This window comes from Ruegeria sp. CDSB113, from assembly GCF_059611045.1.
The window spans coordinates 1-226,232 of the sequence record NZ_JBXWOU010000001.1 but is presented as its reverse complement, the minus strand read 5'-3'; the positions used below and the strand labels follow the sequence as shown (position 1 = coordinate 226,232).

Genomic DNA, 226,232 nt, shown 5'->3' with positions numbered 1-226,232 from the left:
GACTGACTCGCATGCCCGTCTGGTGCAGCATCACCCACAACGGGGGCAGCAGGAGTGGTCCTGCAACCGCTATTGGGCGCGTCCCGAAATGCATGAGCGCGGCGGCCCGGTCCCGAATTATGTCACACTGACCGGTGACGGCCGCGAAGTTGAAATCGGCGCGTTTCTGTCTGAGGAAGAGCGGATTTCGCTGTTTGATGAGCTCACAAAAAAACTGCGCGAACCTGTCGCGCAGCCTTAGCATATTCGCAAACAAAAGGGCTTAGCAACTGCCGCCTGGCGCAGCGCAGAGCTGATCTTTGACCATCGGGCCAACCTTGCCGAAATCCATCTGGCCGGTGTAGCGGGTTTTCAGCTCACCCATCACTTTGCCCATGTCGCGGATCGATCCGGCGCCGGTCGCCGTGATTGCGGTCTGAATGGCCTTGCTCACCTCGTCATCGTCCAATTGCTTGGGCAGGAATTCCTCGATGACCTCGACCTCGCGCAGTTCCCGTTCGGCCAGATCCAATCGGCTGCCCTCTTCATAAGCGCGGGCGCTTTCCTTGCGCTGCTTGGTCATTTTACCAAGAATTTCAAGCACCTCTGTGTCGCCGCAGCCTTTGGCTTCTTCGTTGTCAGACGCGCGCGAGGCGATGTCACGGTCCTTGATCGCAGCATTAATCAGGCGCAGCGTCGACAGACGCTCGGCATCCTTGTCTTTCATTGCTTGCTTCAGGGCAGTGTTCACCCGTGATCGCATATCCATATGTTCTGTCCATCCCCATGGCAAAGGAACCCCGACCATATCGAAACAAAAAGCGCGATACAACAGGGGGTGCATATGGCTAACTTATTGATTTTAAACAATAGCCCAAAAATTGAACAGACTTGACCCGAGCGTACAACCCCCTTAGGTATGCGCCGGTTTACCTTGCAGGAGAGTCGCGCCATGGCCCAGAACGCCCCGTCCAAGCCCACCGCATGTCTGGCATTGGCCGACGGTACATTGTTCTACGGTATGGGCTTCGGCGCCACCGGCCAAACCGTGGCTGAACTGTGCTTTAACACCGCGATGACCGGATACCAGGAAATCATGACCGACCCCTCCTATGCGGGACAGATCGTGACCTTCACCTTCCCTCATATCGGCAATGTCGGCGTGAACCCCGAAGATGATGAGACCGGCGATCCGGTTGCCGCCGGGATGGTGGTCAAATGGGACCCGACCGAGCCATCGAACTGGCGCTCGACCGAGGAATTGAAAACCTGGCTCGCCCGCCGTGGCCGCATCGCCATCGGCGGTGTGGACACCCGCCGCCTGACCCGCGCCATCCGCCAGCAAGGCGCACCTCATGTCGCGTTGTCGCATGATCCCGACGGTAACTTTGATATCGAGGCCCTGGTTGCTGCCGCGCGCGGCTTTGCCGGTCTGGAAGGCATGGATCTGGCCAAAGAGGTCACCTGCGCCCAAAGCTATCGCTGGGATGAAATGCGGTGGGCCTGGCCGGACGGGTACAAACGTCAGGAAGCTCCGGTGCATAAAGTTGTCGCCGTCGACTTTGGCGCAAAGCGCAATATCCTGCGTTGCCTCGCCTCGGCTGGTTGCGACGTCACGGTTCTGCCTGCAACGGCGACGGCCGCCGAGGTGCTGGCCCATAATCCCGATGGCGTGTTCCTGTCGAACGGCCCCGGAGACCCGGCAGCCACCGGTGAATACGCCGTGCCGATGATCAAAGAGGTTCTGGACGCCACCGATCTGCCCGTCTTTGGCATTTGTCTGGGCCATCAGATGCTGGCGCTGGCTTTGGGCGGCCATACCGTCAAGATGAACCACGGCCACCACGGGGCCAACCATCCGGTCAAAGACCTGGATACCGGCAAGGTCGAGATCACCTCGATGAACCATGGCTTTGCGGTGGACGCCCAGTCCCTGCCCGACGGCGTTGTGGAAACCCACCGCTCGTTGTTTGACGGGTCCAACTGCGGCATCCGCATGACCGATCGCCCTGTCTATTCAGTGCAGCACCACCCCGAGGCATCGCCTGGCCCACAGGACAGCTACTATCTGTTTGAACGCTTTGCCGACGCTATGGCAGACAAGAAAGCACAGGCTTAACCGCCTCATCGTTTAGTGTTAACGCGCTGTTAACCTTGATTGAGCAACCCTGACGCGGGTCACCGTGTCAGGGTTTTTTTATGGTTGAACATAGCCTGCAGCAATTCGCGCGCGCCGCGCCGATTTCTGTTGGGGCGCGGAAACCCCTTGGCGCCTGTTTACTCGAACGTGGCTGCATCACCCCCGCGCAGCTCGAAAAGGCGCTGCATCTGCAATCCAGACAACAGGCCCCACTGGGCGAAATCCTTGTCGGAGAGGGCTGGATCAGCCGTCAGGAAGTCATGGATGCTTTGTCTGAGCAGACCAACCTGCAAATTGCCGATCTGAAAGACACGCCCCCCTCCCCGAGCTTATGTGACATCAAACCGGTCGCGTTCTGGCTGAAGCATAATGTGATCCCATGTCAACGCATCGGCCCGATCCTGCTGATCGCGACCGCTGATCCGAACCGCTTTGCCGCGGTACGCGCCGCCCTGTCCCACACGGAACACACGATTGCGCCAGTGCTTGCATCGACCAGCCAGATCGATCACGCGATTGCCAGCGCGTTTTCCGACACTTTGGCAAAAGGCGCGGAAACCCGGGTCGACAAGGATCAGAGCTGTCGATCATGGACGCCAACAAAGCGCGCGGGTCCGATCGCGGCCCTTGCGGGACTTCTTTTCTTTTTTACAGCCTTCCCTCTGCTTGGTCTGGCTGCTCTTTTGATCACGGCCACCGTTTCACTGCTCTTGTTCATGGTTTTGCGCATGGCAGGCTTGGTCTCATATCTTATGAGATGCCGCCAAGTGTGCCCAACGCCCGAGCCTGCCCCACTGCGATTGCCGCGCGTATCAATGATGGTGCCCCTCTACAAGGAACGAGAAATAGCAGGCGCATTAATAAAGCGGCTGCAACGCCTGACCTACCCAAAGGCGTTGTTGGACATCATTCTGGTGCTGGAGGCCTCAGATGAGGTCACGCGCACCACATTAAGCCGAGTGGATCTGCCCAGCTGGATCAGAACTGTGGAAGTCCCTGCACTGAACGGCCTGACGACCAAGCCCCGCGCGATGAACTACGCGCTGGATTTTTGCCGTGGTGACATTCTGGGTGTGTGGGATGCAGAGGACGCCCCGCAACCAGATCAGATCGAACGGGTGGTCCGGCATTTTGCGCGGGCTGACGAAGACGTCGTCTGCCTGCAAGGTGTTCTGGATTATTACAACCCGCGCACAAATTGGCGGTCACGCTGTTTTACCATCGAGTACAACAGCTGGTTTCGGATCATCCTACAAGGCATTGCGCATCTGGGTCTGGTCGTCCCGCTTGGGGGCACAACATTCTTCTTCCGCAGGGACAAACTGCTGGAGCTTGGCGGTTGGGATGCCCACAACGTGACCGAAGATGCAGATCTGGGTGTGCGCCTCAACCGCGCGGGCTATCGAACCGAGATGGTTGATACCACCACCTATGAAGAGGCAAATTTTCGGGCCTGGCCCTGGGTCAAACAACGTTCGCGCTGGCTGAAGGGGTTCATGGTGACCTATCTGGTGCACATGCGCGCGCCGCGGCGCCTGCTTAAAGAAATGGGATTCAAACGCTTTTTCGGCTTTCAGGCGTTCTTCTTGGGCACTATTGGCCAGTTTCTACTGGCACCGGTCCTATGGCTGTTCTGGTTGGCGACACTGGGCTTGCCTGGCCCGTTCGATCCGCTTCTGTCTGATTGGGCCTTCTACGCACTCATCAGCCTGTTTCTGGTGGCCGAGATCACCAATCTGATCGTTGGAATGCTGGCCGTAGCAGCACAAGAAAGACGGTTCCTGATGCCGTGGGTTCCAACAATGCCACTGTATTTTCCGCTAGGCGTATTAGCCGCCTACAAAGCCCTATGGGAACTGGCCAGCAACCCGTTCTTCTGGGACAAAACCCAGCATGGGCAGGCCCGCGAAGAAGTACAGCCGCACTGACGGTCATTTCTCGCGCAGCACCGCATCCTGTTTCAGGCGGGTCATGAAGGCCACCGAGATATGTTCTTTCAGCGCGCGCTCAGCCGCCTCTTCATCCCGTGCGGTGATCGCCTCGACAATACCTTTATGTTCGCTCTGCGCAATCTCGCCGCGGCCCTGAACGGCAAGCGAGGTCGTAGCCATCAGAGCCATTGTGCGGTGCACAAGATTCAGTTGCTGCACCAGATACCGGTTGTGCGAAGCCAGATGGATCTGTTCATGAAACCGCCGGTTGGCCCGCGACAGTGCCGTTGGATCATTTACCAGCGCATCGTCAGCGGCGACCATGTCCTGCAGCACTTTGATCTCTTCTTCGGTGGCGTGTTTCGCGGCCAGCTTTGCGGCCAACCCTTCCAATTCGCGCCGAACCACATAAAGTTCGGCCATTTGGTTGTGATCCAATGAGGCCACGATCAGTGATCGTCCGTCACGCTCTAGCAGGGACTGCGTCTCAAGTCGCTGCAACGCTTCGCGGATAGGTGTACGAGACACGCCAAATCGTTCTGCCAGCTCACTTTCGACCAATCGGTCGCCGGGCTTGTAAACGCCCACATCAATCGCTTCGAGAATAAGGCTATAGGCGTCTTTGTTGGGCTGACGGGATTGCGGCATGGGGTGTTTTTCTCCTCGTTCGGACATGTCTATCCGCCTCAGGCCCGTGCAATCAAGTGTAGCATTGAAAACCTGTGCATGGCGGCCTAAACCCAACTCATGGTCAAACCTTCTTTTTCGCACGTCACCCAATGGGTGTTCGACCTCGACAACACGCTGTACCCGCCTCATATGCAACTATTCGACCAGATCGAGGTTCTGATGACGGACTACGTGGTGCAGGCCATTGGCGTCGACCGAGCCGAGGCGGATCGTCTGCGCTCGCACTATTGGCGGGAATACGGCACCACGCTGGCCGGCTTGATGGCCGAGCATGACCTGGACCCCGAACCCTATCTGTACGCCGTGCATCAGGTGGACATGAGCCACATGGACCCCGACGCCGAGTTGGCCGACAACATCCGGTGCCTGCCTGGCCGTCGCATCGTTTACACCAACGGCAGCGCGCCTTATGCCGAACGTGTGCTAAAAGCACGCGGTCTCAGCGGTTTGTTCGATGCGGTTTATGGCGTAGAACACGCGGGCTATCTTCCAAAACCTAAACAGGCCGCGTTCGAGGCGATCTTTGCACAGGATGGCATCGACGCCGACAAGGCGGCCATGTTTGAAGATGATCCGCGCAATCTGGCTGCTCCGCACGCGATGGGAATGCGCACAGTTCACGTCGCGCCCGAGCCGCATAAGGCCGATCATATCCACCATCACACCGACGACCTGACTGCGTTTCTGTCCCGCCTGCGATAGGCTGTCACACTGCGACGATCTGCACATTCTGCAGGTGCATCATCGACCCTATATGCGCCTCAGCGACGAACAGAATCGGAGACCCCATGAGCGCGATCGAGATGCCCGGACGCCTGCCCATCTGGCAGCGCCTGTTATTTGCAGTTCCTCTGTTTGGCTGGTTAGTCAAAGATGCCGCTCATGCAAAGGGCGAAGAGTGGGGTTATACAGCGGCCGCGATTTTCAGCATGTGGGGCTGTTCTGCCCTGTTGTTCGGTCTGCCGGGCCTATACATCCCAGCCGTGATGATGGTGCCGGTGATGTTCCTGATCCTCATCCTGATTTCACGCGGCTGACACGCGGGACAGGATGTCACTTGGCACCCGATGCAGAACCGAACTAGGTTCTGCCCAACACTCGGAGGCCAAGGTCATGAAAGACAGCTGTGACATCCTGATTTCAGGCGGCGGAATCGCCGGTCTGACCGCTGCGGCAGCCTTTGGAACCGCCGGGTTCGACGTTATTTGTGTCGACCCGACGCTCCCGATAACCGAGCGCGACGTGGACGGCTCTGATTTGCGGACCACCGCCTTTTTGCAACCGGCGCACGGCTTGTTACAGCAATGCGGGTTGTGGCAACGGCTGGACGCACACGCGGCCCCCTTACAGATCATGCGGATTGTCGACGCAGGCGGAGATGTTCCTGAACCCCGCGTGGTACGCGATTTCAACGCCGCAGATATTTCGGATCTGCCCTTCGGCTGGAACCTGCCCAACTGGCTGTTGCGGCGCGAGATGGTGGCACGGCTGGCCGAACTGCCGAATGTCGATTTCCGCCCCGGTACAGGCACTGTCAGTCTGTTCACTCGCACTGCCGAAGCACGCGTGGGGCTAAGTGACGGCAGCCGCATTCGTTGCAAGCTGGTGGTCGCCGCTGACGGGCGCAACTCTCCCATGCGCGAGGCGGCTGGGATCAACGTCCATACCACGCGCTATGGCCAGAAAGCATTGGCCTTTGCAGTCACACATCCCATCCCGCACGACAATGTTTCGACCGAAATTCACCGCTCGGGCGGGCCGTTCACCCTGGTCCCCCTGCCAGACTGGCAGGGGCAGCCGTCTTCGGCGATTGTGTGGATGGAGCGCGGACCCCGCGCGGTTGAGTTGCTCAACACCGAGCCCGAGGCGTTTGAAACGCTGATGACCGAACGGTCCTGTGGTTTGTTCGGACCCTTAAAACTGGCGTCGCGCCGGACCATCTGGCCGATCATCAGCCAGTCAGCGGAACGTCTGTCAGGCGAGCGAGTCGCACTGATGGCCGAGGCCGCCCATGTGGTGCCGCCAATTGGAGCCCAGGGATTGAACATGTCGCTGGGCGATCTGAGCAGTCTGCTGGAACTGGCGCAGGCCCGTCCTGAAGGTCTGGGCGATGCGCAGATGCTCGAGGCCTATCACAAGGCTCGCCACACCGAAATCGAGATGCGGGTCAAAGGCATCGACCTGTTGAACCGCGCCTCGATGATCGAGGCGCGGCCGTTAAGGGACGTCCGGGCAATGGGGCTAAATGCGCTCTATTCTCTACCGGCTGTTCGCAAGACCTTGATGCAAATGGGCCTCGGCGTACGCTAAGGCCCGAATGGTTTCACAGAACCTGATCCAGCACGCGCTTGAGCCGTCCGATGGTGCCGTCAACGTCGTACAGTTTGTCCAAACCGAACAGACCAAGGCGGAAGGTGCTGAATCCTTCGGGCTCATCACATTGCAGCGGTACACCCGCTGCAATCTGCATGCCCAAAGCGGCAAATTTCTTACCATTCTGAACATCCGGGTCCGAGGTATAGCTGACCACGACACCCGGCGCGCCAAATCCGTCCGCCGCAACCGAGACGCTGCCCTTGTCCCGCAGCATCGCCCGCACACCATCGCCCAACGCCCATTGGGCGTCACGCAGCTTGTCGAACCCATAATCGCGGGTCTCGACCATCGTATCGCGGAACGCCTTCAACGCATCCGTGGGCATGGTCGCGTGATACGCATGCCCACCATTTTCATAGGCTTGCATGATCTGCCGCCATTTCTTCAGATCAACGGCAAAGCTGTCCGAAGTAGTCTCCTCCAACCGCGCTTCGGCACGCTCAGATAGCATGACAAGGCCTGCACAGGGCGATGCGCTCCACCCTTTCTGGGGAGCCGAGATCAGGACATCCACGCCGGTGGCCTTCATGTCGACCCAGGCACAACCCGATGCGATGCAGTCCAGCACCATTAAGGCCCCCACCTCATGCGCCGCAGCGGCCATGGCGGTCACGTAATCATCAGGCAGAATGACACCGGCCGAGGTCTCCACATGTGGGGCAAATACAACATCCGGACGCTGTTCACGGATTGTTGAAACAACCTCGTCAATCGGTGCGGGGGCAAAGGGCGACGGGCTGGAATTGCCGGTTTCACGAGCCTTGAGAACCGTCGCCGACGCCGTCAGATCACCGGATTCGATGATTTGGCTCCAGCGGTAGGAAAACCACCCGTTCCGCACAACCAGTACACTGGCGTTGCGCGCAAATTGCCGGGCGACGGCCTCCATCCCATAGGTGCCACCACCAGGGATAATCGCCACACCATCCGCATTATATACATCCTTCAGCAAGCCCGAGATGTCGCGCATCACCTGCTGAAACTGAACCGACATGTGGTTCAGAGACCGATCCGTAAACACGACCGAGAACTCTTCGAGCCCAGAGGGATCGACGGTGTCCAATAGCGCTGGCATGGTTTGTCCTTTCAAATTGTCGTCAGCGGCCTCACGACCCGGGTTAATTTGCCGAGACCCGTACTGAACCCGAATATCTGACCTAAGGGAACTAAAAACAAAACACTCAAATGATATTTTGTTGGTCGAATCTGGCAAGAAATGACGCCAATTAGTGTCAGCCGCCCTTTACACTCTGACGTGTTTCTGACCAGATGCACTCACTTTGCAGAAGAAAGGTATTTCGACAGGTGAATGCGCATAAGCGGATCAGTTTTCAAGTTGTACGGGACGAAGTCAAACGGCGGATCGAGAGCCGGATTTGGCCGCAGGGATCGCTTCTGCCAACCGAAACACAGCTTGCCGAGGAATTCAATTGCGCACGCGCGACAGTGAACCGTGCCCTGCGCGAGCTTTCTGATCAGGGCTTTGTCGAGCGCAAACGCAAAAGCGGGACTCGGGTCAAAAAGGAACCCAGCAAGCATGCCAAGCTGGAATTTTCTTTGGCCCGTCAAACGGTTGAAAGCCAAAATGCAACCTATCGGTACTCGCTGGTTGAACGTAATGTGGTCGCAAGCCCCGGTTGGCTGGCTTCGCAGATCGGTGTATCCGCTGACATTCGCGTCCTGCAAGTCATCTGCATGCATTATGCCGACAACCGTCCCTTCCAATTGGAAGAACGCTGGATCAACATAGATGCGGTGCCCGAAATCGAACATGCCGATCTGACCAACCACGGCCCTCATGAATGGCTACTGAACGCCTCTCCGTTTACCGAGGCTGAAGTCTCCTTTTGCGCGATCTCCGCGGATGGACGATTGGCGGAATTCATGGGAACAACCCCCGGAACGTCCATGATCCAGCTAGAGCGCACGACCTGGAAGAACGGAAATCCGATGGCATTTGCCCGGATGACGCACCATCCCGGATATTGCATCCGCACGCGGTACTGAACGGGCTTATCCGATCGGTCCCGGCAAACGTTCCTCACTTAGCAGGACGTTAGCTTCGACATCCCCTGCGCCGGGCAAGGTCATGATCCGCCGGCGCAGGACCCGCTCAAAATCGGACAAGTCGCGGGCAACCACCCGCAGGCGATAGTCGTACAGACCCAGCACATGCTCGACGGTCTGAACTTCTGGAATAGCACTGACGGCACGCTCAAAATCCTCCAAGCTGACCTGACCCTTGCGCGCCAGTTTCACGCCAAGGAATACCGTCACGCCAAATCCCAACGCCTCGGCATTCAGGCGCAACCGGCGACCTTTGATAACGCCCGAGGTTTCCAGTCGGCGGATACGCCGCCAGGTCGCCGGTTGAGACAAGCCCAGCTTACGCCCCAACGCCCCCGCACTTTGCGATGCGTCCTGGGCCAGCGCACACAGTATCTTTCGGTCCAGCTCATCCAAATCGGTCATACCGGCAAGACCTCTTCGCTTTTCACCCTCGCGATATGCATCAGGGCCTCAATATCCGCGATATGCGGCAGGGTCAGAATGCGGTCGCGGTAAAGTTGTTGGTAGTGTGACATGTCCCTGGCAATCACCGACAGGCGCACATCCACCCTGCCCAGAAATGTTTGCAATTCGATCACCTCGGGCACTTGCCGGGCGGCGGCAGTAAATTCGTCAAACGCGCGCGATTGCGTCTTGTCCAACGTGACCCGCAGCGAAACCTCGACCGCATACCCAAGCGCCGCCCAGTCGATCACGGCCTCCTGCCCCTGGATTATTCCGGCGGCCTGCATCTTTTCGACCCGGCGCCAGCAGACACCCTGGCTGATACGGCAACGCTCGGCCAGTTCCGCAGCAGTCAGGCTGGGATCGGCCTGAAAGTGGCGCAGGATTCGGCGATCTATGTCATCAAGCATGAATTTTTCGCATTTTTGGCGTTACACGAATTATTCTTCATCTTTTTCACAAATACTCAAGTGCAACCCTATCGCCAATACAACATCCGGCAGGTAAAACCCTCGGCAATCTAACCAGAAAGGACCGGCGACATGCGCGTCTATTACGATCGCGATTGCGACATCAACCTGATCAAAGACAAGAAGGTGGCAATCCTGGGCTATGGCAGCCAAGGCCACGCCCACGCACTGAACCTGCGCGACTCGGGCGCGAAAAACCTTGTCGTCGCTCTGCGCGAAGGCTCGGCATCCGCCAAAAAAGCCGAAGCCGAGGGTCTGGAAGTCATGGGCATCGCCGAAGCGGCAGCTTGGTGCGACGTCATCATGTTCACCATGCCCGACGAACTGCAGGCCGAGACCTACAAGAAATACGTGCATGACAACATCAAGCCGGGCTCTGCCATTGCCTTTGCCCATGGCCTGAACGTGCACTTCGGATTGATCGAGCCGAAAGAAGGCATTGACGTCATCATGATGGCCCCCAAAGGCCCCGGCCACACCGTACGCGGCGAATACGTCAAAGGCGGCGGCGTGCCTTGCTTGGTAGCTGTTGACAGCGACGCGACCGGAAAGGCTCTGGAAATCGGCCTGTCCTATTGCTCGGCCATCGGTGGCGGCCGCTCGGGCATCATCGAAACCAACTTCCGCGAAGAATGCGAAACCGACCTGTTCGGTGAGCAGGCCGTTCTGTGCGGCGGTATCGTCGAACTGATCCGTTGTGGTTTCGAAACTCTGGTTGAGGCAGGTTATGCACCCGAAATGGCCTATTTCGAGTGTCTGCACGAGACCAAGCTGATCGTTGACCTGATCTATGAAGGTGGTATCGCGAACATGGATTATTCGATCTCGAACACTGCCGAGTACGGCCAGTACGTCACCGGCCCACGGATCCTGCCTTATGAGCAGACCAAGAAAGCGATGAAAGAGACGCTGTCGGACATCCAAACCGGCAAATTCGTGCGTGACTTCATGCTGGAAAACGCTGTTGGTCAGCCGACCATCAAAGCGGCTCGCCGCCACAATGATGAGCATCAGATCGAGCAGGTTGGCAAGAAACTGCGCGACATGATGCCGTGGATTTCCGCCGGCAAGCTGGTCGATCAGGAAAAGAACTGATCCTGCCAAGCGAATGCGAAGGGGCGGCCCATCAGGCCGCCCTTTTTTGTCCAAGCCTCTAAGCGAAACGAAGATGGTCCAGCACCCCACATCCCGCGATTGGAGCGGTGTTATCACACTCGGCCTGATCTGGGGCGGGACGTTCATGGTCGTTGCCATGGCACTGGAAGGGTACGGACCTATCACCGTCGCCACCGCGCGCACTACGTTGGGTGCCGTAATGTTGCTGGGGTTGATGGCGGTTACAAACCGCAAGCTACCTTCCGGATCCGCCGCCCTTTGGTCCTCGGTCATTGTGATCGGTATCTTGTCGTCTGCCCTGCCCTTTGTTTTGCTAAGCTGGGGACAGCAATACGTGCCTTCGGCCTTTGCCGGCCTGTCGATGGCCGCGATTCCGCTGATGGTGTTGCCGCTGGCGCATTTCTTTTCAGACGAGCCTTTGAACCTCAGGCGGTTTGTGGGCGTGACCCTTGGATTCTGCGGTGCGTTGGTGCTGATTGGCCCCGGTTTGGCGCAACTCGGCCAGGGGTCAGAACCTTTGGCGCAGCTGGCCTGCATCGGGGCCGCCTTGTGTTATTCCCTTGCGTCGATCTTCACCCGTCAATGTCCGCCCATTGATCCGGTGGTTCTGGCCGCCCTGACCCTGCTGGTCGGCGCAGTAATCCTGCTACCGATCATGTTCGTAACCGAAGGCGTCCCGACATGGGAAGGTACCCGCCCAAGCATTGCCATCATCGTTTTGGGGTTGGTGCCTACGGCATTTGCCACACTGCTGCGCGTATCCGTCATTCGCAGCGCGGGATCGGTCTTTATGACGCTGGTGAATTACCAGGTCCCGATCTGGTCGATGGTGTTCGGCGCATGGGTCCTGTCCGAGGCGTTGCCGCTGCGCTTTTTCGTGGCGCTGGCCATGATCCTGACCGGGCTGGCCATCAGTCAGTGGTTCAGCCTGCGAAAGATGCTGACCGGGCGTTAGCCCGTGATGGCCTCAACCTCGGCGACAATGCCGTCGACAACCTGGGTCAATAGCGCGTCATCTTCACATTCCGCCATGACGCGGATCAGAGGTTCCGTACCCGATTTGCGGATCAGCAACCGCCCCTGCCCGTTCAGCCGCGCCTCGGCGTCAGAAATTGCAGCCTGCACACTGGCGGCCTCAAGCGGGGCTTGTCCTTCGCCATAGCGCACGTTCTTCAGCATTTGCGGTACGGTTTCGAACTGCACCGCCAATTCCGATGCTTTGCGACCCGTATGAACCATCTCCGCCAGGAAATGGAGGCCCGCCATAAGGCCGTCGCCAGTCGTCGCATAGTCGCTCATGACGATGTGACCTGATTGTTCGCCGCCCAAGTTGAACCCGCCTTCGCGCATACGTTCTACGACATAGCGGTCCCCGACGCCGGTGCGTTCCAGACGCAGGCCATGGCTTTCAAGATGACGTTCCAGGCCAAGGTTCGACATAACCGTTGCAACCAGCGCGCCGCCTTTCAGGCGGTCTGCCTCGGCCCAACTGGTCGCCAAAAGCGCCATCAACTGGTCGCCATCCGCGACCTGACCATTCTCGTCGATCATAACGACGCGATCGGCGTCACCGTCCAAACAAATCCCGACATCTGCACCATGGGCCACGACGGTTTCGGCAGCCAGCTGCGGTTTGGTCGAGCCACAATTGAGGTTGATATTCTTACCATTCGGCGTGATACCGACCGGGATCACCTCGGCACCTAATTCCCACAAAACCTCGGGCGCCGTGCGGTGCGCGGCCCCATTGGCGCAATCGACAACAACTTTTAGCCCGTCAAGACGCAAGTCACGCGACAGCGAAGATTTGACGCGCTCACCGTATCGGAACCGCGCATCATCCACCCGTCTGGCACGGCCGATATTCTGGGCCTGCGCAGGTTTGACACCTTCTTCGATCAGCCTTTCAATCTCGAGTTCCGCCTGATCAGACAGCTTGTATCCGTCAGGGCCAAAGAACTTGATACCATTGTCTTCGGCCGGGTTATGGCTGGCCGAAATCATGACCCCCAGATCTGCGCGCATCGACCGTGTCATCAGACCGACAGCGGGCGTCGGAACCGGCCCAAGCAGCAACACGTTCATCCCGGTCGAGGTCAATCCGGCCGTCAGGGCGTTTTCCACCATATAACCGGAAAGGCGCGTATCCTTACCGATCACCACACGGTGAACGTCTGATTGGTCACGGCGAAAGTAACGGCCAGCGGCGGCCCCGATGCGCAATGCCATTTCGGCCGTGATTGGATGGGTATTGGCGGTACCCCGCACCCCATCGGTTCCGAACAGCTTGCGCATAATGTCACTCCGTCATTTCTTGCCTGCCTCCGCCTTACCGGACGGCGGCCCAAAGGCGCAAGGCCTGAGCGGTTTCTGCAACATCGTGCACGCGCAAAATTTGAACGCCTTGTGACAATCCAGCCAGCCCGACGGCGATTGATCCCGGCGCGCGGGCGTCCTTGCGCGGCTCTTTGCCTATTTGCCCGATCATACCTTTTCGGGACACGCCCAACAGGATCGGACAACCTAAACCATGAAACAGGCTGATCCCCTGCAGCAATGCCAGGTTATGTGCCTCAGTCTTGCCAAACCCTATGCCCGGATCAATGATAATCTGGTCCCGATCCAATCCGAGGTTTTCGAGACGATCCACCTGACCTTCAAGGAAATCGTAGACGTCCAGCAGAACGTCGTCATAGGTCGGATTGTCCTGCATCGTGCCTGGGTCGCCCTGCATGTGCATCACACAAACCGGGGCACCCACTTTTACACAAAACGGCGCCAGCTGCGGATCAAAGGTAAAGCCGGTTACGTCGTTGATCAGCCCTGCTCCGGCCTCCCACGCGGCTTTGGCGACGGCGAATTTGCGCGTATCGATGGATATCAACGCATCAGTGCGGGATTTGATGGCTTCGATCAGGGGGCGGGTCCGGGCGATCTCTTCATCTTCGGGCACGAAGGTTGCGCCGGGTCGGGTCGATTCGCCGCCGATATCCAGAATGGTTGCGTCTTGTGAAACCATCTGTTCAGCCGCAGATTGGGCCGCGCTGACCGAATTGTGCACACCGCCATCCGAGAAACTATCTGGGGTCGCATTCAGAATGCCCATAATGTGCGGGCGATCCATGGCAAGGCCCGCAACATCGGCACGCGGACGCGTCAGTCGGTCCAGCGCATCACCTGGTACATCCTGCACGGCAATGATCATTGGACGTTCTTTTCGGCTTAACCGTTCAACATGGGTAAACCAAAGCGGCTGGCCAGCTAGCGGCACTGAACTCGGCGGACGGTTCGGACTATGCTGAACCAGAGGTCGAAAATAAGCGGTCACAGTTGTGCCTGATCCACCGAGATCGCACGCAATGGGGTTTCAGGGGCGTCGGGCAGCGCGCCGCCGATCACCATCATCTCACTCGCCTCAAAAGTGGCAGCAAACCATGCCGCCAGCGCGACCGCATCCGAAGGTGCCGCCGATTGGCCGTCAACAGCATCCAGCACGATTTTTGAGGGTGCCCAGACGCAAATCTGACCATTTTTCATGGCCCAATCCAGCTCAGTCCGCGTTGAAACGACAACACAGCGGTGATCGCGGGCAGCCAAGACCCAGGCGTTCTGTTCAATCGCCAACAGATCAATTCGGCGTTGGGTCATCGCGTGGCCAGTCTGTGAAACAGGCATATCCGCCGCGCCGACACATAGGATCAACGGGCGTTCACGATTTTCCAGCTGATCGATCCACCCGGTCAGATTGGACGAGGCAATGGCCTCATTCGACAGGAAAGCCAGACGGGGATGCGGGCGCTCTTCCTCGACGACGTCGTGGTGAGTCTTGTCTTTTCCGCGCACAATCTCGACACCCAAGGCGCCGGGACCGCGATCAAGTTTTTCTATTCTGACAAAAGCTCTTACGGCCTGCGGCTCAAGTAAAATTCGCTCGGCCACCCGGTCTGCTAAAGTCTCAAGCAGGTTAAGACGTTCCGCCGCAAGCTCATACGCGATCGCCTCAGTCACCCGGTCGTAGGACAGGATGCGATCCACGTCATCGTCGATGGGATCGGTCAGCGGGCGAACCTCGACCACGATGTTAAAACAGATACGCTGGGTCGTTCCACGCTCGGCCTGAAACGCGCCGATTTCAACCTCGACGATATGGTCACGCAGAGAAATACGATCCAACGGCCCCCGGGCAGCGGTCGCTTCGGACCGCTCGGACGGGTGCGCAAAGGCAAGACGGATTTCAGAGCTCATACAGGCGGACCTTTTCGGGCTTTGTGGACGTATTTGCCCAAAATAAACGATGCGCGGGCGTATAACACCGCAACATGCGTCTTTCCAGCCATCGAATGCGGCGTCAGGTAACGCGGAACCAACTCATCATTCCCGAAGCAGCGTGTCCCAGCATATGGCAATGCAGCAGCCAGTCTCCCGGATTGTCCGCGACCAACGCGATCTTACGGGTCTGGCCCCGGTCCACCAGCACGGTGTCGCGCCAGGGCCCCAAACCGCCATCCGGCAGGATGAGCCGGAAGTGGTGACCATGCAGATGCATGGCATGTGCAAAGACAGTTTCGTTCACAAATTCGATCCGGTGAACCTGACCCAGGCGTGCATCCAGAAACGGATCCTTGGGTCGCTCCGCGTATCCGTTCAACGCCCAGAACCGGCCCAGTTGAGCCAGCTCGCGGCCTGTCAGGTCCTGATCACCAAGCTTGGCCCCTTCCAGCCATCGCATCGCACCGCCCTGCAAGGACATGCGATGCAGCGGTGCCTGATCATACTGAAATTCAGGCATATTGTTCGCAGGCAATGGTTCAATACCCTGCCTTTGCGATGTGGACGCTTCGGACACTGGAAAGCGCACAACACCATAACCGCCATCCCGCTCGATACTGGCGAGACCCGCGACATCCCCGGACGCGGACGTCACATCCACGACAAGGTCCGCCCGTTGTGCGGGCGCAAGTGGGAAGCTGTCCTCTACAGGCAATGGAACTGCCAGCGGCATGCCATCCAGTGCCACGACCCAACCCGCCAGCCCGTCCAACGCCAAATCAAATATCCGAGCATTCGAGGCATTGATCAGACGCAATCGCAATCGCTCACCGGATCCAACAGGATAAGCCGGATCAAGGCCGCCGTTGACGGACACCAGATTACCCAGCCGCCCCGCATGGCTAAGGTCGTGCCCATTGTCGAAGTCGTCCACGATATGTGCGGTTTCAGGGTCGAGCCGCCAGTCGTCCAGCATCAGCGTCAGATCCTGATCAACATCAGGTGGATTGGATTCTTCAACGATCAGGGGTCCATAGAGACCTCGGGCGACCTGTTCGGTAGACCGGTTATGCGAGTGATACCAATAGGTTCCCGCATCGGGCGTAACAAAGTCATAGTCGAAGGATTGGCCCATCTCGACCGCGTCCTGCGTCAACCCGGGCACGCCATCCATTGCGTTGTCGATCCGAATCCCGTGCCAATGCACTGCCGTCGGTTGAGACAGGTTGTTTATCAGCTTGCGACTGACGCGCCCGCCCTGAGGCAATCGGATGTCGGCCCCGGGAACGCGGCCGCCATAGGTCCAAACCGGCGTAGCTGGATAACCGTCAGGCGCAATCTGTTGCAGCGCCTCTTGCGCAACCAGATCAAAGCTGACTGCATGCGCCCCCTTTGGCAGCAGGGCAAGCGCGGTCGAAGTTTGCAGAAACCGTCTGCGGGATAACATCATGGCGGACCTCCTGGCCCGCTACATAAGGCAGAAAACGCCCCGCGCCATCAAGGTTCCAGCGCGGGTGCGTCAATCAGTTGCTCGCGGTCCGATAATTGTGGCGGTAGAAAATGTGAACGCCGATCCGAGCGGTCTCTTTGTAGACACGCGACCATGACGGACGTACTGCCTTGGTGTGGTAATGGGTCGCCCCTTCGGTCAGACCGACGCCGACGCCGTCGATTGCCGCGCGGGCAACCTTGGACACACGCTCATAGGCTCTTTTCTCGCTGATCACTTCCTTGTGCCCATCGCAGGTATAGGTGAACTGGCATTGGTACTTCTTGCCCGTTCCCTGCTTGATCACTCCGCACAGCGAATTCGGAAAGCGGCTGCTTTTCACCCGATTCAGGATTACTTCGGCCACGGCAAACTGACCGCGAACGCTTTCGCCGCGCGCTTCAAAGTAAAGCGCCTCAGCCAGACATTTGAAGTTCTCGTCACCAGCGGCATTCGGCAGCTGATCCAGCCAATCCTTGGAATAGGACACCTGTTGCAGCACCGGCTCTTTGCGTGGCTTAAACAGACCCAGGTAATCACGGAACTTTTGCCCGGGCAATTCGCTCCGGGTTACAAGTTCGCGTTTGGCAGATTCGGTGGCTTCCCTCTCGGCGACGGAAACACTCGGCAGCACGGTTGCTGCCAATGTGGCAACAGCCAATATGTATCGTAGCATCAGATAACCTCGCACAGGCACAATCAGCGCCAGACCCTCCCCCGGCGGGCGCGATGAGGCTCTTACCGAATTCAAACGGCGACGTCCAGTTCTGACGGAAAAGCAAGTGGAAAATCGCCGTTTCGTCAACAATATTTAACGACGGCGCTTTCTGTTACCTACTAATTCTAGAGTGCCGCCCTTCTGTCAACCCCCAAGTCTGGACGAAATCGCCAGTTGAGCGGCAGCCAGCCGAGCAACGGGCACCCGGAAGGGCGAACAGGACACATAGTCAAAGCCCAATTCCCGACAAATGGCGATTGATTCGGGGTTACCGCCATGTTCGCCGCAAACTGACAATGTGACTTCTGGTTGTGCTTGCCTGCCGCGTTCAGCCCCCAGTTTAAGCAATTCGCCAACTCCGTCCGCATCCAACACATGAAACGGATCTTCGACAAAGACACCCTGCCGGACATAGGCCGACATGAACCGACCAGCGTCATCGCGGGACAGGCCATAGGTCATCTGCGTCAGGTCGTTGGTTCCGAAACTTAAAAACGCGGTTTGCGGCGCGATTTCGGCCGCCCGCAAACAGGCCCGAGGGGTTTCGACCATCACGCCCAACCGGTACTCAAATTCCTGCCCCCGTTCGGCGGCGACGGCTGCTGCCACAGAATCGATGCGCGCTTTGACCAGCTCGACCTCGCGCTTGGCGGATACCAGCGGGATCATCACCTCGGGCACCACCGGTGCACCGTCTTTGCTGGCTTCAAGCGTCGCCTCGAAAATCGCACGCGCCTGCATGTCGTAGATTTCGGGAACCGTCACACCCAGACGCACACCGCGCAAGCCCAGCATCGGGTTATATTCGGTCATGGCGTCGACCCTGCGCTCGACATCTGAAACCGGCAGGTCCAGCGCTTCGGCAAGTTCGCGTTGGCCTGTGCGCGTCGTCGGAAGAAACTCGTGCAACGGTGGATCGAACAGACGGATACAGACAGGCTGTCCCTCCATGATCCGGAAAAGCTGCGCGAAGTCATCGCGCTGCATCGGCAACAAGCGTTCCAACACCGCTTCGCGACCGGATGAGGTTTGCGCAAAGATCATTTCGCGCATTACGATCAGACGACCGGGGTCAAAGAACATGTGCTCAGTCCGACACAACCCGATCCCTTGCGCCATGAAGTTCCGCGCTGTTTGTGCGTCTGCGGGTGTGTCCGCGTTGGCGCGAATTGCAATATCCCGCTCTGCGTCCGCCCAACCCATCAGGGTCTGAAAACAATCATCCAGCGCGGCCTCGAGCATCGTCGGCTTCCCAGCCAACACCTGCCCCGAACTGCCGTCGATGGTCAATGTGTCACCGGTTTTGAAGACCCGCCCGTCGGGAGCCATCAGCTGTTTTTTCTTGGTCTGAAACCGCATCTCGGACGCGCCGACGATGCACGGCAGACCCAAGCCTCGCCCAATAACGGCCGCGTGGCTGGTCATGCCGCCCTTTTCAGTCAGAACTGCAACTGCCGCATGCATGCCCCGCACATCTTCCGGAGAGGTCTCACGGCGCACCAAAATACACGGCTCGCCCCGCGCCGCGCTGGCTTGTGCCTCGGCCGAGGTGAACACGATCTTGCCGGTCGCGGCACCCGGACTGGCGGCAATTCCGGTTGTCAGGGTGTCCCGTTCCGCATCAGGGTGAACCTGCCGGTGCAACAGCTCGTTCAGGGAATGCGGATCAACCCGCATTACAGCCTCTTGCGGCGGAATGATCCCGTCTTCGGCAAGGCGCACAGCGATCCGCATCGCCGCGCGTGCGCTGCGTTGCACCCGCACGCCGTCTAAAATGTGAACGTGGCCGTTTTCAATCACGAACTCGACCTGCATTTCCTCGCGCAGCTTGACCCGCATCAGCGCCGCATGCGTTTTGAGGTCCGCAAATGCCTTGGGCGCGACCTCCTCCAGAGACTTTCCGCGCGGATCCTTTTCCAGGTACAGGGCCGCGACGCCTTCCCCCAGAGCATCCCGCCCCTGACTTTGGCTCAGATACCGGCCGGTTATCTGCGGCAGTCCAGTGGTCGGATCAATCAGTTGCAGCACACCCGATCCGCACTCGCCCTGCCCAACGCCGGGGATCATCTCTTGGATCACCAAACCCAGACCCGCGTCCGCCGGCGCCCCCTTTGCCTGACGCAACAATCGGGCTGAGGTGCCCTCCCATGCGCGTGCCATCGAACGCAGCACAGCAATCAGCTGCTCACCGCGATCCTGCGGAAAGGCTTCGTCCGTCTCGTCTTCGTAGGCCCGCAGAGATTCCTGCAGCCCCTCACGGCCATCTGCATCGATCTCGTCGAATACATCCGGGTCCAGCCGCGCAACATGAACCGCGTAGCTTTGGACAAAGCGCAGATACAACGCAGCCGCGGCCTCGACCCCCATCGAATCCGACAGATCGACATAGCGCGCGTCATTCATGCCGATGTTCAGGATGGCACCAGGGCCGCCCCAATCGGGATCTTCGGAACTTGGCCGTACACACAGCAGCGCGGTCTGTTCAAACTGCTCAAGAACAGCAGCTAAATCCGGCACCTGCCCGTCCGATATCTGATGCACCGCATCAAATGACAACGCGACCGTTCGTGGAACCGGCAGTTCCAGACGAACCAGACGTTGCAGACATTTCGCCCGCCCGCCATGCGTGTTGGCAGCAACGGGCGCTTCGGACGTGATAAGCGTAGTATGCGGATTATTCTGCACTGCGGCACCTTTTGATTTCACCGCAGCATAAGCCCCTGCACCAATGGCGCAAGGGCGTTCTGGATCAGCCTTCGATGCGGCTCAGATCAGCAACACTGGAGCAGACCTGACGGATCTGGCTTAGCAGGTTCAGGCGGTTACGGCGCAGGATGTCATTGTCGGTATTGACCTGAACATCCTCAAAAAACGCATCCACCGGGCCGCGCAGGTCGGCCATGGCCGACATCGCACTTGGGAAATCCTCGGCTTTCAGCGCCGGGTCGATCTTGGCCTGTGCAGCTTCTAACGCGCCGAACAGAGCCTTTTCACTGTCAGTCTCCGCAAATTTGATATCTGCGCCATAAGAATACTCGACCCCGTCCTTTTCCTCGGCCTGGGTCAGAATATTGTTGGCGCGCTTGAACCCCTGCACGAGGTTCTCACCATCTTCGGTCGCGATCACCGCATTCAGCGCGCGGGCACGTTTGACCAGCAGGTTGAGGTCGTCATTCCCCTCCATCGCGATGCAGGCGTCGATGATGTCGTGGCGAATACCCTCGTCGCGGAGGAAGGTTTTGAGGCGGTCGTGGAAAAAGGAGAGCAGATCAGCGCCAACGGGCCGCAGCTCTTGCGCGCTGAACTGTTCTAACCCTTCTTCCACCAGTGCATCTTCTAACATCGCCAAGTAACGCTCGCCAGAGAAACGTTGCCTATCCAAATCCCCCTTGTACTCAGACACAAATTTCTCTGACATCTGCTCCATTGAGGCACGAATTACCTTCAGAAACAAAGATCTACTCGAACGGATAGCCGCGAAACGGTTCCGAATAAGCGCAGAGGGAATGACATATTCAGCAATATTCAATCTGATGCCATTATCCAAAACCAACCGAATGACCCCCAACGCCGCGCGGCGCAGGGCGAAGGGGTCCTTGGAGCCGGTCGGCTTCTCGTCAATCGCCCAGAACCCGGTCAGCGTGTCCAGCTTGTCGGCCAGCGCCACAGCCACCGACAGCGGTGCGGTCGGCACATCGTCTGACGGACCCAGCGGCGAGTAATGGTCCTCGGCCACGGCGGCCACCGAGGCATCTCTGCCGGCTGCTTCGACGTAGTACCGACCCATAAGCCCCTGAAGTTCGGGGAATTCATAGACCATCTCCGAGCTCAGGTCAGCCTTGGCCAGACGCGCGGCTTTCTCGGCCTGATCGGCATCCGCGCCGGTCACCGGAGCCAGTTCGCGGGCCAGTGCCGCGATGCGATCAATCCGTTCAGCCTGTGTGCCAAGCTTGTTATGGAAGGTCACGTTTTCCAGCGCGTGGGTCCATTGGGCGATATCCGATTTGGCAACGCGCAGATCGTTCTCCCAAAAGAACTTGGCATCCGCCAGACGAGCCGACAGCACCTTTTGGTTCCCAGCCAGAATGGTCGCGCCATTATCAGTGGTTTCACGGTTCGCAACGGTGATGAAGCGTTCAATCCGGCCCGTCTTGGGGTTCTTCACGGAAAAGAACTTCTGGTGCTCTTTCATCGAGGTTTGCAGCACCTCGGGCGGCAGTTCTAGAAACTCATCGTCTATCTGCCCCATCAGGACAACAGGCCATTCGACCAGCCCGGCGACCTCGGCCAACAGGCCCTTGTCATCGACCACGTCCAGCCCGGCGGCGAAGGCCATGTTCTGGGCATCGTTCCAGATATGCTCTGCCCGTTCTGCGGGCGACAGGACCACAAACGCGCGTTTCAGCTTGGCAGCGTAATCCTCAAATGAGGACACGGAAAAACGACCCGGTGCCAGGAACCGGTGACCTTCGGTGGTGTCGCCAGACGTGATGCCATCGACCTCCATCGGCACAATCTGCGCGCCGGTCTCGTCGGTCAGAATGCACAGGATCGAATGCAAAGGACGCACCCAGCGCAGACCGCCACTGCCCCAGCGCATCGATTTCGGCCAGGGGAAATTGCGGATCGTCGCCTCAAGCACTTCGGCAACGATCTCGGCCGCTGGACGGCCCGGTTTTTCGATGGTGGCAAAGTAAACCGTGCCTTTGGGGGTTTCACGCTCTTCCAACTGATCTCGGGTCAGACCTGCGCCGCGCAGGAAGCCTTCGATGGCTTTGTCCGGCGCGCCGACTTTTGGACCCTTGCGTTCTTCGCGGATCATGGGGCTTTCCGCCAGCAATCCTTCGACCGCCAGTGTCAGGCGGCGCGGCGTTGTCAGTGCAGCCGCAGAGGCATAAGTCAGACCGGCATCGACCAAACCATCGGTGATCCGCTTTTTCAGGTCTTCACCAGCGCGGGTCTGCATGCGCGCGGGGATTTCCTCGGAAAACAATTCGATCAGCAGGTCGGGCATATTCGGTCCTTAGAAATTGACGATCGTCTGAATGACGATGGCATTAGCGATATCCACAAAGAATGCGGATACAAGGGGCAATACGATAAAAGCAATAGGCGATGGGCCATATCGCTTGGTGACGGCGGTCATATTTGCAATTGCAGTCGGGGTGGCGCCCAGGGCAAAGCCCCCGAAACCGGCGGCCAGAACGGCGCCGCGATAATTGCTGCCCATGACCGGAAACAGAACCCAGATTACGAAAGCTACGGTGAACAGGGTTTGCGCGGACATGATGACTACAATCGCCAGGCCCAATTCCGCGATAGTCCACAATTGAAGGCTCATCAGCGACATCGCCAAAAACGCGCCCAGCGAGAATTCCGAGATCAACGCCAGTGAGGGTGTACGTTCGATCGGTGGACGGCTGGGGAAAAACGTCGCCCGCAGATTTGCGATTACGATGCCCATGATCAGACAGGGCACAAACAGGGGCAGCTTCAGGCCAGCGGCGCTGATCACCTCCCCCAAGAAATACCCCGCGATGATCGCCAGATTGAGATACAACAAAACCCGCATGATTGTGACATGGTCGATCTTTATTGCCGTTTCGTCGGAATCGATCGGCAGGCCGACGGTGTGGTCCTCATCCGGACGCGCGGGGCTGAGGTTGCGCCCCTCAACCAAAAGCCTTGCGATCGGTCCGCCAATCAAAGCGGCCAGAACCAGCCCGAGGGTAGCGACGGCAACTCCCAACTCGGTCGCGCCGTCCAGACCGGTGGCCTCGGCCACCTCAGGTGCCCAGGCGATCGCGGTTCCATGGCCGCCGATCAAAGATGCCGAACCAAACAGAACACCAGCTTGCGCCGGATAGCCGAACATAGACGCCCCAATTGCCCCGATCCCGTTTTGTGCAACAATCGTCGCCAAAGTCAGGATCAGAAGTAAAAACAGAGGCTTGCCGCCTGATATCAGGTCAGAGAGCCGCGCGTTCAAACCGATGCCCGCAAAGAACACCACCAACAGAAAATCCCGTGTGGCAAGATCAAAGGACAGCTCAAGATCGAAGACCAGATACAACAACAGCACGACCAGTGAGGCCAGCAGACCACCCGTGACAGGTTCGGGAATGTTAAACTGGCGTAATGCGGCGACGCGCGCGTTGATCTCGACCCCCAAAAGATACACCGCAAAGCCCAACGTAGCGGTCAGGAAATCAGGTATCTGCAGGGTCTCGGCGGTCATCATATCCTCAATTCTGTGGTCGGTCCGGACATTCTTCCCCAATCACGGTGCCGTCATAGGCCTTTTCGCCGCAATTGTTCAGCGTGTGCCAGACATAGCCTTTGCCGCCATTTGTAACGGCAACAATTCGGTCAACGCCAAAGTGGATGTTTTTTGCGCCCAGAAAGGCTTTGGCCTCGCCTGATTTCAGGGCATCCGCCACCGCCACGGCGTCAAAGCAATCGAACCATCCGGGCGCGGTCAGCGGCTCTGCATTCTCGACCGCGACATGGGTTTCCTCAATCTGCGCAACCGTCAGATCCGTTTGGAAACAGGCACGGTAGCGGATGGGTGAGCTGTCCGCGTCAATCGCCTGAAACGCACTGTAGGATATAGGCGTGGGCGCCTCGGCCCCGTCAGTCATCAGCATGACGTCCTGTCCGGGCTTGGATTCCACGTCATAGTAAAATCCGTAGATCTGCAGGTAATACATCCCAAAACCGGCTACTGCCGCCGAGATCAGCACTATGATCGCAAGCACTTTTCCTGTCATTGTCTTTTCCTTTTGCTCACGATGTCTCTTTCACGATCGGTAAAAATAGGACAAGTTCCAATTGATTACAGGCCGCAAAGAGACGTTTCAAATGGACAGCACCCTTGCCGTAGGATTCTTCGGAGCGCTTTTTGCGATCATGAATCCAATCACGAACCTGCCAGTGTTTCTTAGCGTCACCGACGGCCTTACCCCGACCGATCAGCGCAAAGTGGCTACAAAGACAGCGCTCTACTGCCTGATCCTTGGCGCATCGTTTGCGGCTGTGGGAAGTCAAACGCTCAGCCTGTTCGGCATCAGCGTCGATGACTTGCGCGTCGCGGGTGGTCTGGTTGTTCTGATGATTGGTCTGAACATGCTGAACGGAAAGCCCAGCACGTCGCATCACGGAACCGAGGGGGAACGGCAATCCTACCCCGAACCTGATACGGTTGCCTTTTATCCGCTGGCCTTTCCGATCCTTGTCGGGCCGGGCACAATTACCACGTTGATCCTGTATGCAAGCCACATCCATAAACCGGTAGATGCCATTGTTTACGCTGGCGTTTTCCTGGCCGTCCTGCTGTTGCTGTTCGTGACATTCTGGAACGCCGCAGCCATTGCCAAACGTCTGTCTGACAATGCTCGTGTTATCATGAGCCGGTTCATGGGCATGATCCTGTCGGCCATCGCAATCAGCATGATCGCGGCTGGCCTTAAGGTCTTGCTGCCCGGACTGGCCTGAGCGGCGCATTAGGCCTGAAACCCGGCGGCCTCGGTCAGCAGGAATGCGTCTGCGCATTGCTTCGCCAAGGCCCGCACGCGGCCGATATAGGCCTGACGCTCGGTTACCGAGATCACGCCCCGTGCGTCCAGCAGGTTGAACACGTGACTGGCCTTGATGCACTGATCATATGCTGGGTGCGCCATGATGATGCGCTTGCCAGTTTTTGGGTCGTCATGCTCCTGTGCCAGAATGGCGGCGCACTCAGCCTCGGCTTCTTCGAAGTGGCGCAACAACACTTCGGTGTTGGCCACGTCAAAGTTCCAGCGGGCGTATTCTTCTTCGGTCTGCTTGAAGATGTCGCCATAGGAAAGCGGGCTTGGTGACTGCGGATCGTTGAACGGCATGTCCATTACGTGGTCGATGCCAAGCACATACATCGCCAGACGCTCCAGACCATATGTCAGCTCGCCCGAGACCGGTGCGCAATCATGGCCGCCGACCTGCTGGAAGTAAGTAAACTGGCTGACTTCCATGCCGTCGCACCAAACTTCCCAACCCAGACCCCATGCGCCAAGGGTGGGGCTTTCCCAATCATCCTCGACAAACCGGATGTCATGCAGGTTCATGTCGATGCCAATCGCCTCAAGCGAGCCCAGATACAGGTCCTGCAAATCCGGCGGGCTGGGTTTGATCAGCACCTGATACTGATAGTAATGCTGCAACCGGTTGGGGTTCTCGCCGTAGCGCCCGTCCGTAGGGCGGCGCGAAGGCTGCACATAAGCTGCGGCCCAGGTTTTCGACCCCAGCGCGCGCAAGGTGGTCGCCGGGTGGAATGTACCTGCACCAACCTCCATGTCATAGGGCTGCAGAATAGCGCAGCCTTTCGAGGCCCAATAGGTCTGAAGCCGCAAGATAATCTCTTGAAAAGAACGTAGTGCGCTGGACTGTTCGGTCATGACATTCCCTTTGGACGCCACTGCGCCCGGTTCGGTTGGGTTTTGTCCTTCCTATGCAAGGGGCCGTTGGGCGTCAACGGGCGGCAAAGCCTATGCTGTCACTGCGCAGCCACACTGTAAATTCCCCGTATTCCGGGCATGGCTTTCGGTACGTTGTTTCGCGTAGGGTCCGGCAAAGATAAAACACTGCGGACACGGGCAGACAATGACTCGCATATTCACGGCAATTTTGTTTCTTTTTCTCATCGGCGCGCGCGCTGTTTTTGCACAGCAGGACGCAGGTGTCTGGGTGCAGGTCGAAGCGCAGCCCTCGCTGCGCGAAGCGCAGGAACGTGCGCGGGCCTATGCCGGTACCTTGCCGGACGTAAACGGATTTCGCTTGAACTCTGGCTGGTATGCCATTGTTATCGGGCCATATTTGCGCAACGATGCGGAACAGGTTCTAAGCGTTTACCGCGCCGAGGGGCAAATCCCTGCGGACAGCTATATCGCGTTTTCTAGTGCACTGGGTCAGCAATTCTGGCCGGTAGGAGAGAACATTCTGGACCGGGGTGTCGTGACGCCACCAGTTGAACCTCAGCCGGAACAGCCGGTTGTTGGCGTAACCCCGCAGGCCTCTGACGAGACACGCTCGCAAGCGTTGCAAAGCGAGCGTCTTTTAAGCACGCAGGAACGCATGAATTTGCAAACCGCCCTGCAGGCCGCGGGTTTTTACAATTCAACGATCGATGGCGCATTTGGCCAAGGCACGCGGCGCTCCATGGGCGACTGGCAACGGTTCAACGGCTTTGAAGCAACCGGCGTTCTGACGACCGCACAGCGCAAGGCGTTGATTGACGACTTTAACGCCCCCCTTCTGAGCGTTGGGATGGAGCGTTACTCCGACCCGCAGGCCGGTATCGATGTGGATCTGCCGATGGGTGTCATCGCATTCGACCATTATGAGGCCCCGTTTGTTCACTTCAAACGCACAACCGATCTGGATGCCAAGGCCCTGTTGATCAGTCAGAAGGGCGACAAAGCCACGCTGCGCGCCTTTTATGAGGTGCTGCAATCGCTGGAAATCGTTCCGCTCGACGGCCCACGACAACTGCGCGGTGACAGCTTTACCCTGGAAGGGCGCGGTAATGGGATCGTGACCTATAGCGAAGCACGGCTGGACGATGGTCAGATCAAAGGCTTTACACTGGTTTGGCCCGAGGGTGACGATGCCCGCCGCGCCAGAGTGCTGGCCGCAATGAAGGCCAGCTTTACCGCAACTGGCGCTGTGCTGGACGCCGCAGCGGGTGCCAATGCTGAGCAGCGGATTGATCTGGTATCCGGGTTGCAAGTGCGCACACCGCGCCTGTCCCGTTCGGGCTTTTTCGCTGATACCAGCGGCACGGTCCTGACCGTATTTGAGGCCGCTGACAGCTGCACGCGCATCACGCTTGATGACGATCAAGAGCTTCAGGTCGCCTTGTCAGATGCCGATCTGGGCGTGGCGGTTCTGCGCCCCAGCCGCAATCTGGTTCCGGTCAACGTGGCAGAATTCAGCGCCGATGCGCCGCGTATTCAATCTGAGATCGCGGTGTCGGGTTTCTCTTATGAGGGCGCCTTGGGCGCACCGACACTCACCTTTGGTCAGATCGCTGACGTGCGCGGACTGAACGGAGAAGACGGCGTGAAACGTCTGGCATTGGCGGCCCAGCCTGGCGATGCGGGAGGACCGGTTTTTGACGGCAATGGCCAGGTTGTTGGCATGCTGCTGCCATCCCCGACCGAAGGACGCACCCTGCCCGCGTCCGTCAGCCTCGCTGCAACGGCCAACAGCCTGAATGAGGTTCTGGCCAAGGCAGGCGTGTCCGGTCAATCGGGTCAGCCGACGGCGCAAATCTCGCCGAATGAACTTAGCCGCCGGGCAACCGGCATGACTGTCTTGGTTCACTGCTGGGACTAAGAACCATACCAAAAGAAAAAAGCGCCGCTCTTACGGGCGGCGCTTTTTTGTTGGCTACAGGATATCCGGTGTGACGCGGATCAATGTCGGCACCGGGGCCGCAAAAGCCGACCGGACCGCCTCTTGCATCTCGTCTAAACTAGAGGGCGCGGATGACAACGCACCGAAGGCCTCGGCCAATTTGCAGAAATCCGGGTTGCGCGCCACGACCGCATTCGGGGCGATCTGACCTCGGACCATGCTGTCCTCAATCTCTTTGAGCTTTCCGTTGTCCCAAAGGATAATCGGCAGAGACAGGCCCAGTTCGACTGCTGCACCAAGCTCTTGCATCGTATAGTGAAAACCGTAGTCCCCGGCGATCACCGCTGTAGGCTTACCTCGGCGCGCCACAGCCCCGCCAATTCCGGCCGGCAGCGCATAGCCAAGCGTGCCGAATCCGGTCGGATGGTGCCAGTGATAGGGATAGCCCATATCCCAAACCTCTTTGGCGACATAAGCGAACTGGGTCATGTCGGAATAGATCATGGTGTCGCCGGGCATCGCCGCGCGAAGGGCATCCAGGACCGGGACGATACCTGGTCGTTCCGCATCCACTTCGGCCCGCCAACGGCGGCGCGTGTCGGCTACTTCTTCTTCTGTCCACCCCGTTGCAGGTTTGACATGATCAATGGCAGCCCAAAGTGCATGGGCAAAGCTTTCCCCATCAGCCTGCAGCTTGACGGCTGCGCGATGGTGGTCGGACAGAACCTTCGGGTCCAGATCTATACGCACCAGATTGGCCGTGTGGCCCAATGTGTTTCGCCACAGGTCGACCTCGCCCAATTCCGCGCCCACAACAACCACAAGATCGGCCGAGGCGATGACATCGGCGCTGCCCGGTCGTGGCAACATGGCTCCATAGTCCAAGGCATAGCCCAACCCCGCCATTCCGCGCCCGGCATACGTGGTAAAACAGGCCGCACCCAACTGCGTCAGGATTTGCCGCCACAGATTCGACCGCGCACCACCACCCAGAATAAACAACGGGCGCCGTGCGATGTTCAGCATGGACAATACCGGAGCCAAGTCCGGCGGCAGAACTTTTGAGCGCAAACCAGGTTGGTTGGGAAACGGTGCGGGATCTGCATCGGCCTCAAGCTGTGCAATCGGCACTTGGATGTGTTTTGGGCGTGGACGATTTAGTTCGAACTCTTCAAAAGCACGCTCGACCAGATTGTAGGCTGCCTGCGCCGTATTGGCCTGATGCGACCAGTCCGTCACGGTTTCAGCCGCAGCACGCTGGTCTTTCATCTGGTGCAATTGCCCGTACCCCCCTTGCGTTTCATCAAGGCACGAGGACATCACCAGCATCGGGACCGAGTCCGTATAGGCCTGCCCCATCGGCGTCATGATATTGCACAACCCCGGTCCGGTGATGACATATGCAACACCCGGCTTGCCGGTCGCACGGGCATAGCCGTCGGCCATGAACCCTGCCCCCTGCTCGTGCCGGGCCAGCACATGGGTGATTCCGGCCTCTTCGATCCCGCGATACATTTCCTGATTGTGCACGCCGGGAATACCAAAGATCACATCCACTCCGCGATCCCGCAGCATATGCGAAATCTGCGCACCAAGGGGTCTTTTCATCAATTCCTCCAGAACTGGACAGTGAAGAGTGCGTAAACGGCCAAAAGCTCAAGCCGTCCCACCAGCATACCGATTGAAAGCAGCCATTTCGCGGTGTCGCTGAGCCCTGCAAAGTTGCCAGCCGGTCCGATCTGGTCCCCCAGTCCCGGGCCTACATTGGCCAGCGCTGTGGCCGCCCCGGAGACGGCAGTTATGAAATCCAATCCCGTCAGCGCCAGCGCCCAGGCCAGCACGCCCAACGAGAGCACAAAAAACATAAAGAAGCTCATAACCGAGGTCAGAACGTCGGGACCAATCGAACGGCCATCATATTGCGGCTTAAAAACACCATGAGGTGACCGGATGCGGCGGATCTGGGTCTTGATCGAAGCAAACAGCAGTTGATACCGGAAGATCTTGATGGAACAGGCGGTTGAACCCGCGCAGCCGCCAATCAGACCGATCAGGAAGAACATCATGATCGGGAAACTGCCCCAGCCCATGTAATCTACGCTGGCATATCCGGTACCCGAAATGATCGAGGTGATGTTGAACAGGGATTCCCGAACAGCCTGTTCCCAATGATGCGGAAAAACAGAGGTCAGAAAGACCGCCATAATGACCACCAGCACCAGAATGGTCGCCAGAAAGGTCCGTATCTGGCTGTCGCGGAAAATGGACCTCGTATTGCCATTGGCGAATTGGACGTAGCGCACGAAAGGCAGTGCAGCGAGGATCATGAAGACAGCGGCCGCATATTCTGCCGGGCCGGAAAACGTGCCAAAGGACGCGTCATAATTTGAAAACCCGCCCGTTGAGATCGTCGTCAGCGCGTGCACCACGGCATCAAAAAAGCCCATCCCCAGACCTGCATAGACCAACGCGCAAACAATCGTCAGAAAGACGTAGATCAGGGAAATCTGGCCCGCGATCTCTTGCGCACGCGGCAGAATTTTCCCCATGGTTTCAAATCCTTCCGAGCGGAAGATTTGCATACCCCCGACCCGAAGTTCGGGCAGAAACACCATGGCCACAACAATAATACCGATGCCGCCCAGCCATTGCAGCAGCCCTCGCCACAGCAACAAACCCTGCGGCAGATCATCAAGGCCGGAAATCACGGTCGAGCCTGTGGTCGTCAGGCCCGACATCGCCTCGAAATAGGCATCTACAAAGCGCAGTTCAGTCTCGCCGAACAGAAACGGGATGGCGCCAAAAAATGGCAGTGCGACCCAGACCCCTGTGGTCAGCAAAAAGGTCTGACGGATCGTCAGACCTTCGCCCACCCCGTTCGAGCAGCTCATCGCCAGAATGACGCCGGTCAGAATCGTGATGACGCCGCTTTCCAGAAAAACGTGCCATTCGCCCCGGCCTTCGATGAAGTCCGCAAGCATAGGCAGCAGCATGGTCGCCCCAAGAATGGCGACCAATAGGCCAATCACATATCCAACCGGGCGCATATCCGTCATGAGGCGCAGCGTTGGCGCGCCTGCACGACTGTGTCAAGCCGGTGTCGGGTTTTACCCGTCCGTTTTGCGTGCCGTTGTTGGCATCGCGGGCGGATTAGATGGGGCGCGCGGGCGACGCGCCGCGGCTGCCTGTGCCACCTCGGGCTTTGCAGCATCGGCTTTTGCAGGCGCAGGCTGCGCCGCGACCGGCTTGGCAGGTGCAGGTTTCGCCGCGACCGGCTTGGGTGCGGTTGGTTTGGCCGGTGTCTTTGGCACTGTGGTGTTCGCTGCCACAGGTTTCGGCTTGGCAACCGCTGCCGGTTTTGGCGCAGGTGTTTTTCTAGCAACAGCAGGCGCAGCGGCAGGCTTCGGTTTGGCTGCCACAATGGGTTTGGCCGCTGGCTGCCCCTTGGCGACAGCAGGCTTGGCGGCAGGCTTTTCTGCAACTTCGGCCGATTTGGCTGCCACCGGTGTGGGTTTGGTTACAGCAGCCACCGTTTTTGGCGCGGTCGGCTTGGGTGATTCGACCTTGGGTTTTGCAGCGTCTTTCTTGCGGGCCACAGGCTTGTGCTTAGCAACCACGGCAGGTTTTGCCTTGGCAACCGGTTTGGCCTTGGGTGCAGGTTTTACCGAGGGTGCAGCCGGGGCAGGAGCAGCAGCCGACGCGTGCAAGGCATTAACCGACACAAACGGCAGCTCCATCGCCGAGCGGGTCAAAATCTGCATAATTTTCATTTGGTTGCTAACCGCATAGCCGGCCATTCGGATGGCCGCAGCCTGAAATTCCAGCGGTTGGGAAATTGGATTCATACTTTAGTTCTCCTCTGAAAGCGATGCAGCCTGCAAAAGAGTGAATTGAGCTGCCCGTCCCGATCTTTCGGGCGGATCAAGCAGTCACGAAGTCCTGAGCGTCGCACGTCTCAGCTTCCTTTCAGAGTGGCAGACGCACGAACAGAAATTCGCCTGCCACGGCTGCATTCCACACCAGTGTTACTTGAACGACTGTGCAAATGCAGCACGAATTGCCGCACTGCGGCGGAAAACCGCTCTTAGTCTAAAAATGATACCTTATTGATCCACCCTGCCCCGTCACCCGACGTGGAACAGGGTGGTGAAAAGCCGCGGGTCCAGGCTGGGTGACACAAAGGTCGGACCTTCGGTCAGAACCGACACCGCATCGTGGCTGTGCAGGCTTTCCTGATGGCTTGCGACCACGCGGAAATCGCCGATATGGTGATCGGCCAGCAATTCGGCACAGAACAAACGGGCAGCGTCTTCGACAAAGATCGGATTGGCCGCATTAAGCTCGGCAAAGGCCTGTTCATCCTCGCGTTTGACCATCACCTGCGTTTCTGTCGGAACGGCACGGCGGCACATGGCAATCAGATCCTCGAACCACAGGCAATCCGTGTCGCAATCTACAACAACAGAAATCCGCGCCACTGAGCGTTGCGAATGCGGTGTTGCCAGCTGTCCACGTGTTGCGCGTGCGTGCTCGCTGAGTTCCAGCGAACAGGGACATGTTGAGGAATATACGTAGTCCAGATGCATGACCTTCTGGCGCACTCCGCCCTGTTCAACCAGCTCAAGTGCGATGTCGTAATACTGATACCCTTCCAAACCGGACCGCAGGCTTTGAACACGGTCGGGATAGGAAAACCGCATCTGGATACGGGCGTCAAAGCTGTCCAGATCAGTCATATAGTCATCCAGCGCGGCCTCCATGACTTCAAAACTGAACGTACGCTCGGCGTGTTTGTAAAACGAGCGCATGATCCGGGACATGTTGATGCCCTTCTTTTCGGCATCCAGACTGACAGTCCCGGTCACCGAGGTCTCAAGCGTCAGGTCATCGCCGCGCTTGCGATGAAATCGGATCGGCAGGCGGAAGTTCGAGATACCAACATGCTGGATTTGCTGCTTTGCGCCCCGGATCAAGCTGGACGGGCCATTCTGCAAATCCGGTAAGGTCGCGCGATACGCGCTGTCGACCGTGAAACCCTCAGGGTATTCGCGCGACAGGGACGGATAATTCACGGGCACAAGACCAGGCACAAGGCGCGCAATTGCCGGGTCGAGCTGGCTGATCTCGGCCTCGGTTGCGGACTCGGCCCATTTGCGCAGCGTCTTCAGAGCGGCTGCGGCTTCGTCATTGTCGGGCATATCCTCAATGTCGCGGGGGTGCACGTTCATCGATCGGGTTCCTTGGTTGGTCGCCGAACCTTATTCTTGTTCGGCTTGCTTTCCAGTGTAGCTTTATACGCTGAAAAACACAGCCCGGATCGAAATTCGGCGAAAATCGCATGACTTACGTCATTTTCACCTAGGTTCGACCCGGTTGTCAGTAAACCACCGCCGCAATTTAACGTTGCGACAGGTCCAGCGCATGCTTGATGTCTGCAAGCAGATCGCCCGCATCCTCCAATCCTACGGAAAAGCGGATCAGGCCGGGTGTGATGCCCAATTCGTCCTTCTGATCGTCACTCAGACGCTGGTGTGTTGTCGTGGCCGGATGTGTTGCGATCGACTTGGCATCGCCCAGGTTGTTCGAAATGACAGGGATCGTCAGCGCGTTCAGGAACGCAAACGCTGCGTCCTTGCCGCCCTTGATGTCCAGCGACAGAACTGTTCCGCCTTTGCCGCCCAATTGGGCTTGGACCAACGCGTTTTGCGCATGGGTCTTCAGACCCGGATAGAGCGTGCGTTCCAGCGCCGTATGCCCCTCCAGAGCTTCGGCAATGCTCTGCGCCGTCTCGGCCTGCGCGTTCACGCGCAGGGCCATCGTTTCCAGCCCCTTCAGCATGATCCACGCATTGAACGGGCTCAACGCACCGCCAGTGTGCTTAAGGTAGGGCTCAACCGTTCCCCGGATGAAGTCCTTGGTACCAATTATGACACCACCCAGAGCTCGCCCCTGCCCGTCGATATGTTTGGTCGCGGAATAGACCACGACATCCGCCCCCTGTTCGATCGCGCGCGAAAAAACCGGGGTGGAAAACACATTGTCCACGATGACAAGCGCGCCAACCGCATGGGCCAATTTGGCAACCGCCTCGATATCAATGACCTCAAGCGTCGGGTTTGACATGGATTCGAAGAAAACCACCTTGGTCTCAGGGCGGATCGCCGCTTTCCAGGCGTCCAGATCGGTGCCGTCAACAAAGGTGACGTCCACACCATAACGGGAAAGGATGTTTTCGAGGATATACAGACAGGACCCGAACAATGCCTTGGCCGACACCACATGGTCGCCCGCCTGTAACATCGAGGTCAGCGCCGCGTTCACCGCAGCCATGCCGGATGCTGTGGCAAACGCGTCCTCACCGCCTTCCAGCGCGGCAATGCGCTGTTCGAACATCGAAACGGTCGGGTTGCCATAGCGGGCATAGATGAACTCATCCGGGCCGGATTCGATGAACCGCGCCTCGGCTTGTTCGGCTGTCTCATAGACAAAGCCTTGTGTCAGAAAAATTGCTTCGCTGACTTCGTTGTATTGGCTGCGACGGATGCCGCCATGGACGGCTTGGGTGCGTTTGTTCCAGCTCTCGCTCATCTCATTCCTCTCGACCCTTGTCTGGCAAGGGCATCAAAAAAACCCCAGACGCGGTCAAGCGAAAGGGGCCTTTCATCCTGACCTTTTAGCGGTGTTGTTTAGCGTGGCCCGCAATCCGGTAACAAATCGCCACGTAGCTTCTGCGATGCAAATACGCCGCGTGTACATGGCCGTCAAGCCCGGTTGCCCTGTGTCACGCTTTCGTAACCGCCTCTTGCCGATTGCGCAGAATACCGCATGATCGCCTCAACCTGAGGAGGCACCATGATCGATCTGTATTTCTGGCCCACGCCGAATGGCTGGAAGGCGTCCATCGCTTTGGAAGAGATGGACCTTCCCTACACCACCCACCTGATCAATATCGGCAAGGGGGATCAGTTCGACCCCGAGTTCCTGAAAATTGCGCCCAACAACCGGATGCCTGCCATCGTTGACCCGGACGGCCCAGATGGCGCACCTATCTCGGTGTTCGAAAGCGGCGCGATCCTGATGTATCTCGCCCGCAAGACCGGACGCTTTTATGGCAAAACCGAACGTGACCGGATCGCCGTCGAGGAATGGCTGATGTGGCAAATGGGCGGCGTCGGACCGATGGCCGGTCAGGCGCATCACTTCCTGAAATACGCGCCAAACCTCGAGCCGCCGCAGGACCTGCCCTATGCCAAGGACCGCTACCGCGCCGAAGTCGGGCGGCTGTACGGAGTATTGGACCGGCGGTTGGCCGAAAATGAATATGTCGCGGGCAATTTCTATTCCATCGCGGATATATCGATCTGGGGCTGGGCAAGTCTGTGGGAAGGGCAACAACAGGTGTTAGAAGACAAACCGCATTTCACTCGGTGGCTTGAAACGGTCAGCGCCCGCCCCGCAGTTCAGGCTGGGCGCGCGTTGCATGCCGAACTGCGCGGCGATCACAGGGACAAGCAAGCACAGGGGGTTTTGTTTAAACGGTAAATCGTGTTTTCTGGGCGCTACTTAGATCTATTTTCCCCTCTCGACAGTTGGCTGCACGCTTTGCTGTCGAAAGTCATTTCCAGAAACAGTTTTCGAACTCGGGCTTAGGAGCAAAAATGACAGTTTTGGTACAACCAGCATCTAAATCCGTGCCGCCCGAGGATTTGGCCGATCTTCTTTGGAGTACTGACCCAATACTAAACGGTTACATGTTTAGCAAAATGGATGTCCTGCATAAGATCGTCCGAACTGAATGGCCGGAGGAGCAGGGGTTGTTTTCTTACAAACATGCCTTCACTGCCATGGACCATGACAAAGTCATCGGGCTTCTTATTGGGCATACGGAAAACGAGTACTCTGTAAACTTCAATTTTTCCGTTGATCATCAAGCAAATGCACTTGGCGGCAATGAAGCAGAACATCTGAAATCAGCGTTGTATTGGATGGATCGATTGTTTCCTACCCCGCGTCAAGCCTCTTACTATATTCTCGAATTTGCCGTGAGCCCCGATATGCAGGGATCAGGTATTGCTGGCCAGTTGTTTGACGCAGCAACGTCGCGTGCTTTGGCGGGCGGGTGCAAGCAAATTTGCCTTGATGTAGCTGCCAACAATCAAGCTGTGGGCTTCTATCAACACATTGGATTTCGAGTTGAAGTTGAAACGCGTGTGCCGGCTTTGGACGATGGACATGGAATTGGCCTGCATCTGCACATGGTTCGGGACATCGGCTGAACCTTGTAACGTTGGAATGTGCCGGATCACCAAACTAGCCTATCCCTCCCCCCGCACCAGCACATCCAGCATGCCCGAGATATCCTCGACCTCTTCCGCGATCACATGGGTCACCGAATGCGCCCGCTGCATCCGGCCCGTGACCCGCAGCAGCCGCCCCGAGATCACCGCCCGGCGGAAACGTTCATAGATCTTGCGCCAGACCACCACATTCACGATGCCGGTCTCATCCTCGAGCGTGACAAAGATCACCCCCTTGGCCGTCCCGGGTCTCTGCCGCAGGATCACCAGCCCCGCGACCGCCACCAGCGCGCCCTCGGGCGGGTCGTTCAACCGATTGGCGGGCAGACACGCGGGCGGCCGCGGCCAGTTCCGGTTCGTAGATATAGGGCAGGTAGGTAACGCAATCATGGGAACAAAAATAGAACAAACGCAAGGAAAGTCCATAGGCGGCGTGACGAGTCGCAAATGAGGCTGGAAAGACCTAAATGCCTTCACTATGGAAGAATTCGACAAGCGAAAGAGGAAGACGCACGCAATGGCAAAGATTACCTATGTCGAGCACGGCGGTACCGAACATACAGTCGAAGTCGCCAGCGGCCTGACCGTCATGGAAGGGGCCCGTGACAACAATATCCCCGGCATCGAGGCCGATTGCGGCGGCGCCTGCGCCTGTTCGACCTGCCATGTCTATATCCACCCCGACTGGGTCGAGAAGGTTCCGGCCAAGGACGACATGGAAGAGGACATGCTGGATTTCGCCTTTGAACCCGACCCGGCCCGCTCGCGCCTGACCTGCCAGATCAAGGTCACTGATGAGTTGGACGGGCTGGTTGTTCAAATGCCCGAAAAGCAGATCTGATGCTTTTCAAAGCGATCGCGGCTGCCGCGATCGCAATTGGAATCTGTCCGAGCCAGACAATATCTCAGCAGCCATGGCAGTATGAACCGTTGGGTTCGGCGGAGTACTCGGAACCCACTGCGCGATACCCGCACGGGGTACTTGGTGATCAGATCGAATACGGCGCTCTGATCCTGCAATACGCGCCGGAATGGGCGAAATACACAATCCGGCTGCCAAAAGATCGCGTTTTCGAAGATATCCGACCGCGCCTGATTGATTTTGACAACGATGGGCGTCGTGAAGCTCTGGTGGTTGAAAGCCATCGTGATAAAGGTGCACGGCTTGCAATCTACAATGGCGGCGGCCTGATCGCCGCTACGCCCTACATCGGAACCCGCTTTCGCTGGCTCGCTCCGGTCGGAGCGGCCGACATGGATGGCGATGGCAACGTCGAGATCGCCTATGTCGATCGCCCTCACTTGGCCAAAACCTTGCGCATCTGGCGGTTTGCAGACGGCAAACTGACCGAAATCGCATCGCTGCCCAATCTCACCAATCACCGCATTGGAGAAGATTTCATCTCCGGCGGTCTGCGCGATTGCGGCGGCACTCCGGAACTGATCCTCGCCAACGGCAACTGGACACGCGTCATCAGCGTCACTTACGAAAACGACTGGACCACCCGCGACCTCGGCGCGTTTACCGGCCACAAAAGCCTGAACAACGCACTCAAGTGCTGATCCGCCTCTTCATCTGGCCAAAAATATCCTGGGGGTGAGGCCGCAGGCCGAGGGGGCAAAGCCCCCTGTCCTACCAACCACTCAAAGTGCCCGCCAGCCGATATCGCGGCGATAGAAGCCCTCGGGCCACTCCACGCCTTCAACCATTGCATATGCCCGATCCCGAGCTTCTTGCAGCGTTTCTCCACGCGCGGTCACGTTCAATACGCGTCCACCTGCAGCTTGTACCTGGCCATCAACTGCCTTGGTGCCGGCGTGGAAAACCATGTTGCTGCTATCTTCAGGAAGCCTATCCAAACCCTTGATTGCGGTTCCTTTTTCGTAGGAACCGGGATACCCCTGCGCTGCCATCACAACCGTCATCGCATGATCGTCAGCCCAGTTCACCTGCGTCTCGCTCAAACGACCCTCGGCTGCGGCATGAAGCAGGTCCAGAACCTGAGCACCAAGCCGCATCATCAGAACCTGGCATTCCGGGTCACCAAAGCGGACGTTGTATTCGACCAACCTCGGTTGGCCGTCCTTGATCATCAACCCCGCATACAAAACGCCCTGAAACGGCATGCCCCGGCGCTTCATCTCGGCCATGGTCGGGCGCACGATCTCTTCCATCGCGCGCGCCTCGATCTCGGCACTCAGGACCGGCGCTGGGGAATACGCCCCCATACCGCCCGTGTTCAGGCCCGTGTCGCCTTCTCCTACGCGCTTGTGGTCCTGCGCCGTGCCAATGGACAGAATGTCCTCGCCATCACACAAGACGAAGAGAGACGCCTCTTCGCCCTCCATGAACTCCTCAATCACCACCTCGGCCCCCGCGCCGCCAAAAGCGCCGCCGAACATGTCGTCGATGCCCTCCAGCGCGGTCTGTTCGTCCATGGCGACGATCACACCCTTGCCTGCCGCCAAACCATCGGCTTTGACCACGATCGGCGTGCCCTGTTCGCGGACGTAAGCCTTGGCAAGCTCGGCCTCAGTGAACCTTGCATAGGCTGCGGTCGGAGCGTTCGACGCGTCACAGATTTCCTTGGTGAAACTCTTCGATGCTTCCAACTGCGCCGCATCGGCGGACGGGCCAAAGACCAACACACCCGCTTCACGCAGACGATCCGCGACACCAGCGGCCAGGGGCGCTTCGGGGCCGACGATCACGAAATCAATCGCATTCTCTTCGGCAAAGCTGACAACCGCACCACCGTTTTCGACATCCAGTGCCGCGCACTCGGCAATTTGTGCAATCCCTGCATTTCCCGGCGCCACGATCAGTCGGTCACATTTGGGATTTTGCATCACCGCCCAGGCGAGGCTGTGTTCCCGCCCGCCGCTGCCGAGAATAAGGATGTTCATGAAGGTCTCCGATCTGCTTGGCCTCGCCTTCCGGGCGTTCTAAGCTGGCCGGGCATTTGACACAAGGCGCTGAAATGTCCGACCTGCTTGATGACCCGATCCCGGGCCAAAACACCCCAGAATACTCCGTTTCAGACATCTCGGGCGAGGTGAAGCGCACGCTGGAAGGCACGTTCGGGCGAATCCGTGTGCGTGGTGAGGTCGGACGCGTGTTCACAGCGCGCTCGGGGCATCTGTACTATGACATCAAGGATGACCGGAACGTTTTGGCCTGCACCACCTGGAAAGGTCAGGTTTCGGGCCTCTCGGTGGTGCCGGAAGAAGGTCTTGAGGTTGTCGTCACCGGCCGTCTGACCGCTTTTGGTGCGCAGTCAAAATATAACCTGAACGTTGATGAGGTCGCGGTCGCGGGGCAAGGCGCTTTGATGGCCCTGCTGGAAAAGCGCAAGAAACAGCTTGAGGCGGAAGGTCTGTTCGCACCCGAACGCAAAAAGCCTCTGCCCTACCTGCCCCAGATCATTGGCGTGGTGACATCACCATCTGGCGCTGTGATCCGGGACATCCTGCACCGCCTGCGGGATCGTTTCCCGCGCAAGGTGCTGATCTGGCCTGTCGCTGTACAGGGTTCCAACTGCGCTCCAGAGGTGGCGCGCGCCATCGACGGTTTCAACAAACTGACGCCGGGCGGCTCGCTGCCTCGGCCCGACCTGATCATTGTCGCGCGGGGTGGCGGATCGATCGAAGACCTTTGGGGGTTCAACGAAGAAATCGTCGCACGCGCGACGGCCGCGTCGGACATTCCGCTGATTTCTGCCGTGGGTCACGAAACGGATACAACGCTGATCGACTTCGTCTCGGATCGACGCGCGCCAACACCGACCGCCGCGGCTGAACTTGCCGTGCCGGTTCGAATGGAACTTCTGGCTTGGACGGGTGAGCAAGGCGCACGCCTGTCTCGTGCAGCGACGGACGCGGTTCAAAGACGCTCTCAACGGCTTCGCGACCTGTCTCGCGCGTTGCCGCGCCCGGATAGCTTGTTGAACACCCCACGCCAACGCCTTGACTTAATTGCGGATCGGCTGGCACCCGCACTAAATCGCGGCGTGCAGAACCGACGTCTGCAGGTCGTCGAGCTGTCCGCACATCTGCGCCCGTCGACGTTGCGCAATCTCGTTTCGACCAGAAACGAGGCCTTTCGCAACCTGTCATCCCGTCTATCTCTGCGCCCAATCCACAGAGAGATCGAACAACAGAAGCAGAATATCAACAGGTTGGCCGACCGTATGAACGCGGCGCAAGCCACGCGCCTGGATCGGATGCGGCAACAGCTGGACGCCGCTGTTCGCCTGCGTGAAACACTTAGCTACAAGGCGACGTTGCAGCGTGGCTACGCTGTGGTCCGAGCTGAAGGCGAGGTTCTGACAACCAAGAAACAGGCGTCAAAACACAACGCATTCGAGATCGAATTCGCAGATGGTCTGTTGAACACGGGCCAGCCCACAACCTCACCGGCGGCACCTAAAAAGTCAGCTAAGAAAGATGCACCGGATCAGGGCTCGCTATTCTAACCAAATACGCCCTCAGACCCCGACTTCGGGGCCGAGACAAACCATTTCTTCATTGATGTCCTCGGCCTCGTACAGCTCGGTGGCGTCCGAGTTGCCCTCGAACAAGGCGATCAGGCCCCCGTCAGACTTGGTAAAGACCCAGCATTGCGAGTCAATCCGGTCTTCGTAGACAAAGCAGATCTGGCCCGCTTGTTCGTACCAGACACCCTCTTTGCAATTGCCGTCCAGAAAAGACCAGATCACTCGGCGATTGGGCAAATAGCGTTCGACGCCGTAAACCGTTCCCTGAAATCCATAGAACATGGTTTTTCCGAGCGTATAACTGTCGAATTCAGCCCCAGACAAAGCTGACTGAGCCGCTGCCGTCTGCGCAGAAAGTGTCAGAAGAATCGCAATACGCCTGAACATGGGAACATTCTGACAGATGCCGGTCAGCATCGCCAACAGACAATCCCCTAAAACCGGCTGCCTTAACGTCACCGCTTGAGTTGCAATGGCGATCCCGGTGATGCTGCTGAAAAAACCAAATGGGGGACATATGATGACAACCGCTCTTTTCTGGATCGCCGCCGCATGCGCTCTGGCCTATTTGCCGATGTCACCGCGCCCGGTCAGCCCCCTGCGATCCCTCTTCAAGACGGCCTCTGTCGCGCTACTGGCGCTGGTTGCTGTCTTAAGTGGTGCACCCATGCTACTGACCCTTGCGCTAGTCCTGTGCGCGTTGGGCGACGCGCTGTTATCACGCGAGACGGACTCGACCTTCATGGCAGGGATCGGTGCATTTGCAGCAGGCCACCTGGCCTATATCGCTCTGTTCCTCAGCCACCCATCCAGCGACACCGCTCTGATCTTCGACAAACCCGGCATCTTTTGGTCGCTGATCATACTCGGGATCGTTGCTGCAACCCTGCTCGCCCCCCGCGCAGGTGACCTCAAGATACCGGTTCTGGGCTATATCCCGATCATCCTTGGCATGGGCATTACAGTCCTCGCCTTGCCCGAGGCGGGCGCGTTACGCTGGGCCCTGCCCGCCGCACTGGCCTTCATCGCGTCGGACCTGATACTGGCGACTGAAAAGTTTCTGCTGCCTAACGGCCATCCGGCGCTACGCATCACGCCCTATATGATCTGGATCCTATACTGGGGCGCGCAAGCGGGGCTGTTGATTGCGTTTTTGTGACCCTTTGCAACTGCCGCAAATCCGCATTAGGTGAGAGGAACACCTGCGGAGACCAAAAATGGCGTTTTTCTCAAAGCTCAAGGACAAGCTGTTCAAATCCTCGTCCCGCCTCGAACAGGGGCTGGATGCCATCGTCGAAGACGGTGGCGAGGAAACGACCGCCCCCGATCCAGTTATCCCAGAGCCTGAGCCGCAGCCGGAACCGGTTCCCGAAATTCCGCAGCCCGGGCCAGAGACACCTGAACCCGCCCCTGTGCCACAGCCGGTCGAAACACCTGAGCCCGCACCGGTCGATCCAACCCCTGCTCCGCCGCCGCCCGAGGCCGCGCCATCCAAAGGGGTGTTGGGACGCCTATTTGGCCGGAACGAAGCCAAGGCCGTCATCCGTCGTACGTTGGACGACGATATGCTTGAGCAGCTAGAAGAACTGCTGATCGCCTCGGATATGGGCGTCGACACCGCACTGCGGGTCACATCCAACATGGCCGAAGGGCGGCTGGGCAGGAAGCTCTCCACGCAAGAGATCAAGCAATTGCTGGCCCAGGAAGTCGCCCGTGTCATGGAACCGGTTGCCAAGCCCCTGCCCATTTATCCCAAGCGCCCGCAGGTCGTTCTGGTCGTCGGCGTAAACGGATCTGGCAAAACCACAACCATCGGCAAACTGGCCAGCCAGTTCAAAGGCGCCGGCAAAAAGGTCGTTATCGCCGCCGGGGACACCTTTCGCGCCGCCGCCGTCGAACAGCTCCAAGTCTGGGGCGACCGCGCCGGCGTGCCGGTGCTGACCGCACCCGAGGGGTCTGACCCGGCCTCGTTGGCTTTCGACGCCCTGACCCGCGCGCAGCAAGACGGCGCAGACCTGCTGATGATCGACACGGCCGGACGCCTGCAAAACCGTTCGGACCTGATGGAGGAACTGGCCAAGATCGTCCGCGTGATCCGCAAAATCGACGAGACCGCCCCGCACAACACGCTGCTGGTGCTGGACGCCACCACGGGCCAGAACGCGCTGAGCCAGGTCCGGACATTCCGCGATCTCGCTGACGTGTCAGGCCTGGTAATGACCAAACTCGACGGCACCGCCAAGGGTGGCGTATTGGTTGCACTGGCCGACAAGTTCGGCCTGCCGATCCATGCCATCGGCGTCGGAGAACAGATCGACGACCTCGCCCCCTTCGACCCCGAAGAGTTCGCCGCCGCCCTCACTGGCCTGGACCGAACCTGATCCCCCCTTCATCTGGCCCCAAATATCCTCCGGGGGTCTGGGGGTGGAAAACCCCCAACCTCTCCTCCCAGCGAAAAGACTGACATTTGAGCGACTGGCTGATTTCTCTCGAAGGCACCGAAGCGGGCCATCAGCTGGCTCTTGGCCTCGCTCTGATGGCCGCCTTCCTGCATGCGGTATTTGGCGCACTGCAGAAAGGCCGTCACGATCCCTGGCTGTCCCGAGGTGCAATCGACGCCTGCTATTGCCTGATGGCCGCCCCTTTTGCCTTTTTCGTGGTACCGTGGCCTGAACCTTACATGTGGTCCATCTTCGCCGTAGTCTGGGTGATCCACATCGCCTACAAGGTCCTTCAGGCCATGGCCTATACAAAGGGCTCATACACTGTCGTCTACCCGGTCGTACGCGGCACTGGCCCCCTATTCACGGTCATCGGCGCCTATCTGCTCTTCGGCGAGACCTTTACCGGAATTCAATGGTTTGGCGTTTTGGTCCTGCTGGCCGGTATCTTCGGCCTGGCCGCCTATAATTTGCGTTTTCTGGAAACCAACCGGGAAACGCTGGGCATCGCGCTGGTACTGGCCATCGCTACCGGCCTGTTTGTCGCGCTCTACACCACTTATGACGCCTATGGCATCCGGGCCACTGCCGACCCGTTCACCTTTCTGGCGTGGTTTTTCATGATCGACGGTTTTGCGATGCCGATTTACGCCTTCCTCAGATGGCGCGCCATGATCGACCGCCCGGCCGTTGGACCATTGATGTTGCGGGGCTTGGCCGGAGGCATCATCGCCCCTATGTCCTTCGGAGCAATAATGCTGGCCACCCGTCTGGACAAGGTCGGCGAAGCTGCCGTTCTGCGAGAAACCTCGACGGTCTTTGCGGCCCTTATCGGGTGGCTGGTGCTAAAAGAAACTGTGGGGCCAAGACGGGTCGCGCTGATGGCATTGATTGCATTGGGCGCCGTAATAGTTGAAATGGGCGGGTAAAAATCAGGAAACCGACATGTCAGGCAAAAAAGAAATCAATCCGTTTCTGAAACAGGCGTTGGAACTTGGCCCCCCACTGGCCTTTTTCTTCATCTACCTACGCCTGCGTGACGACAGTTTCCTGATCGGAGGCACCGAATATTCCGGCTTTATCATCGCGACGATCATCTTCGTCCCGCTGATGCTGGCCGCCATGGGCATTCTCTGGGTCCTGACCGGCAAACTTAGCCGGATGCAGATATTCACCGCCTTCATGGTCATCTTCTTTGGTGGCCTGACCGCATGGTTCAATGATGAGCGGTTCTTTAAGATGAAAACCACGCTGGTTTACGGTTTCTTCTCGGTCATCCTCGGAATCGGTCTGCTGCAGGGGAAATCCTATCTGGCCTATGTCCTTGAAGATATGCTGCCGATGCGCCACGAGGGCTGGATGATCCTGACCCGTCGGTTGTGCGGCTGCTTTGCGGTTCTGGCCGTAGCCAATGAATTTGTCTGGCGCACCATGTCGACGGACCTATGGGTCAAAATCGAAACTTTCGCCTTTCCCATCGCACTGATGGCGTTTCTGATGCTTCAGTTCAGTCTGCTGCAACGCTACATGGATGACCCAGACCACCAATAGGCGAACACTGATAATCGGCGCGCAGCTTAAGCGTTTGCTTTCATATTGAGCCGTCACACCGCGCGCAATCAGGCAAACCAATAAAAACCTTGGAATAATAGCCCGGCTGTGGAACATTGGGGCACCACTCAACACCAGCAGCCGGAGACCCCTCAACCACATGAAGGCACTCCCAAACAGCGGATTTCTGTCCGAGGCATCAGACCGACTCAGGGCTATGCTTTCGGCACTCGCGACCGAGATTTCCTTGGATCAGGGCCAGGTGTTGTTTGAGCAGGGGGACGAAGGCGATGCGCTGTATGTGATTTCAGAGGGCACGCTTGAGGTTTCATTCCTTGCGATGAGCGGGCGCAAGCTGTCTTTGACCCTTATGAAGCCGGGCGAAGTGTTTGGCGAAATTGCGTTGTTCGACAGCGGGCCGCGGACCGCCACGATAGCAGCGGCCGAGCCATCTAGCGTGCTGCGCGTGCGCCGCAGCGACGTGATGGACCAGATCCGCCAGCACCCCGATCTTGCCGTCGACATGATCCGTCTGGCGGGTCTGCGTATGCGCTGGATGGGGTCACAGCTGAACGAACAGGTATTCTTGCCGATGCCCATTCGTCTGGCGCGCAAATTGCTGCATCTGTCTGCCCTTCAGGACGACCCCGCAATGCGCATCACCCTGTCCCAAAGCGAATTGGCCGAGTTCGTCGGTGCCACGCGCGAGGCTGTATCCAAGACGATTTCCACCTGGAAACGCGACAATGTTGTCGAGGCATCCCGCGGCGGGTTGATGATCCAGGACTTCAACGCCCTGAAAGAACTCGCCGAATCCGACTTAATCTGACCTTGTGACCTCCTTCACATACGATGTGTGCCGAAATGGCTATCGTCGTAGCTGTTACCGTAGGGGGCCAGAGAATCATCCCCGATATCTGTCCACTGGCCTCTCCCTGTACCAGAGCCATGCGCCTCCCCGGCGTATGGCTCACCTACTTTCAGCGCCACGTAAACGGAAAAGGCCGAGGCATTGCCCCGGCCTTGTCACAAAGTTTGGTGTATTGCGTTACTCGCCCAGGCTCAGCGCCACAAAGCGGGGGTCGCCACCGCGACGTACAAGCAACAACAGTGATTTACGCCCGGCTTCACGCGCTTCTTCCATGCGTGCTTCCAGATCTTCAATCGACGTCACCTTTTGCTGTCCAGCCTCGGTGATCAGATCACCGGCGCGCAACCCTTTGGAAAACGCCTCAGAGGCTTCATCCACTTCGGTCACAACCAGCCCATCGGCGTCTTCTTCCAAACCAAGATCCGTGCGTAGCGTGTCCGTCAGCGGCGAAATGGTCAGACCAAGAATGTCAGCATTCTCTTCCGTTGGAGCCTCAGAGGTTTCCTCGTCGCCCTGTTCGGCCCGTTCAGCATCCTCACGACGTCCCAGAGTAACCAGAACGGTCTGTGTGCCGCCATCGCGATGCACGACAACGCGCACGGCTTTGCCTACGGTCGTCTCACCGACCTGACGCACAAGACCGCGTGTATCTTCGACCTCGACCCCATCAAAACTGAGGATCACGTCACCAGCCAGCAGACCAGCAACTTTCGCCGGCCCATCCGGAACATCGCTGATCAGCGCACCGCCCGGCTTGGCCAACCCCATTGCCTCGGCCATGTCCTCGGTCACGTCCTGAATACGAACGCCCAGCCAACCACGGCGGGTTTCGCCGAATTCACGCAGTTGGTCGACCACCTTGACCACGACGTTGGACGCCATTGAAAAGCCGATCCCAATCGAGCCGCCGTTGGGCGACAGAATCGCGGTGTTCACACCAATCACTTCGCCATTCATGTTGAACAGCGGGCCGCCCGAGTTGCCCCGGTTGATCGCAGCGTCGGTCTGGATGTAGTCGTCATAAGAACCGCTCAGCGCCCTGTTGCGAGCCGAAACGATCCCGGCCGAAACCGAGAAGCCCTGCCCCAACGGGTTGCCCATGGCAATAACCCAATCACCGACACGGGCGACGTCACTGTCGCCAAACTGCACGTATTGCAGCGGGCCCGGGGCCTCGACCTTCAGCAGCGCAATATCGGTTTTCTCGTCCGTGCCGATCACCTTGGCAGGCAGTTCTTCCGGCGGCTGTCCATCACCGGGGAAGAACTCCACCAGGATTTCATCGGCCTCGGCGATCACGTGATTGTTGGTGACGATGTAGCCGTCTTCGGAAATCACGAACCCCGAACCCAGCGCGTTGCTACGGCGCGGGCGATTTTCATCATCACCGTTCCGGTCCTGAAAATCGCGGAAGAAATCTTCGAACGGCGACCCTTCGGGCACAATGCCCTGCGGGCCGGTCTGGCCTTCGATCAACGTCGAGGTGGTAATGTTGACCACGGCCGGGCTGATCTTTTCTGCCAGCGGCGCCAGGCTTTCGCTCCGCGCCTGTGCTGCGACGGTTTGGGCCAGAACAAGAATCATCCCCGCAATGGCCAGCCACATCAGCCGCATGAAACCAACACCCTCGTCCTGCCGGACTGAAATACTGCCTGCTTGTGCCTGCACTTGGGAACTCCTTGTCAACAAGTCTTGTAAAACTGCCCTCGGGCAAATCTTCTCAGGAACCAATGTAGTCGGTTTGTCCTTGCCCGCAACTCGGGATCGCGGGGAAATCACCTGCAAGTGAGGTCACCGCATCAAAACCCGACCTGATAAGCCCCCCATAGCAGGATAAAGCCACTGACTACGCTCAGCAAACCGGCCAGCCGCCGCGCCTGCTCGGGCAGTGACCGCAATGCCTCTAACATGCGCTCAATAAGCGAAGGGGCCAGCGCATAGGCCAGCCCCTCGACAATCAATACCAGCCCGAAAGCCAGAAGGATCAGCCCCATTATTCGGAGGCCGCAGCAGCCGGAGCTTGCCGTCCGGTTGGCGAACCGAGGTAGTTGAAGAACTCGGAATCCGGGCTCAGAACCAACGAGCTATTGCCGCCCTGCAACGCGTTCTCATACGCGGTCAGCGAACGGTAGAACTCAAAGAACTCCGGGTCCGCGCCATAGGCTTCCGCAAAGATCGCGTTACGTTCGGCGTCCGCTACACCACGGGTGATTTCGGCCTCACGACGTGCATCTGAAACCAGTTCGACCACCGTCCGGTCAGCTTGCGCACGCACACGCTGGGCCGCCTCGTTACCGCGGGCACGTTCGTCTGTTGCTTCACGCTCCCGCTCGGCCTTCATGCGATCGAAGGTCGCCTCAAGGTTGGCCTGTGGCAAGTCGGTCGCCTTCAATCGCACGTCGATTACAGTCACGCCCAGCGCCTGTGCTTCGGCAATCGCGCTGTTTCGGATGCGCAACATCAGTGCTGCACGGTCCGAGCTCAGGATATCACGGGACGATACCGAACCCAGCACTTCGCGGGTTTCGGCCCGCAAAATACGATCCAGGCGATCCTCGGCAACCGGAATACCGCCGACACCAACGGCCTGACGGAACTGGTTCAGATCGGAAATCCGATAACGTGCGAATGCATCAACAACCAGACGCCGATCGTCCAGAGGGGTCACCTCAAGGGGCTGTACGTCAATTGACAGGATACGGTCGTCATAGCGGACAACTTCTTGAATCACCGGGATTTTGAACGCCAGACCGGGATCTTCCTTGACCGCGACAACACGACCAAATTGCAAGACCAGCGCACGTTCACGTTCATCCACGATAAAGATCGAAGACAGGCCAACGACGCCAAGGATCACGACAAGAATGAGAATAATGGGTGATTTACGCATCAGTTGCTCTCCCCGGCAGGGCTACGACGCAGCTCGTTCAGCGGCAGATAGGGCACGACACCCTGCCCTTGCCCGGTTGAGTTCTGGTCCAGAATGATTTTGTCAACGTCACCCAGAATCTGCTCCATACGCTCCAGATACAGACGCTTCCGCGTCACATCGGGTGCTTTGGAGTATTCTTCCAGAACTGCGCTAAAGCGGCTGGCTTCACCCCGCGCACTGTTGATCTGTTGGGCGCGATATCCTTCCGCCTCTTCCAGAACCTGCGCAGCTTCGCCGCGCGCTTCTGCCAATACCTTGTTCGCATAGGCATCGGCTACGTTCTGCAACCGGTCCCGTTCCTGCGCAGCAGCCTGAACGTCGCGGAAGGCGGCGATCACGTCCTGCGGCGGGTCGGCTTTGTCAAAGTTGACGCGGACAATGTTGATCCCTGAATCATAACTGTCCATCGTGGATTGGATAAGTTCCTGCAAGCGATCCGCGATAACACCACGATCCCGGTTCAGAATCGGTGCCAGTTCGCTTTGCGCAATAATCTCTCGCATCGCTGATTCCGACACGGCGCGGATCGTTTGGACCGGATCACGCAGGTTGAACAGAAACTTTGCAGGGTCGTTGATGTTCCAGACGACCTGATAGTCGATATCAACCACGTTTTCATCGCCCGTCAGCATCAGACCATCGTCGCTGCTGCGCGCGCCGCCCATATCTTCGTTCTGTTCGCGGGTGACCGGGATGACTTCGGCGGTTACGAAAGGCCACGGCGCAAAGTTTAGACCCGGATTTCCGACGGCCGAGAATTCGCCGAGGAACAACTCAACCGACTGTTCTTCGGGCTTGACCGTGTAAAAACTGGCCGCCCCCCACAATACCGCCGCGACGACGACACCAATAAGAACCGTACCTTTTGTGAAGATGGGGCCACCGCCGCCAGAGCCCTGACCGTTGCCACCTCGGCCTGAACCGCCGCGGCCGCCCATAAGGACGCGCAGCTGTTCCTGGCCTTTCTTCATCAGCTCATCAATCTCGGGGATCTGCGGACCATCGCCTTCGGGGGGCTTGCGCCCATCACCGTTGTCACCCCGATTTCCTCCGCCGCCCGAGGAGCCTCCGCCCCCCCAGGGGCCGCCGCTATTGCCCGCCATATGTATCTATTCCCTTGTGTTGGACCGTGTGATCACGGGTTCCCTTGTAACTTGTGTGCGCGCGGTTGCAAATCAAGCAGTGCGCACAGGTTGCCGCATTGTTACCAATTCCTCTGCCATCACCGGATGAACGGCAACCGTGCGGTCGAAATCTTCCTTGGTTGCGCCCATTTTTACGGCAATGCCAGCCAGCTGGATCATCTCACCCGCGCCCGGCGCGACGATGTGGCAGCCCAGAACCTTACGGGTCGCCTGGCTGACGATCAGCTTCATCAGCACACGCTGCGTTCCACCGGCAAAGGCTTTTTGCATTGGTTTGAATGATGTCGCGTAAACCTCAATCGGTTCCTGTGCCGCGCCTTCTTCTTCGCTCAGACCTACCGTTCCGAATTCCGGCTGCGTAAAGATCGCGGTCGGGATTAGTTCATGATCCACTGGAGTCGGGTTGCCTTTGAACACGGTTTCGACAAAGGCCATCCCCTCGCGGATCGCGACGGGTGTCAGGTTCACGCGGTCAGTCACGTCGCCGATGGCATAGATCGAGGGTACGCCAGTCTGGCTGTACTCATCCACCACGATCTCACCTTTGCGGCCACGTTCCACGCCCAGCGCCTCGAGGCCCAGATTATCCGCATTCGGGGCACGCCCGGTGGCGTACATAACCACGTCGAACTGATCCTCGGTGCCATCGGTGGCCTTGACGCGGATCTTGTCGCCTTCTTTGGTCATTTCCAGCACATTGGTGCCCAAACGAACATCGATGCCGTTCTGGCGCATCTCTTCACAGATCAGGCCACGCGCCTCTTCGTCGAAGCCACGCAAGATTTGTGCACCGCGATAGAATTGAGTGGTCTTGACGCCCATCCCGTTCATTATCCCTGCAAACTCGCTGGCGATGTAGCCGCCGCCGACGATCAGAATGCTTTGGGGCAGTTTTTCAAGGTGAAAGATTTCGTTCGACGTGATCGCCAGGTCCGATCCCGGAAACTCCGGTACGACCGGACGACCGCCTGTGGCGATCAGGATGTGCTTGGCTGTCTTGCGTGTCCCATCCGCCAATTCGACCGTATGTGGATCCACAACGGTCGCGCGCTGGTTAAAACTTTCGACACCGTTGTTCTTCAGGATATTGCGGTAGATGCCTTCAAGCCGGTCCAGTTCAGTCACCAGCTTGCCGTGAAAAGTATCCCAGTTCAAAGCACCGGCCTGAATGTCCCAGCCATAGGCTTGCGCATCACCGACCATGCCAGAAAACTCGCTGGCGAAGACCATCAGTTTCTTGGGCACACAGCCCCGGATGACACAGGTGCCGCCGTAACGGTCTTCTTCGGCCAGCCCCACCTTGGCACCGTTCTCACCAGCTGCCACACGTGCGGCCCGGACCCCACCTGAGCCTCCGCCGATAACGAACAGATCATAGTCAAAGCTCATTTGTCCTGCCTCTTCCAAATTTCCGCAAGCGCCCGCAGGCCTTGCATGGGGTGTACTCTATCTCGCGCTGCTGTCCAGAGTGATCGCCGGGGCTCCGGCCTCTTCGATTTCTCGAACTTGCGCAGGGAACCGCTGCAGCGTTGTGAACAAACGGCCAGATATGGTTGCATTTGTTTTATTCAACGGCGGCCTCCGCGTCTTGGATTGGTCAAACCAAGTGCCAAATTGTACGTTTCCCAAATCGTTCGCGGTCACGACTTCTCTCAAAACAATGTAGCGTCCGAATAAAACGAGTGAAGTACAGCGATCTGTGTCTGTTCCGCTTAATCCGCCAGATCCGAGAACAAGTTCTCGCCTGCCTCCACCGACTGATCAAGTTCGATCGTTCCATCGTTGATATCACGCAGCTCGACCCGACCATCGCCGTGGCCGATCACAACTTTGTCACAGATGTCGATGAACAAACCATTCTCGACCACACCCGGAACCTGATTAAGCACTAGCGCCAGTTGCCTGGCATTTCCGATGCGCTGAAGGTGGAGGTCCAGAATGTGATTGCCCTCATCCGTGACAAACGGTGCCTCTCCGTTCATGCGCAGCGCGGCAGAAGTGCCCAGAACGTCCATCGTATCCAGCGCCTCTTGGATCAGCGTTCGCGTAGTCTGCCAGCCAAAAGGGATAACCTCGACCGGCAACGGGAATGCGCCCAGTGTTTCGACCTCTTTCCCGGCATCAGCAATGACGATCATCTGATCGCTTGCCGTGGCAACGATCTTTTCCTGCAGATGCGCGCCGCCCCCACCTTTGATCAGGTTCAGATCGCCGTCGAATTCATCCGCGCCGTCGATGGTCAGATCCAGCCAGCCAGCCTGATCCAGCGAGACAACCTCGATCCCCAACTCACGGGCCAGTTGCGCGGTGCGGGTTGAGGTCGGAACAGCCTTGATCCGCAAACCTTCCTGCTGCACCCGCTCTCCCAGACGGCGGACCATCCAGGCGGCCGTTGATCCGGTGCCCAGCCCAACGCGCATCCCGTCCTGAACCATGTCAGCGGCCCGTCGCGCCGCGGCATATTTGGCTTTGTCTATGGGTGACAAATCTCCGGTCATTGTTGCATTCCCCCTTGGTATTGCGGAATTTATAGGGAATGTCCGACGCAACTGCGAGCGCCAATTCGCCGATCCAACAGGCCAACTTGTCGCGAAACTACGCGTTTCCGATTGGAAACGTCGCAATCGAGACGTTCGACATCCCTGCTGGTGTATACATACAGCCCATGAACGCGCCCTACAGATTGCACTTTGCCCCCGACAATGCCTCTCTGGTGATCAGACTGGTGCTGGAAGAGATGGGCCTGCCTTATGAGACGGCTTTGGTGGATCGTCGGCAAAACGCACAGGATGGCGCGGCTTACAGAGGGTTGAATCCGAACGGTCTGATCCCGGTTCTTGAAACGCCACAAGGCCCGATCTTTGAAACAGCTGCCATCCTTTTGTGGCTGGCAGATACGCATGCGCAACTGGCTCCCGCCACTGACAACCCGGATCGGGCTGCGTTCCTGAAATGGCTCTTTTTCGCATCGAACACTTTACATGCCGATCTGCGCATCCTGTTCTATGCCGAAAAATACATCGACACGGCACAGGCCGAAACTTTGCGCAACGGTATCCGCCCGCGCCTGCGCCAACATCTTCGGGTTCTGGATGACGTTGCTAAAACTGCGCCCAGCTGGTTGCACGCCGATCAGCCCTCGGTCCTTACATACTACCTTGCCTGCCAGATGCGGTGGATGTCCCTTTACCCGGCGCGCGCTGATCGCAGTTGGTATCAATTGGCGGATACGCCTTACCTGCAATCCATTCTGATGCGCCTGGAAAGCCGTCCCGCATCCCGGGCTGCCATCGCGGCCGAGGGGTTGGGGGTTACCCCCTTCACCAGTCCATCTTATGCTCACCCTCCAGAAGGCTCTGCTACCTGATATGTTCTTGTCTGTTTTTGATATGTTCAAAGTGGGCATCGGCCCGTCCTCGTCACACACAATGGGGCCGATGGTTGCCGCCGCACGGTTTCTGGACCTGATGCGCGCCTCGCCGTTTGAATTCGCCGGTCTTCGCGGATCGCTGCACGGATCGCTGGCCTTTACTGGCGTAGGTCACGCAACCGACCGGGCCACGATCCTTGGGCTGGCCGGGTTTGTTCCCGACACGTACGACAACGACAAGGCCGAGGCCGCGCTGGCTGCTATTGCTGAAACGCACTCTGTCACGCCCGAGGGGTTGCCGACCCTGCAATTCGATCCAAAGGCCGATCTGATCTTTGACTACGACCACAACCTGCCCGGCCATGCCAATGGGATGATCCTGATGGCCACCGATGCGCAGGGCGACGTGATCCTGCGGCAGGTCTATTATTCCGTAGGCGGCGGTTTTGTCCTGACCGAGGAAGAACTGGCCGAAGGCAAAGCCACCAATGACGGCCCTGCCGTGCCTTTCCCGTTCCACTCGGCGGCCGAAATGCTTGAGATGGCAAACGCTAGCGGCAAAAGCATCGCCCAGATGAAGCGCGAGAATGAAATCGCGCGTGGCTGTGCGGACAGTTTCGCCAAAGGCACCGCCCGGCTTTGGGAAGTCATGAACAACTGTATCGAACGTGGACTGAAGACGGATGGCATTCTGCCCGGCGGCCTGAAAGTGCGCCGCCGCGCCAAGGGCATCCACGACGCGTTGTTGGCCGAACGGGGTATGAACCTGAACGCGCCGCACACCATCAACGACTGGATGAGCGTCTACGCGATGGCGATAAACGAAGAAAACGCGGCTGGCGGGCAAGTCGTCACCGCCCCCACCAATGGGGCAGCTGGTACGATGCCTGCCGTACTGCGCTATTACCTCGACCACGTTCCGGGTGCCTCGGAAAGCCATATCGAGGATTTCCTCCTTACGGCAGCGGCCATTGGCGGGCTGGTCAAATACAACGCCTCGATCTCGGGTGCAGAAGCCGGTTGTCAGGCTGAAGTTGGAAGCGCCTCGGCAATGGCTGCAGCGGGCCTCTGCGCCGTGATGGGTGGTACGCCCGAGCAGGTCGAAAACGCCGCCGAAATTGCATTGGAGCATCATCTGGGCATGACCTGCGACCCGGTCGCTGGTCTGGTGCAAGTTCCTTGCATCGAACGCAACGGGTTGGCGGCCATCAAAGCCGTCTCGGCTGCTTCACTTGCGCTGCGCGGTGATGGGAAACACTTCGTACCGCTGGATTCAGTGATCGAAACCATGCGCCAGACTGGGCATGATATGCATGAGAAGTACAAGGAAACGTCTCTGGGCGGGTTGGCGGTGAACGTGCCAAACTGCTGACAGTGACAGCAATGGAGGTCAACGATGCAAGGACATTGCCTGTGCGGCACCATCCAGTATGAGGTTGATCCTCCGGTCCTGTCCTGCGTGAGCTGCCATTGCGATAGTTGCCGCAGGCAATGTGCGGCCCCGATGACGACCTATTTTGGCGTGCGCGACGGGCAATGGCGCTGGACTGGCGAGTCTCCGAAAACCTTTAATTCCTCGCCCGGTGTCGAGCGCAGCTTTTGTCCCAATTGCGGCACGCCGATCTCGTTTCGATCCCAAGCCATGTCGGACGTGCTGCATCTGTATGTCGCCACATTAGAGGATCCCGACCAATTGCAGCCCACACTGCACGTGGCCCATGAAGAACGGCTGGATTGGCTGAAACTGGACGACGACTTGCCCGTCTGCATCGGACCCGACTACACAAAGGTGCAGCCGATTTCATAGACGCTTTCAACCGGGTGTCAAAACCCGTAGCGTCGCCGCATGACCCAGGATCGTCCCGTCTTTGGCATCTTCTTGATGCTGTGTTTTTGCGTGCTTGCACCGATGGGCGATTCCATCGCCAAGCTGCTGGGCGAGACGACACCGGTCGGCGTTCTGGTGTTTATTCGCTTTGCCGTTCAGGCGTTGATCCTGATACCTTTGGTGGCCCTGACCAGGCGGCACTGGCGCATGCGTGGACGTCTTGTGTGGCTGGCGTTCATCCGAACGGTTCTGCACATCGTCGCTATCGCGGCAATGTTCAGCGCACTGCAATACTTGCCGCTGGCGGACGCAGTCGCCATCGCCTTTGTCATGCCCTTCATCATGTTGTTGCTGGGCAAGTACGTGCTAGGTGAAGAGGTCGGTATGCGCCGCCTGATCGCCTGTGTTGTCGGGTTCTTGGGCACTTTGCTGGTCATCCAGCCCAGCTTTGTTCAGGTCGGTGCCGCCGCTCTGTTACCCTTGGTCGTTGCGATTGTCTTTTCCCTTTTCATGTTGGTGACACGACAGATTGCCAAGGAAACCGACCCAATAGCCTTGCAGGCCGTATCCGGAGTGATGGCGACGGTTCTGCTGCTGCCGGTTCTGGCGCTGGGAACACTCGGCAATATTTGGGAGCTGTCCTTCATTGTTCCCGAGCGCGAAAGCCACCTGCTGCTGATCGGGATCGGGATCCTGGGCACAGTCGCGCATCTATTCATGACGTGGTCGTTGCGCTATGCGCCGTCCGCCACGCTGGCCCCCATGCAGTATCTTGAGATCCCGGTGGCCACGTTCTTTGGCTGGTTGATCTTCCATGACCTTCCGGATGGCATGGCCGCTGTCGGCATCGGCATCACCGTCGCCGCGGGCCTATATGTCATTCTGCGCGAGCGGGCCAGCGCCCGGTCTGCCCCGACAGAAACGCCTGCATAACCTGATCCAGCGCATATCTCGGCACCATCAGCAGCAATCCCGGTGCATCCACCGTCAGCTCAACATCTGCCAGCGCGCGGTTGGATGTGCCTACTTGCCCGCCGGGTTCCATAACCAAATCGTCGATGGCCCATTCAAGGCCTTTGCTGGCGCCGGTGACCCGTTGGAACGGAAACAATGAAACGACATCGCCGGGCGTGATACTGAGGGAAATCTGCGGCGGCGCGTGAAAGACGACCTCGGTCTCGCCCAACAGGACACAGGGGCGATCCTGTCTCTGAACCAACGTGTTAAGAACAGCAAGCTGATGGTCCAACCTCCCGCCCAGGAACCCGGCCCCCAACACGACAGGCGCGTCGATACTGCGCAGAGCCTTGTCAAAATCCGTGCTGTTTTGTTCACGTATAGGATACAACCGCTCCACTGGAATTTGGTCTTTGTGCCGGCTGTCCAGCGAATCGAAATCGCCAATCACGGCATCCGGAATGCGACCCGATTCTACCAATGGGGCGGCTCCCCCATCGGCCGCCACGACCGTATTGGCGCGAATCAGCATCACCTCCAGGTCGTCAGGGCCGATTTCCCCGCCTCCGACCAGTGCAATTGGCTCAAATGACCGTACAATTGGGCGTTTTTTACTTAGATTGATCATTTTTCCCGGATTTGGACACATTGAGACCACAAAATGATAGGTTCATGCAGAGAGTTCCGAGCCAATAGGTGTGCCTGCATAAGGTGGTTGGCTCTCGTAGTTTGTAGAGGACGTGCGTCTGATGGTACAGAACAACAAGGTATTGACCGTTTCTTATGGAACCTTCTCCTGCACTTTGGAAGGATTCGACGATTCATTCGAAACGATGAAGGCAATCGCAGAGTACTTCCGTGATCTTTCCGCCGATGATCGGTATTTTGGTTCTGAACCCCCACAGCCTGACGCAGAAATGCTGACCCGGATCGCACAGCGTGACGCTGCAAAACATGTAGAAGCCAGCCAGAGCGATTCCGGCCTGTTGCTGCGCGCGACCCAGCAGGCTGCAAAGCCAACCCCTGCTGTGGTTCCAACCGCTGCACAAGCAGACCCCCAAGTGATGAGCCCCAGCGCCACCCCCCCTGCACAAGGGGCCGAGTCGTTCTTTGCTGATGCCGAGCCGGTTGAAAGCGCACCTGCCCCGGCCGCGGACAGCATTGCCGCGAAACTGCAGCGCATCCGCGCCGTCGTTTCGCATTCCGAAGAAAACTCGGTGATTTATACTGAAGACGAGGACACAAGCCTGGGTAATCAGCCAGCAGCCCCCATGGATGCGGTCGCCGCCGCGTTTGAGATGGGTTCGCTCGATTCATCGGACCTTGCCGAAACGGACAAGCCCGAAGCAGCTGTTGAACCCATGGCACCGGCCTTTGAGGCGGAAGAAATTGAGGATACCCCTGCCGCGGCAGAGCCAGTGGCAGAAGCCGAAGCAACGGAAGAACCGGTAGAACCCGTGCAGCCATTCTCGATGCAGCAGGACGCCGACTACGAACACGAGGAAGAGGCGCCCACGCCCTCGGCGCTGTTCACCGATCTTGAGGAAACGGCTGAAACCGATGAGCCCGGCAATATCCTGAGCGAAGAGATCGAAGAGGATCAGATCGACGATGCCGCAGAGACCCAAGAGGGTTATCTGACCGCCGAGGATGAGGCCAATGTTCTAAGCGAGATCTCGAAGGTTGAGGCCGCAATGGACGGTCAATCCCCGAACGATACCGCCCTGGATCAGGATTTGTCCCGCCTGATGGACAAGGCCGACAGCCAGATGGATGACCCGGCGACCAGCACGCAGCGCGAAACCTATTCGCATCTGCGCACCGCAGTCGCCGCAACCGAAGCGGAGCGCGAGGACCGGCCCCAGCAAGAAGAGTCCGAGGAAAGCGGATATCGCGGCGATCTGACCTCGGTCGTCAGCCCGCGCCGCCCCGAGATTCAGGTCACCAGCATGCGCCCGCAGTCGGACACCTCGTCGCCGCTGAAACTGGTTGCGGAACAGCGTGTCGACGCAAGGGAACAGGATGCCGGTCCGGTGACCCCGCGCCGCGTTACGTCCAAATCAGAAGACGAAGCAGGCGATTCCAACGAAGAAGGTGGTTTTGCCCTGTTTGCACAGGAACAAGGCGCACAATCGCTGCCCGACCTGTTGGAGGCTGCCGCCGCTTACCTGTCGTTCATCGAAGGTCAGGAACAATTCTCGCGCCCGCAGCTGATGAATAAGATCCGCTCGCTCAAGCAGGACGACTTCAACCGCGAAGAAAGCTTGCGCTCGTTCGGTCAATTGCTTCGGGACGGCAAGATCGAAAAAGCCGGTGGAGGTCGCTTCGCTGCATCAACGCAAATCGGGTTCCGTCCTGATGATGAGCGCGCCGCAGGCTGAACTTAAATAATCAAAAGAAAAAGGGACCGATGCAATCATCGGCCCCTTTTTTTTCGGGAAAAGAAGCGCCCTCTCAGTCTTGCGACTGATCCGGGTCTGCTTGCCCAACGCCTTTGAACACGAACTTGAAGGGCAAGGCCCACACGATGCCCAGACCGACATAGACCAGTAACTCAAGCCAGATCGGCGGGCGATCAAGCCAGTTCACAACTGTTACCACCGCCACGATATAGAGCGGCAATCCAATGAGCAAAAGCGCCAGAGACCAGCGGCGACGCGCCTTATAGCTGAGGCCTTGTTTCTGTTTCTCGGCCATCAGTCTGCAAACGGGTCTGTCACCAGTATGGTGTCATCCCGCTCCGGGCTGGTGGACAAAAGGGCGACGGGGCAATCGATCAGCTCTTCGACCCGGCGCACGTATTTGATTGCATTGGCCGGCAGATCCGCCCAGCTGCGCGCGCCTTCGGTGGATTCGCTCCAACCCGGCACCTCTTCGTAAATCGGCTTGCAGCGCCCCTGTTGGTCGGCGGCGGTCGGAAGATAGTCCAGACGTTCGCCATCCAATTCATAGCCAACGCAGATTTTCAGGGTTTCGAATCCGTCCAAAACGTCCAGCTTGGTCAACGAGATACCGTTCACACCGCTGGTCGCGCATGTTTGGCGCACCAGGCAGGCATCGAACCAACCACAACGACGTTTGCGGCCTGTGGTCGTCCCGAACTCGTGCCCGCGCTCACCAAGGCGCTGACCATCATCGTCTTCCAGCTCTGTCGGGAACGGACCCTCGCCCACACGGGTTGTGTAAGCCTTGACGATGCCCAGAACGAAGTCGATGGAGCCCGGACCGATACCCACACCTGTCGCAGCCTGCCCGGCAATAACGTTTGACGAAGTCACGAACGGGTAGGTTCCGAAGTCAATATCCAACAAAGCGCCTTGTGCACCTTCGAACAGGATGCGTTTGCCAGCCTTGCGCTTTTCGTTCAGCACTTTCCAGACAGGGGCCGCGAAGGGCAGAATTTGCTGTGCAATCTCTTTCAGCTGAGCGATCAGGGCATCACGATCAACTGGCTCGATCCCCAACCCTTTACGCAGCGGGTCATGATGCTGCAACGCACGGTCGACACGTGCTTCAAGCGTCGCCTCATCCGCCAAATCAGCGACACGGACAGAGCGACGACCAACCTTGTCTTCGTAGGCCGGGCCGATGCCCCGCCCGGTTGTCCCGATCTTGGTGCCTTTGCTCGCTGCCTCTTCCCGCGCACGATCCAACTCGCCATGGATCGGCAAAATCAAAGGTGTGTTTTCGGCAATCATCAGCGTCTCAGGCGAGATTTCAACGCCCTGCGCCCGAATGGTTCCGATCTCTTTGATCAGATGCCAAGGATCCAATACGACGCCGTTGCCTATGACACTCAGCTTGCCGCCACGCACAACACCCGACGGCAACGCGTGCAGCTTGTAGACCTCTCCGTCGATGACCAGCGTATGACCGGCGTTATGGCCACCCTGAAAACGCGCAATCACGTCTGCCCGCTCACTGAGCCAGTCGACGATCTTGCCTTTTCCTTCGTCACCCCACTGGGCGCCGACAACAACCACATTGGCCATATCCGGTCCTTTTGCGCTGAGTTATCAAACTCGGCTCGTATAGCGGGGGGAAAGCGACAGGGAAACCGGTAATTCGACGCATGCAAAGATCGTGCTGCGCACGATGCCTCTGGCGGGGATATTTCTGGCCAGATGAAGAAACGGATCCCCTGCTTCATCTGGCCAGAAATATCCCGGGGGAGTCGCCCGGCATGGGTGGCGGGGGCAGAGCCCCCTATCCCTTGGTCAGTCGCACAGGCTGTCCGTGGGGCGTTGTCAGATAGGCCTCTTCCCACTTGTCGCGCAATTGGCTGATATCATCTGGGGCTGCGGACCCCTGCTCGGCCAACAGCACCTCGAGCGTTTCCAGCCACGCGGTAAAATAATCGTCCCCGCCATTCAGTTCACGATCCAAACCGTTCCGTTTCAAAGTGGCTGAGATGCGCGCAGCCCAATCCGGCCAATCGAACAGTCCGGCCTCGTTCAGTGCGACCGTCACAGCAAAGACCTGCGCGTGCCACGGCTCTGCAAAAACCGGCTCAGGGGATGTATGCGTTATGCATCCACTCATGCGGGTTCCAGATAGCTTTGCCAGAGATCCAGAACCACTTCATCCTGCGGGTGTTCAGGGCTCGCCCAAAGTTCGGATGCAGAGAAGACCACGGCGTACAGCGGCTCAGGGGCATCGCCCAATTTATGGGCACTTGAGTCCGGCAACACATGCGTTCCATGCACCAAAAGGACGCGACCCTTCGCCCCGGTGGCGTACATAGGCAAGCGGGTATGCCCGCCATCGACGAGGCGATTGGCGGACTGACGAGCGGTCACAACCTCTTGCCCCGGTTTGAATTCTACCGGCACGTTCGAGGGCCGATCCGCAGGACCACCACTGGCCAGCACACCAGCAACCGCTTCGGCCTTCATCTTACGGCCCGCCAGCGGGTGTTCTTCTTTGTCTGCCTCGGCACGTAGGTCTTCTTCGGTCAGCACGCCGCTTTCGACAAGCAGGTCCGTCAGGGCTGAAATCCATTTCTCATAATAAGAAAATCGCGTGTAATCCTTTGGTGAGAGCCTCTCGCGTGCGTGACGTGAGATATCAATGTTCCATTGCCCCAGCGATCCAGCAGCCAGCGTGATTGCCAATGCCCGCGCATGCCAGTCTTCAGCAAAAACCGGGGCATCATCGGGTTCAGGACGCACAGCTCCATCGCCGAACCGCCCTCCCATGTCGTGTGCTCTGGTCATGACGACACCTTAGGCAGGCCGGTTCCGATCATGCTGTCGCGGGTGACAAGCGCCGCCAATTCATCTTCCCCTAGGCCGTCCGTGTCTTCTGGCCGCATCGGAAGCACAAGGTACCGCACCTCGGCCGTCGAATCCCAAACGCGAACCGAGGACGTCTTGGGCAGGGTCACCCCGAACTCAGCCAGAACCTTGCGCGGCTCACGCACAGCCCGCGCCCGGTAGGCATCGGATTTGTACCAACCCGGCGGAATACCAAGCAGCGGCCACGGGTAACAACTGCACAGGGTGCACACGACCATGTTGTGCTGCTCGGGCGTGTTTGCGACGACAACCATATGTTCGCCCTGACGCCCGTAATAACCCAGATCGGCGACAACCGACGTGGCATCTTTCAGCAACGCGGCTTTAAAGTCCGGGTCGGTCCAGGCTTTGGCAACAACCCGCGCGCCGTTCTGCGGGCCGATCTTATTCTGATAGGTATCAATAATTTCATCTAGCGCCGCCGGATCGATCAGCCCCTTGCGAGTCAGAATCGTTTCCAGCGCCTTTACCCGCAGCGCAGGATCAGGGGGCAAAAGGGTGTGCGGGTGGTCGTGATCATCATGTGGCATGGCCGCAGCCTGCGCGAGGTGCGGCCATGCTGTCCAGTCCCTTTGCCGTGATCTGAAACATCACCGTTCTTGATGCCAACTCCTCCCTTGCCCCCGCTGGAAAACTTGCATAAGTACCACGCGATACACGCCACGCTGTACAGGAACACCATGGAAAACGTCGTTCTCATTATCCACCTCCTCTTGGCTCTGGGCCTGATCGCCGTCGTTCTGATGCAGCGGTCCGAAGGCGGTGGCCTTGGCATGGGCGGCGGTGGCGGCGGTGCAATGGCTGGTCGCTCGGCGGCAACCGCTTTGGGCAAGGTGACGTGGATCCTGGCCGCTTGTTTCATCGTGACATCAATCACGCTGACAATTTTGGCTGCACAGAAATCCTCGGGCAGTTCGGTGATCGACCGTTTGGGCGTTCCGGCCCCGGCACCGACCGAGGAAAGCACACCTGCGGTTCCGTCGGCTGACGATCTGCTGCCTCCGGCAGATGGCGACAACGCGCCGCTGATCCCACAAGCCAACTGATCCACAAAACCTAGAAACCTGAAAGAGAACTGCAACAGCATCTTGCGGTTCTCTTGCGCTATTGGCGCGAATCCTTTATATGTGAAGTCCCGTGGTGCAGCGGTTTTTCGGAACCGTCGGGCAGCTGATTTTGACGTCTCACGGGAGCAGCCGAAAACATGGCGCGTTTTATTTTCATCACTGGTGGTGTGGTTTCGTCTTTGGGTAAAGGACTGGCTTCGGCGGCTTTGGGCGCGCTGTTGCAGGCCCGAGGGTATTCGGTGCGTCTGCGCAAGCTGGACCCCTATCTGAACGTTGACCCCGGCACGATGTCGCCGTTCGAGCATGGCGAAGTGTTCGTGACCGATGACGGGGCCGAAACCGATCTGGATCTTGGTCACTACGAACGTTTCACTGGTGTCGCGGCGCGCAAGACCGACTCGGTCAGCTCGGGTCGGATTTATTCCAACGTGCTCGAGAAAGAGCGCCGCGGCGACTATCTGGGCAAGACCATTCAGGTGATTCCGCACGTCACCAATGAGATCAAAGACTTCATCTCGATCGGTGAGGATGAGGTCGATTTCATGCTGTGCGAGATTGGCGGCACCGTCGGCGATATCGAAGGCCTGCCCTTCTTTGAAGCCATCCGTCAGTTCAGCCAGGACAAGCCGCGCGGCCAATGCCTGTTCATGCACTTGACCTTGCTGCCTTACATCAAGGCCTCAGGCGAATTGAAAACCAAGCCGACCCAGCACTCGGTGAAAGAACTGCGCTCGATCGGTCTGGCGCCTGACATTCTCGTCTGTCGCTCCGAGGGTCCCATCCCGGTCAAAGAGCGCGAAAAGCTGGCGTTGTTCTGCAACGTGCGCCCGGACAGCGTGATCGCGGCACAGGATCTGTCGACCATTTATGACGCCCCGCTGGCCTATCATCGCGAAGGTCTGGATCAGGCGGTTCTGGATGCGTTCCAGATCAGCCCTGCCCCCAAGCCTGATCTAACGAAATGGGAAGATGTCAGTGACCGCATCCACAATGCCGAAGGCGAAGTCAAAGTCGCCATCGTCGGCAAATACACGCAGCTTGAAGACGCCTATAAGTCGATTGCCGAGGCGCTGACCCATGGCGGTATGGCCAACCGGGTTCGCGTCAAGGTCGAATGGGTCGATGCCGAGGTGTTTGATACCGAAGACGCAGCCCCGCATCTGGAAGGATTCCACGCGATCCTCGTTCCTGGTGGATTTGGCGAACGCGGCACTGAAGGCAAGATCAAAGCCGCGCAATACGCGCGCGAACACAAAGTGCCCTATCTGGGAATCTGCCTTGGTATGCAGATGGCTGTGATCGAAGCAGCCCGCAATGCCGCTGGCATTACCGAAGCGGGCTCGGAAGAGTTTGACCACGAAGCGGGCAAAAAACGTTTTGAGCCTGTTGTTTACCACCTGAAAGAATGGGTGCAAGGCAACCACAAGGTCGAACGCAAGGTCGGTGACGATAAAGGCGGCACCATGCGTTTGGGCGCCTATGACGCGGTACTGGCCGATGGCTCAAAAGTGGCAGAGGTGTACGGCGGCACCAATATCGAAGAACGCCACCGCCACCGCTATGAGGTGGATATCAAGTATCGCGACAAGCTGGAAAAGGCTGGCCTGAACTTCTCGGGCATGTCGCCTGATGGTCGTCTGCCCGAAATCGTCGAATGGTCTGACCACCCTTGGTTCATCGGCGTTCAGTACCATCCGGAACTGAAATCCAAACCATTTGAACCGCATCCGCTGTTCCGCGACTTTGTGCGCGCAGCGAAAGACACCTCTCGCCTCGTTTAAGAGCTATCTGTGTCGGACTGTCACCCCGCATTGTTTTGTGGGGTGTAACCTCCTAACTATTTGAACAAGCAGGCCCGCGTGCCGCGTAATTTGATGCAGTTCAAAGATTCAGGAGTATTCCGATGAGCAATGCGACAACGATAACAAACCTCCAACAAGCGCTTCACATGGAAATGACAGCTGCGCATCAGTACCAGTTGCATGCGCATGTGCTGAATGACTGGGGCTTGGACATTCTTGCCGAAAAAATGCGCGGCGAAATGCAGGAAGAACTGGGGCATTCTGATGCCTATATCGAACGCATTCTTTTCCTTGGCGCTAAGCCACAGCTTGAGCTTCAGAAAAACCCAAAAGCGGCGGACGACCTGGAAGAGATGTTTACCGCGGACCTGAAGGATGAAATGGAAGCCATCGATTTCTACACCCAAGCCGCAGCACAGGCGGCCGAGGCCGGCGACGTGGGAACCCGAACATTGTTTGAACGAATTTTGCTGGAGGAAGAAGGCCACAAAGCATGGCTGGAGACCGAGTTGTCTCTTCTCAAGCGGCTAGGCGAGTCGGCGTTCAGCGCCAGATACGTATCAGGCACTGCCGGCCAAGACTAAATCCTCTTCAACTAATCTCACCATATCGCAGAATTCGGGCCAACAAATGTTGGCCCATTTTCTTTCGTCACCGCAAAGTGACGGCGTGGGGCCAAAAAATACTACTCGCGCACAGTTCCACGTGGTTAGTGTTGGGCAAATGATGACAGGAGAGGCCCAAATGACCGATCAAATCCAAAACGCAGAAACCTTTGCGGCCCTGCACAAAAAGGGCGATCCGGTCATCCTTTTTAACATCTGGGACGCTGGCAGCGCCGGTGCCGTGCGGGATGCAGGCGCCATGGCATTGGCGACCGGCAGCGCACCCGTTGCAATGGCGCAGGGGTTTGGCGACGGCCAGAACATCCCGCTGGATGTCGCTTTGGACAACGCCGGCCGAATCGTCAGCGCCGTAGACCTTCCTGTTTCTTTGGATTTCGAGGGGGCCTATGCCGAGGACGCGGTGGGAATCATCGCCAATGTCCAAAGTGCACTTGAAACAGGTGTCGTCGGCTTCAACTTCGAAGACCAGATTGTCGGCACCAAAGACCTGTACGACATCGAAACCCAGGCGGCTCGCGTTGGTGCGATGCGCGAAGGGTGCGACGTCGCTGGCATCCCTGTTTTTATCAACGCCAGAACGGACATCTTCCTGAAGGCTGCGCCGGAAACGCATGACGAGGCGATGCTCGACGATACAATGGCCCGCGCCAAAGCCTATGCCGACGCGGGTGCCAACGGATTCTTTGCTCCCGGCCTCAAGGATGAGGACATGATCGCCCGGCTTTGCGAATCGACTGATCTACCTGTGAATATCATTGCCCTGCCAGGGACCCCGGATACCGCGACGCTTGCGTCACTGGGCGTCGCTCGGATCAGTTATGGGCCTGTGCCGTACCGGAAGATGCTGGGCTGGCTGCAGGAACAAGCGAAACAGGCGCTGCAGTCAGGCGCCTAGCCGGCGGGTAGATACCGATACAAGCGGATACCGGCAAAGTTGTGACCATTCACGGCTATGACGGGTAGTCAGCGCTTGGCGGGCCACAAAATATGGAATAACCTCGCGGCATGTTGAAAAAATTCCTTCAGGCGTTTCGTCCGCCACAGCACGACCATTTGCCCGATCCTGACGCCGAACTGGCCTTGGGTGCTTTGATGGTGCGCGTGGCGCAGGCGGATCGGGATTACAAGCTGGAAGAAATCAGCCTGATCGACCGTATTCTGGCGCGGCTCTATCAGCACAACGCGATCGAGGCCGCCAAAGTCCGCGCCACCTGCGAAAAATTGCACGCCGCCGCGCCAGACACCGATACATTCGGCAAGTTGATCCGCGAAACAACCGACCTGCAGGAACGTCTGGCCGCGCTGGACGCTTTGTGGGAGGTCGTTCTGGCCGATGGCAATTCGGACGAAGGCGAAATGAAGATCGTCGAAGAAGCCCGCATTGCCATGGGCCTGAGCTTTAAAGACAGCCAAGAAGCGCATGAACGGGTACAAACGCGCTTGGAACAGAAGTAGTCCGCTTCTATAACCAATTCATGTTCAGCGATTTTCTGTCCCGGCTCACGCAGCCGCAGCCCGACCCACTTGCCGATAACGACGCCCGTTTGGCCCTAACGGCCCTTCTGGTGCGCATCGCCAGATCCGACAACGACTATGCCGACACGGAAATGGCACGAATCGACCGGATATCGGCGGAACGCTATGGCCTGTCCCCTTTTGAGGCCGCAGCCCTTCGCGCCAGCGCCGAAGATCTAGAAGCCGAAGCCCCCGATACCGTCCGCTTTACCCGCGCGATCAAGGAGGCTGTCGCTTACGAAGATCGTCTGGCCGTAGTTCAGGCGATGTGGTCAGTCGCACTGGCCGATGGGCATCGTACCGGCGAAGAAGATTCGCTGCTGCGTCTGGTGGTCAGCCTGCTGGGTGTCAGCGACGTCGATTCCGCCCTGGCCCGGCAAAAGGCAGCCAAATCGTGATTGCAATGCTGGGCATGTATGACATGCCCGCGCTGCAACCAGCCAATGATCGGTTCTGGTCTTTGATTCGGGCGCATCTTGGTTTTGGTCCCTCACATTTGACACGCGGCGCCGACGTTTGGGACGTCTGGCATAGCCCCGACCTTGTTTTCTCCCAAACCTGCGGCATGCCTTACCGCACCAGATTGCACGGTATAGTTCGGCTTGTTGGTACGCCGGACTACGGTTTGGCAGGCTGTCCGCCAGGGTACTACCAGTCCGTTATCGTGGCCCGAAAAGACGATACCCGCGATCTGGACCAGCTTGCCAACGGCACCTTTGCTTACAATGAAGCGCTTTCTCAGTCCGGTTGGGCCGCGCCCATGGTTCATCTGTCACGTCACAGCCGTCTTCCAAGTTCCGTGTTGGAAACTGGCGGTCATGCCCTTTCGGCAGCCGCTGTTGCGGAAGGCCGCGCGGATTATGCCGCGCTGGATGCGCTTACGTGGGAATTACTCAAGGAACACTCGAATTTGGGGGCTGAGCTTCGCGAGGTCGCAGCAACCGAACCTTCGCCCGCCCTGCCCTACATCACGGCCAATGGTCAGGATGCGCCCCAGATTGCAAAGGCGGTTCGTGCAGCCATCAACGATCTTTCCCCCGCCGACCAAAAGATGCTGCACTTGCGTGGTCTGATCGACATTCCAGCCGAGCATTACCTTGCCGTTCCCGACCCGTCCCCAGAGGCTGCCAAATTGATCGATCCGTGACCACTTTGGTCAGAACGTCTGGTCATTTTGACAGTTTGTGGCCCGTTCCGTGTCATTTGCGCATTGCATTGCTCTGAAATTTCAGCCCTAGTACCGCACCAACACCAATAGCAGATGGACCACCCGTGACAGATTCCACTCCGGTCATCGAGATCAAGAACCTACACAAGAGCTTTGGCAATCTTGAGGTATTGAAAGGGGTGGATATCACCGCCAGACGCGGTGATGTCGTCTCACTCATCGGTTCGTCCGGTTCTGGCAAATCGACGCTTCTGCGCTGCTGCAACCTGTTGGAAGACAGCCAAGAGGGCGAGATTCTGTTCAAGGGCGAACCTGTCCGCTGGACTGGCAACGCACATAACCGCCGTCCCGCCGATCCCAAACAGGTCCTGCGCATTCGCACAAACCTGTCGATGGTGTTTCAGCAGTTCAATCTGTGGGCCCATATGACCATCCTGCAAAACGTGATGGAGGCCCCCGTGACCGTCATGGGCCGCGACAAGGCCGAGGCTGAAGACAGCGCCCGTAGGTATCTGGAAAAGGTCGGCATCGGCGACAAATGCGATGCATATCCCGCGCAACTGTCAGGCGGTCAGCAGCAACGCGCCGCGATTGCGCGCGGCCTGTGCATGGAGCCTCAGGCCCTGCTGTTCGACGAGCCCACATCGGCGCTGGACCCCGAACTGGAACAGGAAGTGATCAAAGTGATCAAGGATCTGGCCGCCGAAGGCCGCACCATGATCATCGTGACACACGATATGAAAATGGCTGCCGATATCTCAAGCCATGTGGTGTTCCTGCATCAAGGCCTCATCGAAGAAGAAGGCCTGCCGGAAGACATCTTTACGACCCCTGAATCCACGCGACTTCAGGGTTTTCTCTCCGCCACCATGGCGGCATAAATTCAGGACAGAACCAAAAAGGGGAGTAACAATGAAAAACCTGATTCTGACCACAGCAGCACTGGCGCTGAGCGCCGGTATGGCCATGGCCGATACGGTCCGCATGGGCACCGAAGGCGCCTACCCTCCGTGGAACTTCATCAATGACGCCGGCGAGATCGACGGTTTCGAGCGTGAGCTGGGTGACGAGCTGTGCAAGCGCGCAAATCTGGAATGCGAATGGGTCAAGAACGACTGGGATTCGATCATTCCGAACCTGGTGTCGGGCAACTATGACGTCATCATCGCGGGCATGTCGATCACTGACGAGCGCGACGAAGTAATTGATTTTACTCAGAACTATACGCCACCAGATCCGTCGGCTTATGTTGCAACCTCCGACGACGTAGATGTCGCGAACGGCGTTGTTGCGGCACAGACCGGCACCATTCAGGCCGGTTACATTGCTGAATCCGGTGCAACTCTGGTCGAGTTCGCGAGCCCCGAAGAAACCATCGCAGCCGTGCGCAATGGCGAAGCTGACGCCGTTCTGGCCGATAAGTCTTTCCTTGCACCTATTGCAGATGAAGACGCGGACCTGCGCTTTGTCGCCGAAGATGTCCCGCTGGGCGGTGGTGTCGGCATCGGTGTGCGCGAGTCGGACGGTGATCTGAAAGAAAAGCTCAACACTGCCATCCAATCCATGAAGGACGACGGCAGCCTGAACGAGCTGATCTCCAAATGGGAAGTGTCCTCGACCTTCTGATCTGAATCAGGTTGCGCGCCCCAATACCGGGGCGCGCCGCCCCTGAGCCTTAGCACCTCAAGAGGCCCGCCATTTTCTCGTTTTGCACTGATCCCGATACGCTGGGCACGTTCCGCTGGTTTTCCTGCTACCTCACCAACGGCGTGCACTGGTCGTTCTACCTGTCGTTCCTGAAGGTCCTGCTGTTGCTGGCCGTCACAGCGCCCGTAGCGTTGAGTTTCGGGTTCGTTGGTGCCATGGCCGCCCGCTCGCATATCCCCCCCGTCAGCTGGCTGGGCAAGGGCTATATCGCGATTGTACGGGGTGTGCCGGACATCGCCTTCTTCATGTTCTTCGTGATCGCCCTGGATCAGGCTTTTGAATGGACGCGCCATAAGATCCTTTGCCCCGATTGGCCGGACCCGATCCGCCAGGGCAACGACTTCATCGTTTGCCAGTCGGCAAAACTACCGCTCAGCACCGCGCCGGAATTTGTGCATGAAACCTATGGTTTCTTCCTCGCGGTGATCACCTTCTCGATCGTTTTCGGAGCTTTTGCGGCCAACGTGCTGTTTGGCGGAATGCGGGCGGTTCCCCATGCGCAGCTGGAAACAGCAGCTGCATATGGTCTGTCCCCCAGCCAGACATTCTGGCGCATCCTCGTGCCGCAAATGTGGGTTTACGCCTTGCCCGGTCTGTCGAACCTGTGGATGGTGCTGATCAAAGCCACCCCACTGCTGTTCCTACTGGGCATCGAAGACATCGTCTATTGGGCCCGCGAATTGGGCGGGACCAAGACCACGAAATTCACCCAATACCCCCATGGTGACTGGCGCATGTGGTACTTTCTGGCTCTGCTGATCTTCTACCTCGGCATGACCCGCGTCTCGGAAATCGGGCTTGAAAAGCTGATGCGCCGCCTGTCCCACGGACAGGCCACATCAGGCGGAGAGCTTCTGCGCAAGGAGACCACCGCATGAGCTGCATCCAGACCATCCAGGATTACGGCCTGCGTTCCCTGGGCCTTGGTGAGCGGCTACTGCCGCGCAACGATTTTACCCTGTGCGAGCAATTCACCCTGATCGGTTCAGGCATGATCTGGAATATCTATTTCGGCATCATGGCATTGGTCACCGGGTTTTTTCTGGCAACCGCCGTGGCAATGGGCAAAGCATCCACCAACAAGTGGCTGCGCAAACCGTCCGAGTGGTTCATCTTTATCTTCCGCGGCTCGCCGCTGTTCATCCAGTTCTTTTTTGCCTACTTCTTCTTCCTGTCACTGAAGAAGTCCTATCCCATGTTCGACGCCCTGACATCGGCATGGCTGGGGGCGTTGATCGTTCTGTTCCTGAACACCGCCGCCTATACCGGTGAGATCTTCTATGGCGCGCTGCGCTCGATCCCCAAGGGTGATATCGAGGCCGCTGATGCCTATGGCATGTCGGGCTGGTCACGGTTCCGTCGGATCATCTGGCCCACCATGCTGCGTCTGGCTTGGCCTGCCTACACGAACGAAGCAATCTTCCTGTTTCACGCCACCACGCTGGTCTTCTTTTCGGCCTTCCCCGCCTGGCAACAGCGTGGCGACGCGCTGTATTACGCCAGCTATTTCGCCGACAAGACGTTCAATCCGTTCATTCCCTACCCGATTCTGGCCTTCTACTTCATCCTGCTAACACTGGTGGTTGTTGGTATTTTTGGGCTGATCAACAAACGGCTGAACCGCCACTTACCAGCGGCTAGAAAGGCCAAGATGAGGTTCCGTCTGAACCTGGCGCGCTAAGTCTAGGCAACCAAACAATTCGGCAGCCGGGCTTGTTTTTGGCCCGGTTTTTTCTTGCCAAGAATCTCAGGAAAGTACCGAGAAAGCGTTATGAATAAGGGAAAATGGTACCGCCTGCTGGATTCGAACCGGCGACCTCTGGATCCACAATCCAGCGCTCTAACCAACTGAGCTAAGGCGGCACTCGTGAGGGGCGATGTACCGAACACGCGCAGGGAATGCAAGAGAATTAAAGACGAATTTCCCAGCTTTGTTCGACAAGATCGCAGCCAAAGGAATGAACCTTTTTGCTGCCGGTTAATTGCCATCCGGAAGCCCTGTAAAGTGCACAAGCTGCCCGATGGCTTTCATGGGTCCACAAGACCATATCACGATAACCAGAATCGCGGGCGAACCCCATGCAAGTGTTGAGCATGCGTTTACCCAAGCCCTGTCCACGGGCCTCTGGCATCAACAGAAACAACCTCAATTTTGCGGTGTGGTCGTTCAGCGCGACACAAAAGATACTGCCAAGGCGCGCACCATCCTGCTCCGCGATCCACCCCCTCTCTCGCGTCGGATCGTGCGCGTCAACGAATTCCGCCAGAATCCGTTCAACGAGGGGCGCGAAAGTGACATTAAACCCATCGTCTAGCTGATAGAGGCGACCGTGCTGTTCTACCAACCAGGGCGCATCATCTGGCCGGAATGGTCTGATCAGAATATCATTCATACCTTACCTGACCTCAAAGGCGGCTTGATTCTCAACCCTTTGCGCGCTAGCAGGAACGCTCAGTCCCGGAGGCGCAAATGGGCATCAACACCGAACGTGACATTCAGGCAAACCTTCAGATCGGCCCGACCGACCATGGCATGGTGCGCCTGTTCATCGAGGCCGACGGCGTCGAAATTCCGATGGATTTCGAACCTGAAGAAGCGGAAGAAATCGCGGATGAAATCCTCGCCGCCGTGCAAGCTGCCCGGATCGTAAAAGACTGACAGTTCAAATTCTTGGATCACGCAATGCCTGCAATCTGCGGGCTGTATCTGTTGCAAACTTCTGAATCATCTTCTTGCGCCGCGCAGGTGCCAGCTTATCTTCCGGTGCCATTCGGATAATTTCGGCGTCATATGCATCTGCGATGATCAGCCCGGTTTCCTCGGGCAACAGATCGGTTGGGAAATCGGTATCCACGGCCCAGAAAAAGCGATCACACCAATCCAGATACCCCTGCCATTTGGAATCCGTCAGATAATCTGCGCGGCTGGATTTGCACTCGATCACCCACAGTTCCCCCTTGGGGCCCAATCCCATGACGTCGACGCGCAAACCGCGGGTGGGGACAAATTCCTCAACAGATACAAAGCCATGCGCCAACAAGTGGCGCGAAACCCCACGGGCCAGTTTTTGTCCGGGCTGTAAATCCAGTGTCATTCCTGAAATGTGAACAATTCGTGAACAAAAATCAAGCGCCAGAAAGACTCTTGACATGATACCATCTGGTATCTCATAAATTGCAATACCAAATGGTATCACTATTGAGGTGACCAATGCAGACGCAAATTCAAAACGCGTTCCGCGCCCTTGCGGACCCGACCCGACGGGAGATCGTCAAAATCCTTGCCTCTGGCGACATGACGATCGCTCAGCTGACCGATCAGTTCGATATGACCCGTGCAGCGGTCAAAAAGCACCTGACCGTCCTTTCCGACGGCGGCCTCATCACCGTCGAGGCGCGTGGACGCGAGCGCATTAACAGGCTGGAGCCGAACGGATTAGCCCCCATCCTCGACTGGTTCAGTTATTTTGACCAGTTCTGGGATGATCGCCTGAATAATCTGAAGGAAGCTATTGAAAGGAATAAGAAATGACGAATGCAGTTCTGCAAAAGCAGATTTTCCTGAGGGCAACGCCGGAAACCGTATGGGCCTATTTGACTGAGCCCGCCCGATTGGCGGAGTGGTTTCACAAACCCGAACAACCGCTTGCCGCGGGTCAAAAGCTTGAGATGTTCGGCACATCCAGCGGCGATCTTCTGATATGGGGTGAGGTACGCGCTGCACGTCCGCCCGAATATTTGGAATATACATTCACCATCAAACCCATGGGAGACGCCGTTAGCGTCGTAAAATGGACGCTGGACCCAGTACCGGGCGGTACCCGGCTGGGCTTGGTTCACGAAGGGCTGCCGCAAGGCGCAGACGCCTTTGGCCTGATCCTCGCACTCGATGACGGTTGGGACGAACATTTGGGCAAGATGCGCAGCGCCCTGCACGAAACTGTTGACGCCTGACCCCTTGTGCAAACCCGCCGCAACCCCTACTTAGGCCCGTGGCGGGTTCTGCCCTTCTTGTGATTGGTAGCATTCTGGTGGCCTTAAGCAATTCCGAGGGGGCTGGCTCTGTTCAGGTCCTGGCCTGATTACCTGGCGCCCACCTGTACATACAGGTCCTCGGGAATCACACCGCACGGTTGACTGGTGGTCCCGCCACATTTGCCTACCCCTGAACGTCCGAAACACTGTGGCTTACAAAGGCTTCGTCTGACAGCGCAAAGTCATACATTCGGCGACCATCCCACTGAGGTAAGTATTCGTCATAAAGCCGGTTCTTCTGCTCGGGCCAGGACGGCACAACAAGGTCCGCATCGGGCAGACCGACACCAAAATTCAAAACACGCGCGCCCTGATACCTTTTGGCCGCCTGCGAGACCGCGTGATGCAGCAGAACATGTTCGATATGACCGTATTCTCCCACGTGGTTGTGGGTGATGATTGTCGACGGCTTGTGCTGCTGCATAAGGGCATAAGCCGACCCCTCCAACAGGTTGAACAGTGGATGACGATGCAGAGGGCGCAAAAGTTCAGGCGCATTCTGCTCAGGTGCTGAGGGCATCTGGATAAAGCGTCGCAACCTGCGATGATCCGGCTCAACCGCGAATGGGAACTGAATTCTCTGGGCTCCGAGAGTATCGCATACCCGTTGCATCGCCGCCTCGCGCGTATCACTGTCCTTGCGGTTCGGCGCGGGCCGAAAGAAACTGACAATAGTCACGTCCGCCCGACCTTTCAGGTGTGACAGGGTGGAACCGCAAAACAGCGTTTCATCATCCTGATGGCAGACGCACAGCAAGATCCGATCATCCTTGAGGCTTGCCAGGCTAACCTTACCCGCAGCAACATCCGGTCCGGTCTCCAACACGTCAAATTTGGCGTTTGCAACGTTCTGAAAACTCGACGAAGCGACCCGTCGCGCGCGCGATTGCGCAATCAGCTGATCGGAACTGGCCTTCACATGACCGTTCTTGTTGTCCCCCTGCATCAAATAGCATCGTCCGGCCAAACCGGGCCACGCGGCCTCAAGCTCGGAGATTCTGCCTTTCTTCATCGCATCCAGATGCAGCAAGTCTATTGGACCGAATGGGCATTCAGTCGCTGCCTGACGCAGGCCATCAATGGCGTCCGACAAGTAAAACCTCACGCGTCCAGGAAACCTATCTTCGAACCATTTGAAAACAACGGGAACATAGACATCTACAGGCGGCCATGACGCTCGCAGCCGCTGACCAAGATCAATTCCGATAAACGACAAAGACGGATTGGAATGAAGGGCCAGCAAAGCAGCATGGCCTCCGGCAACGCCCACTTCTGCAAAGCACGAACTGCCCTGCGCCATCTGGTGAAGAGCACGCCTTTTGGGCTCCATCCCAGGAGACAGATCCTTTTGATGGAAGTCCTGCTGCATATGGTCGTAGCAAACGTTCCCATTTATTGCGACCGGCTCGCCTGCCCGCGTCAACCCATCGGCGATGGCGGCATTAAGGGATTCAAGATCTTCGCGAAAACCCGGGGACGCGATAACCTCTTCATAAGTGGGAGTGTTCACAAGAGTTGCTCTTTTACTGCCAGTAGATGTCGTTGATCGGCATCAGATGGCAACATACCGGGATATTCAAGCAGTTTGCGCCACAAGCGACTGAATCAAATCGACGGCGCTTTGATCAGTGGGCGAGTGCAATCTCAAGTCTTGTCGACCGGGACGGTCACAGGTTGGAAGCTAGTAGCCACAGGCGTCCCACGGCGCGGGCCTTTGGGCTTTTCTGCCATGCTCATGATCGCATAGCCGAACTGAACCCCGGCAAAAACAATCCCATTCATGAACCAGATCATTAGCAGCGCGATCAAACCAATTTCCGAACCCGCGATCAAGCCGCGCAGGTTGGCGACATTGAGTGCCAACAGAACCCCAACAAACATGGCCGAAATCACAAATCCCCAGACGACCTGCGTAATGTAAAGTCGGATCAGTTTGGGCATGACGGACCTCCTTGCGCATGGATGTTCAGTGTAGCGCATGTCCGTTCGCGGTAAAGGCGTCAGAACGCCTCGGGCTGGGCCTCACGCGCCATGTGGTCCAGCACCGCGTTGACGAATTTCGGTTCTTTTCCTTCGGGGAAAAAGGCACGCGCCACGTCGACGAATTCGGTGATCACAACCTTGGGCGGCGTGTCAGCTTGCGTCAGTTCGGCCCCGGCTGCACGGAATGTGGCGCGCAGGGTCGGGTCAATGCGCGCGATGGGCCATTTGGCGACCAAAGCGCGGTCGGTCATCTGGTCAATCGGTGCCTGATAATTCACCGCGTCTTCAACCAGTTTGCGGAACACGCGGATATCGCCGTCCAGCATTTCCTCGCCCTCATAGACAGCGCCAAACCGATGGTCCAGAAACTCATTCACGACTGCTTCCGTCGTCTGCCCCGATTGCTCCATCTGGAACAGCGCCTGCACGGCATAAAGCCGGGCAGCGGATTTCATCAGGCGTTTCTGGTTGGCCGGTTTCGGCGCGTCTGTCTGGGTCATGCTGTTGTGGGTCCGTTGTTGTCGCCCGCCACAAGGATGGACTCGGACGGCGGCTTGAACCCGACGCCCTTTTTGGAAGAGCCCCACTTACGGCTGAGTGCAATCAGATGCAAGGCCGCAGCAGCTGCACCACCACCTTTATTCATCATTTTAGGATTTGCGCGGACTTCTGCCTGATCGTCATTTTCGACCGTCAGGATGCCATTTCCAATAAGAAGACCCTGCAGACCCATCAACTGGATCGCCCGACTCGAGTCGTTGCACACCGTTTCATAGTGCGTGGTCTCGCCACGAATGACACAGCCTAGCGCCACGTAGCCATCATAGTTGCACTGGCGATCCGCCATGGCGATGGCGGTCGGGATTTCCAGCGCGCCTGGAACTTCAACAACTTCGCATGTTCCGCCAGCGGCTTCGATCTCGGCCTTGGCACCAGAAACCAGATTGTCGGCAATGGCCCGATAGAAAGGCGCCACCACAATCAAAAGTTTCACAGGCTTGTCGAATGTCGGCGTTGGCAATACGCCGTGTTTGTCTTGTTCAGCCACGATCAATCATCCTTGAGAATGGAACGGGTTCCGACGATGGAGATTCCAAACGCGTCGAGCCCTAGATATTTCGTTTCCGGTGTATCGGTCAGCAACACCAGTTCCTGGATGCCCAGCTTGGACAGGATCTGCGCCCCAAGACCGGTTTGCTTGATGGTGCGCGGGCCTTCGTCATCGGTTGCGTAAAGCGCATTGCGCGGCTCACGAAACAGGCAAACCACGCCACGTCCTTCGGCGGCGATCTTTTCCATTGCACGCGGCAGTTCCTGCGGCGATTTTGGCCCCAGGCCCAGAACATCGGGGGCTTCATGCAACGCATGGGTTCGGGTCAAAACCGGCTCGGGCGTGGTGATGTCACCCTTGATCATGACGACATGCTCGATGCCATGTGTCTGATCCGCGAACAGGCGCATTTCCCATTCGCCGCCATATTCCGACGTCACCGACCTGCGTGAGGTTTCGACGACCAGATTGTCGTTTCGCGAGCGATAGGTGATCAGATCGCTGATCGTACCGATCTTCATGTTGTGCTCTTTGGCGAACGCGACCAGATCAGGCAGGCGCGCCATGGTGCCGTCGGGCTTCATGATCTCGCAGATCACGCCTGAGGGGTTCAACCCGGCAAGCCGAGAGATATCGACCGCCGCCTCTGTATGACCGGCGCGCACCAGCACCCCGCCCCGCTTGGCGCGCAGCGGAAAGATATGACCCGGTGTCGCGATTTGCGCCATCGTGTTCTGTTCGTTGATTGCTGTTTCAACGGTCAGCGCGCGATCTGCTGCCGAGATGCCGGTTGATACGCCTTCGCGCGCCTCGATGGACACGGTGAACGCGGTTTCGTGACGGGATGAGTTGTTCACGGCCATCATCGGCAGGCCAAGCGCTTCGACGCGCTCCGCCGTCATCGACAGGCAGATCAACCCGCGCCCATGGGTGGCCATAAAGTTGATCGCCTCGGCATCCGCAAACTCGGCCGCGATGACCAGATCACCCTCGTTCTCGCGATCTTCATGATCGACCAGAATATACATCCGGCCCTTGCGCGCCTCTTCGATGATATCTTCGATCGGACTGATCGCGTCGCGCAGCTGGGCCTCGACCGGACCGGGGGTTTCAAAGCTCATGGGGCAGCCTTTCGCAAGAGCGTGTCTGGACGGCTGGATAGACCAACCGGGCGCCAAATGCCAGACCACAAACGGCAGCGACATACTGCCTGACAACCTGCTCTCCAACCTTTATTGGCCGACATTTTATCTCTCGATCAAGGTCAACAAATCAAATCCCAATTTGTTGCACTTTAGCCGGCCACAAAAAAACCTTAATACCGCCCATTACGCGCCAATATACCTCAGGTATTTTTGTTGGAATTTATCAACCGGATTTCAAAAAGTGGCGCAAATGGCTTACGGAGCAATTTCTGCAGGTATCACCGCAGCCGGGTGCGGGCTAAGGTCGGCACTTTGGCGAAACCGCCTATTTCTTTCAATCGTATTTCTGCACATGTTCGCTGGCGCCGTGTTCAGTTTGCCTATTGGCATTCCGTATTGGGCATTGCTTTTGGACAGTCTGCGCACAACATTGTTGATGATCCTCAAGTTCACTAGTGTTTTCGCCACTTTTTTTGTCGGGTGGCGATTTATTTACGCCATTTTCCGAGCAAAGCCCAAAAAACCAATCCACTGGATGATTGTCGACATTCGAAATTCCTTACAACGATACGTGAAGTTGGTTGATGGCACTATATGCTTTGTCGCACTCGCAGTGCTGGCAAACACGTTTACGCTGCTAAAGAATTTGATCTCAGATTTTGTTCCATTTTTCTTGGATCCAACTTTTGCCGAACTGGATCGGATGCTGCATGGAGGTTTCGATGTGTGGGTCCTTCTCTGGCCCGTGTTTGGATATCCTTTTGTCACGACGGTGATAAACGTCGCATATCACATTTGGTTTCTTCTGATTTACTTGCTGGCCTTCGTAGCTGCATATGACCGACGCGATCCAGAACGGGGCATGGTCTATTTGGTGGCTTTTGCTCTGACATTTATCATTGGCGGCAATGTGCTGGCCACGCTGTTTTCTTCTGTCGGCCCAGTCTATTTTGAAGCATTCGGATTTGGAGATACCTTTTCAGAGCAGGTGCACAAGCTTGAATCGCTCAATGAGATCAGTCCCGTCTGGGCGCTTAATGTACACAAAATTCTCTTGACCAACTACAATACCGAAGGCGTGATCCGCGGGATATCCGCCATGCCCAGTATGCATGTCGCTAGCAGTGTCCTGATGGCACTCTTTGCGTTCCGCTACTCACGCTGGCTTGGCTGGGCGTTCACAGTCTTTGCACTAGTAATCCAAATCGCCTCCGTACATCTGGCATGGCATTATGCAGTTGACGGATACTTCGGTGCGCTTGTCGCGCTAGTCTGCTGGTATGTCGCCAATATCCTGACCGAAAAATTCTATTTGGGATCAGTCGGGCTCCAATCAGCAAGCCTGGCGACATAACGCGCCAATGTGTCAATCTCGAGGTTCACCTGATCACCGACCGAGACATCGCCCCAGGTTGTCACCTCTTTGGTGTGGGGGATGAAATTGATCCCGAAATCGCAACCATCGACATCATTGACCGTCAGCGAGGTTCCGTTCAGCGCAACTGATCCCTTGGGCGCGACAAAGCGGGCCAATTCCTTGGGCGCGCGCAACGTTACACGGGTGCTGTCGCCTTCGTCCTGCAGGGCAACAACCTCGGCCACGCCGTCGATATGACCGGAAACGATGTGCCCACCCAGTTCGTCCCCAACCTTGAGGGCGCGTTCAAGGTTCACGCGTTTGCCAACTTGCCATGTGTTCAGATTGGTTTTCGACACGGTCTCGGCGCTGATCTGCACATCGTACCAATCATCCCCAAGGGCGATCACAGTCAGACAGACGCCGTCACTGGCGATGGATGCGCCAATATCAATACCCGCAGTGTCATAGCCCGTTTTGATCCGAGCGCGCAGATCCCCTTGCTGGTCCAACTCGGTAACAATTCCGATATCGGTGACGATCCCTGTGAACATTGCTTTCACCCTTAGCTTATAACCTGTGCGTATGTGTAACCGCCGAGGTAAGCCCAAGAAACGCTGCGGGCAAGCCCTGCCTTGCCCGGATTGATGTATACAGGCATAATTTTGGTACCAAACGATAAAGAGCAGACCAGGATGCATCCACTCGCCTCGCGCTCGCATCGCCGTGTATTCCTGTTTTTGCAGGGACCGCATGGCCCTTTCTTTAGCGCACTGGCACGCGCTTTGCGCGCCGCCGGGGCTGATGTTTTGCGCGTGGGGTTTAACGCCGGTGATCAGGCGTTCTGGTTTGACCGCAGCACCTACATCCCGTTTTTGGACAATTCCGAGCAATGGCCCGAAACCCTTCGGGAACTGATCCGGTCGCAGTCGGTCACAGATATCGTTCTATACGGCGACACCCGTCCGGTGCATGCCAAAGCTGTGGATATTGCGCGCGAGATGGATGTGACTGTCCATGTTTTTGAAGAGGGGTATCTGCGTCCGTGGTGGGTCACTTACGAACGCAACGGATCAAACGGGCACTCACAGCTGATGTCTTTGGACGTCGCGCAGATGCAAGATGCGCTTGACCAGTCCGAGGCACCGGTTCCACCGCCACCGTCCCATTGGGGCGATATGCGGCAACACATATTCTATGGCGCGCTTTATCACTGGTTTGTTCTGTTCCTGAACCAGAGGTACTCCAACTTCAAGACGCACCGAGAATTGCCCGTTTCAAAAGAATTTCGTCTGTATTTCAAACGACTTGCACTGATGCCTTTCCACAGGATTAGGCGTCGCTGGGCCACCATGCGCGTTCGGCGAAACGGTGCACCCTATCACCTGGCCCTGTTGCAACTGGGTCATGACAGTTCGGTGCAAGCCCATTCAGACTATACCTGCATGTCAGATTTTCTGGAGCATGTCATATCAGGTTTTGCCAAAGGCGCCCCGGCCCATCACCTTCTGGTTTTGAAGGAACATCCGCTGGAAAACCATCGCGAGCCGCTGCGCCGCAGGGCGCGCGAAATAGCCCGCGCGCACCAAGTGGCGGATCGCGTGCACTACGTTCCCGGCGGCAAACTGGCCGGATTGCTGGATGACGCGAACACAGCTGTGACGATCAACTCCACCGCCGGTCAACAAGTTCTGTGGCGCGGAATTCCGTTGCGCAGTTTCGGAAGGTCTGTCTACGACAAACCCGAATTTGTTTCACATCAACCCATTGCCCAGTTCTTTGCCAACCCGGACATCCCGGACCACGATTCTTACCGCGCTTACCGGAAATTTCTTTTGAAAACCAGCCAGTTACCTGGCGGCTTTTACTCACTGCGTGGGCGACGGCAACTGCTGCGCCGGGCTGCGGACATGCTGTTGCAGGCGCATGATCCCTATCAGTCCGTTTTGTCTAACAACGAGGCGTCGACGCCACAGTTGAAACTCGTCGATTGAGCCGGGTTGGTTGGTGCTGGATGTTGAACCCCGATCAAGCTAAGTTGACGCAAACAAAAGACGACTGAGGATAATCGGCAGTGCAGTGCTTTCCAATTCGCTGGGTGCGAGGAGCCGCCCTTGTGGCTGTATGTGGCGTGCTGACCGCGTGCCAGCTCCCTAAATCGGGCCCCAACAAATCCGAGATTTTAGCGGGTTCAGTTGAAAATGGTGGCAATGCCTTTGTCGTCGAAGTGGATGACAGGGTCGCACGAGCAACATCCAAAGTCCCCCAATTTGGGTTTTCGTCGTCTTTCACCAGCGCGCAAAGCCTAACGGCGGATACCGTTCGCCCCGGCGACGTGTTGGGGCTGACGATCTGGGAAAACGTCGATGACGGTCTGCTGTCAGGAGAGGTTGGGTCATCCACCTTACTAAGTGAAGTTCAGGTGGATGCCGATGGCTTCATCTTTGTGCCATATGCCGGACGTGTGCGCGCGTCTGGAAACACGCCTGAACAGCTGCGTCAGGTGATTACCGAAAAACTGCAAGATCAAACACCCGACCCTCAGGTCGAGGTTCGCCGGGCCGCTGGCAATGGCGCAACCGTCGCACTGACAGGCAGCATTTCGGCCCCTGGAATCTATCCCATCGAGCTTCCGACCCGCACGCTTTCCGGCATGCTATCGCAGGCTGGTGGCGTATCACTTGGCTCCGACATTGCGCTCGTGACATTGATCCGGGGCAACCAAAAAGGGACGGTCTGGTACGACGACGTGTTCAGCAATCCCAAGCTGGATGTGGCCCTTCGCGGCGACGACCGCATTCTGGTCGAAGCGGACAGCCGGTCCTACATTGCCCTTGGTGCAACTGGCGGCCAGTCTCGTGTGGCGTTTGACACGCAAGACCTTTCGGCGCTTGAGGCTTTGGCGCAGGTCGGCGGCCTGCTGTCGCTGTCCTCGGATCCAACTGGGATTTTTATCCTGCGTGACGAACGTCGGGATATCGCTCGCTCGGTGATGGGGCGTTCGGACCTGCAGGGCGATCAGCGCATGATTTACCTGCTGAACCTGACCGCCCCCAACGGGTTGTTCATTGCACGGGACTTCGTGATCCGCGACGGCGACACAATCTATGTGACAGAAGCGCCATATGCGCAGTGGACAAAATCTATTTCCCTGATTTCCGGCGGCCTTACACCGCTGGCCAATGTCGCCACACTGACAGGCAACTGATGTCGCTTGAAACAACAGCCGGGTCTGAACGTACCCGGCTGCTTGTCTACAATGGTGGTTTCCTGACATCCCGCCGAATTCGCCGAATATTGTCCCTGTCCGGTTACGACATCCGGATTGGCCTGCCCAAAGACGGTGATGCCGTCGGAGTTTGGGGCAACAGCCCGACGGCCTATCGCGGCCTTGGTGTCGCGGCTCGGCATAATGCCCCAGTGCTGCGCGTCGAAGATGCCTTTCTTCGGTCATTGCATCCTGGCCGCAGCGGAGAGCCGCCTCTTGGCCTGTTGCTTGATCGGTCCGGCTTGCATTTCGACGCGGCCCAGACGTCCGATCTGGAAACGTTATTGGCCACTCATCCGTTGGATGACACCGCCCTGCTGAACCGCGCACGGGGCGGGATCGAACGGATGCGCGACTTGCACCTTAGCAAATACTCGGCCTTTGATCTGACCGTTCCGCCCCCTGACCCCGGCTATGTACTGGTGGTGGATCAGGTCCGCGACGACGCGGCTGTGACGGCCAGCGCCGGGGATGAGGCCCGGTTTCGCGAAATGCTGGTCATGGCGCAGGAAGAGAATCCCGGCGCCAAAGTTCTGATCAAGACCCATCCCGACACCATCGCCGGGCATCGTTGGGGCTATTTCTCCACCGCTGACCAATCCGATCGCGTCTCGGTCATCAGCACACCGGTCAGCCCGTGGGCTTTGTTGGAAGGTGCGGTTGGCGTTTACACCCTGTCCTCACAGATGGGGTTCGAGGCGATTTTGGCCGGACATAAGCCGCGTGTTTTTGGCCAGCCCTTCTATGCAGGTTGGGGGCTGACGCAGGATGAAGCACACCTGCCACGCCGCCAACGCAACCTGACGCGCGCGCAATTGTTCGCTGCAGCGATGATCCTCTATCCAACCTGGTACGATCCATACCGGGACCAGCTGTGCGAGTTGGAAACCGTTCTGGACACGCTGGAGGCAAGAACCCGCGCCTGGCGGCAGGATCACAAGGGCTGGACCGCCTCGGGTATGCGCCTGTGGAAACGTAAACATCTGCAACGGATGTTTGGGCGCGAGAAAACGGTCCGCTTCACTGACGATCAACCAGCGCAGTCAGATCGTCCTCATATGGTCTGGGCAAGTAAAGCCAGGGGCACGGAAAGTGCCGTCCGGGTCGAGGATGGCTTTCTACGCTCACGCGGGCTGGGCGCAGATCTTGTACCGCCGCTGTCACTGGCAACGGACAATCAGGGGATCTATTACGACCCGACACATCCCAGCCAACTGGAAGGGTTTATTGCCACACGGGAAACTCTGCGGCCAGATCAGGAATTGCGTGCCGAAAGGCTGATCGCTCAAATCGTGTCCGCCCAAATCACCAAATACAACACAGGGTCCGGCATACCGGATTTGCCTGAAGGGCATCGCATACTGGTGCCCGGTCAGGTCGAAGACGATGCTTCAATCCGCTTGGGCACCAGCACTGTTCGCACAAATGCCGATCTGTTGCGCGCCGTGCGCGAGGCAAACCCAAACGCCATTCTGATCTATAAACCGCACCCCGATGTCGAAGAAGGCTTGCGCGATGGGGCAATCGAGGCCGCAGACCTCGCCGATGTCATCGCCACTCAATGCAACCCGGCAGCCCTGCTGTCGCAGGTCCAAGAGGTCTGGACCATGACCTCTTTACTGGGGTTCGAGGCCTTGATGCGCGGTGTCAATGTGACCACCCTGGGCGCGCCTTTTTATGCGGGTTGGGGGCTGACGAACGATTTGGGGACCGTCCCAGTCCGCAGGGGCGCACGACCAACGGTTTTGGGTTTGGTTCACGCGGCGCTGATCGATTATCCCCGGTATTTGGACCCTGTGACAGGTGAACCCTGCCCCGTAGAAGTTGCGGTTGAACGGCTGTCACAAGGTGCGGCGCCCGCAGGCGGTCCACTGCTTCGAGTTCTGTCAAAACTACAAGGCGCATTCGCGACCCATGCACATATCTGGCGTCGTTAACGCAGCGCCCGGGCCCAACGGTGCATGACATCCGGCCCGATGACCTGGGTCTCGATCAGCTCAAAACGCGGGGCATTGTACAACTTGTCCAGCCCCAGCGTGCCTATGGCTGACAACCCTTCGGCACCGATCGCAAGCCCGGCGGTGAACCCGACCAATTCATCGACCATATCCGCGGCAAGTAGCGACGCGGCCAAAGCCGCCCCGCCTTCGCAGAACACGCGGGTCAGACCTGCTTTACCCAACTGCTGTAACAGGTCCGCCGCATCGATCTGGTGATCGTCCAGCGCGCAAGGCAGCAGTTGCGCCCCAAGCCCGTCCCACGCGCGGGCACGCTCGGCATCCGGGGATGGGCCATGACATAGCCATACGGGTATCTCAGCAGCCGTGCGCGCCAGCTGCCCCAACAAGGGAATGTCCAAATGGCGCGAGACCACAATTCTCACAGGCTGAGCGTCGACACCTATATCCCGAACGGTCAAGGATGGGTCATCGGCGCGCGCGGTACCTGCCCCGACCATCACCGCATCATGACGTGCTCGCATGGCATGCACGGCACGCCGCGCCTTTGGGCCGGTGATCCATTGACTGTGCCCCGTGGCGGTGGCGATGCGCCCATCAAAACTGCTGGCCAGTTTCAGGGTTACGAAAGGACGCCCCTGTTCGGTTTTCAGGAAGAACCCCGCAAGATCCTGGGCTGCTTGATCGGCCAGAACACCGGTGACGACTTCGATCCCCGCCTCGCGCAGCATGGCAAAGCCCTGCCCTGCAACACGCGGATCGCTGTCTTCGATAGCCGCGACAACGCGGGCCACACCCGCCGCGATCAGGCCCTCGGCGCATGGGGGTGTTTTACCGTGGTGGGCGCAGGGTTCAAGCGTCACATAGGCCGTGGCACCCCGTGCCGCGTCTCCGGCTTGTGCCAGCGCTTGGGGTTCGGCGTGCGGGCGACCACCCGGCTGAGTCCAGCCGCGCCCCACAATGCGCCCGTCACGCACGATCACGCAACCGACGGCTGGGTTTGGCCAGCACGTCCCTTGACCGCGCCGCCCCAAAGACAGGGCAAGCGCCATGTATCGCTTATCTGTTTCGCTCACTCGTCCGTCGAAGGCTGCGGCGGGCGCAGTTCGTGGACAAACTCCTCGAAGTCATCGGCCGCCTGGAAATTCTTGTATACGCTCGCAAAGCGAACATAGGCGACGGTGTCGATCCGCGCCAGAGCTTCCATGACGATCTCGCCAATTTTGCTGGACGGGATATCGGTCTCGCCCATGCTTTCCAGGCGACGCACAATTCCAGAAATCATCTGGTCAATACGTTCCGGATCAATCGGGCGTTTCTGCATCGAAATGCGGATCGAACGCTCCAACTTGTCCCGATCAAAATCTTCGCGTTTGCCGTTGGTTTTGATTACCACCAGATCGCGCAACTGGACACGTTCGTAGGTCGTAAACCGCCCCCCACACGCGGGACAGAACCGACGCCGACGAATGGCCGCATGGTCCTCTGCCGGGCGTGAATCTTTGACTTGAGTATCGATATTTCCGCAAAACGGGCAGCGCATCCACCGTCTCCTCGTCCCTGGTTCCGCCTCTTTTTGTAAGCACTATGACTTACTTATCCACAACTATAGGGTAGCCGCTAGGATTTGGGTAGTCGGAAATTTCCACCGCAACATAAAGGGGTCAGGCGAAATGCGCCGCGACCTTTCGCACATGCGCTGCGGTGCGGTGTTCAAACAGGTAAATACCCTGCCATGTGCCCAGCGCCGGTTGCCCCGCGGACACGGGAACAGAAAGCGATACAGGTAAAAGTGCCGCCTTGATATGGGCGGGCATGTCGTCGGGGCCTTCGTACGTATGGCGCAGATAGGCCATAACCGGGTTATCAGACGGCGGCACCAAACGTTCAAAAAAGGCGTGCAGATCTGTTTGCACCTCAGGATCAGCGTTTTCCTGAATGGTCAGCGAACACGACGTATGCCGCACGAACAATGTCAGCAAACCATCGCCTGAGACCGAGTTAAGCCAGTTGCGCACGTCCAGGGTAAATTCGTACAACCCTGGTCCGTTCGTCGAAATAATAAACTCGGTCTGCATATGGCGATCAGTCCTCGATCAGTCGCGGAACGGGCGGATGTTGCAACGTCCGTTTGCCCCCTGAACCGACATGCTTTCGCCAGCCTTGAAACCGACTGAGATCGAACTGCTTTGCTGGGCAACGTTTGTAGGTTGCTGCAGCGAGAATTGAACGGCCGTGCGGCGACCCGTTGCTTCGCTGGGGCCATAGCCGCGCACCACATAAATACGTTGCTGCCAACCTGCACCCAAAGTCCGGCGCGCAAAGTCTGCAGCCGCGCACCAATACCCGTCCACGTCCTGACGGGCCCGCGGGATCACTTCGAACATATTGCTGTTGACGGCAACCGTCTGAAATCCGTTTCGCGCAGCCGAGGCCGACGATAGGGGCACAGACAGCAAGATCGCGGCAGAAACCGCCAATGTCATAACCTGTTTCATAATCATACTCTCATTCATTTCGAGGTAATTTCTCAAATAGTATACATTCTTACCGGGCAAAGCTGGTTCACAATCAATTCAGTCAACGCGGGTCCTCGCGTGATCGAACGTTAGCCAGCCCTGATAACGGATCAAAGCCCCAACAAGCGGCATCCGGGCCGACACGTCAAACCGGAACCGTCCTTCATCATCCTGCCATTCCTCGGTCTTTGATTGCGGCAGAAGCACCTTCGGGAAAGGAACTCGCAACAGGCTGAGGCGCATGATCTGGATCTCTAACCTCTCGGGTGCAAATACCGGCTTTAACCATACGGAGACCTGCCCAAACTGCTCGCACACGCATCCCTGGTCCTGGTCCAAAGTCAGCCGCGATCGGGTGATGTGACCATCGAAATCGCGCGTCCATATCCAAGCGTTCCCCTCTTGCTCGACCCTGAGACGCACCGGGATGTCGTCACCCCCGGACGGCATGCCGGCAAAACGCAACGCGAGTTTGGCCAGCCACCCCTTGCCCGGCGTGACTGAGCATCGCCCGGAATAAATTCCGCCCGTGCTGTGCAAGGCCTGCAGAGACTTGGGCAGGTTCGTACCCACGGGTAAGGCTTGCAAAAAAGGATCAGGGTGCACTCAGAACCCCTCAGGCAGAAAGCGAGCTTGCAGCGTTTTGTCCGGGATCATGCAGGTCGGCGAACGTCCGAAGATTGCATACCGGTTTCTAGCGATTACGTAGTACAGCGGGTCTTTGATGATGCGAGGAAGAAACCTGCAGACCGAAAGAACCCACCAAAACCCCGGCAACTTGCGCATCGCTGCTGCGAAAGCATCCAACCGTTGATGAACCACCCCTTCAATCACAACGAGATTAGTTTCAAAGTCCCGCGTCGGTAATCCGAGGTGAGAATACAGCCTTTGCCCTAATGGCGACTGCGCGGTGGCAAATTTGAACCGCTGCGCCTTGTCCTGGGCGACCATGAAACGAAAAAACCCCGAACACAGAACGCATTCGCCGTCAAAGACGATGAAATCCTGACCATCCGCCGCATCTGTTGCCAGTTTGGTCATGCCAGTTACGCTCATTAACCCGTTTTGACGCACATTCGCATCACTGCGCATTCCGGGCAATGCGACACTGGGCCATCTTAGCGAATTGATATGTGTCGGGGAGCCGCGGGTCATCTGCGCGACAAGTTTCCTGGGCTCTGACCTCATCCCCACAAGGCTTAACCCGACAGCACGCGGAAAATACGTATGACACCCAATGTAGTCTTGCGAAATTCTGCCATTGTCATTTGAATAGATGACAGCGGCCGGAACAAAAGCCGCGAAATGAAATACGCTGCTAACTCGGGTTTGAACATGGACGTCGATATTGCCCGCATTCAAGTGTTGTCCAAAACACTAGATCAAAGGGCAGAAGATCCTTCGATTGGTGATCGCGTGCTGGCCAAATCCGGTCTGAGCCGCAGCGACATTGCGCCGCCTGCTATCTCGTACAGCGCGCATAAAGAGGCCTTGTTTGTCCGCTACGCCTGCGACGCGCTGAATGACATCACCTTTTCGGCCAGTGCTGGGCTTGGCTTCAGGTCGTCCTCCAGCCTGACGGCGTATATCAGTAAATACTCGCGTGATCTGAAGCAGGTGATCGAAAACTCGTCGCGGTTTCACGGGATGATAGACCCGGCTTTGTACTTCAGCCTGCGCGTTTCTGGAAATTTTGCTTCAATCGAAGCCGACTGGAAGGATGCCAGTTTTGCCCGATATCACCGTCGTACCGAATTTTTGATTTTCGCGGCCCTCGCCCGCATACGCTCGTTAACGCAGACAGGTTTTTTTCCTATCGAAATCCGCTTTCAGCACGAGGTCGGCGAAGCCAGAAAAGAGTTTCAGAAATTAGCGGGCTTTCCTGTGTCCTTTGGTGCAGAAAGGTTGGAAATCGTACTGACCCTGTCCTCATTGGATCTGCCGGTGCCGACATATGACCCCTCCCTGCGCGAGCATCTTCTGTCATATGGCGATAGGGTTCAGGCCGAAAGTGACCAGCCCGCGCAAAAACTCAGGGCGCAAGTCGAGGGGCTGATCACCCGGTCGATGCCCGGCGCGATTATTCAAGCGGACGACGCAGCCTCGAACCTTGGGATGAGCCCGCGCACCTTTGCCAGACGGTTGAATGACGAAGGCACAAGCTATCGTGAGATTGTCGAAGACCTGAGATGTGATCTGGCGCAGACTTTTATCACCAACGGGATGCCCTTGTCGGAAATCGCCTATTCGCTGGGTTATGCGGATCAACCTGCGTTTTCTACCGCCTTCAAACGCTGGACCGGTCAGGCACCCAGCACGTTCCGTACTCGGTTGGAACCGTAATACGGAAAGGGTGGCCGGGGGTCGTCAGCGGCACAGCCTCGCCCCGGCCTGTCCCATGAGTGGACAAGGCAGAAATAGGGGCCACATCGCCGCATGACTTGTGAGTTCTCGCCAATTTGAGGTTTGAACCGGTCACCGTGATCAACGCGTGAACGGATAAGAAAAAGGCGCCTCGATTGAGGCGCCTTTTCGACTACTGATCCAGGAAGGACCGCAATTTGCGCGATCGGCTGGGATGTTTGAGCTTGCGCAGCGCTTTCGCCTCGATCTGACGAATACGTTCGCGGGTCACGCTGAACTGTTGACCAACCTCTTCCAGAGTGTGGTCGGTATTCATACCGATGCCAAAACGCATCCGCAAAACACGTTCCTCACGCGGTGTGAGCGAGGCCAGAACCCGGGTGGTCGTTTCCTTGAGGTTTTCCTGAATGGCGCTGTCCAAAGGCAGCACGGCATTCTTATCCTCGATGAAATCGCCCAGTTGGCTGTCTTCCTCGTCGCCAATCGGCGTTTCAAGGCTGATCGGTTCCTTGGCGATCTTCATCACCTTGCGAACCTTCTCAAGCGGCATCTGCAGCTTTTCGGCCAGTTCTTCCGGTGTCGGCTCACGTCCGATTTCGTGAAGCATCTGACGACCGGTCCGGACCAGCTTGTTGATCGTTTCGATCATGTGAACCGGGATACGGATCGTACGGGCCTGATCCGCGATGGAACGCGTGATCGCCTGACGGATCCACCAGGTCGCATAGGTCGAGAACTTGTACCCGCGGCGGTATTCGAACTTGTCCACCGCCTTCATCAGGCCGATGTTGCCTTCCTGAATAAGATCAAGGAATTGCAGGCCACGGTTCGTGTACTTTTTGGCAATCGAGATCACCAGACGCAGGTTGGCTTCGACCATTTCCTTCTTGGCCTGACGCGCCTCTTTTTCACCCTTTTGAACTTGCTGCACGATGCGGCGGAATTCAGGGATGTCCAGGCCGACATACTGACCGACCTGAGCCATATCGTTGCGCAGTTCCTCGACCTTGGCGGTCGAGCGTTCGATGAACATCTGCCAACCCCGGCCCGGCTTTTCTGCCATCTCGGTCAGCCAGTTCGGGTCCAGTTCGCGTCCACGATAGGCGTCGATAAACTCACGACGATTGATGCGCGCCTGATCCGCCAGTTTCACCATCGAGCTGTCCAGAGACATGATGCGACGGTTAATGCCGTACAGCTGGTCGATCAGCGCTTCGATACGGTTGTTATGCAGATGCAGACCGTTCACCAATTCGACGATCTCAGATCGCAGCTGTTGATAGGTCGCCTCTTGTTTTTCCGAGAAGGTGTCGTCTTCGTTCAGGGTCGCCGAGATCCGGCTATCCTGCATTTCCGACAGCATCGAGAAGTCGGTCGAGATCCGTTCCAGTGTGGTCAGAACCTGATCTTTCAGCGCGGCTTCCATCGCGGCCAACGACATGTTGGCCTGCTCGTCGTCGTCATCATCGTCATCGTTATTCAGCGGGTTGCCATCGGCGTCCAGCTCGGGGCCGGTGTCCTTGGCGGGTTTTGCCGCCTGAACCGCAGACGTGTCGACAACCGGCTCTTCAACATCCCCGTCTTCGTCTAACTGGTTGCCAAACGTGGCCTCCAGATCAATGACGTCGCGCAACAGAATGTCTTCGGACAACAATTCGTCGTGCCAGATGGTGATCGCCTGGAAGGTCAGCGGGCTTTCGCACAGACCGGCAATCATGGTGTTGCGACCGGCTTCGATCCGTTTGGCGATGGCAATCTCGCCTTCGCGGCTCAGCAGTTCGACGCTGCCCATCTCGCGCAAATACATGCGGACCGGGTCATCTGTGCGATCCAGCTTTTCAGCACCAGCACCCGCCAGCGCAACCTCTCGGTTGCTTTCTGCAGCAACCAGTTCGGTCGAGCCTTTGTTCTCTTCTTCCTCGGCCTCTTCATCTTCGATGATGTTGATGCCCATCTCGGACAGCATCGACATAACGTCTTCGATCTGTTCCGAGCTGACCTGATCAGGCGGCAGAACCTGATTGAGCTGGTCGTAGGTGATGTAACCTTTCTCGCGGGCCTCGGCGATCATTTTCTTGACGTTGGCCTGGCTCATGTCCAGCGAGATTTCCTGTTCCTGCTCGTCGGATTTGCGGTCTTCGTTTGTATCCTTGGCGGCCATTCAATGCTCCTGCAGGGATGGGTGATTCGTTTGTACCGAATCATTAGCGCGTAGAAGTGATTCGGCCACCCGTTTACCCGTTTTTCTTTTCCAGTGCCTTACGAAAACACCACTTTAGCGACGTTTCCGTTCAAAATTGATGCCAGACATGATCGCCTGAAACGCGTCTTTCTCGTCGCGGTTGATTCGTGCGCCGTTATCGGCGATGTCAAAAACCGCCCTATCCTCGTTCTGACTGCGGCTTGTGCGGTTACGCTCTTCGGCGGCCTGGGCCAGCCGGTACGTCAGCGCTTCATCAGCCAGATCAGACAGTTCCTCTGCAGCTTCGGCAATCTCGGCATCCAATCCCCGGAGCGCTTTGATTTTCGCGAGTTCCTCGGCCAGAGTCATCTCGGCCTTTTCGACGTCGCCTGGTTTGAACACACAAGGGATTACTGCGACATGGCGAAGGGCCAGCAGGTTTTCAAGGATTTCGCCGCCCAAAGTTTCAAAAATGTGGTCTTTCAGATGCTCTGGGTCGTCGATCGCATGCCGAAGGATGGCGGCGCGCAAGGCGGCATGATCGGGATCATGGCACTCCATTTCTTCAAGCTGGTGTTCGAATTGAACCACAACGGTGGGATTCAGGATGGCGATTGCCAGAATCGCAGCCTCGCGCATCTGGATATCCGCGGTTTCTGAAGATGCCAGAAAAGATGAGCGCGCGCCGGGGGTTGCTGGCTGTTTCGGAGGTTGCCACTTACCGCGTGGCTGCCATTGGCGATTTTGCGGCTGACGTTGCGGGCGGAACAGTTGCCAGCGCAGGTCTTTGATCTCTTGCCCGTAATGCGACCGGATCGAGGGGTCGCGGATCAGTTTGATCTTTTCCCTCAGTGACTTATCCAACGCAGCCTTGCGTTCCGGGCTGTCGAACACCTTGCCCTCTGTCTCACGCTGCCACAGCAGTTTGACCATCGGGATCGCGCCTTCAAGCACTGTTTTCACAGCTGCCGAGCCCTCGGCCCGCAGCAGATCATCGGGATCCTTGCCCTCGGGCATCAGGGCAAAGCGCAGGGATTTACCAGCCTCTAACAGTGGCAACGCCAAATCAACGGTCCGCATCGCGGCACGCAGACCGGCCGTGTCGCCATCCAACGCGATGATCGGCTCATCCGAGACACGCCATAGTAGCTGCAACTGATGTTCGGTGATCGCCGTGCCTAATGGGGCGACCGACGCCCCGAATCCAGCTTCGGCCAGGGCGATCACATCCATGTACCCTTCGGCCACGATCAGAGGTTGCCCTTTGCCTGCGGCCTGACGCGCAGGGCCGTGGTTATACAGGCTGCGCCCCTTGTCGAACAATTCCGTTTCGGGCGAGTTCAGGTATTTCGCATTGTCATTGGGGTCCATTGCCCGACCGCCAAACGCGATGCACCGCCCGCGCGGATCGCGGATAGGGTACATGATCCGATTGCGGAACGTATCATAAGGCTTTTTGCCCTTGTTCGAAGGTTTGGCCAGCCCGGCCCCAAGGATCAGGTCCTCGGCCACGTTCTTGCCGCGCAGGTGATCCCACAAACCTTGCCAGCCATCCGGCGCAAACCCGATCTCCCACCGGTCCAACGCCTGCGCATCCAATCCTCGACGGGTCAGGTAATCGCGCGCAGCGCCCCCTGCCCCGGTCTTGAGTTGCAAGCGGAAGAATTGCGCGGCCTGCTCCATGACGTCGGCCAGTTGCGACCGGCGGTCCTGTTTTTCCTGTGCCTTTGGATCACGTGCTGGCATGGGCATGCCTGCCTCGCGCGCCAAAATCTCAACAGCTTCGATGAATGAGACATTCTCGGTCTCTTTCACAAAGCTTATCGCATCGCCTTTGGCATGGCACCCGAAGCAGTAGTAGAACCCCTTTTGGTCATCTACGTGGAAGGACGCGGTCTTTTCGTGGTGAAACGGGCATGGCGCCCACATGTCGCCCTTACCCTGGTTGGACTTGCGCGGATCCCACATGACTTTACGCCCGACAACCTGAGACAGGCTCAGGCGGGTGCGTAGTTCATCCAGAAATCCGGGGGGCAGAGACATGGGTCAAACCTGACAGAAACAAGAACGCGCGCCAAGGGTATGACGCGCGTTTGTCCACAGGGAAATGATGGGGCTGTGGATTATTGCAGCAAACACAGCTCAAGCCACGCGGCGCCGAGATCCTTTTTGCGCACGTCGCGCATCTTTTGTTCGTAGACCCAAGGCGCGATCAACGGGATGGCAGCATTGTAATTTTCGGGCCAGGTCGGGCTGGTTTCGGCAACTGCCTGGGGCACGTTGCGCTCTTTTACACGGTCCAGCCGTGCCTTCTGGATCGCCGCAACAACTTCAGCCTGGTATTGGCAGCTTTGCTCTTTGGTCTCTTCCGCAGCTAATGGGGTGGCCAGCAAAGCGGCAGCAATGGCGATACGCAACATAGGGAACTCCGGTAATCGATTCTGTCGATGCAGCTTACCTGTCGCAAGCACGGCCTGCCATTGCCGTTTTCGGCGCATCTGCCGAGTTTAGGCCGCCACCTCTTACCGTAGGGGCAGCCTGACAAAGCCAGGCTACCCCTAATTTCAAACCATCACAGCCCTTTGGCGCGATAGCTTTTCGAGACGCGGTCAATGGCCACGATATAGGCCGCCGTCCGCAGATCCTCGACATCGTCGCGGCTGTGCCAGACTTCGCGCATGGATTGATAGGCAATGCGCATCGTGTCATCGAGGCCCGAGCGCACCAGTTCCAGCTCGTCCGCGCCGCGAAGGTACTTGGCCTTAAAGTCCGGAGACATCGACCAGGCATCGCCCAGGTAACGATCCAGCCGCTCCAACTCGCTGACGATCAGCTCGTGCCGCGCCTCTTCCTGACGACGCTGCATACGGCCAAAGCGAATATGGCTCAGGTTCTTGACCCATTCGAAATAGGAAACCGTCACACCACCCGCGTTTGCGTACATGTCAGGAATGATCACCGTGCCCTTCTTGCGCAGAATCTCATCCGCACCGGCAGTCACCGGGCCATTCGCAGCCTCGATAATCAGAGGCGCCTTGATCCGGTCTGCGTTGGACAGGTTGATAACCGCTTCCAGAGCAGCCGGGATGAGGATATCGCATTCTTCTTCAAGAACTGCACCACCTTCGGCCGAGTGTGTCGCATCGGGATAATCACTGACACCGCCATGCTTGACGATCCATTGCCGCACGGATTCCACGTCGATCCCGTCGGGATTATACAGCGCGCCATCCCACTCGATGATGCCGACAATTCTGGATCCGTCCTCCTCGCTCAGGAACTTTGCGGCGTGATAGCCCACATTGCCCAGCCCCTGAACGATGACACGCTTGCCATCCAGCTTGCCGGACAGCCCCGCCTTTTGCATGTCTTCCGGGTGGCGGAAGAACTCACGCAGGGCGTATTGGATGCCGCGACCTGTTGCTTCGACCCGGCCGGCGATACCGCCCGCGTTCAGCGGCTTGCCGGTCACACAGGCGCGCGCATTGATGTCCGTCGTGTTCATCCGGGCGTATTGATCCGCCATCCAGGCCATCTCACGCTCGCCCGTTCCCATGTCGGGGGCGGGTACGTTTTGCGAGGGGTTGATCAGATCGCGCTTGGCCAGCTCATAGGCAAAGCGGCGGGTGATCTGCTCCAACTCGTGCTCTTCGTATTTGCGGGGATCGATGCACAACCCCCCTTTCGATCCGCCAAAGGGCGTTTCGACCAGAGCACATTTATAAGTCATCAGGGCGGCAAGCGCCTCGACCTCATCCTGGTTCACGGCCGTGGCATAGCGGATACCGCCTTTCACGGGCTCCATATGCTCGGAATGAACCGAGCGGTAACCGGTGAAAGTATGAATATCGCCGCGCAGGCGGACGCCGAACCGAACGGTGTAGGTGGCGTTGCAGACACGGATCTTTTCCTCCAACCCCGGTGGCAGGTCCATAAGGGACGCTGCCCTGTTAAACATCAAATCTACACTTTCGCGAAAGCTGGGTTCATTAATGGCCGTCATTTAATCCTCCGTGCCGACGAACGACGAGCGTTCTGACGTTTTGTCGCACCCATTGGCTAAACGATCAATAATTAAGCAACAATAAAACCCGAAATCGTCATGAAGATGCTCGGACAGGGCTGAGTCGCACTCTGGGCTTAACTTATGAAAAATTGTCGCCGGACCGAAAACAGAGGCGAAAAAGCCGTTCAATTATCTACGGTTCGCGCCCAAAGTTGCCATATCTTCGGCACTTCCGCCCAATTCACGCCACGATTCGCCGTTAGTTTTCAAACGTTAACTTTTCCTTAGCAGCGCCGAATGTCTGCTCAGCGAGGTCGGCTAGATGAAAATGCGCGTATTTAAGAATAACAGCAAAAATTGTAAGAGCGCAGCCGCGGCTGCTCGTCGTTTTTCACGCGACGAGGACGGTGGCGTGTTCATTATCTTTGTTGTTCTTGGTTTTTTGCTCATATTTGCGACAGCCGGTATTGGCGTCGACATAATGAACTTTGAGCGCGACAGAGCGAGCCTTCAAGGCACGCTGGATCGCGCGGTTCTTGCGGCGGCCAACGTTAAACAAACTCTCCCCCCTGCGGAAGTGGTCAAATCCTATGTTGAGAAGTCCGACGTCCGCGGCAAGCTTACGAATGAACCCGAAGTTGATGATAATCCAACCCTTGGATCGAGAAAAGTCACAGCAAAAGCTGAAGTCGACGTCAAAACGCACTTTATGTGGTTCTTTGGATATCCCAAACTGACGGCTTCGGTCACGAGCGTCGCGGAAGAATCTATTGGTGCGCTCGAAATCACGATGGTTCTGGATATTTCCGGCTCGATGGGCTGGGATTCTGCAACGCCGGGTAAAACTAAGATGAAGGCCCTTCAGGAAGCCGCAATACAATTCGTGGATACGATCTACCTTGGGGAAGACCCAAACAAGATTTCGATCTCGATCGTACCTTACAACAACCAGGTGAACGCAGGAAAGAACATTCTGGATCAAATGCCGGGGGTTACGACTGAACACGACTATTCCCATTGCGTGAATTTCGAAGATACCACTGCCGAAGACCAATTCAAAGAAGCTTGGATCGATCCGAACGATAGCCTCAATCGCGCGGCGCATTTCGACCGCTCTGGCAAAAGCGATAGATATGATCGAGAAGCCCACACCTCTTCAGTCTGTACCACCCGAGCCGGCAGTTCCATCACACCGGTGACCAACATCGTCTCGGACCTGCACGACCAGATCAACGCCATGACCGCCGGCGGAAACACGTCGATTGACATCGGAGTTAAATGGGGTGCGGCACTGCTGGATCCCCAGTTCCAGCCCGTAATAAGCAGATTGTCTAGTCAGAACGCCAACGCAAGCGTAGTAATCGATCCAAACACCGGACTCGACGCGGACGGCAACGAACCTAAGAAGGTTGTTCCACCAACCTTTAGTAACCGTCCACTGGCATATGAATCCAATGTCAAAAAGATCATGATTGTCATGACAGACGGGGAGAACACCAGCAATTGGATTTTGGACGAGGACTTGCGCGACGGATTATCGGATGTTTGGTACAATCCCAGCACAAGTACTGCAAAGGACTATAGGAACTGTCGCGAATATTATGACTGGGACGACGGATTATGGATTAAATACAACTGCGACAGAACGCTTACTCGCTCCGGTGAGTACAGTGTTCAAATCTCGGAAAACCCACCCGAGTATTTATATACCCGACGCGGAACAAGAGGGCACTCGGAACCATTTAATGAAGAAGGTGAGTCTGTACGCCTGACTTACCCGGAGCTGTGGAATCGTGTAAACTTGGACTGGAACGCCGAGTATAACTATGCATTCGAATACCAGCGCACTCGAGACTGGTACAACAATGCCTTCACAACGATTGGTGGCGGAACCAAAGACACGCGGGTGGGTGATATTTGTGGCGCGATCAAGGCAAAGAATGTTGATGTCTATGGCATTGCTTTCGAAGCGCCGGAAGCAGGTGCTACAGTCATAAAAAATTGTTCTAGCGGCGCGAGCTTCTTTTACGAAGTCCAGAACGGCGGCACTTTGGGCGACGACCTGACGCTTCCGCAAGTCTTTGAATCTATTGCCCTAACAATCAAACAACTGAGACTGACGCAATGATCCGTAAAACTCTGGAAAAGGCGGTTCGGTTCAAACGAACAGAGCACGGTTCATTGACCGTTGAGTTTGCCATATGGTTCCCCCTTTACATGTTTTTCATTCTGGGCGTCATCGAATACTCAATGGTCTCGATTCAGAAAGCGATGCTGGATCGCTCGATGGATCTGGTCGTGCGCGACATTCGGCTTGGGATCAATTTGCCGGATACTAAGCACAATACGATCAAGGAAGCCATCTGCGGTAAAATGGTTGCGATGCGGAATTGTTCTGACAACCTGCAATTGGAGATGATTATTCAGGACCCGTATGGCGGTGTGAACCTTCCTATTGTTCCAGACTGTTCAGACAGAGCCGATGAGGCCAAGCCAGTCCGCGAATTTTCGAATGGCGGATCGAACGAACTGATGATCCTGCGTGCCTGCGCGAAGGTCGATCCGCTTTTCCCTACGACCGCAATGGGGCGGGCTGTGTCAGGCGATGATGGTCTGGTCACACTTACGGCGACGACTACCTTTGTTCAGGAGCCTTAATATGACGTGTCTCACTTCACGCATCCGTAACCTGTTTGGCACTTTTTTGGGCAAGGAGAACGGCAACCTATCCTTGGAGTCTGCTCTGATTTTCCCGATGCTCGTATGGAGTATCACGCTTACTTATACGTATTTTGATGGTTTTCTTGAAAGCAGCGCAAATCTGAAAGCTGCGTACACGGTAAGTGACCTAGTTTCGCGTGAGGGTGAGGATGCAATAACCGATATTTATGCGGAATCCATGTATTTGATATACAATCGTATGGTAACCGACAACTCGCCGCTAAAAATGCGATTGTCGGTGATCCAGTACTTTGCCGCCGATCAAAACACCGGTACAGAAGAGCGCTATAACGTTGAGTGGTCTACAGCGTGTGGGTACGAGAGCAACTGGACCAATGACAATCTCGATTCGTTGATTGAAAGGCTTCCGCCTATGGCAAATACGGACTCATTGATCATCGTTGAAACGTCCAAACCTTATGTTCCGATTTTGAATACTGGTTGGCTGGACAGGGATCACACATTTGACAACTTTGTTTTCACGCGGCCGCGTTTTGTTCCGATAGTCAAGGGGCCCGATTCTAAGCATTTTTGTTAGATGTATACTCCAACAGTGAATACACTACTTGGATCATAAATTTGGTTTCTGCGGCCGTAGTCAGGCCGCCGATGCCAACACGGCGCCCCAATCGCCACCACAATCCCGGTGCCCAGCTGTTTTCTGCGCTTTCCCTGGTCTTCAACAAAAATCCATTTGACGGCTTGAACGCAAACACCCCCTGATCGATGGTCTCGATATCTTCGATACGGGTAATCACCTGCCCTGATCCGGTCCGCAATTCAGTCTCGGTCAGCTCGATCCAGTCGCTGGTGGCTTGCCACATGCGATAGGCCAGCCAAAACGCCGCCACACCAACGACAAGCAAAAAGACCAACCAAGCCGGTTCCGGTGGCGTGGTCAAAGCGACATAGATGACCAGCACACCCACGGTCGACAGCATTCCCACCCCTATCCAACGCCTGGATGATGAAGGCCGAACCGTGGCCAGAATTTCTTGTTGCATTGACGTCCCCTGCTCTGCTCTGTCCGGGTTTATCCGCTTTGTGTGCCGAAAAACAGAGGGAAGCCGACTATGGAATTGCGCACAGCACCCGTGTTTGCACGCAAATTGACGCATATCGCCAACAGCATACATGATGCCCACAAATTCAGGAGGCCATCATGTCCCTTAGACCAACATTGGAAACCCGCAAGGCCGTGCCGACCATGGAAGGCGCAGGCGTCAAATTGCATCGGGCTTTCGGATTTCAGGACCCGTCCGAGCTTGACCCGTTCCTGTTGTTCGACGACTTCCGCAATGATCACCCCAAGGATTATCAGGCGGGCTTCCCGTGGCATCCGCATCGCGGCATCGAAACCATCACCTATGTCCTGTCCGGCTCGGTCGAGCATTCGGATTCGCTGGGCAACACCGGCACCTTAGGCGCAGGCGACGTTCAGTGGATGACCGCTGGGTCCGGAATCCTGCATCAGGAAATGCCCAAAGGAAACGGTGCGGGCCAAATGCACGGGTTCCAGCTGTGGGGCAATCTGCCGTCAGATCAAAAGATGACAGCGCCCCGCTATCAGGATGTTCAAAGCAAAGAGATCCCCGAGGTCACTGATGATGATGGCACCACCGTGCGCGTTATTGTTGGTGAGTTCTGGGGCAAGGCCGGCCCGGTAGACGGTATTGCCGCCGACCCGCAGTACTTGGATATTCAGGTTCCGGCTGGCGTGAAAAAGACCTTTCGCATCGACACCTACCGCCGGGCGTTTGCCTATGTGTTCCAAGGTCAAGCGGCCTTTGCCGACGCATCACAACCTACCGGCGTGCTTTTGGAAAAAGAGGTCGCGGGACAAGAGGTCAACATCCGCGATCTGTCCGGTGACCGCACTCTGGTTCGGTTCGGCACCGGCGATGAGGTCACAGTTCAAGCTGGTCCCGAAGGTGTTCGGTTTCTGTTGATCTCGGGCGCGCCGATTGATGAGCCTGTCGCATGGCATGGCCCAATTGTCATGAACACGCGTGCCGAACTGGAACTGGCATTCAAAGAACTCCGAAATGGCACATTCATCCGCGCCGCGCACTGATAGGGCAAAGTTGGTCAGGCGGTTACGGCGCGTCTGACCATATCCCAATACACCTGCTCAACTTCGTCCAGCGACAAGCGTCCGCCTGCACGGTACCAGGTCATCACACCGTTCAGCATCGCGATCACGGCCAGGGTCGCGATTTTGGTATCGGCAACGGCAAAGAACCCAGACTTCTGCCCGTCCTGCAAGATGGCTTCAAGCGAATCCTCATAAGCCCGGCGCAGGCCTTCGATTTCCGAGAAGTTTTCGGGTGAGAGGTTGCGCAGCTCCATATAGGCGATAAAGACTTCATCCGGTCGCTCCATATGAAACCGAATGTGAAAGCCGACAAAGCGGCGTAGCGCGGTCTCGGCATCGGCGGGTTTTTCAAGTTCACCATAAGCAGCCAACAGATCCTGCATGTGATCCTGCATCAGGCGAAACAGCAGGCTTTGCTTGTCAGGCGTGTAGTTGTACAGCGCCCCCGCCTGCACACCCACATCTTTTGCGATCTGGCGCATGGATACAGCGGCATAGCCATGTCGGGCAAACAGCCCCAACGCTGCTTTTCGAATGCGCGGGCCGGTGATATCGGAGTGTGAGCCTTGGGTACGTGCCATACCGTCATCATATATGAACAAGCGTTCATATAGAACCCCGCTTGAACGACCGCCGCAAAAGGTGCATCACGGTGCCAGTCGTCATTGAAAGGGTTCAGCATGAAGCCCCTGCCACTTTTGGTTCTGCTTCTAACTTGCGCAGCCTGCGCGGACTTCCCGGAATTGGAAGGACGCGAACAGCCGAATGTACGCTCGGCCGCGTACCCGAAGCTGGTCCCACTTCTGGACGTTCTTGGCCCGCCCATAGATCCCGTGAACGAAGCGGCCGAGGTTGAAGAAGACCTGACCGCGCGCCGCGAAGCGCTGGCCAAAAAGGCCGAAGCGCTGCAAAACGCGCAAACCAACTGACCTTTCGCGTTTCAACTGACTGTTACCGCTGTCTCGGATTGCGCCTCGACGCCGAACCCGTTAAGGCACCTTTGAACGGGCAAACAGCCCGAAACCAAGGACATTCGAGCGGAAAGGAACCCACGGGATGACACAGGCGCTGCGGCTGGGAATTGCCGGCTTGGGAACAGTTGGCGTGGGTGTCGTGCGGATCGTGCGCCGCCATGCCGACCTGCTGCAGGCGCGTACAGGTCGCGCGATCGAAATCACCGCTGTTTCTGCGCGCGACGCAAACAAAGACCGTGGCGTGAACCTGTCGGAGTATGCATGGGAGACTGATCCCGTCTCATTGGCGCAGCGCGACGATGTCGATATTTTTGTCGAACTTATGGGCGGCGAAAACGGCCCCGCCAAAGCATCTGTCGAGGCCGCGTTGGCCGCTGGCAAGGATGTGGTGACCGCGAACAAGGCTCTGTTGGCCATTCACGGTCAGGAGCTGGCTGAAAAAGCCGAGGCCGCAGGCCGTGTGATCCGGTTTGAGGCCGCCGTAGCAGGCGGTATTCCCGTGATCAAATCCCTGACCGAAGGGCTGGCCGGGAACGAGATCACCCGCGTCATGGGCGTGATGAACGGCACCTGCAACTATATCCTGACGCGGATGCAATCGCAGGAGCTGGGGTATAACGCGCTGTTCGAAGAATGCGCCGAACTGGGCTACCTCGAGGCTGACCCGAACCTGGACGTGGGCGGCATCGACGCGGCGCACAAGCTGGCGCTTTTGTCCTCGATCGCGTTTGGTACCAAACCGAATTTCGACGGCATCCAGATCGAAGGCATCCAGCATATCAGTCTGGATGACATTCATCAGGCAGCCGACATGGGCTATCGCATCAAGCTGCTGGGTGTCGCTCAGCGCTCGGCACGCGGTCTGGAACAGCGAATGCAGCCGTGCCTTGTACCCAGCGGCTCGCCCCTGGGTCAGCTGGAAGGCGGCACCAATATGGTCGTCATCGAAGGCGACGCGGTCGATCAGGTTGTCCTGCGCGGCCCTGGCGCAGGCGAAGGTCCAACGGCAAGCGCCGTGATGGGCGACGTCTGCGATCTGGCGCGGGGATTGCAGATCCCAACTTTTGGCCGTCCCGCCACGACACTGGAAGAGGCAAAACCTGCCATAACCGGCCTGCCCGCCCCCTACTATCTGCGCCTTGCACTGTTCGACAAACCGGGTGCTCTGGCGAAAGTGGCGGCTATTCTGGGTGATGCAGGTGTCTCAATCGATCGAATGCGCCAGTACGGGCACACCGAAGCCACCGCGCCGGTTCTGATTGTTACGCACAAGACCACACGTGCCACGCTGGATGTCGCTTTGGAAGGCCTCCGGACGACCGATGTCGTGTCGGGTGAGCCCGTTGCACTGCGGATTGAAGAGGTTTGACCCTTGCGGCCTGCACAAAACGCAGGCTATGCCCGATGAAACGCCTTTATTGACCTGAGGATACGAAAAATGAGCGCTGCCAAAATCGATTTCAACGACCGCCTGTTGTCTCTGGGCCTTGCACGGGTCGCAGAGCAGGCCGCACTGGCCTCGGCCTCGCTGGTCGGACGTGGTGACGAAAAGGCTGCGGATCAGGCGGCTGTAAACGCGATGCGCGAACAGCTGAACCTGCTGGACATTGCCGGCGTGGTTGTCATCGGCGAAGGCGAGCGTGACGAAGCACCGATGCTGTATATTGGCGAAGAGGTCGGCACCGGAAACGGCCCCGGTGTGGATATCGCACTGGACCCGCTTGAGGGCACGACTCTGACCGCCAAGGACATGCCGAACGCGCTGACCGTGATCGCGATGGGCCCGCGCGGCTCGATGCTGCACGCACCCGATGTTTATATGGACAAGCTGGCCATTGGTCCGGGCTTTCCGGAAGGCGTCGTGAACCTCGACATGAGCCCACGCGAGCGTGTTGAAGCGTTGGCCAATGCCAAAGGCTGCAAGCCTGCCGACATCACCGTCTGCATTCTGGAGCGGCCCCGCCACGAAGCGATGATCGCTGAAGTGCGCGAAACCGGCGCCTCGATCCGCCTGATCACCGATGGTGACGTGGCCGGCGTCATGCACTGTGCCGAAAGCGAAGAGACCGGCATCGATATGTACATGGGGCAAGGCGGAGCACCCGAGGGCGTTCTGGCCGCTGCCGCGCTGAAATGCATGGGTGGGCAGATCTTTGGCCGCCTGCTGTTCCGCAATGATGACGAGCGTGGTCGTGCCGCCAAGGCGGGTATCACCGATCTGGACCGCGTTTATTCTCGCGATGAGATGGTGACCGCAGACGTGATCTTTGCCGCAACTGGCGTGACCGGTGGCTCTTTGCTGCCGCGGATCAAACGCCAGCCGGGCTGGGTTGAAACCACCACCCTGCTGATGCGTTCCAAAACCGGTTCGGTGCGCCGCATGTCCTACCGCACGCCAACCTGGCCGCACGACAACGCGTGATGGCTTGCACCTTTGCCTTTGGCAGAGGTATCGATAGATACAATGAGGCCGGGTCCGAGAGGGTCCGGCCTTAGCATATGAGAGGCAGGCATGAGCTTTTTAGGGGTTGAGCAGTCACTGACCGGGCGGCGTTGGATCGGACCGGAGGCCGAGGTCGAACGAGCCACGGAAATGCTGGTGCAACAGTCCGGGCTGCCACGTGCGGTATGTCAGGTTCTGGCGCGGCGCGGAGTGCCACCCATGGAAGCCGAAAGCTTTCTTCAACCAAAGCTGAAGGAATTGCTACCCGACCCCCGGTCCATGAAGGATATGGAGACCGCCGCAACGCGGTTTTTGGAAGCTGTCCGAAACAAGCAGCGGATCGCGGTTTTTGCCGATTACGACGTCGATGGGGGCAGTTCGGCGGCTTTGTTGCTTGTCTGGATGCGTCAGATGGGGCTGCAAGCCACGCTGTATGTGCCAGACCGAATTGATGAGGGTTATGGGCCGAACGTGCCTGCAATGCAGGAACTGGCGGCTGCGCATGACCTAATCATCTGCGTGGATTGCGGAACGCTTAGCCATGAACCTATCGCGGCGGCAAAAGGCGCGGATGTCATTGTGCTGGACCATCACCTTGGTGGTGAAACGCTGCCCGATTGCGTGGCGGTCGTGAACCCGAACCGACAGGATGAGAGCGGTGATTTGGGGTATTTCTGCGCTGCCGGCGTGGTGTTCCTGATGCTGGTTGAGGCTGGTCGGCAACTGCGTGAGGCTGAGGTTAAGGGTCCCGACCTGATCGGGCTGCTGGATCTTGTGGCATTGGCAACCGTTGCGGACGTGGCTCCGCTGATCGACGCGAACCGAGCGCTGGTCCGGCAAGGCTTGAAGGTCATGGCACAACGGCAACGACCCGGATTAGTGGCGCTGTCGGATGTGGCGCGTATGGATTCAGCCCCTACCAGCTATCACCTGGGTTTTCTTCTGGGTCCGCGCGTCAATGCGGGCGGGCGGATCGGTCAGGCCGATCTGGGCGCGCGACTGCTGAGCACGGACTCGATGACCGAAGCTGAAGCGCTGTCTCAAAGGTTGGATGAGTTGAATACCGAACGTCGTGATATCGAAAACGCAGTACGTGCGGCAGCACTGGAACAGGCCGAGGAACGCGGCTTGGACGCTCCTCTGGTTTGGGCGGCCGGCGAAGGATGGCATCCCGGTGTCGTCGGCATCGTAGCATCCCGCCTCAAGGAAAACGCCAACAGGCCCGCCATTGTCATCGGCTTTGACGGTGATGAAGGCAAGGGTTCAGGGCGGTCGGTATCGGGTGTTGATCTGGGGGCATCAATCCAACGGTTGGCGGCCGAGGGACTTTTGGTCAAAGGCGGCGGGCACAAGATGGCCGCAGGGCTGACCGTTATTCGCGATCAGTTGGAACCGGCCATGGAACGCCTCAGCGAGTTGTTGGCCAAACAAGGCGCGGGCAAAGGCGGTCCTGCGGACATGAAGTTAGACGGCGCCCTTATGCCGGGCGCTGCTTCGGTCGATCTGATCGAACAGATTGAAAAAGCCGGTCCTTTCGGGGCCAGCGCCCCTGCCCCGCGCTATGCGTTGCCTGACCTGCAGGTGCGCTTTGCCAAGCGTGTCGGCGACTCCCATCTGAAACTGTCGCTGTCCGACGGGGTTGGTGGTGGCCTTGATGCCATTGCCTTTGGCGCCTTTGACGGACCGATGGGGGAAAAGCTGTCCAACCATGGCGGCGCGCGCTTTCATTTCGCCGGACGGCTTGAGGTGAACACATGGGGTGGACGGCAAAGCGTTCAGCTGAGACTGGAGGACGCGGCAGAGGCAAACTGAGCCCATTTCCGGCCCTGCCAAAAAAGTTTCGCATCCCTGCATTTTTCGGCTTGCGGGGGTCAGAGGTAAACCGTAAAAGGCCCTCCACAAGCAAGCGTGGCCCGTTCGTCTATCGGTTAGGACGCCAGGTTTTCAACCTGGAAAGAGGGGTTCGATTCCCCTACGGGCTACCACTTGTGCTAATGCCACTATCAGATGGCCCGTTCGTCTATCGGTTAGGACGCCAGGTTTTCAACCTGGAAAGAGGGGTTCGATTCCCCTACGGGCTACCATTTCCCTGACCTACACTCCGAATTTTTCGCGACAGAGTTCCTGTATCTGCCCCCACAGCGACTTGAATTCCGGCGTGTTTTCCGCGGCATAGTGGAAGTTCTTCATAAGACCAGTGAGCTGGGTGAACACCTGACGCACTTCACCCTTATCCGCGAATTCCGCAGTTGATTGAGTAACATCATAGACCAGCTTGAATGTCATCTTCTGACGCTCTAGCGGGACGGTTGCGTCGACTTTGTCAAAGGCATCCTGCTGCAGATAAACCATGTCCACAAACAGCGCTTTTTGCTGCGTGACGAAGTCCTCGATGGTGACGCCCTCTTCGCCGGTCACCTGCATCATCTGATCGACTTGTTCACCTTTTTCAATCAGGGCCAGCAGATCGCGTACCTTGCCTGTCCAACCGGGCTCGGCGTTTTTGTCATACCAATCCGAGAGCTGATCGGTGTATCGCGACCAGCTAAGCATTGGGTCAACCGCAGGGTAGAACCGTTTATAAGCCCGTTCCGAGGACAGCCCCAGAAAGCACTTCACAGTAGACAGCGTAGATTGCGTCACAGGCTCGTCAAAATTGCCACCCGCAGGCGAAACCGTACCGATCAGCGTCAGACTACCCAGATCGCCATCATTGGTCTTCATCGCCCCTGCGCGCTCGTACAGGCCCTTGATCGAGCTTTCCAGATAGGCAGGGAAGCCCTCTTCCCCGGGGATTTCCTCCAGCTTGCCGGAGGTCTCGCGCATGGCTTGCGCCCAGCGGCTGGTACTGTCGGCGATCAACAGCACGTCATAGCCCATCTGGCGGTAATACTCACCCAAGGTGATGCCGGTGAAGATCGACGCCTCACGCGCAGCTACAGGCATGGAAGAGGTGTTACAGATGATGATCGTCCGATCCATCAGACTGCCGCCCGACATCGGGTCCGTCATCTTGGGGAATTCGTGGATCGTTTCCACCACCTCACCCGCACGTTCGCCGCAGGCCACGACGATCACGATATCAACCTTGGAGTTTCGCGCGATCAGGTTTTGCAGCACGGTTTTTCCCGCACCGAACGGGCCGGGAATACAGGCCGTGCCACCGCGCGCTATGGGGAAGAACGTATCAATCAAGCGCTGAGACGTCAGAACGGGTTCAGTCGGGTACAACCGTTCCGACAGGGCGTGCTTCAGGATGCTTTCAGGCAGTGGCCGTCGTACCGGCCACTTTTGGCACAGGGTCAGCGTGTGCTCCCCACCCTGCTCGTCTTCAAGACGCGCGACAATCTCGTGGATCGAGGCTGCACCTTTCTGAACCCACACAACATTATAGTCGCCGACCCAGTTGAAAGGCAGCATGATTTTGTGGGTAAACCGGCCTTCCGGAACAGTGCCAATGCTGTCGCCGGCCTTGACCGTGTCGCCAACTTTGATCGTGGGAGTGAAAGACCATTTTGCCTGATCATCCAGCGGCGCCACATCCGCCCCGCGCGGCAGGAAAGTCCCGAACTCGGCCGCAACCTTGGTCAAAGGCGATTGCAGGCCGTCAAAGACCTGCCCCAAAAGCCCCGGCCCAAGTTCGACCGAAAGCAGTTGTCCCGACTGTTCAACCGGATCACCAACTGCGACGCCGTCCGTGCTTTCGTAGACCTGAACGTCGGCTGTATCGCCACGCACGCGCAGCACCTCAGCCTTCAGGCGTTCCTGACGCCCGCCCGGGCCCGGACGGGTCGGAAGGATGAACACGACCTCGTTCTTGACCAATTGCCCCGGAACACCGGCGGCGTCTTGGTTGGCGTGAATTTTCACCAGCCCTTCCTGGACAGAGACGACGCGAGCGGTTGCGGTTTGAACCGGGGATGTTTGGGCAGTCATGCGCTTACTCTCTCAAAATCGAAATCTGCGACATTACTCATGGCTTGCTGGGCTAGCTTCTCAAATCTTGCGGCCGCATTCTGCGCGTTGCTTTGCGCCCAGCGATCGAAAATGTTCCAGATCAAGACATAGATCGCCACCGCCTCAAAATCGAACAGGTGACGGGCGGCGTGTCGTTTCAGTTGCTTATGGCTGACTGACAGCAGCAGTCGTTCCAGACCCAAGGGGTCCTCGGCCTCAAACAACTGGCGTGCTTCCTTGATCCACGGCATCGCCGTGGACAGACGGAAATCCGGGTCACCCCAATTGGCGGGGATGTGACGGCTCCAACGTCCAAACCCATACGAACCGGACGGCGGATTGCCCCTCTGCCCGCGCAGGCGCAATGCTGCAACAACAGTACGCAGGTCCATCCGTTCAAGGAACAGGCTGCGCAAAGATGATTGCGGGATTTCGGCCAACGCTTGTTTGCACCTCAAAACAGCCTGCGCGTCAGTGACATCCATGTCATATGCGCTCCAATTCAGAGCATGTTCCATAACCTTCAGAACCTTAGCGTCCTCGGGCTTCAGCGCCTTAAGGCGACGATCCAGCCGCAGCCGCGACAGCGGAGGTTGTTTGGCCACGAACAACCGCTCAGAGCCCGGCAGGCTGCTGATCAGGGCGATATAGGCGTCAGGGTCCGACATCTCAGCGGATCACACCTTCCAGAACGGCGCGAAACCGTGGCTGCAGATGCTCCATCAGCAACGAGGCGACCGCCTTGTCTGTCAGATCAAGTACAACGCCCTGATCTTCAGCTCGCACGCGGATACCACCCTGCGCGTCATCCGATGCATGCAGCTCTACCTCTTCACGCAACATGTCGGCTGTCAGGCCGAGGACGTATTTGGTCAGCTTGCCGGATTGAATGTCATCGGCGTTCTGCTTGATGTCTTCTTGCGTTGCGACTTTGGCGGGCAAAATGACCTGCACCTTGCCATCCAGATTGACGCCTTCGGATTCGCGACCGACGACCTCCAAAATCATCTGTTTCAGCAATTTCGGGTCGGCCATTTCCTTGGTCACCAGACGTTCGACATCTTCGCGAAACCGGTCGGTCAATCCACCCTTCATGGTCAAAACCGCATCACGCATGGCAGTGTTAAGCGCCTCTTCCCCAGCAGCGCGATATTTGTCGGAATCGGTGCGCGCCTTTTTTTGATAGTCGTCCGCCTCGCGTTTGGCATCCGCCAGAATTTTGGCGGCTTCGGCCTTGGCTTCAGTGCGCAGTTTTTCGGCGTCGGCCTGACCAGCAGCCACGCCATCATTGCGCAGCTTATTGATCAAGGCATCCACGCCATGAGAAATCATGCCATCCTGTGCCATCAACTGATCCCCGCACTGATGACAAGGGCAAAGACAAAGGCGAACACGCCAAACCCTTCGATGATCGCTGCTGGGGCAAGCGCCAGGCCAAAGATCTCAGGCTTTTCCTTGGTGGCGTTGATCGCCGCAGCACAGGCCCGACCTTGCCAGATCCCGCAATACATCAATGCGATGCCCGACAGGATACCAATCCCGAACAAGCCGCCCGCGTTTTCGGGTGTCACATCTCGGTTCAAGGTAAACATGATGACGATGCCGTAAATCACCATGGTCGACGGAAAGGCCGATACGCCGACAAAGCGCCCATAGCCGCCGTCGGTTTCTGTCATGGCGCCAATACTGGCCATACCAGCAATGGAGCACCCGATCGCGCTGGAGGCCGCGCCCAACGCCATAGGCGCGTAAATGCCCAGCCAACCCAATGTCAAAACAAGCTCATTCATTCCTGAACCTCCTTGCGGGCGAACGGGCGAAAGACAACACCTTCGTCCGGCAGACCCCATTTAAAGAATTCGATGTAATTGAGACGTAATCCGTGGACGACGCCGCTCATCATGGCGAGGGCGAAGTTGAGAATGTGGCCGATGATCAGGATTAGCAGGGCGAACAGAACGCCCACCCCCTTGAGCGAATGCATGACTGAAACCGCCAAATCGTTGAACGTGATCGCCAGTGAGGCCGAGGCCAGACCCAACGCGAACAGGCGCATGTAGCTTAGCACGTCTCCAAATGCGCCCATGGCCCCGGCAAGGCTTTGCAGCCCTTCGATCAGACGCCATAGCCAGTCGGTAGGCTTATTAATGACCCGCTCGCTTGAGAACCAGACGATGGCCAGCACACCGATCCCCATAAATGCCGCGCCCGGCACCGGAGAATTACCTTTCATGTAGCTGAGCCACAGAACGAACCCGCCAATCAGCGCAGCGATCCAGCCCAGATTGGCGATGGCCTTCCGGTGCCCCCATGCCGCCCGTGCGGCAAGCGCATTGGCCAGTACCAAATGCAAAACGCCAACGACGATCGAGACCATCATCATCGCACCGAAATTGTTCAGGTCGAGCAATTTGAGCTTGGACCAGAACGACCCCTCGGCTGGCGACACGCCGAAATAACTGCCGACGAGGACGCCGTACAGGATTGTTGCGCTGGAAATGATCACCCCAAAGCGTCGCCAGGATCGTTCACCGGGTGTTGCATCAAGCCGCTTCCAGAATAGTAAAAGGCCCAACAGGATAATCGCGCCGTATCCCGCGTCGGCTACGATCATTGCGAAGAAGACCGCAAATGAAACGGCGACAATGACACTGGGGTCCCAGTCCTTGTAACCCGGCACTTGATAAAACAGCGCCAAGTCCACGGCAGCACTACGCTTTTCCGGTTGTTCCAACAAAGTTGGCGGGCTGTCATAGGGGCTGGGTTCTTCAATCAGTACGGCAGCGTCCTTGGCGTTTGCCATGTCCAGAACCGCGTCTATACGATCCTCGGGCACCCAGCCCTGAAGGGCAAACATCGCCTCTTCGTCGCGCACCTTTTGCGTAGCATGGGCCAGCTCAGCCGCACTTTCGGCAACCGACAGGTTCCGGCGCATCAGTGTCAGGTATCGGGTCTGCGCGACGCGCTCAGCCTCAAGCGCTTCGATGGCGATCTCAGCCTCTTCCAGTTGCGCCTCAAGCTCGTGAATGGGCAGCGATCCTGTGTGCGTGCGCGGGACTGGAAGGATATCGTCATCCGGCTCATCCGGGTCGATCAGTACGGCATAGATGAACCTATGGTCCTGCTCGAGTATGGCCCAGGGCATATCCAGAGCCTCCAACGCATCGCGATACTTCAGTGGCAGTTGATAAAACCACAACCGGTTCCCCACTAAAACATCGTCGGGTGGAAAATCCAAGTCCCCCCAAGGGCGAACCTGCGCGATCCGGTTGGCCAGAAAATCCCTTTGGTCCGTCATGTCACGGGTCCGTTGCATCAGGTCCAGCACATCCTTGACGAACTGCTCCATTTCAAAACCGGGGTCGCGTTGTATCTGGCGGCGCGGTTCGGACACGTCATGCAGAAACCGCAGCGCCTTATAGGCGTCCCGCGCACCGCGCTCGCTGATCTTTTCCGGTTCAGAAGGCGGCGGGGCCAGCGGCAGAACGTGCATACATCCCAATTCCTGCAGCGCCTCAAGCGTTTCGGTCTTTTGATCTGCTCGCCCGACCAGTGACAGTTTCTTGAGCCTCGCGACACTCACGACACAGCCTCCTGCGCATGCTTGCGTTTCGAAATTTTCGAACGGACTACGGCCTGCATCTGCTCATCGCTCAGATAGATGCGGATTTTTTTGATGTTGGCCCTGGCGCGCGGGATCAGGACCTTTTCAAACAGGTTGACACGCTGGGTGATCGTGGCGACGGCCTTGTCGAAAATCTTCACCCTCTCTTCGGCCACATTAACCCGAAGACGCGCCTCGATCATATCGTGCAGCAGTCGGGCTGCAGCATCGACCCAGTGGGGCTTGGCCAGATAGGAGTACGGGCGCACCGTGACCTCGATCCGGTCCAACGCAGGCATCTTTACGCCCACGACGTTGACCTCTTTGACTTGGTAGTCCTTGAGCTCGACCAACCCGTCCAGATCGACGCCCTGCTGCGCCAGCATTGGCAGTTTTTCTCCAACCTTTTGCGCCAGTTCCTGCACCTCATCCTGAAGGCGCTGCACATCTTCGCGCGCCTTGGCACGTTCTGCCATCAATTGCTGACGCTTAAGGTCCAGCGATGGCAAGAACCGCTCATAGCTTTTCAGCTGCGTCTGCTCGCGTGCGAGCGACGATTTATTCAGCTGCAACCGCGCCATCGGCATCCTTTGGGAAATACTTGTCGATCAGGGTTTGCTTCATCAGCAATTGCTCGGGCGCGAAGCACTCCGCCAGAGTTTTCCAGCCCAGATCCAGCGCATCTTCGAGCGGGATCGAAACGTTGATGTCCATGAAGCGCGCTTTGAACAAAGCACCGAACTTCAGCAACTGGTGGTCATAGTCCGAAAGGTCGAACGCCATCGCCTGTTTCTGCGCGGCGTCACGGCTTTCGGAATAGAACCGGATCATCGTGTTCATGATTTGCCCGTGATCCTCGCGCGTTGTCTTGCCGATCACGTTCTGCTTGAGGCGCGAGAGACTGCCGAACGGGTCAATCACGCCCGAATGCAGATAGATCTGCCCTTCGGTGATATAGCCCGTGTTATCCGGCACAGGATGGGTCACGTCATTGCCGGGCATCGTCGTCACGGTTAACACAGTGACCGATCCGCCCTTGGCATAATCACAGGCCTTTTCGTACCGGCGAGCCAGTTGGGAATACAGGTCGCCCATATAACCACGCTGCGACGGTACGCGTTCCTGGCTGATCCCGACTTCTTTCATCGCGTCGGCGTAGGCGGTCATATCGGTCAGCAAGACCAGAACGCGCTTTCCTTCTTCCACAGCGAATTTTTCGGCCACGGCCAGCGCCATGTCAGGCACCAGCAAGCGTTCGACCAGTGGGTCCATCGCCTGATTGACGAACATCACTGTCCGGGAAAACACACCCGCATCCTCAAACGATGTGCGGAAGGTAAAGTAGTCATCAAAGATCAGGCCCAGCCCGCCAAACACCACGATATCCGCGTCCGCCTGAATACCAATCCTGCTGAGGAACGCGTTGAACGGCTCACCCGAGACCGAAAAAATCGGGATTTTCTGACTTTCGACCAACGTGTTGAACACGTCGATCATCGGCACATCCGTTCGGATCATCTTGTTGGGAACGGCGCGTTCTGCCGGGTTCACGGTTGGCCCGCCAATATCCACGCGCGGCTCAGACGACAGGTCGGGCCCGCCGTCGATTGACTCGCCCGCACCATCAAAAACGCGGCCCAGAATGTTCTGTGAATACGGCGTCTGCATCGGGTGGCCCAGAAACGTCGCCGTGGCCTCGGTCGAAATCCCCTTGGTGCCGGAAAACACCTGCAGAGTGACAACGTCCCGGTCGATAAAGATCGCCTGAGCCAGCGTCTTGTGGCCGTCCACGGTTTCAATCACGGCCAGATCGTTGAAACGCACGGCCGCATCAGTCGATCCGTCCAGAGGCACTCTGACCTTTATGGTGTCTCCGACGATCTCAAGAACACGCGTGTATTTCAAAAGACTTCCGGACATTGCTCATCCTCGGTCGTTAAAGGTGTTTTTGAAATCAACGCCCCGAAAAAACTTGGCGTTTTTTGCAATCATAAGTTCAGCTTACAACGAATTCATGAATTGGCAAATGAGGATGCCTCAGCTGCGACAAAGGAGACAAAAACCGCCTCTGGTGACCAAAAATCGTTGGTATTCAAACGCACAGGGAAGGCTCACCACCCCCTGCGCCCGAACAGGGATTGCAGCCGGCTTTGTCCGGCAAAAGGATCGACCTCTGTTGGCGCGGTCAGGCCCGAGACAACGCGGCGCACCATTACCCAGCAGATTGCAGCAAATATCACACCGCCCAGCGCCTGCCCCAACAATACACCCGGAGCGCCAGCCAAATAGGCCCCGGCGACCGCAAAGGGCCACGTGCCCAGAGTATGACGCCCCCAGTTAACCCACGTGGAATAAATGGGATAGCCAAGGTTGTTGAAGCTGGCATTTGCAACAAAGATCACCCCGTTGAAGAACGACGCCAAGGCCAGCGGTCCGCAGAACAGATAGATCAGCGCCCGCGTCTCGCCTTGGGCCTGAAACAAGTCGGCGATTGAGGCACGCAGGACGAACAGCACCGCCGCCATCAGAACCACATAGACGGCAGTGAATTTTACGCCGGCCAGGAATGCGCCCTTCACCCGATCATACTGCCCTGCCCCAAAGTTCTGCCCCACGATCGGGCCTATGGCCCCGGACAGTGCAAACACGACGGAAAAGGCGACAGGCATCAACCGCCCTATTACTGCCATGCCTGCCACGGCATCTGTGCCAAACTGCGCTACCTCACGGATCACGATGGCGTTGCCGACCGGCGTGGCGACATTGGTCAGAACCGCCGGTATTGCAATCGCCCGCACCGGTTGGAGGTCTTCCATCACTTGCTTCAGCGACGGTCGCGCAAAGCCACGGTGCACGCGCACGGCGGGCCGGACCGCTGCTATCAGCATACAGATACGCGCAATGACCGAGGCAATCGCCGCCCCGTCCAGGCCAAGACCAACAGCAAAGATCAGGATCGGATCCAATATCGCGTTGGCCAGCCCGCCGTAAATCGTAGCCTGCATGGACCGGCGCGCATCACCATGCGCGCGCAACACAGCCATACCCGTCATTGCCGCAGCCATCACCCACATGGTCGGTAGAATGATACTGACATACCGTGCGGCCAGTTGCAGAACCTCACCCTGTGCGCCCAGCAAAGACAGCAGAAACTTGATGTTAATCATGACTATGGCAGACACAATCAACCCCATCAGAATACCAAGAAGGGCAACGCTGGTTCCGAATTGGCGGGCTTTTTCGGGCCGCCCCGCCCCCAGCTCGCGGGCGACAAGGGCGCCGGCGGCAATCGACAGCCCGACATTGATCGAGTTGGTGAAAAACAAAAGCGTGCCCGCATAGCCGACCGCTGCGGCCAAGGCGTCATTGCCCAGCATCGAGATGAACACCATATCCACGAAATCCACGGCAAAGATCGCCATAAGGCCAATGCTGGTGGTCAGCGACATTCGGGTCACATGCCGCATCAGACTGCCGGTCAAAAAGACAGCCATGCCCGTGGATTGTTGTGTCATTGGCTTGTCCGTTCCTTCGTCCTGGGAAACAACCTGCCCGTGATCACCCCCGGTCAGCAACCTCAAACTGGTGCTGGTCGCGCGCCCCGTCCATTTTGCAATCCCTGAATAGGGTCGCAACATCCCATCGATTTGCTGTGTCCCATCACCGTGTTGATTTGCGCCCCGTCATTTTCATGCCATACTGTGATGGATTGTTGTTTGTTGCTGATTTTCAGCGCTTTGTTTGATGAGTAAAAAGGTCAACTTGTTGCCATGCGGCGCGTATCCTTAGATGAAGCCAGCTCTCGTGAATGGGACGTCATTATTGCGGGAACCAGTTTCTCCGCGATGTTCTTCGGCCATGGTCTTCCACCCGATCTGAACGTTCTGTTTGTCGAAAAAGGTGTCGAGTACCCACATTCGGACCAGCTAGAAAATGGTTGGGCCGTGCGCGAGGCGTTTAACCAGCGCAACAGCTCGGGCCTGAAAAAGAACTGGGTCGCGTTCACCCTGTTCGGCGGGAACTCGAACTATTGGTGGGGCAATGTCCCGCGATTTCATCCGGATGATTTTGCGCTGAACAGCAAGTTCGGCGTTGGTATGGACTGGCCCATAACCTACCAGGATCTTGAACCGTTCTGGGAACGCGTCGAGGATATCATCGAAGTGGCCGGTGGCCAGTCGGAACATATTTTGCCGCGCCGCAATCCGTTCCCTTACCCGCCGCATACCCCATCACGCGCTGATGTTGCACTGCGCGAATCCTCGCCGCTTTGGGTTCCTGTTTCCAGCGCTGCATCCAATGGCGGCTCGCGCCCGACATGCTGCGTCAACGGTGTATGTCGGATCTGTCCTATCGACGCAAAGTTCACAGTTCTGAATGGTCTCGACAAACTCTCCCACCCCGGCGCGCATTATCTTTTCGGCGCCGAAGTGCGCGCGGTGGATATTGAGGGTGGGCGCGCAAGTGGGGTTCGCGTCAAATCAGCGGACGGTGATGAGGCGCGGCTGCGCGCCAGTACTGTCGCCCTGGGCACAAACGGCATTTTCAATGCGGCTATCCTGCAGCGTTCTGACGTGCGCAACGACGCGCTGGGCAAATATCTGCACGAACAGGCCGTCGTTGATGTCCATGTCGACACCGCCAACATCAAGGCATTTTTCGGCGGTACATCAGAGACCGGTCACGGCTATCACTTCTATCACAACATCGACCGAAGCGCGGCAGCGGCAGGGCTGATCGAGACAGTGAACGCACCGGTTTCTGTCCGACGCGAGCGTGGCAAATGGGCAAACCGTATCCACATGCGTATTGCGGTTGAGGACCTGCCGCTTGCCGATAACCGCGTCTTTCTGGAAGATGACGAACCCGTCATCGAATGGACCGGGTATTCCGACTATGCCAAACGCGGTATCGAGCGGGCCAAGACTGGCCTGCACGATATTATCCCGGACACAATCGAACATCTGTGGGTTTCGGACATATTGCCATCGGACGCCCATATCCAAGGCACCCACCGTATGGGTCTTTCAGCCGAAGATTCCGTGGTAGATGACAGGCTTCGCCTTCATTCCGTACCTAATGTTTTTGTACTTGGGTCGGGTGCCTTCCCCACTTGCTCACCCGCCAACCCGTCCCTGACCATCTCGGCGCTGGCGCTGCGCGCATCGGAGGCGGTTGCATGAAGTATTCACGTCGCACGCTTATCGCATTGGGTGCAGGGGTTGTTGGCCTCGGCCTGGCATATCGAGGGATCAAAGGGCATGGCATCGCAACACATGCTCTGGATGTGATCCGCGACGTCTATGGCCCTGAGATCGCCAATGATCCGGCAGCACATGAATTTGCACAGGCTTACGAGGATTTCGTGCTTGAAAAAGGTACGCAGGGTCAGGTGCTTGATATGGTTTACTGGACAGGTCTTCAGGACGTTCCCTATGTCAGCGATAAGCTCGGCCGGATCAACGACAGCGTCGTCGACAAGTTTGCGACCTCAACAAATGTGATCCTTGCCACCGAGCTTGGCAAGCCACTGGAATTCGTTGCCTTATTTGATCCTTTTCTCAACACCTGCCAGAACCAGCTGGGCGCGCAAGGGTATTCCCTGGCGTGATCGCGCCACAGTTTTCGGGGCGACACAGCCCGAAGTCGAACTGTATATGAGCTGATTGTCCAATCATCCCGCTCCGGAACAAGAACCAGTATGCGCTGGAGGCAGGTCCCAAGGTAGAAAAATCAGTACCAAAACTCGCTCAATACATTATAAGAAATGAATATACTAAATTTACTATATTCGATTTGCGCGACGACCTGGGGAGGATTCAATGCTTCGACTTACAACCTGTTTGATCTCTTTTCTGACACTACCAGCGCTTGTTTGGGCAGACGCGGTCCCCAGCAAAGAGGCTGCCGAGGGCACCTTTGCCGACCGCCCATACTCGCCCTACGCCAACCGATCGTTCCCCGAACGGCCGCTTTGGGGTGATACACACCTGCACACCGGTTTGTCGCTGGATGCGGGCGCATTCGGGAACACTTTGTTACCCGACGAAGCATGGCGGTTCGCAAAGGGGGAACAGGTTATTTCGTCGACCGGCCAACCTGTCAGACTGGCACGACCCTTGGACTGGATGGTATTAACGGATCACACGGACCTCATGGGGTTTGCGCCTGACCTGCAGGCAGGAAAACCCGGTGTGTTGGCGGATCCGAAGGGTCTGGAATGGTACGAGGGGTACAAAGCAGGCGGTGAAGACGCGGCCAAGGCGGCTTTTGACATCATCACCAACTTTTCGCAGATGACCCTGCCCGAGATTTTGCTGGAATCCTACAGCCCCGGCGCAGATGCTTTTGCGTTCACATGGGAACAAATCGTGCTGGCCGCCGAGCGTCATAATGACCCCGGCAACTTTACCGCATTCATCGGGTTCGAATGGACCTCGGTCCCAAAGGGTTTCAACCTGCACCGCAACGTCATGTTGCGTGACGGTCCAATTCGTGCACTGCAGGTCGTTCCACCCGTAACCCAACCCCCTTATGGCGACACGGACCCCAAGGCGCTGTACGCGTGGCTTGAAGAATACGAAGCCAATACCGGTGGCCGCGCTGTTGCGTTTGCCCATAACGGAAACCTCTCCAACGGCTGGATGTTCCCGACCGAGGACACCTATCACGGCGGCAAGGTCGACGAAGAGTACGTGCAAAACCGCGCCAAGTGGGAGCCCCACTACGAAGTCACCCAGATCAAAGGCGACGGCGAAGCGCACCCATTCCTCAGCCCCAATGACCCGTTCGCGGATTATGAGAACTGGGATGTCGGAAACCTCGATATCACAGAGCTCAAGACCGATAACATGCTGGCCGGTGAATACGCGCGCGAAGCACTGAAACGCGGTCTGGCGTTAGAGGAAAAATTCGGCGTTAACCCCTATAAGTTCGGCATGGGCGGGGCAACGGACAGCCATACATCGCTTGCCACAGCGGAAGAGGACAACTATTTCGGCAAATCCGTCAGTGCCGAACCCTCGCCCACCCGCGTTCTGCATCCGTTTGTCGAAAGCGATCTGGGCGCATTCGAGGGTCACACTCTGGTCGCGTCCGGCTACACGGCGGTCTGGGCCACGGACAACACCCGGTCGGCCATTTTCGATGCGTTCAAACGGCGTGAGACCTATGCCACCACCGGTCCGCGGATCGGCTTGCGATTCTTTGGCGGCTGGGATTTTCAGGATGACGACTTGCTGACGCGGCTTGTTGCGGATGTGGGCTATACCAAGGGCGTCCCAATGGGCGGCGACCTGCGTCCCAGTGAAGGGGACGGAGCGCCTTCGTTCCTGATCGGCGCGCTGCGTGACCCGGTCGGGGCCAATCTGGACCGCGTTCAGGTGGTCAAAGGCTGGTTAGATGCCGATGGTGAATTGCAGGAAAAAGTGTTCAACGTTGCCTGGTCTGATGACCGCGCACTGGACGCAGATGGCAACCTGCCCGAGGTCGGCAACACGGTTGATCTGGAAACCGCAAGTTGGAGCAACACGATCGGTGCGTCCGAGTTGGTAACCATCTGGACCGACCCGGAATTCGATCCCGGCCAGCGGGCCTTCTACTACGTTCGCGTGCTGGAAATTCCGACACCGCGCTGGGTTTTGTACGACAAACTGCGGTTTGGTTTGGACCTGCCGGAAGAGGCGCAGCTGGTTCATCAAGAGCGCGCGTATTCGTCGCCAATCTGGTACACACCTAGCGAATAACCGAACAATACACTAAAGACATTGCCGGGCGGTCAACCTCGCCCGGCAATATTGCGACACGACATTGAGAACCCGCATGCAAATTCTAAAACAGCCTTTATTCCACTTCATTTTGATCGGGGTTGCCATTTTCGGTTGGTTTGCATGGGTTTCCCCGCAACAGGACATCGTTGAAGAAACCGACACGATCACGGTCGACGCTAACGATGTCGCCCTTCTGAAAACACGTTTCCAAAACAGCTGGAACCGCCCACCGACGGAAGACGAGTTACAGGCCCTGATTCACGGGGCGATCCGCGAAGAAGTTCTTGTGCGCGAAGCACGCAAGCTGGGTCTGGATCAAGGTGATCAGGTCATCCGTGCTCGCCTGGCGCAGAAGATGGATTTTCTAACTGACGCAATCGCGGCTTCGATCGAACCCGAGCCCGAAGTGTTGCAAACCTTTCTGAACGAAAACCCGGAACGGTTTACCAAACCGGCACAGATTGCTTTTGATCAGATCTACCTGAACGAGAACGCTGATCTGGATGCCATCGAAAGCGCGATCGAGGCTGCAAACACTCAGCAGGACTGGAGCAGCATCGGATCGACAACTTTGCTTCCAGAGTCTATGCCTCTGACAGTAGTGCGAGTGGTGGACGCAAACTTTGGCACTGGCTTTTCGGCGGCTCTGAATTCGTTGGAGCCAGGCAACTGGTCCGGCCCAGTCCGATCCGCATATGGCATCCACGTCGTTCGCGTTACAGACAAACAAGACCCCATATTGCCAAAGCTGGAAGATATCCGCGATACCGTTTTACTGGAATGGCGCCGCGAAGCCGGGTCGGACCTAGCGCAGGCGCAATATGAAAGCCTGGCGTCGAATTACCAGGTCGAAACACCCGACATGGGCAAGACGGTCGAATGAAGCGGCTCTTTTGCCTGTTATTTTCGGGCTGGCTGATGTTCGCCGCACAAGCGGGACATGCACATGCACTTGACCCCGGTTATTTGGACCTGCGGCAATTGGCGAGCAACACCTGGCAAGTGCTATGGCGCAAGCCTGATGTGAATGGCCGCCCCATGGGTATCGATGCCATACTACCCGCTCACTGTGCCCAAAACCGAGGACCCGAGTCACGGTCCGACGGAACAGCTTGGATCGCGACCTGGGTTCTTGAATGCGAGGACGATATCGCCGGTCACACCATCACCATTGAAGGGCTGGAGCAACAACGAAACGACGTTCTGCTGCGCATCCAACCCATCTCTTCGGAACCATCCACTTTGCGGTTCACGCCCGAGACGCCTGCTTTGATCATACCAGAACAGCCAACGACCTGGTCGGTTCTGAGCAGTTACTTCCGCCTTGGGTTCGAACATATTCTGGAAGGTTGGGATCACCTTCTGTTTGTATTCGCCTTGTTTGTTCTGGTGCGCGATCCATGGCGGTTGGTCGGGGCGGTGACCGCCTTTACCGTCGCGCATTCCATCACGCTGGCGCTTGCCACGCTAGGCGTTCTGAACGTGCCCGGCCCACCGGTCGAAGCCGTGATCGCCTTGTCAATCGTGTTCCTCGCTCTGGAAATCCTCAACCGAAAAGATGGTGAGCTGCGCCTGTCCGAACAATATCCCTGGATCGTCTGCTTTTGCTTCGGGCTGTTGCACGGGCTGGGGTTTGCCGGCGCGCTGGCCGATATCGGAGTTCCAACCGAGGATATCTTCGCCGCACTTCTGGCCTTCAACATCGGGGTCGAGGCCGGTCAACTTTTGTTTATTGCTGTACTGTCGGCCCTGATCTTGGTGTGGCGCCTCGCGCTGCCCGCTATTTCCCATAGGGCTGGCGTAGTCGCCGTACCCGTCACCGGATATGCTATCGGCTGCGTGTCGATGTACTGGTTGGTTGAACGCGTCAGCGGGTTTTGATTGGAGCGACCGCTACTTCGCGGCCTCTTGCTGCTGCAGTAAACGCGCCTGAACCCGGTCCGTTTCCACCTGAGCCCAGCCTTCGTTGGTTAGTTTCTGGTGCTTGCGTACCTCGATCAATACCTGCTGGGCACCCTCGGGATCACCGGCTTTCAAAATCAGCTCGGCGATTAAAGTCAAAAGGAACGGTTTGTAGTTCCCCGCACCGCTGTCCCACCAGGCCTCGGCCGCCTGACGTACCGCGCTGATGTTGTTAAAGGTCGGCACATCATAAGCAGTCGCCCAACTGCGCCACAGATTGGCGGTAACAGTCATAAAGGTAAACGAGTGCCTCTCGGACACCTCTTCAAGCTGTTGAGCGGCTTTCAAAACATGATCCGGTTCACGACGCAAAGTATGCAACATGCAAAGATAGGTCAGCGCCTGGGCGACACTGTGGGCATGCTTTAGGTCCTTGGCGGCATCGACGGCCCTTCGCTGGATATCAACGGCTCGGTCAGGATCGCCTTTCAACCACAGCGCCATGCTTAAAAAACAAGACGTTATCGCTGCGTGGTCGGATCCGTAGACATAAGCAAGCCGTCCATGCAGATCGGGTTGGTAGAGGTCCAGCGCCAACTGTAGGTGTTCATGCGCCGCGTCCAGATCACCGATATGCAGCAAAACCGCCCCCATCGCGCGATGGGCAATCATGACATGATGCGCCTCGTCAGACTGACCTGCCAGATCGAGGATTTGCCGCGCCGCGTCCTTCGCCAAATCGTATTCGGCCCGCACCAAATGGAACGAATAAAGGCCATTGAGAACAGGAAACAGGTTCTCGGTCTCGTCCAGCCGATTGCACAGCTTTCGAATTCGGGCATAGACAGCGCCCGTTTCGTCGGCGGCAATGCCGGCCGTCGAACGGGTCACGCCCGCGCGAAGCACTTGTATCTCGACCTCTTTGCGGTCGCGTTCAACGGTGCTTTCCAATTCGTGTAACTGCTGTATCGCATGTCCCAGCTGGGTCACCGCTTCGACATTCGCAGAGCGCTCGGCTGCGCGTTGGCCTGCAAGGTGCCACTGTTCGATGGCCTCGCCGGGCATTTTCGCCATGGTGTAGTGGTGCGCCAGAACTTCGGGGCCTGCATCTGCGTGACTATGCGTTCCGTGATGCAAGGCCTCTGCTACGCGCGCATGCAACCCGCGGCGTTCGCTTTTCAGGAGGCTGTTATAGGCCGTGTCACGAATAAGAGCGTGACGGTAGGCAAATGTCTCTTCTGCCTTTTTCTGCGTCACAGTGACAATGCCCGCGTCGACCAGCAGATCCAGACCCGCGCGCAACGCCTTATCCCCAAACTCGGACACGCCGGAAATCAATTGATAGGTGAAATGCGGACCGATCACGGAACCGATTTGTGCGACTTCCTTCGCCGAACTTAAACGGTCCAATCGCGCCATCAACGCATCCTGTAACGTGCTGGGGACCAAAGGTGCAGGACCGGGCGCGCCATCCAATCCAAGTGCATCTGCCCGATCGGCCAATTGACCGGATTCCAGCAAATCCTTTGTTACCTCTTCAACATAGAGGGGAATACCGTTCGTCCGCCCCGCGATCACGCCGAACATTTCGGGCGAGATCGGCTTATCCCCAGCCACCTGATAAACAATCTCGCGGACCTGCGCGAAATCCAACTGCCGGAGAGGGACATGAGTGACGTTGGGCTTGGTGGTCCAATCCGGATCAAAAGCCGTCCGGTACGTCATGACGATCAGAACCGGTACTTCCTGAATTCTGTCCACGATCCGGTCAAGCAAGGTTTTCGTCGTCGGATCAATCCAATGCGCGTCTTCAATGAGGCACAGGATGGGCTTTCGCGCGGCCCGTGCAATAAGTTGACCGGCTAACATGTCCAGGGTCTGATCCATGACTTGCTGTGGCGTCAGATCCAGGGAACCAAGTTGGTCTTCGAATGGAACAGACAAAAGTGCCGCTGCCAGCTTCACGCTGTGGTCAGGCGGATCTTCCAGATGTTTGGCAATTTTCCTGAGCCGGACGCTCCCTGTATCTTCAACACGCAGGTCCGCAGCGTTTTCAATCTGACGGATCACAGGGTAGAGCGCACTTGTCTCATGATACGGTGAGCACTGAAACCGCACTTGCAACGCTTCTGCCTTGGCAACACCCAACCGCAGTTCTTCGATTAAGCGGGATTTTCCGATACCTGCTTCGCCGGATACCAATGCGACTTGCCCCTGGCCTGCCCGGGCCAGCGCCAATTTGCTGCGCAGAATGTCAAACTCCGGGTCGCGTCCAATCAACGGGCGCAACGCGGTACTGTCAGTCGTCATGAACCGGCTGATCGTGTCTCGTTTGCCGGTGACCTGCCAGGCCTCAACCTCTTTCGCGAAGCCTTTGAGTTTGAACGCTCCCCGCAAAACATACTCGAACGCGTCGCCTGCCAGTTGGTGCGTGGTCGGAGCGACAATCAGAGTGCCCGGATCGGCCATAGCCTGAAGGCGCGCTGCCAGGTTTGGCGTTTCGCCCATGGCGGTGCCGTCTTCGAACATGTTTTCACCGCGCAGGTCACCGACAACGACCAACCCTGTCGCGATCCCTATCCGCACTTCGAGCTTTGCGTGGGTCCGAACTTCCGGCATTTCCTGAATGATCCTCAGCCCCGCACGTATCGCGCGTTCGGGGTCATCCTCATGCGCATGCGGAAAGCCGAAAAAGACCATGATGCCATCGCCATAATAACTTGCGATATGGCCGTCATACGCAGCCACAGCCGCCGCGCAGGTTTCCTTGAACAGGCGCAGAACCTCGGCCAGATCCTCAGGGTCCAAGCGCTGCGCGATCTCGGTGGACCCGACGAGGTCGATGAACATGACAGTCAACTGCCGCCGTTCGGCAACGATTGTCGGGCTGAGGGTCGAATGTAGTGACGGAACGCCAGCCCCGGATTGTTCGCGCAAGGCTTTTGCAAACCGTCGCCGTGGCCCAAGCGGCAGTCCAATTGCGACAAGATCGTCTTCTGTCAGCTCAGGCAGATCACCCACCACTATTTCATGACGGGCAAAGGCCTTGGCGTATTTTGACAGGCCGTTTTTATCCAGCCAGATCTCGATTTCAGACATGCAATCGTTTCATTTGCGTCAATCCAAACAGGGCAAATTCAAGCGAACGTTCCCTGATCGCGCCCAGAAAATCGGATTTGCCGGTTCAGTTACCGGCGTGACCGACGGGGCTTGTCACCATCAAGGACGACCCCAAGGGTTTGGTCAAGTGAAACGAAAAAGGCGGGTCCACAGTTGAAATTGGGCAGAACGAACGCGACGGAATGGTGGCAACCAAAGACGATACGCTCTTAACTCGGACGAAATCCGGAGACAAACGGGAGGGGGCCGGTACGACCGGTTCGAAAATCGATTGATCATCAAAGCGCTGAAAATCGTCACAGGCACGCTTATTCTGGGTGTCCTCGCAATTGTGGGCTATCTGCTGATCGCCCCGCCTGACCTCTTGAAGGTTGGGACGAACTATTCAGCAAAGATCGTCTGTTCCAATGTCTTCATTGCCGGGCGCGACCCGGAAGAGGTTCTGACCGTCGATGTTCAGGCCCCGGGGCATCCGTTGCTCAAGCAGATCTCGATCGACGTGGACGCTGAAGCCCAAACCGTGACGGCACGGATTTTCCGGTTCTTTGCCCCCGCGACCTCGCAATATCGCGAGGGGCTTGGCTGCACCAATGTCCATGACGCGACGCTCAGCGACGCGACCCTGACCACGATCGAGCCCTTGCCCACTGGAATCTGGCCCGTCGGTACCGAAGTTCAACTGTCACAAGACCCTGAAATCGCGCGTATCCTGGCGGATAGCACACTTCTGGGCGAAGGATACCGCGCCGTGGTTGTCGTGCGGGATGGGCGTATCGTTGGCGAGACCTATGCGGAGGGGTTTGACGAAAACACGCCTTTGCTTGGGTGGTCGATGACCAAGACAGTTACTGCGGGCTTGATCGGCACCCTGATCAAATCCGGCCAGATGTCGCTGGAGGATACGCTGACCGACAGTTATCCGGACTGGGCACAGGACGGACGCAAAAACATCACCCTTAAGGACATGCTGGCCATGTCCAGTGGCCTGCAATGGAATGAGGAATATGGCGACGTCTCGGACGTGACCAAGATGCTGTATCTTAATGATGACATGGCAGGTTTTGTCTCGGGCCGCCCGGCGGAAAGTGAGATTGGGGCGGATTTCAACTACTCTTCGGGGACAACTACAGCCCTGTCGCGCGTCTGGCAGGACAAACTGACCGATGGCAGTCTGACCTATCCACAAGAGGCGCTGTTCGAACCATTGGGCATGACATCCGTCGTGCTCGAGACCGATGCGGCGGACACATTTGTCGGGTCCAGCTATATGTATGCCACTGCGCGCGACTGGGCGCGTTTTGGGCAACTTCTATTGCAGAAAGGCGAATGGAACGACCAACAAATCCTGCCCGAGGGTTTTACGGACTGGATGTTTGAGCCGGTTGCCGCATCTGACGGAATGTACGCCAAAGGTCATCTGTGGCTGGACTCTCCGGGTGGGTTACCACCCTATGAAGATGCCGTCTGGCTTCAGGGGCATGACGGGCAGTTTATCGGCGTGTTTCCATCCCAAGACATGGTCGTTGTGCGACTGGGTCTGACACCCTCCCGGCACGGATATTCCTCGTTGCCGCTGGCCGAGGCGCTCATCTCTGTCTTGCAGGATTGATAAGAAGGACCCGCTGGTCGGGTCCTTCTTGCTAATCCAGAATTTGCGTTGCAATACCGGTGCTTGTCAGTTCATCTTCTACAAGGGCATAGATCTGATCCGGCGGCGTGTTCAGAGAATACAACATCAATGCAGGATCGACACCCATGTCGATCAGATGCTGCATCGTCTCGCCCTGCCCTTTCTGGATGCTTTCAACGGCAAAGACCACGGGGATCAGGCGCGGTTGGTCATAGTAATGCTGATGAAGTCCGACAATGCCTTGTAGTGACACGATACGCGCGACCCCACCGGCCAGAATATATGGACAGGCGGACATGCAGACCGCGCCGGGCAGTACGGCCGATGACAACCCGGCCTCGCGTATCTGCGCGCCGATCAACAAAGCTTCGGACACTTGGCCGCCCGGGCTGTGCAGCGCGATCAGGTCGGGTTGTTCTTGCATCTCGGACAAATGGTTTTCGAACCGATCAGCATCACCTGTTTCAATCTGTCCGCTCACCAGAAGGACCCGCCCCAGATCACCGGCTTGCTTTTCAGTAAATTCCAACCGCGTGGGAAAGCTCTGAGGCACCGGCACATCCAGCGGTTGGTCCTGCGGCAACAGCGACGGATCGGTGCGGTCGGTGCGGTACTCGCGCCGCTGATCCCCAGGTGAGATGGGGCCTGTCGGCAATTCAACCCTTGGCGCGAACGGGTTGGAGACAACGTCGGCCACATCCGACAGGATCAGAATACCTGCGATCACCAGCTGGAACACCAGCACGTATCGCAGCCCCCTGCGCACATCAATTCGGGATAGGAAGCCCATTATGTTTCGTCTTTTTTCGGCGTGGCGCGATCCAGAATTGCGGCATCTGCGACGCCCATCGTTGCCTCGACATCTTTCATCGCATTCATGGCCGCGCGCAGGTCAGACAGCGTTAGCGTATCCTCAATGCTCATACCGTCCTTCCCGCTTCGGATGGCGGCTTGGGTGATCGCCAGCACGAACACAAGAACTGCGGGCAGCAGGTCGATTGCGATGGCTCCGGCCCAGGACGGCACAAAGTTGTGCGCATACTTGATTACCGCATCTGCACTGGAAATGGGATTATAGGCCGTCTCAATTGGCGGCTCGATCTCCAGAACCTCTTCAGCAGCGGTCCGAAGGGTTTTGCCACGCTGATCAAGTGCGTTCAGGACCGAGTTGATGGTCGATGACTGGGCATCGCGCACCTCGGAACTGCGCCCATCAAGTTCGGGCAGCACGACCGAGGACGGCAAATCCCCGGCTGCGCGCGCAACAAGCGGCGCCACGTTGTACTGGTTCAAACGCGAAATCACCCCGGCCAGCTTGACGCTTTCTTCGGAAAACTGCACCGACCGGCGATCAACCGGCCCCGGGGCAACGGTAAGCTCTCGCATTCGAGCAAGGATTTCGTTGCCCTGCTGGAACGCATCTTCGATCAGCGGCTGTTGATTGGCGATCTGCTCTTCAAGATTGCGCAGCTCTTCGGCCTTTTGGGTCAGCACGCGAAACACAGCCCCGCGACCTGCCGTGCCCGAAAGATCACCGGATTGCTCCAGCTCGGCCAGTTCTTCGAAGCTTTGTCGCGCGCGTGCGACCTCGCGCCCCAGCGCCTGACCGCTGAGTGCAATGTCGTGCGCCTGCTCAAGCGCCGCCTGGTAGTCGCGCACGGTGTTTTCAAGGTGCTGTTCGACCGCAGCCGCGCCGGCCAGGGCAGCAGCGTTAAGCCAGCTGGACATGGCGATGATTGCAACCGATCCAACGATCGTCGAGATCGTCAGGCCTATGAAACCGCTGGCCGTGCGCATCGACGGCAGTAAGCGCAGCATATAGCTCCAGAACACAAAGATGCCGACGGACACTGCGATCAAATAGGCGACCGCTGCGAAGAAGGTCACCGCGCCATTGTCTTCCAGCAATGATGAAACACCAAGGTAAGTGTAAATACCTGAGGCTATGGCCAAAACACCCAAAGCGGCGGGCGTGAACGTGTCCAACCAGACTAGATGCGCCTCAAGCTCTTTGGCCGTCCGCAGCCCCCTCGCCTCCTCTGCAGTCAGGCGGTCCCTTGTCTCTGTCATGTCACCCCACGCTCCCAATCGTTAATCTTGGTTAATCACTAGATAATAACGCACGAGACCATTTGATATGGTCCCGTGCGTAACTTCAAGTTGAGCGGGTCGGGGCGAAGTTTTTTGATCGTTCCAGGATTACACGGACGGGTTCAAAACACCGGTGAGTCCAGCATGACAGAACTGCAACAGGTTCCGGATTGCACCCTCGGCGTCGCGTTTTTGGTCAGGGCCGGAAAGTGCCCTGATCCGCCATTCCGACGTGCACAACGCCAGCATGGACGACACCGAAAAAACCAGCGCCCCAGCAACGTTCGCCGGGTCGGCCTCGGGGTATTTTGTGCACAGCTTTTGAACGACCAGCGAGGCGACGGGATCAAAATGGGTTTTCGCCAGCGCATGCCAACGCGCATCAGCGGAAACTATCGCCACAATGCGCGCATAGGCCAGCCATTGGGGGTCATTACTGAATGCGCGGGTCAACAACGGCCTCATGAAGGCTGACATCAGGTCCGCGGCGTCCCAATCGCCGCACTCCTCCAATCGGCTGATGGCTTCACGACGCTCTTGCGATAGCTCGCTGGCGCGACGCGCCACGATGCGTTCAAAAAGCTCATCCTTTGGACCGCCGTGAAAGTTCACGTTGGCCTTCTGAACCTGCGCCCGCTCGGCGATGTCGCGAATCGAGGCACCGTCGAATCCCTGCTCGGCAAAGACCAGTTCCGCAGCGTCAAGAATACGTTCTCGTGCCGCAATGGATCGCTGCGAAGGCGCCCTTTTTCTTTCTTTTACAGCGTGTTGTGCCATTTCAAAAACTAATTTGCCTTATTTCGAACGATCGTTCAAGATAAATAGTGTCGCAGGAGGAGAAACGAATGGAACAGGTGCAAGTCGGAGCGGGCCAGCCGGTCACGGTGAAGGCCCGCCCGGAAGAGTGTTTTGCTCTGATCGGAGCTGGGCCCATGGGTCTGGCAATGGCCAAGACACTTGTCGAGCAGGGAGTGCCATTTCAGGGATTTGAACTGGCTGACGATGTGGGTGGTCTGTGGAACATCGATGCCCCTCGGTCTACGATGTACGAGACCGCCCACCTCATATCGTCCAAGAAAATGACCGAATTCACCGACTTCCCTATGCAGGAAGAAACGGCGGAGTATCCATCACATCGCGAGCTCAAGACGTATTTCCACGACTTCGCAAACGCATTTGACCTGTGCCAGCACTATCGCTTTGGTGCCGAGGTCCTGAGCACGACACCGCTGGACGCAGGCGGATGGGAGGTGAAATGGCGTGACAAGGCAGGCACTGAGTATTGCCAGATCTTTGCGGGTGTCTTGATCGCCAACGGCACTTTGTCCGAACCCAACCTACCCAAGTTTGAGGGAGAGTTTTCAGGCGAGCTGATCCACGCCTCGGACTATCGTTATCCGACGCAATTCACAGGCAAGCGGGTTCTGGTCATCGGGGCCGGAAACTCGGGCTGCGATATCGCGGTTGACGCCATTCACCACGGGCAATCCTGCGATATATCGATGCGCCGCGGGTACTATTTTGTACCCAAATACGTCTTCGGCGTTCCGGCCGACACGATGGGCGGCAAGATCAAACTGCCCATGTGGCTGAAACGAAAAGTCGACGGTGCAATCCTGAAATGGTTCGTGGGTGATCCACAGAAATATGGCTTTCCCAAACCGGATTACGCCCTGTACGAATCCCACCCCGTCGTCAACTCGCTGATCCTGTTCCACGCCGGGCATGGCGATTTGAAGGTGCGCCCTGACATTGAAAGATTTGACGGCAAGACCGTCCATTTTCGGGATGGCACCTGTGCTGAATACGACATGGTTCTGGCCGCGACCGGATATAAACTACACTACCCGTTCATCGATAAGTCGCACTTGAACTGGCAGGGCGACGCCCCGCACTTGTACCTGAACTGCATGCATCCAACCCGCGATGATCTGTTCATCCTGGGAATGATCGAGGCGTCGGGCCTAGGGTGGCAAGGGCGGCACGAACAGGCCGAGATGGTGGCGCGCTATATCGCGGGGCTAAGATCCGGAAACTCTGCCGCAAAGGCCATTCACTCGACCAAATCCCAAAAATTCGAACGTGCGACCGGCGGCATGAACTATATCGACCTGCCCCGGATGGCCTATTATGTCGACAAAGCGACCTACCGCGGTGAAGTGACCCGGCAGATCGCGGCGTTGAAAGCGGCCCAGTCATGAACGGGATAGACGACGTCGCGCTGAACTTCGATGCAGGCAACCTAAAGCTGCTGAACGTCATCCTTGCCGTCGTGATGTTCTCAATCGCGCTGGATCTTAGGATGGATGACTTTCGCCGGATCCTGCGCGGACCGAAACCGTTGCTTGTTGGGCTGGCGTCCCAGTTTTTTGTTCTACCCGCACTCACCTTTCTGATGTTGCTAGTGGTCAACCCACTACCCTCGGTGGCAATGGGGCTGATCCTTGTAGCGGCCTGCCCGGGTGGGAACATCTCGAATTTCATGACGCACCGTGCTGGCGGAAACGTGGCGCTTTCGGTGTCGATGACAGCTTTCGCAACCGTGGGCGCGATCATCATCACGCCCGCTAATGTTGCGTTGTGGGGGAATCTTTATGCCCCGACACGAGAAATCCTGCAAAGGACAGAAATCGACCCGGTCGCAGTGGCCATTACGGTCGGCTTCATGCTGATCCTACCGCTGATCCTTGGCATGCTGGTCAATGCGCGTTTCACAGCCGTCGCCGATAAAATCCGCCGCCCGATGCAGTGGCTCTCGATGGCGATCTTCATCACATTCATCATGGTTGCGCTCGCCGCGAACTGGGCAATTTTCCAGCATTTTGCGACCGCGATCATCGGGATTGTTATCCTGCATAACGCGCTGGCTTTTATGGGCGGTTATCTGACCGCGACGGCCGCCAGCCTGTCGGAACGCGACCGCCGGTCTGTCACAATCGAAACTGGGATACAGAACTCGGGCCTTGGCCTTATCCTGATTTTCGCCTTTTTCGGAGGGCTTGGCGGAATGGCGGTGGCCGCCGCACTTTGGGGCATCTGGCATGCAATCTCGGGGTTGGCTCTGGCCGCCTTCTTCGCAAGACGAGAGGTTCCCGAATGCGCCACATCCTGATCACCGGAGCCGCAGGCGCGGTGGGCACTGCCCTGCTGCATCGGTTGGGCGGTCGTGCCGACATCACGATCACCGCAACCGATATTCAAGAGCCCGCGAACTTGCCGACAAATGCACGGTTCGTACGGATGGATGTCACCGGCAACGCGCCTCTCAACGTCATTCTGGCCGAAGAACCGGACACCATTGTTCATCTGGCGTCCATCGTGACCCCCGGTCCGAGTTCGACCCGAGACCATGAATATCAGGTTGATGTCGAAGGTACCCGGAATGTGCTGAATGCGGCGATTGCCGCCGGGGTCAAGCGTCTGGTGGTTACCTCTTCGGGGGCCGCTTATGGGTATCATGCCGATAACCCGGTTCCCTTGCGCGAAACGGATGCGATACGAGGCAATCAGGAGTTTGCCTATTCCTGGCACAAGCGGCTGGTCGAAGAGATGCTGGCCGAAGCCAGACAAACCACACCCGATCTCGAACAGGTTGTTCTGCGCGTGGGCACAGTACTGGGACCCAAGGTCGAAAACCAGATAACGGCGCTGTTTCACAAACCCCGCCTGCTGGGCTTGAAAGGCTCCGACAGCCCATTTGTGTTCATCTGGGATGAAGACTTGGCCGATATACTGGTGCGTGCGGCCACGGACGGGCCTGCCGGCGTTTTTAACGTTGCCGGCGATGGCGCGCTGACCATCTCACAGATCGCGTCACAAATGGGCAAATCCGTGCGTTGGTTGCCCCCGGCGGTGGTCAGGGCCGCTCTGACCATTGCCCGCCCGCTGCGCCTGTCGCGTTATGGCCCAGAGCAAGTGCGTTTTCTTCTGTATCGCCCTGTATTGAACAATGCCGCGCTGAAAGGCGAATTCGGCTATCACCCCAAATTCACGAGTGCCGAGGCGTTCGATCGCTGGTGGGAGGCTACCCAATGAAACCAACCGCTGTCATTACAGGAGGAGCCGGAGGGCTGGGCCGTGCATTGTCCGCTGCGCTAAGGGCCGACGGTTGGCATACCGCATTGATTGATTTACCGGGGCAAGAACTTGACGCGCTTGCCAATCTGGATGACGTCAGCACCTTTGCCTGTGATCTGACCGACGCTGATCAATGCAAAGACACCTGCACCCGAATCATTGCGGCAAGAGACTCCATAGATCTGGTGATCTACAATGCAGGTGTCTCGCAGATTTCCGCGTTTTCGGACAGCGATATGCGCTCGCACCGAAACTTGTTCGAAATCAACTATTTCGCTGCAGTTTGTTGCGCTCAGGATTTTCTGGACGCGGTCAGGAAAGCCAAGGGTACACACCTTGCGATCTCTTCCGTTGCAGGTTTTGCACCCCTCATTCATCGAACCGCCTATGCAGCCAGCAAACACGCGATGGAGGGGTTCTTTAAGTCCCTTCGCGCCGAGGAATCCGCCCACGGGGTTCGAGTTTCCATCGCCGCGCCATCCTTTGTGGCGACCAATATCGGGCGACCGGAGGCCGCAGACGCTGGGTTCGTTCGTCCCGGCTCGGCCTCGGATGGTATCGACTACATGGAGCCGGAAGCGGCGGCACAGGTAATCTTGCAAGGTTACCGGCGACGTAAAGACTACATCCCAGTCGGGCGGATCGCACAGATCGCCAATCTGCTAAACCGTCTGGCACCAAAGCTCTATTTCCGACAGATGATGCGGACGGTAGGTAAGCGACGAACGCCCTGACCTGTCAACTGACCGAAGCCTCTAACACTGATTTTAGCTTTTGTGCATCAATCGGCTTGTGCAGCAAAAGGTAGCCTACCGTCTTGCAAGAGGCTGCCAATTCGGTCGAACGATCAGCGGAAATAATGCAACCGGGCAGTTGCCCGAATTCGCGTGTCAATTCGGCAATGGCTTCGGTACCGGTCTTTCCGCCGTCCAGTTGAAAATCGGCGACAATGACATCCGGTAAAATCCCGATCTCGTGCAGCAGGTTTGCCGCCTCATCTTTGCTGGCCGCTTCCAATACCTGAACGCCCCAGTTTTCCATCGTCATGCACAGCGCGCCGCGCAGGTTGTCATCGTTTTCAATCAGCAAGGCAACCGTCCTGTGCAGCACGTCCGAGCGCGGCTGTATCGACGGCTCACCACTATATAACGCACCGCGTGCCTGGCCTGCTGATGGAACCGTGATTGAAAAAACGGTTCCGCGCCCCAGTTCGGACTGCAAACGTATCGGATGTTTCAACAAACCACAGGCGCGTTCCACAATGGCAAGGCCCAACCCCATCCCTTCGGCCGCACTGGCGTCTGAATGAATACGTTTAAACTCTTGAAAAACAACGTCTCTCTGGTCTGGCGCGATCCCAATTCCTGTATCCCAAACCTGGATCGAAACGGTCTTGCCCAGTCGTCTTACACCAACCAGAACCCTACCCGTTTCCGTGTACCGGATCGCATTTGACAGCAGGTTTTGCAGAACACGCCGCAGGTAACTGGCATCACTTCTGACAACCGCATCGGTACCGACAAATCGCAATCCAAGCCCCTTGGCTTGCGCCATGGGCCTAAAGGCGTCCTCCATCTGGGAAAAAAGCTCACCGACCGGGACCGAGGATAAGTGAACCGATGCCCGTCCGGAATCCAGTTTCGATATATCCAGCAGCGCCTCAAGAATGTGTTCGACACTGTTTAGGGCGCTCTCTGCTTTCACCGCGACTGCGCGCGCATCGGCCTTGTCCAATCCACTGCCCAATGTCGAGACGTAGAGTTTTGCAGCCGACAGAGGTTGCAACAGATCATGGCTGGCCGCCGCGACAAAGCGCGATTTTGATGCGTTCGCGCGTTCTGCCTCGTTCAGCGCGTCCGCAAGCTCCATTGTTCGCGATGCAACGCGCTGTTCCAACAGTTCCTTGGCCTCAACCAGGGCTTGTGCGGATTTTCTTTCAGCCGTCACATCGGTGAAGGAAATCACGAAACCCCGATCCGGCATTTCCTGCGCGAAGACTGACAATATCTTAGCACGACCGCTGTGCATCTGGAATTGCAACGGCGGGCGCTCGGTCGAGCGATTGACCCAGGCCAGCAGGTCGGCGTCGCTCACGCCGCCCTCAAAACTGATGGTCGCGCTTAACCGGTGAAACAACGCCTGGAACGGTGCCCCCATCTGAAATTGCGCGTTGGGGATGGCCAACAACTCGCTGGCGCGGTTGTTCCACCCGACCAGACGCAGCTTGCTGTCAAAGATACAGACCCCCTGATCGATATGTTCCAGTGTCGCGCGGATCAGGCGTGCTTTGTCATCGAGGATGCGGTCCCTTTCCTGCCGCTCGACCCGCATAATGTCTGTTACATCCGTTTGTAAGATAACGGTGCCGCCATCCGGTGTCCGATGTTCCGACACCTGCATCCAGCGGTTGCCGCTAAGGCGGATGTTAAAGACGACGTGATCTTCAGCATGGCGCGCCATGCGCCGCTGCACCCAGTCTTTTGGGGAAACTACTCCAGGCAGGGACAGGAACCTGGACTGGCTGACCAACCCGACATAATCGGTGAACCGCAGCCCCGGTGTCAGTCTGGTTTGGATGTCAGGCATATGCAGGCCAAAGCGGCTATTGCACAGGACCATTTCTTCATCCCGGTTGAACAGCGCAAACCCTTCCTGCACCGCCTCGATCGCATTGGCGAGATTTGCGCGGGCGGCTTCGGTTTCCTGATTGGCCTGCGCCAGGCGCGCGTTCGAGTCGTTGAGCAAGTCCAACGCCCGCTCAAGGTCATCCGTCCGCGCGCGCACTTCCTGTTCAAGCATGGCAGCCCGCTGAAACTGAGCGTAAGCCGCGCCCGAAGCGTTTGTGGATTCCTCGACCCGCCGCATCAGGGCCGCGACGATTTTCAGCAGCTTTTCATTTTGCCGATCAAGCGGATCATTGGGGTCGGTCAGGGATTCAATCATTGCCTACCCGTCTTCCGGGGGGTAAATCGCGACGCCTGTTAGCGTCTGGTTCACATGGATCGAGTTGAATTGCTCGCCATAGGTCGAAAACCCTACGACATGGTTCTCAGCAAGCAGGCGCGAAATCTCGCCCGTCTTTTGCTTTTCCTGTGCTTCCAGTCGACGCAAGATGCAATCGCAGCCCAGGATCGTGTCCGGACGGGTGGTTTGTGTCAGCGCAGCGATTTCTTCCTCGAGATGCGAAACCATGTCGCGAGGTTCGGCCAGCGTCAGCACCAGCCCCTCATCAATCGCGGAAAAGAACACAAGGTCACCATTGCCCGCGACGCGCTGAATGGCCCGCACATGATGCTGGCCGCCGATCTGCACAACCAGCGGGTGGGCCGCAAAAGTAAAGGTCGTCAGCTGTTCAGGGTCTTTTCCAAGTAGACGGGCATATTCGCGCGCGGCTGGCTCGGCGTTGATTTCCTGCACGATACGGTTTGCCGGATCGGCCTTGGTGACAACCATACGCCGCGCCGTTGGCACTAGGTGATCCGTCTTGAACACTTTGATCGGGCAGCGCGTGCGAACCTGCGTCAGGATCGCCGCGTTCTGCATGGCCTGACCGTCCATCAACACATACGTCGCGCCGAAACGGGTTCCGTCCCCTGCGGACCCGCCGAACAGGGGTACCGGCCCCAGTCCAACGGCGAGTTCCGACGTCAGCGCATCCTCTTTCGTCGACAGCCCGTCGATCATCAAAAAGGAAAACTCGTGTTTCCAATCCGGTGCGGACGCCGCCATTTCGTTACGGTTGCGGATCATCTGGTCAATGATGTCCTGCGCCGAGAAATTCCCAAGTTCGGGCACCAACAGAGTGCGAACCTCGAAATGCGAAGACGGTAATCCGATGGCGACAATCTGATCTTCGCCATAGCCGCAATCTGCAAGCTCGCCCGCTGTGGTGCATCCGATTACAGGCGTTGGTGCAAAGGCATCGACTGCCGCGGAAATAACCGCCGCCGCATCCGCGCCGGAGCTCACGAACAGAATAACCAAGGACAAAAGATCATCGCCCAACGATCCGGCGAGTTTTTCAATCGCCTGATCCGTGTCGCGATGTACAAAGCCCGTTTTGACGATACCTGGCGCACGGGCAGCAGCTGTCGCCCACCCGACTGCTTGGTTCATCCTGCCCTCCTCCCTGAAGCGCAACGTTTTCATATGATATGGCGCGAGGGCTTATTCTTGCAAGACGCTGGCAAGAGAAGCCTTCTTGGCAAGCAGAACGGCCTGCGTACGACTTTGCACGCCGAGTTTACGCATGATTGCAGTTACATGCGCCTTGACCGTGGTTTCGGCAATGGACAGATCAAACGCAATCTGCTTGTTCAGTTTGCCTTCACAGATAAGCTGCAGAATGCGCGATTGCTGATTGGTCAAAGTGGCAAGCCGATTGGCGGCGTCGCTGTGTTCGGTATCCGCATCGTCGTCAATCAGTGCAAAACCGTCTGGCACGAAGACGTCCCCGGAATGAACTGTCTCGAAAGCTGTACGAAACACGTCTCGCTGGCTGTGCTTGGGGACATAACCTGAGGCACCCGCACGGATCACCTGACTGATCACACGGTTCTCTGAAATCGACGACACCACGATGACCGGTGCATCGGTGGCCGCTTTGACACGCACCAAACCTTCAAGCCCGTCCACATCCGGCAGGTTGAGGTCCAGTATGACCGCATCTGGTCGCAACCCACCGGCAATCAGAGCAATCGCGTTTTCCAATCGATCTGCGGTGTGGATTTCACCGATACGAGTGACACTTTGCAGCGTCATCGACAAAGCATCACAAAACAGTGGATGGTCATCGACGATCAGGACCTTGTCAAAATCAATCTGTCCGGCGGTTTTTGCAAACATGAAACTTGGCCTTTGCAATCTGGTTGTCCCAACCCTAGCAACCGGCGGGTGCCGCGCCTACTGGCGAAACGTCGTATACTTGGAACCCATGCTTGGCTATGCCTCGGGGCTTTGGGGCAAAATCGATTGACGTAAGATCGCTGTCACTTTGGCTCCGATCTGGGGGGCTTCACTTTCTCTTGGGCCAGCGATGTTCAATATCGTATTAGGTCTCGCAATGACCCATTGCTTTACTTGGTGCGCACACGCCTCAAGCCCCTGCCCTAGATCAACGATCTGGTAAGGTTTTCCGATCTCTTGCGCAAAATCGATGGTCAACTGCGTTCCCGGACTGGTCGATCCATCCACAAAAACCAGCAAAGCGTCGCAGGACAAAACGTTCAGCTTTGTGCGTTCGGAGACATCCGCGGACTGTGTCTCATTGAAACCAGAGAAGCGATCCGGAATGCGGCCCGCCTCATTCAAGCGGCCTTTCGGAACCCAGCCGCCATAGGGAATGTCGTTTTCCAAAGCGAACTGGAAAGCCGCCATATCAACGCCTGTTTGTCCGCCGGTTATGATTTTCACAAGACGCCCCTACCCTAAATCAGCGCCTTGCTAGCCCAACAGACCGATTTCATGCCCGTCAATGATAATCGCCAGATCCCAGTATTTTCTGATTTCTTCCTCGGCGGCCTGGGCTGCAGCGGCCTCTTCGGGCACGCGTTCGACCCGAAAGCCGAACCGTTCAAGACCGCAATAATCAACGCGGCTGAGAATGACGGGAAAAACCTCCCGCTCCATCGCGGCGGCGGCCAACAGCCTTGCGATACGATATGGGGTTTCTGGCGGTTCATGCACCCGCACGCCGATATGCACCGGGCCGCCGGGCTCCCGGTCCCACAGCATGAGCGAGGGGGCCAGCCGCATACTCGGAAAGATAACCTTGCCAAGCGGCTTGGTGTCACGATCCTCATTGATCAGATCGTCTAGCGGCTCGGGTCGATTTGGTGAGGCTCTGCTGAGGATTTCGAACCATAGATCGCTGGTCATATCCGCGCCCCCAATTCGGTTAGCAATTCGGCGGCCTTGACTGCTCCCGTTTTGGGCAGCTCAAAACCATTCAATGCAGATCGGTAAAATTCGGCTCCGTCGCGATCCAGCCAATCTGCCACTGTGCGCTCGAGCGTCATGAATTCGCGTTCGGTGATGGCGGCGCACAAGTCACGGTCGGCCATAGCTGTGGCGCGCCGTTCCTGATCGTCCAGATAGGGTGCTGACTGCGGAATAAATATCGCCGGAATGCGATGGTACAGCATCTCAAGGACCGAGTTGTACCCGGCGGCAGATATGACCACGTCCGCGGCAAGACAAAGCTTGGTCGCCTCTAACGTCTGAACCACGCGGGTGTTTTTCCAACCGAATGTGGCAGGCTGAACCGTGCTTCCGGGCCACGTTACAACCAGGTGCAGGCAATCATCGCGCGCCTCAATCATGCCCGAGATCGCCTGCAATTGCGCAGACCTGTCCGAGGCAACGCCGCCCCCCAGCATGCTGACAACCAGCTGCTTGAAGTCGCGCCCGAAACGTTCCGCCAGCCGGGCCCTGAGCTGTTCTTTTTCCGCGGCGGACTGTTCCACCTGACGCACGATTGGCCCGACATAATGGACATGGTCACCATAACTGTAGGCGTCGTTCAGCTCGTCAAATGCCTCGGAAGGCACGATGACACGGTCAAACACGCTTTCGCGGCGCAGCATAGTCTGCCTTGACCGGCCTTCAGGCCACAACCCGCGCCGGATCCAAGCCGCCGACAACTTGCGTTCACGGATCACCCGGTAGACGGAGTCAAACACATAGCCGCCGTCAAAAACCAGCGTGTCGTTTTCTTGAAGCACCGCACCAAGACGCCGATAGGTCAGCACGTCATTGCCATCAGAATTGGTCTTTGTATCGGTGCGCTGAACCAGCGGGATACAGTCGATACCTTCACGGCGAACAAGCGGAACGCAGCTGGGAAAGGCCGCGAACATTTTTGTCATGGTGTCCGGCATTTCACGGGCAATGATGCTGCACCGCTGCGCGTGGCCCAGCCCCACGCCGTTCGTCGGGAAAAACAGAGTTTTGGGCTTGTCCTGTTCTGTCGGACGCTTTTTCGGCGTCAGACCTGCAGCCGTTTCCAGGCGCGAAATGTCAACTGTATGCAACCATTGAGATTTCGAGGCCTGTTCCACAATTTGCGACACGTTCCCAATCACATTGCCGATCAGATACCCATCCAACGCGAACGGAGTCTTGGGCCCAAGCAAAGCTGGTGCACCAGAGGACATCAGAACCTCATCGTCGGTACAGTCAATGGCAACGCCGCCTGCTGCGATCAACTCGACCGCAAAAGCGGCCATGCGAACCCCGGCGATTCCGTGGCCGAACATCGCCAGAACATCCGTCGAATTTGCCAAGGTCAGCGGTGACAGCCCGGTATACAAATAGGTCGGCAAATCGTGAAACGGCGACGCCTTGATCGCCTCATTCTGCGCGCCGCTAACGATGAGTTTCAGGTTATAGCCACCCTGGCTGCTCATCCGGGAAAAGCAAGACAGTGTCTCGGGGTTGTCCAGTTCCATCGAACCCAACACAAGGGTCACGTTCGGCACCACCCTTTTAGACCGCCGCGATACGGGCCGAATATCCGCCACCAAAGGGCTAGAGGTCGATGGCAACACCGGGCGTGGTTGAAAATCTGTCAGGTCAATCACCTGGGCTTCACGCCCAAGCGCATAGGCCAGCCGGGCTTTGGCCGCGATGTAACTTTGCTGGGTCATAAAGCGGCCCGTCGCAACAACCGGGACACTCGGGTCGAGCTGTTTGTTGCGCAACGACGCAAGAAGAAAATCGTCGATCTCTTCGGCACCCAGTACGAATACGGTCTGCGCCTTGTTCTCGCCCGGGTCGACGAGGAACTTGGCTGACTCGAAAATCCTGCCACGCCCTGCATCCTCGGGCAGATAATCGGCATCAATGCACACATTGAAGCCACGTGCGGCAAGCTGCTCGGCAAAGATCAACTGCGTGTCAAACGACCGCAATGAGCGTGTGCCGACTTCGACATAGATCATCTATTCACCTCGCTGTCGGCGGATAAAACCCCCGACAGCATCGCCTTGAATTTCCCTGCAGAGTAGTTCTGCAGCGCCGATTGCGATCTGACTACCTGATCATGATACTTCTGCGGCTGGGCGATCAGGTCTGCAATGATTGTGTCCACCTGAGATGGCTGGCAGGTCAAGACGGCATTTCCGAACGTGGCACCAGTATCGGGGTTGGTTAGAACAACTTTACCTGCGGCAACCGCCTCGGCTACCACGCGACCAAAGCTTTCCTGCCAGGTCGGCGCCGTGAAATATACAAAAAAGTCAATCATTCCAAAGAACTCTTGCACAGTTATGGCATCAAAGGGAAGCAAGGTCCAATGCGCGCGAAGAACACGGGCATTCAACAAAGCATCCGCCCCAAGAATTACATTGCACTGAGAATGGCTTGGAAAACAGCTGTCCAAATCGGCAATAACCGGGAACTTCTCGAATCCGGGTCGTGAATGACGCCCACGGCGGTCCTGTGGCGTTTCACACGGGGCGCTCATCTCGGTCTCGCAAATGTTGAACCAGTCAGAGCCCAAAACGTCCCATTGCCGCGCCACGCGAGACGTTGCCAACCAGTCAACGACACCGTTTCGGTTATACGGTGATATCGGTGCGAGTGTCTTCTTAAGCGAAATTGTCGAGGCTTCGATCTGGCCTAGACAGTTTGAAACATCAAACCCCTCTGCCCCGCCCGGACGCAGAAAGTTCTCATGCGTAATCACATACAATTCTCGCGCAATGATCTTCGTGCCAAGCGTGTCCTGAAATTTTAGAAAAGACGGATTGTGCAAAAAGACGAAATCCGCTGTGATCCGGGGTGCATCCCAAATGATCGGAATGTTCAACTCGTCCAGCATCCGCCGCAAAACCGGCGAGACATGCTGGTTGGTACCAAATGTTTTGGATGTGATCGCATGGACGACGACCTGCCCAAATTCGGCGGCCACAGGCAATTCAGCGGCTACAGCCGCAGAAGTCCCGCCAGAAAATCGCGGCTCTATAACATAGGCGATCGTAGGTGCGTTCGATCGCCCAATGGCAAGCATTTCCGACATCCGGCTCAGTGTTGCAACGAGGCGGAAAATGCGTTGTCGCCCGAGCGGTTCTCGCCATCGGCTGGAGCACTAGAGGCATAGCTGAAATCCAGATCACCAACCGACGCGACCTCGTGAAAGCTCCGCAACTCCAGCGAAAGCTCATCCTCGCCGCTCAAAAGCTGGGGGTTTTTGTCGAGGTAGGAATACAGCGCCTGAATGTCATTGGTGGACAGCATTTGGTCGATGACCAGCAGATGCTCAAGCGTAATCTCGGCACGCGCGTTTTGGGTCGTCGATAAGAATAGCAGAGCAGTTACGATGCCGATAAGTCGTCTATCCGTCATTTTGGATACCCCGTCGGAAATAATTAACAGTACACAAAATTGAATCAGTCCTTTTCAGTATAGCTTAAAAATACAGTTATTGGGTCGTCGCTTTCTTAAGTTTGCTCAAGACCTGACTTTTCAGGCGATTGACGCGGTTCGGGGCTGGGGCTCTGGCTGTGGAACGTGTAGTCGTCCGCTTGATCGCGGCGACGCCCGAGCCTTCTCCCGCCAACCATAACTCGATGATCCCATTAGGAGTTTTGACGTTGGCCCCTGTGAAATCCCTCAGCAATGCACCCGAGTCTTTGGCGAGGGCTGCCGCTCTTTCCTCGTCCTGCTTATGATAGAATCGAACGTTTGATTGAGTGATCCCAAACCCCACGCGCGCCTGTCCGCTAAGCTCATGCCCCGTCGACGTCAGGTTGGTCACAACAGAATCAACAACGCTTTGCGGCACGTTGGTTGGCGCATAGATTCGGAAGGCCGTCGCAGAATTTGCTGGTGCTGGCTCTGGTTCAGATGGGGTGATTGCCTCATCCGGCAAAGCTGTGCGTTCGATAGGCTTTGATGGCGCTGATGCCTCTTGCAGCAGGGGCGCCAAAGACACTACGGCATCCAACGGAAGTGGTGTTCGAGGCGACTCTGGCGTTTCCAGCGAACCAAGCGTCGGCGAAAGGGTTGGTGCTTGCAAAGCGGGCGATACTTCGGAAAGGCTTGGTGTTACCAGTCGGGCGGGTGCATCAGGTAGTTTCGGCGCAACAAGCAGAGCCGCCAGTTCTACAGGCTCCGGCTGCGGCACGGATGGCAGCGGTTGCGGGATCGAAGAGGCAAGCCCAGTGTCCTCTTGCTGCACGGCAAGGTCCGATGCACCCGTGTTCGACGAGGTCGCGCCGGGCTCAACCAGCACACGCGCTTCCGGTGGTTCTTCGATTTCAAGCGAGGCTACGGCTTCCGGCAGGGAAAGGTCCGAACCATTTGTTTCGCCTGTCTGGGTGCCCAGGTCAGGCTGATAGGCACGCGCGTGCTCGGGTACAGTCTGGTGGACATCCAGTGGCACCTGCGATGCCGCATTCTCCAATGCGCCGGGCGGGATCGGAACTACGGGTGGGCGCATTGCCGTTACGGTTACTGTCGCGGTGACGGTTACGGCTTCAAGGAACTCTTCGGGTTCTGCCGCCGACACAGTCGTTTCAAGCAAAGCGACAGAAGTGCTGAAAATCTCGGGCGTGGATTGAAAGCGGACGAAACCCAGGTTCACCTCTTCCCGAGGTCGATAACTTAGCGGGGTTATCGGCAGTGGCGGCTGGACAAGGGTCGGCACGAAGGACCGGACGTTGGGGGCCAAGCCTGACACTTCTGGTTCGATACCGCCCGACGGCCTGGACGCCTCGGGTAGGGGCAATGACAGTGACGCCAAGTCCTCTGACGCGCCTGTGTCACCGTTGGGCGAAATCGTTTCAGCTGACGTATCGAACACGGTCGTAGAGCTTACAACCAGCTCTTCCGCGTCGCGTGTTACTTCAGAGGACGACTCCGGGCGTTGGGCCAGTTCTGCGTCCTGTTGCGTGATCGCGCTTGTCGCCAAAGCTTCCTGGCTCGCCAGGCCCACATTTTCGTTTGGACCGGGCGCGCTCAATCCAGACAGGATCAGAAAAACCGAAGACGAGGCAACCACGCCGATGCCGCATCCTGCCGCCATCATACCCAACCGCATCTTGCGACGAGACCGTTTCTGGTCCTCTATCCTTTCCAGAAGGTTCTTGCGCAATCGATCCGCAACTTCACCCTCGGACAGCTTTAGGCTTGGCTCTGGGTTGATCAGATCCTCTGGTATATTGTCGGAATGCATGCCCGGAACGGGCGCGCCATTGGGCGGAGCGGCGCTTACTTCGCCCCGTTCATCGCTTGGGACGTTTTCGGTCGCGCGGCTGTCATTGTTGACGGTTTGGGCACCAGAAACCCCCGCGGCGGCACTTTGAACCGACTCACCGGTCTGGCGCGATTTGGTTGCTTGGGCCGGCTTACCTGCGGTTCCTGGCTGCCCCGATGCCACATTCGGCGCGTTTGCTGGCTTCACACCAGCGGTTGAGTGCGTGGTTTTCTTACCGCTAGGCTCAGACGGCCGCGCAACGCCTCCGTTTGCCTTGCCTGCCGAGGGATTGCTTTCTTGCTGTTTGCGAGCGTTATCAAGCACCTCCTGCCATTCAGGAGATTGCACAAAATCATAAATACCCGACACTTTATTAGCGTCTTTTTTGGCAACTTCAGGGCGAGCTTTTGGATCGCTGGCCTTTGTCATCAATACCCCCGAACTGGCCGCCGGAACACGCTCTTCGCTGTCGCAACTCGGGCAAACCAAATACACTCGTGAACATTAAAAAATTCAAAAAAATGTACGAAGCAGTATAAAAAATTGACCGCTGGAAGACAAGTAATCCGGTGTTCGTCGAGCAACTATTGCCGTTTTCGCAAGGGCAGATTGCGCCGTCGTTCGCCCCTTCTGTGCCCTGGCACCATCTGCGTCGGCTCAGCGAATTCAGTAAAATGGGGTTCGTCAAATCACTGATGATCAAGCTGATCAGGGTCGTTTCCGCAGATCGCAAACTTGCCGCCGAACGCTCACAGGGACACGGGCGCGCGGCACCACGCTGCACCGTTCAGCACACCGTTTCAATCAGCCCTTCGGAATTTGGCTGAAACAGTTTCACTATCTCAGACCTCTAAATCCAGAACCAGAATTCCGTCGATGCCGCCCACGGTGTTTTCGACCAACTGTGCGCCCAGCGCTTTGTGCCTCTCGTTGTTTTGATAGCTGCCCAATGCGGCCCAATCGTCGAAATCAATCACAAACCCATGCTTGTAACCGCGTTCGATCTGTTCAGGGCTTTCACTGCGGCCACCGGTAAACCCGCCTGCACCCGGCAGGGCATCGGTCAAGTCCGACAGGCCCCTGTAAATCTTCCCGATGGTCTCTTCTGTTACGTCGGACCGGAATTTTGTCAGAACGATATGGCGGATCATAGTCACGTACCTTGATCATAAGTGTAGGAGCGCAAGCGTCCGAAGAATTCGAGCGTCACCATAACTAAGGCGTTTGCAACCACAATGTACCTAAGACTTCGAGCCTGCCCTAGATCGCCAAATACTCCTCGCGCAGGCCGGTGTCTTGAAGCACCTCATTCGCCGTCCCATCAAATACGATCGTGCCGGTGTCCAGAATGATCGCGCGATCGGCTAACTCCAATGCTCGGACTGCGTTCTGTTCGACGATGATCGTGGTCATGCCCTGTTGCTTGACGTGAGCTAGCGTTTTTTCAATCTCGTCGACAATGACCGGGGCCAGACCTTCGTAAGGCTCATCCAGAAGCAGGACCTTGATATCCCGGGCAAGGGCTCTGGCGATTGACAGCATTTGTTGTTCGCCACCCGATAACGTAATCCCCTCTTGTTTCCTGCGTTCGCCCAAACGCGGGAACAGTTCATACAACCGCTCCAGGGACCATCCGACCGGCGGCGCAATCTGGGCAAGCTGCAGGTTTTCCTCGACCGTCAGGCCGGGAATGATACGTCTGTCTTCCGGTACAAGACCAAGACCAACAGACGCCGCTTCGTAGCTTGTCATATTGTGTAGTGGCTGGTGGTCCAACCAGATTTCACCGTGCCTTACTTCGGGATCGCCTACCCGCGCAATCGACCGGAGTGTCGAGGTTTTGCCAGCGCCGTTCCGTCCAAGCAGAGCCAGAATCTCACCTTCGTGCACATTAAAGCTGACGCCCTGCACGATATAGCTTTCCCCGTAGTATGAATGCATGTCCCATACAGACAGGAACGCAGGCGCGGTGCTTGCCCTATTGGCGTTTTTCGAAAAGTCGGGTTTCTCGTTCATAGCTTGTCCTTACGCCGCCTCGCCCAGATAGGCTTCACGAACCTTGGGATGTCCACGGATTTTTTCAGGAGTATCTTCGACCAGCGGCGTCCCTTGCGCCAGAACTGTGATGCGTTCCGCAAGGCTGAAGACCACATGCATGTCATGCTCGATAATGGCGATGGTTATGTCGCGCTCATCCTTGATCTGTTTTAGCAAATCGATGGTGTTGTTGGTGTCCGCCCGCGCCATGCCTGCCGTAGGTTCGTCCAGCAACAACAGCCGCGGATTTTGACTGAGGCACATGCCAATCTCAAGTCGCCGCTTGTCGCCCCGAGACAGCGACGCCGCGTGCATTTCGCGTTTGTCGGCCATGTTCATCTCTTCCAGCATGACTTCGGCCTGTTCGACGACCTCACGTTCGCGAGCGATGGTCTCATAGGCATGCATCCGGAACGCGCCATCCCGCATCGCGAAGATCGGGATCAGCATATTCTCCATCACCGTCAGCTCGCCAAAGATCTCAGGCGTTTGGAACACGCGGCTGATGCCCATCTGGTTAATCTGGAACGGCTCCAGCCCCAGAACCGAGTTGTTGTTGAACAACACCGATCCGGTGTCCGGCATCAGCTTGCCCACCAGACAGTTCAGCAGCGTCGACTTGCCCGCGCCATTGGGGCCGATGATCGCGTGAACCGAGTTCTCTTCGATATTGAGGTTCACATCTGTCAGCGCCTTGAGGCCACCGAAGCGTTTGCTGACGTCTTTGACTCTTAGAATTGCCATTTCTCGCCCCTTATTCCGCCGGTTCTGTTTTGCCCGACGGCGCATCGTCGGTGTCTTTTTTCTTGCGCTTGAAGCGCTTGAGCAAACGTTGCCCACCTTCAACAAGACCACCCGGCAGATAGATGACAACCAGCATGAACAGGATGCCCAGCGTCAGATGCCAGCCTTTGCCGATGAACGGATGGATCACGAACACCACGGCGTCCTCCAACCCGTCAGGCAGGAATGCGAACCAACTATGCAGGACGTTGTCGTTGATCTTCGAGAAGATGTTCTCGAAATACTTGATGAAGCCTGCGCCCAGAACCGGGCCGATCAACGTGCCCGTACCACCGAGGATCGTCATCAGAACCACCTCGCCCGAGGCGGTCCACTGCATGCGTTCGGCACCGGCCAGCGGGTCCATGGCGGCCATCAAACCACCGGCCAGACCGGCATACATGCCCGAGATCACAAAGGCCGCGAGCGTATATGGTTTGGAGTTCAAACCCGTATAGTTCATCCGCTGCTGGTTCGATTTTACTGCCCGCAGCATCATGCCAAAGGGCGACCGGAAGATACGGATAGACAGATAAAACACGACCATCATTATGATTGCGCACAAGTAGTAACCCGCGTTGAAGTCAAAGCTCCACGCGCCCACATCCATCGTGTACGTCGCGCGCATTGGCAATCCAAACAGATGCGGTAAATCCGGCGCGTTAGCACCCTGCAGGATCTGCGGATCGTCCGCATAAACCTGCAGGCCGGTTTCCCCGTTCGTCAGGTTAAACTTGGGGTTTGACAGTACCGAGTAGGCCAGCGCAAAGCTCATTTGTGCGAAGGCCAGCGTCAGGATCGAGAAATAGATCCCCGACCGCCGTAGGCTGATGAACCCGATAAGTAGTGAGAACAGGCCCGCGATGACGACACTCAGCGCGATGGCCGGAATGACGTTGTAGCTGAGCAGTTTGAACATCCAAACGGCCGAGTATGAACCCACGCCCAGAAAGGCCGCGTGACCGAAGGACAAGTACCCGGTCAGGCCAAACAGAATGTTGAACCCGATGGCGAAGATCCCGAAAATCACGAACCTCTGCATCAAATCCGGGTAACCCGCGTTGAACTGCGCCATGGCGCTGCCCTCTGGAAACGGGTTCAGGATGAAAGGCGCCAGCAAGGTCAGGAGTGCGACGACGATCAGCAGGCTGGTGTCTTTTTTATTCAGTCCCAACATTGATTATTCCTCCATCACGCCCTTGCGCCCCATCAGCCCGCGCGGACGCGTCAGCAGCACGATGATGGCGACAAGGTAGATGATGATCTGATTGATGCCCGGGATCGTTGTGGTGGCCCAGGTGGTCGAGGCAAAGCTTTCCAGAATGCCCAGCAAAAAACCTGCCAGAACGGCCCCCGGCAAAGACCCCATTCCGCCGACAACAACCACAACGAAGCTAAGGACCAGAAAGTCCATTCCCATGTGGTAGTTCGGCGGGTTGATCGGCCCGTACATCACACCGGCCAGTCCAGCGACTCCGGCAGCAATGCCAAACATAATGGTAAACCGGCGGTCAATATTGATGCCCAGCAGGCCCACCGTTTCCCGATCAGCCATTCCGGCGCGGACAACCATCCCGAAGGTGGTGAACTGCAGGAACGAAAACACTGCCCCGATGATGCCTACGGCAAAGCCAAAATAAACCAATCGCCAGATCGGGTAGATGATTGCATTGGGATCAAAACCAACCATGGTGCCCAGATCGACAGATCCGCTCAGCACATCAGGCGGAGGGGTCTGGATCGGGTTGGCGCCGAAGAAATACTTGACGATTTCCTGCAGAACGATCGCAAGGCCAAAGGTCACCAGGATCTGGTCTGCATGCGGGCGCTTGTAGAAATGTTTGATCAGCCCGCGTTCCATCACATAGCCAACCAGCAGCATGATCGGGATCGCAAACAGGATGGACAGCGGAACGGACCAGTCGATAATCGTTGCGCCGACTTCGGGGCCGAACCAGGCCTCGATAAAAGGGGTTTCGACCTTCAGCGGATTACCCAGAAAGTCTTTTTGGGTTTCATCCAGGGTCACGAAACTCAGGTTCAGCAGCTTTTGCAAAGTAACGGCGCAGAACGCGCCAATCATGAACAAAGCCCCGTGGGCAAAGTTCACGACGCCGAGCGTCCCGAAGATCAGAGTCAGACCCAGCGCGATCAGCGCATAAGCCGAGCCCTTGTCCAGACCGTTGAGTATTTGCAGTAGGATGGCGTCCATTGGGCCCACCTCAGGGTTGGTCAGTGTGGATTGAGTGGTTGGGACCAGGCCCACAGGCCTGGCCGTAAGACGTCTGACCGCCGAGAACGACGGTCAGACTTTCGCCAAAAGGCTTACGCGCCCGGATTGCACTTGCCCAGTTCGCCACCGGCGAACATCGGGTGCTCGGGATCGTACTCGACCTGCGAACGCGGCGTGATCTCGACGATTTCAAGCGTGTCATAGGCGTTGGTCGGGTTCTCGTTGCCACGCACAACCAATACGTCCTTGAAGCACTGGTGATCGGCACCGCGATACCAGGTGGGACCATTGCCAAGCCCGTCGAACTCAAAGTCTTCCAGAGCTTCGGCAACACCACAGGGGTTGAAGGTGCCCGCACGCTCACACGCATCCGCATAGAGAAGCACCTGCGCATAACAGGTCTGAGCAGAGTTGGACGGCGGCTTGCCGTATTTCTCACCAAAGGACTTCACGAAGGCCTTGGTGCCCTCATCCTGCAGCTGCCAGTTCCAGTTCATCGACCCGAGCACGCCCTTGATGTTCTCGCCCGCACCAGCGGCCATCAGCTCGGAATACAGTGGCACGACGATCTTGAAGTCCTTGCCGTTTGCAACCTTGTCGAGCAGACCGAACTGGATCGCGTTGGTCAGCGAGTTCACCATGTTGCCGCCATAGTGGTTCAGAACCAGCACGTCCGCGCCAGAGTTCAGAACCGGTGCGATGTAGGACGAGAAGTCCGTAGACGCCAGTGGCGTCTTAACTGTGTTGACCGTCTCCCAGCCCAGGGCTTCGGTCGAGGCAACGATCGACTCTTCCTGGGTCCAGCCCCAGTTGTAGTCGGCCGTCAGGTGATAGGCGCGACGTTCTTTGCCCATCTCAGCCGCCAGCACCGGCGCCAGAGCGGCACCCGACATGTAGGCATTGAAGAAGTGGCGGAAACCGTTGGCCTTCTTGTCCTTGCCCGTGGTGTCGTTTGCGTGGGTCAGGCCAGCCATGAAGATGACGCCCGCCTCTTGGCACAGGCCCTGAACCGCAACAGCCACGCCCGAGGACGAACCACCGTTGATCATGATTGCGCCGTCTTTTTCGATCATCGACTTGGCCGATGCGCGGGCTGCGTCAGATTTGGTCTGGGTGTCGCCGGTAACAAACTCGACCTTCTTGCCGAGGATACCGTTCCCCTGAAGCGCCTTCGATGAGAATGTGTTCAAACAACCACCGTCGCCTTCGCCGTTCAGATGTTCGACTGCCAGCTGTTGCGCCAGCAATTCGTCATTGCCTTCGTCGGCATAAGGTCCGGTTTGCGGGACATTGAAGCCCAGAGTGACAGACGACCCTGTCGGCTCATTGGTGAAGGCAGCGGCCGACGAAGCCGTAAAGATCGTAGGCAGGGCCAGACCGGTACCTGCAACCGCACCAGACTTTAGCACGCCGCGGCGCGTGACATTTTTCTTAGTCATGTATTCCTCCCATTTCCATTTTTCGTCCTTTGGCTCCTCTTCCAGCAGACGAAAGCGCACTTTTGTGCATTCCAATAATGGAAATCGGACTGAAAATTTCTCAATAAATTACTAGTATTGAAACAAAATTTTGTAAATTTGTTCACGAATTTTGGGAATTTTTGTAAAGAAAGTGACAACCAGCCCTGTCCCGGCGTTGTCGCGCAAATCATAGTGGGGGACTTATCTTGTGCGTCCAGCATGGTAGCCGGAGCGCTTGAGCAGTTGGGTGCAACCTGGGCATGAGACCTGGAATTGGCCACCCTGCGGCACTGCATCAATACAACGCGGCTCGCTATCTATTTCGATTGATCCTGATGTAAACCGGGCGCTCAGGCCCAACGGCAAACGGGGCTGGACTGGATTGCACCGGACCGCAGCGGATTTTGCCGCCGCCCGAAACGCGGCAGTTCGAGCGCCCCGATATTTGGGTAAGGCGTTGCGGCAGAAAACACATTTGAATTGAGGCGGGTATGGGTGGCGGGGCTGTCAGACAAATTCGAACCAGTCTCAGTCTACCTCAGAAAACCGGAAATTTGGCGGAACTAAGTTGGCTCCACGCGGAAAGAGCGGCGGTTCAACTGAGTTGGAACTTGTCGCGTGAGTAAAGCTGCCGTTCCTGATAGAAGTGACTATGGACGGAAGTGTCGTCTGCGGCAAACTTTTGCAAACATCGCATTTGCCGGATGCAGAGCATCCCACGTTCTTTTCGCCGACGGAAGATGTGAATACTCAGCAAGATTGTTCTTCCAACGGCCAGTTTCTTGCCTTGAGGCACTATCTATGACTTTCATCGCCGCGTCGTAAGAGTGCAATTTGTCAATGACGACGAAACCTGGCTGGCCGTATCGTTTCATCGCTTTCTTCGAGTGTATAAGGGCCGCAACACGATCCCGGCGCTTCTTGACATAGCTTTCCAGCACCTCGCCTTCATGGTCGGCTGCCCGCCACAGGTAATATTGCTTGCCGTTGATCTTCAACAATAACCTTATTTAGATGCCGCTACCAGTTCGCGGAACATCGCATCCGATTTATGTGCTTTCGGCTAATTTCTGCGGCACAGATTGGGCCAAACCTATTCAACCAGAATTGAAACTACACCATCACTGCTGGACGAATGACCTCAGGGTTGGTTTTGAAGCAGCGAAAAAGTGAGCGTTTTTGTCATTAAGCGAAGCTACGAAACTGCCCTGCCTGTCTCAAGCCAAATTCCCCTGGCACCACCCGTTCAAATGTTCAGGGCTTGCGGATCGAATGGCACAAGAAACTCCTGATTTTCTGTACTTCGGATCAAGAGCTGGTTTCCCAGAGTCTCAACTGCAATCACGCTGGCTCCACTACGCCAACGAAGCGCCCCGATAACATGTGTAACCTCAACTTGGCGATTGGGGTTTAAATGAATGACGCCGTGATCGTTGGGGAAACTGTTTTCGACATTTCCCAGGATGGGCGACGCGGCCCCCTCCTCAACCCCAAGGCAGGCGAAGTGGCGGCTCGACCAAGGAGCATAAAATCGACCACCGTTCGAATGCCACAACATCGTCATCGGCAAAGCCTGAGCCGATTTAAGCGACAGGAACATGTCGCCCTCCACGGGGCGAGAAACCGCAGTCCAACCCAATTTCTCTTCAGGCGAATCCAATCCAACAACAAAGTCTTCACTCTGCGGAGACCATGGGTAGTTTGACAGATTCACATCGCCGTCTTTCCCGGGAAAAGACGCCAACGTTTGGCTTTCAGCCGGATATCTAAGCGCTGAATTGCCTAATGTCGGATCAACTTCCTGTGCGACCTTAGGCGTTCTCCAACACTGCTTTCGAGAGGTTTGAATGATCCCGCCATTGGGCAAGGATACATTTGCGTGATTTGCAACTGGCACCACGCCGTCGCCACCAATGAAAGTGTGACGCTGGTAGACGAATGGATGCTCAGGATGCAGAGTAATCTCTTTTTGCAGCCTAGCTCCATAGACCGTTCTGTCGAGCTCAGCGCGCAAATAGCTGTCGGTCTTTTCTTCTAGTCTCCAACGAGAGTTAGCTGGCCACCCATGCAACGGCGATGTCCCCTCAGTTGACCCGAATGGGGCGCAGAAGAAATCACCGCCGAGTTTTTCCAAATGAGGTGCTATACCTTCGGGCATAACTTCGTCTGTGCCGACCCAAGGGGCGCGATGCAGTGGTGAAATCTCTGCGTCACCGTCGTACACACTGAAACTCTCAATCAACCCAAACTGCAAATCGAATGAAAGCCGGATGCCCGTTGCGGACAGTTCGATCACAAACCACTCCCAACCCAATAAATCATCCTACCAATACCATGATGCGACCATTCCCTACTCTGGTTTCGTGAGTGCGGAGATCTTCACATACGGGCGCCCTCAAAGCTTTGCCCGTGCGATAGTCGAATAGCCCATTATGCTTGGGGCACTCTATCTCGCTGCCCATCACCAGCCCGTCCGACAAGTGCACTTGTTCGTGTGTACAGAGACCATCGGTGCAATAGAACTCATTGTCCAAACTACGAACAATCACGTAGGTTCTACCGTCGTGGTCCCAACGAATGAGATCTTCTTCCTCAACATCGTCTACGGCGCATGCGTCAACCCAAGGCATTACGTTCCTCCTTGATCACCGTTTTCTAACCCCGTATTTCTCTCCGGAACTGCCAAGTGAAAATGTTCCCGATATGGGCGGGCCGTCGGCGGGAGAGACTTTCGTATGGCGTAACTCGGGTCAACACGCTGCTTCATGACGGAGCCCATCATTTCCCTGTAGCCATCCCAAATCGAAGTGTTCGGCGGCGGCAGATCATCCTTGATCAGATCATGAAGCGCTGGAAGAGAGTAATACGGAACCATCGGGAACATATGATGCTCAATATGGTAGTTCATGTTCCAGTAAACCCAACGGCTTATCGGGTTCATGTAAAGTGTGCGGGAATTCAACCGGTGATCAAGAACGTTCTCCGCAAGCCCTCCATGCTGAAGCAACCCCGTCATTACAAAATGCCAGCACCCATAGACCCGAGGACCTCCGATCAAGAGTATTGGGATCAGAGATTTCCATCCGGCCCCGGAGACAAGCAATACAAGTGAAACCACCAAAACAGCGGCGTAGATTGCAATGTGAACCCGCGCCCAAAAGACCGCCTTGGGCCATTGGCTTTCCGGAACGTAATCCCGCTCTTCTTGCGACAAGTTTCCCATCGCATTTCGCGTCAGAACTTTGAGCGAAGTCCACGTTTCAACAATCCCCACAAACGCAAGCGCCTTCAGTACGAGGCTGATCGGGTGCATCCACGCTATTTCCGGATCGCGGCCAACAATGAGCGTATCGGTATGATGCCGCGCGTGGCTCCAGCGCCAGTTGACCGGGTTTCGCATGATCTGGAAGGACGCGATGTGGTACACGACGTCGTTCATCCAGCGGGTTCGAAACGCCGTTCCGTGTCCGCATTCGTGCCAACGGCTGTCGCAGGCAGAACCATACACGACGCCGTATGCAAACCAGAAAGGCACGCAAAGCCAGCTGCCCCAGAAGTACAGACCACCAGCCGCAAAAACAAAGTGCAGAGCGATCCAAACTACTGTGTCACGAATGGCCGGCGCATCCCTGCGCTTCATAAGCGATTTCAGCTTCTTACGAGGAACATCGCTGTGGTACCACTCTGCGGCCGACAGACCGTTTTCTATCGCTTGACGCGTATTCGCACCGGTCAGGGAATAATCTCGAACAGTGAGTTCAGAGCCAATGGGTGTGGTTGACTTACTCATTTCCCCTTTCTCCATCGCTCACAGCGCGTCCCGCTTCTAGCAGGACTATAGCAAGGGCGTCTAGATTTTGACTGCGCTAATTGGGCGGCGCGGAGCTCGCCCGTGTTACAAGCTCTACGGGAAGCGCTGATTTCATTGGGAGCGATTTGCCAGTGTTCGCCAACTGGCCCAGCAATACCTCTGCCGCACGGCGCCCCAGTTGGTGCCGGTCCTGTCGGATTGTTGTCAGCGCGGGAACGTACGACCCCGACATTTCGATGTCGTCGAAACCAACAACCGAAATGTCACCGGGTACCTTCAACCCGCCCGCGACCAGCCCAGAAATCAACCCAAAGGCAACCATATCTGCGGCGCAGAACACCGCCGTTGGGCGCTCATCCATCGCAAGTATTCTTCTGGCGGCCTCATGTCCGGATTCCAGCGAGAAGTCTCCCCTGATGATCCACTCGGGCCGCGCTGGAAGCCCCAAGCGTGTCCGTTCTTCGACCACACCCTCACGCCGAGCGGTCGTCAGAACATTCCCGTCAGGACCGGTAACATGCGCGATTTTCTTGTGGCCCAAACCATGCAGGTGCCTGATCGCCAACCGCGCACCTTCGGCGTTGTCGCTGGAAATCACCGGAAAGGCCTCGCCTTCCACCCACTCACACAAAAATACTATGCGGTCGCCCGCGCCGTATGTGACGCATTGCTGAAGCGCGGCCGAAGGAATGCCACCATCCAAAGAGATTGCGCCATCTATCCGGCCATCTCGAAAGTACCCGGCAAGAGTTTCTTCCTGCAGCGGATTGCTTTCGGTGTCGGTGATCAGAACTGCATAATCCGACCCGGCGAACCCCTCGCTGATACCAGCGAGAATGCCCGAATAAAATGGTTTGCCGAGATTGGGAACAAGGACCAGCACCGCCCCTGCCCGCTGCATCCGCAGGTTTCGGGCGGCCTGGTTTACGCGATAACCCGTTTCGCGAATGGCTTCCAAGACAGCGACCCGTGTGGATTTTGACACCAGATCAGGATTGGACAAAACACGACTGACGGTGGCTGTCGACACCAGCGCGGCGCGTGCGACGTCCTGTATTGTGGCGGGTTTGGGCTTCTTACTCATGGCCTGTCATACGATTTCCAGCTTGACTCGAATCTACTGCAATGCCGATCATGTAATCGATTACACGAATTGAAAAGTGGATTTTTCCTATAATGTAATCGATTGCAGTAACGATTTCGCCAAACGAGGGAAACTGATGGCATCCGAATTCAAACGCACCAAAAGCCGGGTTCTTTGATGACATCGAAGGTCAAATTCGACTTTGCCGGGGCAAAGGTCCTGGTGATCGGCGCCAGCCGAGCCGGAATTGGTGCCGCTATTGCAAGAGAATTCCAGGACTCGGGTGCCACAGTGGAGATTACCGGTGTGGAACCGCAATGCGCCGAAGAGGACGCTGCCCGGTTTGACTACATTCAACTGGATGTAACCAACACCGACGAAGTCTACAAATTTGCAGGTGAACGGGACCATATTGACGTCTTGGTAAACTGTGCGGCGGTGACTCGACGCGGTGAAGAAATGGCACCTGAGTTCTTTTCCCACGTGCTGGACGTAAATCTGACCGGGTCTTTTCGCTGCGCCGAAGCGCTGCACCCTGCCCTTTCGGTCGCGAAAGGGCGCGTCATAAATGTGGCCTCCATGTATGCGCGCTTTGGTTCACCGCTCAACCCAGCCTATGGCGCGTCAAAAGCCGGCATAGAACAACTGACAAAATCACTGGCGATTGCGTGGGCCAAAGACGGTATTCGGGTGAACGCGATCGCGCCAGGGTTCATCGTGACCGAGCAATCCGCGAAAGCCCGAAAAGACGCCAGCTTCACAACAGCTGTTGAAGCACGCACACCCTTGGCGCGCTGGGGTCACCCAGAAGATATCTCCGGAACAGCCATGTTTCTCGCATCCGATGCCGCGGCTTTTGTGACCGGCACATGCCTGATCGTGGACGGAGGGTATTCGGTTGTTTGACAGGAGCACACAATGAGTGACATCGCGGAAATTCGCGCCGCAGTGATCGGGACCGGCTTCATAGGAACAGTGCACGTTCAGGCGCTTCGGCGTCTGGGCGTGGACGTAAGAGGTGTTCTTGGGTCATCGCCAGAGCGCGGAAGGGAACAGGCGCGGGCAATGAGCGTGGCCCGAGCCTATGACTCTCTGGAAGACCTGTTGGCGGATGAAATCATCGATGTAGTGCACGTAACGACCCCTAACCACGCACACTATCCGCAAGTGAAATCAATCCTGGCTGCGGGCAAACACGTCATCTGCGAGAAACCCCTTGCCGTGACATCCGCTGAAAGCGCTGAAATGGTCGACCTTGCCAAGGCTTCTGGCAAGGTTGCAGCGGTTTGTTACAACATTCGCTTTTATCCGCTGAACCAACAAGCCCATGGCATGGTCATGGCCGGGGATCTGGGTGATATCCGTTTTGTGACCGGGCACTACCACCAGGACTGGCTGGCCAAACCCACAGACTGGAACTGGCGGCTGGAAAGCGAAATGGGGGGCGTGCTGCGTTCGGTCGGCGACATTGGAACGCACTGGGTTGACCTGACCAGCTTCGTCACAGGGTTGAAGGCGACCTCCGTCTTTGCAGAGCTGACAACCTTCCTTCCGGAACGCCAGAAACCTCTTGGCCCGGTTGAGACATTTACCAGCGGAACCGGCAAAACCGAGACTGTGCGCATCGATACCGACGATGCTGCCATGATCCTTATCCGATATGAGAACGGAGCGCGGGCCGTGATGAGTACATCTCAGGTGAACATGGGTCGAAAGAACTCGTTGCAATGGGACATCGCCGGAACAAATGCCAGTGCGGCTTGGGACAGTGAAACTCCTGATCATCTGTTCATTGGGCATCGTGACGCGCCCAACCAAACCCTGATGCGTGACTTCACCTTGATGAACGGTCCGGGAATCGCAGCCGCCACATTGCCGCCCGGGCATGTCGAAGGGTTCGCAGATTCATTCTTCAACTTTTTCCGGGCGGTCTATGCCGACGTCATCGCGGGCGGGCGGCAACAAGGCAGCACATGGGCCACATTTGAGGACGGCCATTACGAGATGCAGTTCTGCGATGCCGTCGTGAAATCGGCGAGTGAGAGCCGCTGGGTCGATTTGAGCGAGATTTGAGGGCGATGACATGAAACTGGGCTTACTGACTGCACCATTCGAAAACTCTCAATTGACTGAGGTGGCGGCCTGGGCCGGTTCCAATGGGTTTTCGGCGATGGAGGTCGCCTGCTGGCCATCGTCAGGTGGCGAACAACGGCGCTATGCGGGAACCAGCCACATCAACGTAGACGGCCTTTCTGCGGATCAGGGCACTGAAATTGTTGGGCAGCTCGGCGATCAGGGTATCGAGATTTCAGGTCTGGGGTACTATCCCAACCCGCTCCACGCCGATACAGAGCACCGGGCTGAAGTCATTGGGCATCTTAACAAGGTAATCACAGCCGCTGGCGTGATGGGCATCAAAGTTGTCAACACATTCGTCGGCGGAGATCGCACTCTGCATCTCGACGCGAACTGGGAGCGTGCCACCGAAATTTTCGACCCGATCGTGAAGCACGCTCAAAACTCTGGTGTGCGTCTGTGCTTTGAAAACTGCCCGATGATCTTCAGCTATGACGAATGGCCCGGGGGTCACAACATTGCTTACTCGCCAAGAATCTGGCGGCGGATATTCGAGGAATGGGGCGATGCGGTTGGCATGAACTTCGATCCTTCACATCTGATCTGGCAGTTCATCGATCAAAAACGGTTCATCAAAGAATTTGGCCCATACATGGCTCATGTCCATGCCAAGGACGTGATGGTTGATGAGGACGGGCTTTATGAGAACGGGGTGATGTCAACCGGCATGGGATGGCAAATTCCACGGCTTTGCGGGCTGGGCGATGTGGATTGGTCCGGTTTCTTTTCCGGCCTGTACCGCGCCGGTTACGACGGTCCGATCATTATCGAACATGAAGACCGATTGTTCGAAGGGACTGACGAAAAGGTCAAGCGGGGTTTTCTGCTGGCCCGGGATGTCCTGTCACCATTCATCAAGTGAAGAAATTATCAAATTTGAAATGACTAAATCTGGGAGGAAAATAAAATGAAGAACCTACTTTATGGTGTTGCTGCTCTTGCAGTTTCAGCGTCTCTTTCAACTGTGGCGATGGCTGACGGGCACAAGCAATACACAATCGGAGTGTCCAATACCGTTCAAGGTAACGGCTGGCGCGAGCAGATGATCTGCGCCATGCGAGCGCAGGCCCTAGTTGAAGGCGATGTCACAAACCTGATCGTTGCACACCGTAATACGGATTCAGCCGGGCAACTGGAAGACATCAACAACCTCATCGAAGCGGGCGTTGACGCAATTGTCCTGAACCCCTCCAACCCGGATGCTTTGAATTCGGCACTGGAAAAAGCAATGGCGCAAGATATCGTCGTTGTTGCCGTGGATGCCGGCGTTTCGGCTGAAGGCGCCTACATTCTTTCGAACAATCAAGAAGAATACGCCTACCTCGGTGCCAAATGGTTATTTGAACAGCTCGGTGGCAAAGGTGACGTTGTCTACATGCGAGGCATTGCTGGGGTTTCGGCGGATACTGACCGCGACAACGGCTTTAAACGCGCGTTGGCAGAACACCCCGATATCAATGTGGTGCACGAGGTTTTCACTGGCTGGCAACAGGATCAGGGTAAGCAACAGATCTTCGATTACCTGGCCACCGGAATCCCCTTTGACGGTGTCTGGACCAGCGGTATCGACAATGTAATCGTCGACGCTTTCACTGAATCCGGCGCTCCCCTGGTTCCGATCGTCGGCGCAGACAACGCAGGATTTGTTCAATATCTGACCGAAGTTGAGGGATTGAACGGCGCGGCAGTGACAAATCCTGGCTCAGTTGGCGGCGCAGGCATTGCTCTGGCTGTTGACATTCTGAACGGCAACGCACCTGAGAACAAAACCGTTCTTGTCGACCCTGTGCTTTGGGAGAATGCAACTGACGCAGGCCGTGAAACGATCACAGCGGCTCAGAATCCTAACCTTGACCCAGAGTGGCCAGTATCAGTGACCGTTCCCGGCTGGACCGACTACACGATGGAACAAATCATCGACTGTAAGGGACCCGGCGAAGGTTGATCCGAATTGACTGGCCTTCCGCCTTTAGCTGGGCGGAAGGCAAATCCAACCTACTCGGCATTCAAGGACTTCCATGAGCAGCATACCACTTCTCGACGCGTCTGACGTGGCCAAAAGTTTTGGCGCCGTACGGGCGTTGACCAATGCGCACCTCACCGTTGCCGAAGGCGAGATCGTCGCCTTGATGGGCGCAAATGGTGCTGGCAAGTCCACTTTCGTCAAGATCATTACCGGTGCCCTTAAACCCGACGCTGGACAGGTATTGATCAGAGGCAAACAAGCGTTTGTCGGAAGCCCCGCCGAGGCGCGCCGTTCCGGTTTGGTGCCGGTTTATCAAGAACCCTCACTCATTCCTGATCTCGACGTATCCGACAATCTTCGGCTGACAGACACACCTGTCGATCAGTTTCAAAACTGGGTTACAGAACTTGGCATCGAAGGCCTGAAACTATCGGCAATGATTGGCAACCTGCCACTTGCTACGCTGCGCATCCTCGATCTGGCACGCGCTTTGGCCGTTGAACCTGATGTACTCTTGCTGGACGAAATGACCGCAGCGCTGCCGACGGATCTGGTTGAACGCGTATTGAAGACCGTAAGGCGCAAAGCAAATGACGGGATGGGTGTAATCTATGTTTCTCACCGTTTCACCGAGATTTCGGAACTGTGCGATCGGGCCACTGTGTTGCGGGATGGCATGTCTGTCGGAGATCTCGACATTGAACCCGGCGTAGAAGAACGCGTGGTCGAATTGATGCTGGGTCAGAAGATTGACATTGGAACACGTCAGTTCCTTCAAGCAAATGAACCACGGGCTAAGACACCGCGCCTGAGCATTAATTCACTGGCTTTTGAGCCCAGTTTTTGGGATGTTTCGTTCGACTTATTCCCCGGCGAGGTCCTAGGCGTGGTCGCGCTTGAGGGTCAGGGGCAAGATGAACTGTTTGAGGTTCTGGCGGGCTTTGATCGCCCATCTTCAGGATCGATGGAAGTTGATGGAAAGCCCGTAAACTTCGCCCACCCCGCCGACGCCATTGCAGTCGGGATAACCTTCGTTCCGGGCGATCGTTCAGACGCTCTGCTGGCGCAAAGGTCAGTTAAAGAAAACATCGCTTTGCCATTTTCAGCCCGGCTCAAGAACTGGGGGCCAATAAAATTGCGGCATGAGCGCGATCGGGTCGCTTACGCGGTCGAGAAGCTGCAGATCGACACACGCGCGCAGGGCGAGGTGCAAAGGCTTTCAGGTGGCAACCAACAGAAAGTCACCATTGGTCGCTGGCTCGCGGCAGGTGTCGAAACCCTGCTTCTATTCGACCCGACCCGTGGCATCGATGTGCGTACAAAACGCCAGATTTACCCGCTTGTCCGTGAGTTGGCAGATCAGGGAGCGGCGGTTCTGTTCTACACGTCCGAGTTGGAAGAAATCCCACTTGCCTGTGACCGCGCGGTCGTCATCTTCAACGGTCGCGTGGTTGACGTAATTGATGCCGCTGACGCTGATGAGCAAACACTGATGCGTGCGGCCTATGGCCTGACCGAGACGGAGGGCGCGGCGTGAGCGTGGCCATCCGAAAACACGCATGGGTCATGGGGTTAGCGGTTCTTCTCATGGTCCTTTTGACCATCACAAAATTGATACAGCCAACTTTCGGTGCGTCAGGACTGGAGAGTATTGCCCGCGCCGCCCTGCCCTTTGCTTTCGCAACCGCCGGTATGGCCATCGTCGTAATCGTCGGCGGTATCGACCTGTCTGTTGCGTCTATGATGGCGGTCTGTGCTGTGACTGCAGCCGTTCTGATGGAGCGCATGGCCGGTGTACCGGCCTTGTTTATCGTGTTGGGGGTCGGGTTTTTGATGGGGTTGATCAATGGTCTTTTGATCGTTGTAACGCGCGTGCCCGACATCGTTGTGACACTCGCCATGTTGTTTGTCTGGGAAGGCGTCGCGCTGTTGATCCTTGAGACTCCGGGCGGCGCGACTGCAGATTGGCTGGAACAGGCAATACGCGGTCACTTTCTGTTCAACGGACTGCCCAAAGCACTGCTCATTATTGCCTTTGGCATCGCTGTTGTCTGGTTGCCAATCCGGCGCTCCAAACTCGGGCTCTCGATTTACGCCACCGGATCAGACGAGCTTGCCGCCTTCCGCTCTTGCGTTTCAGTGGGAAGAACAAAGATAGCGGCCTATGCACTATGCGGGCTGTTTTGTGCCATGGGCGGGTTAAGCCTCGCTGCGCTAACCGGGATTGGAGAGCCGGTTCCGGGGCCATATCTTATGGCCTCGGTCGCGGCCGTGGTTCTGGGCGGTGTCGTGCTGGGCGGTGGCAAAGGCGGTCTGCTTGGGCCGATCATCGCGGTGTTCATTTTGCGGATCATTCGAACGATCCTGACATTGCTTGCCGTCGATCCAAACGTGACCACGATTATCGAAGGCACAATTATGGTTTTCGTCGTTATGCTGGGCACGGCGGCTTCATTGAAGGGAGCCCGCCGATGAGCATGGACACCACAGATCTGCCGATGGTCCGCTTTGGCCGTTATCTGCGAGACAACCCGATCATCCCGCTATTGGTCTTCCTTGTCCTGATGATCGCTGTGCTCGAAATATTGCGGCCAGGTATCGTAACCCCGGTCCGAGCGGGTCGGGATGGACTGATCTCTACTTTCTGGGTTGGCAACCTGATCAAGTTTGCAATTCCGTTGGCGATGCTTGCGGCTTGTCAGGTTCTAACAATGCTAACCGCAGGAATAGATCTCTCGGTCGGGGTAGTTGCCACCGTGTCAGCCTTCGTTTGCGCAACACTTAGTGCGATTTGGGGCGTGACACCTGCAGTATTGATCGCGCTGTCAGCTGGCCTAGTTGTGGGCGTTGTAAATGGCATCGGCGTGGGATTGGTCCGGGTCCATCCATTGATCATGACCCTAGGAACAGGGTTAATCGCCACCGGATGCCTGCAGGTCTATCAACGCCTCGTCATCAATGCTGGCACCGAAATTCCCGCCTTCCTTGCCTGGCTCGGAACCGGCCGCACCGCAGGAATGCCGAACGGCCTTTTTGTATTCATCCCGTTTGCGCTCTTTATCCTGTGGCTCATGCGCTATACAGGATTTGGTCGGCTTCTGTTCGCTCTGGGCTCCAATGAGCAGGCCGCTAAGCTGTCCGGGGTCCGAGCTTGGCAGGTCTATCTGGGGCTCTACGTGCTTTCCAGTTTGATCGCCGCGCTAGCCGGCTTGCTCTATCTCGGCATGATCCGCCAAACCTCGCTGAGCCTTGCTAACCCATTATTGTTACCCTCAGTGGCCGCAGCGGTGATTGGCGGCACATCAATCTTCGGAGGTCGTGGCAGTTTCGCAGGTGCGATTGTGGGCGCGCTTATTCTGCGTGTGCTGGATACCATGCTAACCTTGATGCAGATGCCGGAAGGTGCACGTACGGCCCTGTTTGGGCTGATCATCCTCGCAGTTACCGCGCTCTACGTCAGGATTACCGGCACGCGCTAAGGGAGGTTTCCAATGGCAAAATTCCGGATCGTCGGCATCAGTTTCGATCACATGCATATGGGTGATTTGCTTCGGATGGTTCACGATCATCCCGAAGCCGAAATCGCTGGGGTATTCGATCCGGATCGGGACAAGATGCAAGCAGCTGCAACGGCATTCGGCATTCCCGAAGATCGGATCTTTACCGATTTCGACGCGTGCATGGCTGCGGGGCCGTACGACATGGCACTTCTTTGCGTGGCACCTGGCTTTGTTGCACAAATGGGGTGAGGAATTCACTGTTTGAATCCAGAGTGCTAGCTGATGGGCATGAGCAGTTGGTCCCTTACGAAGTACAAGACCAGGAACTGGCCTTCGTACTATTCGGCGCTGAAGTAGCGCGGTTCACTATCGATCTGGTTTGATCCCGAGATGACCTGGTATGCGCCAGCGACAGGCAAGCGCGGTGGTCAACCTGAATTCAGCGACGCCGCGATCCAGGTTTGTCTGTCGATGAAGGTGCTTTTTGGCATGCCCCTTCGTCAGACGACCGGTTTCGTCGAAAGCTTGTTGCGGCTGGCAGGGCTCGACTGGAAGATCCCGGACTTCAGCACCTTGTGTCGTCGCCAAAGGACGTTGAATGTCTCTATCCCATACCGTGGTGGAACTGGGCCGTTGCATCTGTTGATTGATGCAACCACGATCAAAGCCGAGGGTGAGGGAGAGTGGAACGCTCGCAAGCATGGCGGGCCAAAGAAGCGCCTTTGGCGCAAGCTCCACCTCGGAATGGACGAGGAAACATTGGAGATCCGCGCGGTTGGCGTCACGACAAGCAACGTGGGCGATGCTCCAATGCTCCCCGACCTGCTGGAACAAATCCCACCAGATCAAGAGATCGCCACCGTCACAGCTGACGGTGCTTACGATACGAGGAAATGCCACAATGTGATTGCCGCTCGGGGAGCCGCTGCCATCATCCCGCCGCGCAAAAATGCCCAACTTTGGAAGCCAGCCATGGCAGGCGCTATCGCGCGGAATGAAGCCGTTAGGGCCTGCAAATATCTTGGTCGCGCCTTATGGAGAAAGTTGACCGGATATTACCGACGGAGCCGCGCAGAAACAAAGATGCACTGCCTAAAACTGCTTGGCCAAGGCCTCAAAGCCCGGGACTTCGAACGGCAGGTCGCTGAACTGCAGGTCCGGATCGCGGCGCTCAACCGCTACACAGCTATTGGCATACCCGTCACTGAGCCAATAGGGTAAGTCCGTCCGGGGAAAGGGGAGATCCGTTCAAACCACGATTTGTGCAACAAAGCCGGTCCTGAGCCGCGTTCTGAGCATGAGCCTGAACGGCCGCAAATCTTTTTAGAAGCACGCTGAATGTCAAAACACTCACTCGCATGGTCCGATCTCCTTAGGGTTTTCAGAAATCCAAAAATATGTTGCTCGATGAGAGCTGATGTCAGTCACTCTATCCTTAGAACGCGACGCGGTCCCCTCCTTTCAAGTCCAGGATTTCTCTCGCTTCATCGGGAGTTGCGACCTGACTGCCCAGATCTTCTACGATACGTCGAATTTTAGCGACTTGCTGAGCGTTGTTTTCGGCCAGTTTTCCACGAGAGATGAACAGGCTGTCTTCGAGACCGACGCGAAGGTTGCCGCCCATCTGGCTTGCCGTCGTGGCAAGCGACATCTGTGATCCACCTGCTCCTAAAACCGACCACCGGTAATCGTCACCAAAAAGCCGGTCGGCCGTACGTTTCATGAAGATCAGGTTGTCGACCTCGGGTCCGATACCGCCGAGGATGCCAAAGATGAACTGAATGAAGATCGGCGCTTTGAACAGCCCGATATCCATGCAGAATTTCAGGTTGTACAAATGCCCGACATCATAGCATTCATGCTCGAACTTGATGTCATGCGGCGCGAGTGTTTCCGCCGCCTCACGAATGTCCCGGAACGTATTGCGAAAGATGTTCTGATCAGAATTTACGACATAGTCCTTCTCCCAATCAAACTTCCAATCGCCATCACCGTATCGGTTGGCCAAAGGGTGAAACGAGAAGTTCATCGAACCCATATTCATCGAGCACATTTCGGGGCTGAAGGTCTTGGCCGGATTGATCCGGTCCTGAATGGACAAAGTCAGCGATCCACCGGTCGACAGGTTCACGACAGCATCCGTCGTTTGTTTGATGCGCGGCAGGAAAGGTGCGAAGTCATTCGGGTCGACCGATGGTGAGCCGTTCTCGGGGTTGCGCGCATGCAGGTGCAGGATCGACGCGCCGGCCTCGGCAGCGTTAATTGCCTGACGCGCGATATCATCATAGGTGTAAGGAAGTGCATCCGACATGGTTGGCGTGTGGATAGCGCCGGTTACGGCGCATGTGATGATCGTTTTTTTCTGACGGGCCATGGGTTCAGTTTTCCTTGGATTGTCCGATGTGCTTCACGCGGTAGTACAGCGGGAAAAGTTGCAGGTCATAGCGGCTGCGGATAACGCCCCAAATGCCTTTTGGCGCCTTGAGCATGACGACGATTGCGACAACGCCGAGAACGATCAGGTAAGTTGTACCGAGGTCTGCGAGTGTTTCGCGCAGGGCGAAGAAAACCAGCGTACCGATAATCGGCCCTTCGATGGTGCCGATGCCGCCGATCACCACGATGAAGATGACAAAGGCGGTCCAGTCATTGACGCTGAACGCCGCATCCGGCGAAATGCGCAGCTTTTGCAAAAAGATGAGCGCGCCGATCATCGCTGTGAATGCCGATGTGACGACGTACACGATGAACTTCGTGCGCCAGATATCGATACCCAAGCTGCCGGCTGCCAGTTCGTTGTCGCGAATTGCCGTCAACGCCAAGCCCTGCCTAGAGCGCAGGAAGAGATACACGGCTGTCACCACCAGCACAGCGGCCCCGAGCGCCAGCCAATAGCTCAGCGCTTCTCGCATCGCACGACCCGACGCCAGCGATTTCACGATGGCAACGGGGAGCGAAGATCCTGATCCTCCGCCAAGCGCTGAGATTTGCGCGAAGCTCAATCGAAAGACTTCGGCGATGACCCAGGTGCCTATGGCGAAATAGGCGCCGCGGAGCCTGAAGATCAGAACAGCAACCGGGATTGAGATCAAAGCCCCCAGCACTCCTGCAGCTGCGATAGCAACCATTGGGTGTAGCCCGCCCAGCATCGTAAGTGCAAAGAGCATATAGCCGCCAAAGCCCACATAGGCCTGCTGACCAACCGAGACGAGACCGGCGTAACCTGCCATCAGGTTCCAAAGGGTGGCAAGGGACAGGTAGAGAAACAGTTCTCCCATTAGGCGCATGTCAGCGCGGCCCGCCCACCAAGGCGCTGCGATCAAAACAAGCAGACCAATTGCGGCCAGGAGCGCAGCAACCCGGGCTGCTTTTGACGAACGAGATACGGAATAGTCTTGCAGATTCATCCGGAAACCCTCGGGAAGAGGCCGTTCGGACGAACGGCAAGAATGACAAGAAAGGCGATATGGCCAGCAAGCACCTGCCAACCCGGATCGATCTTGGCACCGATGGTCTGCGCAACACCAAGGATCACGCCGCCGACCAGTGTACCCCAAAGGTTGCCGAGCCCCCCGATAATGACGGCCTCAAAGCCAAAGATCAGACGACCGCCGCCGATTGAGGGATCAAAGCTAGTCCGAATCCCAAGCAGGATACCGGCAATCGCAGTCACACCCAGGGCCAGAGCCATGGCCAGACCAAAAATGTGCCGACGATTAAGGCCCATGAGCTGGGCGATGTCCTGATTGTCCGAAACGGCACGGAACGCGCGCCCCAGAGCGGTATGATAGAAGATCCATTGCAGCCCCCAGATCACGGCGACGGCAATACCGAAAGTGAGAAGCGGTAAGATTCCGAGTGCCACACCGCCCACGGCAACGCTTGCTGTTTCCAGCGCACCGGCATTCAATGTCTGGGGGTCTGCGGTGTAGACCTCCAGCAACCCGTTCTGGATGATCACGCTTAGGCCGAAGGTGACAAGCAAGGGCGGAAGAATATCGTCGCCTATAGTTTGGTTCAGAAGGCCGCGCTGAAGGGCATATCCGATCAACGCCATGGCGGGAACAACGATCACCAACGCGGCCATCGGATGCATTCCCGTCGCGGTCGTAACCGTCAGCCCGAGATATGCGGCCAGCACAATCAGGTCACCATGGGCAATATTGACTAGACGCATGACTCCAAAGATCAATGACAACCCTGCCGCGAACAGAGCGTAAAGCCCGCCGAGTAGAGTTCCCTGCACGATAGCGTTGAGCCATTCCATGTTATTCGATCCCGAAATAAGCGCGCGAGATGTCTTCGCGCGAAACGGTGTCAGACGCGCTTTCCAGCGAAACGCGCCCCTCTTGCAGACAGTAGACCCGGCTCGAGACCGACAGTGCCTTGGTGATGTCCTGTTCAACGATGATCGCGCTCATACCCTCGCCAATAATACCGGGAAGCGCTTCGTAGATGTCTTTGATGATTATCGGCGCCAGCCCGAGGCTAACTTCGTCAAAGAGGATCAAATCAGGGTTGGCCATGAGAGCGCGCCCGATAGCAACCATCTGCTGTTGACCGCCAGAGAGCGAAGTAGAGGCCTGATCTTTTCGCTCTTCAAGGATCGGAAATAGATCGTAGACGGCTTTCAGATCCCAGGGGCCTTTGCGGCCAACTTGCGCACCTATCATCAGGTTTTCTTTGACTGACAAAGAGGGGAACAATTGACGACCTTCTGGAACCATGGCGAGGCCAAGTTCGGCAACCTCGTCCGCTCGAAGTCGGCTGATATCCTGCCCCCGGTAGTGGATCTGACCCGGTCCGTTCGTCAGCAACCCTGTGATGGACCGCATCAAGGTGGTTTTGCCCGCACCATTTGCGCCGATGATGGCAAGGACTTCGCCGTCGCCGACGTCCAGTTCGACGTCGTAGAGCGCTTGGAAGTCGCTGTAGTAGGAATTTAAACCGCGCGTCTGGAGAATTGGATCAGGCATCGGCTTCGATCCCCAGATAGATCTCTTTGACTTCAGTGCTTTCCATGATTGTCTGCGGCTCGCCCTCGGCGATCTTCTTTCCGAAGTCGATAACGATCAGGCGGTCCACAACGGCCAGCAGCGCATGCACAACGTGTTCGATCCAGATGATGGTGACGCCGGAGGCATGAATGTCCTTGATGGTTTGAACCAGTGACTTGCACTCGGCTTCCGTCAGCCCACCGGCGATTTCGTCCAGCAGCAGCAATCTTGGCTTGGCGCAAAGCGCGCGCGTCAGTTCCAGGCGTTTTCGTTCCAGCAATGTCAGGCTACCTGCAAGAACGTTTGCCTTTGGCAGCAGCTCCGTTTGATCCAGTACTTCCAGACAAAACCGTTCAGCTTGGTGCCCACGCAGCCCAGCCGATTGCGTGGCAGCGATCATGGCGTTTTCGAAAACAGTCATGCCCGAAAATGGCTGCGGCACCTGAAACGAACGGGCAATCCCTGCATGGCTGCGTCTTGCCGCGCTCCATTTGGTGACGTTCTGACCATCAAAGTCGATACGTCCGGAATTCGGTTTCAGCGTCCCTGTAATCAGATTGAACATCGACGTTTTACCGGCGCCATTAGGGCCAATCACCCCAAGTGCCTCACCTTGTTGGACCTGATAGTTCAGCGCATCGGCGACAGTGACTGCGCCAAATGCTTTGCTCAGGTCTTGTAGATTCAGGATTGTTGTCATGCTTCTCTCGGATGAAGGGTTCGGCACCAAGATCGGCGCCGAACAATATGTCAGCCCAGCAGCTTCATGTCTGCCGTCACCGGAACCTCGGGCGCGGTGCTGTTTGCAACGATCTGCAACTCATACGCGTCCCCGGACTTTTGCCACTGACCACCGACCAATGGTGTTTTAGTGACATTGTTCATCGGCCCATCACCCCAGTTCACCGGCCCGACGATGGTGTTCAGGTTGGTGGATGTTATCGCCGAGATGATCGAAAACGGGTCTTCCAAATCATCCGCCCGTTTGATCACGTCCGCGACGACCTCAAACAGAGCATGTTTGAAGCCAAGCGGTTGCGTCCATGGACGTCCCGACTCTGCTGTGTACCCTTCTGCCAGTTGTTTCGACGAAATGCCGGTCAGCGAGGACGAGAACGGGTGATGTGGAGACCACCAGACCTCGGTCGACAATCCATCGCCACGATCGCCGAGCGATTCAATGACAGACGGGAACAACAGCGCCTTGCCGATCGTGACAACCTTGGGGTTGAACCCCTGCTGCGCGGCCTGGCTCCAGAACGTTGCGAAATCCGGCGGGATCATGTTGCCGGTAACGATTTCACATCCAGCCGCCTTAAACGCTGCAATCTGGTTTGAGAAGTCATCGGAGAGCGGCTGATAACGACCGGGATCGGTCAGCGTGTATCCTGCAGCAGCAAGCGGTTTGGGCAGGCCCAGTTCCGCATCACCCCAGGCATTGCCATCGGCATCATTGGGGAAAAGACCGCCCACGGTCTTGGCCACGCCTGTCTTGTCCCACATGTCGAGGAACGCGGCGATAACGTCTTCAAGACCCCAGAAGAAGTGATAGGTGTTCTCAAACCCTTCGCCCGGAACGCCGTTGCGGCCAAAGAAGTATGGCTGCCATGGGCAGTCGGTTGTGATGCAGGGAACTTCATTGATCTCTGCCTGATCGGCGACAGGATTCACCGTGTCCGGCGTTGAAGCCGCAACAATGATATCGACTTCATCTCCCAGAATCAGGTCAGCGGCGACCTCAGCTGCGCGGTTTGGATTGGACTGGCTGTCTTTTGAGATAATTTCGACATTCCAGGTCTTGCCATTGTTGTCCAACCCCGCCGAAAAGACCTGCTGAATGGCTTGCAGCACATATTCGTCGGCCTCGGCAAAACCGGCCAGTGGTCCGGTGCGCGGGCTGACATTACCGATCCGCAGCGTCGGGTTCGCGGCATAGGCCCGCGTTGCCCGAAGGATGGCCGGCGCAGCAATCGCCGCTGTGGCACCAGCTATGAAACCACGCCTCGTGGCTGTTTTGAAAATCCTTGTCATTGCGTCCTCCCTTCACCGGCCTCCCGCCAGTGTTTGATTGATCTTACAAAGTCTTCTCGAGATTCTTCAGATGCGTTGCGACACGCTGGCGAACTTCATCTGCCTCGCCTTCGGCCCACTTTCTGAACCCTTCGCCGGATTTCATGCCCAGCTTGCCCGCATCGACGAGCGCCTTGAGATAGGTTGAGGGGCCCTTGTGCGCCTCAAGATCGTGCAGCACGTTTTCATGGATATCGAGCGTCAGATCGGTGCCAACAAGGTCAGCGTTCTCTAACGGTCCAAGCACTGCCAACCGGCGGCCAAAACTGGACTTGATTACGGTATCAACCGCCTCTGCGTTGCAGATACCGTTTTCCACCAGGCTGACCGCTTCACGCCATAAGGCGTGCTGAAGCCGGTTTCCAATAAAGCCGGGCACATCCTTTTCGACCATCACCGGAGTTTTTCCGGCATCCTTCAATAGATCGTACATTGTCTGTGCAGTCTCTGAGTCTGTCCGCTCAGTCTTGATGACCTCGACCAACGGGATCATATGCGGCGGGTTCCACCAATGCGTTCCGATGGCCCGGTTTTTCAGCCGCAAACCAGACATGATCTGAGTGATCGGCATGACCGAAGTATTGGATGCGAGAACGCAAGTCTCTGGTGCGTGCGCCTCGATTTCAGCAAATATCTCTTGCTTAAGTTCCAATTTTTCCGGCGCCGCTTCGAAAACCGCGTCCGCATTTCGGACCGCGCTTTCCGTTGTCGCAAAGATCTCAATCATCTTGAGGGTCTTTGTGATTTTATCCTCGTCGTCCCCCATCGCCGCCATACTGGTGCGAATGCGTTCTGACACCGTATCCCGGGCTTCTTTCAACGGATCCGTGATGGCGACATATTGACCGGCCTTCGCTAAAGTCAGTGCAATGCCATGGCCCATAAGACCTGCGCCAATCACTGCCATCTGCTGCTTCTTACGCACCATCATTTAACCCGCCGTATATCCACCGTCGGCATGAAGGATATGCCCGGTGTAAAAATCGGAAGCCCTCGACGCGAGGAACAGCAGAGGACCGGCAAGGTCTTCTGGCTCACCCAGTCGCCCCTTGGGAACACGGGTAAGGAAGCCATCGCGCACCGCTTTGGCCTCGTCGGTTTCTTCGAACATCCAAGCTGTCAAAGGAGACCTGAACACTGTCGGAGCAATCGCGTTGACGGTAATTCCAGTCGGCCCGAGCTCACACCCCAAGGCTTTGGTGATTCCGTTTACTGCAGCCTTTGATGCGCAATACGCAGTATAGCCAGCCGGGTGGCCAAGGATACTACGAGCGGAACTGACGAAGATGATCTTGCCGTATTCGCTGACCTTCATTTGTTTCGCCGCCGAACGCGCGAGTAACCAGCTTTGATTGACGTTGGCATCCATCACCGCATCAAAGGTTTCGGGAGCCATTTCGTTGATTGGAGCGACTTTGTTCATGCCGGACGCGACGACGAGAATGTCCAGCTTGCCAAAGGTGCTGACCGCTTCATCGACCAATGCGTCGCATGACGCCTCATCGTTTGGGCGTGTGTTCACTGTTACAACAGCAGCTCCGAGCTCCTCGCACTCTTTGGCAATCTCATCGAGCGCTTGTTGGTTGCCTGCTGCCAAAACCAAGTTGCAACCGGCCCCGGCAAGAACACGTGCGGCCACCATGCCAAAAGCCCCAGAGGCCCCCGTGATCAGTGCGACATTGTCCTTAACATCAAACATCTTGAGTGGATTAGACATACTATTCGTCCTCAGTTTTCTGGCGGGTACGGAATGACGACAAGCATCTTGCAGGTGTGGTTCGAACGGTTTTCAATTTTACGAACTTCGCCCGGCGCGATCGTGCAGCTGTCCATGGGACCCAGGGTGGTTTCCACTCCATCAACGATGACGGTCATTTCGCCGTCCAAAACCACGTAGACCTTCTCGAACGGCGTAGAGTCCGGCCCAGCACCTCCACCCGGCAGGAACTGACTGAAGCCGATCCATTGATTTGTCGGCCCGCCTTCCTCGAACCCCTGCAAACGAAGCCCGTGGCATCCGAAGTGGTTCGGTGCTTCGTAGGGTTGGGCGTCTTTAAACCGCTTTAGATGCATGTTCGTCTCCGCTCAGGATTATAGTAATGGTGGCCGCCGGCGAACCGGCGACCGGTCCGTGAGTGTTCAGAATTCTTCGCCAGCTTCGATGCGATAGGACTGGTTCTTGTCGATCATCGCCACCAAACGGATGATGCAGCCATCACCACGGTCCCAGTTCCAAGGGAAGAATGCGAAGGTGCATCGCTTGCCGGTCACCGCATCAAGGTCACCGCCAACATTTTCAATTCCAAGAATACCTCTGGAGAACAGCATATTGTGCACCGGTTCCCACTCAGGGAAGTCAACTTCCCACGGAATTCCGCCTGACCACTCAAAATATTCCTTCTCAAGATGCGGCATGATCGGACCGTTTCGCTGCGGGCCAATGGCTGTTGCCAGTGGGTGGTCGTTTGCCTGGGTGTCATGCCCGACAACTTTCACACCTTTTTCGATCATCCACTCGGCGGCCGAAGGAACAAGACCCGGGCAGTAGGCGAAGTAGTCACCATCTTCGTACTGCTTGTGCCAACCGGTATTGATGATCAGAACGTCGCCCTTGCGGATCGCGTGCCCGCAAGCCTTTTCCAGATCATCGCCTGTGATTTGCTCCCACTTTTTCTTGGGGACAGAAACCACCAGGCCCGAACCGAAGAAATGCGGCAGCGGTACCTCGTCGATGAACGGCGTTCCTTGAACAACATGTGCCGGTGCATCGATATGCGTGGTCACGTGCATAGTCGTGGTAATTGTTTGCGACAGAACGCCGGACTTGGCCATGTAGTGTTTCCGGTCGATCTGGACGTCCTTGAAATAGGGCCAGTTAGAGCATTGAAACCCGTATCTGTGACTCAGGTTATAGAACTCCAACCCCATGTCATTGTCGGTGTTTGCCTGAAACTCAATGCCGCGGATTTCAACCATTGGGCATATCTCCTCTGTTCGCCGGCGAAGCGGCGTTGGTCGATTTGAATTGAATGGGTGGCCTCCCCACCTGTCCCGTATCATGATGCATACGCACCGCAATGCGGTCAACTTAAAACTCACATTACGGTTGACTTGCACCGCATAGTGGTACAGCTTACCAGTGCCCCTGACACCCGCAGCGGCAGAACCAAGAAACGAAGAGGAGGTGTAAATGACTGATAAAAATGACAAAGGTGGCATTCAGGTCATTTCGAGAGCAGCTTCGATTCTGCGTGTTCTGAAGGAAAGCCAGTCCGGGATGAGCCTGGGAAAAATTGCCGAACGCGTTGACCTGCCCCGCTCTACGGTACAGAGAATCACAAGTGCCCTTGCGGAAGAGAAGTTTGTTATTTCCGATGCGAATGGAGGCGGTCTGCGGCTCGGCCCTGAACTGAACGCCCTTGCGGGGGCGGCACAATACAGCATTGTCGAGCACTGCCGGCTTCTTTTAACTGAACTGACACAAAAGACCGGAGAAACAACTGACCTCGCGGTTATGCGCGGTATCGGTATGGTTTTTCTGGATCAGGTTCCCGGCGTATACCGTTTGACGACGGTCTCGCAAGTGGGCGAGGTTTTTCCTTTGACCACCACGGCGAATGGCAAAGCATGTCTTGCCCAACTCAGTAAGGAAGATGCGATCAAGCTAATTCGAAATGAATGGGACCGGAATGGCATCCAGAGGAACTTAGATGAGTTCTTGTCCGAACTGGCCGTGATCCGAGAACAAGGCCTAGCCTATGACATGGACGAGCATTCTGCCGGTGTGTCGGCAATAGGATTTTCCTTCGTCGATTGGGTTGGAGATTTGCACGCAATCTCCATTCCGGTACCAACGACCCGGTTTTCACGACAAAAAGCAACAATTGAACAAGCGCTTCTTGAGACAGCCGCCAATATCCACCAAACTTTTCAATGACCTGACAGGCGAAGTTTGGGTTCGGTTGAACCGTGTACCCCGACTGCCTCAATCGTATACTATAATTGGAAAAGACTCGGGAGAGCACTTTCTTGAAGAGATAATGCTCAGATACCAAGGTCTACAACGGTCTCCAAAACCGCAAGCCAGATAGCCCATTTCCAAGCCGATAACACAAGCGCTGTGTTAAGGTACTTTGGACAGTGACTCCAAAAATGCAGCTAAGTCTGCAATCTCCTGCTCAGACAAATTTAACTCCGACAGTATGGCTTCACCGTCGGCGTGTAACCTTTCCGTATCAATTCCGCTGTAATGCCTGATCACCGCATCCAAGTCGATCAGGCTGCCGTCATGCATGTAAGGCGCGGTTTCGGCCGCGCCCCTCAGGCTTGGCGTACGAAAGGTCCCAAAATCTGAGTGGCTCCTGCGGACACTGCGAACGACCCATGCACCTTGCTTTTCCGGATCGTCGCTCCAGTTGCCGTCCAACGTGTAAGCGTTTGAAAGCAAAAAGTTCAATCCACCGAACCGCCCGTCGTCGACCTCGGTTTCGCTCAGAAAATATGGTACGCCAGCGTCATGGAACTCATTGTTGGAAAATCTCGGACCATTGTGGCACAACACACATTTTCCACGCCCTATGAACAGCTGAAGACCTCGCTGGGCAGCTTCGGGGTAGTTCGCAGCGGCTGCTAAATCTTGGTTCTCCAATGCATCGCGAAAATCGTCAAATTGCGTCCGGCCGGTTGCCAATGTTTCCAAGTAAGCGGATAGCGTTTTGGCAGTGTTCACCAGCACAAGTTCTGGATCTTGGATCTGGATGTCGCCAAATATGGTTTCAAAATCATTAATGTAGATACTTTCCGAGATAGCTGTTTTTAGGCTTTCTTTACTGTGCGCCATCTCTTGTTCTTCGATGATCGGATGCAAGCTGGCTGCCCACAGGCTATCGCTCTTACCGCCCCATCCATACCAGCGGAGACCGGCAAGGTTCCGCAGGGATGGTGTGTTTCGATCTAACAGGACGCGACCGAGCGCCCGCGCGTCGGACGTGGTAAATGCCTGTTCAGGGTCATGACAACTTGCGCAAGAAAATGCGCCGTCGACTGACAATACCGGATCGTTGAACAAGGCTGCTCCTAGCGCAGTTGCTCTTGTATCGTTTGAAACCCTGTTGCTTGGATCCGACTGAAACGAAATTGGCCATGGTCCGAAGGACAGCGTTTGTTGAATTTCGCTATCAGACAACAGGACTTCAGCACGAACGGCCCCTGCTAGGACTACAAACGCCGCTGTCACCAGCACCTTCATTTTAGCCCGACATCGGAAGTGTAGGATATCGATCGCCCGCCAAAGTTGGCGTCAACTCGCAGTTCCCACAGCCCCGGCATGTGAAAAAGCATGTTATCTGCACGGAACACCCCATCGCCTAATGCGGTGATTTTGGGGGCGTAGTTTAGCCCGTGTTGGTGAGCAGGCATTATTGCATCGACGCGCACCTCACTCACGGCAACATCATCACAAACTGTCAGAAGAATAGAAAACGGTTGGGCCAATGGAATTTCGTCGACTGCCACATGCAGCTTAGGTGCGTTTTGAGTTACCGAACTCATGCGTTGCCCTACCGTTTCACAAGCGACGGCCGCGCCCGATGATATTAAAAACCATACAACCCAGCGGATCATTCTGATGCCAGCAAACGTTCTGCGTTTGTGTATGCGATGTTGTCTGCGATCTGGTCCGGAAGCAAATCCAACCACTCCCGTGAAAAATCAGCATGAGGGCCTACGTAGTACCAACGCTCCGGAGCAAACGTATCCGTACCAACCATAAACCGATCCGGGTGCGCTTCGAACGCAGCCTTCCAATCTGGGTCGACACGGCCCCGCGAGACCATATCAGAGCGAAACGCCAGATCGGCCCAAAGCCTCGGATAGGTGTCCAAGGCATCAGTTACACTGGCCGGATCGTCAAAGCCAGAGTGGGCCCACAATACCCGAGCCTCGGGCCAGGCCTCAAAAATCAGGTCAACGGCCTCTCGATCCCCGTGGTGATGCAGAATTAGGTCACGTTCTTTTGCCAGTGCGATCATATGCTGGATGACCGGCGTTTTGATATCATCACCATAAGCGTGAAATTCGCCGATGGCTTTGTATTCGTTCTTCGCCAGATTTGCTTCCAGATAGTCGATTACAGTTTCATCGTGCATCCAGGTGTTGATCTCACCGCGGCGGCGGTAAGGGCGAAGGGCTGGAACAACAATGTCCGGCGCTGCGTCCAACAGCAATTGGGTACCATTGTCATCCGAGCTGGAAACCAGTGCTTTGCGCACGCCTGCGTCCCGAAGGATATTGGCCACTTGTTCGGGAGGAACCAGTTTGACGGCATCATGGCTGTAATGAATATGTGCATCGAAGATCGGTCGCTCTTCTGCGATGGCCGTACCGCAAAGAAGCGTTGCACTTAAAATTAAGGTATGTTTCAGCACCGCACCACCCTCAATAGCATTTAGACTCTGGCAAGCTTCACATCGAACTTTACGTGCAAGAAAGGTTCAGTAATCTTGCCAGAAAGCTCCATGCCTTCGGGAAATTCTGAAGCCGGCCTTTCAACATATGTCATCACCAGGTCATCCCGAACACCAAACACTGTATCCTGATCCAAGTAAGGATCGTCGTCGGGGAAAATCTCGGTAACTAAAGATCGGTTCCCGGGTGCCTTAACGATATAGTGCAGGTGCGACGGTCGCCAAGGATGGCGACCGCAGGCGCGCAGGATGTCCCCGACAGGCCCATCTGACGGTACCGTGTATTCAACTGGCTTGACGGTCGTGAATGCATACTTGCCATCCTCACCCGTGGTCATCAGGCCATGAAAAGAAAATGTGTCCTGTTCTTCATCCTGGCTTGCATACATTCCATTTGGCGCCGTTTGCCAGATGTCGAGTTCCGCACCGGCAATCGGATTACCCTCGGCATCCCTGATAACGCCCTCGGCCAGCAGAACCGGCCCCCCGTAGTGACGCTTCATATCGCCACCGAATGGCAGTGGCGGTGCGCCAGAGACGTGGAATGGACCAAGAACAGAGGAGCTTGTGGCGTCTGGAGTTGAATGGAGCATGTCTACCAGCGATGACAGGCCCAATACGTCCGAGGCCAAGACAAACTCATGCCGGTCCTCGGTTTCCACAGCGGCACACCCCTCCAGAAACGCAATTCCCCTGCGCCATTCGTCATGCGTCAGGTTGGTTTCACGGGCGAAATCGTGGAGGTTCTTAACCAGAGACCCCATGATTTCACGCATCCGCGGATCAGTGTCCTTGGACAGGTATCCCATGAACACGTCGGTGATATTGTCTTTGGTGACAGAGCGCATCTTGGCCTCCTTAAATCAGGGCAAGGCTGAGGATCGGGAACTCGATCAGAATGAACAGAACGATCAGCATCACAAAGGCGAAGGGCAGCGCGCCCATAAACACGTCTTTCAGCGAGATGCGGTCATCGTTGATCGTGGATTTGATGACGAAGCAGGATATGCCTAGTGGCGGGGTCAAAAGCCCGATTTCGGCGCCGACCACGGTGATGATACCAAACCAGATCAGCGACATATCCAGCGCTTCGGCCATAGGCAGGAACAACGGGACAACAATCAGAATGATGGATGCTGTATCAAGTAATGTTCCCAAAAACAGCATCAGAAGCACGTAAAGCAGCATGATCGACCAGAAGGACGCGGAATTCCCCGCAAGCAGGTCCTGCAACTGGTTGGGCAGCCCCGCCAGTCCCAGCATGCGGCTATAAATTGACGCTGCAGTGATCAGGAACAAGATCGCCGCTGTGATATGACCGGTTTCCAGCAACGCGTCCCAGAACGCTTTTGGGGACATGGATCTGCGTAGGACAGCGATGATCAAAGCCACGAAGGCACCGGCTGCTCCTGCCTCGACCGCAGTAAGCCAGCCGGTGTAGATCCCGCCAAGAACGATAGTGATGATGCACAGTGTTGGTAGCGTTTTGGACGCAATCTCGCGCCCGGACATCCATTCGGTATCTGCCACGATGCGGCCACCGACGAACGCCGGTGTGAATCGGCCCATGGCCCAGATCGCGCCAACATAGGCGATCGCCAACATGATCCCGGGAATGACCCCGGCAAGGAACATGTCCCCTACGGATTGTTCAGCAACAAAGGAGTAGATGATCAGCATCGCGGAAGGCGGGATGATCATGCCAAGGACCGAAGACCCGGCCACCACGCCAACAGCAAAGCGCGGGTTGTAATCCTGCGCCATCATCTGCGGCACCGAGACTTTGGTGAACACGGATGCGGATGCAATGGACGACCCGGTCACGGCGGCAAAGACGGCGTTGGCTCCAACCGTCGCCATTCCAATCCCGCCTTTGACCTTGCGAAACCGCATGGTCATGACTTCGTAAATGTCCCTGCCTAACCCAGCCTTTGAAACGATGAGCCCCATGAAGGTAAACAGCGGGATAGTCGCGAAGCTATATTCCATCGCGCTGTCGCCGACCGCCACTTTCAGCAGGTTCAGCGCTAGCGTGAAGTTGTCCCGCATCAGCCAGATCGACACGAAAGAGACGACGCCCAAGGCGATGGGAATGTAGACGCCCGCATAAATCAGAAAAACAATGGCAACGACCGAGATCAGGCCAATCTCAATCGGCGTCATTCTGCGGCCTCGTCATGTTCAGGGGTGCGAATAAGTTGCGGACGGTCCTGCGCCGTGACGACCTTGAGCAGGAAGATCACGCAGGCAAGCGCAGTACCGCACGCGATGACCAGTTTGACGGGCCACCATGGCAATGTGAAAAGACCGGGCACTCCGAAGTAGTCCTGCGTCTGCCACATGTGTAGGAATTCAGGAAATGTCACATAGGCAATCAATGCCATGAAGATCGCCGAGATGGCATTGATGATGCGCCTCAGGTTGGCTGTCAGGCCCGGGCGACGATGGTGTAGCAGGTTCAGGAACCCGTCCGAGCGTGTTAACCGATCTACTCTGACCACGTCCGCCAACTGCAGAAAGACGATCATCACGACCGAAAACTGCACCATCTCATAAGTGCCACGCAATGGGGCTGAAAACAGGCCACGTGCAATAACGTCGACATTCAGAACAACCACCAACGCCAGGACGACGAGCGTACCCAAAGCGTTGGCGGCGATTGCTAGAAAATTGGCGACCCGCGACAGGCCAGCAACTGCGGTCTTCAGCATGAAAGGCCCCTTTCGTGGATCGCCGGACGGTTATTCGGCCGTCCAGTCACGCACTCCGGTGAAACCGGCGTCTTGAAGCTTGCCAAGGTAGGCGGCCAGCATTTCCGTTCCTTGTTCGCCGTTGTCATTCAGCGTCGCGGCCCATTCCTGCGCGACATTCGGCATGGCATTTGCCCATGCGGCGCGGTCTTCGTCCGAAACCTCAACGATCGTTCCACCGGCTTCAACGTAAGCATCCCGCGAAGCAGCAGCCCTGTCCATCGCGATACCGGCGACATGGTCACGGTAATCGATGGCAACCGCCGTCAACACCTCTTTGACTTCGTCCGGCAGGCTTGCCCAATAGTCTGCATTAACCGTGATGGTTTTTGAGTTCACAGCACCCAGATCGGCCTTGAGCATATACGGGGCAACTTCAGCGATCTTGAACGTCTTCGCCGCTTCGGGCCACAGCATTCCACAATCAACCAGACCCGTCTGAAGCATGTTGTAGAAATCGGTCAGCCCACCGCGCACACCTGCCGCATCCTTGATGCCTTCGAGATACCGCAAGTTGAGGCCAGCACCTGCAATCTTGCGACCCTCAAGGTCCGTAACCGAGGCAACCGGTTCCGTGCAGAAAATCTGATACGTGTCCAGAACAACACCCGTGGCCAGATAGACCTGGTTCTGTGCGGCAAACTCGTTCTGCATCGCCGGGTATTCGCGCGCGATTTCATCTACAGCCTTGGCCACGGCACGGGAATCCGATGCCACAAAGGGTGTCGATCCCGAAATACCTTGGCTGGGCAGCTTCGAGGAATGGAAGATCGTTGTCACGATACCGATGTCACCAAGGCCCAGCTGGATCCCTTCCAGAACGCCTTTCGGCTTTACGATTGAACCGCCATAGTTCTCCTGCCAATTCATCTTGTAGTTTCCGGAGTCGGCCAGTCGCTTGTCCACTTCCGGAATGAAGAAGTTGGTGAACTCCTTCACCCATAATGCCCGATCCGGGTAACCATCGATGACAACGGCAGAAATAGTTTCTTCTGCTGCGGCGGGCAGCGCCATGACGCTTGCCAGAGCAGCTCCGATAAGGCTGCGTTTGGTCCAGATTTTCATTTCTCTCCTCCCAGAAAGTCGGGCCTTTTGTCTTTATTGGTTTGTTTTGACCCAGTTGACGGTCAGGTCCGTGCCTGCCGCTTCAAATAGTTTTGCGATGGCGCAATACTTGGCTGTCTCTTCGCCCACCCGTGTCAGCTCCTCCTGACTGGCGGGCGTGTCACACTTCACGGTGAGCTCGATTTCCGGAAACGGAACATCGATCTCCTCCTCCATCAGGACACCGCGCCGATCCAGCCTGCATTTCGCGTCGATTGTCACCGCGCCAAGATCAATTCCCAACCGGTGTGCATTCTTGTGCCCGATGACGTTCGTACAGGCGATCAAGGCTGCCATTGCGGTTTCGGTCGGAGACGGGCCAAGATTTGTTCCGCCGCGTTCGACGGGTTCGTCGACAACCACATCAAGATCGCGAATTGGGATCTCAGTACGCGCATGTGTCGGGCATTGAGCTGTCGTTCGGTAAGTCACGACAGGTTTTACTTTCATAGCCACAGCGTCACCTCCTCATGCATAAGTGCAAACCTTTTCGAATGGAAAACGCGGAAGCTTCTGGAACAATCCGGTCTCGTCCGCGTAGCCCAAATTGCAAAGAAAATTGGACTTGAGCGTTGTGCCCGCGAAGAACTCCTCATCGACGATCTTGTTCGAAAAACCTGACATGGCGCCAACGTCCAACCCGACAGCCCGGGCCGCAATCATGAAGTACGCGCCCTGCAGAGTGCCGTTTCGGTAGGCCGTGTCCGCTACGTATTCGGGTTTGTTTTCAAACAAAGGCCGCCGATCTTCGTGCGGGAAAAGAAACGGCAGTTCCTTCCAGAAGTCCAAGTCATAGGCAATGATCGCCGTGACGGGTGCATCCATCATCTTTGGCACGTTTTTCGGCTTTAGCGACTTGGCAAGCCGTTCTTTGCCTTCAGTGCTTTTCACGAAAATAAAGCGCGCGGGCAACGTGTTCATGCTGGTCGCGCCATTGATCGTGATGTCGTAGATCTCTTCAAGTAGCTCGTCGGAAACAGGCTTGTCGGTCCACGCGTAGTGCGATCTGGACTCGCGCAGGATCAAGGCAATCGCGTCATCCGACAAACGTGGAATCCGTTCGCGCAGATCGCGATGATCCTGCTGCGCCTTGGCGCGAAGTGCCTCCAGCTCTGCCCCGGTTGGTGCGCTCATGCTGCGGCCACCCTTGATTTGGCGTCCTTTTCGTCGATGATCGGGCTGGCGCAGATTCCAATGCCTTCAATTTCCACCTCGACGGTTTCACCCGGCTTCAACCAACGGGGATTGGGTTTTTTGGCGTGCCCGACACCCGGTGGTGTACCCAACGCAATCAGGTCTCCGGGCTCCAGAGTGGTGTATTCCGAAATCGTCGCAATGACCTGACGAACGCCCCAGATCATGTTGGCCGTGTTCGAGCTTTGTAGGATTTCATCGCCCACGCGGCTTTCGATCTTCAGACCGGACGCCCCTTCGGGCAGTTCGTCCGGCGTTACGGTGAAAGGACCGATCGCGCCTGTGTCATCGAAGTTTTTGCCAGGCGTCCATTGAACGGTTTTGCGCTGATAGTCCCGCAGCGACCCGTCGTTGAACACGGTATAGCCAAAGACATAGTCCAGTGCGTCCTCTTCCGAGATATGCCGACCTCGTTTTCCAACGATCAGCATAAGCTCGGCTTCGTAGTCTAGCTTCTCGGAACAGGCAGGCCGCACCATGGGCTGCCCCGCCGCCATGATCGAGTTTTTCCCGCGCATGAACAGCGTCGGATACTCCGGAATATCATATCCGCCTTCCTTGATGTGGTCCGTGTAGTTCAACCCCATGCAAATGATCGTACCGGGCGCGACCACGGGCAATGCTGGTGTGATAGACGACACAGGCACACTGTCTGCAGCGGCGATTTTGTCAGACAGTGAGTCGGCCAGCTCAGGCTTGGCTATCAAACCCATCAGATCGGAACCGACAGCAGGGTCCAAAGCCGTTAAATTCACTGCGTTTTCACCGTTCACAGCAAAGACCGCAGTGCCTTCCGAGGTTTCTCCCACCAGGTATTTCATTTTCACCATCCATGTCAGTTCGCTTGATTTTTGCCGACTATTTTGCAATATGTCAAATAATATCGATATTTTTGGAGATCCGCGATGGTTGCTTGGGCAGATTATAAATCAGAAGCGAAAAGCCGAGGCGCACTGGCACTGGAGCTTTATGTTGCACTCAGCACACCGACCAAAGCGCCAGAAGACGTAAAGGCGTCACTTCCAAGTCACTTGGCGTATCAGACGGATCTTGAACGCGCGGGGAAGTTGGCTTTTGCCGGGCCGATGTCGGATGAGACCGGTGAGCATATGCAAGGGGTTGGCCTGATCATCTATCGCGCTGATAGTCTTGAGGCCGCGCGGAAGCTGGCCGAAGACGACCCCATGCACAAAAGCGGGGCGCGCAGCTTTGTACTTCGGCGCTGGATGATAAACGAAGGTTCGCTGAACCTTTCCGTTGGTCTATCGACTGGCACGAGTGCCCTCAGCTAAGAGCACGCAAGAGTTTTTGCCGCCAAAAAGGAACAGTCGGATATGGACGCCATGCTTGATACCGAGGGCAAAGAGACATCAGCCACTCATAGTGCGTATCGAAGGCTGCGCGAAATGATCCTGACCGGCGAATTGCCGCCCGGACAAAAACTTAAGATCGAGCAGCTCCGCGGCCTTCTAAGCACTGGCGCAAGTCCAATTCGCGAGGCGCTGAGCCTCTTGACCTCGGACATGTTGGTTGAACGGATTGACCAGCGCGGGTTTAGGGCTGCCCCCGTGAGCAAAAGTAACTTCGAGGAAATCCTGCTGCTGCGATGCAACCTAGAGGAAACCGCGTTGCGCGCCTCCATCGCCAACGCGGATGCGGCCTGGGAGGATCGGCTTGTTTTGCGTCACCACCATATGAAAAAGGCCGGCCAAAATGGGGCACACGACTTTGAAGACGCTCATAAAGCGTTTCATATGGCTTTGTTGGACAATTCGAAATTACCACTGCTGCTGCGATATTGCTCGCAGTTATACGACCTGAACATTCGCTACCGCTATCTGGCAGCCGGTGGTTCGAGCTACAAAAAGCGGGATATCGCCGCCGAACATCATCACATTCTGGACGCCGCATTGGATCATGACGCAGACAGCGCGACCAAGCACTTGATCGATCACTACCGTCGAACTGGTGAATACCTGAGCAGCCAGATGGATTCCTGAAATGCAACGGAATTGGTTTCTGGGCGATCTGTTAAACCAATTGCTGGACCGTCCTGACAAAAGGCGTGGCAAGGATGACAAACGATCCATTGCTGAACTTTGCGAGGCGCTTTTGTCCACAGAAGGTGAGGTATCAGGCTTCACGCTCGCGTCCACCATTCTTGATCGCTACCAGACCCTGGATGACGCGGGAAAGCTGGACTTTTTTGTCTACTTGAATGACCAGCTTGAGTTAGACGCTGACAAACTCGCTGACACGGCGCGCCTCTATGCCAGTGATCGAAGTGTCGATCTATATCAAAAGCTTAGTGAATCCGCAGAACCCAGGCGGCAAGAGTTATTGCGTCGGTTGAACCAGCCGTCTGGTGCGACGCAAGAACTTGTGGCAATGCGCGTTGATCTGTTGCGCTTTCTCAAATCCAATGCCGAACTCAAGCGAACCGATATTGATTTTGTCCATTTGTTGCGAAGCTGGTTCAATCGGGGCTTTCTTGTTCTCAAGCAAATCAGCTGGGATACGCCTGCCCGCGTTCTGGACAAGATCGTCGCCTATGAGGCGGTTCACCAGATCAACGATCTGGACGACTTGAGGCGCAGGCTCTACCCACCTGACCGTCGTTGTTTTGCGTTCTTCCACCCTTCGATGCCCGATGAGCCGCTGATTTTTGTCGAGGTGGCCCTTACAACTGAAATCCCGGGCGCGATCGATACGCTTTTATCTGAAGCTCGAGAACCAATTGAAGCCGAGCAGGCAAAAGTCGCGGCGTTCTATTCCATTTCAAATTGCCAAAAGGGTTTAGCAGGAATCAGTTTTGGGAATCTTTTGATAAAGCAGGTTGTGACCGAGCTTTCGCGAGAGCTTCGAGGGCTTGATACCTTTGTGACACTGTCGCCGATACCGGGGCTGAACCGGTGGTTGGCTGGTGAAACAGAACACCCAAGACACGGACATGCCGCCAGGGCCGTATTAGCAGAAACAGCCGCACCACAGGACGTGTTCGCAATGGCCGCTCGGTACTTGATGCTTGCAAAGCGCGAAGATGGGATGCCGCTGGATCCCGTGGCCCGCTTTCATCTGGGCAATGGTGCTGAACTTCATGAACTGCACGCTGACGCAGATCTGTCGCCAAACGGGCGCGCCCAATCCGGAGGCGCGATGGTCAACTACCTTTACGATTTGAACAAAACAGAACGTCACCACGAAGAATTTGCGACACATGCCACAATCCAAGCCTCACGTTCAGTTCGTGCGGCTTCAACTGCGGCGCTTGCGATCAACCCAAGGGAAAATACAGCGTGACCAACACCCTCTACGACAGCTTGTTTGCCCGCCACGAGGGTAACAAAGCTCCATTCCTGCAGCTCGATGATGGCAGGGTGGTTTCCTATGACGCGTTTCTAAAGCGCGCCGCACGGATCGCGCATGTTTTGCAGAACAACGGAGTTTCTCCTGGGGATCGCATCGTAGTGCAGGCCCCCAAGCTGGCTGATACGATTGCGCTCTATGCTGCTTCGGTTCAGGCGGGCGCTGTCTACCTGCCGCTTAACACTGCCTATACATTGACGGAGTTGGACTACTTCATCTCTGATGCTCAACCAGCGATGATCATTTGCGACAGTAACGATGAAGCTGAAATCGCAAAATTGGCAGCCCAATCTGGCGCAAAGCTGCTGACCCTCGGCGGCAATACTCCAAGCCTAAGCTTTGAGGCTGACGCACAACCCTTCGTATTCGAAACCGTGGATCGTGCACCGGACGACCTTGCGGCTTTGCTATATACATCAGGCACTACGGGCCGTTCGAAGGGTGCAATGCTAAGTCAGCGAAACCTGCTGTCCAATGCCCAAGCTCTTGTGGAATTGTGGGCCATCACAAGCGCCGATCGCCTGCTTCACGCGCTGCCGGTCTTTCACACACATGGGCTTTTCGTGGCGATGAATACGTCATTACTCGCCGGTGCCAAAGTTCGGCTTATGGAAAAATTCGACATTGGCATGATCTTGGAAGAGTTGCCCCACTCGACCCTTCTAATGGGTGTCCCCACTTTCTACACCAGATTGCTGGCGGACGACGGTTTCACCAAAGAAATCACTAAGAACATGCGCCTATTCATTTCCGGTTCAGCCCCATTGCTGGCCGAAACCCATTTGGCGTTCGAAACGCGCACCGGCCACCGCATCCTTGAGCGCTATGGAATGACCGAGACGAACATGAGCACCTCGAACCCCTATGACGGTGAGCGTCGCGCAGGAACTGTCGGCTTGGCGCTACCCGGCACCGAGGTGATCATTGCCAATTCTGAAACTGGAGAACCGCTGCCCCGGGGCGAGGTTGGAATGATCGAAGTACGAGGGCCCAATGTGTTTAAAGGCTATTGGCAGATGCCCGAGAAAACCGCCGAAGAGCTGCGGGAAAACGGGTTCTTCATCACCGGCGATCTGGGCCAGTACAGCAAGGATGGCTATCTGTCGATTGTAGGCCGGTCAAAAGACCTGATCATCACTGGTGGTTACAACGTCTATCCCAAAGAAATTGAAGACGTCCTGAACGACATTGATGGTATCCTGGAATCGGCAGTGTTTGGCGTTCCCGACGCTGAATTTGGCGAAGCTATCATTGCCACTCTGGTTGCTGAGCCCAGCGCGCAACTTGACATGGAACAGATCGCAGAGACCATCAGAGGCAAGCTGTCGCGATTCAAACATCCGCGTCGCTACGAAATCGTCCCGGACCTGCCGCGCAATACAATGGGAAAGGTCCAAAAGAACGTGCTGCGCGAACAGTACGCGCAAAAAGAATTGCCAATGGGTGTGTCCTAGCAGCCCGCTGAAAAACTCAAACCAACCACGACCCTTTGATCTGACAACTTCTCACTTCGAACTGCCAACTCATAAGGAGACTTACAATGACCCGCATGACGGCAAAGGACTTCGACCAGGAACTTCTGGACCTGTATGACTTTTACGCGCACGGCAAAATCACCAAGCGCCAGTTCCTGGACCGCGCCGGTAAGTTCGCGGTTGGTGGTTTATCAGCGGTTGCGTTGCTGAACATGCTCAGCCCGAATTATGCTTTGGCCGAGCAGGTATCCTTCAACGATCCCGATATCCATGCAGACTACATCACCTATCCCTCACCAAATGGAACCGGCGATGTAAGGGGGTACCTTGTCAGACCGGCCGGTGTGGATGAGCCCCTGCCAGCAGTGCTGGTCATCCACGAAAATCGCGGCCTGAACCCCTACATCGAGGACGTGGCTCGCAGATTGGCGAAAGCCGGATTCATGGCACTGGCCCCTGACGGCCTGACATCAGTGGGCGGATACCCTGGCAACGACGCCGATGGGCGCGAGCTGCAAAAGACAGTGGACCGGGTCGAATTGATGAACGATTTCTTCAATGGGTTCGAATACCTATTGAACCGAGATGATTGCACTGGAAAGGTCGGCGCTGTTGGTTTCTGCTACGGCGGCGGTGTGGTCAGCGCAATTGCCGTGGCCTATCCCGAGCTGGCCGCTGGTGTCCCGTTCTACGGGCGCCAGCCAGCGGTCGAGGATGTGGTCAAAATTCAGGCGCCGTTGCTTGTTCAGATGGGCGAGTTGGACGAACGCATCAACGCGGGCTGGCCAGATTTTGAGACTGCTCTAAAAGCCAACGATAAGGTTTACGAAGCCTATATCTACGAAAATGCCAACCACGGTTTTCATAATGACAGCACGCCACGATATGATGAGGAGATGGCAAACCTGGCTTGGGACCGCACAATTGAATGGTTTAACACTTATCTGAAGTAACTGCGGGGAGCTACAAAGCCGACCTTGCGTTGGTATCGCTTTGCGAACGCCCACAGTTCTCCGAGAACAATTCCCGAGAAGCCCGAGCTTTATGAATTTCATGATCAAAGGGACTGTCGGGCGGCGAATAGTTTTGCCGTTCGACGACAGCTCAGAATTTGATTTTGATCCATTGGGTCTTTCATGAGCGCACAGGTCTTGTCATCTGCGACTCAAAGGCTTTCCATCAAATCAGGCAAACGGTCTTTTCTGTCCGCGTGGGAAGATGACAACAAGTAAACAGCGAATAACGGCGTTGAACACAGATACGCATCTAATTGCAGCCATGCATAACACCGCGCAGTTCAGCGAGACCTCTCATCCTGCCTATTAATGGGTAACCGGGCTGTGACGGACGTGTAAGATCGCTCAGCAAGGCGTGCCCGTGATCCGGACGCATGGGAATTTCACAATCTGATCGACCCTGATTTCGGCGCCGTTGTTCCTCGGCTAACAAAGCGCGGATCGTTGCAACCATATCGGTGTCTCCTGCCAGATGTTCGGACTCGGAAAAACTGTGGCGATTGTTGTCACATGGGCCGTCGCGCACTGTATTGCGAAGATGAACGAAATGGATTCGATGACCAAGCTGAGCAATGAATGATACGGGGTCGAAGTCTTTAGCAACACCCAATGAGCCAGTACATAGCGTCGCCCCATTGGCCGGGCTGTCGACGGCATCCAGCACAGTCGCGTAATCACGTTGCGATGACATGACCCTTGGTAGCCCAAGCAAAGAAAAAGGTGGATCATCAGGATGGCAACCTAGCCGGATGCCAAGGTCTTCAGCCGTCGGAACAACTTCGGACAGGAAATCAACCAGATTGGACCGGAGCATTTCCGTTGTCATGCCAACATATGCGCCTAGGTGTCGTTTCACGTCCTCAAGAGACCAATTGTCGTTTGCACCCGGCAAACCAGCGACAATATTGTTCGACAGGTTCCGGCGATCACCATCGCCGAGGTCAACAAACCTAGCTTGAGCATCTTCTATGATCTCGGCTGAATAGTCTCGCTCTGCGCCCTTCCTGCATAGGATAAAACAATCGAATACGACAAAATCCAAGAGATCAAACCGCATCGCATTCCCGCCATGCGGCAACGGATAGTTCAGGTCTGTTCGTGTCCAATCAAGCACTGGCATGAAGTTGTAGCAGACCGTGTGAATACCGCATTCTGCCAAATTTCGCAGACTCGTCTTGTAGGCCTCAATGTGTTGCCTCATCGGGCCAGTTTGCGATTTGATTGCTTCAGACACCGGAACACTTTCAACGACATCCCAAGTCAGCCCAGACGGAACGCCTTCGGGTTGTTCTATCTGTTGCTGCCGCTCTTTGATGTGCTCGACGGACCAAGCCACTCCTGTTGGAATATGATGTAAGGCTGAGACGATGCCGGTTGCGCCGGTTTGCCTGATTTCGCCAATCGAAATCGCGTCGGAAGGGCCAAACCACCGCCAAGTCTGTTTCATGGTCTTGCTCCTAGATCGTAGAGGGCCACCATCACCCCTCATCTCTCCCGAGATTCACATCGAAAGGAATGAGCGCGCCTTTGTGGCGGACGACATGGCTTGCAAGGCGACATCCTTGCCGTATTCCGTCAGTTAATTCATCGGCCCTTAAAACGCTTGCCAATACACCAGCATTAAAACTGTCCCCTGCCGCGGTGGTATCGACAACACCTGTCACTGGATCAACGTCAACCTCACCGCGTTGACCATCTTTCTGAAAGACCACTGGCTGAGCACTGTTTTTGACGACAATCTGATCAACACCAATCTCTGCATATCGGTTCAGCGTTGCAATTGAATCGCTATCCCCGAACCACTCGGCTTCATCATCGTAAGATGGTAGAACGATATCAGATTGTGCCGCAGCCATCATAACCGTGTCTGTCATTTCTTGCGGCGTAGACCAAAGCCGCGGTCTCAGGTTCGTGTCGAAAGCAACGGTCATTCCGTACGCTCTGGCACGACGCAATGCATCAAGCAGCTTTTCGCGTGATTGTGGATCGAGAATGGCGAGGGTTATTCCAGACAAGTAGATTAAGTCTGCGTCGCCAACTGCCCGCCCAAGTGCAATTTCATCGACCGCGAGTTGTCTGGCTGCGGAGTCGTTGCGCCAATAGGAAAAACTGCGCTCACCATTGTTGAGATGGATGAGATATAGCCCAACCGTCTTGCCTGCGATGACTTGGACGTGCCTGTCGGATATCCTGCTGTCTTTCATGAACGTTCGCATGTCCTGCGAGATCGCATCGTCTCCGACAGCGGTCAGATAGCTGACGTCTATATCTGATGCGACTTGTGCAAGATACCATGCTGTGTTGAAGGTATCGCCTGCAAAACCAAGCTTGAACTCACCGATCTGATCTGATGGGGCAAGTTCTGCCATGCACTCCCCGATTGCCAAGAAACGCATGTCAGTTACAGAAAATCGTCGCGACGGGGTGTGAAACTGTCGACCAATGTACCGGGCTCCAGGCATATGCAACCATGGGTTTGGCCTGACGGGATGACAAAGCTGTCACCGGGGCCAAACTCTTGTTCGCGTTCACCAAGTTTGAAACGAAATCGCCCGCTTTCGACATACGTTGCCTGAACATGCGGATGGCTGTGCAGGGCACCAATCGCCCCGGCCGCCTGAAACCGGAAGACAACAACCATGAGGTCCGAATGATCAGATAGGACCTGCCGCGTAACATGTTCACCGGTCGAGACGATCGGGAATTGGGACACCGGATCTCTCCTTTTCTATTATGAAAACAGCATACCACCGTTGAGATCAATATTTGCGCCCGTGATGAAAGCGCTGTCCTCGCAGGCCAGGAATAGAACGAGGTTCGCAGCATCATCCACATGACCTTGACGCTTAAGCGGCGCGTTGGCTTCAAAGCCGCGACGACCTGCATCAGGCGTGTGAATGTTGTGAAAATCGGTGTCTATCATACCAGGACAAAGCGCATTTACTCGAATGTCCGGGCCAACTTCCTTTGCCAAGCCTCGTGTCATGGTCATAACCGCGCCCTTGGCCGTAGCATAAGCCACAGCACCTGGCCCACCGCCATCACGCCCGGCTTGACTTGCGAGATTCACAATAACCCCCGACGTCATCCTGGACAGGCAAGCCTGCGTCATCAGGAATGTGCTGGTCAGATTCAGGGTCATCACGGCATCCCAATGCTCAACAGACATTTCCGCAATGGTTTTGCGGGCAATCAGACCGCCAGCGTTGTTGACCAGAATGTCAACGCCGCCAAAAGCTTCGACAGTGCGGAATACCAGCGCGTCAACATCCGCCTTTTTGTTCAGGTCGCCCTGCAAGGCAATCGCTTTACCGCCTTTGGCTTCGATTGCTGCAACGGTTTCTTCCGCGCCATTCGAGCTGGAAAAATAGTTGATTGCAACATTCGCGCCTTCAGAGGCGAGTTTGATCGCAACGGCGCGGCCAATATCGCGGCCTCCTCCGGTCACGATGGCGGTCTTACCTACAAGTTTCATGTCGATCCTTCCTATTGCAAAGCGCGAGCTTCGCTTTTGTCATGGGTCTAGTTTGGCCGCCTTCGGAATACGCTCAGAGCGCAACCGAAGACGCCACTAACGGAATGCCCCCGGCATAACTGTCTTTGGGAGCCACAGAATGATTTCGGGAAATGCTGCCAACAGAATGAGAATGACCAGCATTGGTGCGAGGATGAGCACAACCTCTCGCAGGACTTGCACAACATTTAAGCCGCCAATCGCTGCAGAGATAAGCAAACACAAGCCGTAAGGCGGCGTCACAAGCCCAAAGGCAAGCGAGACTATACCAATGATTGCGAAAGCGATTGGATCAATCCCGCCCGCCTGGGCCACAGGCATCAGAACCGTGCCAAGGATGATAATTGTCGGGATTGCATCGATAAACAGACCAAAGAGCAGAAACAGCAGGGCAATCAGTATAGCTGTTCCAAAAGCTCCGAACTCCCATGCGGTCAAAACACTCACGATCAGGCGCGGCGCATCGTAGAAGGACAGTAGCCAGCCGAATGCCGACGCTGTGCCGATCGCAAAAAGTGAAATGGCTGCAAATCGTGCCGTATCGTAGAGGATGAAGCCCAAGTCTTTTGGTGTGACCGTCCGATAGACAAACATGCCCAGGATCAGCGCATAACCCGCTGCGATGATTGCACTTTCAGTTGGCGTGACGAGGCCGCCCACGATACCGCCAATCACAAAGACCGGCGTCAAAAGAGCCAGTGCGGCACCTTTCCAAGCGGCCCAGAACTCACCCCAATTAGGCGTCGCTGTCACCGGGTAATTGCGAGCTTTTGCGAAGCCATATACCGTGGCCATCAAGACGAGGCCAATCATCAGGCCTGGAATCGCACCGCCCAGAAACAAAGCGCCGACAGAGACCTGCATGACACCGCCCCAGACAATCATCAGGATCGACGGAGGGATGATGACCCCCATCACCGAAGAGCACGCGGTAATGGCAATGGCAAACCGTGTATCGTATCCTTCTTTCTGCATGGCAGGGATCAGGATTTTTCCGATACCCGCCGCATCTGCTGTGGAAGATCCGGAGATACCTGCAAACAGCATCGACACAGCGACATTCACATGGCCCAATCCGCCGGGCATCCAGCCGGTCAGCACACGGGCCAGTTCGATCAGCCGGTCGGTTACCTTGCCGGAATTCATCAGGTTGGCTGCCAGTAGAAAGAATGGCACGGCCAACAGGATGAACGAGTTATATGATTGAAACATCCGATCCAGCACGATGAACGGCGTCAGCCGCAGCTCAAGCAACACAACCGGAAGGGTCGCCAAACCCAATGCGAATGCCACTGGGACACGGATGAAAATCAGCACCAGAAAGCCCGCAATAAGCATCGTGGCGGCAGTTGCAGTATCGAGGATCATGCCTGGTTGCTCTTTCGGTTAAGATATTTCGCGACGGCTTCAGACAACCGGTAGCCTGACAAGAGAAACCAAAATCCTCCGGCAATCGGGACCGAGATGTGCGTAATCGCAAGATTGGCGCGCATCATTACGGACCGCTGGTTGCCCCCAAATTCGGTGTATTCGATGCCGTAAAACAGGAAGAACGCCCCAAAAATCATGATGGCAACGTGTACAATGCCGTCTTGAAGCAAACGTGGCAGCGGTCTCATCGCATTCCGGGTAATGCGAACGTCGAAATGCGTGCCGTCCCAGACAGCAACAATCGACCCGATCATAACAATCCAGACGAACAGGAACGTAGCCAGCTCTTCGGTCCAAAGGTAAGTTGGGATCAAACCGGTGTAGCGAGAAACAACTTGCATCGCGACCGGGATGGCTAGTGTGCCCATCATCACACCAAGCAATATGCGAAGCCCAGCGCAGATCTTATCCAGATATTTTCCAAGCATGTTCCGCCCTACTCCGCGATGTGATGCGCCAAGCGCATCGGAAATTATGCCGACAGGCGAGCTTGAAGACTCACCCGCCCGTCAGCCGGGAGATTACATTCCGCGAACGTTATTGAGCAGCTCTGTCGCGCCCAACTCTTCAGCATAGGCGTCTTGGACCGGCTGAACCAATTCCAGCATTTTTTCGCGGCCCTCGAACTCATGCACTTCGATCTGACCTGCGTCGATCATTGCCTGAAGTTTTTCACCGTCCTGTCCGCTCTCTAGCGCGCGACCGAATGCACCGGCCTCAGCGCCAGCTTCCATGATTGCGGCTTGCAGGTCCTCAGGCAGTTCATCGAAGATTTTTGCTGACATCACAATTGGACGCACGGTGATCGTGTGCTGTGTCAATGAAACATGTGGCGCGACTTCGTAGAACTTCAGGTTCTGGATTGAGGCAGCTTCATTTTCGAACCCGGCGATTACGCCTGTTTGGATTGCGTTATAGACTTCGTTGTAGGCGATGGCAGATGGTGCCGCACCAACGGCCGAGAATGTCTGCGCCTGAATCGGCGCCCCCATGACCCGCATGCGGTGTCCTGCAAGTTCATCCATGTTTGTGATAGGCTCGGCAGAGGCCAGATTCCGCACACCGCCGCCGTGATAACCCACAATCACAATGCCCGCGGCTTCGCGCAGATCATCCTCAAGAGGTTTCAGTGCATCCGACGAAAGCACCGCATCCCAGTGTTCAAGGTCACGGAACAGGAACGGCATATCCATCAATGGAATGGACTCTGAAAACACGGCCATATTGGAAGGGGCCAGAATGGTATAGTCTACAGCAACACCCTGATTGAGGTAGGTGACGTAATCAGATTCCACCCCAAGCTCACCATTCAGGCGCAGATCAAATTCCACCTCGCCATCGTAATTCTCGGCGACCAGGCGCTCGAACTCTCGCAGTGTCTTAGTGAAGGCGTGCTCTTCATCAAACATGCTCGCGCCGCGCAGTGTTACATCAGCCTGAGCAATTGAAACCCCGCTTAGCAAAACAGCCGTCGCAGCCATAGTCTTTAGTGAAAAATTGAACATTCTATCCTCCCAGATCAAGTTCAGGTCTTGTTTTCATCCAGTCGCCTTTGACTGGTGATCGTGTTCGAAGCCTTTCAAGCGACCATGCCGGACCAGTCTTCACCCAAATCTGGATGTTCTGATGCCCTCCCAGCCAGCCCGATTGCTCCGCCCTCGCTATGGGCATACACAACACGAAAACTTGGATACTAGTCAACATAAAATTTGATACCTGCACTGCATATTCTGTATTTATCATTTAAAAACAGGGAGAATATTGTCGTCTAGTATCCTATTTTGATCTATTATTTTCTTCGTTTATCTGCCACAATGCTGTCAAACAGAGGTTGGAAAACAAAAAATGGTAGCATTGGGAACTCTTGAGCGCACGACGAGTAGCGATGTCGTCTTTGACGAACTGTTTGGACAAATCACCCGGTTGGAACTGCTCCCTGGCACAAAGATATCCGAAACGGACGTCGCAAAGTCATTCGGGTTCTCACGTCAACCTGTGCGAGAGGCTTTCACACGGCTAGCCAACCTCAATCTCCTTTTGGTGCGGCCTCAGCGCGCAACAGTGGTTCGGCCGTTTTCACGGCAGCTCATCGCGAACGCTCGCTTCGTGCGTGCTGCGGTCGAATTGGAAGTTATCCGCGCTGCCGCGTTAGATCGCGACAAATCGGTCGACGCGGCATTGAAAGCTAACCTTCGCAAACAGGCGGAAGCAATTTCAGCGGAAGATGTCAGCTTGTTTCATGATCTGGACTATCAGTTTCACAAACTGCTTTGCGCTTCGGCCAAACAAGAGTTTGCGTTCGAAATTATTGCCGAGAACAAGGCGCAGGTTGATCGCCTTTGTATGCTGGCACTGACTAGCAAAAAAGCAATGGATGAGTTGTATGTGGATCACCAATCTCTCTTAAAGAACCTTTTTGAGGGTGATGCAAAGGCGGCTGATCAAGTCCTTCGTACGCATCTTGAGCGTTTGACTCCAACGATCCAGGCAATTTACACGACGCACAACGCCTACTTTGATGAATAGGTAGCTTCGTTTCGAGCTGCTCTTTTTTGTGCCTTACTACTCCGCTGTTCAACGTACAACGGGAGGCAAGTGAAGCGATCTCTGGTTGAGTGCCCGACCTGCTGTGTATGAGTGGCGGTGCTGTCAGACGAATTCGAACCAGTCTCAGCTAGGCCAGCATAGCTGCCCTTTATGCCGCACCAAGTTCGCGCCACTCGGCAAGAGCGGCGGTGCGCGTCAGCTTGAAGGTGTCTCGGCTGGCGAGCGATCTTTCCTGATTGAAGTGGTTGTAGACGGAAGAATGGACGGAGGCGAATTTCTGCAAACTTCGCATACGCCTGAAACGCTGCATTGCGCGTTCTCTTCGTCGGAACGGCAGGTGCGAATTCTCAACGCGGTTGTTGAGCCACCTGCCCGTCCTTTGTTTTTCGAGAGCACCCAATTCTCTTAGAGCAGCCTTGTAGGAAGCGAAGCGGTCGGTGACGATCTTTTTGGCATTGCCGTGCCACTTCATCAATTTCCTGAGGAATTTCAGTGCCGCAGCTTTGTTTCGGCGTTTTGTGACGACCGTTTCCAGCACCTCGCCTTCGTGATCCACAGCTCGCCACAGATATTGACGCTTGCCATTCACCTTCACGAAAACCTCGTCCACGTGCCACTTCCATTTGGAGAACGCGCGCAGCTGCTGAACACGCTTCCGCCGTATCTCAGCAGCGAACATTGGACCAAACCTGTTCCACCAATATCGGACAGTTTCATGGCTGACATCGATCCCGCGTTCATGCAGCAGATCCTCGACATTCCGAAGCGAGAGCGGTAACCGGATGTACAGCATCACCGCAAGGCGGATGATCTCGGGACTGGTTTTGAAGTACATAAAAGAGGCAGGTCTGGTCACGGGCAAAAGCTACGCAACCACCCTGCCCCACTCAAGCAAAGTTCTTCTTACAAGACCCGAACAACAGTATCTCAAAGATAAGCATTTCTCTTTTTGAACGTTTTTGGAGGATCAAACCATGTCCCGAGCTCTAATGCAGGACATGATTTGGGCTTGATGCACCTATAGCGAAGCCAACTACACGGAACAGTGCTAAACTGTTACGACCTGCAACACTTGATCACGCGTCAGGTCATCTCGTGAGCCTTTGACCAGGATTTCTCCGCGTCGCAACACGACAAACCTGTCAGCAAGGTCAAAGGCGAAGTCGAAATACTGCTCGACTAAGACAATTGCCATTCCGCTCGTCTTTCTGAGGTGCCGGATCACCTCTCCAATCTGTTGGATTATGTTCGGCTGAATACCTTCGGTGGGCTCATCCAGCAGCAGCAGGCGCGGTCTTGTGATTAGTGCACGCGCGATGGCCAACTGTTGCTGCTGCCCGCCGGAAAGGTCGCCCCCGCGCCGGTTCTGCATTCTTTTGAGGTCCGGGAACATATCAAAAATATCATCTGGAAGGAAATGTTCGCTGGCAGGCAGACAGGAGAAGCCTGTTTCCAAATTTTCTCGAACCGTGAGCAATGGGAATATTTCGCGACCTTGGGGGACATATGCCACACCTTTCCAGGCCATCTGATGAGCAGGCAAGATACCCATCTGCTTTCCGTCAAGCTCCAGTTCGCCACCGGAACGGGGATGCGCTCCGGAGATTGCTTTCATCAGACTGGTTTTTCCGACACCGTTGGTCCCCATGATGCACGTTACTTCACCCTGTGAAGCTTCCATGGAAATCCCGTTGAGGATTTGCGAGTGCCCATAGTGCAAAGTCAGATTGGTCAGCTTCAACATTTTCTAGCGCCCCAGATAGACGTCGATGACGTCCTGATTTGATGTCACGTGATCAAGACTGCCCTCGGCTAACACGGATCCTTCATGCAAAACCGTGACTTTGCAGTTCAGGCGCCTGACAAATTCCATGTCATGTTCAACGACCACAACCGCGCGGCTCTTTGCAGCTTGAACAAGCAAATCTGTGGTATGTTCGCGCTCTTGCGGGGTCATGCCTGCGGCGGGTTCGTCAACCAATAGCAGACGTGGGTCCTGCGCAAGCAGCATGCCAATTTCCAACCATTGCTTTTGCCCGTGGCTCAGTTCACCTGATTTCCGGCTCAGTTCCTGATACAGCCCAATTTCGGTGGCCAGGTCTTCGACCTTCTGCAAATCACTTTTGGACGGACGGTAAAGCAGCACACCAACCCAGCCACGATTTTTCTTTAGCGCCATTAGTAGATTATCGCGCACGGACTGATCCTCAAAAACCGTAGGCTTCTGAAACTTCCGCCCGATTCCCGCCTGCGCGATTTTTGCCTCGGTCATATCCAACAAAGATACGGACTTTTCACCCCATATGACCCGCCCCTCATCTGGTCGGGTCTTGCCGGTGATGATGTCCATAAACGTAGTCTTGCCGGCCCCATTCGGGCCAATCACGGAACGTAGCTCCGCGTCACCAATCTGGAAGGACAGGTTGTTGATGGCGCGGAACCCGTCGAAGGTAACCGATACGCCACTTACTTCTAATAAGGTGCTCATAGGCTAGCCTCTTTCTCACGCAAAGCGCTTTCATCGGGTCCCAGATTGGCACCATGCCGATCGGGATGACGCTGGTTGGTATACAAGTCGAACAAACCTCCGATACCTTGTGGAGCAAACAGCGTGACCAGCACAAAGGACACCCCCAGCAGCACTTGCCACCAGTCGACCCATTTGATCGTGTAAAAGCCAAGCGGAATATCCGGGGCCTGCCCGCCCGTGAACCACGTGCTCAGCAGGCTGACAAAAGCTGCACCAATCACCGCGCCGTACAAGCGGCCCCGCCCGCCGATGGCGACCCAGACGGCCAGATAGATTGAGGCGATGGGGGCCATCTCCTCGGGGTTGATAATGCCAGCCTGCGGGTAATACAGCGCACCCGCGATTGCGGCGATGCAAGCCGTCAGGGTGAAGACAGCCAACTTGTAGGCTTCGACCGAATAGCCGAGGAACCGAACCCGCGCCTCGTTGTCCCGAATGCCGCGCAGGACCGAGCCGAACTTGCCCGACACGATCCATGCCGCCAGCATGTAACCCAGTCCCAACGCCAAAGCCGAAGCCCATAGGAACCAGAGCGAAACAACGTCTTGAGAGACAGTGACACCGGGCAGGTTCTGCAAGCCGGACAAGCCATTGTTGCCGCGCAAACCGCTGTCGTTCTGAAACAGATACAAAGCCAGAGCCAGCGTCATTGCTTGCGTCAGGATCGACAGATAGACGCCGGTCACTCGACTGCGGAAGGCCAGCCAGCCAAAGATCAGTGCCAGCAGGCCAGGCACCACAACGACCAGTATCAACTGCAGCGTCAAGCTGTGCGAAAACGCCCAGATCAGCGGGAATTCGGATGATCCGACTACGCCGAAAATCTGAGTGCCGATGGCGTCCACAACTTCGGCAGGCGTTGGCGGGATGTCAGCTTGTGACAATGACTCGACCACGATCAGCCGAGTGCGTTCGTACATCAGCCACATGCCAATCATATAGCCACCGAGCCCGAAGAAAGCGAAATGGCCTAGTGATAGAATGCCAGTGAAACCCCAAACCAGATCCATCGCGACAGCGATCAAACACAGGCACAGGGTCTTGCCCAGCGTTTTGACGAAACTGGTTGAGATCACACCGATCCCGAACCCTTCGGACAGGACAGTTACACCCAGCGTAAACAGCGACAGGATGGTCAGAAAGACCAGCACAGATGGTTTCTTAGCAACAAAACTACGTTCCATAACTCAATCCCCCGCCGCGCGACCTTTGAGGGCAATAATGCCTCGTGGTCGAAATTGGATGAAAATGATGATGAAGATGATCATGTAGGTTTGCGCCGCGAGGGTGTTCGACGGGTTCATCCACTCGATCCCTTTTTGCAGGAACCCGATCATCCCCGCGCCTGCCAGCGCGCCCCAGATGTTGCCGACACCACCGACAACTACGGTCATGAAACTTTGCACGATGTAGTCGTTGCCCAGATCCGATGTGACTTTGGCAAAAAGGCCAATGGCCACACCCGCGATCCCAGCAATGCCGGAGCCTAGACCGAATGTCAGCATATTCACCCGCCCCGGGTTGATACCCATCGACCCCGCCATGCGAGGGTTCTGCGTGACCGCACGCATCTCAAGCCCCAACCTTGTACGTTTCATGATGTAAAGGAACAGCCCCAGAAAGATCAGCGCCAGTACGAAGATCGCAATGCGGATATAGCTGATCGAAACCACATCGTTCATCACCCACGCCCCGTCCAGCCAACCCGGAGCAGTCAGAGGGCGGGCCTGTGTGCCAAAGATGTTCTTGGCCAGTTGCTGCAAGGCAATCGAGATACCAAAAGTCGCCAGCAGTGTTTCCAACGGGCGGGCATAAAGCCAGCGGATCACCAGGCGCTCCATGGCGACGCCCATGGCAAACGTGACGGCAAAGGCCATTGGGATGGCAACGATGATCGATACCGTATGGTCGGGGACGAACTGCTGAACGACGTACCCCGTATAAGCGCCCATCATGATGAATTCGCCATGGGCCATGTTGATTACACCCATCACTCCGAAAGTGATGGCCAACCCAATGGCGGCAAGGAAATAGATCGAGGCCAGAGAGACTGCGTCCAACGTCAGGTCGAGCGTCTTGTTTAGGCCAACTTTCAGTTCGATCTTCTTTAGCGCTTTTTCGGCAGCGGCGGTTACTTCGATGGACGGCTCGGCATAAGTCTCAAAGAACACATGCGCACCCAGCGCCGTGTCGATATCAACCTCAGTTACCAACGCAGGAACAAGTCCGGCTTCGGCCAGAGTGCTGTAGGCTTGTGCGCGCGCAGTATTCTCGTTCAGTTGCGCGACCGGGATACCCCCTACGCGACCACCGTCGATGTTCGCAGCCAAAGCCAGGCGGATGTCGACAGGCAACACAGGGGGCGCAGCCAAGTCACTCGCGACCAACAGGTGGTATGCGTCATCCCGCGACAAACCGTCTGATCCGGGTTCCAAAATGATGGCGACGTTAACATCCGATGGCAGGTCCGCAGCGGTCTTTCGTGAGGTAGCCACTAACGGGTTCAGCGCCGCGCGGACGTCGACACCCAGATCGTTCGACATCTCTTCAATTGCAGCCACGCGGGCCGCAGTGTCTTCGTCGTATCCAATAGTCAGCAGCCGTTCGAGCCGTTGCTTCTGGGCCTTCAAATCCACATCTGGCTCGTCCTCGATCGAAGCACGAAGAGGTTCGAGCAGCGCGCCCTCGGGATCACGTTGAATTGATTTTAGTGCGGCCAGGCGCTTCTTTCGGTCCGGGTCTGTCAACTGGAACTGCACTAGAGCTGTCCCGATCATAGCGCGGACACCGCTGTTGGGTTTCAATTGCTTCAGGTCGGATTTTTCAAAGGTACCGACCACTTCGCCCGTGTCGAAATCGGTCAGTTCGTACAACTGTCCTTCGGCCGTTTTTCCGGCAAAGAACAAGCCATCAGACTTGCGCATCCACATGTCTTTGGCGGCCCATGTCTCAAGCATCACCTGCGCTTGCGGCAGCCCACTGGCGGCAAGCGCATCAATCGCCGGTTTGATCGTCTTGCGCGAGCTTTTGACAATGATCTCCTGATGATCCTGCAAGATCGGCTGCAGGCCGCCCTCTTGCGCGTTGGCGTTCAGGCAGGCGAAGAGAATTGCCAGGCCCGCAAGGAATAGTCTTAACATGTGGTGAAACCCGCGTGTCTTTGGGCAAGGCGGGCGATCACACCCGCCTTGCGTACGATTTAGTAGTTCGACAAGGTTTGAACGCAGCTATCGGTCTCGGTGTTGTACATACCGCAGCCGAGATCTTTCCAATCCGATTTCAGCACTGCGGATTCAGGCAGGAAGTCGGTCCATGCATCGCCCGGCACAACGTCCGTTTCGCTGATGATGTCGAACTGGCCGTCTTCCTGAATCTCACCAATCAGAACCGGCTTAGCCAGATGGTGGTTCGGCAACATCACAGCAGTACCTCCGGTCAGGTTCGGGAATTCCTGCCCGTACATGGCGGCGCGCACAGCGTCTACTTCGGTCGAGCCGGCTTCGGTCGCGGCATTCACCCACATGTTGAAGCCGATGAAATGCGCCTCCATAGGATCGTTGGTCACCCGTTCGTCACCCATGGTGGCTTTCCAGGTTTCGACAAATTCGGCATTCACATCAGTATCCGCCGACTGGAAATAATTCCAAGCCGCTAAGTGACCGACGAGGTTCGCCGTATCCAGGCCGGACAGTTCTTCCTCACCAACCGAAAAGGCCACGACAGGAATGTCATCTGCCGAAACACCAGCTGCGGCCAGTTCTTTATAGAAACCAATGTTGGCGTCTCCGTTGATGGTCGAGATCACACCAACCTTTTTGCCATCTTCGCCCAGTGCGACGACGTCAGATACGATCTTGGACCAGTCAGAATGGCCAAAGGGGGTGTAGTTGACGAAGATATCCGCGTCCGAAATACCCTTTTGCTTAAGGTAGCTTTCCAAAATATTGTTGGTGGTCCTGGGATAGACATAGTCCGTCCCGAGCAGAGCGAACTTCTCAACCCCCAGTTCCTCCAGGAAATAATCGGTCGCTGGGATCGCCTGCTGGTTCGGGGCCGCACCGGTGTAAAAGACATTTTTAGAGCTTTCTTCGCCCTCATACTGAACCGGATAGAACAGCAAACCATTCAGCTCTTCGATCACAGGCAGTACTGATTTGCGGCTGACCGAAGTCCAGTTGCCAAAGATCACATCCACCTCGTGGACGGTCAGCAGCTCACGCGCTTTTTCCGCGAACAGCGGCCAATCCGATGCGGGATCCACAACAACGGCCTCAAGCTGCTTGCCCAAAAGACCACCTTTAGCGTTTTGCTGGTCGATCAGCATCAGCATGGTGTCTTTCAGAGTAGTCTCCGAGATTGCCATCGTACCCGACAGCGAATGCAGCACTCCGACCTTGATCGTGTCTTCGGCAGATAAGGCAGCGGTGGCTATGGCAGCAAATACAACCGATCCGGCGAGCGTGGATTTGAGCGATTTCATGTAATCCTCCTGGCGGGGCCGGGAGAGAGGGCTTGCGCAAAGGCACACTCTTCTTCTACCTGATCCCCGCAACTGTTGTTGCGTTCCGTGTGGCGGTTGTGTTCGAGGTCCAATTCGCGCAGCCGTCACACACCCCCGGGTCATCTCCGCGGTGGCACCCATACGGTTTCTGCATTGCAGCAAGATTGGCAACTTACCTTTAGCCCAATTTGGGAAATCGGCGAGAAGCGCATATTTTTTCATCTAAGTCGGACGTTGCTGTCTAAAATTTAGACACACGATGTGGAAATAAGCAGATTCCGACACTGCAGATTAGTGTTCCGACACTTCAATAGAGAAACAGGTGGCACCAAACGACGCGCTAAAGGTGCCCTATTACACAAGTTGCAGCCATATTGCCCACGCACAGCGCGGTACCGCCACGTGCTGCAGGCACTGTCAGCTTAAGCACCAAGCAATTAGGCAACAGAACTGTGCTGGACAGATTTCGCCAGTCTGGGTCCTTTAAATGCCTGTTCCCCAGAACGATCCCACCTGATCTTGATGCGGTTCTTCTGAACACGGCGGGCGGCGTGACCGGAGGCGATTCATTCCGATTTTCTTGCAAGGCAGCAAAATGCACGGCGCTGACTTTGACGACACAAGCCTGCGAGCGCGCCTACAAAGCCCAGCCCAAAGAATGGGGTAAGATTACAAACCATTTGACGGTTGAGGATGGCGCTCGGCTGAACTGGCTGCCGCAGGAAACCATCCTGTACAACGGCAGTGCTTTGGACCGGCGCCTCAGGATCGACATGGGGCTTGATGCTGAAATGCTGATGGTCGAGCCGCTGGTCTTTGGGCGCATTGCCATGGGCGAGACGCTGACCGGCATCCGCTTGCGCGATAGAATCGAGATTCGCCGCGAGGACACGCCAGTGTTTCTCGAGGCGATCAGGTTCTCAGGTGATTGGCATACGCATTTGTCCAAGCCGCATATTGCGAACGGCGCAGGGGCGATGGCGCTAATCGTCTTAGCGTCGAGTTCCGCCGAAGGTCATCTAAAACCTGTCCGGGAAATGCTACCGGACACCGCCGGGGCAACCCTGATCTGGAAAGACCTATTGGTCATTCGCATTCTGGCGGACAACAGCTTTGCTTTGCGGCGAACGCTGATACCAGTTCTACGCCGACTGAACAAAGACACTTTACCCCGATGCTGGATGCTCTGACATGAACCTGACCCCTCGAGAAAAAGACAAATTGCTGGTCGCCATGGCCGCCGAGGTCGCTCGAAAACGGCTGACCCGCGGCGTTAAGCTGAACCACCCCGAGGCCATTGCGTTGATAACCGACGCCGTGGTCGAAGGCGCGCGCGATGGCCGTTCGGTCGCGGACATGATGCAAGCCGGGGCTGAAGTGATCTCCCGTGACCAATGCATGGAAGGCGTGCCCGAGATGATCCACGAGGTACAGGTCGAAGCCACTTTCCCGGATGGCACAAAACTTGTGACTGTCCACAACCCCATTCGCTAATTTCTAAAGGAGTTCTCCATGAACCGTATGCTGTTTCCCGCTCTCATTCTGGCTGGTCCGGCCATGGCCCATTCGGATACCCAAGTTCACGCTCATGGCAGTGATTACGCCGCGCTCGCAGTTGGGTTGGCTTTGATTGCGATCATCGCCATTACCGTGATTTTGAAGCTGCCGAAATGATCCCGGGGGAGATCATTCCGGCCGAAGGCTCACTGACGCTGAACGCAGGACGCAGCAGCCGTCTTGTTATTGTCGCCAATACCGGCGACCGACCAATACAGGTCGGCAGCCACTACCATTTTTCCGAAGCAAACCCGGCTCTGGATTTTGATCGGTATGCAGCTTTGGGTATGCGGCTGGACATCCCGGCGGGCACTGCGGTGCGATTTGAGCCAGGGCAAACTCGCGAAGTTATGCTGGTGCCATTTGAGGGGCGCCGGCACATCTACGGTTTCAATATGCATATCATGGGGGCTTTGAAAGATGCCGGGCAAGATCAGTCGGAGTGACTATGCCTCCATGTTCGGCCCCACGGTCGGCGACAAAGTACGATTGGCAGATACCGATCTGATCATCGAAGTAGAAAAAGACCTGATCGTGGAGCGTGCAACGGCTGCGCGGTTCAGCGAAACCGGCCACCGCGAAGACGTCTACGGAGAAGAGGTCAAGTTCGGCGGAGGCAAAGTCATTCGCGATGGGATGGGGCAGTCACAGGCCACGCGCGCCGAGGGGGCCGTGGACACAGTGATCACCAATGCTATTATGGTGGATCACTCAGGTATCTACAAAGCCGATGTCGGCCTAAAGGACGGGCGTATCGCCAAGATTGGCAAAGCCGGAAATCCGGATACGCAGCCCGGCGTAGACATCATCATCGGCCCCGGCACAGAGGCCATCGCGGGCGAGGGTCGCATCCTGACGGCTGGCGGGTTCGACAGCCATATTCACTTCATCTGCCCGCAACAGATAGAGGACGCGCTGCATTCTGGCCTGACGACCATGCTTGGTGGTGGCACCGGCCCGGCACATGGCACTCTGGCAACCACATGCACTCCGGGCCCATGGCATATCGGCCGGATGTTGCAGGCGGCGGATGCTTTTCCTATGAATCTTGCTTTTGCGGGCAAGGGAAATGCTTCGCTTCCCGCTGCTCTGGAGGAACAGGTCAGAGCCGGAGCTTGTGCCCTGAAACTGCATGAGGACTGGGGCACGACCCCGGCAGCCATCGACTGCTGCCTTTCGGTCGCTGATGCGATGGACGTTCAGGTGATGATCCACACCGACACGCTCAACGAATCCGGGTTTGTTGAAAATACAATTGCCGCGATAAAAGGGCGTACTATCCACGCTTTTCATACCGAAGGCGCGGGCGGCGGCCACGCCCCCGACATCATCAGAATCTGCGGTGAGGACCATGTCCTACCCTCCTCTACCAACCCGACACGGCCCTTTACGGTGAACACGGTCGAGGAACATCTCGACATGCTGATGGTCTGCCATCACCTCGACAAATCCATCCCCGAGGACGTGGCCTTTGCTGAAAGCCGCATTCGGCGTGAGACCATCGCGGCTGAAGATATCCTGCACGACATGGGCGCGTTCAGCATCATCGCGTCCGACAGTCAGGCTATGGGCCGCGTGGGCGAGGTGTTGATCCGTACATGGCAAACCGCTGACAAGATGAAGAAACAACGAGGCCGTCTGCCGGAGGAATCCGGTAACAACGACAACCTGCGCGTTCGCCGTTACATCGCCAAGTACACGATTAACCCTGCCGTTGCTCATGGCCTCAGCCACGAGATTGGCAGTATCGAGGAAGGAAAACGCGCCGACCTGGTCCTATGGGACCCAGCCTTTTTTGGAGTGAAGCCTGAGATGGTTTTGCTGGGCGGCACCATCGTTTGTGCACAGATGGGTGATCCGAATGCTTCGATTCCTACCCCGCAGCCGGTTTATAGTCGGCCAATGTTCGGTGCCTATGGTCGATCCGTTGAAAACTCGGCCATCACCTTTGTTTCGCAAGCCGCGCTGGCGGACGGGATCGGTGATACACTTGGATTGGCAAAGCAGACTGTCGCTGTCCAAAACACGCGTGAGATTGGCAAACAGGATCTTCTGCTCAACAACGCGACACCTCATGTCGAAGTTGATCCAGAAACCTACGAAGTCCGGGCAGATGGCGAATTGCTGACCTGCCAACCCGCCGAAGTGCTGCCAATGGCACAGCGATACTTTATGTTCTGACTAAAAATTATGCTGCATTGCACCGCGCGCAACCCAGAAATGACCAAACACCCACTTCAAAGTGAGGCCGATATGACAGATATTAATGCCCAAGGGAGGACCAACGTTTACGAGGGTCCAAATGGCACACTCAGCAACACAATCTCACGCACGCTTTTCGCTGCCCGGTCTGATCGCGTCCATCGCAGCATCAGTCTACGGGGCTCTGATCAGTGTGGCCGAAGCTCAATCACGCGTTCGGCAAGTCGAATTCCTGCAATCGCTCAGCGACGAAGAGTTGAAAAAACGCGGCCTATCACGCGAACGGATCGTACATCGGGTATTTTCGGACTCAATCTGGCTCTGACCATTACCGCTACAGAGGAGGTGACGGTATGACCGCCCTGCTCTGCACCGCACGCCGTTACTCGGATCATATGCACGGCGAGTCCGCAGATTGCCTGTCGCTGACTTATGACGATCGATTTTTGCGTCGCAAGGTTCTGACCTGTGAAAGTGGCGAACAAATTCTCGTCGATCTGTCGCAAACGACCTCGTTGAACCACGGTGGCACGTTGGTTCTGGACGACGGTCGCGAAGTGGAAATACAGGCTGCACCCGAAGCACTGCTAGAGGTTTCCGCTTCGGACCTGACACGCGTCGCGTGGCATATCGGCAATCGCCACACGCCGTGCCAGATCGAAAAGGACCGTCTGCTGATCCAGGTCGATCATGTGATCCGAGACATGCTTTTGAAAATCGGAGCCACAGTGCGCGAGGTGCACGAACCGTTCAACCCCGAAGGCGGAGCCTATGGCCATGGCAGGACACATGGCCACGCCCACTGACGCCGATATCCTGACGCTGACCCAGTGGTTATCTCCGGCATACCCTGTGGGGGGCTTTGCTTATTCTCATGGGTTGGAAGCTGCAATTGACGAAGGAGCGGTCGCCAGTTTTCAAAACGCCGAAGCTTGGATTTCAGATGCGCTGGAACACGGATCTGGATGGAATGATGCTCTGTTCGTAGTGTCCGCCTACAACGCGCAGGACAAAGATGAACTTTTTAGCATCGATGCCAAGGCACGGGCTATCTGCGCGTCATCAGAAAGGAAAATGGAAACCGAACTGCTGGGGCAGGCATTCGGGACTGTCACAGGAGATGTCTGGGATTTAGACATCCAACAGCTTTCCTACCCAGTTTCAGTAGGCCACGCCGCGTGTCTGCAAAACCTCCCCCTACTGCTGACGACGAAGATGTATCTACAAGCATTCGCAAGCAACTTGGTCGCTTGCGCAACGCGTCTTGTGCCGCTGGGGCAAACCGACGCTCAGAAACTGATCCGTAATTTGACACCGCAATGTGCTCATATCGCCGAAAAGGCGCAATTGGCAGGTTTAGAAGAACTAAGTTCGACTGCGTTCCTGACGGACATCGCGTCGATGAGACACGAAACACAGTATTCAAGGATATTCCGAACATGAGCAGTATGAACGGCCCTCTTCGCGTTGGCATCGGTGGTCCGGTTGGAGCCGGAAAGACCACATTGACCGCTGCCTTGTCTGAAGCCCTGCGCGATGCTTGTTCAGTGGGCGTCATCACCAATGACATTTATACGCAGGAGGATGCCGAAGCGCTGGTGCGCATGCAGGTCCTTCCCCAAGATCGGATTATCGGCGTCGAAACGGGCGGGTGCCCACATACAGCAATCCGCGAGGATGCATCGATAAACCTTGCAGCAGTTGCTGAAATGCAGGAACGCCATCCCGATATTGATGTCGTTCTGATCGAAAGCGGCGGCGACAACCTGTCGGCTACTTTCAGCCCGGAACTCGCCGACCTTACAATCTATGTGATCGACGTCGCCGCTGGAGAGGAAATCCCGCGAAAAGGCGGACCGGCAATAACAAAATCCGACATCCTGGTCATAAACAAAACCGACCTGGCGCCACATGTTGGCGCTTCACTGGAGGTCATGGAAAGAGATGCAGCCATAATGCGCAAAGGACGGCCTTTTTTGTTCACGTCCCTTCGTCACAAAAAGGGGGTTAGCGCAATTGTTGACCTCCTGGTGAAGCAAGGGGGATGGTGCTGTCAGACATATTCGAACCAGTCGCTTGTAGGCCAGTGACACTGTCCTTTATGCTGTGCCAAGTTCGCGCCACTCGCTAAGAGCGGCGGCACGAGTCAGCTTGAAGGTCTCTCGGCTGGTTAGCGATCTTTCCTAGTTGAAGTGGTTGTATACGGAGGAATGGACGGAGGCGAATTTCTGTAGACTTCGCATGCGCCTGAAACGCTGCATCGCGCGTTCGCGTCGTTGAAACGGAAGATGCGAGTTCTCAACTCGATTGTTGAGCCACCTGCCCGTTTGTTGTTTTTGAGAGCGCCCAAATCTCTGAGCGCCGCCTTGTAGGAAGCGAAACGATCTGTGACGATCTCTTCGGCGCAACCGTGGCGCTTCATCAATTTCTTGAGGAATTTCAGTGCTGCAACCTTGTTTCGGCGTCGTGACAACGGCCTCAAGGACTTCACCTTCGTGATCAACTGCACGCCAGAGATAGTGGCGTTTGCCATTCACCTTCACAAAGACCTCGTCCACGTGCCACTTCCATTTCGAGAACGCGCGCAGCTGCTGCACCCGCTTCCGTCTGATCTCAGCAGCAAACATCGGGCCAATCCTGTTTCACAAATAGCGGATGGTTTCGTTGCTCACCTCAATACCACGCTCATGCAATAGGTCTTCCACGTCTCTAAGGTGGGAACCGAACGTACAGCATTACCGCCAGACGAACGACCTTTAAACTGGTTTTGAAATACTTGAATAGCGATTGCTTAATCTTGCGCGAAGGCTACGAGGGCACCCTGCCCGCTTCAACACAAGTTCTGCTGACTAAACCTTCGGTGGAGCACCTCAGAGGTCGAACGTCCTGAGGATTTCGAAGCGCGGATGGAGGGCCAGAGCAGTAAGGCCTAAAAGGCTCTTCAGCGCCTTGACACTATACTGTTGATTCACCGCGCTGACCAGCTGGATGATCCGAGCTAAGTGGGCCGTGCTCGCGTGTGCATGAATGCAAAGGGCATCATCCGTAAAGAATTCCAGTGACTTCTATTACATGCTCTCTAAACTCCGGGCAGTTGTTAGTCAGAATTGACGTGGGAGTTTGGGCGCAGTTGGGCGACAAAAAGGCATCAGGGACCCCGATAAGTCCCGCGCCATCATCTGCGCCAAGTTCGGAGTTAAGCGCAGCTGATCAACAGGCACGGTTTGAAGCCACCGTTCAGGTGATGCAGGCGATTTCTGTGACCAAGGACGACGTTCAGCCGGTTTGCGATCTGATTGTTGCGCTTGCCAAAGACCTTTGCGACGCTGTTTTTGCTGGTCTGGTTCTTGGACAGGAAGGCGACGCACTTCAGCGGCTCGTGGCCAGTGTCAACCTGCACCCTGACATTCAGCAACTCTGGCGCGACGGCAAATACACGATGGAGCCGGGCAATTCTCTGGTGACTGAAACCATCCTCAGCGGCGAGACCAAACGCGTTGTGGATATGGGAGACACTGATTTCCACAAATCCGGTGATGAGCGGTTCAAGCTGATTGTCGACAAGCATGGGTGCCGCAGCAATCTGTTTGTTCCGTTAAAGGTGGATGGCGGTGCAATCGGATGCTTGATGTTGGCGCGAGACGAGGTGCGGCCCTATACCGACGATCAGGTCAAGCTCGTCGAAACCTTTGCCGCCCAAGCGGTAATCGCCATTGAGAACGTTCGCCAATTTCGCGAATTGCAGATCCGTCTGGCACGCGAAGGTGCCACGCGTGAGGTTCTCGAGACGATTAGCCGATCGCGGGAAGATGAGAGGCCGGTGTTCCAGACGATCCTGGAAAACACCGCCCGGCTTTGCGAAACAGATGTCGCCACACTAAGCCTTTTGAATGAGGCAGGAACCCACCTCGAATATGCGGCTCATTTCGGTGATCAGTTGGCGACCTACGAGGTTGGAGTAGATCGCTGGTCACTCGACTCACACCTCCAGATTGCAGAATCCGTGCGCGAGGCACGCGTTATCCATAATGTAGATCTGCGCCTGACAGACCACTATATCAAAGGCGATCCATGGCGCCGTCAACTTGTAGACGAAGAAGGTGTCCGGTCATTCCTGACGGTCCCATTAATGTCGGCAGATGACACGCCTGTGGGCGTCATCGGGATTTACCGACGTGAAGTTCGGGCCTTTACAGACGACGAGATTTCTTTGGTTGAAGGCTTCGCCGCCCAAGCCGTGATCGCCTTGGACAATACACGACAATTGAATGAGCTGCACACGCAATTGGAGCGTCAGACGGCAACGCAAGAAATTCTAACGGTCATTAGCCAAAGCCGTGATGACGATGCGCGCGTCTTTGATTCAGTGCTTCAGCAGGTGCTGTCAGACCAATTCGAACCAGTCTCTGTTGACCCCTAAATGCCGGAACTTATGCTGAACAAAGTTGGCGCCACTCGGAGAGAGCAGCGGCGCGGTTGAGCTTGAAATTGTCTCTGCTGTAGAGGGCGCGTTCCTGATTGAAATGGTTGTGGACGGAAGAATGAACTGCGGCGAACTTCTGCAAACATCGCATTTGCCTGAAGCGGAGCATCGCACATTCTCGTCGTCGAAATGGCAGATGGGAATTCTCGGCCCGATTGTTCAGCCAGCGGCCGGTCTCTTGCCGACTACCGTTCCCGACAACTCTCATCGCCGCGCCATAAGACCGCAGTTTGTCCGTCACGATGGATTCAGGTTGACCGTAGCGTTTCATTGATTTTCTGAGGAATTTCAACGCAGCTTTGCGGTCACGGCGCTTGGTCACATAACTTTCCAGCACCTCGCCTTCGTGATCCACAGCCCGCCATAGGTAGTGCGTCTCGCCATTGATCTTCACGAAGACCTCGTCCAGATGCCACTGCCAGTTCGAATAAGATCGCATCCGATTGACCCTGTTTCTGCGGATCTCTGCCGCGAATATCGGGCCAAATCTGTTCCACCAATAACGCACAGTTTCGTGGCTGATCTCGATGCCGCGCTCGTGCAAAAGATCTTCAACATTGCGAAGCGAAAGCGGAAACCGAACATACATCATGACGGCCAGACGGATGATCTCGGGGCTCGTCTTGAAGTAGCGAAAAGGGCTGCGTTTTGTCATCCTGCGACGCTAAGTGCTCGCCCTGCCCGCCTCAAGACAAGTTCTTCTGACAGTGCCCTCAATACTGTTGATTCGAAAAAACATCCAAGCTCGATCATAGCCCATACAATTGAGCGCCAGCACTTCTTGTTCATCGGCCAAAGATCCACGCCACTCTCGTTCACCCGCTTCAGTTGCAAGTGGCTTAATTTCTGCAAAAGTTAGTTCGCGTCGTTCCAACAACGATAACCTGGTATAACTATTAAGTTTCGCTGTAGATCAACAATGCTACCGAGCTGCGTAATGTACCGTGCCTCCTCTATTGACACCAACGATAACATGCTCAACCGGACCTGCTTGTTGAATACGCACCACAGCAACGGCACCGTCGCCTTGTGCCACAAGCTCACTCATTACATTTGCCGGGTTAGTTGGTGATTTGAAGCCAAATGGTGCTGAAGGAAGAAGGGGTCGACTCCGGTCTTGGATATGGAATCCATCAGGAAGTTGGGAAAAAATGCTATCATTCAATGCGCAGATCAACCCAATAGGGGCGGTGATCGGAGCCAGTTGCGCTGCAATCCACCCATGCCCTCTCTACTAAATGGACAAATTCGGGAGTGATCAGACAATAGTCCAGTCGCAAAGGCTGTGCAGGTGCGCGATCAGGCGGGTCGGGCCACCACGTAAATCCATTGCCATCGGATCTGTTCTTTGCAACGATCCAGCTGTCCGCAAGGCTGTCCCAGTGTAGGTTATGGCCGGTCGCTATGTCAGGTTCGCCGGTTAAAGCAGTGTATTCAGGACTGTCAGGAACTAAATTGAAATCGCCCAACATAATTGTACTGTGGGGCGCTTTCGGCTCATGTTCACCCTGAGACCAATCCATGGCGTGGAAATTTGCCAACTCGATAGGGTCATGCTTCGGCGGCGATCCGGTCCAAGATCCGCCACGAGCCTGCGCACCCTGATGCAGGGAAATCAGGTACTGCACCTGCAGGAACTTTTCTCGCCGGGACGCAGACGATAAATGCAGAGAATAGACCCGCAGCGGACCGCCCGGGGCGTCCAGGATACATTCCAGCGCACCAGTCTCCATCCCAAGGCTGCAAGCGGTGGCAATCTTGGGTAACAGGTGGCGGCGCACCTCCAAGATGCGGTATTTAGACAGCAACATCACGCCGAACTGGCGACGGCGGTTTTCAACCCTGCCGTCTGTGCAAACGCTGCTGGCGTCCATGTCGAACGCCGGGAAATAACTCCAATGGTAGTCGGGCAGGAAGCCCGCCAATTGTGCTGGCTGGTCTTCCATGCCACTGCGGCGCCAGTTGCGCTCGACCTCTTGCAAGGCGATGATGTCGGCGCCGCGCACTTCATCGGCGATACGAGCGCAGTCATAAACCCCGTCCATACCCAGAGTGTAGCGGATATTGTAGGTGACCAATTTCATGGAACTTCTCAATACAGCGAAGGGTTTTTTTGGGGCCGCCCGCCGCTGTCTACGAGAGCTTTGACTACAGCAGCCAAGTCTTGACCAGAGCGCCGTCGAACATGGTGCCACCACCCGGATCGCCTTCCCAACCGCCGATCTGTTCGCTGACCCCATCGATAAAATCATTAAACATCGGGATTATGGCGCCGCCTTCGTCGCGCACCATCAGACCCATCTCGTGGTAGAGTGATGTACGTTTGATCGGATCAAGCTCTGCCTTGGCCTGCAACAGCAGTGCGTCGAAGTCTTCGCGCTTGAAGCGAGTATCGTTCCAGTCGGCATCCGATTTATAGGCAGTGGAGTACATCTGATCCTGCACCGGACGGCCTGCCCAATAGGACGCGCAGAATGGCTCCTTGTTCCAGACTTCGGACCAGTAGCCATCGCTAGGCACGCGCTGGATCTCAAGCGGGATACCTGCCTTGGCCGCACTTTGCTGATACAGCGCTGCGGCATCCACCGCGCTGGGGAATGCGGCGTCCGACACTTTCAGCACAATCGGTCCATCGTGACCGGATTTTTGGTAGTAATGGCGGGCTTGATCCGGATCAAAGCTGCGCTGCTCGATATCGCCGGAAAACAGCGGATAAGCAGCGTTGATCGGCATGTCATTGCCGACGCTGCCAAATCCGCGCAGCACCTTGTCGACCATCTCCTGCCGATCGACCGCCAGTTTCAGCGCCATTCGCAGGTCGTTGTTGGCAAACGGCGGCGTGTCGGTGTGCATGACAAAGACATAATGGCCGCGACCCGATATGGTCTCGATCCGCAGGCCAGGCGCGCGACCCAGCAACTTGGCGATCTTGGGCGACACCCGGTTGATGAAATGGACCTGACCGCTCTGCAGCGCTGCCGCGCGGGCGGTGTCATCGTTCAGCACCAGGATCTCGATCTCATCGGCGTGGCCGCGGCCCTCGTCCCAATAATTGGCGAATTTTTTGAATGCGTAACGGGTGCCGGCTTCGTTGACCTCGACAGTGTAGGGGCCGCTGCCAATGCCTGCAGCCGGGTGCGCCATACCACCATCCGGCTGAACCACCAGGTGGTAGTCTGCCATCAGGTATGGAAGGTCTGCATTCGGCGTATCCAGGGAAACGCTAAAATAGTCGCCATCCACCTTCATCGACGCGATACCGCGCATGATACCCAGCGCACCGGATTGCGCCTCTTCGTTTGAATGGCGCTGCATGGTCTTAAGTACGTCGTCCGGCGTCAACGTCTTGCCGTTGTGAAATTCCACACCCTTGCGAATCTTGAAGGTCCAGGTTTTTGCGTCATCGCTCGCCTCAACCGATTCCGCCAAGCGGGGAACAATCTCACCCTGCGGGCTGACTTCAACTAATAGATCGCCAAAAGCTGTGAGCACATTGGCAGTGACGGAACTGGCTGACAGCGCCGGATCCAGGCTATCGGTGCTGGCGCCGCCTTGCAGGCCCGCACGGATCAAACCACCCTTTTTCGGACCTTCGGCGCGCACTGCAGAGGCCAGAAGGCTGTTAGCGCTGGCAGCGGCCACACCCAGCGCGCCAAGGCGGCCGATGAATTCTCGGCGGCTTATGAAACCTTTGGCCGCCTGTTTCACATAGTGATTGATGATGTCAGACATGTTTTCCCCTGCTGGCTGCACCGGCCCCAGCAGGGCCATACAGCCTTCTTGTTGTTCATGTGCCCAAGTCAGGGCATTCACAGATTTGTTGGCAGAAAGTGGCTTTATTTACTACGTCCATTTAGATTAAATGTTGCAAACCAATTTGGAGTTCGCACGTGCCAGGGCAAACGAAACATTTTGCGCCGCTGCCATTTTTAAAACTGGATCGCGAGGCTGGCACACCACTCTATCTTCAACTGGTTCAGCACCTGCGCCGGATGATCCAGAACGGGGAAATCAAACCCGGGCAGAAACTGCCCTCAACCCGCTGGCTAAAAGAACACCACGGAATTGCCCGCAGCACCCTTGTCGCCGCATTTGAGCAATTGACCAGCGAGGGTTACCTGCAAAGCCGAACCGGTTCCGGAACTTTCGTCAACCCGGAGTTTCCAGGCCTAAACCCCGGTGTCAGGAACGTGCCGGAAACCATTCTTCCACCAACGTTATCGAAACGCGGACAGGCGGTAACAGAGGGGCTGGATTCATCTTACTTCGATCCGGTCCTGGTGCGCCCCTTCCTGGCCAACATTCCTGCCATAGATCTGTTCCCACACAAGATCTGGGGCCGGATCGAAAACCGAATCCGCAACCGGCTCGACAGTACGATGATGGCCTATGGCCAGCCCGGTGGTTTTGTGCCCCTGCGTGAGGCAATCTGTGATTACGTACTGAACCGGCGCGGCCTGAAATGCAGCCCGAGTCAGGTCATTGTCACTACCGGCTCCCAGCAGTCCCTGAATCTGATTGCTGCTCTGCTGCTAAACCCTGGCGACAAAGTGTTGATGGAGGATCCATCCAGCCCGGTGGTACGGGCTACCTTTCTGGCTCAAGGCGGAGCCGTCGTTCCTGTCCCGGTGACTGAAACCGGTGCAGCCGTTCCGCCTGACGGCCCGAATTCTGATGGGGCACGTCTGGCCTATCTGACACCCTCCTGCCAGTATCCTTTGGGCGCCGTGATGCCGATAGCCCAGCGGTTAGAATGGATGGACTGGACCCGCCGCAATGATGCCTGGCTCATCGAGGACGATCTGGACAATGAGTTTATGTTCGGCGGGCGCCCGGACCCGGCGATCTACTGCGACGACCACCATGCGCGTACCATCTACGTTTCTAGCTTCAACAACGCGCTTTTTCCGTCGCTGCGGCTTGGCTTCATCATTGCACCCCGGGCGCTGGCCAGGCCGCTGATGGCGCTCAGCGCCGTCACTGACCGCGGCCCCAACACCTGGCTGCAGGCGGTGTTGGCAGAATTTATTGAGCAGGGATATTTGAACACCCATATCCGACGCATGCACAGTGCCTATACCCGTCGTCGTAAGGCGATGATTGACAGCTTTGCTCACATTGCCAACCCGCTTGTGAACTTGCACAAGAATACCAGCGGGCTGAGAGTGATTGCAGACCTGCCTGCCAACCTGCCGGATACGGAAATGCTGGATGCGTTGGATGGACACGGCGTGGCGGCCTATGCGCTCTCATATTATTGCATGCAGCGGCGGGACTTGAATGGGCTATTATTGGGTTTTGGCTGCACCCATGAGGAAGACATTCCGACTGCTGTTGCGGGTCTTTGTTCATGCCTCTCTGACTTCAACAGTAATAAAATTTGAGGAAGCAGACTTTCATCTGAACAAAGTGTTACCTTTTTTGGGACTTGAGCATTGTCAGGTTGCTTTCATTTGACTGAGGTTGCCACGCCGAATTGGGTGCTGTCAGACGAATTCGAACTGGTCTCTCCTAGGCCAACATCACTGTCCTTTATACAGTGCAAAGACCGCGCCACTCAGCGAGAGCCGCGGTCCGGATCAGCTTGAAATGGCGCCTTTGTGAAAGGCTGCGATCTTGATTGAAGTGGTTGAAGACGGAAGCGTGAACGGAGACGAATTTCTGCAAACTTCGCATGCGGCGAAAGCGGTGCATCGCCTGTTCCCTTCGTCGGAACAGTAGGTGAGAATTCTCAGCTCGATTGTTTTTCCATCGGCCGGTTTCCTGACGGTCAGCATTGCCGATGACTTTCATCGCAGCACCATAGGACCGGAGTTTGTCCGTTACGATTGCTTCAGGTTTTCCGTAGCGTTTCACGGCTTTACATAGGAGTTTCAATGCCGCTTTACGATCACGACGTTTCGTGACGTAACTTTCCAGCACCTCACCTTCGTGATCGACCGCCCGCCAAAGGTAATGCCTCTCACCGTTGATCTTCACGAAAACCTCGCCCAAGTGCCACCGTCAATTGGAATACGCGCGGAAACAATGGACGCGGTTTCGGCGGATCTCAACGGCAAACAACGGACCAAATCTGTTCTACCAAAACCGGATGGTTTCGTGGCTCACGTCGATGCCTCGCTCATGGAGTAGGTCTTCCACGTTTCGTAACGAAAGTGGAAACCGAACGTACATCATCACCGCTAGGCGGATGATCTCCGGGCTCGTTTTGAAATAGCGAAATGGGGAGCGTTTTGTCATGGGCAGACGCTACGAAACTGCCCTACCCGCCTCAAGTATGTTTTATCTGACAATGCCGTTGTGAACCCACACCGCATGTCGGTCACACCGGCAGCCAGCCAGACGCGCGTGTTCGCCGGGACAGGGATCATGCAGAAAGGCCTCGGATGAGCCGAGCCAATGCTTCGGGATCGTAGCTACCGACAATCCTCAGCTGAGGACCGCCCGCGATGTCGATCTCAATCGCGCTGTGGCCGGATGCGGCATTGGCCGCAAGCGTGGGGGCCGGTTCTTCGCTCAAAGGCCGGTCAACGACCTCAACTGGAAGGAAGCACAGCTCAGGGGCAGTCTGTTCTTCGACAGCCTTCAGAACAGGCACAAATTTTGGATCACGCAACCACTTGTAGATCAGATTGGTGTTCATGGCGTACCGCCGCGCGACCTGCGCTACCGATACCCCCGGCGCGCAGGTTTGCGCACAGATCGACACCTTCTCATCGTCTGACCAGAACCGCTTCTTCTGACCCTTCTTGCTCGCCATATCTGCCATCAAGATGTCCACTTTCAATGGTGGACACTATCGACACACTCTATGGACCGTCAGTGCAGCAAAGGCCGGACGCTTACTACTATCTCCACATCGAGCCGGAAAATTGCTCCGCAGGAGCTGCACTTTTCAAACCCTCCAAGGACGTGCTCGTCCGAATGCGGACGCGCTTGATCGATGATCCGAGCGGCCTGACAGCCATCTTGGACGACCCTGAGTTTAAGAAGACTTTCCCAGACGGAATTGTCACGCGAAAGGCGTTGGGTACTGTGCGGGAAGGCTTTGCAAGTAACGACCCCGCCGCGCCCTTTCTGAAAATGGCTGGCCTGGGATGCCGCAAAGATTTGCCAGACGCTCTGCTGCTTAACGACGAAGTAATCGATCTGCTGATAGAGATCTTCCGCGCCGCCCACCCGCTGGTGCACTACTTCGACTGACTCTGCGCAGAAAGGATTGTGCGAGTGGGGTGTTTTCGTGGGATGGCACTTCATCCGTGAACACAGTCTACGTTCTCGGCAATGCAGGAGCCATCCACACAGGCCCGTCGCTACAACTTCAATCGCAGCGATGCAGCGTTCTCTAAAGAAAGCCGGCGTTGGTCACTAGCAACGTGCGACTCCACTGTGTGGAAGTGAATGAGTGCTTAAATAAGGATATTCTTCCGACAGAAACACATTTGACGCGAAGAAGGTGGATTTTGACCTGACAAACACTGTTTTGTTTTCCGACACCCCTTCCCGTAGATGTGGTGATGCATTCAGCAGGAAGTGAGCCGATCAATGCATAACATCATAGCACGAAGAAACTTCGCTGTCGCGGTAGCCGAAGAGGCGGGCGCGCTTGCACTAGAGTATTTTGCTGCCAGAGACACCTTGGTCATTGATCAAAAGGGCGCGCAGGACTGGGTCAGCGAGGCGGATCGCAACGTTGAAACCTTCATTCGTCAAAAGATTATGAACTCTTTTCCCGATGATGGGATTTATGGCGAAGAACACGCCGAAAAAGCTGGCTCCAGCGGTTTTGACTGGGTGATCGATCCGATTGATGGGACAACGAACTTCGTCAATGGCATTCCGGCCTGGACGATTGTCTTAGCGGGCGTTTCAGACAGTCAGACGCAGGTCGGCGTGATTTTCGAGCCAAACGTTGATGAAACTTACGTGGCGGTTCGAGGCGAAGGTGCCACTTTGAATGGACACGCCATGCAGGTTGCCGCAAGCGTGGAACTTGCAAGTGGAACCGTCTCAATTGGCTATTCGAACCGGGTCGAAGCATCAAAGGTCATTCCGGTGATTGCGGCCCTTGTCGAACGTGGCGCTCTCTATCATCGCAATGCAAGCGGTGCGCTTTCGCTGGCCTATGTCGCGGCGGGACGTCTTTTGGGGTACATTGAAGAGCACATGAACGCCTGGGATTGCCTCGCCGGTCAGTTGATGATTGCCGAAGCAGGTGGCGAGATCGAGGATCAAGACGCCGACGGGATGATCCGGGACGGTGGTCGCGTGATCGCTGGTACGCCAGCTGTGTTTGAGACCTTGAAAATGATCTGCGACGACGCTTGGAACGAATGACGTCTTTCAGGCAATCGGGCGCCACCCGAATTCAGGTTGAAGAGTTTTTATATCCGCGCGCCAGAAGTGGCCTTGCCCAGATTGATCAAACCGCCGGTCGATTTCTTTCCCTGCCAGATGGCACCAAAGCAGTGTTCCGACCGCGCCGTGGGTTACAATGGCCAGGTCTCTTCCGTTGTGGTTATTAACGATTGACAGGACTGTTCGAACGATACGCAATTGAGCGGCATGGGCTGTTTCCCAGCCACGGAAACTGGAATTGGGTGCACCGAAGAAGGTGTCAGCCGCGGACTCGAATATCGAGGGAGGAAGGAATCCAGTAGTGCTTCGGTCGTTCTCTCCCAGTTCAGGATCGGATTTCGCGACCAGCCCCAAAGGCTTTGCAAGGATAGCCGCTGTCTCGGACGCTTTTCGCTCGGTGCTGGACCATATATCTGTCACGCACGACATGGTCTGACTTTGTGCAAACATGTCGGCTCGGGCGCGGCCAATTTCACTCAAACCCCATTCGGTGATCGGTGTCTCAGGTTCGACGACGACCTCCGGGTGAGAGACGACTAAAAGCTTACCCACGTCACCCTTCCGGCAACAGAACGGGGCCACGTTCGGCAAAAGACATTTTGACTTCCGAGCCGATTTCCAGCGGTTCGTCCACGTCGTCCTGCACAGCAAATACCTGCCCGAAGGCACCGGCCAGAGTGTACTCCATCCTCACACCAACATAGGTCGCCTTGGCAACTTTGGCCGGGATGCCGGTATCAGATCCAATCAAAATCCGTGACGGGCGCACGGCCAGCGTTGCTGGTCCTGGTGTTAGACCGCGAGAGGGGAGGGTGTGTTGATAGCTCTCGATCTCGATCTTGGCTAAGCCGCCTTCGACGGAAAGGATAGTGCAATTGATCAGGTTAGCCTCACCAATGAAATCGGCCACGAACCGGTCAACCGGCGCATCATAGAGTTTACGCGGTGTTCCGATCTGAGCGATAGCAGCGTTACGCATGACGACAATCTCGTCTGAAACGGCAAGGGCTTCTTCCTGATCGTGAGTCACATAGACGACGGTCAAACCGAGATCTTGCTGAATGGCACGGATATCTTCGCGCACTTGGCGACGCAGTTTCGCATCGAGGTTTGAGAGAGGTTCGTCAAAGAGCAAAACCTGTGGCTCCAAAACCAATGCACGAGCGACGGCAACGCGCTGTTGCTGCCCGCCGGAAAGTTCGCTTGGCAAACGATTGTCGAAGCCCTTCAGGCCAACCAAGTCTAACCCATGCAGCGCGCGCGATCGGGACTCGCGCTTGTCGAAGCCGGAGAAGGTCAACCCATACATGACGTTTTCTAGCACGCTCATATGAGGAAAAAGCGCGTAGGATTGGAATACCATCGACACGTCACGGTCGGTAGCGGGTAATTTGGTCACGTCTCGGTCGCCGATCAGAATTCGGCCCGAGGTCGCCATTTCCAGACCTGCGATCATGCGCAACGTCGTCGTTTTACCGCAGCCTGAGGGGCCTAAAAGCGTCACCAGTTTGCCCGCTTGGACGTGCAGATCGATGCCATCAACGGCCACCACATCCTTGCCGAACACTTTCGAAACACCGTCGAAACGAACAGGCGCGGCCTTACTTGCAATAGTCGTTTCGGTCATGTCGTTTTCTCTGCTCCGAGTTGTGTACGTCGCCCGATCTGAACACGTCCTACGAGGATTTGTAACATCCCGACTGCCGCCAACATCACGAAGATCAGCGTTGTGGAGTATGCGATTGCAAGACCGTAATCGTTGTTCTCGACCCGACCTATAATATAGCTGGTAGCCATGTCATACTCGGCGGAAACAAGGAATATCACCGCCGAAATCGCCGTCATTGCCCGGACAAAGCTGTAGACCAGCGCAGCCAGGATGGCCGGCCGCAAAAGCGGTAGGATCACACGCCTGAATGTCTGCCACGAGTTCGCACCAAGCGTTAGCGAGGACTCGTCGAGGGATTTGTCCAACTGCGACATCGACGCGATACCCGCGCGAACCCCAACCGGCATATTGCGGAAGATAAAGCTGACGACAAGGATAACGCCCGTGCCAGTGATCTCGATCGGGGGCACGTTGAATGCCAGAATATAGCTGACTCCAATAACCGTGCCGGGAATTGCGAAAGAGAGCATCGTTCCGAATTCAAACGCATTCTTGCCGGCGAAACTTTGCCTTGTCAGCAGATAGGCCGTGACCAACCCCACGGCGGCCGTCAGCGGCGCGGCAATGCCGGCGATGGTGATTGTGGTCCAGAAACTGTCCCAGGCGGCTCCGGTCCAGCGAATACCCTCTTCCTCGAAGCGGACCGAGAAGGCTGTGACGTAGTGTTTGAACGTCAGCGAGTTATCGACGCCCCACAGTTCGACAATACTTCCGTAGATGATCATCCCGTAAACCACAGCCGTGAAAACCGCCCAGGCAACTGCAATGCCCAGAACCGGTATGGCAAGGCCCCTTGGCATCAAGGGATGTACACCCGCGTCGCCCTTGCCGGAAACGGTGGTATAGCTCTTTTTCCCCAACCACGCGCGCTGCGCATAGAAGGCAGAAAGTGTGAAGAACAAAAGCACCATGGCCAGAACAGCAGCCCGGCCCTGATCGTACTGCGCACCGACGATGGCAAAAAATATCTCAGTCGAAAGCACATCGAAGTTTCCGCCCAAGACAAGTGGGTTGCCAAAATCAGCCATGGATTCGATGAACCCCAGCAAAAAAGCATTAGCCAGGCCCGGGCGCATCAGAGGCAGGGACACGGTTTTGAAGGTTTGCCAACGATTGGCTCGAAGGGTTTGGGCGGCCTCCTCCATCGAAGGCGACACTCCTTCTACCACCCCGATCAAGACCAGAAAGGCGATTGGCGTAAATGCCAGTGTCTGAGCGATCAGCACCCCAGGCATGCCGTATAGCCAGCGCGTCGGCTGCACGCCAAAGATCTCGGCAACAAATCTGGTGACCGACCCGGAAAGCCCAAACAGTAGGATCAGTGCCAGACCAATCACGAAAGGCGGTGTGATAATCGGCAAGACCGTCAGCGCGCGCATCCCGCGTTTAAAGCGGAATCCCGACCGTGTGACGACAAGAGCGAAACAAAGGCCAAGCACGGTCGTGATGAAACCCACAAGAATTGCAAGAAACAGAGAGTTCCACGCGGCACCGCATTTGGCACCGGCAAAACAACCCAAGCCCCAAAGTCGGTCATCAAAGAACTTCGAGGCAAAAACCGAAACTGAATAGGCACCATCTTCGGTAACGAAGGCGGCAAACAACATCTTCGCAATTGGAAAGAAGACGAAAACTGTAACAATGGTGATTACGCCACCAATAGCGCTGACGACGAAAACGTCGCCATTTATGGCGCCGCGGGCCGCAATACCCTGAGTTAAAAGGAACAGGAACGCTGTGGCGCAGATCATCGCGCCGTATCCCATGCCGAACTGGCGGATCTTCGGTTCTCCGAACAGCACCTTCATCCAATCGAAATTGAACCCGCGAATGCCAATTGAGAACCCTTGCGCAATCAGCCAGCCAAAACCCAAGGCACCAGCCAAAATCAGGATGCGTGCGTAATGTGGGTCGGACTTCGGTTTACCGAGTACCAACAAAGGCAAAGCAAGCGGGACCAAAAGCGGCGTAAGCCAAAGCTTTTCGCCTTGTCCGATCAGAAAAGCAGCGGGCGCATAGTCTTCGTCGAACGGATATCCATCGACCAGCCATACGAATGACCAAATGCCATCCTCTACCATGAACCATGGCAGCAGGCAGAAACCGATCCACCCGGCAACAATCCAAAAGATCAGAACCGGGTGGTTCGTTTTTGACGTGGTTTCAGTCACTTACTGAGGCAGCACAGAGACCTCTTCGTCCCATTTCTGCAAAAGACGCTTGCGTTCATCTGACGAGCCATACTTTTTGAAGTCATAGTCGATCAGCTTGATCTGGCTCATGTCAGGTGCGCTTTCAGAGGTTTCCGCATTTTTGTTGGACGGAACCTGGAAGGCGTTAACCTCAAGCGCAAGGTTCTGGGCCTCGGGGCTGAGCGCCCAGTCATAGAACTTTTTGGCTTCTTCTTCATTTCGAGCGCCGTCAATGATCGACATCGAGCCGATCTCATAGCCTGTGCCTTCACATGGAGCCACGACCTTGACCGGAAAACCTGATACGGCCTGCTTGACCGCATCATGCATGAATACGATACCGATGGTGTTCTCACCCCGACCGGCGGCCTTGATTGGGGCTGAACCCGACTTGGTGTATTGGTTGATGTTCGAATGTAGGCCCTTCATGAACTCAAAGCCGTCGTCTTCGCCAAATATCTGAACCATCGAGGCAAGCGTCGTATAAGCGGTGCCCGAGGAATTCGGGTTCGCCATTTGCACGTGCCCTTTATACTCGGGCTTCAGCAAGTCTTTCCAACATGCAGGCTCAGGCAAACTGTTCTCGGCCAAGAGGTCGGAGTTGTAGCCGTAGCCGAGTGCGCCTGAATAAATTCCGATGGTTTTGTTACCTGCACTTTCAGCCTGCGAGATCGCCCAGTCGTGAAGCTGGTCACGCATCGGCGACACGTATTCCATCGTCAGGCCTTCTTCGGCCGCTTGCAAATGGGGATCACCGGTACCGCCCCACCATACATCGCCTTTAGGGTTAGAACTTTCCGCGCGAATTTGTGCAAACGTCTCGCCCGACGACTTGCGGGTCATATTGACGTCTATGCCGGTGGCATCCTCGAAACTGCGCGCCATGAGTTGACACCAATCTTCCTGTGCCGAGCAGTAAAACGTCAGCTTCTCAGCTTGGGCCGCACTTACCGAAGCCGCAAATGCTATCAGCGATCCCGCCAGCGTTGTCGTCAGATTTTTCAATTTCTTTCCTCCCCTATGTGTCGTGCCGAAATTCACAGCGCGATACTCGTCAATTCGTCGTTGGAGGCGGTCGCTCAAAGTCGCTAGTGGATCTAATTGCGTTGACCAAATCAATATCCGACCAGCCTCCCAATGACAGAAACAATCTCAACACCGTACTGTTGGTTCTGCAAGGAAATTCCACGAATACCATTATTCTTGCACCGTCAACTTTTGAATCACCAAGCCGGTTTACAGCACCAAGTGAGAGGATCGGGAGCGTATTTTGATGCCGTGTTGTTTAGATTGCCCTTTGCCGAAGCGACCTTTCTCTCCAATGTAGAGCAAGCATAGTATTGCGAATTTTAGGTCTGTTTTTTGCCTGCAATCTGAGTCCCCGTGCGGCTGCAGCGAACTTCCGCTCTCCGCCCTTCGGGTCCAATGGCCAAGGTTTCGCTGGGCGGCTCAAGGCCGACTATCGGCCTCGAACTTTGTTTTCTGTTCTACTGCCTTCTTACCCTCTCTCGATTACGCTCCCGACGTTCGATGTTGATCCGGTGGTCGCGACCCAATGCCCGGTAGAATCCCAGTCCCTTGGACCAGTTTAGAAAATGGGCAAAGCTATCGACCTGATCGTCGTTACGCCCGCGTGGAAAGGACTGAAGCTCTCGTTTGAATACCGGCAGCCAGGGTGCGTCTGCAGGCAGATACACCTTGCCCTCTTCGACAGGACCGCAAGCGGACTGGAACCGAGTTTCCTTGTCCTTGTCGGGTTTAATGCGTTCGTAGCGCCGACGCTCATCACGAAACAGCTCGTCCAGAAGCGGTTTACCGGAGGCCGCATCTTCGATCAAAACACGATCCGGATCCCAAAGGCCGACAAGCTGTAGCGCCTTGGCTTTAAGGTCTGGGTAGTCCACCTGCCCGCGCCAGACGTCGAGAAGGTACCACGCATTTTCTCGGAACCCCCAGGTTGTACAGGCCGAGAAGTCGGACCGGGGATCCGCTGACATGCCCGTATCCCAGCTTTGAACCACCAGTTGGAACCAGCGACGATTTTCGATGGTCTCATAAATACCGAACCACTCCCAGCGAAGGGGCGATCCGTCTGGTGCAATCGGGTTCTGCTGATACTGGCAATTGAACACGGCTGCGCCCATTTCACGGCGCTTGGTATCCAGCGTTTGCTGATCCAGGCGCGACGGGCAAAGGAGATCACCCGGTTTGCGGTGCATGGCCCTTCCACGCCCAAGAGGCACCGTCTCATGTTCTTCGGCGATGGCGGGCAGATTCAGGTGCCGATAGGTACCGCGTTCAAGCAGGTAGCCTGGCGGATCCATCTCGTGCAACCGTTGTGCAACCATAACCACACGCCCTTCGGCCGGGTTGTCAAAGCGCGACAGCAAGGTTCCCTCAATGAACTCCTGTGCCTTGACCAGTTCGGCCTCGGAACTCGCATCACCTGCTTTCAGCAGGTCATCGATGATGATGTAATCAGCGCCATGACCGGTGACAGAGCTGCCGATGGAGACAGCCTTGCGACTGCCTCCCTTTGTGGTGCGGATTTCTTCTGAGGAGTTGCCCTTTTTGGCCAAAACCGTTTCAGGGAACATTTCCCGGTACCAGCGCGCGGACATGATCCGACGACAATCTTCGGAATGCTTGCGCGCCAGATCCAGCCCGTAGCTGGCAACAATAATCTTGGCGCTGGGTGAGTGCCCCAGAAGATAAGCGACATATGCAACGGCCACGGTGACCGATTTCAGGCAACGTGGCGGGATGTTGATGATAAGCCGCTTGTTTTCGCCCTGGCGGACATTGTCCAACTCATGGCACATGGCACGCACATGCCAAGCCGGATCAAAGCTGCGGTCAGTCCCTTGGTGCAGCGTGTCAAACACACGCCACACGAAAGGAAAGAAATTGTCCCGGCAAACCTCGCGAGCGGCTTGCAGGACCATTTTTGGATCAGGAGTCGTCATCTTCCGCCTCCTCGTTTTCCGGACCACCGTCACCGTCCAGTTGGCTGGAAAAGAAATCCCGGAGGATTTCATAGTCAACTGCCTCCGGCCCATTCACTTCAGAGCCAGCCTGTTCGCTCCCATCATCTGGACCGCCGAACAGATCAGCGTCGACCTTTAGAAGCGCCATCAGCAATTTCGTGTCGCCCTTCAACGCACCGGCCGTGAGCCGCTTTGCAATTGCCTCCGCCTTGGAAATCCGAGCTTCGTGGTTGCCTTCGCGGACGGTGATCTTGGCTTCCAGTTCGCGTTTCAAGCTGGCATTCACCCCTTTGGCACCTTTTGGTCGTCCCTTCGGATTGCCGGAGCGGCCTTTCTTGAATTGGGTCGCTTTGGGCGGCTTGCCGTAGCCCACCTCATACTCTTTCGTATCGTCAGACATGATCCACCTCCTGCTCTGAAGTGGCGTCGTTGGCTGCAGAACGCGTATCGAACGTTTGCCCCGTGACAGCATGCACCGCGCTTTCACCGGTCATCTCCTGCCAACGGTGGATGGCGACATCGACGTAAACAGGGTCAAGCTCAATGAGCCGCGCCCGGCGCCCGGTTTTCTCAGCTGCCAGCAAGGTCGCGCCGGACCCGCCAAAAACGTCCAGCACGACATCGCCGCGATGACTTACATCCATCATGGCATCTGCCACCAAAGCTGTCGGCTTCACCGTGGGATGATCAGCGAGATCCGCTTCGCGTCCTGCCCCAAAGCTGTTCACACCCGCATAATCCCAGACATTGGTCCGGTTGCGCCCATGTTTGCCCAGTTCGACATTGTTGATATGCGACGCACCTGGCTTCTTGAAGATCGCAACCAGCTCGTGCTTGGAGCGGTAAAGGCTGCCCATGCCTCCGTTCGTCTTGTTCCAGACGCAGAGATTGATGAGGTCCAATCCACCTGCCTTGCCGGCCGCAATCAACTCTTCAATGTGACGCCAGTCCATGCAGATCATCGCGATGCCCCCGCCCGGCAAGCAGTCAAACAGCCGGTTGTTCACGTCCGAGAGAAAGCCACGGAACTCGCCGTCAGACATTTCTCCGGACGCCATGGCAAACTCGCGATGATCGCCACCGGTGCCACAGCGGACATGCCCATTCACCGGCACATTGTAAGGAGGGTCGGTGAAGACCGTCTGCGGGGTCTCGCCTTCCAGCAAGAGTTCGTAGCTCTGGGATTGCAAGGCATTCCCGCAGAAGATGCGATGATCTCCGAGAACCCAGAGGTCGCCCGGCTGCGTGATTACGGGTGCCGCAGGGTTCGGCGTCTCAACAGATTCCGCTTCAGTCTCCGTGACCTCGCCCGTGCCGTCGATGATAATGTCGATCTCAGGTGTTTCGAACCCGGTGATGCCCAGATCAAAGTCCAGCTCGCCATCAAGGCTGAGATCCATCAGCTCGGCAAACTCGATCTGCAGCGCCGCTTCGTTCCAGTCTGACAATTCCGCCAACTTGTTATCCGCAATGCGCAGAGCGCGCACTTCCGCTTCAGACAAGTGATCCGCGACAACTGTCGGCACAGACTTCAACCCCAGAGCCTTGGCGGCTTCATAGCGGCCATGACCCGCAATGATTGTGCCCGAACCATCCAAAAGGATCGGAGTGACAAAGCCAAACTGGGCCACCGAAGCCTTCAGTTTGTCGATGTTCTTGGCCGCATGTACGCGGTTGTTGTTGGCGTAGGGCTTGATCTGGCTGATCTGAGATTGGACGACTTTGTCCGCCATCCAGATCGGCGTGTTGGACGCCTTGGCGTCGCTCTGTGTTTTTTTGGCAGACATAGCCGCCTCCTTTCGTTTGACGCTCGTTAGCGTCGACAAGAAAGGATCGTGTTGGGAATTCGGAGAGAGCACGACTAGCAACTCTCCGGACCAATCGACCCGGTTCGTTGCCCCTTCGAATGCTCTCGGTCTTATCCGCTTCACAAATGCGGCGCCGAATGCTGCCTGGGAGATGTATTCACCTCCCCGTGGGACCTTGTCCCTTGCAGGGCTGGCTAAAATTTATGCACGGGCTTCTGCAATTGCAACCCCCAGACCGAAAGTAACCAATTAAGATTGTTGACGAATAATCGGGGCACAGCAGCAACGCCCTGCAAAACACATCCCTCTTCGGATTGCCCAAGAAAGAGCTGGACTGTTGCTGTGAACCACGCATCACTGAACCCACGCCCGAGCCATTCGGGCGCTCCTCAGTACCAGGGTTCG

Annotated in this window: 223 protein-coding genes, 3 tRNA genes, 5 pseudogenes and 1 riboswitch (1 of these 232 running past the window's edge); of the genes and pseudogenes, 95 read left to right on the top strand and 136 right to left on the bottom strand. The window is 56.5% G+C overall.

Annotated features, from left to right (window positions below):
- On the top strand, positions 1–241 hold the 3' end of the coding sequence (locus AC2FIS_RS01155) for a DUF2244 domain-containing protein (protein ID WP_496771670.1). 254 nt of this gene lie to the left of the window's left edge; 241 of the gene's 495 nt are visible here — the last part of the coding sequence; its start codon lies off the left edge, out of view; it ends in the stop codon at positions 239–241.
- 21 nt (positions 242–262) lie between these two features.
- Here AC2FIS_RS01155 and AC2FIS_RS01150 read toward each other — a convergent pair whose 3' ends face one another.
- Positions 263–748 carry a GatB/YqeY domain-containing protein gene (locus tag AC2FIS_RS01150; RefSeq protein WP_058274249.1) on the bottom strand — a complete coding sequence of 162 codons (486 nt, stop codon included), beginning with the start codon at positions 746–748 and terminating at the stop codon, positions 263–265.
- A gap of 183 nt (positions 749–931) precedes the next feature.
- On the opposite strand from AC2FIS_RS01150, the gene carA reads away from it, so the two are divergent.
- Together carA and AC2FIS_RS01140 are read left to right on the top strand one after the other, a co-directional pair.
- Positions 932–2,098, top strand: coding sequence for a glutamine-hydrolyzing carbamoyl-phosphate synthase small subunit (carA, locus tag AC2FIS_RS01145; protein ID WP_496771669.1), 1,167 nt, complete (start codon positions 932–934; stop codon positions 2,096–2,098).
- A gap of 80 nt (positions 2,099–2,178) precedes the next feature.
- Entirely contained in the window at positions 2,179–4,047 is a 1,869-nt protein-coding gene (locus AC2FIS_RS01140; RefSeq protein WP_496771668.1) for a glycosyltransferase, read from the top strand.
- Positions 4,048–4,050: 3 nt separating this feature from the next.
- On the opposite strand, the gene AC2FIS_RS01135 is transcribed toward AC2FIS_RS01140, so the two are convergent.
- Positions 4,051–4,698 (bottom strand): GntR family transcriptional regulator, encoded by a 648-nt coding sequence (locus AC2FIS_RS01135; protein ID WP_058273905.1) that lies wholly within the window; start codon positions 4,696–4,698, stop codon positions 4,051–4,053.
- Between the two features lie 99 nt (positions 4,699–4,797).
- Here AC2FIS_RS01135 and AC2FIS_RS01130 point away from each other — a divergent pair, with 99 nt between their 5' ends.
- From AC2FIS_RS01130 to AC2FIS_RS01120, 3 genes are all read left to right on the top strand, one after another.
- Positions 4,798–5,442 carry a pyrimidine 5'-nucleotidase gene (locus AC2FIS_RS01130; RefSeq protein ID WP_282118725.1) on the top strand — a complete coding sequence of 215 codons (645 nt, stop codon included), beginning with the start codon at positions 4,798–4,800 and terminating at the stop codon, positions 5,440–5,442.
- Positions 5,443–5,528: 86 nt separating this feature from the next.
- Entirely contained in the window at positions 5,529–5,777 is a 249-nt protein-coding gene (locus AC2FIS_RS01125) for a hypothetical protein (protein WP_282118726.1), read from the top strand.
- Between the two features lie 76 nt (positions 5,778–5,853).
- Positions 5,854–7,050, top strand: coding sequence for a UbiH/UbiF family hydroxylase (locus AC2FIS_RS01120; RefSeq protein WP_496771667.1), 1,197 nt, complete (start codon positions 5,854–5,856; stop codon positions 7,048–7,050).
- Between the two features lie 13 nt (positions 7,051–7,063).
- Here the strand turns inward: AC2FIS_RS01120 and AC2FIS_RS01115 are convergent, their stop codons facing one another.
- A complete protein-coding gene (locus AC2FIS_RS01115) occupies positions 7,064–8,191 on the bottom strand; it encodes an aminotransferase class V-fold PLP-dependent enzyme (protein ID WP_496771666.1) in 1,128 nt (375 codons plus the stop codon).
- A gap of 230 nt (positions 8,192–8,421) precedes the next feature.
- Between AC2FIS_RS01115 and hutC the strand changes: the two genes are divergently transcribed.
- Positions 8,422–9,123 carry a histidine utilization transcriptional repressor HutC gene (gene hutC / locus AC2FIS_RS01110; RefSeq protein WP_496771665.1) on the top strand — a complete coding sequence of 234 codons (702 nt, stop codon included), beginning with the start codon at positions 8,422–8,424 and terminating at the stop codon, positions 9,121–9,123.
- 6 nt (positions 9,124–9,129) lie between these two features.
- On the opposite strand, the gene AC2FIS_RS01105 is transcribed toward hutC, so the two are convergent.
- Together AC2FIS_RS01105 and AC2FIS_RS01100 are read right to left on the bottom strand one after the other, a co-directional pair.
- Positions 9,130–9,588, bottom strand: a complete 459-nt coding sequence (locus AC2FIS_RS01105) for an Lrp/AsnC family transcriptional regulator (protein WP_496771664.1) — start codon at positions 9,586–9,588, stop codon at positions 9,130–9,132.
- Positions 9,585–10,040: an Lrp/AsnC family transcriptional regulator gene (locus tag AC2FIS_RS01100; protein WP_109312017.1), complete on the bottom strand. Its 456-nt coding sequence runs from the start codon at positions 10,038–10,040 to the stop codon at positions 9,585–9,587. Before AC2FIS_RS01100 ends, AC2FIS_RS01105 begins: the two co-directional genes overlap by 4 nt.
- Before the next feature lie 132 nt (positions 10,041–10,172).
- On the opposite strand from AC2FIS_RS01100, the gene ilvC reads away from it, so the two are divergent.
- Together ilvC and AC2FIS_RS01090 are read left to right on the top strand one after the other, a co-directional pair.
- A complete protein-coding gene (ilvC, locus tag AC2FIS_RS01095) occupies positions 10,173–11,195 on the top strand; it encodes a ketol-acid reductoisomerase (protein WP_058273912.1) in 1,023 nt (340 codons plus the stop codon).
- A gap of 73 nt (positions 11,196–11,268) precedes the next feature.
- Positions 11,269–12,171, top strand: coding sequence for a DMT family transporter (locus tag AC2FIS_RS01090; RefSeq protein ID WP_496771663.1), 903 nt, complete (start codon positions 11,269–11,271; stop codon positions 12,169–12,171).
- Here AC2FIS_RS01090 and glmM read toward each other — a convergent pair.
- The 9 genes from glmM to AC2FIS_RS01045 all read right to left on the bottom strand — a co-directional run bounded on the left by glmM (position 12,168) and on the right by AC2FIS_RS01045 (position 24,462).
- Positions 12,168–13,511: a phosphoglucosamine mutase gene (gene glmM, locus AC2FIS_RS01085; RefSeq protein WP_496771662.1), complete on the bottom strand. Its 1,344-nt coding sequence runs from the start codon at positions 13,509–13,511 to the stop codon at positions 12,168–12,170. The two genes, AC2FIS_RS01090 and glmM, sit on opposite strands and share 4 nt — an antisense overlap.
- 34 nt (positions 13,512–13,545) lie before the next feature.
- Positions 13,546–14,544 (bottom strand): dihydropteroate synthase, encoded by a 999-nt coding sequence (gene folP / locus AC2FIS_RS01080; protein WP_496771661.1) that lies wholly within the window; start codon positions 14,542–14,544, stop codon positions 13,546–13,548.
- Positions 14,541–15,461: a dihydroneopterin aldolase gene (locus AC2FIS_RS01075; protein WP_496771660.1), complete on the bottom strand. Its 921-nt coding sequence runs from the start codon at positions 15,459–15,461 to the stop codon at positions 14,541–14,543. Before AC2FIS_RS01075 ends, folP begins: the two co-directional genes overlap by 4 nt.
- 103 nt (positions 15,462–15,564) lie before the next feature.
- Positions 15,565–16,935, bottom strand: a complete 1,371-nt coding sequence (locus tag AC2FIS_RS01070; protein WP_496771659.1) for a multicopper oxidase family protein — start codon at positions 16,933–16,935, stop codon at positions 15,565–15,567.
- Positions 16,936–17,008: 73 nt separating this feature from the next.
- Complete coding sequence (locus AC2FIS_RS01065; protein ID WP_199528476.1) at positions 17,009–17,650, bottom strand: cell wall hydrolase; 642 nt, start codon at positions 17,648–17,650, stop codon at positions 17,009–17,011.
- A gap of 186 nt (positions 17,651–17,836) precedes the next feature.
- Positions 17,837–20,398: a putative PEP-binding protein gene (locus tag AC2FIS_RS01060; RefSeq protein ID WP_496771658.1), complete on the bottom strand. Its 2,562-nt coding sequence runs from the start codon at positions 20,396–20,398 to the stop codon at positions 17,837–17,839.
- 43 nt (positions 20,399–20,441) lie between these two features.
- Positions 20,442–22,706, bottom strand: coding sequence for a glycine--tRNA ligase subunit beta (glyS, locus tag AC2FIS_RS01055; protein WP_496771657.1), 2,265 nt, complete (start codon positions 22,704–22,706; stop codon positions 20,442–20,444).
- A gap of 9 nt (positions 22,707–22,715) precedes the next feature.
- Positions 22,716–23,930, bottom strand: coding sequence for a sodium/glutamate symporter (gene gltS / locus AC2FIS_RS01050; protein ID WP_496771656.1), 1,215 nt, complete (start codon positions 23,928–23,930; stop codon positions 22,716–22,718).
- A gap of 7 nt (positions 23,931–23,937) precedes the next feature.
- Positions 23,938–24,462, bottom strand: coding sequence for a DUF6446 family protein (locus AC2FIS_RS01045; RefSeq protein ID WP_496771655.1), 525 nt, complete (start codon positions 24,460–24,462; stop codon positions 23,938–23,940).
- Positions 24,463–24,553: 91 nt separating this feature from the next.
- On the opposite strand from AC2FIS_RS01045, the gene AC2FIS_RS01040 reads away from it, so the two are divergent.
- Complete coding sequence (locus tag AC2FIS_RS01040; protein ID WP_496719904.1) at positions 24,554–25,186, top strand: MarC family protein; 633 nt, start codon at positions 24,554–24,556, stop codon at positions 25,184–25,186.
- An 8-nt stretch (positions 25,187–25,194) separates the two neighbouring features.
- Here AC2FIS_RS01040 and AC2FIS_RS01035 read toward each other — a convergent pair whose 3' ends face one another.
- Positions 25,195–26,124, bottom strand: coding sequence for a glycine--tRNA ligase subunit alpha (locus AC2FIS_RS01035; protein ID WP_496771654.1), 930 nt, complete (start codon positions 26,122–26,124; stop codon positions 25,195–25,197).
- A gap of 205 nt (positions 26,125–26,329) precedes the next feature.
- On the opposite strand from AC2FIS_RS01035, the gene AC2FIS_RS01030 reads away from it, so the two are divergent.
- Positions 26,330–28,063, top strand: a complete 1,734-nt coding sequence (locus AC2FIS_RS01030) for a serine protease (protein WP_496771653.1) — start codon at positions 26,330–26,332, stop codon at positions 28,061–28,063.
- 54 nt (positions 28,064–28,117) lie between these two features.
- Here AC2FIS_RS01030 and AC2FIS_RS01025 read toward each other — a convergent pair whose 3' ends face one another.
- From AC2FIS_RS01025 to metZ, 5 genes are all read right to left on the bottom strand, one after another.
- Complete coding sequence (locus AC2FIS_RS01025) at positions 28,118–29,692, bottom strand: thiamine pyrophosphate-binding protein (protein WP_496771652.1); 1,575 nt, start codon at positions 29,690–29,692, stop codon at positions 28,118–28,120.
- On the bottom strand, positions 29,692–31,140 hold the full coding sequence (locus tag AC2FIS_RS01020) for a TrkH family potassium uptake protein (protein WP_496753617.1): 1,449 nt from the start codon (positions 31,138–31,140) through the stop codon (positions 29,692–29,694). Before AC2FIS_RS01020 ends, AC2FIS_RS01025 begins: the two co-directional genes overlap by 1 nt.
- A 51-nt stretch (positions 31,141–31,191) precedes the next feature.
- A complete protein-coding gene (locus tag AC2FIS_RS01015; RefSeq protein ID WP_496771651.1) occupies positions 31,192–31,929 on the bottom strand; it encodes a hypothetical protein in 738 nt (245 codons plus the stop codon).
- A 279-nt stretch (positions 31,930–32,208) separates the two neighbouring features.
- Positions 32,209–33,312, bottom strand: coding sequence for a GTP cyclohydrolase FolE2 (gene folE2 / locus AC2FIS_RS01010; RefSeq protein ID WP_496771650.1), 1,104 nt, complete (start codon positions 33,310–33,312; stop codon positions 32,209–32,211).
- Between the two features lie 169 nt (positions 33,313–33,481).
- Entirely contained in the window at positions 33,482–34,672 is a 1,191-nt protein-coding gene (gene metZ / locus AC2FIS_RS01005; protein ID WP_496771649.1) for an O-succinylhomoserine sulfhydrylase, read from the bottom strand.
- 65 nt (positions 34,673–34,737) lie between these two features.
- Positions 34,738–34,815, bottom strand: a riboswitch (SAM riboswitch).
- A gap of 121 nt (positions 34,816–34,936) precedes the next feature.
- Between metZ and AC2FIS_RS01000 the strand changes: the two genes are divergently transcribed.
- Both AC2FIS_RS01000 and AC2FIS_RS00995 read left to right on the top strand, forming a co-directional pair.
- Positions 34,937–35,626, top strand: a complete 690-nt coding sequence (locus AC2FIS_RS01000) for a glutathione S-transferase N-terminal domain-containing protein (RefSeq protein ID WP_282118744.1) — start codon at positions 34,937–34,939, stop codon at positions 35,624–35,626.
- A 116-nt stretch (positions 35,627–35,742) separates the two neighbouring features.
- Positions 35,743–36,360, top strand: a complete 618-nt coding sequence (locus AC2FIS_RS00995; RefSeq protein WP_496771648.1) for a GNAT family N-acetyltransferase — start codon at positions 35,743–35,745, stop codon at positions 36,358–36,360.
- Between the two features lie 39 nt (positions 36,361–36,399).
- Here the strand turns inward: AC2FIS_RS00995 and AC2FIS_RS00990 are convergent, their stop codons facing one another.
- Positions 36,400–36,771 carry an OB-fold nucleic acid binding domain-containing protein gene (locus AC2FIS_RS00990; RefSeq protein ID WP_496772099.1) on the bottom strand — a complete coding sequence of 124 codons (372 nt, stop codon included), beginning with the start codon at positions 36,769–36,771 and terminating at the stop codon, positions 36,400–36,402.
- 127 nt (positions 36,772–36,898) lie between these two features.
- On the opposite strand from AC2FIS_RS00990, the gene AC2FIS_RS00985 reads away from it, so the two are divergent.
- Positions 36,899–37,222, top strand: a complete 324-nt coding sequence (locus tag AC2FIS_RS00985; RefSeq protein ID WP_058273927.1) for a 2Fe-2S iron-sulfur cluster-binding protein — start codon at positions 36,899–36,901, stop codon at positions 37,220–37,222.
- Positions 37,222–37,944: an FG-GAP repeat domain-containing protein gene (locus AC2FIS_RS00980; RefSeq protein ID WP_496771647.1), complete on the top strand. Its 723-nt coding sequence runs from the start codon at positions 37,222–37,224 to the stop codon at positions 37,942–37,944. The genes AC2FIS_RS00985 and AC2FIS_RS00980 overlap by 1 nt, the downstream gene beginning before the upstream one ends.
- A gap of 81 nt (positions 37,945–38,025) precedes the next feature.
- On the opposite strand, the gene purD is transcribed toward AC2FIS_RS00980, so the two are convergent.
- A complete protein-coding gene (gene purD / locus AC2FIS_RS00975; protein WP_496771646.1) occupies positions 38,026–39,288 on the bottom strand; it encodes a phosphoribosylamine--glycine ligase in 1,263 nt (420 codons plus the stop codon).
- Between the two features lie 74 nt (positions 39,289–39,362).
- Here purD and xseA point away from each other — a divergent pair, with 74 nt between their 5' ends.
- Complete coding sequence (gene xseA, locus AC2FIS_RS00970) at positions 39,363–40,856, top strand: exodeoxyribonuclease VII large subunit (RefSeq protein WP_496771645.1); 1,494 nt, start codon at positions 39,363–39,365, stop codon at positions 40,854–40,856.
- 12 nt (positions 40,857–40,868) lie between these two features.
- Here the strand turns inward: xseA and AC2FIS_RS00965 are convergent, their stop codons facing one another.
- Positions 40,869–41,264 (bottom strand): hypothetical protein, encoded by a 396-nt coding sequence (locus tag AC2FIS_RS00965; protein WP_496771644.1) that lies wholly within the window; start codon positions 41,262–41,264, stop codon positions 40,869–40,871.
- A gap of 133 nt (positions 41,265–41,397) precedes the next feature.
- On the opposite strand from AC2FIS_RS00965, the gene AC2FIS_RS00960 reads away from it, so the two are divergent.
- The 5 genes from AC2FIS_RS00960 (at position 41,398) to AC2FIS_RS00940 (ending at position 45,698) form a co-directional block, all read left to right on the top strand.
- Positions 41,398–42,036 (top strand): lysoplasmalogenase family protein, encoded by a 639-nt coding sequence (locus AC2FIS_RS00960; RefSeq protein WP_496771643.1) that lies wholly within the window; start codon positions 41,398–41,400, stop codon positions 42,034–42,036.
- A 58-nt stretch (positions 42,037–42,094) separates the two neighbouring features.
- Complete coding sequence (gene ftsY, locus AC2FIS_RS00955; protein WP_109311733.1) at positions 42,095–43,258, top strand: signal recognition particle-docking protein FtsY; 1,164 nt, start codon at positions 42,095–42,097, stop codon at positions 43,256–43,258.
- Positions 43,259–43,344: 86 nt separating this feature from the next.
- Complete coding sequence (locus AC2FIS_RS00950) at positions 43,345–44,247, top strand: DMT family transporter (RefSeq protein WP_058276089.1); 903 nt, start codon at positions 43,345–43,347, stop codon at positions 44,245–44,247.
- A gap of 16 nt (positions 44,248–44,263) precedes the next feature.
- Positions 44,264–44,869, top strand: coding sequence for an inner membrane-spanning protein YciB (locus tag AC2FIS_RS00945; RefSeq protein WP_058276114.1), 606 nt, complete (start codon positions 44,264–44,266; stop codon positions 44,867–44,869).
- Positions 44,870–45,029: 160 nt separating this feature from the next.
- Entirely contained in the window at positions 45,030–45,698 is a 669-nt protein-coding gene (locus AC2FIS_RS00940) for a Crp/Fnr family transcriptional regulator (RefSeq protein WP_058274845.1), read from the top strand.
- Positions 45,699–45,712: 14 nt separating this feature from the next.
- Here AC2FIS_RS00940 and AC2FIS_RS00935 read toward each other — a convergent pair whose 3' ends face one another.
- From AC2FIS_RS00935 to rpiA, 7 genes are all read right to left on the bottom strand, one after another.
- Positions 45,713–45,859 carry a hypothetical protein gene (locus tag AC2FIS_RS00935; RefSeq protein ID WP_496771642.1) on the bottom strand — a complete coding sequence of 49 codons (147 nt, stop codon included), beginning with the start codon at positions 45,857–45,859 and terminating at the stop codon, positions 45,713–45,715.
- A 58-nt stretch (positions 45,860–45,917) separates the two neighbouring features.
- On the bottom strand, positions 45,918–47,354 hold the full coding sequence (locus tag AC2FIS_RS00930) for a Do family serine endopeptidase (protein WP_496772098.1): 1,437 nt from the start codon (positions 47,352–47,354) through the stop codon (positions 45,918–45,920).
- 185 nt (positions 47,355–47,539) lie between these two features.
- On the bottom strand, positions 47,540–47,734 hold the full coding sequence (locus AC2FIS_RS00925) for a DUF2065 domain-containing protein (RefSeq protein WP_113788722.1): 195 nt from the start codon (positions 47,732–47,734) through the stop codon (positions 47,540–47,542).
- Positions 47,734–48,630: a protease modulator HflC gene (gene hflC, locus AC2FIS_RS00920; protein WP_282118761.1), complete on the bottom strand. Its 897-nt coding sequence runs from the start codon at positions 48,628–48,630 to the stop codon at positions 47,734–47,736. Before hflC ends, AC2FIS_RS00925 begins: the two co-directional genes overlap by 1 nt.
- Complete coding sequence (gene hflK, locus AC2FIS_RS00915; RefSeq protein ID WP_113788724.1) at positions 48,630–49,775, bottom strand: FtsH protease activity modulator HflK; 1,146 nt, start codon at positions 49,773–49,775, stop codon at positions 48,630–48,632. The genes hflC and hflK overlap by 1 nt, the downstream gene beginning before the upstream one ends.
- A 72-nt stretch (positions 49,776–49,847) precedes the next feature.
- Entirely contained in the window at positions 49,848–51,206 is a 1,359-nt protein-coding gene (gor, locus tag AC2FIS_RS00910) for a glutathione-disulfide reductase (protein ID WP_496771641.1), read from the bottom strand.
- Between the two features lie 323 nt (positions 51,207–51,529).
- Complete coding sequence (gene rpiA / locus AC2FIS_RS00905; RefSeq protein ID WP_496771640.1) at positions 51,530–52,315, bottom strand: ribose-5-phosphate isomerase RpiA; 786 nt, start codon at positions 52,313–52,315, stop codon at positions 51,530–51,532.
- 167 nt (positions 52,316–52,482) lie between these two features.
- Between rpiA and AC2FIS_RS00900 the strand changes: the two genes are divergently transcribed.
- From AC2FIS_RS00900 to AC2FIS_RS00885, 4 genes are read left to right on the top strand one after another with little or no spacing between them, the layout of a single operon-like run.
- On the top strand, positions 52,483–53,184 hold the full coding sequence (locus AC2FIS_RS00900; protein ID WP_496772097.1) for a glutathione S-transferase family protein: 702 nt from the start codon (positions 52,483–52,485) through the stop codon (positions 53,182–53,184).
- A 1-nt stretch (position 53,185) separates the two neighbouring features.
- The gene (locus AC2FIS_RS00895) at positions 53,186–54,559 is read left to right on the top strand and encodes an L-serine ammonia-lyase (protein WP_058274837.1); all 1,374 of its coding nucleotides are present in this window, start codon (positions 53,186–53,188) and stop codon (positions 54,557–54,559) included.
- Between the two features lie 24 nt (positions 54,560–54,583).
- Positions 54,584–54,994, top strand: coding sequence for a GFA family protein (locus tag AC2FIS_RS00890; protein ID WP_496771639.1), 411 nt, complete (start codon positions 54,584–54,586; stop codon positions 54,992–54,994).
- A 39-nt stretch (positions 54,995–55,033) separates the two neighbouring features.
- On the top strand, positions 55,034–55,948 hold the full coding sequence (locus tag AC2FIS_RS00885) for a DMT family transporter (protein ID WP_496771638.1): 915 nt from the start codon (positions 55,034–55,036) through the stop codon (positions 55,946–55,948).
- Here the strand turns inward: AC2FIS_RS00885 and AC2FIS_RS00880 are convergent.
- Positions 55,893–56,600, bottom strand: coding sequence for a thiamine diphosphokinase (locus AC2FIS_RS00880; protein WP_496771637.1), 708 nt, complete (start codon positions 56,598–56,600; stop codon positions 55,893–55,895). The two genes, AC2FIS_RS00885 and AC2FIS_RS00880, sit on opposite strands and share 56 nt — an antisense overlap.
- Positions 56,601–56,721: 121 nt before the next feature.
- Here AC2FIS_RS00880 and AC2FIS_RS00875 point away from each other — a divergent pair, with 121 nt between their 5' ends.
- Positions 56,722–58,353 (top strand): hypothetical protein, encoded by a 1,632-nt coding sequence (locus tag AC2FIS_RS00875; RefSeq protein ID WP_496771636.1) that lies wholly within the window; start codon positions 56,722–56,724, stop codon positions 58,351–58,353.
- Positions 58,354–58,426: 73 nt separating this feature from the next.
- On the opposite strand, the gene AC2FIS_RS00870 is transcribed toward AC2FIS_RS00875, so the two are convergent.
- From AC2FIS_RS00870 to nthA, 5 genes are all read right to left on the bottom strand, one after another.
- The gene (locus AC2FIS_RS00870) at positions 58,427–58,669 is read right to left on the bottom strand and encodes a DUF2842 domain-containing protein (RefSeq protein WP_108858957.1); all 243 of its coding nucleotides are present in this window, start codon (positions 58,667–58,669) and stop codon (positions 58,427–58,429) included.
- The gene (locus AC2FIS_RS00865; protein ID WP_496771635.1) at positions 58,669–59,964 is read right to left on the bottom strand and encodes an adenylosuccinate synthase; all 1,296 of its coding nucleotides are present in this window, start codon (positions 59,962–59,964) and stop codon (positions 58,669–58,671) included. Before AC2FIS_RS00865 ends, AC2FIS_RS00870 begins: the two co-directional genes overlap by 1 nt.
- Before the next feature lie 214 nt (positions 59,965–60,178).
- A complete protein-coding gene (locus tag AC2FIS_RS00860) occupies positions 60,179–60,514 on the bottom strand; it encodes a nitrile hydratase accessory protein (RefSeq protein ID WP_496771634.1) in 336 nt (111 codons plus the stop codon).
- The gene (gene nthB, locus AC2FIS_RS00855) at positions 60,511–61,188 is read right to left on the bottom strand and encodes a nitrile hydratase subunit beta (protein WP_496771633.1); all 678 of its coding nucleotides are present in this window, start codon (positions 61,186–61,188) and stop codon (positions 60,511–60,513) included. The genes AC2FIS_RS00860 and nthB overlap by 4 nt, the downstream gene beginning before the upstream one ends.
- The gene (gene nthA, locus AC2FIS_RS00850; RefSeq protein ID WP_496771632.1) at positions 61,185–61,799 is read right to left on the bottom strand and encodes a nitrile hydratase subunit alpha; all 615 of its coding nucleotides are present in this window, start codon (positions 61,797–61,799) and stop codon (positions 61,185–61,187) included. Before nthA ends, nthB begins: the two co-directional genes overlap by 4 nt.
- A 150-nt stretch (positions 61,800–61,949) precedes the next feature.
- Here nthA and secG point away from each other — a divergent pair, with 150 nt between their 5' ends.
- From secG to AC2FIS_RS00795, 11 genes are all read left to right on the top strand, one after another.
- On the top strand, positions 61,950–62,315 hold the full coding sequence (gene secG, locus AC2FIS_RS00845; RefSeq protein WP_113788737.1) for a preprotein translocase subunit SecG: 366 nt from the start codon (positions 61,950–61,952) through the stop codon (positions 62,313–62,315).
- Positions 62,316–62,473: 158 nt separating this feature from the next.
- A complete protein-coding gene (gene pyrG, locus AC2FIS_RS00840; protein ID WP_058276105.1) occupies positions 62,474–64,117 on the top strand; it encodes a CTP synthase in 1,644 nt (547 codons plus the stop codon).
- Between the two features lie 122 nt (positions 64,118–64,239).
- Positions 64,240–64,722, top strand: coding sequence for a bacterioferritin (locus AC2FIS_RS00835; protein ID WP_496771631.1), 483 nt, complete (start codon positions 64,240–64,242; stop codon positions 64,720–64,722).
- A 160-nt stretch (positions 64,723–64,882) separates the two neighbouring features.
- Positions 64,883–65,659 carry an isocitrate lyase/PEP mutase family protein gene (locus AC2FIS_RS00830; RefSeq protein ID WP_496771630.1) on the top strand — a complete coding sequence of 259 codons (777 nt, stop codon included), beginning with the start codon at positions 64,883–64,885 and terminating at the stop codon, positions 65,657–65,659.
- A 110-nt stretch (positions 65,660–65,769) separates the two neighbouring features.
- Positions 65,770–66,219 (top strand): tellurite resistance TerB family protein, encoded by a 450-nt coding sequence (locus tag AC2FIS_RS00825; RefSeq protein ID WP_058276107.1) that lies wholly within the window; start codon positions 65,770–65,772, stop codon positions 66,217–66,219.
- Positions 66,220–66,239: 20 nt separating this feature from the next.
- Positions 66,240–66,677 carry a tellurite resistance TerB family protein gene (locus AC2FIS_RS00820; RefSeq protein WP_109311990.1) on the top strand — a complete coding sequence of 146 codons (438 nt, stop codon included), beginning with the start codon at positions 66,240–66,242 and terminating at the stop codon, positions 66,675–66,677.
- Complete coding sequence (locus AC2FIS_RS00815) at positions 66,674–67,426, top strand: phosphate/phosphite/phosphonate ABC transporter substrate-binding protein (protein WP_496771629.1); 753 nt, start codon at positions 66,674–66,676, stop codon at positions 67,424–67,426. The genes AC2FIS_RS00820 and AC2FIS_RS00815 overlap by 4 nt, the downstream gene beginning before the upstream one ends.
- Positions 67,427–67,551: 125 nt before the next feature.
- Positions 67,552–68,328 (top strand): ABC transporter ATP-binding protein, encoded by a 777-nt coding sequence (locus AC2FIS_RS00810; protein ID WP_058274821.1) that lies wholly within the window; start codon positions 67,552–67,554, stop codon positions 68,326–68,328.
- A gap of 31 nt (positions 68,329–68,359) precedes the next feature.
- Entirely contained in the window at positions 68,360–69,073 is a 714-nt protein-coding gene (locus AC2FIS_RS00805) for a transporter substrate-binding domain-containing protein (protein ID WP_496771628.1), read from the top strand.
- A gap of 71 nt (positions 69,074–69,144) precedes the next feature.
- A complete protein-coding gene (locus AC2FIS_RS00800; RefSeq protein WP_108858966.1) occupies positions 69,145–70,032 on the top strand; it encodes an ABC transporter permease in 888 nt (295 codons plus the stop codon).
- The gene (locus AC2FIS_RS00795; RefSeq protein ID WP_109311985.1) at positions 70,029–70,835 is read left to right on the top strand and encodes an ABC transporter permease; all 807 of its coding nucleotides are present in this window, start codon (positions 70,029–70,031) and stop codon (positions 70,833–70,835) included. The genes AC2FIS_RS00800 and AC2FIS_RS00795 overlap by 4 nt, the downstream gene beginning before the upstream one ends.
- A gap of 105 nt (positions 70,836–70,940) precedes the next feature.
- On the opposite strand, the gene AC2FIS_RS00790 is transcribed toward AC2FIS_RS00795, so the two are convergent.
- Together AC2FIS_RS00790 and AC2FIS_RS00785 are read right to left on the bottom strand one after the other, a co-directional pair.
- Positions 70,941–71,017, bottom strand: a tRNA-His gene (locus AC2FIS_RS00790).
- Positions 71,018–71,064: 47 nt separating this feature from the next.
- Positions 71,065–71,547, bottom strand: coding sequence for a GNAT family N-acetyltransferase (locus tag AC2FIS_RS00785; protein ID WP_496771627.1), 483 nt, complete (start codon positions 71,545–71,547; stop codon positions 71,065–71,067).
- A 77-nt stretch (positions 71,548–71,624) separates the two neighbouring features.
- Between AC2FIS_RS00785 and AC2FIS_RS00780 the strand changes: the two genes are divergently transcribed.
- On the top strand, positions 71,625–71,813 hold the full coding sequence (locus AC2FIS_RS00780) for a DUF6324 family protein (RefSeq protein WP_058274816.1): 189 nt from the start codon (positions 71,625–71,627) through the stop codon (positions 71,811–71,813).
- A 4-nt stretch (positions 71,814–71,817) separates the two neighbouring features.
- On the opposite strand, the gene AC2FIS_RS00775 is transcribed toward AC2FIS_RS00780, so the two are convergent.
- The gene (locus AC2FIS_RS00775; protein WP_058274815.1) at positions 71,818–72,249 is read right to left on the bottom strand and encodes an MmcB family DNA repair protein; all 432 of its coding nucleotides are present in this window, start codon (positions 72,247–72,249) and stop codon (positions 71,818–71,820) included.
- A 116-nt stretch (positions 72,250–72,365) separates the two neighbouring features.
- On the opposite strand from AC2FIS_RS00775, the gene AC2FIS_RS00770 reads away from it, so the two are divergent.
- Both AC2FIS_RS00770 and AC2FIS_RS00765 read left to right on the top strand, forming a co-directional pair.
- Positions 72,366–72,686 (top strand): ArsR/SmtB family transcription factor, encoded by a 321-nt coding sequence (locus AC2FIS_RS00770; protein WP_496771626.1) that lies wholly within the window; start codon positions 72,366–72,368, stop codon positions 72,684–72,686.
- On the top strand, positions 72,683–73,108 hold the full coding sequence (locus AC2FIS_RS00765; RefSeq protein ID WP_496771625.1) for an SRPBCC family protein: 426 nt from the start codon (positions 72,683–72,685) through the stop codon (positions 73,106–73,108). Before AC2FIS_RS00770 ends, AC2FIS_RS00765 begins: the two co-directional genes overlap by 4 nt.
- 205 nt (positions 73,109–73,313) lie before the next feature.
- Here AC2FIS_RS00765 and AC2FIS_RS00760 read toward each other — a convergent pair whose 3' ends face one another.
- The 5 genes from AC2FIS_RS00760 to ribB all read right to left on the bottom strand — a co-directional run bounded on the left by AC2FIS_RS00760 (position 73,314) and on the right by ribB (position 77,344).
- A complete protein-coding gene (locus AC2FIS_RS00760) occupies positions 73,314–74,699 on the bottom strand; it encodes a PIG-L deacetylase family protein (RefSeq protein ID WP_496771624.1) in 1,386 nt (461 codons plus the stop codon).
- A 134-nt stretch (positions 74,700–74,833) separates the two neighbouring features.
- Positions 74,834–75,130, bottom strand: coding sequence for a hypothetical protein (locus AC2FIS_RS00755; RefSeq protein ID WP_496771623.1), 297 nt, complete (start codon positions 75,128–75,130; stop codon positions 74,834–74,836).
- 59 nt (positions 75,131–75,189) lie between these two features.
- On the bottom strand, positions 75,190–75,672 hold the full coding sequence (gene nusB / locus AC2FIS_RS00750) for a transcription antitermination factor NusB (protein WP_496771622.1): 483 nt from the start codon (positions 75,670–75,672) through the stop codon (positions 75,190–75,192).
- Positions 75,669–76,220, bottom strand: coding sequence for a 6,7-dimethyl-8-ribityllumazine synthase (locus AC2FIS_RS00745; protein ID WP_496771621.1), 552 nt, complete (start codon positions 76,218–76,220; stop codon positions 75,669–75,671). The genes nusB and AC2FIS_RS00745 overlap by 4 nt, the downstream gene beginning before the upstream one ends.
- 2 nt (positions 76,221–76,222) lie before the next feature.
- The gene (ribB, locus tag AC2FIS_RS00740; RefSeq protein WP_496771620.1) at positions 76,223–77,344 is read right to left on the bottom strand and encodes a 3,4-dihydroxy-2-butanone-4-phosphate synthase; all 1,122 of its coding nucleotides are present in this window, start codon (positions 77,342–77,344) and stop codon (positions 76,223–76,225) included.
- Between ribB and AC2FIS_RS00735 the strand changes: the two genes are divergently transcribed.
- Positions 77,343–78,722 carry a phosphatase PAP2 family protein gene (locus AC2FIS_RS00735; protein ID WP_496771619.1) on the top strand — a complete coding sequence of 460 codons (1,380 nt, stop codon included), beginning with the start codon at positions 77,343–77,345 and terminating at the stop codon, positions 78,720–78,722. The genes ribB and AC2FIS_RS00735 overlap by 2 nt on opposite strands.
- Here the strand turns inward: AC2FIS_RS00735 and AC2FIS_RS00730 are convergent.
- Positions 78,677–79,279: a riboflavin synthase gene (locus AC2FIS_RS00730; RefSeq protein WP_496771618.1), complete on the bottom strand. Its 603-nt coding sequence runs from the start codon at positions 79,277–79,279 to the stop codon at positions 78,677–78,679. The genes AC2FIS_RS00735 and AC2FIS_RS00730 overlap by 46 nt on opposite strands.
- A 141-nt stretch (positions 79,280–79,420) precedes the next feature.
- Here AC2FIS_RS00730 and AC2FIS_RS00725 point away from each other — a divergent pair, with 141 nt between their 5' ends.
- The 3 genes from AC2FIS_RS00725 (at position 79,421) to AC2FIS_RS00715 (ending at position 83,930) form a co-directional block, all read left to right on the top strand.
- On the top strand, positions 79,421–80,719 hold the full coding sequence (locus AC2FIS_RS00725) for a capsule polysaccharide biogenesis protein (RefSeq protein WP_496771617.1): 1,299 nt from the start codon (positions 79,421–79,423) through the stop codon (positions 80,717–80,719).
- An 80-nt stretch (positions 80,720–80,799) separates the two neighbouring features.
- Positions 80,800–81,933: a polysaccharide biosynthesis/export family protein gene (locus tag AC2FIS_RS00720; RefSeq protein ID WP_496771616.1), complete on the top strand. Its 1,134-nt coding sequence runs from the start codon at positions 80,800–80,802 to the stop codon at positions 81,931–81,933.
- A complete protein-coding gene (locus AC2FIS_RS00715) occupies positions 81,933–83,930 on the top strand; it encodes a capsule polysaccharide biogenesis protein (RefSeq protein ID WP_496771615.1) in 1,998 nt (665 codons plus the stop codon). Before AC2FIS_RS00720 ends, AC2FIS_RS00715 begins: the two co-directional genes overlap by 1 nt.
- Here the strand turns inward: AC2FIS_RS00715 and ribD are convergent.
- From ribD to AC2FIS_RS00685, 6 genes are all read right to left on the bottom strand, one after another.
- On the bottom strand, positions 83,927–85,027 hold the full coding sequence (gene ribD, locus AC2FIS_RS00710) for a bifunctional diaminohydroxyphosphoribosylaminopyrimidine deaminase/5-amino-6-(5-phosphoribosylamino)uracil reductase RibD (protein ID WP_496771614.1): 1,101 nt from the start codon (positions 85,025–85,027) through the stop codon (positions 83,927–83,929). The genes AC2FIS_RS00715 and ribD overlap by 4 nt on opposite strands.
- Positions 85,024–85,494, bottom strand: coding sequence for a transcriptional regulator NrdR (gene nrdR, locus AC2FIS_RS00705; RefSeq protein WP_058274803.1), 471 nt, complete (start codon positions 85,492–85,494; stop codon positions 85,024–85,026). The genes ribD and nrdR overlap by 4 nt, the downstream gene beginning before the upstream one ends.
- Positions 85,495–85,615: 121 nt before the next feature.
- Positions 85,616–86,029 (bottom strand): secondary thiamine-phosphate synthase enzyme YjbQ, encoded by a 414-nt coding sequence (locus tag AC2FIS_RS00700; RefSeq protein WP_496771613.1) that lies wholly within the window; start codon positions 86,027–86,029, stop codon positions 85,616–85,618.
- 18 nt (positions 86,030–86,047) lie between these two features.
- Positions 86,048–86,449, bottom strand: coding sequence for a hypothetical protein (locus tag AC2FIS_RS00695; RefSeq protein WP_282118790.1), 402 nt, complete (start codon positions 86,447–86,449; stop codon positions 86,048–86,050).
- Positions 86,450–86,527: 78 nt separating this feature from the next.
- The gene (locus tag AC2FIS_RS00690; RefSeq protein ID WP_496771612.1) at positions 86,528–87,076 is read right to left on the bottom strand and encodes a DUF4166 domain-containing protein; all 549 of its coding nucleotides are present in this window, start codon (positions 87,074–87,076) and stop codon (positions 86,528–86,530) included.
- Entirely contained in the window at positions 87,077–87,625 is a 549-nt protein-coding gene (locus tag AC2FIS_RS00685) for a thiol-disulfide oxidoreductase DCC family protein (protein ID WP_496771611.1), read from the bottom strand.
- A 150-nt stretch (positions 87,626–87,775) separates the two neighbouring features.
- On the opposite strand from AC2FIS_RS00685, the gene AC2FIS_RS00680 reads away from it, so the two are divergent.
- The gene (locus AC2FIS_RS00680; protein WP_496771610.1) at positions 87,776–88,813 is read left to right on the top strand and encodes a helix-turn-helix domain-containing protein; all 1,038 of its coding nucleotides are present in this window, start codon (positions 87,776–87,778) and stop codon (positions 88,811–88,813) included.
- A gap of 193 nt (positions 88,814–89,006) precedes the next feature.
- Here the strand turns inward: AC2FIS_RS00680 and rpoD are convergent, their stop codons facing one another.
- The 4 genes from rpoD to AC2FIS_RS00660 all read right to left on the bottom strand — a co-directional run bounded on the left by rpoD (position 89,007) and on the right by AC2FIS_RS00660 (position 95,019).
- A complete protein-coding gene (gene rpoD, locus AC2FIS_RS00675) occupies positions 89,007–90,995 on the bottom strand; it encodes an RNA polymerase sigma factor RpoD (protein ID WP_058277324.1) in 1,989 nt (662 codons plus the stop codon).
- A 114-nt stretch (positions 90,996–91,109) separates the two neighbouring features.
- Positions 91,110–93,059 (bottom strand): DNA primase, encoded by a 1,950-nt coding sequence (gene dnaG / locus AC2FIS_RS00670; RefSeq protein WP_496771609.1) that lies wholly within the window; start codon positions 93,057–93,059, stop codon positions 91,110–91,112.
- 80 nt (positions 93,060–93,139) lie between these two features.
- Positions 93,140–93,436 (bottom strand): hypothetical protein, encoded by a 297-nt coding sequence (locus tag AC2FIS_RS00665; protein WP_058277326.1) that lies wholly within the window; start codon positions 93,434–93,436, stop codon positions 93,140–93,142.
- A 152-nt stretch (positions 93,437–93,588) separates the two neighbouring features.
- Positions 93,589–95,019, bottom strand: coding sequence for a Glu/Leu/Phe/Val family dehydrogenase (locus AC2FIS_RS00660; RefSeq protein ID WP_496771608.1), 1,431 nt, complete (start codon positions 95,017–95,019; stop codon positions 93,589–93,591).
- 325 nt (positions 95,020–95,344) lie between these two features.
- Between AC2FIS_RS00660 and AC2FIS_RS00655 the strand changes: the two genes are divergently transcribed.
- From AC2FIS_RS00655 to AC2FIS_RS00645, 3 genes are read left to right on the top strand one after another with little or no spacing between them, the layout of a single operon-like run.
- Entirely contained in the window at positions 95,345–97,150 is a 1,806-nt protein-coding gene (locus AC2FIS_RS00655; RefSeq protein WP_496771607.1) for a TadE/TadG family type IV pilus assembly protein, read from the top strand.
- On the top strand, positions 97,147–97,680 hold the full coding sequence (locus tag AC2FIS_RS00650; RefSeq protein ID WP_496771606.1) for a TadE/TadG family type IV pilus assembly protein: 534 nt from the start codon (positions 97,147–97,149) through the stop codon (positions 97,678–97,680). Before AC2FIS_RS00655 ends, AC2FIS_RS00650 begins: the two co-directional genes overlap by 4 nt.
- A 1-nt stretch (position 97,681) precedes the next feature.
- On the top strand, positions 97,682–98,281 hold the full coding sequence (locus AC2FIS_RS00645; protein WP_496771605.1) for a TadE/TadG family type IV pilus assembly protein: 600 nt from the start codon (positions 97,682–97,684) through the stop codon (positions 98,279–98,281).
- Here AC2FIS_RS00645 and AC2FIS_RS00640 read toward each other — a convergent pair.
- The gene (locus AC2FIS_RS00640; protein WP_496771604.1) at positions 98,265–98,747 is read right to left on the bottom strand and encodes a hypothetical protein; all 483 of its coding nucleotides are present in this window, start codon (positions 98,745–98,747) and stop codon (positions 98,265–98,267) included. The genes AC2FIS_RS00645 and AC2FIS_RS00640 overlap by 17 nt on opposite strands.
- 158 nt (positions 98,748–98,905) lie before the next feature.
- Between AC2FIS_RS00640 and AC2FIS_RS00635 the strand changes: the two genes are divergently transcribed.
- Entirely contained in the window at positions 98,906–99,817 is a 912-nt protein-coding gene (locus tag AC2FIS_RS00635) for a pirin family protein (protein ID WP_496704436.1), read from the top strand.
- Positions 99,818–99,831: 14 nt separating this feature from the next.
- Here AC2FIS_RS00635 and AC2FIS_RS00630 read toward each other — a convergent pair whose 3' ends face one another.
- The gene (locus tag AC2FIS_RS00630) at positions 99,832–100,419 is read right to left on the bottom strand and encodes a TetR/AcrR family transcriptional regulator (RefSeq protein ID WP_496771603.1); all 588 of its coding nucleotides are present in this window, start codon (positions 100,417–100,419) and stop codon (positions 99,832–99,834) included.
- A gap of 99 nt (positions 100,420–100,518) precedes the next feature.
- Here AC2FIS_RS00630 and AC2FIS_RS00625 point away from each other — a divergent pair, with 99 nt between their 5' ends.
- The 6 genes from AC2FIS_RS00625 (at position 100,519) to AC2FIS_RS00600 (ending at position 105,339) form a co-directional block, all read left to right on the top strand.
- Positions 100,519–100,767 carry a hypothetical protein gene (locus tag AC2FIS_RS00625; RefSeq protein ID WP_496704438.1) on the top strand — a complete coding sequence of 83 codons (249 nt, stop codon included), beginning with the start codon at positions 100,519–100,521 and terminating at the stop codon, positions 100,765–100,767.
- Positions 100,768–100,894: 127 nt separating this feature from the next.
- On the top strand, positions 100,895–102,181 hold the full coding sequence (locus AC2FIS_RS00620) for a homoserine dehydrogenase (protein ID WP_472723458.1): 1,287 nt from the start codon (positions 100,895–100,897) through the stop codon (positions 102,179–102,181).
- A gap of 69 nt (positions 102,182–102,250) precedes the next feature.
- Complete coding sequence (gene glpX, locus AC2FIS_RS00615; protein WP_058274789.1) at positions 102,251–103,234, top strand: class II fructose-bisphosphatase; 984 nt, start codon at positions 102,251–102,253, stop codon at positions 103,232–103,234.
- Between the two features lie 90 nt (positions 103,235–103,324).
- A complete protein-coding gene (gene recJ / locus AC2FIS_RS00610; protein WP_496771602.1) occupies positions 103,325–105,067 on the top strand; it encodes a single-stranded-DNA-specific exonuclease RecJ in 1,743 nt (580 codons plus the stop codon).
- A gap of 98 nt (positions 105,068–105,165) precedes the next feature.
- A tRNA-Glu gene (locus tag AC2FIS_RS00605) sits at positions 105,166–105,240 on the top strand.
- A 24-nt stretch (positions 105,241–105,264) separates the two neighbouring features.
- A tRNA-Glu gene (locus AC2FIS_RS00600) sits at positions 105,265–105,339 on the top strand.
- A 10-nt stretch (positions 105,340–105,349) separates the two neighbouring features.
- On the opposite strand, the gene AC2FIS_RS00595 is transcribed toward AC2FIS_RS00600, so the two are convergent.
- The 8 genes from AC2FIS_RS00595 to AC2FIS_RS00560 form a co-directional block, all read right to left on the bottom strand.
- Positions 105,350–107,191 (bottom strand): V-type ATP synthase subunit A, encoded by a 1,842-nt coding sequence (locus AC2FIS_RS00595; protein ID WP_496771601.1) that lies wholly within the window; start codon positions 107,189–107,191, stop codon positions 105,350–105,352.
- Positions 107,188–107,880, bottom strand: a complete 693-nt coding sequence (locus AC2FIS_RS00590) for a hypothetical protein (protein WP_496771600.1) — start codon at positions 107,878–107,880, stop codon at positions 107,188–107,190. The genes AC2FIS_RS00595 and AC2FIS_RS00590 overlap by 4 nt, the downstream gene beginning before the upstream one ends.
- A gap of 1 nt (position 107,881) precedes the next feature.
- Positions 107,882–108,559 (bottom strand): hypothetical protein, encoded by a 678-nt coding sequence (locus AC2FIS_RS00585; RefSeq protein ID WP_496771599.1) that lies wholly within the window; start codon positions 108,557–108,559, stop codon positions 107,882–107,884.
- A complete protein-coding gene (locus AC2FIS_RS00580; protein WP_170409126.1) occupies positions 108,559–109,002 on the bottom strand; it encodes an ATP synthase subunit C in 444 nt (147 codons plus the stop codon). Before AC2FIS_RS00580 ends, AC2FIS_RS00585 begins: the two co-directional genes overlap by 1 nt.
- Positions 108,999–110,795: a V-type ATP synthase subunit I gene (locus AC2FIS_RS00575; RefSeq protein WP_496771598.1), complete on the bottom strand. Its 1,797-nt coding sequence runs from the start codon at positions 110,793–110,795 to the stop codon at positions 108,999–109,001. The genes AC2FIS_RS00580 and AC2FIS_RS00575 overlap by 4 nt, the downstream gene beginning before the upstream one ends.
- A complete protein-coding gene (locus tag AC2FIS_RS00570) occupies positions 110,792–111,397 on the bottom strand; it encodes a V-type ATP synthase subunit D (protein ID WP_496771597.1) in 606 nt (201 codons plus the stop codon). The genes AC2FIS_RS00575 and AC2FIS_RS00570 overlap by 4 nt, the downstream gene beginning before the upstream one ends.
- Positions 111,375–112,736 (bottom strand): V-type ATP synthase subunit B, encoded by a 1,362-nt coding sequence (locus AC2FIS_RS00565; protein WP_496771596.1) that lies wholly within the window; start codon positions 112,734–112,736, stop codon positions 111,375–111,377. Before AC2FIS_RS00565 ends, AC2FIS_RS00570 begins: the two co-directional genes overlap by 23 nt.
- Positions 112,737–112,927: 191 nt before the next feature.
- Entirely contained in the window at positions 112,928–114,331 is a 1,404-nt protein-coding gene (locus AC2FIS_RS00560; RefSeq protein WP_496771595.1) for an MATE family efflux transporter, read from the bottom strand.
- Positions 114,332–114,586: 255 nt separating this feature from the next.
- Between AC2FIS_RS00560 and AC2FIS_RS00555 the strand changes: the two genes are divergently transcribed.
- From AC2FIS_RS00555 to AC2FIS_RS00535, 5 genes are all read left to right on the top strand, one after another.
- Complete coding sequence (locus AC2FIS_RS00555; protein WP_496771594.1) at positions 114,587–115,999, top strand: GMC oxidoreductase; 1,413 nt, start codon at positions 114,587–114,589, stop codon at positions 115,997–115,999.
- Positions 115,996–116,427, top strand: coding sequence for a hypothetical protein (locus tag AC2FIS_RS00550; RefSeq protein WP_496771593.1), 432 nt, complete (start codon positions 115,996–115,998; stop codon positions 116,425–116,427). Before AC2FIS_RS00555 ends, AC2FIS_RS00550 begins: the two co-directional genes overlap by 4 nt.
- Positions 116,428–116,638: 211 nt before the next feature.
- A complete protein-coding gene (locus AC2FIS_RS00545; RefSeq protein WP_496771592.1) occupies positions 116,639–118,561 on the top strand; it encodes a DUF3604 domain-containing protein in 1,923 nt (640 codons plus the stop codon).
- 76 nt (positions 118,562–118,637) lie between these two features.
- A complete protein-coding gene (locus tag AC2FIS_RS00540) occupies positions 118,638–119,468 on the top strand; it encodes a peptidyl-prolyl cis-trans isomerase (RefSeq protein ID WP_496771591.1) in 831 nt (276 codons plus the stop codon).
- Positions 119,465–120,466 carry a HupE/UreJ family protein gene (locus AC2FIS_RS00535; RefSeq protein ID WP_496771590.1) on the top strand — a complete coding sequence of 334 codons (1,002 nt, stop codon included), beginning with the start codon at positions 119,465–119,467 and terminating at the stop codon, positions 120,464–120,466. The genes AC2FIS_RS00540 and AC2FIS_RS00535 overlap by 4 nt, the downstream gene beginning before the upstream one ends.
- Positions 120,467–120,478: 12 nt before the next feature.
- Here the strand turns inward: AC2FIS_RS00535 and AC2FIS_RS00530 are convergent, their stop codons facing one another.
- On the bottom strand, positions 120,479–123,586 hold the full coding sequence (locus AC2FIS_RS00530) for an ATP-binding protein (RefSeq protein WP_496771589.1): 3,108 nt from the start codon (positions 123,584–123,586) through the stop codon (positions 120,479–120,481).
- 292 nt (positions 123,587–123,878) lie between these two features.
- On the opposite strand from AC2FIS_RS00530, the gene AC2FIS_RS00525 reads away from it, so the two are divergent.
- Positions 123,879–125,216 (top strand): serine hydrolase domain-containing protein, encoded by a 1,338-nt coding sequence (locus AC2FIS_RS00525; protein ID WP_496771588.1) that lies wholly within the window; start codon positions 123,879–123,881, stop codon positions 125,214–125,216.
- A gap of 31 nt (positions 125,217–125,247) precedes the next feature.
- Here AC2FIS_RS00525 and AC2FIS_RS00520 read toward each other — a convergent pair whose 3' ends face one another.
- The 3 genes from AC2FIS_RS00520 to AC2FIS_RS00510 form a co-directional block, all read right to left on the bottom strand.
- Positions 125,248–126,027, bottom strand: a complete 780-nt coding sequence (locus tag AC2FIS_RS00520) for a COG3904 family protein (RefSeq protein WP_496771587.1) — start codon at positions 126,025–126,027, stop codon at positions 125,248–125,250.
- Positions 126,027–127,307 (bottom strand): hypothetical protein, encoded by a 1,281-nt coding sequence (locus tag AC2FIS_RS00515; RefSeq protein WP_496771586.1) that lies wholly within the window; start codon positions 127,305–127,307, stop codon positions 126,027–126,029. Before AC2FIS_RS00515 ends, AC2FIS_RS00520 begins: the two co-directional genes overlap by 1 nt.
- Before the next feature lie 129 nt (positions 127,308–127,436).
- On the bottom strand, positions 127,437–128,105 hold the full coding sequence (locus tag AC2FIS_RS00510; RefSeq protein WP_496771585.1) for a TetR/AcrR family transcriptional regulator: 669 nt from the start codon (positions 128,103–128,105) through the stop codon (positions 127,437–127,439).
- A 68-nt stretch (positions 128,106–128,173) separates the two neighbouring features.
- Between AC2FIS_RS00510 and AC2FIS_RS00505 the strand changes: the two genes are divergently transcribed.
- From AC2FIS_RS00505 to AC2FIS_RS00490, 4 genes are read left to right on the top strand one after another with little or no spacing between them, the layout of a single operon-like run.
- Positions 128,174–129,529, top strand: a complete 1,356-nt coding sequence (locus AC2FIS_RS00505; protein WP_496771584.1) for a flavin-containing monooxygenase — start codon at positions 128,174–128,176, stop codon at positions 129,527–129,529.
- Complete coding sequence (locus AC2FIS_RS00500; protein ID WP_496771583.1) at positions 129,526–130,440, top strand: bile acid:sodium symporter family protein; 915 nt, start codon at positions 129,526–129,528, stop codon at positions 130,438–130,440. The genes AC2FIS_RS00505 and AC2FIS_RS00500 overlap by 4 nt, the downstream gene beginning before the upstream one ends.
- On the top strand, positions 130,425–131,363 hold the full coding sequence (locus AC2FIS_RS00495; protein WP_496771582.1) for an SDR family oxidoreductase: 939 nt from the start codon (positions 130,425–130,427) through the stop codon (positions 131,361–131,363). Before AC2FIS_RS00500 ends, AC2FIS_RS00495 begins: the two co-directional genes overlap by 16 nt.
- Positions 131,360–132,139, top strand: a complete 780-nt coding sequence (locus AC2FIS_RS00490) for an SDR family NAD(P)-dependent oxidoreductase (protein WP_496771581.1) — start codon at positions 131,360–131,362, stop codon at positions 132,137–132,139. Before AC2FIS_RS00495 ends, AC2FIS_RS00490 begins: the two co-directional genes overlap by 4 nt.
- A gap of 4 nt (positions 132,140–132,143) precedes the next feature.
- Here the strand turns inward: AC2FIS_RS00490 and AC2FIS_RS00485 are convergent, their stop codons facing one another.
- The 9 genes from AC2FIS_RS00485 to AC2FIS_RS00445 form a co-directional block, all read right to left on the bottom strand.
- Entirely contained in the window at positions 132,144–134,348 is a 2,205-nt protein-coding gene (locus AC2FIS_RS00485; protein ID WP_496771580.1) for a hybrid sensor histidine kinase/response regulator, read from the bottom strand.
- Positions 134,349–134,351: 3 nt separating this feature from the next.
- Positions 134,352–135,521 (bottom strand): FIST N-terminal domain-containing protein, encoded by a 1,170-nt coding sequence (locus tag AC2FIS_RS00480; RefSeq protein ID WP_496771579.1) that lies wholly within the window; start codon positions 135,519–135,521, stop codon positions 134,352–134,354.
- 51 nt (positions 135,522–135,572) lie between these two features.
- On the bottom strand, positions 135,573–136,250 hold the full coding sequence (locus AC2FIS_RS00475) for a response regulator (protein WP_282150869.1): 678 nt from the start codon (positions 136,248–136,250) through the stop codon (positions 135,573–135,575).
- A 96-nt stretch (positions 136,251–136,346) separates the two neighbouring features.
- Positions 136,347–136,817, bottom strand: coding sequence for a putative molybdenum carrier protein (locus AC2FIS_RS00470; RefSeq protein WP_496771578.1), 471 nt, complete (start codon positions 136,815–136,817; stop codon positions 136,347–136,349).
- 30 nt (positions 136,818–136,847) lie between these two features.
- Positions 136,848–137,282: a hypothetical protein gene (locus tag AC2FIS_RS00465; protein WP_496771577.1), complete on the bottom strand. Its 435-nt coding sequence runs from the start codon at positions 137,280–137,282 to the stop codon at positions 136,848–136,850.
- Positions 137,279–139,345 (bottom strand): glycosyltransferase, encoded by a 2,067-nt coding sequence (locus AC2FIS_RS00460; RefSeq protein ID WP_496771576.1) that lies wholly within the window; start codon positions 139,343–139,345, stop codon positions 137,279–137,281. The genes AC2FIS_RS00465 and AC2FIS_RS00460 overlap by 4 nt, the downstream gene beginning before the upstream one ends.
- Positions 139,342–140,424: a glycosyltransferase gene (locus AC2FIS_RS00455; RefSeq protein WP_496771575.1), complete on the bottom strand. Its 1,083-nt coding sequence runs from the start codon at positions 140,422–140,424 to the stop codon at positions 139,342–139,344. The genes AC2FIS_RS00460 and AC2FIS_RS00455 overlap by 4 nt, the downstream gene beginning before the upstream one ends.
- A gap of 5 nt (positions 140,425–140,429) precedes the next feature.
- Positions 140,430–140,750, bottom strand: a complete 321-nt coding sequence (locus AC2FIS_RS00450; RefSeq protein ID WP_058274764.1) for a hypothetical protein — start codon at positions 140,748–140,750, stop codon at positions 140,430–140,432.
- 76 nt (positions 140,751–140,826) lie between these two features.
- Positions 140,827–143,031: a hypothetical protein gene (locus tag AC2FIS_RS00445; RefSeq protein WP_496771574.1), complete on the bottom strand. Its 2,205-nt coding sequence runs from the start codon at positions 143,029–143,031 to the stop codon at positions 140,827–140,829.
- Positions 143,032–143,171: 140 nt separating this feature from the next.
- On the opposite strand from AC2FIS_RS00445, the gene AC2FIS_RS00440 reads away from it, so the two are divergent.
- On the top strand, positions 143,172–143,429 hold the full coding sequence (locus AC2FIS_RS00440; RefSeq protein WP_496771573.1) for a hypothetical protein: 258 nt from the start codon (positions 143,172–143,174) through the stop codon (positions 143,427–143,429).
- Positions 143,430–143,444: 15 nt separating this feature from the next.
- Here AC2FIS_RS00440 and AC2FIS_RS00435 read toward each other — a convergent pair whose 3' ends face one another.
- From AC2FIS_RS00435 to AC2FIS_RS00385, 11 genes and pseudogenes are all read right to left on the bottom strand, one after another.
- Complete coding sequence (locus AC2FIS_RS00435) at positions 143,445–143,753, bottom strand: Dabb family protein (RefSeq protein WP_496719745.1); 309 nt, start codon at positions 143,751–143,753, stop codon at positions 143,445–143,447.
- Between the two features lie 109 nt (positions 143,754–143,862).
- A complete protein-coding gene (locus tag AC2FIS_RS00430) occupies positions 143,863–144,618 on the bottom strand; it encodes an ABC transporter ATP-binding protein (protein WP_058274761.1) in 756 nt (251 codons plus the stop codon).
- 9 nt (positions 144,619–144,627) lie between these two features.
- Complete coding sequence (locus AC2FIS_RS00425) at positions 144,628–145,383, bottom strand: ABC transporter ATP-binding protein (protein ID WP_058277369.1); 756 nt, start codon at positions 145,381–145,383, stop codon at positions 144,628–144,630.
- Between the two features lie 10 nt (positions 145,384–145,393).
- Complete coding sequence (locus AC2FIS_RS00420) at positions 145,394–146,599, bottom strand: branched-chain amino acid ABC transporter permease (RefSeq protein ID WP_496771572.1); 1,206 nt, start codon at positions 146,597–146,599, stop codon at positions 145,394–145,396.
- A gap of 3 nt (positions 146,600–146,602) precedes the next feature.
- Positions 146,603–147,634 carry a branched-chain amino acid ABC transporter permease gene (locus tag AC2FIS_RS00415; RefSeq protein ID WP_496719741.1) on the bottom strand — a complete coding sequence of 344 codons (1,032 nt, stop codon included), beginning with the start codon at positions 147,632–147,634 and terminating at the stop codon, positions 146,603–146,605.
- Positions 147,635–147,747: 113 nt separating this feature from the next.
- Positions 147,748–149,094, bottom strand: a complete 1,347-nt coding sequence (locus AC2FIS_RS00410; protein WP_496771571.1) for a substrate-binding protein — start codon at positions 149,092–149,094, stop codon at positions 147,748–147,750.
- 616 nt (positions 149,095–149,710) lie between these two features.
- Positions 149,711–150,252 (bottom strand): annotated as a pseudogene (locus AC2FIS_RS00405) (DDE-type integrase/transposase/recombinase).
- Positions 150,253–150,361: 109 nt separating this feature from the next.
- The gene (locus AC2FIS_RS00400; RefSeq protein ID WP_496771570.1) at positions 150,362–151,411 is read right to left on the bottom strand and encodes a hypothetical protein; all 1,050 of its coding nucleotides are present in this window, start codon (positions 151,409–151,411) and stop codon (positions 150,362–150,364) included.
- Positions 151,412–151,433: 22 nt separating this feature from the next.
- Positions 151,434–151,745 carry a MocE family 2Fe-2S type ferredoxin gene (locus tag AC2FIS_RS00395; RefSeq protein ID WP_496771569.1) on the bottom strand — a complete coding sequence of 104 codons (312 nt, stop codon included), beginning with the start codon at positions 151,743–151,745 and terminating at the stop codon, positions 151,434–151,436.
- On the bottom strand, positions 151,745–152,905 hold the full coding sequence (locus AC2FIS_RS00390) for a fatty acid desaturase family protein (RefSeq protein ID WP_496771568.1): 1,161 nt from the start codon (positions 152,903–152,905) through the stop codon (positions 151,745–151,747). The genes AC2FIS_RS00395 and AC2FIS_RS00390 overlap by 1 nt, the downstream gene beginning before the upstream one ends.
- A gap of 76 nt (positions 152,906–152,981) precedes the next feature.
- The gene (locus AC2FIS_RS00385; RefSeq protein ID WP_496771567.1) at positions 152,982–154,010 is read right to left on the bottom strand and encodes a LacI family DNA-binding transcriptional regulator; all 1,029 of its coding nucleotides are present in this window, start codon (positions 154,008–154,010) and stop codon (positions 152,982–152,984) included.
- A 177-nt stretch (positions 154,011–154,187) separates the two neighbouring features.
- Here AC2FIS_RS00385 and AC2FIS_RS00380 point away from each other — a divergent pair, with 177 nt between their 5' ends.
- The 9 genes and pseudogenes from AC2FIS_RS00380 (at position 154,188) to AC2FIS_RS00340 (ending at position 162,833) form a co-directional block, all read left to right on the top strand.
- On the top strand, positions 154,188–154,916 hold the full coding sequence (locus tag AC2FIS_RS00380; protein ID WP_496771566.1) for an SDR family NAD(P)-dependent oxidoreductase: 729 nt from the start codon (positions 154,188–154,190) through the stop codon (positions 154,914–154,916).
- Between the two features lie 12 nt (positions 154,917–154,928).
- Complete coding sequence (locus tag AC2FIS_RS00375) at positions 154,929–156,083, top strand: Gfo/Idh/MocA family protein (protein ID WP_496771565.1); 1,155 nt, start codon at positions 154,929–154,931, stop codon at positions 156,081–156,083.
- Between the two features lie 10 nt (positions 156,084–156,093).
- A complete protein-coding gene (locus AC2FIS_RS00370; RefSeq protein WP_496771564.1) occupies positions 156,094–157,008 on the top strand; it encodes a sugar phosphate isomerase/epimerase family protein in 915 nt (304 codons plus the stop codon).
- Between the two features lie 45 nt (positions 157,009–157,053).
- Complete coding sequence (locus tag AC2FIS_RS00365; protein ID WP_496771563.1) at positions 157,054–158,091, top strand: ABC transporter substrate-binding protein; 1,038 nt, start codon at positions 157,054–157,056, stop codon at positions 158,089–158,091.
- A gap of 73 nt (positions 158,092–158,164) precedes the next feature.
- The gene (locus AC2FIS_RS00360; protein ID WP_496771562.1) at positions 158,165–159,649 is read left to right on the top strand and encodes a sugar ABC transporter ATP-binding protein; all 1,485 of its coding nucleotides are present in this window, start codon (positions 158,165–158,167) and stop codon (positions 159,647–159,649) included.
- Positions 159,646–160,587, top strand: a complete 942-nt coding sequence (locus AC2FIS_RS00355; RefSeq protein WP_496771561.1) for an ABC transporter permease — start codon at positions 159,646–159,648, stop codon at positions 160,585–160,587. The genes AC2FIS_RS00360 and AC2FIS_RS00355 overlap by 4 nt, the downstream gene beginning before the upstream one ends.
- Positions 160,584–161,591, top strand: a complete 1,008-nt coding sequence (locus AC2FIS_RS00350; protein WP_199528455.1) for an ABC transporter permease — start codon at positions 160,584–160,586, stop codon at positions 161,589–161,591. Before AC2FIS_RS00355 ends, AC2FIS_RS00350 begins: the two co-directional genes overlap by 4 nt.
- Before the next feature lie 12 nt (positions 161,592–161,603).
- Positions 161,604–161,861, top strand: a complete 258-nt coding sequence (locus AC2FIS_RS00345) for a Gfo/Idh/MocA family oxidoreductase (protein WP_496771560.1) — start codon at positions 161,604–161,606, stop codon at positions 161,859–161,861.
- A 39-nt stretch (positions 161,862–161,900) separates the two neighbouring features.
- Positions 161,901–162,833 (top strand): annotated as a pseudogene (locus AC2FIS_RS00340) (IS5 family transposase).
- A gap of 214 nt (positions 162,834–163,047) precedes the next feature.
- Here the strand turns inward: AC2FIS_RS00340 and kce are convergent.
- The 10 genes from kce to AC2FIS_RS00290 form a co-directional block, all read right to left on the bottom strand.
- Positions 163,048–163,986 (bottom strand): 3,5-dioxohexanoate:acetyl-CoA acetone transferase, encoded by a 939-nt coding sequence (kce, locus tag AC2FIS_RS00335; RefSeq protein WP_496771559.1) that lies wholly within the window; start codon positions 163,984–163,986, stop codon positions 163,048–163,050.
- A 4-nt stretch (positions 163,987–163,990) separates the two neighbouring features.
- The gene (locus tag AC2FIS_RS00330; RefSeq protein ID WP_496771558.1) at positions 163,991–165,019 is read right to left on the bottom strand and encodes a branched-chain amino acid ABC transporter permease; all 1,029 of its coding nucleotides are present in this window, start codon (positions 165,017–165,019) and stop codon (positions 163,991–163,993) included.
- Positions 165,016–165,879 carry a branched-chain amino acid ABC transporter permease gene (locus AC2FIS_RS00325; RefSeq protein ID WP_496771557.1) on the bottom strand — a complete coding sequence of 288 codons (864 nt, stop codon included), beginning with the start codon at positions 165,877–165,879 and terminating at the stop codon, positions 165,016–165,018. Before AC2FIS_RS00325 ends, AC2FIS_RS00330 begins: the two co-directional genes overlap by 4 nt.
- 1 nt (position 165,880) lies before the next feature.
- Entirely contained in the window at positions 165,881–166,588 is a 708-nt protein-coding gene (locus AC2FIS_RS00320; RefSeq protein ID WP_496771556.1) for an ABC transporter ATP-binding protein, read from the bottom strand.
- A complete protein-coding gene (locus AC2FIS_RS00315; protein ID WP_299886614.1) occupies positions 166,581–167,309 on the bottom strand; it encodes an ABC transporter ATP-binding protein in 729 nt (242 codons plus the stop codon). The genes AC2FIS_RS00320 and AC2FIS_RS00315 overlap by 8 nt, the downstream gene beginning before the upstream one ends.
- A gap of 50 nt (positions 167,310–167,359) precedes the next feature.
- The gene (locus AC2FIS_RS00310; RefSeq protein ID WP_496771555.1) at positions 167,360–168,640 is read right to left on the bottom strand and encodes an ABC transporter substrate-binding protein; all 1,281 of its coding nucleotides are present in this window, start codon (positions 168,638–168,640) and stop codon (positions 167,360–167,362) included.
- A gap of 43 nt (positions 168,641–168,683) precedes the next feature.
- Positions 168,684–169,604, bottom strand: a complete 921-nt coding sequence (locus AC2FIS_RS00305; RefSeq protein WP_496771554.1) for a 3-hydroxyacyl-CoA dehydrogenase family protein — start codon at positions 169,602–169,604, stop codon at positions 168,684–168,686.
- A 6-nt stretch (positions 169,605–169,610) separates the two neighbouring features.
- Entirely contained in the window at positions 169,611–170,396 is a 786-nt protein-coding gene (locus AC2FIS_RS00300; protein ID WP_282153284.1) for an SDR family NAD(P)-dependent oxidoreductase, read from the bottom strand.
- Positions 170,397–170,407: 11 nt separating this feature from the next.
- Positions 170,408–170,752: a cupin domain-containing protein gene (locus AC2FIS_RS00295; RefSeq protein ID WP_496771553.1), complete on the bottom strand. Its 345-nt coding sequence runs from the start codon at positions 170,750–170,752 to the stop codon at positions 170,408–170,410.
- Between the two features lie 66 nt (positions 170,753–170,818).
- Positions 170,819–171,655, bottom strand: a complete 837-nt coding sequence (locus tag AC2FIS_RS00290) for a cyclase family protein (RefSeq protein WP_496771552.1) — start codon at positions 171,653–171,655, stop codon at positions 170,819–170,821.
- 214 nt (positions 171,656–171,869) lie between these two features.
- Between AC2FIS_RS00290 and AC2FIS_RS00285 the strand changes: the two genes are divergently transcribed.
- Positions 171,870–172,616, top strand: coding sequence for an IclR family transcriptional regulator (locus tag AC2FIS_RS00285; RefSeq protein WP_496771551.1), 747 nt, complete (start codon positions 171,870–171,872; stop codon positions 172,614–172,616).
- Between the two features lie 186 nt (positions 172,617–172,802).
- On the opposite strand, the gene AC2FIS_RS00280 is transcribed toward AC2FIS_RS00285, so the two are convergent.
- The 10 genes from AC2FIS_RS00280 to AC2FIS_RS00235 all read right to left on the bottom strand — a co-directional run bounded on the left by AC2FIS_RS00280 (position 172,803) and on the right by AC2FIS_RS00235 (position 181,012).
- On the bottom strand, positions 172,803–173,927 hold the full coding sequence (locus AC2FIS_RS00280) for a cytochrome-c peroxidase (RefSeq protein ID WP_496771550.1): 1,125 nt from the start codon (positions 173,925–173,927) through the stop codon (positions 172,803–172,805).
- A complete protein-coding gene (locus AC2FIS_RS00275) occupies positions 173,924–174,229 on the bottom strand; it encodes a FixH family protein (RefSeq protein WP_496771549.1) in 306 nt (101 codons plus the stop codon). The genes AC2FIS_RS00280 and AC2FIS_RS00275 overlap by 4 nt, the downstream gene beginning before the upstream one ends.
- A gap of 68 nt (positions 174,230–174,297) precedes the next feature.
- Positions 174,298–175,104, bottom strand: coding sequence for an amidohydrolase family protein (locus AC2FIS_RS00270; protein WP_496771548.1), 807 nt, complete (start codon positions 175,102–175,104; stop codon positions 174,298–174,300).
- A 20-nt stretch (positions 175,105–175,124) separates the two neighbouring features.
- On the bottom strand, positions 175,125–175,991 hold the full coding sequence (locus tag AC2FIS_RS00265) for a dioxygenase family protein (protein ID WP_496771547.1): 867 nt from the start codon (positions 175,989–175,991) through the stop codon (positions 175,125–175,127).
- A 10-nt stretch (positions 175,992–176,001) separates the two neighbouring features.
- Entirely contained in the window at positions 176,002–177,306 is a 1,305-nt protein-coding gene (locus tag AC2FIS_RS00260) for a TRAP transporter large permease (protein ID WP_058273381.1), read from the bottom strand.
- Complete coding sequence (locus AC2FIS_RS00255) at positions 177,303–177,854, bottom strand: TRAP transporter small permease subunit (protein ID WP_496734530.1); 552 nt, start codon at positions 177,852–177,854, stop codon at positions 177,303–177,305. The genes AC2FIS_RS00260 and AC2FIS_RS00255 overlap by 4 nt, the downstream gene beginning before the upstream one ends.
- 30 nt (positions 177,855–177,884) lie before the next feature.
- On the bottom strand, positions 177,885–178,958 hold the full coding sequence (locus AC2FIS_RS00250) for a C4-dicarboxylate TRAP transporter substrate-binding protein (protein ID WP_496771546.1): 1,074 nt from the start codon (positions 178,956–178,958) through the stop codon (positions 177,885–177,887).
- Positions 178,959–178,991: 33 nt separating this feature from the next.
- Positions 178,992–179,447 (bottom strand): OsmC family protein, encoded by a 456-nt coding sequence (locus tag AC2FIS_RS00245; protein WP_282154307.1) that lies wholly within the window; start codon positions 179,445–179,447, stop codon positions 178,992–178,994.
- 18 nt (positions 179,448–179,465) lie between these two features.
- Positions 179,466–180,131, bottom strand: a complete 666-nt coding sequence (locus AC2FIS_RS00240; RefSeq protein ID WP_496771545.1) for a malonic semialdehyde reductase — start codon at positions 180,129–180,131, stop codon at positions 179,466–179,468.
- Positions 180,128–181,012, bottom strand: a complete 885-nt coding sequence (locus AC2FIS_RS00235) for a fumarylacetoacetate hydrolase family protein (RefSeq protein WP_496771544.1) — start codon at positions 181,010–181,012, stop codon at positions 180,128–180,130. The genes AC2FIS_RS00240 and AC2FIS_RS00235 overlap by 4 nt, the downstream gene beginning before the upstream one ends.
- 84 nt (positions 181,013–181,096) lie before the next feature.
- On the opposite strand from AC2FIS_RS00235, the gene AC2FIS_RS00230 reads away from it, so the two are divergent.
- From AC2FIS_RS00230 to yghX, 5 genes are all read left to right on the top strand, one after another.
- A complete protein-coding gene (locus tag AC2FIS_RS00230; RefSeq protein WP_496771543.1) occupies positions 181,097–181,483 on the top strand; it encodes a YciI family protein in 387 nt (128 codons plus the stop codon).
- A gap of 51 nt (positions 181,484–181,534) precedes the next feature.
- Positions 181,535–182,191 carry a GntR family transcriptional regulator gene (locus AC2FIS_RS00225; protein ID WP_496771542.1) on the top strand — a complete coding sequence of 219 codons (657 nt, stop codon included), beginning with the start codon at positions 181,535–181,537 and terminating at the stop codon, positions 182,189–182,191.
- 1 nt (position 182,192) lies between these two features.
- Complete coding sequence (locus tag AC2FIS_RS00220; RefSeq protein WP_496771541.1) at positions 182,193–183,491, top strand: malonyl-CoA decarboxylase; 1,299 nt, start codon at positions 182,193–182,195, stop codon at positions 183,489–183,491.
- Entirely contained in the window at positions 183,488–185,011 is a 1,524-nt protein-coding gene (locus AC2FIS_RS00215) for a malonate--CoA ligase (protein WP_496771540.1), read from the top strand. The genes AC2FIS_RS00220 and AC2FIS_RS00215 overlap by 4 nt, the downstream gene beginning before the upstream one ends.
- A gap of 86 nt (positions 185,012–185,097) precedes the next feature.
- Positions 185,098–185,985, top strand: a complete 888-nt coding sequence (gene yghX / locus AC2FIS_RS00210; protein ID WP_496771539.1) for a YghX family hydrolase — start codon at positions 185,098–185,100, stop codon at positions 185,983–185,985.
- Between the two features lie 313 nt (positions 185,986–186,298).
- Here yghX and uxuA read toward each other — a convergent pair whose 3' ends face one another.
- The 7 genes from uxuA to AC2FIS_RS00175 form a co-directional block, all read right to left on the bottom strand.
- Complete coding sequence (gene uxuA, locus AC2FIS_RS00205) at positions 186,299–187,495, bottom strand: mannonate dehydratase (protein ID WP_496771538.1); 1,197 nt, start codon at positions 187,493–187,495, stop codon at positions 186,299–186,301.
- 31 nt (positions 187,496–187,526) lie between these two features.
- Positions 187,527–188,444, bottom strand: a complete 918-nt coding sequence (locus AC2FIS_RS00200) for a sugar kinase (RefSeq protein WP_496771537.1) — start codon at positions 188,442–188,444, stop codon at positions 187,527–187,529.
- 5 nt (positions 188,445–188,449) lie between these two features.
- Positions 188,450–188,761, bottom strand: coding sequence for a cupin domain-containing protein (locus AC2FIS_RS00195; RefSeq protein ID WP_496771536.1), 312 nt, complete (start codon positions 188,759–188,761; stop codon positions 188,450–188,452).
- Between the two features lie 18 nt (positions 188,762–188,779).
- Positions 188,780–189,523: a 3-oxoacyl-ACP reductase family protein gene (locus AC2FIS_RS00190; protein ID WP_496771535.1), complete on the bottom strand. Its 744-nt coding sequence runs from the start codon at positions 189,521–189,523 to the stop codon at positions 188,780–188,782.
- A 96-nt stretch (positions 189,524–189,619) separates the two neighbouring features.
- Positions 189,620–190,930, bottom strand: coding sequence for a TRAP transporter large permease (locus AC2FIS_RS00185; RefSeq protein WP_496771534.1), 1,311 nt, complete (start codon positions 190,928–190,930; stop codon positions 189,620–189,622).
- The gene (locus AC2FIS_RS00180) at positions 190,927–191,421 is read right to left on the bottom strand and encodes a TRAP transporter small permease (RefSeq protein WP_496771533.1); all 495 of its coding nucleotides are present in this window, start codon (positions 191,419–191,421) and stop codon (positions 190,927–190,929) included. The genes AC2FIS_RS00185 and AC2FIS_RS00180 overlap by 4 nt, the downstream gene beginning before the upstream one ends.
- 93 nt (positions 191,422–191,514) lie before the next feature.
- Positions 191,515–192,498, bottom strand: a complete 984-nt coding sequence (locus tag AC2FIS_RS00175) for a TRAP transporter substrate-binding protein (protein WP_496771532.1) — start codon at positions 192,496–192,498, stop codon at positions 191,515–191,517.
- Positions 192,499–192,838: 340 nt separating this feature from the next.
- On the opposite strand from AC2FIS_RS00175, the gene AC2FIS_RS00170 reads away from it, so the two are divergent.
- Positions 192,839–193,519, top strand: coding sequence for a GntR family transcriptional regulator (locus tag AC2FIS_RS00170; protein WP_496771531.1), 681 nt, complete (start codon positions 192,839–192,841; stop codon positions 193,517–193,519).
- Positions 193,520–193,688: 169 nt separating this feature from the next.
- Here AC2FIS_RS00170 and AC2FIS_RS00165 read toward each other — a convergent pair whose 3' ends face one another.
- The 6 genes from AC2FIS_RS00165 to urtA all read right to left on the bottom strand — a co-directional run bounded on the left by AC2FIS_RS00165 (position 193,689) and on the right by urtA (position 200,550).
- Entirely contained in the window at positions 193,689–194,375 is a 687-nt protein-coding gene (locus AC2FIS_RS00165; RefSeq protein WP_496772096.1) for an IS6 family transposase, read from the bottom strand.
- 213 nt (positions 194,376–194,588) lie between these two features.
- Entirely contained in the window at positions 194,589–195,284 is a 696-nt protein-coding gene (urtE, locus tag AC2FIS_RS00160; RefSeq protein WP_496771530.1) for an urea ABC transporter ATP-binding subunit UrtE, read from the bottom strand.
- A gap of 3 nt (positions 195,285–195,287) precedes the next feature.
- On the bottom strand, positions 195,288–196,028 hold the full coding sequence (urtD, locus tag AC2FIS_RS00155; RefSeq protein ID WP_496771529.1) for an urea ABC transporter ATP-binding protein UrtD: 741 nt from the start codon (positions 196,026–196,028) through the stop codon (positions 195,288–195,290).
- Positions 196,025–197,254: an urea ABC transporter permease subunit UrtC gene (gene urtC / locus AC2FIS_RS00150; protein WP_496771528.1), complete on the bottom strand. Its 1,230-nt coding sequence runs from the start codon at positions 197,252–197,254 to the stop codon at positions 196,025–196,027. The genes urtD and urtC overlap by 4 nt, the downstream gene beginning before the upstream one ends.
- A 3-nt stretch (positions 197,255–197,257) precedes the next feature.
- On the bottom strand, positions 197,258–199,210 hold the full coding sequence (gene urtB / locus AC2FIS_RS00145; RefSeq protein ID WP_496771527.1) for an urea ABC transporter permease subunit UrtB: 1,953 nt from the start codon (positions 199,208–199,210) through the stop codon (positions 197,258–197,260).
- 59 nt (positions 199,211–199,269) lie between these two features.
- Positions 199,270–200,550, bottom strand: a complete 1,281-nt coding sequence (urtA, locus tag AC2FIS_RS00140) for an urea ABC transporter substrate-binding protein (protein WP_496737442.1) — start codon at positions 200,548–200,550, stop codon at positions 199,270–199,272.
- Between the two features lie 395 nt (positions 200,551–200,945).
- Between urtA and AC2FIS_RS00135 the strand changes: the two genes are divergently transcribed.
- The 9 genes from AC2FIS_RS00135 (at position 200,946) to ureG (ending at position 206,420) form a co-directional block, all read left to right on the top strand.
- Positions 200,946–201,761 carry an urease accessory protein UreD gene (locus AC2FIS_RS00135; protein ID WP_496771526.1) on the top strand — a complete coding sequence of 272 codons (816 nt, stop codon included), beginning with the start codon at positions 200,946–200,948 and terminating at the stop codon, positions 201,759–201,761.
- A 1-nt stretch (position 201,762) separates the two neighbouring features.
- Entirely contained in the window at positions 201,763–202,065 is a 303-nt protein-coding gene (locus AC2FIS_RS00130; RefSeq protein ID WP_058276342.1) for an urease subunit gamma, read from the top strand.
- Positions 202,066–202,083: 18 nt separating this feature from the next.
- Complete coding sequence (locus tag AC2FIS_RS00125) at positions 202,084–202,245, top strand: hypothetical protein (RefSeq protein WP_496760643.1); 162 nt, start codon at positions 202,084–202,086, stop codon at positions 202,243–202,245.
- Complete coding sequence (locus tag AC2FIS_RS00120) at positions 202,242–202,574, top strand: urease subunit beta (RefSeq protein WP_058276343.1); 333 nt, start codon at positions 202,242–202,244, stop codon at positions 202,572–202,574. Before AC2FIS_RS00125 ends, AC2FIS_RS00120 begins: the two co-directional genes overlap by 4 nt.
- Positions 202,549–204,309: an urease subunit alpha gene (gene ureC, locus AC2FIS_RS00115; RefSeq protein ID WP_496771525.1), complete on the top strand. Its 1,761-nt coding sequence runs from the start codon at positions 202,549–202,551 to the stop codon at positions 204,307–204,309. Before AC2FIS_RS00120 ends, ureC begins: the two co-directional genes overlap by 26 nt.
- A 121-nt stretch (positions 204,310–204,430) precedes the next feature.
- On the top strand, positions 204,431–204,655 hold the full coding sequence (locus AC2FIS_RS00110; protein WP_282150763.1) for a DUF1127 domain-containing protein: 225 nt from the start codon (positions 204,431–204,433) through the stop codon (positions 204,653–204,655).
- 28 nt (positions 204,656–204,683) lie between these two features.
- Positions 204,684–205,136 (top strand): urease accessory protein UreE, encoded by a 453-nt coding sequence (locus AC2FIS_RS00105; RefSeq protein ID WP_282150762.1) that lies wholly within the window; start codon positions 204,684–204,686, stop codon positions 205,134–205,136.
- Complete coding sequence (locus AC2FIS_RS00100) at positions 205,120–205,773, top strand: urease accessory protein UreF (protein WP_496771524.1); 654 nt, start codon at positions 205,120–205,122, stop codon at positions 205,771–205,773. The genes AC2FIS_RS00105 and AC2FIS_RS00100 overlap by 17 nt, the downstream gene beginning before the upstream one ends.
- On the top strand, positions 205,770–206,420 hold the full coding sequence (gene ureG / locus AC2FIS_RS00095) for an urease accessory protein UreG (protein ID WP_496771523.1): 651 nt from the start codon (positions 205,770–205,772) through the stop codon (positions 206,418–206,420). The genes AC2FIS_RS00100 and ureG overlap by 4 nt, the downstream gene beginning before the upstream one ends.
- Positions 206,421–206,429: 9 nt before the next feature.
- Here the strand turns inward: ureG and AC2FIS_RS00090 are convergent.
- Positions 206,430–207,126: pseudogene (locus AC2FIS_RS00090) on the bottom strand (IS6 family transposase).
- 463 nt (positions 207,127–207,589) lie between these two features.
- On the opposite strand from AC2FIS_RS00090, the gene AC2FIS_RS00085 reads away from it, so the two are divergent.
- On the top strand, positions 207,590–208,750 hold the full coding sequence (locus AC2FIS_RS00085; RefSeq protein ID WP_496771522.1) for a GAF domain-containing protein: 1,161 nt from the start codon (positions 207,590–207,592) through the stop codon (positions 208,748–208,750).
- A 10-nt stretch (positions 208,751–208,760) separates the two neighbouring features.
- Here AC2FIS_RS00085 and AC2FIS_RS00080 read toward each other — a convergent pair whose 3' ends face one another.
- The 3 genes from AC2FIS_RS00080 to AC2FIS_RS00070 form a co-directional block, all read right to left on the bottom strand.
- Positions 208,761–209,468, bottom strand: coding sequence for an IS6 family transposase (locus tag AC2FIS_RS00080; protein ID WP_496771521.1), 708 nt, complete (start codon positions 209,466–209,468; stop codon positions 208,761–208,763).
- A 502-nt stretch (positions 209,469–209,970) separates the two neighbouring features.
- The gene (locus tag AC2FIS_RS00075; protein WP_496771520.1) at positions 209,971–210,897 is read right to left on the bottom strand and encodes an endonuclease/exonuclease/phosphatase family protein; all 927 of its coding nucleotides are present in this window, start codon (positions 210,895–210,897) and stop codon (positions 209,971–209,973) included.
- A 64-nt stretch (positions 210,898–210,961) separates the two neighbouring features.
- Complete coding sequence (locus AC2FIS_RS00070; RefSeq protein ID WP_496771519.1) at positions 210,962–212,545, bottom strand: ABC transporter substrate-binding protein; 1,584 nt, start codon at positions 212,543–212,545, stop codon at positions 210,962–210,964.
- A gap of 158 nt (positions 212,546–212,703) precedes the next feature.
- On the opposite strand from AC2FIS_RS00070, the gene pdxR reads away from it, so the two are divergent.
- Positions 212,704–214,197, top strand: coding sequence for a MocR-like pyridoxine biosynthesis transcription factor PdxR (gene pdxR / locus AC2FIS_RS00065; RefSeq protein WP_496771518.1), 1,494 nt, complete (start codon positions 212,704–212,706; stop codon positions 214,195–214,197).
- Between the two features lie 148 nt (positions 214,198–214,345).
- Here pdxR and AC2FIS_RS00060 read toward each other — a convergent pair.
- From AC2FIS_RS00060 to tnpA, 3 genes and pseudogenes are all read right to left on the bottom strand, one after another.
- Positions 214,346–215,053, bottom strand: a pseudogene (locus AC2FIS_RS00060) (IS6 family transposase).
- A 56-nt stretch (positions 215,054–215,109) separates the two neighbouring features.
- Positions 215,110–215,184 (bottom strand): annotated as a pseudogene (locus AC2FIS_RS00055) (IS66 family insertion sequence element accessory protein TnpB); the annotation flags it as partial.
- Positions 215,181–215,582 (bottom strand): IS66-like element accessory protein TnpA, encoded by a 402-nt coding sequence (tnpA, locus tag AC2FIS_RS00050; protein ID WP_496771517.1) that lies wholly within the window; start codon positions 215,580–215,582, stop codon positions 215,181–215,183. The pseudogene AC2FIS_RS00055 and the gene tnpA, both read right to left, overlap by 4 nt.
- A 17-nt stretch (positions 215,583–215,599) precedes the next feature.
- Between tnpA and AC2FIS_RS00045 the strand changes: the two genes are divergently transcribed.
- Positions 215,600–216,016 carry a DUF2461 family protein gene (locus AC2FIS_RS00045; RefSeq protein ID WP_496771516.1) on the top strand — a complete coding sequence of 139 codons (417 nt, stop codon included), beginning with the start codon at positions 215,600–215,602 and terminating at the stop codon, positions 216,014–216,016.
- Between the two features lie 342 nt (positions 216,017–216,358).
- On the top strand, positions 216,359–217,150 hold the full coding sequence (locus AC2FIS_RS00040; protein ID WP_496771515.1) for an inositol monophosphatase family protein: 792 nt from the start codon (positions 216,359–216,361) through the stop codon (positions 217,148–217,150).
- A gap of 6 nt (positions 217,151–217,156) precedes the next feature.
- Here AC2FIS_RS00040 and AC2FIS_RS00035 read toward each other — a convergent pair whose 3' ends face one another.
- From AC2FIS_RS00035 to AC2FIS_RS00005, 7 genes are all read right to left on the bottom strand, one after another.
- Positions 217,157–217,723: a histidine phosphatase family protein gene (locus AC2FIS_RS00035; protein WP_496771514.1), complete on the bottom strand. Its 567-nt coding sequence runs from the start codon at positions 217,721–217,723 to the stop codon at positions 217,157–217,159.
- Between the two features lies 1 nt (position 217,724).
- Positions 217,725–218,798 (bottom strand): ABC transporter ATP-binding protein, encoded by a 1,074-nt coding sequence (locus tag AC2FIS_RS00030; RefSeq protein ID WP_496771513.1) that lies wholly within the window; start codon positions 218,796–218,798, stop codon positions 217,725–217,727.
- Positions 218,795–221,011, bottom strand: coding sequence for an ABC transporter permease (locus AC2FIS_RS00025; RefSeq protein WP_496771512.1), 2,217 nt, complete (start codon positions 221,009–221,011; stop codon positions 218,795–218,797). Before AC2FIS_RS00025 ends, AC2FIS_RS00030 begins: the two co-directional genes overlap by 4 nt.
- On the bottom strand, positions 221,012–222,037 hold the full coding sequence (locus AC2FIS_RS00020; RefSeq protein WP_496771511.1) for an ABC transporter substrate-binding protein: 1,026 nt from the start codon (positions 222,035–222,037) through the stop codon (positions 221,012–221,014).
- Positions 222,038–222,519: 482 nt separating this feature from the next.
- Positions 222,520–223,998, bottom strand: coding sequence for a phage terminase large subunit (gene terL / locus AC2FIS_RS00015; protein ID WP_496771510.1), 1,479 nt, complete (start codon positions 223,996–223,998; stop codon positions 222,520–222,522).
- Positions 223,985–224,419, bottom strand: coding sequence for a DUF5681 domain-containing protein (locus AC2FIS_RS00010; RefSeq protein ID WP_496771509.1), 435 nt, complete (start codon positions 224,417–224,419; stop codon positions 223,985–223,987). The genes terL and AC2FIS_RS00010 overlap by 14 nt, the downstream gene beginning before the upstream one ends.
- Positions 224,412–225,806, bottom strand: coding sequence for a site-specific DNA-methyltransferase (locus AC2FIS_RS00005; protein ID WP_496771508.1), 1,395 nt, complete (start codon positions 225,804–225,806; stop codon positions 224,412–224,414). The genes AC2FIS_RS00010 and AC2FIS_RS00005 overlap by 8 nt, the downstream gene beginning before the upstream one ends.
- Between the last annotated feature and the right edge of the window lie 426 nt (positions 225,807–226,232).

Excerpts from the sequence above, each read along its gene's own strand:
- AC2FIS_RS00435 (WP_496719745.1), bottom strand. The coding sequence starts at position 143,753 with ATGATCCGCCATATCGTTCTGACAAAATTCCGGTCCGACGTAACAGAA.
- kce (WP_496771559.1), bottom strand. The coding sequence starts at position 163,986 with ATGGCCCGTCAGAAAAAAACGATCATCACATGCGCCGTAACCGGCGCT.
- AC2FIS_RS01000 (WP_282118744.1), top strand. The coding sequence starts at position 34,937 with ATGATCGATCTGTATTTCTGGCCCACGCCGAATGGCTGGAAGGCGTCC.
- AC2FIS_RS00900 (WP_496772097.1), top strand. The coding sequence starts at position 52,483 with ATGAACGCGCCCTACAGATTGCACTTTGCCCCCGACAATGCCTCTCTG.
- AC2FIS_RS00280 (WP_496771550.1), bottom strand. The coding sequence starts at position 173,927 with ATGAAGGTGCTGGTGACAGCGGCGTTTGTAGTCCTAGCAGGGGCCGTT.
- AC2FIS_RS00475 (WP_282150869.1), bottom strand. The coding sequence starts at position 136,250 with ATGTTTGCAAAAACCGCCGGACAGATTGATTTTGACAAGGTCCTGATC.
- nrdR (WP_058274803.1), bottom strand. The coding sequence starts at position 85,494 with ATGCGCTGCCCGTTTTGCGGAAATATCGATACTCAAGTCAAAGATTCA.
- AC2FIS_RS00175 (WP_496771532.1), bottom strand. The coding sequence starts at position 192,498 with ATGTTCAATTTTTCACTAAAGACTATGGCTGCGACGGCTGTTTTGCTA.
- AC2FIS_RS00375 (WP_496771565.1), top strand. The coding sequence starts at position 154,929 with ATGAGTGACATCGCGGAAATTCGCGCCGCAGTGATCGGGACCGGCTTC.
- AC2FIS_RS00325 (WP_496771557.1), bottom strand. The coding sequence starts at position 165,879 with ATGGAATGGCTCAACGCTATCGTGCAGGGAACTCTACTCGGCGGGCTT.
- AC2FIS_RS00685 (WP_496771611.1), bottom strand. The coding sequence starts at position 87,625 with ATGACCCGCGGCTCCCCGACACATATCAATTCGCTAAGATGGCCCAGT.
- AC2FIS_RS00665 (WP_058277326.1), bottom strand. The coding sequence starts at position 93,436 with ATGTTGCGTATCGCCATTGCTGCCGCTTTGCTGGCCACCCCATTAGCT.
- AC2FIS_RS00620 (WP_472723458.1), top strand. The coding sequence starts at position 100,895 with ATGACACAGGCGCTGCGGCTGGGAATTGCCGGCTTGGGAACAGTTGGC.
- ureG (WP_496771523.1), top strand. The coding sequence starts at position 205,770 with ATGAGCAGTATGAACGGCCCTCTTCGCGTTGGCATCGGTGGTCCGGTT.
- AC2FIS_RS00110 (WP_282150763.1), top strand. The coding sequence starts at position 204,431 with ATGGCACACTCAGCAACACAATCTCACGCACGCTTTTCGCTGCCCGGT.
- nusB (WP_496771622.1), bottom strand. The coding sequence starts at position 75,672 with ATGACCCAGACAGACGCGCCGAAACCGGCCAACCAGAAACGCCTGATG.
- AC2FIS_RS00640 (WP_496771604.1), bottom strand. The coding sequence starts at position 98,747 with ATGCAACAAGAAATTCTGGCCACGGTTCGGCCTTCATCATCCAGGCGT.
- AC2FIS_RS00130 (WP_058276342.1), top strand. The coding sequence starts at position 201,763 with ATGAACCTGACCCCTCGAGAAAAAGACAAATTGCTGGTCGCCATGGCC.
- urtA (WP_496737442.1), bottom strand. The coding sequence starts at position 200,550 with ATGAAATCGCTCAAATCCACGCTCGCCGGATCGGTTGTATTTGCTGCC.
- AC2FIS_RS01135 (WP_058273905.1), bottom strand. The coding sequence starts at position 4,698 with ATGCCGCAATCCCGTCAGCCCAACAAAGACGCCTATAGCCTTATTCTC.
- AC2FIS_RS00980 (WP_496771647.1), top strand. The coding sequence starts at position 37,222 with ATGCTTTTCAAAGCGATCGCGGCTGCCGCGATCGCAATTGGAATCTGT.
- AC2FIS_RS00635 (WP_496704436.1), top strand. The coding sequence starts at position 98,906 with ATGTCCCTTAGACCAACATTGGAAACCCGCAAGGCCGTGCCGACCATG.
- AC2FIS_RS00940 (WP_058274845.1), top strand. The coding sequence starts at position 45,030 with ATGAAGGCACTCCCAAACAGCGGATTTCTGTCCGAGGCATCAGACCGA.
- AC2FIS_RS00010 (WP_496771509.1), bottom strand. The coding sequence starts at position 224,419 with ATGTCTGACGATACGAAAGAGTATGAGGTGGGCTACGGCAAGCCGCCC.
- AC2FIS_RS00930 (WP_496772098.1), bottom strand. The coding sequence starts at position 47,354 with ATGCGGCTGATGTGGCTGGCCATTGCGGGGATGATTCTTGTTCTGGCC.
- AC2FIS_RS01040 (WP_496719904.1), top strand. The coding sequence starts at position 24,554 with ATGGACAGCACCCTTGCCGTAGGATTCTTCGGAGCGCTTTTTGCGATC.
- secG (WP_113788737.1), top strand. The coding sequence starts at position 61,950 with ATGGAAAACGTCGTTCTCATTATCCACCTCCTCTTGGCTCTGGGCCTG.
- AC2FIS_RS00225 (WP_496771542.1), top strand. The coding sequence starts at position 181,535 with ATGCTTGATACCGAGGGCAAAGAGACATCAGCCACTCATAGTGCGTAT.
- AC2FIS_RS00730 (WP_496771618.1), bottom strand. The coding sequence starts at position 79,279 with ATGTTCACAGGGATCGTCACCGATATCGGAATTGTTACCGAGTTGGAC.
- urtD (WP_496771529.1), bottom strand. The coding sequence starts at position 196,028 with ATGAGCACCTTATTAGAAGTAAGTGGCGTATCGGTTACCTTCGACGGG.
- glyS (WP_496771657.1), bottom strand. The coding sequence starts at position 22,706 with ATGCCCGACCTGCTGATCGAATTGTTTTCCGAGGAAATCCCCGCGCGC.
- AC2FIS_RS00565 (WP_496771596.1), bottom strand. The coding sequence starts at position 112,736 with ATGTCCGGAAGTCTTTTGAAATACACGCGTGTTCTTGAGATCGTCGGA.
- glmM (WP_496771662.1), bottom strand. The coding sequence starts at position 13,511 with ATGCGCAAGCTGTTCGGAACCGATGGGGTGCGGGGTACCGCCAATACC.
- AC2FIS_RS00780 (WP_058274816.1), top strand. The coding sequence starts at position 71,625 with ATGGGCATCAACACCGAACGTGACATTCAGGCAAACCTTCAGATCGGC.
- AC2FIS_RS00965 (WP_496771644.1), bottom strand. The coding sequence starts at position 41,264 with ATGTTCAGGCGTATTGCGATTCTTCTGACACTTTCTGCGCAGACGGCA.
- AC2FIS_RS00545 (WP_496771592.1), top strand. The coding sequence starts at position 116,639 with ATGCTTCGACTTACAACCTGTTTGATCTCTTTTCTGACACTACCAGCG.
- AC2FIS_RS01125 (WP_282118726.1), top strand. The coding sequence starts at position 5,529 with ATGAGCGCGATCGAGATGCCCGGACGCCTGCCCATCTGGCAGCGCCTG.
- AC2FIS_RS00220 (WP_496771541.1), top strand. The coding sequence starts at position 182,193 with ATGCAACGGAATTGGTTTCTGGGCGATCTGTTAAACCAATTGCTGGAC.
- AC2FIS_RS00770 (WP_496771626.1), top strand. The coding sequence starts at position 72,366 with ATGCAGACGCAAATTCAAAACGCGTTCCGCGCCCTTGCGGACCCGACC.
- AC2FIS_RS01070 (WP_496771659.1), bottom strand. The coding sequence starts at position 16,935 with ATGATGTTATCCCGCAGACGGTTTCTGCAAACTTCGACCGCGCTTGCC.
- AC2FIS_RS00245 (WP_282154307.1), bottom strand. The coding sequence starts at position 179,447 with ATGAAAGTAAAACCTGTCGTGACTTACCGAACGACAGCTCAATGCCCG.
- AC2FIS_RS01015 (WP_496771651.1), bottom strand. The coding sequence starts at position 31,929 with ATGAATCCAATTTCCCAACCGCTGGAATTTCAGGCTGCGGCCATCCGA.
- AC2FIS_RS00185 (WP_496771534.1), bottom strand. The coding sequence starts at position 190,930 with ATGATCCTCGATACTGCAACTGCCGCCACGATGCTTATTGCGGGCTTT.
- AC2FIS_RS00310 (WP_496771555.1), bottom strand. The coding sequence starts at position 168,640 with ATGACAAGGATTTTCAAAACAGCCACGAGGCGTGGTTTCATAGCTGGT.
- AC2FIS_RS00630 (WP_496771603.1), bottom strand. The coding sequence starts at position 100,419 with ATGGCACGTACCCAAGGCTCACACTCCGATATCACCGGCCCGCGCATT.
- AC2FIS_RS00990 (WP_496772099.1), bottom strand. The coding sequence starts at position 36,771 with ATGATTGCGTTACCTACCTGCCCTATATCTACGAACCGGAACTGGCCG.
- AC2FIS_RS00725 (WP_496771617.1), top strand. The coding sequence starts at position 79,421 with ATGCATCCACTCGCCTCGCGCTCGCATCGCCGTGTATTCCTGTTTTTG.
- AC2FIS_RS00180 (WP_496771533.1), bottom strand. The coding sequence starts at position 191,421 with ATGCTTGGAAAATATCTGGATAAGATCTGCGCTGGGCTTCGCATATTG.
- metZ (WP_496771649.1), bottom strand. The coding sequence starts at position 34,672 with ATGAGCGAGAGCTGGAACAAACGCACCCAAGCCGTCCATGGCGGCATC.
- xseA (WP_496771645.1), top strand. The coding sequence starts at position 39,363 with ATGTCCGACCTGCTTGATGACCCGATCCCGGGCCAAAACACCCCAGAA.
- AC2FIS_RS00255 (WP_496734530.1), bottom strand. The coding sequence starts at position 177,854 with ATGCTGAAGACCGCAGTTGCTGGCCTGTCGCGGGTCGCCAATTTTCTA.
- gltS (WP_496771656.1), bottom strand. The coding sequence starts at position 23,930 with ATGACCGCCGAGACCCTGCAGATACCTGATTTCCTGACCGCTACGTTG.
- AC2FIS_RS00925 (WP_113788722.1), bottom strand. The coding sequence starts at position 47,734 with ATGGGGCTGATCCTTCTGGCTTTCGGGCTGGTATTGATTGTCGAGGGG.
- AC2FIS_RS00235 (WP_496771544.1), bottom strand. The coding sequence starts at position 181,012 with ATGAAATACCTGGTGGGAGAAACCTCGGAAGGCACTGCGGTCTTTGCT.
- AC2FIS_RS00360 (WP_496771562.1), top strand. The coding sequence starts at position 158,165 with ATGAGCAGCATACCACTTCTCGACGCGTCTGACGTGGCCAAAAGTTTT.
- AC2FIS_RS00380 (WP_496771566.1), top strand. The coding sequence starts at position 154,188 with ATGACATCGAAGGTCAAATTCGACTTTGCCGGGGCAAAGGTCCTGGTG.
- AC2FIS_RS00560 (WP_496771595.1), bottom strand. The coding sequence starts at position 114,331 with ATGACACAACAATCCACGGGCATGGCTGTCTTTTTGACCGGCAGTCTG.
- AC2FIS_RS00265 (WP_496771547.1), bottom strand. The coding sequence starts at position 175,991 with ATGCGCTCTGTCACCAAAGACAATATCACCGACGTGTTCATGGGATAC.
- AC2FIS_RS00125 (WP_496760643.1), top strand. The coding sequence starts at position 202,084 with ATGAACCGTATGCTGTTTCCCGCTCTCATTCTGGCTGGTCCGGCCATG.
- AC2FIS_RS00775 (WP_058274815.1), bottom strand. The coding sequence starts at position 72,249 with ATGACACTGGATTTACAGCCCGGACAAAAACTGGCCCGTGGGGTTTCG.
- AC2FIS_RS00985 (WP_058273927.1), top strand. The coding sequence starts at position 36,899 with ATGGCAAAGATTACCTATGTCGAGCACGGCGGTACCGAACATACAGTC.
- AC2FIS_RS00045 (WP_496771516.1), top strand. The coding sequence starts at position 215,600 with ATGGTGGACACTATCGACACACTCTATGGACCGTCAGTGCAGCAAAGG.
- AC2FIS_RS00190 (WP_496771535.1), bottom strand. The coding sequence starts at position 189,523 with ATGAAACTTGTAGGTAAGACCGCCATCGTGACCGGAGGAGGCCGCGAT.
- AC2FIS_RS00700 (WP_496771613.1), bottom strand. The coding sequence starts at position 86,029 with ATGCAGACCGAGTTTATTATTTCGACGAACGGACCAGGGTTGTACGAA.
- AC2FIS_RS00595 (WP_496771601.1), bottom strand. The coding sequence starts at position 107,191 with ATGACTGCCCAAACATCCCCGGTTCAAACCGCAACCGCTCGCGTCGTC.
- AC2FIS_RS00820 (WP_109311990.1), top strand. The coding sequence starts at position 66,240 with ATGTTCAGCGATTTTCTGTCCCGGCTCACGCAGCCGCAGCCCGACCCA.
- AC2FIS_RS00510 (WP_496771585.1), bottom strand. The coding sequence starts at position 128,105 with ATGGCACAACACGCTGTAAAAGAAAGAAAAAGGGCGCCTTCGCAGCGA.
- AC2FIS_RS00040 (WP_496771515.1), top strand. The coding sequence starts at position 216,359 with ATGCATAACATCATAGCACGAAGAAACTTCGCTGTCGCGGTAGCCGAA.
- AC2FIS_RS00655 (WP_496771607.1), top strand. The coding sequence starts at position 95,345 with ATGAAAATGCGCGTATTTAAGAATAACAGCAAAAATTGTAAGAGCGCA.
- AC2FIS_RS00200 (WP_496771537.1), bottom strand. The coding sequence starts at position 188,444 with ATGCGTTTCTTGGCAATCGGGGAGTGCATGGCAGAACTTGCCCCATCA.
- folE2 (WP_496771650.1), bottom strand. The coding sequence starts at position 33,312 with ATGAACGTGCACCCCCGCGACATTGAGGATATGCCCGACAATGACGAA.
- AC2FIS_RS00530 (WP_496771589.1), bottom strand. The coding sequence starts at position 123,586 with ATGTCTGAAATCGAGATCTGGCTGGATAAAAACGGCCTGTCAAAATAC.
- AC2FIS_RS00880 (WP_496771637.1), bottom strand. The coding sequence starts at position 56,600 with ATGATCAATCTAAGTAAAAAACGCCCAATTGTACGGTCATTTGAGCCA.
- ureC (WP_496771525.1), top strand. The coding sequence starts at position 202,549 with ATGCCGGGCAAGATCAGTCGGAGTGACTATGCCTCCATGTTCGGCCCC.
- AC2FIS_RS00785 (WP_496771627.1), bottom strand. The coding sequence starts at position 71,547 with ATGAATGATATTCTGATCAGACCATTCCGGCCAGATGATGCGCCCTGG.
- AC2FIS_RS00495 (WP_496771582.1), top strand. The coding sequence starts at position 130,425 with ATGCGCCACATCCTGATCACCGGAGCCGCAGGCGCGGTGGGCACTGCC.
- AC2FIS_RS00795 (WP_109311985.1), top strand. The coding sequence starts at position 70,029 with ATGAGCTGCATCCAGACCATCCAGGATTACGGCCTGCGTTCCCTGGGC.
- AC2FIS_RS00995 (WP_496771648.1), top strand. The coding sequence starts at position 35,743 with ATGACAGTTTTGGTACAACCAGCATCTAAATCCGTGCCGCCCGAGGAT.
- AC2FIS_RS00385 (WP_496771567.1), bottom strand. The coding sequence starts at position 154,010 with ATGAGTAAGAAGCCCAAACCCGCCACAATACAGGACGTCGCACGCGCC.
- AC2FIS_RS00330 (WP_496771558.1), bottom strand. The coding sequence starts at position 165,019 with ATGAATCTGCAAGACTATTCCGTATCTCGTTCGTCAAAAGCAGCCCGG.
- AC2FIS_RS00515 (WP_496771586.1), bottom strand. The coding sequence starts at position 127,307 with ATGACAGAGACAAGGGACCGCCTGACTGCAGAGGAGGCGAGGGGGCTG.
- ftsY (WP_109311733.1), top strand. The coding sequence starts at position 42,095 with ATGGCGTTTTTCTCAAAGCTCAAGGACAAGCTGTTCAAATCCTCGTCC.
- hflK (WP_113788724.1), bottom strand. The coding sequence starts at position 49,775 with ATGGCGGGCAATAGCGGCGGCCCCTGGGGGGGCGGAGGCTCCTCGGGC.
- AC2FIS_RS00410 (WP_496771571.1), bottom strand. The coding sequence starts at position 149,094 with ATGACTAAGAAAAATGTCACGCGCCGCGGCGTGCTAAAGTCTGGTGCG.
- AC2FIS_RS00370 (WP_496771564.1), top strand. The coding sequence starts at position 156,094 with ATGAAACTGGGCTTACTGACTGCACCATTCGAAAACTCTCAATTGACT.
- AC2FIS_RS01105 (WP_496771664.1), bottom strand. The coding sequence starts at position 9,588 with ATGACCGATTTGGATGAGCTGGACCGAAAGATACTGTGTGCGCTGGCC.
- gor (WP_496771641.1), bottom strand. The coding sequence starts at position 51,206 with ATGAGCTTTGACTATGATCTGTTCGTTATCGGCGGAGGCTCAGGTGGG.
- purD (WP_496771646.1), bottom strand. The coding sequence starts at position 39,288 with ATGAACATCCTTATTCTCGGCAGCGGCGGGCGGGAACACAGCCTCGCC.
- yghX (WP_496771539.1), top strand. The coding sequence starts at position 185,098 with ATGACCCGCATGACGGCAAAGGACTTCGACCAGGAACTTCTGGACCTG.
- AC2FIS_RS00250 (WP_496771546.1), bottom strand. The coding sequence starts at position 178,958 with ATGAAAATCTGGACCAAACGCAGCCTTATCGGAGCTGCTCTGGCAAGC.
- AC2FIS_RS00680 (WP_496771610.1), top strand. The coding sequence starts at position 87,776 with ATGAAATACGCTGCTAACTCGGGTTTGAACATGGACGTCGATATTGCC.
- AC2FIS_RS00430 (WP_058274761.1), bottom strand. The coding sequence starts at position 144,618 with ATGAACGAGAAACCCGACTTTTCGAAAAACGCCAATAGGGCAAGCACC.
- AC2FIS_RS01140 (WP_496771668.1), top strand. The coding sequence starts at position 2,179 with ATGGTTGAACATAGCCTGCAGCAATTCGCGCGCGCCGCGCCGATTTCT.
- AC2FIS_RS00870 (WP_108858957.1), bottom strand. The coding sequence starts at position 58,669 with ATGGCCGAGAAACAGAAACAAGGCCTCAGCTATAAGGCGCGTCGCCGC.
- AC2FIS_RS00315 (WP_299886614.1), bottom strand. The coding sequence starts at position 167,309 with ATGACAACAATCCTGAATCTACAAGACCTGAGCAAAGCATTTGGCGCA.
- AC2FIS_RS00260 (WP_058273381.1), bottom strand. The coding sequence starts at position 177,306 with ATGACGCCGATTGAGATTGGCCTGATCTCGGTCGTTGCCATTGTTTTT.
- AC2FIS_RS00230 (WP_496771543.1), top strand. The coding sequence starts at position 181,097 with ATGGTTGCTTGGGCAGATTATAAATCAGAAGCGAAAAGCCGAGGCGCA.
- AC2FIS_RS00660 (WP_496771608.1), bottom strand. The coding sequence starts at position 95,019 with ATGACGGCCATTAATGAACCCAGCTTTCGCGAAAGTGTAGATTTGATG.
- AC2FIS_RS00285 (WP_496771551.1), top strand. The coding sequence starts at position 171,870 with ATGACTGATAAAAATGACAAAGGTGGCATTCAGGTCATTTCGAGAGCA.
- urtB (WP_496771527.1), bottom strand. The coding sequence starts at position 199,210 with ATGTTAAGACTATTCCTTGCGGGCCTGGCAATTCTCTTCGCCTGCCTG.
- carA (WP_496771669.1), top strand. The coding sequence starts at position 932 with ATGGCCCAGAACGCCCCGTCCAAGCCCACCGCATGTCTGGCATTGGCC.
- AC2FIS_RS00650 (WP_496771606.1), top strand. The coding sequence starts at position 97,147 with ATGATCCGTAAAACTCTGGAAAAGGCGGTTCGGTTCAAACGAACAGAG.
- AC2FIS_RS01075 (WP_496771660.1), bottom strand. The coding sequence starts at position 15,461 with ATGAGCTCTGAAATCCGTCTTGCCTTTGCGCACCCGTCCGAGCGGTCC.
- AC2FIS_RS00555 (WP_496771594.1), top strand. The coding sequence starts at position 114,587 with ATGCGGCGCGTATCCTTAGATGAAGCCAGCTCTCGTGAATGGGACGTC.
- AC2FIS_RS00455 (WP_496771575.1), bottom strand. The coding sequence starts at position 140,424 with ATGTCGGAAATGCTTGCCATTGGGCGATCGAACGCACCTACGATCGCC.
- AC2FIS_RS00570 (WP_496771597.1), bottom strand. The coding sequence starts at position 111,397 with ATGGCGCGGTTGCAGCTGAATAAATCGTCGCTCGCACGCGAGCAGACG.
- urtE (WP_496771530.1), bottom strand. The coding sequence starts at position 195,284 with ATGTTGAAGCTGACCAATCTGACTTTGCACTATGGGCACTCGCAAATC.
- AC2FIS_RS00885 (WP_496771638.1), top strand. The coding sequence starts at position 55,034 with ATGACCCAGGATCGTCCCGTCTTTGGCATCTTCTTGATGCTGTGTTTT.
- AC2FIS_RS01035 (WP_496771654.1), bottom strand. The coding sequence starts at position 26,124 with ATGACCGAACAGTCCAGCGCACTACGTTCTTTTCAAGAGATTATCTTG.
- terL (WP_496771510.1), bottom strand. The coding sequence starts at position 223,998 with ATGACGACTCCTGATCCAAAAATGGTCCTGCAAGCCGCTCGCGAGGTT.
- AC2FIS_RS00165 (WP_496772096.1), bottom strand. The coding sequence starts at position 194,375 with ATGTACTTCAAAACCAGTCCCGAGATCATCCGCCTTGCGGTGATGCTG.
- AC2FIS_RS00005 (WP_496771508.1), bottom strand. The coding sequence starts at position 225,806 with ATGTCTGCCAAAAAAACACAGAGCGACGCCAAGGCGTCCAACACGCCG.
- AC2FIS_RS00075 (WP_496771520.1), bottom strand. The coding sequence starts at position 210,897 with ATGAAATTGGTCACCTACAATATCCGCTACACTCTGGGTATGGACGGG.
- ribB (WP_496771620.1), bottom strand. The coding sequence starts at position 77,344 with ATGAGCTTTGAAACCCCCGGTCCGGTCGAGGCCCAGCTGCGCGACGCG.
- AC2FIS_RS00835 (WP_496771631.1), top strand. The coding sequence starts at position 64,240 with ATGAGCAATGCGACAACGATAACAAACCTCCAACAAGCGCTTCACATG.
- AC2FIS_RS00450 (WP_058274764.1), bottom strand. The coding sequence starts at position 140,750 with ATGACGGATAGACGACTTATCGGCATCGTAACTGCTCTGCTATTCTTA.
- AC2FIS_RS00805 (WP_496771628.1), top strand. The coding sequence starts at position 68,360 with ATGAAAAACCTGATTCTGACCACAGCAGCACTGGCGCTGAGCGCCGGT.
- AC2FIS_RS00550 (WP_496771593.1), top strand. The coding sequence starts at position 115,996 with ATGAAGTATTCACGTCGCACGCTTATCGCATTGGGTGCAGGGGTTGTT.
- nthB (WP_496771633.1), bottom strand. The coding sequence starts at position 61,188 with ATGACCAGAGCACACGACATGGGAGGGCGGTTCGGCGATGGAGCTGTG.
- AC2FIS_RS00395 (WP_496771569.1), bottom strand. The coding sequence starts at position 151,745 with ATGCCTTGGGTTGACGCATGCGCCGTAGACGATGTTGAGGAAGAAGAT.
- AC2FIS_RS00505 (WP_496771584.1), top strand. The coding sequence starts at position 128,174 with ATGGAACAGGTGCAAGTCGGAGCGGGCCAGCCGGTCACGGTGAAGGCC.
- AC2FIS_RS00295 (WP_496771553.1), bottom strand. The coding sequence starts at position 170,752 with ATGCATCTAAAGCGGTTTAAAGACGCCCAACCCTACGAAGCACCGAAC.
- AC2FIS_RS00625 (WP_496704438.1), top strand. The coding sequence starts at position 100,519 with ATGAAGCCCCTGCCACTTTTGGTTCTGCTTCTAACTTGCGCAGCCTGC.
- AC2FIS_RS00290 (WP_496771552.1), bottom strand. The coding sequence starts at position 171,655 with ATGGTTGAAATCCGCGGCATTGAGTTTCAGGCAAACACCGACAATGAC.
- AC2FIS_RS00590 (WP_496771600.1), bottom strand. The coding sequence starts at position 107,880 with ATGTCGGACCCTGACGCCTATATCGCCCTGATCAGCAGCCTGCCGGGC.
- AC2FIS_RS00300 (WP_282153284.1), bottom strand. The coding sequence starts at position 170,396 with ATGTCTAATCCACTCAAGATGTTTGATGTTAAGGACAATGTCGCACTG.
- AC2FIS_RS00645 (WP_496771605.1), top strand. The coding sequence starts at position 97,682 with ATGACGTGTCTCACTTCACGCATCCGTAACCTGTTTGGCACTTTTTTG.
- AC2FIS_RS00105 (WP_282150762.1), top strand. The coding sequence starts at position 204,684 with ATGACCGCCCTGCTCTGCACCGCACGCCGTTACTCGGATCATATGCAC.
- AC2FIS_RS01065 (WP_199528476.1), bottom strand. The coding sequence starts at position 17,650 with ATGCTACGATACATATTGGCTGTTGCCACATTGGCAGCAACCGTGCTG.
- AC2FIS_RS00520 (WP_496771587.1), bottom strand. The coding sequence starts at position 126,027 with ATGGGCTTCCTATCCCGAATTGATGTGCGCAGGGGGCTGCGATACGTG.
- AC2FIS_RS00500 (WP_496771583.1), top strand. The coding sequence starts at position 129,526 with ATGAACGGGATAGACGACGTCGCGCTGAACTTCGATGCAGGCAACCTA.
- AC2FIS_RS00875 (WP_496771636.1), top strand. The coding sequence starts at position 56,722 with ATGGTACAGAACAACAAGGTATTGACCGTTTCTTATGGAACCTTCTCC.
- AC2FIS_RS00825 (WP_058276107.1), top strand. The coding sequence starts at position 65,770 with ATGTTGAAAAAATTCCTTCAGGCGTTTCGTCCGCCACAGCACGACCAT.
- tnpA (WP_496771517.1), bottom strand. The coding sequence starts at position 215,582 with ATGGCAGATATGGCGAGCAAGAAGGGTCAGAAGAAGCGGTTCTGGTCA.
- AC2FIS_RS01090 (WP_496771663.1), top strand. The coding sequence starts at position 11,269 with ATGGTCCAGCACCCCACATCCCGCGATTGGAGCGGTGTTATCACACTC.
- AC2FIS_RS00240 (WP_496771545.1), bottom strand. The coding sequence starts at position 180,131 with ATGAGCGCACCAACCGGGGCAGAGCTGGAGGCACTTCGCGCCAAGGCG.
- AC2FIS_RS01045 (WP_496771655.1), bottom strand. The coding sequence starts at position 24,462 with ATGACAGGAAAAGTGCTTGCGATCATAGTGCTGATCTCGGCGGCAGTA.
- AC2FIS_RS00100 (WP_496771524.1), top strand. The coding sequence starts at position 205,120 with ATGGCCACGCCCACTGACGCCGATATCCTGACGCTGACCCAGTGGTTA.
- AC2FIS_RS00755 (WP_496771623.1), bottom strand. The coding sequence starts at position 75,130 with ATGCCCAAACTGATCCGACTTTACATTACGCAGGTCGTCTGGGGATTT.
- AC2FIS_RS00830 (WP_496771630.1), top strand. The coding sequence starts at position 64,883 with ATGACCGATCAAATCCAAAACGCAGAAACCTTTGCGGCCCTGCACAAA.
- AC2FIS_RS00445 (WP_496771574.1), bottom strand. The coding sequence starts at position 143,031 with ATGACAAAGGCCAGCGATCCAAAAGCTCGCCCTGAAGTTGCCAAAAAA.
- AC2FIS_RS00765 (WP_496771625.1), top strand. The coding sequence starts at position 72,683 with ATGACGAATGCAGTTCTGCAAAAGCAGATTTTCCTGAGGGCAACGCCG.
- rpiA (WP_496771640.1), bottom strand. The coding sequence starts at position 52,315 with ATGACCGGAGATTTGTCACCCATAGACAAAGCCAAATATGCCGCGGCG.
- AC2FIS_RS00945 (WP_058276114.1), top strand. The coding sequence starts at position 44,264 with ATGTCAGGCAAAAAAGAAATCAATCCGTTTCTGAAACAGGCGTTGGAA.
- AC2FIS_RS00585 (WP_496771599.1), bottom strand. The coding sequence starts at position 108,559 with ATGGCACAGGATGGCATGATTTCTCATGGCGTGGATGCCTTGATCAAT.
- AC2FIS_RS00490 (WP_496771581.1), top strand. The coding sequence starts at position 131,360 with ATGAAACCAACCGCTGTCATTACAGGAGGAGCCGGAGGGCTGGGCCGT.
- glpX (WP_058274789.1), top strand. The coding sequence starts at position 102,251 with ATGAGCGCTGCCAAAATCGATTTCAACGACCGCCTGTTGTCTCTGGGC.
- AC2FIS_RS01130 (WP_282118725.1), top strand. The coding sequence starts at position 4,798 with ATGGTCAAACCTTCTTTTTCGCACGTCACCCAATGGGTGTTCGACCTC.
- AC2FIS_RS00695 (WP_282118790.1), bottom strand. The coding sequence starts at position 86,449 with ATGAAACAGGTTATGACATTGGCGGTTTCTGCCGCGATCTTGCTGTCT.
- AC2FIS_RS00865 (WP_496771635.1), bottom strand. The coding sequence starts at position 59,964 with ATGGCCAATGTGGTTGTTGTCGGCGCCCAGTGGGGTGACGAAGGAAAA.
- AC2FIS_RS01030 (WP_496771653.1), top strand. The coding sequence starts at position 26,330 with ATGACTCGCATATTCACGGCAATTTTGTTTCTTTTTCTCATCGGCGCG.
- urtC (WP_496771528.1), bottom strand. The coding sequence starts at position 197,254 with ATGGAACGTAGTTTTGTTGCTAAGAAACCATCTGTGCTGGTCTTTCTG.
- AC2FIS_RS00120 (WP_058276343.1), top strand. The coding sequence starts at position 202,242 with ATGATCCCGGGGGAGATCATTCCGGCCGAAGGCTCACTGACGCTGAAC.
- AC2FIS_RS00275 (WP_496771549.1), bottom strand. The coding sequence starts at position 174,229 with ATGAGTTCGGTAACTCAAAACGCACCTAAGCTGCATGTGGCAGTCGAC.
- AC2FIS_RS01120 (WP_496771667.1), top strand. The coding sequence starts at position 5,854 with ATGAAAGACAGCTGTGACATCCTGATTTCAGGCGGCGGAATCGCCGGT.
- AC2FIS_RS00390 (WP_496771568.1), bottom strand. The coding sequence starts at position 152,905 with ATGAGTAAGTCAACCACACCCATTGGCTCTGAACTCACTGTTCGAGAT.
- AC2FIS_RS01115 (WP_496771666.1), bottom strand. The coding sequence starts at position 8,191 with ATGCCAGCGCTATTGGACACCGTCGATCCCTCTGGGCTCGAAGAGTTC.
- rpoD (WP_058277324.1), bottom strand. The coding sequence starts at position 90,995 with ATGGCCGCCAAGGATACAAACGAAGACCGCAAATCCGACGAGCAGGAA.
- dnaG (WP_496771609.1), bottom strand. The coding sequence starts at position 93,059 with ATGTCTCTGCCCCCCGGATTTCTGGATGAACTACGCACCCGCCTGAGC.
- ilvC (WP_058273912.1), top strand. The coding sequence starts at position 10,173 with ATGCGCGTCTATTACGATCGCGATTGCGACATCAACCTGATCAAAGAC.
- AC2FIS_RS00460 (WP_496771576.1), bottom strand. The coding sequence starts at position 139,345 with ATGATCTATGTCGAAGTCGGCACACGCTCATTGCGGTCGTTTGACACG.
- AC2FIS_RS00345 (WP_496771560.1), top strand. The coding sequence starts at position 161,604 with ATGGCAAAATTCCGGATCGTCGGCATCAGTTTCGATCACATGCATATG.
- AC2FIS_RS01100 (WP_109312017.1), bottom strand. The coding sequence starts at position 10,040 with ATGCTTGATGACATAGATCGCCGAATCCTGCGCCACTTTCAGGCCGAT.
- AC2FIS_RS00080 (WP_496771521.1), bottom strand. The coding sequence starts at position 209,468 with ATGACAAAACGCAGCCCTTTTCGCTACTTCAAGACGAGCCCCGAGATC.
- AC2FIS_RS00170 (WP_496771531.1), top strand. The coding sequence starts at position 192,839 with ATGGTAGCATTGGGAACTCTTGAGCGCACGACGAGTAGCGATGTCGTC.
- AC2FIS_RS00070 (WP_496771519.1), bottom strand. The coding sequence starts at position 212,545 with ATGTCTGACATCATCAATCACTATGTGAAACAGGCGGCCAAAGGTTTC.
- AC2FIS_RS00735 (WP_496771619.1), top strand. The coding sequence starts at position 77,343 with ATGGGGCAGCCTTTCGCAAGAGCGTGTCTGGACGGCTGGATAGACCAA.
- nthA (WP_496771632.1), bottom strand. The coding sequence starts at position 61,799 with ATGCCACATGATGATCACGACCACCCGCACACCCTTTTGCCCCCTGAT.
- AC2FIS_RS00415 (WP_496719741.1), bottom strand. The coding sequence starts at position 147,634 with ATGGACGCCATCCTACTGCAAATACTCAACGGTCTGGACAAGGGCTCG.
- AC2FIS_RS00350 (WP_199528455.1), top strand. The coding sequence starts at position 160,584 with ATGAGCATGGACACCACAGATCTGCCGATGGTCCGCTTTGGCCGTTAT.
- AC2FIS_RS00320 (WP_496771556.1), bottom strand. The coding sequence starts at position 166,588 with ATGCCTGATCCAATTCTCCAGACGCGCGGTTTAAATTCCTACTACAGC.
- AC2FIS_RS01020 (WP_496753617.1), bottom strand. The coding sequence starts at position 31,140 with ATGACGGATATGCGCCCGGTTGGATATGTGATTGGCCTATTGGTCGCC.
- AC2FIS_RS00420 (WP_496771572.1), bottom strand. The coding sequence starts at position 146,599 with ATGTTGGGACTGAATAAAAAAGACACCAGCCTGCTGATCGTCGTCGCA.
- pyrG (WP_058276105.1), top strand. The coding sequence starts at position 62,474 with ATGGCGCGTTTTATTTTCATCACTGGTGGTGTGGTTTCGTCTTTGGGT.
- AC2FIS_RS00465 (WP_496771577.1), bottom strand. The coding sequence starts at position 137,282 with ATGACCAGCGATCTATGGTTCGAAATCCTCAGCAGAGCCTCACCAAAT.
- uxuA (WP_496771538.1), bottom strand. The coding sequence starts at position 187,495 with ATGAAACAGACTTGGCGGTGGTTTGGCCCTTCCGACGCGATTTCGATT.
- AC2FIS_RS00485 (WP_496771580.1), bottom strand. The coding sequence starts at position 134,348 with ATGATTGAATCCCTGACCGACCCCAATGATCCGCTTGATCGGCAAAAT.
- AC2FIS_RS01150 (WP_058274249.1), bottom strand. The coding sequence starts at position 748 with ATGGATATGCGATCACGGGTGAACACTGCCCTGAAGCAAGCAATGAAA.
- AC2FIS_RS01025 (WP_496771652.1), bottom strand. The coding sequence starts at position 29,692 with ATGAAAAGACCCCTTGGTGCGCAGATTTCGCATATGCTGCGGGATCGC.
- AC2FIS_RS00895 (WP_058274837.1), top strand. The coding sequence starts at position 53,186 with ATGTTCTTGTCTGTTTTTGATATGTTCAAAGTGGGCATCGGCCCGTCC.
- AC2FIS_RS00425 (WP_058277369.1), bottom strand. The coding sequence starts at position 145,383 with ATGGCAATTCTAAGAGTCAAAGACGTCAGCAAACGCTTCGGTGGCCTC.
- AC2FIS_RS00580 (WP_170409126.1), bottom strand. The coding sequence starts at position 109,002 with ATGAATGAGCTTGTTTTGACATTGGGTTGGCTGGGCATTTACGCGCCT.
- hflC (WP_282118761.1), bottom strand. The coding sequence starts at position 48,630 with ATGCGTAAATCACCCATTATTCTCATTCTTGTCGTGATCCTTGGCGTC.
- AC2FIS_RS00030 (WP_496771513.1), bottom strand. The coding sequence starts at position 218,798 with ATGACCGAAACGACTATTGCAAGTAAGGCCGCGCCTGTTCGTTTCGAC.
- AC2FIS_RS00890 (WP_496771639.1), top strand. The coding sequence starts at position 54,584 with ATGCAAGGACATTGCCTGTGCGGCACCATCCAGTATGAGGTTGATCCT.
- AC2FIS_RS00540 (WP_496771591.1), top strand. The coding sequence starts at position 118,638 with ATGCAAATTCTAAAACAGCCTTTATTCCACTTCATTTTGATCGGGGTT.
- AC2FIS_RS00480 (WP_496771579.1), bottom strand. The coding sequence starts at position 135,521 with ATGAACCAAGCAGTCGGGTGGGCGACAGCTGCTGCCCGTGCGCCAGGT.
- AC2FIS_RS00960 (WP_496771643.1), top strand. The coding sequence starts at position 41,398 with ATGACAACCGCTCTTTTCTGGATCGCCGCCGCATGCGCTCTGGCCTAT.
- AC2FIS_RS00860 (WP_496771634.1), bottom strand. The coding sequence starts at position 60,514 with ATGAGTGGATGCATAACGCATACATCCCCTGAGCCGGTTTTTGCAGAG.
- AC2FIS_RS00715 (WP_496771615.1), top strand. The coding sequence starts at position 81,933 with ATGTCGCTTGAAACAACAGCCGGGTCTGAACGTACCCGGCTGCTTGTC.
- AC2FIS_RS00365 (WP_496771563.1), top strand. The coding sequence starts at position 157,054 with ATGAAGAACCTACTTTATGGTGTTGCTGCTCTTGCAGTTTCAGCGTCT.
- AC2FIS_RS00535 (WP_496771590.1), top strand. The coding sequence starts at position 119,465 with ATGAAGCGGCTCTTTTGCCTGTTATTTTCGGGCTGGCTGATGTTCGCC.
- recJ (WP_496771602.1), top strand. The coding sequence starts at position 103,325 with ATGAGCTTTTTAGGGGTTGAGCAGTCACTGACCGGGCGGCGTTGGATC.